This is a genomic window from Cupriavidus sp. HY129, assembly GCF_059492215.1.
In genome coordinates this window covers 3,255,378-3,482,944 of record NZ_CP083254.1, presented here as the reverse complement: position 1 = coordinate 3,482,944, position 227,567 = coordinate 3,255,378, and the positions used below count along the sequence as shown (strand labels likewise).

The 227,567-nt window shown below is 64.1% G+C and carries 211 protein-coding genes, 8 tRNA genes, 3 rRNA genes and 2 riboswitches (2 of these 224 cut by a window edge); of the genes, 153 read left to right on the top strand and 69 right to left on the bottom strand.

Annotated elements, in window-relative coordinates; genetic code table 11:
* From K6G35_RS16025 to K6G35_RS16015, 3 genes are all read left to right on the top strand, one after another.
* Positions 1-835, top strand: partial view of an aldo/keto reductase gene (locus K6G35_RS16025; RefSeq protein ID WP_454035722.1) — the 3' portion only. The gene continues 164 nt to the left of window position 1, outside the view; only the last 835 of its 999 coding nucleotides appear in the window; its start codon lies off the left edge, out of view; the stop codon is at positions 833-835.
* An 84-nt stretch (positions 836-919) separates the two neighbouring features.
* A complete protein-coding gene (locus K6G35_RS16020; RefSeq protein WP_495675934.1) occupies positions 920-1,888 on the top strand; it encodes a delta(1)-pyrroline-2-carboxylate reductase family protein in 969 nt (322 codons plus the stop codon).
* Between the two features lie 288 nt (positions 1,889-2,176).
* Positions 2,177-2,902, top strand: coding sequence for an OmpW/AlkL family protein (locus tag K6G35_RS16015; RefSeq protein WP_008640969.1), 726 nt, complete (start codon positions 2,177-2,179; stop codon positions 2,900-2,902).
* A 64-nt stretch (positions 2,903-2,966) separates the two neighbouring features.
* On the opposite strand, the gene K6G35_RS16010 is transcribed toward K6G35_RS16015, so the two are convergent.
* Positions 2,967-3,167 (bottom strand): heavy-metal-associated domain-containing protein, encoded by a 201-nt coding sequence (locus K6G35_RS16010; protein WP_008640966.1) that lies wholly within the window; start codon positions 3,165-3,167, stop codon positions 2,967-2,969.
* 182 nt (positions 3,168-3,349) lie between these two features.
* On the opposite strand from K6G35_RS16010, the gene K6G35_RS16005 reads away from it, so the two are divergent.
* The 15 genes from K6G35_RS16005 to K6G35_RS15935 all read left to right on the top strand — a co-directional run bounded on the left by K6G35_RS16005 (position 3,350) and on the right by K6G35_RS15935 (position 21,205).
* The gene (locus tag K6G35_RS16005) at positions 3,350-5,791 is read left to right on the top strand and encodes a heavy metal translocating P-type ATPase (RefSeq protein WP_495675933.1); all 2,442 of its coding nucleotides are present in this window, start codon (positions 3,350-3,352) and stop codon (positions 5,789-5,791) included.
* On the top strand, positions 5,788-6,207 hold the full coding sequence (cueR, locus tag K6G35_RS16000; RefSeq protein WP_008648660.1) for a Cu(I)-responsive transcriptional regulator: 420 nt from the start codon (positions 5,788-5,790) through the stop codon (positions 6,205-6,207). The genes K6G35_RS16005 and cueR overlap by 4 nt, the downstream gene beginning before the upstream one ends.
* A 106-nt stretch (positions 6,208-6,313) precedes the next feature.
* Positions 6,314-7,234, top strand: a complete 921-nt coding sequence (locus K6G35_RS15995; RefSeq protein WP_495675932.1) for an alpha/beta hydrolase — start codon at positions 6,314-6,316, stop codon at positions 7,232-7,234.
* An 80-nt stretch (positions 7,235-7,314) separates the two neighbouring features.
* Positions 7,315-8,982, top strand: coding sequence for a GMC family oxidoreductase (locus tag K6G35_RS15990; protein WP_008648864.1), 1,668 nt, complete (start codon positions 7,315-7,317; stop codon positions 8,980-8,982).
* 359 nt (positions 8,983-9,341) lie between these two features.
* Positions 9,342-10,115, top strand: a complete 774-nt coding sequence (locus K6G35_RS15985; protein ID WP_008648866.1) for an ABC transporter ATP-binding protein — start codon at positions 9,342-9,344, stop codon at positions 10,113-10,115.
* A gap of 12 nt (positions 10,116-10,127) precedes the next feature.
* Complete coding sequence (locus tag K6G35_RS15980) at positions 10,128-10,853, top strand: ABC transporter ATP-binding protein (protein ID WP_008648867.1); 726 nt, start codon at positions 10,128-10,130, stop codon at positions 10,851-10,853.
* Between the two features lie 99 nt (positions 10,854-10,952).
* Positions 10,953-12,161, top strand: coding sequence for an ABC transporter substrate-binding protein (locus K6G35_RS15975; RefSeq protein WP_008648868.1), 1,209 nt, complete (start codon positions 10,953-10,955; stop codon positions 12,159-12,161).
* Between the two features lie 173 nt (positions 12,162-12,334).
* The gene (locus tag K6G35_RS15970; RefSeq protein ID WP_008652243.1) at positions 12,335-13,219 is read left to right on the top strand and encodes a branched-chain amino acid ABC transporter permease; all 885 of its coding nucleotides are present in this window, start codon (positions 12,335-12,337) and stop codon (positions 13,217-13,219) included.
* A complete protein-coding gene (locus tag K6G35_RS15965) occupies positions 13,219-14,253 on the top strand; it encodes a branched-chain amino acid ABC transporter permease (RefSeq protein ID WP_495675931.1) in 1,035 nt (344 codons plus the stop codon). The genes K6G35_RS15970 and K6G35_RS15965 overlap by 1 nt, the downstream gene beginning before the upstream one ends.
* A gap of 350 nt (positions 14,254-14,603) precedes the next feature.
* Positions 14,604-15,092: a hypothetical protein gene (locus K6G35_RS15960; protein WP_495675930.1), complete on the top strand. Its 489-nt coding sequence runs from the start codon at positions 14,604-14,606 to the stop codon at positions 15,090-15,092.
* Positions 15,093-15,126: 34 nt separating this feature from the next.
* Positions 15,127-15,885, top strand: a complete 759-nt coding sequence (locus tag K6G35_RS15955) for a sulfite exporter TauE/SafE family protein (protein WP_035884413.1) — start codon at positions 15,127-15,129, stop codon at positions 15,883-15,885.
* A 337-nt stretch (positions 15,886-16,222) separates the two neighbouring features.
* The gene (locus K6G35_RS15950; protein WP_008650179.1) at positions 16,223-17,371 is read left to right on the top strand and encodes an ABC transporter substrate-binding protein; all 1,149 of its coding nucleotides are present in this window, start codon (positions 16,223-16,225) and stop codon (positions 17,369-17,371) included.
* A gap of 171 nt (positions 17,372-17,542) precedes the next feature.
* The gene (locus K6G35_RS15945; protein ID WP_495675929.1) at positions 17,543-18,595 is read left to right on the top strand and encodes a branched-chain amino acid ABC transporter permease; all 1,053 of its coding nucleotides are present in this window, start codon (positions 17,543-17,545) and stop codon (positions 18,593-18,595) included.
* Positions 18,596-18,598: 3 nt separating this feature from the next.
* Positions 18,599-20,452: a branched-chain amino acid ABC transporter ATP-binding protein/permease gene (locus K6G35_RS15940; protein ID WP_495675928.1), complete on the top strand. Its 1,854-nt coding sequence runs from the start codon at positions 18,599-18,601 to the stop codon at positions 20,450-20,452.
* A 9-nt stretch (positions 20,453-20,461) separates the two neighbouring features.
* On the top strand, positions 20,462-21,205 hold the full coding sequence (locus K6G35_RS15935) for an ABC transporter ATP-binding protein (RefSeq protein WP_008650175.1): 744 nt from the start codon (positions 20,462-20,464) through the stop codon (positions 21,203-21,205).
* 110 nt (positions 21,206-21,315) lie between these two features.
* On the opposite strand, the gene K6G35_RS15930 is transcribed toward K6G35_RS15935, so the two are convergent.
* On the bottom strand, positions 21,316-22,218 hold the full coding sequence (locus tag K6G35_RS15930) for a LysR substrate-binding domain-containing protein (protein WP_495675927.1): 903 nt from the start codon (positions 22,216-22,218) through the stop codon (positions 21,316-21,318).
* Between the two features lie 130 nt (positions 22,219-22,348).
* Here K6G35_RS15930 and K6G35_RS15925 point away from each other — a divergent pair, with 130 nt between their 5' ends.
* The 23 genes from K6G35_RS15925 to K6G35_RS15815 all read left to right on the top strand — a co-directional run bounded on the left by K6G35_RS15925 (position 22,349) and on the right by K6G35_RS15815 (position 52,725).
* Positions 22,349-23,368, top strand: a complete 1,020-nt coding sequence (locus tag K6G35_RS15925; protein ID WP_186425461.1) for a Bug family tripartite tricarboxylate transporter substrate binding protein — start codon at positions 22,349-22,351, stop codon at positions 23,366-23,368.
* Between the two features lie 3 nt (positions 23,369-23,371).
* The gene (locus K6G35_RS15920) at positions 23,372-24,250 is read left to right on the top strand and encodes an N-formylglutamate amidohydrolase (protein ID WP_495675926.1); all 879 of its coding nucleotides are present in this window, start codon (positions 23,372-23,374) and stop codon (positions 24,248-24,250) included.
* A 237-nt stretch (positions 24,251-24,487) separates the two neighbouring features.
* Positions 24,488-26,452 (top strand): tRNA uridine-5-carboxymethylaminomethyl(34) synthesis enzyme MnmG, encoded by a 1,965-nt coding sequence (gene mnmG / locus K6G35_RS15915; RefSeq protein WP_186425459.1) that lies wholly within the window; start codon positions 24,488-24,490, stop codon positions 26,450-26,452.
* Positions 26,453-27,160, top strand: coding sequence for a 16S rRNA (guanine(527)-N(7))-methyltransferase RsmG (gene rsmG, locus K6G35_RS15910; RefSeq protein ID WP_186425458.1), 708 nt, complete (start codon positions 26,453-26,455; stop codon positions 27,158-27,160).
* A gap of 71 nt (positions 27,161-27,231) precedes the next feature.
* Entirely contained in the window at positions 27,232-28,005 is a 774-nt protein-coding gene (locus K6G35_RS15905) for a ParA family protein (RefSeq protein WP_008650166.1), read from the top strand.
* Positions 28,006-28,050: 45 nt separating this feature from the next.
* A complete protein-coding gene (locus K6G35_RS15900; RefSeq protein ID WP_029306859.1) occupies positions 28,051-28,944 on the top strand; it encodes a ParB/RepB/Spo0J family partition protein in 894 nt (297 codons plus the stop codon).
* Between the two features lie 367 nt (positions 28,945-29,311).
* Positions 29,312-29,854, top strand: coding sequence for an ATP synthase subunit I (locus tag K6G35_RS15895; RefSeq protein ID WP_495675925.1), 543 nt, complete (start codon positions 29,312-29,314; stop codon positions 29,852-29,854).
* A gap of 234 nt (positions 29,855-30,088) precedes the next feature.
* Positions 30,089-30,958 carry a F0F1 ATP synthase subunit A gene (atpB, locus tag K6G35_RS15890; RefSeq protein ID WP_024569221.1) on the top strand — a complete coding sequence of 290 codons (870 nt, stop codon included), beginning with the start codon at positions 30,089-30,091 and terminating at the stop codon, positions 30,956-30,958.
* Between the two features lie 61 nt (positions 30,959-31,019).
* Positions 31,020-31,286, top strand: coding sequence for a F0F1 ATP synthase subunit C (gene atpE / locus K6G35_RS15885; RefSeq protein WP_008650162.1), 267 nt, complete (start codon positions 31,020-31,022; stop codon positions 31,284-31,286).
* Between the two features lie 105 nt (positions 31,287-31,391).
* Complete coding sequence (locus K6G35_RS15880; RefSeq protein WP_008650161.1) at positions 31,392-31,862, top strand: F0F1 ATP synthase subunit B; 471 nt, start codon at positions 31,392-31,394, stop codon at positions 31,860-31,862.
* A gap of 2 nt (positions 31,863-31,864) precedes the next feature.
* Positions 31,865-32,407 carry a F0F1 ATP synthase subunit delta gene (locus tag K6G35_RS15875; protein ID WP_008650160.1) on the top strand — a complete coding sequence of 181 codons (543 nt, stop codon included), beginning with the start codon at positions 31,865-31,867 and terminating at the stop codon, positions 32,405-32,407.
* Positions 32,408-32,446: 39 nt separating this feature from the next.
* Positions 32,447-33,988 carry a F0F1 ATP synthase subunit alpha gene (atpA, locus tag K6G35_RS15870; protein WP_008650159.1) on the top strand — a complete coding sequence of 514 codons (1,542 nt, stop codon included), beginning with the start codon at positions 32,447-32,449 and terminating at the stop codon, positions 33,986-33,988.
* 70 nt (positions 33,989-34,058) lie between these two features.
* A complete protein-coding gene (gene atpG / locus K6G35_RS15865; protein WP_008650158.1) occupies positions 34,059-34,934 on the top strand; it encodes a F0F1 ATP synthase subunit gamma in 876 nt (291 codons plus the stop codon).
* 33 nt (positions 34,935-34,967) lie between these two features.
* The gene (atpD, locus tag K6G35_RS15860; RefSeq protein WP_008650157.1) at positions 34,968-36,371 is read left to right on the top strand and encodes a F0F1 ATP synthase subunit beta; all 1,404 of its coding nucleotides are present in this window, start codon (positions 34,968-34,970) and stop codon (positions 36,369-36,371) included.
* 138 nt (positions 36,372-36,509) lie between these two features.
* Positions 36,510-36,926 (top strand): F0F1 ATP synthase subunit epsilon, encoded by a 417-nt coding sequence (locus tag K6G35_RS15855; RefSeq protein ID WP_008650156.1) that lies wholly within the window; start codon positions 36,510-36,512, stop codon positions 36,924-36,926.
* Between the two features lie 722 nt (positions 36,927-37,648).
* Positions 37,649-38,605, top strand: a complete 957-nt coding sequence (locus K6G35_RS15850; RefSeq protein WP_495675924.1) for an alpha/beta hydrolase — start codon at positions 37,649-37,651, stop codon at positions 38,603-38,605.
* Positions 38,606-38,720: 115 nt separating this feature from the next.
* The gene (gene hemE, locus K6G35_RS15845; RefSeq protein ID WP_008650152.1) at positions 38,721-39,824 is read left to right on the top strand and encodes a uroporphyrinogen decarboxylase; all 1,104 of its coding nucleotides are present in this window, start codon (positions 38,721-38,723) and stop codon (positions 39,822-39,824) included.
* 501 nt (positions 39,825-40,325) lie between these two features.
* Positions 40,326-42,620: a primosomal protein N' gene (locus tag K6G35_RS15840; RefSeq protein WP_495675923.1), complete on the top strand. Its 2,295-nt coding sequence runs from the start codon at positions 40,326-40,328 to the stop codon at positions 42,618-42,620.
* A 197-nt stretch (positions 42,621-42,817) separates the two neighbouring features.
* Complete coding sequence (gene putA, locus K6G35_RS15835; protein ID WP_495675922.1) at positions 42,818-46,780, top strand: trifunctional transcriptional regulator/proline dehydrogenase/L-glutamate gamma-semialdehyde dehydrogenase; 3,963 nt, start codon at positions 42,818-42,820, stop codon at positions 46,778-46,780.
* 154 nt (positions 46,781-46,934) lie between these two features.
* Positions 46,935-48,086 (top strand): branched-chain amino acid ABC transporter substrate-binding protein, encoded by a 1,152-nt coding sequence (locus K6G35_RS15830; protein ID WP_008647384.1) that lies wholly within the window; start codon positions 46,935-46,937, stop codon positions 48,084-48,086.
* A 201-nt stretch (positions 48,087-48,287) separates the two neighbouring features.
* Positions 48,288-50,249 carry a hypothetical protein gene (locus K6G35_RS15825; RefSeq protein WP_035884405.1) on the top strand — a complete coding sequence of 654 codons (1,962 nt, stop codon included), beginning with the start codon at positions 48,288-48,290 and terminating at the stop codon, positions 50,247-50,249.
* 140 nt (positions 50,250-50,389) lie between these two features.
* Complete coding sequence (locus K6G35_RS15820; protein WP_008647386.1) at positions 50,390-51,610, top strand: cation:proton antiporter; 1,221 nt, start codon at positions 50,390-50,392, stop codon at positions 51,608-51,610.
* Positions 51,610-52,725, top strand: a complete 1,116-nt coding sequence (locus tag K6G35_RS15815; RefSeq protein ID WP_008647388.1) for a YbdK family carboxylate-amine ligase — start codon at positions 51,610-51,612, stop codon at positions 52,723-52,725. Before K6G35_RS15820 ends, K6G35_RS15815 begins: the two co-directional genes overlap by 1 nt.
* Positions 52,726-52,761: 36 nt before the next feature.
* Here the strand turns inward: K6G35_RS15815 and K6G35_RS15810 are convergent, their stop codons facing one another.
* The 6 genes from K6G35_RS15810 to K6G35_RS15785 form a co-directional block, all read right to left on the bottom strand.
* Entirely contained in the window at positions 52,762-53,508 is a 747-nt protein-coding gene (locus tag K6G35_RS15810; RefSeq protein WP_008647390.1) for an MBL fold metallo-hydrolase, read from the bottom strand.
* Positions 53,509-53,600: 92 nt separating this feature from the next.
* A complete protein-coding gene (locus K6G35_RS15805; RefSeq protein WP_495675921.1) occupies positions 53,601-54,977 on the bottom strand; it encodes an L-serine ammonia-lyase in 1,377 nt (458 codons plus the stop codon).
* A gap of 179 nt (positions 54,978-55,156) precedes the next feature.
* Positions 55,157-58,081 (bottom strand): aminomethyl-transferring glycine dehydrogenase, encoded by a 2,925-nt coding sequence (gene gcvP, locus K6G35_RS15800; protein WP_495675920.1) that lies wholly within the window; start codon positions 58,079-58,081, stop codon positions 55,157-55,159.
* 86 nt (positions 58,082-58,167) lie between these two features.
* Positions 58,168-58,548: a glycine cleavage system protein GcvH gene (gcvH, locus tag K6G35_RS15795; protein WP_008647396.1), complete on the bottom strand. Its 381-nt coding sequence runs from the start codon at positions 58,546-58,548 to the stop codon at positions 58,168-58,170.
* Between the two features lie 103 nt (positions 58,549-58,651).
* Positions 58,652-59,779: a glycine cleavage system aminomethyltransferase GcvT gene (gcvT, locus tag K6G35_RS15790; protein WP_495675919.1), complete on the bottom strand. Its 1,128-nt coding sequence runs from the start codon at positions 59,777-59,779 to the stop codon at positions 58,652-58,654.
* A gap of 107 nt (positions 59,780-59,886) precedes the next feature.
* A riboswitch (glycine riboswitch) is annotated at positions 59,887-60,006 on the bottom strand.
* A gap of 21 nt (positions 60,007-60,027) precedes the next feature.
* A riboswitch (glycine riboswitch) is annotated at positions 60,028-60,115 on the bottom strand.
* A 154-nt stretch (positions 60,116-60,269) separates the two neighbouring features.
* Entirely contained in the window at positions 60,270-60,491 is a 222-nt protein-coding gene (locus K6G35_RS15785) for a YMGG-like glycine zipper-containing protein (RefSeq protein WP_008647398.1), read from the bottom strand.
* Positions 60,492-60,783: 292 nt separating this feature from the next.
* Between K6G35_RS15785 and K6G35_RS15780 the strand changes: the two genes are divergently transcribed.
* The 3 genes from K6G35_RS15780 (at position 60,784) to K6G35_RS15770 (ending at position 65,252) form a co-directional block, all read left to right on the top strand.
* Positions 60,784-62,871: a UvrD-helicase domain-containing protein gene (locus K6G35_RS15780; protein ID WP_008647399.1), complete on the top strand. Its 2,088-nt coding sequence runs from the start codon at positions 60,784-60,786 to the stop codon at positions 62,869-62,871.
* Between the two features lie 325 nt (positions 62,872-63,196).
* Complete coding sequence (locus K6G35_RS15775) at positions 63,197-63,928, top strand: response regulator (RefSeq protein ID WP_040011096.1); 732 nt, start codon at positions 63,197-63,199, stop codon at positions 63,926-63,928.
* A gap of 4 nt (positions 63,929-63,932) precedes the next feature.
* The gene (locus tag K6G35_RS15770; protein WP_008647402.1) at positions 63,933-65,252 is read left to right on the top strand and encodes an ATP-binding protein; all 1,320 of its coding nucleotides are present in this window, start codon (positions 63,933-63,935) and stop codon (positions 65,250-65,252) included.
* A 23-nt stretch (positions 65,253-65,275) separates the two neighbouring features.
* Here K6G35_RS15770 and K6G35_RS15765 read toward each other — a convergent pair whose 3' ends face one another.
* Positions 65,276-66,472, bottom strand: a complete 1,197-nt coding sequence (locus tag K6G35_RS15765) for an ABC transporter substrate-binding protein (RefSeq protein ID WP_495675918.1) — start codon at positions 66,470-66,472, stop codon at positions 65,276-65,278.
* Positions 66,473-66,705: 233 nt separating this feature from the next.
* Between K6G35_RS15765 and hemN the strand changes: the two genes are divergently transcribed.
* Positions 66,706-68,208, top strand: a complete 1,503-nt coding sequence (hemN, locus tag K6G35_RS15760) for an oxygen-independent coproporphyrinogen III oxidase (protein ID WP_495675917.1) — start codon at positions 66,706-66,708, stop codon at positions 68,206-68,208.
* 117 nt (positions 68,209-68,325) lie between these two features.
* Here the strand turns inward: hemN and K6G35_RS15755 are convergent, their stop codons facing one another.
* Complete coding sequence (locus K6G35_RS15755; RefSeq protein WP_495675916.1) at positions 68,326-69,225, bottom strand: c-type cytochrome; 900 nt, start codon at positions 69,223-69,225, stop codon at positions 68,326-68,328.
* A gap of 426 nt (positions 69,226-69,651) precedes the next feature.
* Here K6G35_RS15755 and K6G35_RS15750 point away from each other — a divergent pair.
* Positions 69,652-69,727, top strand: a tRNA-Arg gene (locus K6G35_RS15750).
* Between the two features lie 177 nt (positions 69,728-69,904).
* On the opposite strand, the gene K6G35_RS15745 is transcribed toward K6G35_RS15750, so the two are convergent.
* Positions 69,905-70,138, bottom strand: a complete 234-nt coding sequence (locus K6G35_RS15745; protein WP_035884398.1) for a YMGG-like glycine zipper-containing protein — start codon at positions 70,136-70,138, stop codon at positions 69,905-69,907.
* Positions 70,139-70,147: 9 nt separating this feature from the next.
* Positions 70,148-70,528, bottom strand: coding sequence for a hypothetical protein (locus tag K6G35_RS15740; RefSeq protein ID WP_024569555.1), 381 nt, complete (start codon positions 70,526-70,528; stop codon positions 70,148-70,150).
* A gap of 270 nt (positions 70,529-70,798) precedes the next feature.
* Here K6G35_RS15740 and K6G35_RS15735 point away from each other — a divergent pair, with 270 nt between their 5' ends.
* The 6 genes from K6G35_RS15735 to K6G35_RS15710 all read left to right on the top strand — a co-directional run bounded on the left by K6G35_RS15735 (position 70,799) and on the right by K6G35_RS15710 (position 79,442).
* Entirely contained in the window at positions 70,799-71,593 is a 795-nt protein-coding gene (locus tag K6G35_RS15735) for an enoyl-CoA hydratase (RefSeq protein WP_495676359.1), read from the top strand.
* 219 nt (positions 71,594-71,812) lie between these two features.
* Positions 71,813-73,204, top strand: a complete 1,392-nt coding sequence (locus tag K6G35_RS15730) for an FAD-binding oxidoreductase (protein ID WP_495675915.1) — start codon at positions 71,813-71,815, stop codon at positions 73,202-73,204.
* Positions 73,205-73,251: 47 nt separating this feature from the next.
* Complete coding sequence (gene arfB, locus K6G35_RS15725) at positions 73,252-73,656, top strand: alternative ribosome rescue aminoacyl-tRNA hydrolase ArfB (RefSeq protein WP_035884426.1); 405 nt, start codon at positions 73,252-73,254, stop codon at positions 73,654-73,656.
* Positions 73,657-73,876: 220 nt separating this feature from the next.
* Positions 73,877-77,071, top strand: a complete 3,195-nt coding sequence (locus K6G35_RS15720; protein ID WP_495675914.1) for a bifunctional cytochrome P450/NADPH--P450 reductase — start codon at positions 73,877-73,879, stop codon at positions 77,069-77,071.
* Between the two features lie 104 nt (positions 77,072-77,175).
* Positions 77,176-78,384 carry an MFS transporter gene (locus tag K6G35_RS15715; protein WP_495675913.1) on the top strand — a complete coding sequence of 403 codons (1,209 nt, stop codon included), beginning with the start codon at positions 77,176-77,178 and terminating at the stop codon, positions 78,382-78,384.
* A 32-nt stretch (positions 78,385-78,416) separates the two neighbouring features.
* A complete protein-coding gene (locus K6G35_RS15710) occupies positions 78,417-79,442 on the top strand; it encodes a GlxA family transcriptional regulator (protein ID WP_017514981.1) in 1,026 nt (341 codons plus the stop codon).
* Between the two features lie 20 nt (positions 79,443-79,462).
* Here K6G35_RS15710 and htpX read toward each other — a convergent pair whose 3' ends face one another.
* The 4 genes from htpX to K6G35_RS15690 form a co-directional block, all read right to left on the bottom strand.
* Positions 79,463-80,341, bottom strand: a complete 879-nt coding sequence (gene htpX, locus K6G35_RS15705) for a protease HtpX (protein WP_008647421.1) — start codon at positions 80,339-80,341, stop codon at positions 79,463-79,465.
* A gap of 111 nt (positions 80,342-80,452) precedes the next feature.
* The gene (locus K6G35_RS15700) at positions 80,453-80,836 is read right to left on the bottom strand and encodes a hypothetical protein (RefSeq protein ID WP_495675912.1); all 384 of its coding nucleotides are present in this window, start codon (positions 80,834-80,836) and stop codon (positions 80,453-80,455) included.
* Between the two features lie 124 nt (positions 80,837-80,960).
* Positions 80,961-82,631, bottom strand: coding sequence for an NAD(P)-binding protein (locus tag K6G35_RS15695; protein ID WP_495675911.1), 1,671 nt, complete (start codon positions 82,629-82,631; stop codon positions 80,961-80,963).
* Positions 82,632-82,688: 57 nt separating this feature from the next.
* Positions 82,689-84,200 carry a polyamine aminopropyltransferase gene (locus K6G35_RS15690; protein WP_495675910.1) on the bottom strand — a complete coding sequence of 504 codons (1,512 nt, stop codon included), beginning with the start codon at positions 84,198-84,200 and terminating at the stop codon, positions 82,689-82,691.
* Between the two features lie 202 nt (positions 84,201-84,402).
* Between K6G35_RS15690 and K6G35_RS15685 the strand changes: the two genes are divergently transcribed.
* From K6G35_RS15685 to K6G35_RS15645, 9 genes are all read left to right on the top strand, one after another.
* The gene (locus K6G35_RS15685; protein ID WP_035884425.1) at positions 84,403-84,789 is read left to right on the top strand and encodes a DUF350 domain-containing protein; all 387 of its coding nucleotides are present in this window, start codon (positions 84,403-84,405) and stop codon (positions 84,787-84,789) included.
* Between the two features lie 40 nt (positions 84,790-84,829).
* Entirely contained in the window at positions 84,830-85,852 is a 1,023-nt protein-coding gene (locus K6G35_RS15680; protein WP_286882226.1) for an SPFH domain-containing protein, read from the top strand.
* Between the two features lie 9 nt (positions 85,853-85,861).
* On the top strand, positions 85,862-87,406 hold the full coding sequence (locus tag K6G35_RS15675) for a DUF4178 domain-containing protein (RefSeq protein WP_495675909.1): 1,545 nt from the start codon (positions 85,862-85,864) through the stop codon (positions 87,404-87,406).
* A gap of 3 nt (positions 87,407-87,409) precedes the next feature.
* Positions 87,410-87,583 (top strand): hypothetical protein, encoded by a 174-nt coding sequence (locus K6G35_RS15670; RefSeq protein WP_017513169.1) that lies wholly within the window; start codon positions 87,410-87,412, stop codon positions 87,581-87,583.
* Between the two features lie 18 nt (positions 87,584-87,601).
* Positions 87,602-87,988, top strand: coding sequence for an adenosylmethionine decarboxylase (gene speD, locus K6G35_RS15665; RefSeq protein WP_008646162.1), 387 nt, complete (start codon positions 87,602-87,604; stop codon positions 87,986-87,988).
* A gap of 66 nt (positions 87,989-88,054) precedes the next feature.
* Entirely contained in the window at positions 88,055-88,489 is a 435-nt protein-coding gene (locus K6G35_RS15660) for a Cd(II)/Pb(II)-responsive transcriptional regulator (protein ID WP_008646161.1), read from the top strand.
* Positions 88,490-88,655: 166 nt separating this feature from the next.
* The gene (locus K6G35_RS15655; RefSeq protein ID WP_008646160.1) at positions 88,656-88,793 is read left to right on the top strand and encodes a hypothetical protein; all 138 of its coding nucleotides are present in this window, start codon (positions 88,656-88,658) and stop codon (positions 88,791-88,793) included.
* 222 nt (positions 88,794-89,015) lie between these two features.
* Complete coding sequence (gene rnk, locus K6G35_RS15650; RefSeq protein ID WP_495675908.1) at positions 89,016-89,453, top strand: nucleoside diphosphate kinase regulator; 438 nt, start codon at positions 89,016-89,018, stop codon at positions 89,451-89,453.
* Between the two features lie 288 nt (positions 89,454-89,741).
* Positions 89,742-90,089 (top strand): hypothetical protein, encoded by a 348-nt coding sequence (locus tag K6G35_RS15645; RefSeq protein ID WP_008646158.1) that lies wholly within the window; start codon positions 89,742-89,744, stop codon positions 90,087-90,089.
* A gap of 152 nt (positions 90,090-90,241) precedes the next feature.
* Here K6G35_RS15645 and ypfJ read toward each other — a convergent pair whose 3' ends face one another.
* The 6 genes from ypfJ to gcl all read right to left on the bottom strand — a co-directional run bounded on the left by ypfJ (position 90,242) and on the right by gcl (position 97,999).
* Entirely contained in the window at positions 90,242-91,135 is an 894-nt protein-coding gene (gene ypfJ, locus K6G35_RS15640; RefSeq protein WP_008646156.1) for a KPN_02809 family neutral zinc metallopeptidase, read from the bottom strand.
* Between the two features lie 297 nt (positions 91,136-91,432).
* Complete coding sequence (gene pyk / locus K6G35_RS15635; protein ID WP_008646154.1) at positions 91,433-92,899, bottom strand: pyruvate kinase; 1,467 nt, start codon at positions 92,897-92,899, stop codon at positions 91,433-91,435.
* A gap of 38 nt (positions 92,900-92,937) precedes the next feature.
* Positions 92,938-94,269 (bottom strand): glycerate kinase type-2 family protein, encoded by a 1,332-nt coding sequence (locus tag K6G35_RS15630; protein ID WP_495675907.1) that lies wholly within the window; start codon positions 94,267-94,269, stop codon positions 92,938-92,940.
* Positions 94,270-94,357: 88 nt separating this feature from the next.
* Positions 94,358-95,281, bottom strand: coding sequence for a 2-hydroxy-3-oxopropionate reductase (gene glxR, locus K6G35_RS15625; protein WP_008646151.1), 924 nt, complete (start codon positions 95,279-95,281; stop codon positions 94,358-94,360).
* A gap of 54 nt (positions 95,282-95,335) precedes the next feature.
* A complete protein-coding gene (gene hyi, locus K6G35_RS15620; protein ID WP_008646150.1) occupies positions 95,336-96,115 on the bottom strand; it encodes a hydroxypyruvate isomerase in 780 nt (259 codons plus the stop codon).
* Between the two features lie 93 nt (positions 96,116-96,208).
* Complete coding sequence (gene gcl, locus K6G35_RS15615; protein ID WP_008646149.1) at positions 96,209-97,999, bottom strand: glyoxylate carboligase; 1,791 nt, start codon at positions 97,997-97,999, stop codon at positions 96,209-96,211.
* Between the two features lie 284 nt (positions 98,000-98,283).
* Between gcl and K6G35_RS15610 the strand changes: the two genes are divergently transcribed.
* Both K6G35_RS15610 and K6G35_RS15605 read left to right on the top strand, forming a co-directional pair.
* Positions 98,284-98,967 carry a hypothetical protein gene (locus K6G35_RS15610; protein WP_017510785.1) on the top strand — a complete coding sequence of 228 codons (684 nt, stop codon included), beginning with the start codon at positions 98,284-98,286 and terminating at the stop codon, positions 98,965-98,967.
* Positions 98,968-99,098: 131 nt separating this feature from the next.
* Complete coding sequence (locus K6G35_RS15605; RefSeq protein ID WP_008646147.1) at positions 99,099-100,010, top strand: LysR family transcriptional regulator; 912 nt, start codon at positions 99,099-99,101, stop codon at positions 100,008-100,010.
* Between the two features lie 239 nt (positions 100,011-100,249).
* Here K6G35_RS15605 and K6G35_RS15600 read toward each other — a convergent pair whose 3' ends face one another.
* Positions 100,250-100,942 (bottom strand): GntR family transcriptional regulator, encoded by a 693-nt coding sequence (locus tag K6G35_RS15600; RefSeq protein ID WP_495675906.1) that lies wholly within the window; start codon positions 100,940-100,942, stop codon positions 100,250-100,252.
* A 52-nt stretch (positions 100,943-100,994) separates the two neighbouring features.
* Complete coding sequence (locus K6G35_RS15595; RefSeq protein ID WP_495675905.1) at positions 100,995-102,398, bottom strand: C4-dicarboxylate transporter DctA; 1,404 nt, start codon at positions 102,396-102,398, stop codon at positions 100,995-100,997.
* Between the two features lie 406 nt (positions 102,399-102,804).
* Here K6G35_RS15595 and K6G35_RS15590 point away from each other — a divergent pair, with 406 nt between their 5' ends.
* Both K6G35_RS15590 and K6G35_RS15585 read left to right on the top strand, forming a co-directional pair.
* Entirely contained in the window at positions 102,805-104,061 is a 1,257-nt protein-coding gene (locus K6G35_RS15590; protein ID WP_035884384.1) for an allantoate amidohydrolase, read from the top strand.
* Positions 104,062-104,123: 62 nt separating this feature from the next.
* The gene (locus K6G35_RS15585) at positions 104,124-105,374 is read left to right on the top strand and encodes a M20/M25/M40 family metallo-hydrolase (RefSeq protein ID WP_241227869.1); all 1,251 of its coding nucleotides are present in this window, start codon (positions 104,124-104,126) and stop codon (positions 105,372-105,374) included.
* 78 nt (positions 105,375-105,452) lie between these two features.
* On the opposite strand, the gene K6G35_RS15580 is transcribed toward K6G35_RS15585, so the two are convergent.
* Positions 105,453-105,977 (bottom strand): MarR family winged helix-turn-helix transcriptional regulator, encoded by a 525-nt coding sequence (locus K6G35_RS15580; RefSeq protein ID WP_008646141.1) that lies wholly within the window; start codon positions 105,975-105,977, stop codon positions 105,453-105,455.
* 59 nt (positions 105,978-106,036) lie between these two features.
* Between K6G35_RS15580 and K6G35_RS15575 the strand changes: the two genes are divergently transcribed.
* From K6G35_RS15575 to K6G35_RS15565, 3 genes are read left to right on the top strand one after another with little or no spacing between them, the layout of a single operon-like run.
* Positions 106,037-106,495 carry a carboxymuconolactone decarboxylase family protein gene (locus tag K6G35_RS15575; protein ID WP_186425438.1) on the top strand — a complete coding sequence of 153 codons (459 nt, stop codon included), beginning with the start codon at positions 106,037-106,039 and terminating at the stop codon, positions 106,493-106,495.
* Entirely contained in the window at positions 106,492-106,941 is a 450-nt protein-coding gene (locus K6G35_RS15570) for a GNAT family N-acetyltransferase (protein ID WP_008646139.1), read from the top strand. Before K6G35_RS15575 ends, K6G35_RS15570 begins: the two co-directional genes overlap by 4 nt.
* Before the next feature lie 50 nt (positions 106,942-106,991).
* Positions 106,992-107,612, top strand: a complete 621-nt coding sequence (locus K6G35_RS15565) for an FMN-dependent NADH-azoreductase (RefSeq protein WP_495675904.1) — start codon at positions 106,992-106,994, stop codon at positions 107,610-107,612.
* A 48-nt stretch (positions 107,613-107,660) separates the two neighbouring features.
* Here K6G35_RS15565 and K6G35_RS15560 read toward each other — a convergent pair whose 3' ends face one another.
* A complete protein-coding gene (locus K6G35_RS15560) occupies positions 107,661-108,281 on the bottom strand; it encodes a GNAT family N-acetyltransferase (RefSeq protein WP_051705531.1) in 621 nt (206 codons plus the stop codon).
* 131 nt (positions 108,282-108,412) lie between these two features.
* Between K6G35_RS15560 and arsC the strand changes: the two genes are divergently transcribed.
* Positions 108,413-108,772, top strand: coding sequence for an arsenate reductase (glutaredoxin) (gene arsC, locus K6G35_RS15555; RefSeq protein ID WP_008646133.1), 360 nt, complete (start codon positions 108,413-108,415; stop codon positions 108,770-108,772).
* 91 nt (positions 108,773-108,863) lie between these two features.
* On the opposite strand, the gene K6G35_RS15550 is transcribed toward arsC, so the two are convergent.
* The 3 genes from K6G35_RS15550 to K6G35_RS15540 form a co-directional block, all read right to left on the bottom strand.
* Positions 108,864-109,094: a hypothetical protein gene (locus K6G35_RS15550; protein ID WP_008646132.1), complete on the bottom strand. Its 231-nt coding sequence runs from the start codon at positions 109,092-109,094 to the stop codon at positions 108,864-108,866.
* Between the two features lie 206 nt (positions 109,095-109,300).
* Entirely contained in the window at positions 109,301-109,948 is a 648-nt protein-coding gene (locus tag K6G35_RS15545) for a 3'-5' exonuclease family protein (RefSeq protein ID WP_008646131.1), read from the bottom strand.
* 3 nt (positions 109,949-109,951) lie between these two features.
* On the bottom strand, positions 109,952-110,602 hold the full coding sequence (locus K6G35_RS15540) for an MBL fold metallo-hydrolase (protein ID WP_008646129.1): 651 nt from the start codon (positions 110,600-110,602) through the stop codon (positions 109,952-109,954).
* Positions 110,603-110,898: 296 nt separating this feature from the next.
* Here K6G35_RS15540 and K6G35_RS15535 point away from each other — a divergent pair, with 296 nt between their 5' ends.
* The gene (locus K6G35_RS15535) at positions 110,899-111,654 is read left to right on the top strand and encodes a septal ring lytic transglycosylase RlpA family protein (protein ID WP_197067572.1); all 756 of its coding nucleotides are present in this window, start codon (positions 110,899-110,901) and stop codon (positions 111,652-111,654) included.
* Between the two features lie 84 nt (positions 111,655-111,738).
* On the opposite strand, the gene rsmI is transcribed toward K6G35_RS15535, so the two are convergent.
* On the bottom strand, positions 111,739-112,638 hold the full coding sequence (gene rsmI / locus K6G35_RS15530) for a 16S rRNA (cytidine(1402)-2'-O)-methyltransferase (protein WP_495675903.1): 900 nt from the start codon (positions 112,636-112,638) through the stop codon (positions 111,739-111,741).
* 16 nt (positions 112,639-112,654) lie between these two features.
* Here rsmI and K6G35_RS15525 point away from each other — a divergent pair, with 16 nt between their 5' ends.
* From K6G35_RS15525 to K6G35_RS15455, 15 genes are all read left to right on the top strand, one after another.
* Positions 112,655-113,095: a YraN family protein gene (locus K6G35_RS15525; RefSeq protein WP_051705530.1), complete on the top strand. Its 441-nt coding sequence runs from the start codon at positions 112,655-112,657 to the stop codon at positions 113,093-113,095.
* Positions 113,096-113,125: 30 nt separating this feature from the next.
* Positions 113,126-113,713: a phosphoheptose isomerase gene (locus K6G35_RS15520; RefSeq protein ID WP_495675902.1), complete on the top strand. Its 588-nt coding sequence runs from the start codon at positions 113,126-113,128 to the stop codon at positions 113,711-113,713.
* Positions 113,714-113,867: 154 nt separating this feature from the next.
* The gene (locus K6G35_RS15515) at positions 113,868-114,722 is read left to right on the top strand and encodes a BON domain-containing protein (protein WP_186425436.1); all 855 of its coding nucleotides are present in this window, start codon (positions 113,868-113,870) and stop codon (positions 114,720-114,722) included.
* A gap of 5 nt (positions 114,723-114,727) precedes the next feature.
* On the top strand, positions 114,728-115,105 hold the full coding sequence (locus tag K6G35_RS15510; RefSeq protein ID WP_035884378.1) for a c-type cytochrome: 378 nt from the start codon (positions 114,728-114,730) through the stop codon (positions 115,103-115,105).
* A gap of 3 nt (positions 115,106-115,108) precedes the next feature.
* The gene (locus K6G35_RS15505; RefSeq protein WP_035884377.1) at positions 115,109-116,389 is read left to right on the top strand and encodes an NAD(P)/FAD-dependent oxidoreductase; all 1,281 of its coding nucleotides are present in this window, start codon (positions 115,109-115,111) and stop codon (positions 116,387-116,389) included.
* Positions 116,390-116,521: 132 nt separating this feature from the next.
* Positions 116,522-117,415, top strand: coding sequence for an EamA family transporter (locus K6G35_RS15500; protein WP_186425435.1), 894 nt, complete (start codon positions 116,522-116,524; stop codon positions 117,413-117,415).
* Between the two features lie 277 nt (positions 117,416-117,692).
* The gene (locus K6G35_RS15495; RefSeq protein ID WP_008646439.1) at positions 117,693-118,019 is read left to right on the top strand and encodes a c-type cytochrome; all 327 of its coding nucleotides are present in this window, start codon (positions 117,693-117,695) and stop codon (positions 118,017-118,019) included.
* A gap of 254 nt (positions 118,020-118,273) precedes the next feature.
* Entirely contained in the window at positions 118,274-118,729 is a 456-nt protein-coding gene (gene soxY / locus K6G35_RS15490; RefSeq protein ID WP_008646440.1) for a thiosulfate oxidation carrier protein SoxY, read from the top strand.
* A gap of 63 nt (positions 118,730-118,792) precedes the next feature.
* Positions 118,793-119,104, top strand: a complete 312-nt coding sequence (gene soxZ / locus K6G35_RS15485) for a thiosulfate oxidation carrier complex protein SoxZ (protein WP_008646443.1) — start codon at positions 118,793-118,795, stop codon at positions 119,102-119,104.
* A 23-nt stretch (positions 119,105-119,127) separates the two neighbouring features.
* A complete protein-coding gene (locus K6G35_RS15480) occupies positions 119,128-119,586 on the top strand; it encodes a DsrE family protein (RefSeq protein WP_008646444.1) in 459 nt (152 codons plus the stop codon).
* A 142-nt stretch (positions 119,587-119,728) separates the two neighbouring features.
* Positions 119,729-120,580 (top strand): sulfur oxidation c-type cytochrome SoxA, encoded by an 852-nt coding sequence (gene soxA, locus K6G35_RS15475; RefSeq protein ID WP_008646445.1) that lies wholly within the window; start codon positions 119,729-119,731, stop codon positions 120,578-120,580.
* A gap of 11 nt (positions 120,581-120,591) precedes the next feature.
* Positions 120,592-121,266, top strand: a complete 675-nt coding sequence (gene soxX / locus K6G35_RS15470) for a sulfur oxidation c-type cytochrome SoxX (RefSeq protein ID WP_035884375.1) — start codon at positions 120,592-120,594, stop codon at positions 121,264-121,266.
* Positions 121,267-121,276: 10 nt separating this feature from the next.
* On the top strand, positions 121,277-121,777 hold the full coding sequence (locus K6G35_RS15465) for a TlpA disulfide reductase family protein (protein WP_200876316.1): 501 nt from the start codon (positions 121,277-121,279) through the stop codon (positions 121,775-121,777).
* 27 nt (positions 121,778-121,804) lie between these two features.
* On the top strand, positions 121,805-123,529 hold the full coding sequence (gene soxB / locus K6G35_RS15460; protein ID WP_495675901.1) for a thiosulfohydrolase SoxB: 1,725 nt from the start codon (positions 121,805-121,807) through the stop codon (positions 123,527-123,529).
* Between the two features lie 67 nt (positions 123,530-123,596).
* Positions 123,597-123,672: transfer RNA gene (locus K6G35_RS15455), tRNA-Ala, on the top strand.
* Positions 123,673-123,766: 94 nt separating this feature from the next.
* Here K6G35_RS15455 and K6G35_RS15450 read toward each other — a convergent pair.
* Complete coding sequence (locus tag K6G35_RS15450) at positions 123,767-124,729, bottom strand: LysR family transcriptional regulator (RefSeq protein ID WP_495675900.1); 963 nt, start codon at positions 124,727-124,729, stop codon at positions 123,767-123,769.
* A gap of 201 nt (positions 124,730-124,930) precedes the next feature.
* On the opposite strand from K6G35_RS15450, the gene K6G35_RS15445 reads away from it, so the two are divergent.
* From K6G35_RS15445 to K6G35_RS15425, 5 genes are all read left to right on the top strand, one after another.
* The gene (locus tag K6G35_RS15445; protein ID WP_495675899.1) at positions 124,931-125,905 is read left to right on the top strand and encodes a Bug family tripartite tricarboxylate transporter substrate binding protein; all 975 of its coding nucleotides are present in this window, start codon (positions 124,931-124,933) and stop codon (positions 125,903-125,905) included.
* A gap of 77 nt (positions 125,906-125,982) precedes the next feature.
* The gene (locus tag K6G35_RS15440) at positions 125,983-127,221 is read left to right on the top strand and encodes a CaiB/BaiF CoA transferase family protein (protein WP_495675898.1); all 1,239 of its coding nucleotides are present in this window, start codon (positions 125,983-125,985) and stop codon (positions 127,219-127,221) included.
* 10 nt (positions 127,222-127,231) lie between these two features.
* Positions 127,232-128,002: an enoyl-CoA hydratase/isomerase family protein gene (locus K6G35_RS15435; protein WP_035884367.1), complete on the top strand. Its 771-nt coding sequence runs from the start codon at positions 127,232-127,234 to the stop codon at positions 128,000-128,002.
* A gap of 11 nt (positions 128,003-128,013) precedes the next feature.
* A complete protein-coding gene (locus K6G35_RS15430; RefSeq protein WP_495675897.1) occupies positions 128,014-130,410 on the top strand; it encodes an acyl-CoA dehydrogenase family protein in 2,397 nt (798 codons plus the stop codon).
* Positions 130,411-130,474: 64 nt separating this feature from the next.
* Positions 130,475-131,467, top strand: a complete 993-nt coding sequence (locus K6G35_RS15425; protein WP_495675896.1) for a Bug family tripartite tricarboxylate transporter substrate binding protein — start codon at positions 130,475-130,477, stop codon at positions 131,465-131,467.
* 28 nt (positions 131,468-131,495) lie between these two features.
* On the opposite strand, the gene K6G35_RS15420 is transcribed toward K6G35_RS15425, so the two are convergent.
* From K6G35_RS15420 to hpnI, 4 genes are read right to left on the bottom strand one after another with little or no spacing between them, the layout of a single operon-like run.
* Positions 131,496-132,485 (bottom strand): lysylphosphatidylglycerol synthase domain-containing protein, encoded by a 990-nt coding sequence (locus K6G35_RS15420; RefSeq protein ID WP_495675895.1) that lies wholly within the window; start codon positions 132,483-132,485, stop codon positions 131,496-131,498.
* On the bottom strand, positions 132,482-133,309 hold the full coding sequence (hpnK, locus tag K6G35_RS15415) for a hopanoid biosynthesis-associated protein HpnK (RefSeq protein ID WP_495675894.1): 828 nt from the start codon (positions 133,307-133,309) through the stop codon (positions 132,482-132,484). The genes K6G35_RS15420 and hpnK overlap by 4 nt, the downstream gene beginning before the upstream one ends.
* Positions 133,310-133,314: 5 nt before the next feature.
* On the bottom strand, positions 133,315-134,736 hold the full coding sequence (gene hpnJ / locus K6G35_RS15410; protein WP_008646469.1) for a hopanoid biosynthesis associated radical SAM protein HpnJ: 1,422 nt from the start codon (positions 134,734-134,736) through the stop codon (positions 133,315-133,317).
* Entirely contained in the window at positions 134,733-135,911 is a 1,179-nt protein-coding gene (hpnI, locus tag K6G35_RS15405) for a bacteriohopanetetrol glucosamine biosynthesis glycosyltransferase HpnI (RefSeq protein WP_008646471.1), read from the bottom strand. Before hpnI ends, hpnJ begins: the two co-directional genes overlap by 4 nt.
* A gap of 303 nt (positions 135,912-136,214) precedes the next feature.
* Between hpnI and K6G35_RS15400 the strand changes: the two genes are divergently transcribed.
* The gene (locus tag K6G35_RS15400; protein ID WP_008646472.1) at positions 136,215-137,207 is read left to right on the top strand and encodes a cation diffusion facilitator family transporter; all 993 of its coding nucleotides are present in this window, start codon (positions 136,215-136,217) and stop codon (positions 137,205-137,207) included.
* Here K6G35_RS15400 and K6G35_RS15395 read toward each other — a convergent pair.
* From K6G35_RS15395 to K6G35_RS15380, 4 genes are all read right to left on the bottom strand, one after another.
* On the bottom strand, positions 137,199-137,828 hold the full coding sequence (locus tag K6G35_RS15395) for a LysE family translocator (RefSeq protein WP_017516035.1): 630 nt from the start codon (positions 137,826-137,828) through the stop codon (positions 137,199-137,201). The two genes, K6G35_RS15400 and K6G35_RS15395, sit on opposite strands and share 9 nt — an antisense overlap.
* Positions 137,829-138,191: 363 nt before the next feature.
* Entirely contained in the window at positions 138,192-138,818 is a 627-nt protein-coding gene (locus K6G35_RS15390) for a DNA-3-methyladenine glycosylase I (protein WP_035884362.1), read from the bottom strand.
* A 192-nt stretch (positions 138,819-139,010) separates the two neighbouring features.
* Positions 139,011-140,321 carry an MFS transporter gene (locus K6G35_RS15385; RefSeq protein ID WP_024569536.1) on the bottom strand — a complete coding sequence of 437 codons (1,311 nt, stop codon included), beginning with the start codon at positions 140,319-140,321 and terminating at the stop codon, positions 139,011-139,013.
* Between the two features lie 105 nt (positions 140,322-140,426).
* On the bottom strand, positions 140,427-140,714 hold the full coding sequence (locus tag K6G35_RS15380; RefSeq protein ID WP_411431807.1) for a hypothetical protein: 288 nt from the start codon (positions 140,712-140,714) through the stop codon (positions 140,427-140,429).
* Positions 140,715-141,036: 322 nt separating this feature from the next.
* Between K6G35_RS15380 and K6G35_RS15375 the strand changes: the two genes are divergently transcribed.
* Entirely contained in the window at positions 141,037-141,918 is an 882-nt protein-coding gene (locus tag K6G35_RS15375) for a DODA-type extradiol aromatic ring-opening family dioxygenase (RefSeq protein ID WP_495676358.1), read from the top strand.
* A 17-nt stretch (positions 141,919-141,935) separates the two neighbouring features.
* On the opposite strand, the gene K6G35_RS15370 is transcribed toward K6G35_RS15375, so the two are convergent.
* The 5 genes from K6G35_RS15370 to K6G35_RS15350 form a co-directional block, all read right to left on the bottom strand.
* A complete protein-coding gene (locus tag K6G35_RS15370; protein WP_495675893.1) occupies positions 141,936-143,138 on the bottom strand; it encodes an MFS transporter in 1,203 nt (400 codons plus the stop codon).
* 65 nt (positions 143,139-143,203) lie between these two features.
* Entirely contained in the window at positions 143,204-144,457 is a 1,254-nt protein-coding gene (locus K6G35_RS15365; protein WP_286882613.1) for an MFS transporter, read from the bottom strand.
* Between the two features lie 110 nt (positions 144,458-144,567).
* Positions 144,568-144,978: a VOC family protein gene (locus K6G35_RS15360; protein WP_495675892.1), complete on the bottom strand. Its 411-nt coding sequence runs from the start codon at positions 144,976-144,978 to the stop codon at positions 144,568-144,570.
* A 34-nt stretch (positions 144,979-145,012) separates the two neighbouring features.
* A complete protein-coding gene (locus K6G35_RS15355; RefSeq protein ID WP_008646482.1) occupies positions 145,013-145,432 on the bottom strand; it encodes a GNAT family acetyltransferase in 420 nt (139 codons plus the stop codon).
* Positions 145,433-145,557: 125 nt separating this feature from the next.
* Positions 145,558-149,151 (bottom strand): indolepyruvate ferredoxin oxidoreductase family protein, encoded by a 3,594-nt coding sequence (locus tag K6G35_RS15350; protein WP_008646483.1) that lies wholly within the window; start codon positions 149,149-149,151, stop codon positions 145,558-145,560.
* A gap of 307 nt (positions 149,152-149,458) precedes the next feature.
* Between K6G35_RS15350 and K6G35_RS15345 the strand changes: the two genes are divergently transcribed.
* Positions 149,459-150,745 carry an NYN domain-containing protein gene (locus tag K6G35_RS15345; RefSeq protein ID WP_035884358.1) on the top strand — a complete coding sequence of 429 codons (1,287 nt, stop codon included), beginning with the start codon at positions 149,459-149,461 and terminating at the stop codon, positions 150,743-150,745.
* Between the two features lie 134 nt (positions 150,746-150,879).
* Here the strand turns inward: K6G35_RS15345 and gspF are convergent, their stop codons facing one another.
* The 11 genes from gspF to gspG all read right to left on the bottom strand — a co-directional run bounded on the left by gspF (position 150,880) and on the right by gspG (position 162,285).
* The gene (gene gspF, locus K6G35_RS15340) at positions 150,880-152,097 is read right to left on the bottom strand and encodes a type II secretion system inner membrane protein GspF (protein ID WP_035884357.1); all 1,218 of its coding nucleotides are present in this window, start codon (positions 152,095-152,097) and stop codon (positions 150,880-150,882) included.
* A gap of 20 nt (positions 152,098-152,117) precedes the next feature.
* The gene (gene gspE / locus K6G35_RS15335; protein WP_008647880.1) at positions 152,118-153,593 is read right to left on the bottom strand and encodes a type II secretion system ATPase GspE; all 1,476 of its coding nucleotides are present in this window, start codon (positions 153,591-153,593) and stop codon (positions 152,118-152,120) included.
* Positions 153,594-153,670: 77 nt separating this feature from the next.
* Entirely contained in the window at positions 153,671-156,019 is a 2,349-nt protein-coding gene (gene gspD, locus K6G35_RS15330) for a type II secretion system secretin GspD (protein WP_035884356.1), read from the bottom strand.
* Between the two features lie 34 nt (positions 156,020-156,053).
* Positions 156,054-156,860, bottom strand: a complete 807-nt coding sequence (locus K6G35_RS15325; protein ID WP_008647888.1) for a type II secretion system protein N — start codon at positions 156,858-156,860, stop codon at positions 156,054-156,056.
* A complete protein-coding gene (locus K6G35_RS15320; RefSeq protein ID WP_008647890.1) occupies positions 156,860-157,414 on the bottom strand; it encodes a type II secretion system protein M in 555 nt (184 codons plus the stop codon). The genes K6G35_RS15325 and K6G35_RS15320 overlap by 1 nt, the downstream gene beginning before the upstream one ends.
* Before the next feature lie 8 nt (positions 157,415-157,422).
* Positions 157,423-158,952, bottom strand: a complete 1,530-nt coding sequence (gspL, locus tag K6G35_RS15315; RefSeq protein WP_286882609.1) for a type II secretion system protein GspL — start codon at positions 158,950-158,952, stop codon at positions 157,423-157,425.
* Between the two features lie 231 nt (positions 158,953-159,183).
* Entirely contained in the window at positions 159,184-160,200 is a 1,017-nt protein-coding gene (gspK, locus tag K6G35_RS15310) for a type II secretion system minor pseudopilin GspK (protein WP_008647892.1), read from the bottom strand.
* Entirely contained in the window at positions 160,197-160,889 is a 693-nt protein-coding gene (locus K6G35_RS15305; RefSeq protein WP_008647893.1) for a PulJ/GspJ family protein, read from the bottom strand. Before K6G35_RS15305 ends, gspK begins: the two co-directional genes overlap by 4 nt.
* Positions 160,879-161,283: a type II secretion system minor pseudopilin GspI gene (gspI, locus tag K6G35_RS15300; protein WP_008647894.1), complete on the bottom strand. Its 405-nt coding sequence runs from the start codon at positions 161,281-161,283 to the stop codon at positions 160,879-160,881. The genes K6G35_RS15305 and gspI overlap by 11 nt, the downstream gene beginning before the upstream one ends.
* Entirely contained in the window at positions 161,280-161,804 is a 525-nt protein-coding gene (locus tag K6G35_RS15295; RefSeq protein WP_008647895.1) for a prepilin-type N-terminal cleavage/methylation domain-containing protein, read from the bottom strand. Before K6G35_RS15295 ends, gspI begins: the two co-directional genes overlap by 4 nt.
* A gap of 16 nt (positions 161,805-161,820) precedes the next feature.
* Positions 161,821-162,285 (bottom strand): type II secretion system major pseudopilin GspG, encoded by a 465-nt coding sequence (gspG, locus tag K6G35_RS15290; RefSeq protein WP_008647896.1) that lies wholly within the window; start codon positions 162,283-162,285, stop codon positions 161,821-161,823.
* Positions 162,286-162,478: 193 nt separating this feature from the next.
* On the opposite strand from gspG, the gene K6G35_RS15285 reads away from it, so the two are divergent.
* From K6G35_RS15285 to K6G35_RS15265, 5 genes are all read left to right on the top strand, one after another.
* Positions 162,479-162,931 (top strand): RrF2 family transcriptional regulator, encoded by a 453-nt coding sequence (locus K6G35_RS15285; RefSeq protein WP_024569529.1) that lies wholly within the window; start codon positions 162,479-162,481, stop codon positions 162,929-162,931.
* 93 nt (positions 162,932-163,024) lie between these two features.
* A complete protein-coding gene (locus tag K6G35_RS15280; protein WP_495675891.1) occupies positions 163,025-164,245 on the top strand; it encodes a globin domain-containing protein in 1,221 nt (406 codons plus the stop codon).
* A gap of 170 nt (positions 164,246-164,415) precedes the next feature.
* Positions 164,416-165,030 (top strand): general secretion pathway protein, encoded by a 615-nt coding sequence (locus K6G35_RS15275; protein WP_035884352.1) that lies wholly within the window; start codon positions 164,416-164,418, stop codon positions 165,028-165,030.
* Between the two features lie 175 nt (positions 165,031-165,205).
* The gene (locus K6G35_RS15270) at positions 165,206-165,805 is read left to right on the top strand and encodes an EF-hand domain-containing protein (RefSeq protein WP_008647121.1); all 600 of its coding nucleotides are present in this window, start codon (positions 165,206-165,208) and stop codon (positions 165,803-165,805) included.
* 229 nt (positions 165,806-166,034) lie between these two features.
* Positions 166,035-166,529, top strand: a complete 495-nt coding sequence (locus K6G35_RS15265) for an Lrp/AsnC family transcriptional regulator (RefSeq protein ID WP_008647119.1) — start codon at positions 166,035-166,037, stop codon at positions 166,527-166,529.
* A 99-nt stretch (positions 166,530-166,628) separates the two neighbouring features.
* On the opposite strand, the gene K6G35_RS15260 is transcribed toward K6G35_RS15265, so the two are convergent.
* Positions 166,629-167,327 (bottom strand): GNAT family N-acetyltransferase, encoded by a 699-nt coding sequence (locus K6G35_RS15260; protein ID WP_008647117.1) that lies wholly within the window; start codon positions 167,325-167,327, stop codon positions 166,629-166,631.
* A 321-nt stretch (positions 167,328-167,648) separates the two neighbouring features.
* On the opposite strand from K6G35_RS15260, the gene kefF reads away from it, so the two are divergent.
* Positions 167,649-168,239, top strand: a complete 591-nt coding sequence (gene kefF / locus K6G35_RS15255; RefSeq protein ID WP_495675890.1) for a glutathione-regulated potassium-efflux system oxidoreductase KefF — start codon at positions 167,649-167,651, stop codon at positions 168,237-168,239.
* Positions 168,236-170,050: a glutathione-regulated potassium-efflux system protein KefC gene (kefC, locus tag K6G35_RS15250; RefSeq protein ID WP_008647114.1), complete on the top strand. Its 1,815-nt coding sequence runs from the start codon at positions 168,236-168,238 to the stop codon at positions 170,048-170,050. Before kefF ends, kefC begins: the two co-directional genes overlap by 4 nt.
* A gap of 25 nt (positions 170,051-170,075) precedes the next feature.
* Here kefC and K6G35_RS15245 read toward each other — a convergent pair whose 3' ends face one another.
* From K6G35_RS15245 to paaA, 7 genes are all read right to left on the bottom strand, one after another.
* Entirely contained in the window at positions 170,076-170,696 is a 621-nt protein-coding gene (locus K6G35_RS15245; RefSeq protein ID WP_008647112.1) for a TetR/AcrR family transcriptional regulator, read from the bottom strand.
* A 73-nt stretch (positions 170,697-170,769) separates the two neighbouring features.
* Positions 170,770-171,567 carry a DUF1835 domain-containing protein gene (locus K6G35_RS15240; RefSeq protein WP_008647110.1) on the bottom strand — a complete coding sequence of 266 codons (798 nt, stop codon included), beginning with the start codon at positions 171,565-171,567 and terminating at the stop codon, positions 170,770-170,772.
* A gap of 120 nt (positions 171,568-171,687) precedes the next feature.
* Positions 171,688-172,773 (bottom strand): 1,2-phenylacetyl-CoA epoxidase subunit PaaE, encoded by a 1,086-nt coding sequence (gene paaE / locus K6G35_RS15235; protein WP_008647107.1) that lies wholly within the window; start codon positions 172,771-172,773, stop codon positions 171,688-171,690.
* Positions 172,774-172,785: 12 nt separating this feature from the next.
* Positions 172,786-173,394, bottom strand: coding sequence for a 1,2-phenylacetyl-CoA epoxidase subunit PaaD (gene paaD / locus K6G35_RS15230; protein WP_286882606.1), 609 nt, complete (start codon positions 173,392-173,394; stop codon positions 172,786-172,788).
* Between the two features lie 16 nt (positions 173,395-173,410).
* Positions 173,411-174,268 carry a 1,2-phenylacetyl-CoA epoxidase subunit PaaC gene (paaC, locus tag K6G35_RS15225; RefSeq protein ID WP_035884349.1) on the bottom strand — a complete coding sequence of 286 codons (858 nt, stop codon included), beginning with the start codon at positions 174,266-174,268 and terminating at the stop codon, positions 173,411-173,413.
* A 10-nt stretch (positions 174,269-174,278) separates the two neighbouring features.
* Positions 174,279-174,566 (bottom strand): 1,2-phenylacetyl-CoA epoxidase subunit PaaB, encoded by a 288-nt coding sequence (gene paaB, locus K6G35_RS15220; protein WP_008647104.1) that lies wholly within the window; start codon positions 174,564-174,566, stop codon positions 174,279-174,281.
* Between the two features lie 19 nt (positions 174,567-174,585).
* Positions 174,586-175,593, bottom strand: a complete 1,008-nt coding sequence (gene paaA, locus K6G35_RS15215) for a 1,2-phenylacetyl-CoA epoxidase subunit PaaA (RefSeq protein ID WP_035884348.1) — start codon at positions 175,591-175,593, stop codon at positions 174,586-174,588.
* A 217-nt stretch (positions 175,594-175,810) separates the two neighbouring features.
* Between paaA and K6G35_RS15210 the strand changes: the two genes are divergently transcribed.
* Positions 175,811-176,281: a universal stress protein gene (locus K6G35_RS15210; protein ID WP_008647102.1), complete on the top strand. Its 471-nt coding sequence runs from the start codon at positions 175,811-175,813 to the stop codon at positions 176,279-176,281.
* Positions 176,282-176,301: 20 nt separating this feature from the next.
* Here K6G35_RS15210 and K6G35_RS15205 read toward each other — a convergent pair whose 3' ends face one another.
* The 4 genes from K6G35_RS15205 to K6G35_RS15190 form a co-directional block, all read right to left on the bottom strand.
* Positions 176,302-176,580, bottom strand: a complete 279-nt coding sequence (locus K6G35_RS15205) for a DUF1488 family protein (RefSeq protein ID WP_008647095.1) — start codon at positions 176,578-176,580, stop codon at positions 176,302-176,304.
* A 114-nt stretch (positions 176,581-176,694) separates the two neighbouring features.
* A complete protein-coding gene (locus K6G35_RS15200) occupies positions 176,695-178,803 on the bottom strand; it encodes an FUSC family protein (RefSeq protein ID WP_186425420.1) in 2,109 nt (702 codons plus the stop codon).
* 376 nt (positions 178,804-179,179) lie between these two features.
* Positions 179,180-180,424 (bottom strand): nucleoside recognition domain-containing protein, encoded by a 1,245-nt coding sequence (locus tag K6G35_RS15195; protein WP_008647092.1) that lies wholly within the window; start codon positions 180,422-180,424, stop codon positions 179,180-179,182.
* Positions 180,425-180,502: 78 nt separating this feature from the next.
* On the bottom strand, positions 180,503-180,889 hold the full coding sequence (locus K6G35_RS15190; protein WP_008647090.1) for a DUF488 domain-containing protein: 387 nt from the start codon (positions 180,887-180,889) through the stop codon (positions 180,503-180,505).
* A gap of 626 nt (positions 180,890-181,515) precedes the next feature.
* On the opposite strand from K6G35_RS15190, the gene K6G35_RS15185 reads away from it, so the two are divergent.
* The 21 genes from K6G35_RS15185 to K6G35_RS15085 all read left to right on the top strand — a co-directional run bounded on the left by K6G35_RS15185 (position 181,516) and on the right by K6G35_RS15085 (position 203,841).
* A 16S ribosomal RNA gene (locus tag K6G35_RS15185) occupies positions 181,516-183,047 on the top strand.
* Between the two features lie 63 nt (positions 183,048-183,110).
* Positions 183,111-183,187 (top strand) — tRNA-Ile (locus K6G35_RS15180).
* Positions 183,188-183,198: 11 nt separating this feature from the next.
* Positions 183,199-183,274: transfer RNA gene (locus K6G35_RS15175), tRNA-Ala, on the top strand.
* Positions 183,275-183,555: 281 nt separating this feature from the next.
* A 23S ribosomal RNA gene (locus K6G35_RS15170) occupies positions 183,556-186,434 on the top strand.
* A 118-nt stretch (positions 186,435-186,552) separates the two neighbouring features.
* Positions 186,553-186,666: ribosomal RNA gene (gene rrf / locus K6G35_RS15165) — 5S ribosomal RNA — on the top strand.
* Together the 16S, 23S and 5S rRNA genes with 5 tRNA genes alongside form the textbook arrangement of a ribosomal RNA operon.
* Positions 186,667-186,965: 299 nt before the next feature.
* Positions 186,966-187,051: transfer RNA gene (locus K6G35_RS15160), tRNA-Tyr, on the top strand.
* A gap of 50 nt (positions 187,052-187,101) precedes the next feature.
* A tRNA-Gly gene (locus tag K6G35_RS15155) sits at positions 187,102-187,175 on the top strand.
* Between the two features lie 37 nt (positions 187,176-187,212).
* Positions 187,213-187,287, top strand: a tRNA-Thr gene (locus tag K6G35_RS15150).
* Positions 187,288-187,330: 43 nt separating this feature from the next.
* On the top strand, positions 187,331-188,521 hold the full coding sequence (gene tuf / locus K6G35_RS15145; RefSeq protein ID WP_008649202.1) for an elongation factor Tu: 1,191 nt from the start codon (positions 187,331-187,333) through the stop codon (positions 188,519-188,521).
* Between the two features lie 84 nt (positions 188,522-188,605).
* Positions 188,606-188,681: transfer RNA gene (locus tag K6G35_RS15140), tRNA-Trp, on the top strand.
* A gap of 59 nt (positions 188,682-188,740) precedes the next feature.
* On the top strand, positions 188,741-189,121 hold the full coding sequence (gene secE / locus K6G35_RS15135) for a preprotein translocase subunit SecE (RefSeq protein WP_008649200.1): 381 nt from the start codon (positions 188,741-188,743) through the stop codon (positions 189,119-189,121).
* Positions 189,122-189,131: 10 nt separating this feature from the next.
* Entirely contained in the window at positions 189,132-189,713 is a 582-nt protein-coding gene (gene nusG / locus K6G35_RS15130) for a transcription termination/antitermination protein NusG (protein WP_008649197.1), read from the top strand.
* A 162-nt stretch (positions 189,714-189,875) separates the two neighbouring features.
* Positions 189,876-190,307, top strand: coding sequence for a 50S ribosomal protein L11 (rplK, locus tag K6G35_RS15125; protein WP_008649196.1), 432 nt, complete (start codon positions 189,876-189,878; stop codon positions 190,305-190,307).
* Positions 190,308-191,003: a 50S ribosomal protein L1 gene (gene rplA / locus K6G35_RS15120; RefSeq protein ID WP_008649195.1), complete on the top strand. Its 696-nt coding sequence runs from the start codon at positions 190,308-190,310 to the stop codon at positions 191,001-191,003.
* A gap of 398 nt (positions 191,004-191,401) precedes the next feature.
* Positions 191,402-191,923 carry a 50S ribosomal protein L10 gene (gene rplJ / locus K6G35_RS15115; protein ID WP_008649194.1) on the top strand — a complete coding sequence of 174 codons (522 nt, stop codon included), beginning with the start codon at positions 191,402-191,404 and terminating at the stop codon, positions 191,921-191,923.
* 60 nt (positions 191,924-191,983) lie between these two features.
* A complete protein-coding gene (rplL, locus tag K6G35_RS15110) occupies positions 191,984-192,358 on the top strand; it encodes a 50S ribosomal protein L7/L12 (protein ID WP_008649193.1) in 375 nt (124 codons plus the stop codon).
* Positions 192,359-192,794: 436 nt separating this feature from the next.
* Positions 192,795-196,901 carry a DNA-directed RNA polymerase subunit beta gene (gene rpoB, locus K6G35_RS15105; protein ID WP_008649192.1) on the top strand — a complete coding sequence of 1,369 codons (4,107 nt, stop codon included), beginning with the start codon at positions 192,795-192,797 and terminating at the stop codon, positions 196,899-196,901.
* A 115-nt stretch (positions 196,902-197,016) separates the two neighbouring features.
* Positions 197,017-201,258 carry a DNA-directed RNA polymerase subunit beta' gene (gene rpoC, locus K6G35_RS15100; protein ID WP_008649191.1) on the top strand — a complete coding sequence of 1,414 codons (4,242 nt, stop codon included), beginning with the start codon at positions 197,017-197,019 and terminating at the stop codon, positions 201,256-201,258.
* Between the two features lie 249 nt (positions 201,259-201,507).
* Positions 201,508-201,792 (top strand): hypothetical protein, encoded by a 285-nt coding sequence (locus K6G35_RS15095; protein ID WP_008649190.1) that lies wholly within the window; start codon positions 201,508-201,510, stop codon positions 201,790-201,792.
* 144 nt (positions 201,793-201,936) lie between these two features.
* A complete protein-coding gene (locus K6G35_RS15090) occupies positions 201,937-203,496 on the top strand; it encodes a nitrite reductase (protein ID WP_008649188.1) in 1,560 nt (519 codons plus the stop codon).
* 15 nt (positions 203,497-203,511) lie between these two features.
* Positions 203,512-203,841: a c-type cytochrome gene (locus K6G35_RS15085; protein WP_008649187.1), complete on the top strand. Its 330-nt coding sequence runs from the start codon at positions 203,512-203,514 to the stop codon at positions 203,839-203,841.
* Here the strand turns inward: K6G35_RS15085 and pdxR are convergent.
* Positions 203,816-205,363 carry a MocR-like pyridoxine biosynthesis transcription factor PdxR gene (pdxR, locus tag K6G35_RS15080; RefSeq protein ID WP_495675889.1) on the bottom strand — a complete coding sequence of 516 codons (1,548 nt, stop codon included), beginning with the start codon at positions 205,361-205,363 and terminating at the stop codon, positions 203,816-203,818. The genes K6G35_RS15085 and pdxR overlap by 26 nt on opposite strands.
* A gap of 239 nt (positions 205,364-205,602) precedes the next feature.
* On the opposite strand from pdxR, the gene recQ reads away from it, so the two are divergent.
* The 6 genes from recQ to rpsJ all read left to right on the top strand — a co-directional run bounded on the left by recQ (position 205,603) and on the right by rpsJ (position 212,697).
* Complete coding sequence (gene recQ / locus K6G35_RS15075; protein WP_495675888.1) at positions 205,603-207,450, top strand: DNA helicase RecQ; 1,848 nt, start codon at positions 205,603-205,605, stop codon at positions 207,448-207,450.
* 304 nt (positions 207,451-207,754) lie between these two features.
* Positions 207,755-208,132 carry a 30S ribosomal protein S12 gene (gene rpsL / locus K6G35_RS15070; RefSeq protein WP_008649178.1) on the top strand — a complete coding sequence of 126 codons (378 nt, stop codon included), beginning with the start codon at positions 207,755-207,757 and terminating at the stop codon, positions 208,130-208,132.
* Positions 208,133-208,340: 208 nt separating this feature from the next.
* On the top strand, positions 208,341-208,811 hold the full coding sequence (rpsG, locus tag K6G35_RS15065; protein ID WP_008649176.1) for a 30S ribosomal protein S7: 471 nt from the start codon (positions 208,341-208,343) through the stop codon (positions 208,809-208,811).
* Between the two features lie 118 nt (positions 208,812-208,929).
* Complete coding sequence (gene fusA / locus K6G35_RS15060; RefSeq protein ID WP_008649175.1) at positions 208,930-211,038, top strand: elongation factor G; 2,109 nt, start codon at positions 208,930-208,932, stop codon at positions 211,036-211,038.
* A gap of 80 nt (positions 211,039-211,118) precedes the next feature.
* On the top strand, positions 211,119-212,309 hold the full coding sequence (gene tuf / locus K6G35_RS15055; RefSeq protein WP_008649202.1) for an elongation factor Tu: 1,191 nt from the start codon (positions 211,119-211,121) through the stop codon (positions 212,307-212,309).
* 79 nt (positions 212,310-212,388) lie between these two features.
* The gene (gene rpsJ, locus K6G35_RS15050; protein ID WP_006160488.1) at positions 212,389-212,697 is read left to right on the top strand and encodes a 30S ribosomal protein S10; all 309 of its coding nucleotides are present in this window, start codon (positions 212,389-212,391) and stop codon (positions 212,695-212,697) included.
* A gap of 94 nt (positions 212,698-212,791) precedes the next feature.
* Here rpsJ and K6G35_RS15045 read toward each other — a convergent pair whose 3' ends face one another.
* A complete protein-coding gene (locus tag K6G35_RS15045; protein ID WP_008642902.1) occupies positions 212,792-213,805 on the bottom strand; it encodes an AraC family transcriptional regulator in 1,014 nt (337 codons plus the stop codon).
* A gap of 319 nt (positions 213,806-214,124) precedes the next feature.
* On the opposite strand from K6G35_RS15045, the gene K6G35_RS15040 reads away from it, so the two are divergent.
* From K6G35_RS15040 to secY, 25 genes are all read left to right on the top strand, one after another.
* Positions 214,125-215,354, top strand: a complete 1,230-nt coding sequence (locus K6G35_RS15040; RefSeq protein ID WP_008642903.1) for a dienelactone hydrolase family protein — start codon at positions 214,125-214,127, stop codon at positions 215,352-215,354.
* Between the two features lie 86 nt (positions 215,355-215,440).
* Positions 215,441-216,229 carry an SDR family oxidoreductase gene (locus K6G35_RS15035; protein ID WP_008642904.1) on the top strand — a complete coding sequence of 263 codons (789 nt, stop codon included), beginning with the start codon at positions 215,441-215,443 and terminating at the stop codon, positions 216,227-216,229.
* A gap of 33 nt (positions 216,230-216,262) precedes the next feature.
* On the top strand, positions 216,263-217,504 hold the full coding sequence (locus tag K6G35_RS15030) for a styrene monooxygenase/indole monooxygenase family protein (protein WP_035881090.1): 1,242 nt from the start codon (positions 216,263-216,265) through the stop codon (positions 217,502-217,504).
* A 1-nt stretch (position 217,505) separates the two neighbouring features.
* Positions 217,506-218,018 carry a flavin reductase family protein gene (locus K6G35_RS15025; RefSeq protein WP_035881091.1) on the top strand — a complete coding sequence of 171 codons (513 nt, stop codon included), beginning with the start codon at positions 217,506-217,508 and terminating at the stop codon, positions 218,016-218,018.
* Positions 218,019-218,287: 269 nt separating this feature from the next.
* Entirely contained in the window at positions 218,288-218,932 is a 645-nt protein-coding gene (gene rplC / locus K6G35_RS15020) for a 50S ribosomal protein L3 (protein ID WP_008642922.1), read from the top strand.
* Positions 218,933-218,944: 12 nt separating this feature from the next.
* Positions 218,945-219,565, top strand: coding sequence for a 50S ribosomal protein L4 (gene rplD / locus K6G35_RS15015; RefSeq protein WP_008642923.1), 621 nt, complete (start codon positions 218,945-218,947; stop codon positions 219,563-219,565).
* Positions 219,562-219,876: a 50S ribosomal protein L23 gene (gene rplW / locus K6G35_RS15010; RefSeq protein WP_006576245.1), complete on the top strand. Its 315-nt coding sequence runs from the start codon at positions 219,562-219,564 to the stop codon at positions 219,874-219,876. Before rplD ends, rplW begins: the two co-directional genes overlap by 4 nt.
* Before the next feature lie 2 nt (positions 219,877-219,878).
* Positions 219,879-220,709, top strand: coding sequence for a 50S ribosomal protein L2 (rplB, locus tag K6G35_RS15005; protein WP_008642926.1), 831 nt, complete (start codon positions 219,879-219,881; stop codon positions 220,707-220,709).
* A 22-nt stretch (positions 220,710-220,731) separates the two neighbouring features.
* Complete coding sequence (rpsS, locus tag K6G35_RS15000; RefSeq protein WP_008642928.1) at positions 220,732-221,007, top strand: 30S ribosomal protein S19; 276 nt, start codon at positions 220,732-220,734, stop codon at positions 221,005-221,007.
* A gap of 9 nt (positions 221,008-221,016) precedes the next feature.
* A complete protein-coding gene (rplV, locus tag K6G35_RS14995; RefSeq protein ID WP_008642930.1) occupies positions 221,017-221,346 on the top strand; it encodes a 50S ribosomal protein L22 in 330 nt (109 codons plus the stop codon).
* A 9-nt stretch (positions 221,347-221,355) separates the two neighbouring features.
* The gene (rpsC, locus tag K6G35_RS14990) at positions 221,356-222,153 is read left to right on the top strand and encodes a 30S ribosomal protein S3 (protein ID WP_008642932.1); all 798 of its coding nucleotides are present in this window, start codon (positions 221,356-221,358) and stop codon (positions 222,151-222,153) included.
* A gap of 2 nt (positions 222,154-222,155) precedes the next feature.
* Positions 222,156-222,572 (top strand): 50S ribosomal protein L16, encoded by a 417-nt coding sequence (gene rplP, locus K6G35_RS14985; protein WP_006576240.1) that lies wholly within the window; start codon positions 222,156-222,158, stop codon positions 222,570-222,572.
* Positions 222,573-222,584: 12 nt separating this feature from the next.
* Positions 222,585-222,779 (top strand): 50S ribosomal protein L29, encoded by a 195-nt coding sequence (gene rpmC / locus K6G35_RS14980; RefSeq protein ID WP_008642937.1) that lies wholly within the window; start codon positions 222,585-222,587, stop codon positions 222,777-222,779.
* Positions 222,776-223,054, top strand: coding sequence for a 30S ribosomal protein S17 (rpsQ, locus tag K6G35_RS14975; RefSeq protein WP_008642939.1), 279 nt, complete (start codon positions 222,776-222,778; stop codon positions 223,052-223,054). Before rpmC ends, rpsQ begins: the two co-directional genes overlap by 4 nt.
* Positions 223,055-223,331: 277 nt before the next feature.
* A complete protein-coding gene (rplN, locus tag K6G35_RS14970) occupies positions 223,332-223,700 on the top strand; it encodes a 50S ribosomal protein L14 (protein ID WP_006576237.1) in 369 nt (122 codons plus the stop codon).
* Between the two features lie 9 nt (positions 223,701-223,709).
* Positions 223,710-224,018, top strand: coding sequence for a 50S ribosomal protein L24 (gene rplX / locus K6G35_RS14965; protein WP_008642940.1), 309 nt, complete (start codon positions 223,710-223,712; stop codon positions 224,016-224,018).
* A 25-nt stretch (positions 224,019-224,043) separates the two neighbouring features.
* Complete coding sequence (gene rplE, locus K6G35_RS14960) at positions 224,044-224,586, top strand: 50S ribosomal protein L5 (protein WP_008642941.1); 543 nt, start codon at positions 224,044-224,046, stop codon at positions 224,584-224,586.
* Between the two features lie 9 nt (positions 224,587-224,595).
* Positions 224,596-224,901 carry a 30S ribosomal protein S14 gene (rpsN, locus tag K6G35_RS14955; RefSeq protein ID WP_008642942.1) on the top strand — a complete coding sequence of 102 codons (306 nt, stop codon included), beginning with the start codon at positions 224,596-224,598 and terminating at the stop codon, positions 224,899-224,901.
* A gap of 27 nt (positions 224,902-224,928) precedes the next feature.
* Positions 224,929-225,324 (top strand): 30S ribosomal protein S8, encoded by a 396-nt coding sequence (gene rpsH / locus K6G35_RS14950; RefSeq protein ID WP_008642944.1) that lies wholly within the window; start codon positions 224,929-224,931, stop codon positions 225,322-225,324.
* Between the two features lie 9 nt (positions 225,325-225,333).
* Complete coding sequence (gene rplF / locus K6G35_RS14945) at positions 225,334-225,867, top strand: 50S ribosomal protein L6 (protein WP_011517766.1); 534 nt, start codon at positions 225,334-225,336, stop codon at positions 225,865-225,867.
* Between the two features lie 11 nt (positions 225,868-225,878).
* Entirely contained in the window at positions 225,879-226,235 is a 357-nt protein-coding gene (gene rplR, locus K6G35_RS14940) for a 50S ribosomal protein L18 (protein ID WP_008642949.1), read from the top strand.
* Between the two features lie 21 nt (positions 226,236-226,256).
* Positions 226,257-226,775: a 30S ribosomal protein S5 gene (gene rpsE / locus K6G35_RS14935; protein WP_008642951.1), complete on the top strand. Its 519-nt coding sequence runs from the start codon at positions 226,257-226,259 to the stop codon at positions 226,773-226,775.
* Between the two features lie 10 nt (positions 226,776-226,785).
* A complete protein-coding gene (rpmD, locus tag K6G35_RS14930; RefSeq protein WP_008642953.1) occupies positions 226,786-226,968 on the top strand; it encodes a 50S ribosomal protein L30 in 183 nt (60 codons plus the stop codon).
* 19 nt (positions 226,969-226,987) lie between these two features.
* Positions 226,988-227,422: a 50S ribosomal protein L15 gene (gene rplO / locus K6G35_RS14925; protein ID WP_008642954.1), complete on the top strand. Its 435-nt coding sequence runs from the start codon at positions 226,988-226,990 to the stop codon at positions 227,420-227,422.
* A 49-nt stretch (positions 227,423-227,471) separates the two neighbouring features.
* Positions 227,472-227,567, top strand: the start of a protein-coding gene (secY, locus tag K6G35_RS14920; RefSeq protein ID WP_008642955.1) for a preprotein translocase subunit SecY. It continues 1,248 nt past the right edge of the window; 96 of the gene's 1,344 nt are visible here — the first part of the coding sequence; its start codon is at positions 227,472-227,474; its stop codon lies beyond the right edge, outside the window.

Below are 227,567 nucleotides of genomic sequence, written 5' to 3'. Positions count from 1 at the left end.
CATCTATGGTCCGCACACGAACGAGCAACTCGTGGGGCGTGCGCTTGCCGGTGGCCGGCGCGACAAGGTGGTGCTGGCGACCAAGTTCGGCATCGTGCGCGATCCGTCGAATCCGACGGCGCGCGGCGTCAATGGTCGTCCCGAATATGTGCGCGCCGCCTGCGATGCGAGTTTGAAGCGGCTCGGTGTCGACCATATCGATCTGTACTACCAGCACCGCATCGATCCCGATACGCCGATCGAGGACACCGTTGGCGCAATGGCCGAACTGGTCAAGGCGGGCAAGGTGCGGTGGATCGGCCTTTCGGAAGCCGGCGTCGAGACAATCGAGCGGGCGCACGCGGTGCATCCGGTCACGGCGCTGCAGACCGAGTATTCGCTCTGGACGCGTGACGTCGACGAGAACGGCATCATGGCTACCTGCGAGCGGCTTGGTATCGGCTTCGTGCCGTATAGCCCGCTGGGCCGTGGGTTTCTGACCGGCGCGATCCGCACGCCCGACGATTTCGAAGCGGACGACTATCGACGTACCAATCCGCGCTTCATGGGCGAGAACTTCGCGCGCAACCTGCAACTGGTCGATGCCGTGCGTGCGTTGGCGAGCGAGAAGGGATGCTCGCCGGCGCAACTGGCGCTGGCCTGGGTACTGACGCGCGGTGAGCACGTGGTGCCGATTCCCGGCACGCGGCGCGTGGCCAATCTCGACGACAACCTGGGCGCGCTCGGCGTGACGTTGAGCGCGCAGGATCTGGCCCGGATCGACGCGATCTTCCCGCTGGGCGCAGCGGCGGGTACGCGCTATGCGGCAGCGATGATGCAGTTCCTGTCGCGCTGAGCGGGACCGAGTCATCGGCGCGGCCTACTTCCGGTGACTCTCGGCGACAATGGCGGTCTCGTTTGCCTAGCCGCCTTGTTGCCGATGACCGCTCCCGCCGCTTCGTTCGTCCCCCTGGATGCCGCCGCCACGGCGGCACGCCTGCCTTATCCGGAACTCGCCCAGGCCATCGCGGCCATGCTGGCCGAACTACGCGACGGGACCGCCATGGCGCCGCCGCGTATCGCGCTGCCGGTCGGTGACGCGGAGCGCGGGCATGGCACGCTGCTGGTCATGCCGGCACGCAACCGCGACATCGTGATGACCAAGAACATCACGGTGCATCCCGACAACCCGCAACGCGGACTGCCCAATATCCTCGGCGAGGTGGTCGTCGCCAACGCACACACCGGCGAACGGATTGCGTTGCTCGATGGCCCGACCGTTACGGGCCGCCGCACGGCTGCCGTGTCGCTGCTCGCGGCCCAGTCGTTCGCGCCCGTGCCGGATGGCGAGCTTCTGATCGTCGGCGCAGGCGTGCAGGCGCAGACGCATCTCGAGGCGTTCGTGGCTGGCTTGCCCGTTCGCAAAGTCTGGCTGCATTCGCGCACACGCGACAAGGCCGAGGCGCTGGCGGAGCACGCCGGGCGCCTGGGCGTCTCGGCCACGGTGATCGAGGATGTGGCGGAGGTGCTGCCGCGTGTGTCGATGGTGGTGACGGTGACATCGAGCCGCACGCCGGTCCTGCCCGATCTCGACAGCGGCCTGTGGACTGACCGCCATTTCATTGCAGCAGTGGGCGCATTCCGACCGGAAATGTGCGAACTGCCTCCGCGGCTTTGCCATGCGGCGGCGGCCAGTGGACGTCTGCTGGCGGACACGCTTTTCGGTATCGAGGATGAAGCAGGAGACCTGCTGCAGGCCGGTATCGACTGGCAGACCGTGCAGCCGTTCGAGACAGCGATCCTGGAGGCTGACGCATTGCGTGCGCGGACCGGGAGTCCTCTCGTGTTCAAGAGCGTGGGCTACGCGCTCTGGGATCTCGCAGCCTGCGTGCTGGCCAGCAAAAAGTGACACAAAGTGCCTCCACACAATACCCGAACGGGTGTTTGAGGTCGGGCTGCTGACGCCAGAAGGGCCATTTTTCCGAAATGGTCTTTCATGCTTGAAACAGAACCGTTGCGCGGAAGCGTCGGTGTGTAGCCAAAAATCTGAAAATTCGTACTCAGACTTTGGGTTAACCCTGTCTTTAGGGCAAATCTTCTACCGTTGGGTAACCGGTTTGAAACAGTCGGGGCCCGGCGCACAGGATAATGCGCCCCTAGCAGTGCGTTGTAACCAAAGGACGGAGTAAGAGGAACAATGAAGACGATCTATAAGAAGATGCTGGTGGCAGGCGCCGCCATGGCACTGGCTGGTGTTGCACAGGCTCAATCGGCAGGCAGCAATATGGTCAGTTTTGGCTGGATGCGAATCATGCCGACGGGCCACTCGGAATTTCTGACCATTGATTCGATTGGTGGCTTCCCGGTCGGCGCGCAGAAGCCGAACACGGGCGCGACGATCGATTCGGCCGATACGCTCGGCCTGACCTTCGCCCACTTCTTTACCGACAATATTTCGGCGGAATTCGTGCTCGGCGTGCCGCCGAAGCACAACGTGAGCGGCGATCGCGGCTACGAGAAGTACGGCAAGCTCGGCGAAGTGCGCCAGTGGAGCCCGGCCATCGTGGCCAAGTGGCACTTCTTCGACGCCAAGACCAAGTTCCGCCCGTATGTGGGTCTCGGTGTGAACTACACGTGGTTCACGGGCGAATCCGTGACCAACCAGTCGTTCGTGCAAGGTGAATTCGGTCCGGGCTCGCACATGACCGCAAGCGCCAAGTCGTCGTGGAACCCGGTGTTCAACGTCGGCGCCAGCTACGCCGTGACCGACAACTGGTTCGTGGGCTTCTCGGTGTCGTACGTGCCGGTCACCACCACGGCCAATTTCACGACGACGCTGGCCAACGGCGCGCAGGTTCAGTCGCACACGAAGATCAAGATCGATCCAGTCGTGACGTACCTGAACGTCGGCTACCGCTTCTGAGCCTTTCCGGCGTGGACGTGAAAAAGGGCACCTTCGGGTGCCCTTTCTTGTTTGACGGCGACGATCAGCTTGCCGACTTGACCGGGTAGCCGGCGCCTTCGATGGCTTGCTGCAGCGCCTGGCGGTCCGCAGCCGATTCGACCTTGACCGATTGGGTTGGCACATCGGCCGATACGCGAGCAGCCGGGTCCACGGCCTGCACGGCGCGAGTGATGGAACCGACACAGTGGTTGCAGGACATGCCTTCGACTTGGAACTGGATCATGGTGATGACTCCTGTTGGGTTGGATCGGTGAGCAATGAATCTCGACGACAGGTTGAAGTGTGAACCTTCCCACCATGGGAAGCGCAAGTGTCGCGTGCGACTCAACAAATCCTTGACCTTCCAATGGTGGTAAGGTTCACAGTGCAGTTGTCGCGCTCCGTCGCTCAGATTCCACGACTCCGATGACCCATCCTGCCGCATCTCTCCAACCATCCGAATGGCGTCTACCTGTTGAGGGTATGACGTGTGCTTCGTGCGTGCGCCGCGTGGAAACGGCGCTGGCCAAGGTGCCCGGCGTGCATGACGTCGCGGTCAATCTGGCCACCGAGCAGGCCACGCTGCAGGCCGATAGCCCGGAAGTGCTGAACGCGGCTGCCAAGGCCGTGGCCGATGCCGGCTACGACGTGCCGCGCGCCGAGATCGCACTCAATATCGCCGATATGACCTGCGCGTCATGCGTGGGCCGTGTCGAGCGTGCGTTGCGCGCCGTGCCGGGTGTGGTGGGCGCGCAGGTGAACCTGGCCACTGAGCGTGCCACGGTCACCGTGTTGCGCGGCGCGGCCGATGCGGCGACGCTGGCCGCCGCCGTCGAGCGTGCCGGGTACGGCGCCACGCCGGTGGTCGAAGCGGCTGCCGCAGCGGTGGGTACGGCCGAGGCCGGTCCCGGTTTCTGGGCCGGCCCGTGGCCGGTGGTGATCTCGGCCGCGCTGTCGTTGCCGCTGGTGATGCCGATGGTGCTCGAATGGTTTGGCATCCACGCGATGCTGCCGGGTTGGGTGCAATGGGCGCTGGCCACGCCGGTGCAGTTCGTGTTCGGCTGGCGCTTCTACAAGGCGGGCTGGAAGGCGGTGCGCGCCGGTGCCGGCAATATGGATCTGCTGGTCGCGCTTGGCACCTCGGCGGCGTACTTTCTGTCGATCTGGCAGATGGCCGAGGCTGGCGATGCCATGCCACATCTCTACTTCGAAAGCGCGGCCGTGGTGATCACGCTGGTGCGGCTGGGCAAGTGGCTCGAAACACGGGCCAAGCGCCAGACGGCCGACGCGATCCGCGCGCTGGCTGCCTTGCGCCCCGATACCGCACAGGTACGCCGCAACGGCGTGGAGCAGACCGTGCCGCTGGCCAGCGTGCGTGTTGGCGATGAGATCGTCGTGCGTCCCGGCGAGCGGATTCCGGTAGACGCCGATGTCGTGGAAGGCAGCAGCCATGCCGACGAATCGATGCTGACCGGGGAATCGGTACCCGTGCCCAAGCAGCCCGGCGACAGGTTGACCGGTGGCTCGATCAACTATGACGGGTTGCTCGTGGCACGCACGGCGGCCGTCGGCGCCGAGACCGTACTGGCGAAGATCATCCGCATGGTCGAACATGCCCAGGCCGCGAAGGCCCCGATTCAGCGCATGGTCGATCAGGTCAGCGCGGTCTTTGTACCAATCGTGCTGGTCATCGCGCTGGCAACACTGCTTGGCTGGGGCCTGGTCATGGGCGACTGGACTACCGCATTGCTCAATGCCGTGGCGGTGCTCGTGATCGCCTGCCCATGCGCGCTGGGTCTGGCCACGCCGACCGCGATCATGGCGGGCACTGGCGCGGGCGCCCGCGCGGGCATCCTGATCAAGGACGCAGAGGCGCTCGAGGTGGCGCATCGTGTATCGGTAGTAGCTTTCGACAAGACCGGGACGCTGACCGTGGGCAAGCCCGAGGTGGTGGCGCTGCATGCCGCCGATGGCGATGAGCCCGCATTGCTCGCGAAGCTGGCTGCACTCCAGGCCGGCAGCGAGCATCCGCTGGCGCGCGCGGTGACGACGCTTGCCACGGCACGTGGCATCACCGCGCCAGCGGCCACTGACGTGCGCGCGCTGCCGGGACGCGGTATCGCCGGCATCGTTGCATGGCAGGCGCTGCAACTCGGCAGCGATGGCCTGCGTGCCTCGTTGCAGGCCGATGCGGGGGCGCTGCAGACCGATGCCGAGCGGCTGCGTGGCGAAGGCCGCACCGTCTCCTGGCTGATCGATACGGACCAGCGCCGCGTGCTGGGGCTGGTGGCATTCGGCGACGCGATCAAGCCGGGCGCCGCTGCCGCGATCGCACGCCTGCGTGAGGCCGGCATCCACACGGTGATGCTGACGGGCGACAACGCAGGCGCCGCGGCGCGTGTGGGTAAGCAACTGGGGCTCGACGAAGTGCAGGCCGAGGTGATGCCGGAAGACAAGGCCGCGCGCGTCGTCGCGCTCAAGCGAGGTGGCGAAGCCGTGGTGGCGATGGTGGGCGACGGCATCAACGATGCCCCCGCGCTGGCGGCGGCCGATGTTGGCATCGCCATGTCCACTGGCACGGACGTGGCGATGCACGCGGCCGGCATCACGCTGATGCGTGGCGACCCGGCGCTGGTTGCCGATGCGCTGGCCGTGTCGCATCGCACGGTGCGCAAGATCCGCCAGAACCTGTTCTGGGCGTTCATCTACAACGTGATCGGCATTCCGCTCGCGGCGGCCGGTCTGCTCAATCCGGTCGTGGCGGGCGCCGCCATGGCATTTTCAAGTGTCAGCGTGGTCAGCAACGCACTGCTGCTGCGCCGCTGGCATCCGCTCGCAGGTAGTGGACACAAGGAGGTAACGCAATGAACATCGGAGAAGCCGCGGAAGCCTCGGGCGTTTCCGCCAAGATGATTCGCCACTACGAGTCGATCGGACTAGTCGATGCGCCGCCGCGCAGCGAGGGTGGGTATCGGCGGTATGACGAACGCGCGGTGCACACCTTGCGCTTCGTGCGGCGGGCCCGTAATCTCGGATTCTCGCTCGACGAGATTCGCGGTCTGTTGTCGCTCTGGCATGACCGGGCGCGCGCCAGTGCGGATGTGAAGGCGCTGACGCTCAAGCACGTGGCCGACCTGGAAGTTCGCATCGCCGAACTTGCTGCGATGCGCGACACACTGCGGTCGCTGGCCGAAGCGTGCACAGGCGATGACCGGCCCGACTGCCCGATCCTGTCGGATATGGCCCGTGCCGACAGCGAGGATCGCCCGGCCTGCCATCACTGAGTGCTGGCGGCTCGGGGCCGGGGGAGCGCAGGCGTCAGCGGTACTGAAGGATCCAGATCCAGATAACCAACAACAAGCAGGCGTACCCGACGAGGAGACGTGTGGGATGAATGAACCTGTGACCGCCGCTGGCCTGCCAGGCGCGCGCGAATCCGCCGTAATCGGAGCCGTACCCACCGAGACACGCCAACGAATGCGCGATGGCACCGAGCTGCTGCTGCGCACCTGGGTGCCCGATCCCCAACGCTTTGCCGAGCCGCTTGGCACAGTGCTGCTGGTGCATGGGCTGGCCGAGCATAGCGGGCGCTACGGCCAAGTTGCCGCAGCGCTCTGCGCGCTCGGCCTGCGCGTGCGGGCCTACGACCATCGCGGCCACGGCGCGAGTGGCGGGCCGCGCATGGTGGCGCCCACGCCGGACAGCTATCTCGACGATCTGGCCGAAATCTACGATGGTGCAATGCGGCAATGGAACGAATTGCCGATCGTGCTCGGGCACAGCATGGGCGGACTCATTGCTGCGCGCTTTGCCACCGCGCGCGTGCGGCCGATCCGCGCGCTGGTGCTGTCGTCGCCCGCGCTGGCGCTTCGTCTGTCCAATTCCATGCTTACGATGCATCGAGTGCTGCTTGCTTTGATGCCGCATATTCGTGTGCCGAATCCAATTGATGCCCGGCTGTTGTCCCACGATGTCGAAGTGGGGCGCGCATATCGCACCGATCCGCTGGTGCAGGGGACGATTAGCGCCAGCGTGCTGGAGACATTCATCCGGGGAATGCCGCAGGCCCTCGCTGATGCGCCGCGGCTGGAAGCGCCCATGCTGATGCTCGTGGGTGGCGCGGACCGCATCGTCGATCCGGAGGGCAGCCGCATCTTCTTCGAGAGCGCGCCAGAGGACCTGCGCGAGATGGTCTGGTTCGACACTGGCTATCACGAGATCTTCAATGAAGCCGAGCCGTTGCGCGGCGAGGTGATTGCGGCACTGACCGGCTGGCTGCGGCAGCGCCTGGAGACTCCGGCAAAGCACTGACGGCGGAAGCACCCCGAGTCGTGCGATGATTTCGGGCATTCCAGCAGTAACTGCCGGTGTCTGAATAGGATCGCAGGGAAATGGAGACGTTCGACTACATCATCGTGGGTGCGGGTTCGGCGGGTTGTGTGCTGGCCAACCGGCTGACGCAGGACAGCGATGTCAACGTGCTGCTGCTCGAAGCGGGCGGCAAGGACGACTATCACTGGATTCATATTCCAGTCGGCTATCTCTATTGCATCGGCAATCCGCGCACCGACTGGCTCTATCGCACCGTGGCCGAAGCCGGCCTGAACGGCCGCTCACTCGGCTATCCGCGTGGCCGCGTGCTGGGCGGGTCGTCGTCGATCAACGGCATGATCTATATGCGTGGCCAGCGCGAGGACTACGACGACTGGGCACGCATCACTGGCGATGACGGCTGGCGCTGGGACAACGTGCTGCCGTTCTTCAAACGCAGCGAGGACCATCACCGTGGCGCGAACGAGTTCCACGGCGCCGGTGGCGAATGGCGCGTGGAAGCGCAGCGGCTGCGCTGGGAAATCCTCGAGTGCTTCATCGAGGCCGCCGAGCAGGCTGGCATTCCCCGTACCGACGATTTCAATCGCGGCGACAACTTCGGCGTGGGCTATTTCGAGGTCAACCAGCGTCGCGGCATTCGATGGAATACGTCGAAGGCGTTCTTGCGCCGTGCGGCGGAACGGCCCAACCTGACCATCGTCACCGGCGCGCAGGTTAGCGCGTTGACGTTCGATAGCCCGGACGGCCTGCGCTGCACCGGCGTGCAATACCTGGGCGGTGGCCAGCCACACGAGGCGCGCGCGAAGCAGGAGGTGATACTTGCTGCCGGCGCGATTGGCTCGCCGCAGTTGCTGGAGCTCGCGGGCATCGGCCAGCCAGACCGGCTGCAGGCGCTGGGCATCCGCGTGCGCCACGCGCTGCGCGGCGTGGGCGAGAATCTGCAGGATCACCTGCAGTTGCGTTCGGTGGTCAAGGTCCAGGGCGTGCGCACGCTCAACACGCAGGCGGCGCATTGGTGGGGCAAGCTTGGCATCGGCCTGCAATACGCCTTCAACCAGAGCGGGCCGATGAGCATGGCGCCGTCGCAACTCGGCGCGTTCGCGCGCAGCGATCCCGAGCAGCCTCGCGCCAATATCGAATACCACGTGCAGCCGCTGTCGCTGGACAAGTTCGGCGATCCATTGCACAGCTTCAATGCCTTCACGGCGAGCGCCTGCAATCTGCGGCCCACGTCGCGCGGCAGCGTGCATATCGAAGAAGCCGATTTCCGTCGCGCGCCATTGATCGCGCCGAACTATCTGTCCACTGAGGAAGACCGCAAGGTCGCCGCCGATTCGATCCGCCTGACGCGGCGCATCGTGTCATCGCCGGCATTGGCGCGCTACAAGCCGCAGGAGTATCTGCCCGGCGCGACATTCCAGACCGACGAGGAACTGGCGGAAGCTGCTGGCGCGATCGGCACGACAATCTTCCATCCCGTTGGCACTTGCCGGATGGGTGGCGCGGACGATGCCGACGCGGTCGTCGACAACCGCCTTCGCGTGCGGGGTATCAGTGGTCTGCGCGTGGTCGATGCGTCGGTGATGCCGTTGATCACGTCCGGCAATACGAACTCGCCGACGATCATGATTGCCGAGCGTGCCAGCGATATGATCCGCGCGGATCGCAAGGCAAGCGCCGGTAATCCGGACATCGTCACGGCGCCTTCACCAGCAGTCACTGCATAGTCAGTATGCGGTGCAACACGCACCGCATGAAGACCGGCCGATTACATCATCGTCACGCCGTTTCGACGTCTCTCGCAGACATCGGTACGCGCTCGCACGTCTGTCGTGTGGGTGACATATCGTGCATGTATTACGCCTAGTGCAAACCCCGATGTTTTGCGACGCAGCAGGCGCACACAATAGTCGCCGGCATATCGGTGCCGCAGACTCCACTTGGTGCTGCGCCACCGCGCCAGTCCGGCAGCCGCGCCGAATCACACCTACAAAGCGGCAACCATGGCGACACAGCGCCGGAGTTCGAACCATTGTCAGTTGCCGGCCAAAATCCGGCATCGCAGCAAGAGGGCGGGCAGGAGACTATGACTCAGGAAACCATCCTGGAAACGAAGAACCTGACGAAGGAATTCAAAGGGTTCACTGCGGTAAGCGACGTCAATCTGCGGGTGCGGCGCGGTTCGATTCACGCATTGATCGGACCGAATGGCGCGGGCAAGACCACCTGTTTCAATCTGCTCACGAAATTCCTGGAGCCGACGACCGGCACGATCCTGTTCAACGGCATCGACATCACGCGCGAGAAGCCCGCGCAGATCGCACGCCGGGGCGTGATCCGCTCGTTCCAGATTTCGGCCGTGTTCCCGCACCTGACCGTGCGCGAGAACGTGCGCATCGGCCTGCAGCGCCAGCTTGGCACCGCGTTCCAGTTCTGGCGTAGCGAGCGTTCACTCGACGTGCTCAACGGGCGCGCGATGGAACTGCTCGATCAGGTGGGCCTGACCGAGTACGCCGAGACCGTCACCGTCAATCTTCCCTATGGCCGCAAGCGCGCGCTGGAGATCGCCACCACGCTGGCGATGGAGCCGGAGCTGATGCTGCTCGACGAGCCCACGCAGGGCATGGGCCATGAGGACGTGGACCGCGTGACGCAGTTGATCAAGAAAGTATCCGCCGGCCGCACGATCCTGATGGTCGAGCACAACATGAGCGTGGTGTCGTCGATCGCCGACAAGATCACGGTGTTGCAGCGCGGCGCGATCCTGGCCGAAGGCCCGTACGCGGAGGTGTCGAAGGACCCGCGCGTGATGGAAGCGTACATGGGCACGGCCGACGCCGAGCTGCAAGGCGCGCACTAAGGGAGACGGACCATGGCGAACGACAACACTCCCGCGCTAGAGATCAAGGACCTGCACGCCTGGTACGGCGAGTCGCACATCCTGCATGGCGTGGACCTGACCGTGAACCGCGGCGAAGTGGTCACGCTGCTGGGCCGCAACGGCGCGGGCCGCACCACGACCATGCGCGCGATCATGGGCCTCACCGGCGCACGCAAGGGATCGATCAAGGTCAACGGACACGAGACGATCGGCCTGCCCACGCACAAGATCGCGCACTTCGGCATCGGCTACTGCCCGGAAGAGCGGGCGATCTTCTCGAGCCTGTCGTGCGAGGAAAACCTGTTGCTGCCGCCGATGCTCAAGGGCGCCAACGCAGGCAAGGGGATGAGCGAGGCCGAGATCTACGAGATGTTCCCGAACCTCAAGGAGCGGCGCCAGAGCCAGGGCACGCGCCTCTCGGGCGGGGAGCAGCAGATGTTGGCGGTGGGCCGTATCTTGCGCACTGGCGCGAACCTGCTGCTGCTCGACGAGATTTCCGAAGGCCTGGCGCCGGTCATCGTGCAGGCGCTGGCCCGCATGATCCTGATGCTCAAGAAGAAGGGCTACACGGTGGTGATGGTGGAGCAGAACTTCCGCTTCGCCGCGCCGCTGGCTGACCGCTTCTACGTGATGGAGCACGGCGCGATCGTCGAACGCTTCGCCGCGAACGAGCTGCAGGCCAAGATGCCCGTGCTCAACGAACTGCTTGGGGTCTGATCGACGGCGCCGCGCCTGCGGTGCCGTGGTCGCATTTAACTCGCATTGGTGGCAGGAACGGGCGGCGTGACTGCGCTGCCGCAACTCAGGAGACAACAAATGAAGATGACTCGACTGGCCGTCGCAGTGGCGGCGACTGTCCTTGGTGCGTTTGCAGGCGGCGCTTCGGCGCAGGTTTCGGGTGACACGGTAAAGATCGGCTACATCACCGACATGTCGGGCCTGTACGCCGACATCGACGGCCCGGGCGGCCTGGAAGCGGTAAAGATGGCCATCGAGGATCACGGTGGCAAGGTGCTGGGCAAGCCGATCGAACTGGTTTCGGCTGACCACCAGAACAAGGCCGACATCGCCGCCTCGAAGGCGCGCGAGTGGATGGACCAGCAGGGTCTGGACATGCTGCTGGGCGGCACCAACTCGGCTACCGGCCTGGCCATGAACAAGGTGGCGCAGGAAAAGAAGCGCGTCTACTTCAACGTGGGCGCGGGCACTGCCCGACTGACGAACGAAGAGTGCTCGCCGTACACGGTGCACTACGCCTATGACACGGTGGCGCTGGCCAAGGGCACCGGCAGCGCTGTGGTCAAGCAGGGCGGCAAGAAGTGGTTCTTCCTGACTGCCGACTACGCTTTCGGTCATTCGCTCGAGAACGACACGGCAGCCGTGGTGAAGGCCAATGGCGGCACGGTGGTGGGTTCGGTGCGCCACCCGCTGTCGGCATCGGACTTCTCGTCGTTCCTGCTGCAGGCACAGGCGTCGAAGGCTGACATCCTGGGCCTGGCCAACGCTGGCGGCGACACGATCAACTCGATCAAGGCGGCCAAGGAATTCGGCATCACGAAGAACATGAAGATCGCCGGCCTGCTGATGTTCATCAACGACATTCACTCGCTGGGTCTGAAGAACACCGAAGGCCTGCTGATGACCGACAGCTGGTACTGGGACATGAACGACGACACGCGCAAATTCGCGAACCGCTTCTTCGGCAAGATGAAGAAGATGCCGAGCAGCCTGCAGGCCGCCGACTACTCCGCGATCAGCACGTACCTGAAGGCCGTGGAAGCCGCCAAGACCGATGATCCGGACAAGGTCATGGCCGAGCTGAAGAAGATGAAGATCAGCGACTTCTACAACAAGAGCTACATCCGTGCCGATGGCCGCAACATCCACGACATGTACCTGATGCAGGTGAAGGCGCCGGCCGATTCGAAGAAGCCGTGGGACTACCTGAAGATCGTGACGACGATCCCGGGCGACCAGGCGTTCACGACGCCGGCCGAGTCGAAGTGCGCGCTGTTGAAGAAGTAAGCGAAGCAGGCGAACCCGAGATGGTTTGCTCCCCTCTCCCGCGAGCGGGAGAGGGGCAGGGGGAGAGGGTCAGCGTTTCAGTACGCGAGGGCGGCAATTGGGCCCGCCATGCGCTCTCACCCGACCCCTCTCTCACTTGTGGGAGAGGGGAGACCCAGAAGGCAATCTAAGCCATGGATATTTTCGGAATACCGCTACCCGCCATGCTGTCCCAGCTGCTGCTGGGCCTGGTCAACGGCGCCTTCTACGCGATGCTGAGCCTTGGGCTGGCCGTGATCTTCGGCCTGCTTAACGTGATCAACTTCGCGCACGGCGCGCTCTTCATGCTCGGTGCCGTGCTGGCATGGGCGGGCATGGAGTACGTCGGACTCAATTACTGGGTGATGCTGATTCTCTCGCCGCTCGTGGTCGGCGTGCTGGGTGTCATCATCGAGAAGACGATGCTGCGCTGGATCTACAAGCTCGATCACATCTACGGCTTGCTGCTCACGCTGGGCATCACGCTGGTGATCGAAGGCGTGTTCCGCTCGATCTACGGGGTGTCGGGGCTGCCGTACTCGGCGCCCGATGCGCTGCAGGGCGCGACCGATCTCGGATTCATGATCCTGCCGAACTATCGCGCATGGGTGGTGGCCGCGTCGATCGTGGTGTGCCTGGCCACTTGGTTCGTGATCGAGAAGACCAAGCTCGGCGCGTACCTTCGCGCCGGCACCGAGAACCCCAAGATCGTCGAGGCATTCGGTATCAACGTGCCGCTGATGGTCACGCTGACCTACGGCTTCGGCGTGGCGCTGGCAGCGTTTGCCGGCGTGCTGGCGGCACCGGTCATCCAGGTGTCGCCGCTGATGGGCCAGAACCTGATCATCATCGTGTTCGCGGTGGTGGTGATCGGCGGCATGGGCTCGATCATGGGATCGATCATCACGGGCCTGGGGCTCGGTGTGATCGAAGGCCTGACCAAGGTGTTCTACCCTGAGGCATCGTCGACCGTGGTGTTCTTCATCATGGTGATCGTGCTGATGCTGCGCCCGGCAGGGCTGTTCGGGAGGGAAAAGTGATGAGTGGACCGACCGGACAAACGACGACGGCCGTGGAGGCCAAGGGCTTCAAGGAAGGAACGGGCGTGCAGAAGAAAGTGTTGTATGGCCTGCTGTTGCTGGGCCTGATCGCGGCGCCGCTGGCCGGTGCCTACCCGGTGTTCGTGCTCAAGGTGCTGTGCTTCGCGCTGTTCGCGTGCGCCTTCAATCTGCTGATCGGCTTCACGGGCCTGCTGTCGTTCGGCCACGCGGCGTTCTTCGGCGGCGCGGGCTATGCGGCAGGGCACGCGATGAAGGTCTGGGGCGTGACACCCGAACTCGGCCTGATCTTCGGCACGCTGAGCGGCGCGGCGATCGGCTACGTGGTGGGTTCGCTGGCGATTCGCCGCCAGGGCATCTACTTCTCGATGATCACACTGGCGCTGGCGCAGATGCTGTTCTTCTTCTGCCTGCAGGTGCCGATGACGGGTGGTGAGGACGGGCTGCAGGGCATTCCGCGCGGCAAGCTGCTTGGCGTGCTGCCGCTCTCCGACGACCTGACCCTCTACTACGTGGCCCTGGTCATCATTGTGGCGGCGTTCGCGCTGATCGTGCGCACGGTGCACTCGCCGTTCGGCCAAATCTTGAAGGCCATCCGCGAGAACGAGCCGCGTGCCATTTCTCTGGGTTACGATGTCGACCGCTTCAAGCTGCTGGCCTTCGTGCTTTCGGCAGCGCTCTCCGGTCTGGCTGGCTCGATCAAGGCGCTGGTGCTCGGCTTCGAGACGCTGACGGACGTGCACTGGTCGATGTCGGGCTCGGTGATCCTGATGACGCTGGTGGGCGGCCTGGGCACACTGTCCGGCCCGATCGTCGGTGCGTTCGTGGTGGTGGCGCTCGAGAACAAGCTGGGCGATATCGGCACGTTCCTGGCCTCGGTGACCGGCCTCGACTGGTTCAATTCGCTGGGCGAATCGGTGACGATGGTGACGGGCGTGATCTTCGTGATCTGCGTGCTGACCTTCCGCCGCGGGATCATGGGCGAGCTGATCGCACTCACGAGCCGGAAGAATTAGCAAGGGTGTGAAGACGGGTCGACATGCCCGATTTTGGGGCTAGGGTTATTGCTGACTTGTTTCATACGCACCGCTTCGTTACATTCCATATACGGTTTTCGCAGGTTACTTGGAGGCGGAAGCGAGGAGACGACAGGCGCGCACCCGGTGTCGGGTAGCAGCAGCCAATACGATAAAAGGGCGTTGCCGGGTGATCCCCAGCAACGCCTTTTTCATTTCTGGCACCGAAATATCAACTTTCAGTCACTTCCCCGGGGTCCTTGTCGATCGGAAGTGCGGACCATGCAACTTCGGCATGACCGCCGGCAAAGCCCCATGCGACAATGCCGGCCAGCTTCCAAGGCCCGGTCATGTCCGTCCATCCCGACTCCCCGATTCCCATTGAAACGCAGCGCTGGGTACGCCCAGGCGTGGCGGCCGACGCGCCCGTCCTGGACGCGTGGCTGATGGCGCGTGCGCCACTGGCGGTGCCCGAGGCGCGCGGGCGGCGGCTGGCGCTGGATGCCTTGCTGGAGCAGGGCGGACACGGCATTTGCCTGATGGCAGGCACCGACGCGGTGCGCGCGCTATTGCCCGTAGTGCTTGTCCACAGCTTGTCCACAGGTGGACGGGTGGCAATGGCGACCGAGTGGTGGCCGCCGGAATCCGGCGATGCCGACGACTGGCTGGCCGAATGCTGCATCGTGCTGGCCGAGTGGTGCCGGGCTCACGGCATCCGTCACGCCATGCTGGCACCCGGACTGATCGCCGATGCCGCGCACGCGCCAGCCGGCTTCGTGCGGGGGGCCGAAGGCCTCTGGCGCGGCAACCTCGTACCGACAGCCAAGCAACTGGGCTGACAGGCGCTTCCGAACCCTTCCTGATTGTTCATCCATGGAGTTTGTCTTTCTGGCCGCGGCCGCCTTTCTGGCCGGAATGATCGATGCCGTCGCTGGCGGCGGCGGGCTGGTGCAGGTACCGGCGCTGTTTTCCACCTACCCCAATATGTCGCCCGCCACGCTGATAGGCACCACCAAGGTGGCGTCGCTGGCGGGCACCGCCAACGCCGCGGCACGCTATGCGCGCAAGGTGCGGATCTACTGGGGCGCCACGGCCCCGGCAATGCTTGCCGCGTTCGTGATGGCGATGGCCGGCGCCTGGACCCTGACCAAGATTCCGGCCGAGCCGCTGCGCAAGGCATTGCCGCTGGTGTTGCTGGTGCTGCTGATCTACACCGTAGCCAAGAAGAACCTGGGCGCCGAGCATGCGCCAACCCTGACGGGGATGCGCGAGCGCGTGGCCGCCTTGCTCGCGGGCGCGGTGATCGGCTTCTATGACGGTGCCTTTGGTCCGGGCACCGGCAGCTTCCTGATGATCGTATTCGTACGGGTGTTTGGTTACGACTTTCTGCACGCATCGGCGTCGGCCAAGATCGTCAACCTAGCCACCAATCTCGCGGCGCTGCTGCTGCTGGCATCCAAGGGACATATCTGGTGGCAGCTCGGCCTGATCATGGCAGCGGCCAACGTTGCGGGCAGCCAGGTGGGCAGCAAGCTTGCGCTGCGCCATGGCAGCGGCTTCGTGCGCAAGGTGTTCATCGCCGTGGTGAGCGCGCTGATCCTGAAGACGGCCTACGACGCATTCCTGCGTTGAGCATGGTGGTCGGCGTGGGGCAATAGGGGGAGCAACAACCCTCGACTGTTGCGCTCGCGCGGCTGCGGGTTAATCCCGCTTTCGCTACAAGATCGCTGTGTTAGACTCAATTCGCATTCCCGACCGAGCGGTCGGGAAATGCAGCTGCGCAACCGGGGGTAAAAAGCGCAGGACGGGAAAAAACGGGGCGATCTTCGACGTTCCCGATAGTGACGCGGATGCCGGCGCTGCATCTGCCAGAGAGCCCGAACAACGGGCCGCAACAAAAAACTGGAGGCATCCGCCGGCCGGAAGCCGGCGGATGCCTTTTTCCGTTTTTGGAACCGAAGGAGACGCAATGACATTCAAGCGTGCCAGCTTGCTGGCTCTTGCCGCCGCCAGCCTGTTCGCCGGCGCAGCCAACGCCCAGGTGAAGGTTGGAGTCACGGTATCGGCCACGGGCCCTGCCGCATCGCTCGGCATTCCCGAGAAGAATACGTTCACGCTGCTGCCGAAGGAGATCGCGGGCAAGAAGATCGAGTACATCGTGCTCGACGACGCCACCGACACGACCACGGCGGTCAAGAACACGCGCAAGCTGATCAGCGAGGACAAGGTGGACGTGGTGGTGGGTTCCACCGTGACGCCGAACTCGCTGGCGATGGTGGACGTTGCCGCCGAGAGTGAAACGCCGATGATCTCGATGGCCGCGTCGGCGCGCATTATCGAGCCGATGGATGCCAAGCGCGCGTGGATCTTCAAGACGCCGCAGAACGACTCGCACATGGCTACCGCCATTGCCGAGCACATGACCAACAACAACGTGAAGACGGTGGCGTTCATCGGCTTCGCGGATGCCTATGGCGATAGCTGGGGTCAGGAGTTCGCCAAGGTCGCCGAGATGCGCAAGATCAAGGTGGTCGCCAACGAACGGTTTGCGCGCACCGATAACTCTGTGACCGGGCAGGTGCTGAAGATGATGGGCGCCAATCCGGATGCGGTGCTGATCGCTGGTTCGGGTACGCCGGCCGCGCTGCCGGAGAAGGCGCTCAAGGAGCGCGGCTACAAGGGCAAGATCTACCAGACGCACGGTGTGGCCAACCCTGACTTCCTGCGCGTGTGCGGCAAGGACTGCGAAGGCACGTTCCTGCCTGCCGGCCCGCTGCTGGTGGCCGAGCAACTGCCTGACAGCAATCCGGTCAAGAAGCCGGCCCTGACGTACAAGACGGCTTACGAAAAGGCCTTTGGCGGTCAAGTGTCGACGTTCGGTGGCCATGCCTGGGACGCGGGCCTGCTGCTGCAGAACGCGATTCCTGAGGCGCTCAAGAAAGGTCAGCCCGGCACGAAGGAGTTCCGCAAGGCGCTGCGCGATGCGCTCGAGAAGACCACGAACCTGCCGGTGTCGCACGGCATCATCAACATGACCCCCACCGACCACCTCGGCATGGACCAGCGCGCGCGCGTGATGGTGCAGATCGTCGACGGCAAGTGGAAGCTGCAGAAGTAAGCGGGAGATAAGTCGCGCGGGGTAAGCGTGGTACGGAAGGGCGCATGGAGTTTGCCATGCGCCCTTTTTTTACCTCCGCATCCGGGCGACTACGTTTGACGGCAGTGGAGGCAGCAGCGGGAATCGTGTTGCCTTGCTTCATCCATGACAACGAGTAGACACGAGTAGACAATGGACCTATCGATTGCGGCCATTCTGGCGCAGGACGGCATCACCTCCGGCGCGATCTACGCGCTGCTGGCACTGGCGCTGGTGCTGGTGTTCTCGGTGACGCGCGTCATCTTCATCCCCCAGGGCGAGTTTGTTGCGTACGGCGCGTTGACGCTTGCAGCGATGCAGGCCGGCCACGCACCCAAGACGACATGGCTGTTGCTCACGATGGGCGTGCTGACATTTCTCTATGAGTGCGTGACCGTGATGCGCAGCCCCGAGTTGCGCAGTACCGCGCCGCGGAGGTTGGCGATTCTCGCGGGCAAGTACCTGCTGTTTCCGGGTGCCGTGCATCTGGTGGTGCAGCAGTACGGTGGTCAACCCTTGCCGATGCTCGCGCAGATCGCGCTGACGCTGCTTGTTGTGATTCCGCTCGGTCCGATGTTGTACCGGCTCGCGTACCAGCCCTTGGCGGAGGCGAGCACGCTGGTGCTGTTGATCGTATCCGTTGGGGTGCATTTCGCACTGGTGGGACTGGGGCTCGTGATGTTCGGTGCGGAGGGGTCGCGCACGACGGCGTTCTCCGATGCGCGCTTCGAAGTCGGCAGTCTCACCATATCGGGGCAAAGCCTCTGGGTCGTGGCGGTGTCGGCAGTGCTGATCGGCGCGCTCTGGTTCTACTTCGATCGCACGCTGCAGGGCAAGGCATTGCGTGCCACGGCGGTGAACCGGCTTGGCGCGCGTCTGGTCGGCATCGGTACCACGCAGGCGGGCCGCCTGTCGTTCACGCTGGCTGCGGCGATGGGTGCGCTGTGCGGCATCCTGATCGCGCCGCTGACGACGATCTACTACGAGTCCGGATTCCTGGTTGGTCTCAAGGGCTTCGTCGGAGCGATCGTCGGCGGTCTTGTCAGCTATCCGGTGGCCGCGCTTGGTGCGCTGCTGGTGGGGCTGCTTGAATCGTATTCGTCGTTCTGGGCCAGCGCGTTCAAGGAGGTGATCGTCTTCACGCTGATCCTTCCGGTGCTGTTGTGGCGCTCGCTCACGAGCCGGCATGTCGAGGAAGAGGAGTAAGCCATGACGATGCTCACCGACAAGCAGATGGAGAAGGACATGGGTTCGCGTGAAGCGCCGGCAGTTCGCGGCACGGGCGCATTGCGCAATCGCATTGCGACGCTGGCATTCGTCATCGTGCTGGCGTTGCTGCCGGTGCTGCCGACACCGGAGTTCTGGATCACGCTCGGCAACTACATTGGTCTGTACAGCATCGTGGCGATCGGGCTGGTGCTGCTGACGGGCGTTGGCGGCATGACGTCGTTCGGGCAGGCCGCGTTCGTCGGGCTCGGTGCGTACAGCACGGCATACCTGACCACACAGTTCGGGCTCTCGCCGTGGATCGGTCTGGTCGTGGGTCTGATCATCACGGTGCTGTGCGCCTATGTCATCGGATTGATCACGATGCGCATGTCCGGGCACTACCTGCCGCTGGCCACGATCGCGTGGGGACTGTCGCTGTTCTTCCTGTTCGGCAATCTCGATTTCCTTGGCAAGTACGATGGCCTGAACGGCATTCCCGTGCTGTCGCTGTTCGGCATCGAGTTGCAATCGGGCCGCTCGATGTTCTATCTGATCTGGGCGGTGGTGTTGCTCGCCGTGGTGGCGATGCACAACCTGCTGAACTCGCGCCCGGGCCGTGCCATTCGCGCACTGAAGGGCGGTGGCACGATGGCCGAGGCGATGGGCGTGAACACCGCTTGGATGAAGGTGGTGATCTTCGTCGTGGCGGCGATGCTGGCCTGTGTGTCGGGCTTCCTGTATGCGCATCTGCAACGCGCCGTGAATCCGACGCCGTTCGGTCTCAACTACGGCATCGAGTACCTGTTCATGGCCGTCGTCGGCGGTGTGGGTCATGTCTGGGGCGCGGTGCTGGGCGCAGGCGTGCTGACGATCCTCAAGGACGTGCTGCAAGGGCTGCTGCCGAAGCTGCTTGGCTCCGACGGCAACTTCGAGATCATCGTCTTCGGCGTGCTGCTCGTGCTGCTGCTGCAGCACGCGCGCGATGGCATCTGGCCGTTCATACGCAAGCTGATGCCGGCCGGGCCACCGGTGCTGGCCCCTGATACTGCGCCGCCGTTGCCGGTACGGCAGAAGCCAGAGACCGGCGAGCTGATTCTGGACGTGCGCGCGGTGCGCAAGCAGTTCGGCGGGCTCGTGGCGGTGAACGACGTGAGCTTCCAGGTGCGGGCCGGCGAGATCATCGGCCTGATCGGCCCGAATGGCGCGGGCAAGTCGACGACGTTCAACCTGGTGACCGGCGTGCTGCCGCTGACATCGGGCGAAGTGCGCTATCGGGGCGACGTGATCTCCGGTTTGCCGTCGCGCGAGATCGTCAAGCTCGGCGTGGGCCGGACCTTCCAGCACGTGCATTTGTTGCCGACGATGACGGTGCTCGAGAACGTTGCCATCGGCGCCCATCTGCGCGGCGATTTCCGTGCGCAAGGCGGTGTGTCGGCGGCGATCCTGCGCATGAACAAGATGGAGGAGCAGAAGCTGCTGTTCGAGGCGAAGCGCCAGCTGGAGCGCGTTGGACTGGCCGACTGCATGTACCTCGAAGCTGGCAGCCTTGCGCTGGGTCAGCAACGCATCCTGGAGATCGCGCGCGCATTGTGTTGCGATCCCGCGCTGCTGCTGCTCGACGAGCCTGCGGCGGGGCTGCGCTACAAGGAGAAGCAGGCGCTGGCGGACCTGCTGCGCAAGCTGAAGGGCGAGGGCATGAGCGTGCTGCTTGTCGAGCATGACATGGACTTCGTGATGAACCTGACCGACCGGCTCGTGGTGATGGAGTTCGGCACGCGCATCGCCGAAGGTGTGCCGGAGGAGGTGCAGAAGAATCCGGCAGTGCTGGAAGCCTATCTGGGCGGCATTGATTGAGGATATGAGATGAGTCTGATTCTGGAAGTGAAGGACTTGCATGTCCGCTACGGGAAGGTCGAGGCGGTGCATGGCGCGAACCTCAAGGTGGAGGCCGGCAAGATCGTGACGGTGATCGGGCCGAACGGGGCCGGCAAGTCGACGATGCTGAATGCCGTGATGGGCGCGCTGCCCGTCAGCGGGTCATCGAGCGGCTCGGTTCGGTTCCTCGGCCACGACATGGCGGGGATTCCCGTGGAGGGGCGTGTGTCGCGCGGGATGTGTCTGGTGCCGGAGAAGCGTGAACTGTTCGCGTCGATGAGCGTCGAGGACAACCTGCTGCTCGGCGCATTCCGGCGCAAGCGCGCTGGGGAACGCAACTATCTGGACCAGAAGGATGTGGTGTACGACCTGTTCCCGCGTCTGCGGGAGCGTGCGAAGCAGGAGGCGGGCACGCTGTCCGGTGGCGAGCGCCAGATGCTCGCCGTGGGGCGCGCGCTGATGGCCAAGCCGCAGTTGCTGATGCTCGATGAGCCGAGCCTTGGTCTCGCGCCGCTGATCGTCAAGGAGATCTTCCACATCATCCACAACCTTCGACAAACCGGCGTGGCGACGCTGCTGATCGAACAGAACGCGCGGGCGGCGTTGCAGGTGGCTGACTACGGGTATGTGATCGAGACCGGCGACATGGCTATGGAAGGGGAAGCGTCGGCGTTGGCGAGCAATCCAAAGGTGATCGAGACGTATCTGGGGCTGACGAAGAAAGCGGCCTGACCTGCTTTTATATTCTTATGTTTGATTGACGACGCCAATATGGCGTCGTTTTTATTTGTTTATCATATAGTAAGCCGATGATCATTCATGCAATAGATATATAGTCGATATTACTTCGAGCCGATATCTATCGCTGCGGCTGAGAGCAGCCAATCTCGAAAGGCAGTCAGGGCAGGATGGTCGCGTCTCTCACGTGGCGCGCACAGGAAGTAACCGCGATTGAGCCGGATCGGAAGATCGAAAGGCGCGACGACCTGCCCAGCCTGTAGTGCATCGCGTACCAGGCATCTCTGCAAGACCGCCACGCCCATGTCGGCCTTCACGGCCTCGAGCAGGATCGAGACCTGGTCGAAGCCCCTGGCAAGTGTGGGCGCAGCACTGGGTACGCCGGCCGCGCGCAGCCAGTTCTGCCAGTTCGCGGGTGCAGTGGTGTGGTAGAGCAAGGGTTCGTCGAGCAACTCGTCCGGCGATTGCCACTGCCGCGTCTCGGCGCGGGCAGGGTGGCAGACCGGCACCATTTCACGTCCGATCACATAATCGGCCTGCCAGCCCGGCCACTGGCCCGCTTCGCCCGCCAGGATTGCGGCATCCGGCCGGGCGCCGGAGAAGTCCTCGTCGCGCCGATAGGGGACGAAGTCCAGGTGAATCTCTGGATGGCGACGCTGGAAGTCCGGCAGGCGCGGAACGAGCCAGACACTGGCCAGCGTGGGGACGGCAGACAGGATCAGATGATGGCGGCGATCCGTCGCAAGCATGGATGTGCTGGCGGTCTCAATGGCTGCCAAGTGCACCGCGATCGCCTCCAGATAGCTGCGGCCGGCGTCGGTCAGGGTCAGACGATGGGCGTTGCGATGGATCAGCGGTTGGCCGAAGTGGGATTCCAGGCGAGATATCGCCCGGCTGATGGCGCCCTGGGTGACGCACAGTGTCTCGGCCGCACGCGTGAAACTGCCCAACCGGGCCGCCGTGGCGAACGCGTGCAGCTCTGACATCGACGGGGAACGGATGCGCATGACCGGGCCGCCTAGGATGATCTTTGGTAATGGAAGCGTGCAATATAGTCGTTTGTGCAGGGCCGGTAAACTCCCGACACTCGCTGCTCGGTACCCCGAAATTCGAGAACGAGAAGAGGAGTTTGATCAGATGACCCGAGTCCGCAATGCTGCCAGCACGCGCCGGCATTTCCTGCTTTCCACCGCCGTGTCCGCTGCAGTGGGTACGCTTGCCACGGTTGGTTTGACGGCGTCGGCGTTCGCGCAATCCAACTATCCAAACAAGCCGATCCGCCTGGTTGTGCCATTCGCCGCGGGTGGCTCGACGGATCTGTCGGCGCGTCTCGTTGCGGAGTTCGCAGGGCGTGAGCTGGGGCAGACCATCGTCGTCGACAACAAGGGCGGGGCCGGCGGTTCGATCGGCATGGAGCAAGTGGCACGTGCCACGCCGGACGGCTACACGATCGGCATGGCCACGGTCAGCACGCACGGGTCCAACCCGGCGGTCTATCCGAAGCTCGGCTATGACCCGATCAAGGACTTCGCTCCGGTGACCAACGTAGTGGCGATTCCGAGTGTGTTCGCCGTACATCCGAGCGTGCCCGCCAAGACAATGCAGGAATTCATCGCCCTGGCGAAGGCGCACCCGGGCAAGTACACGTTCGCATCGCCGGGCGCGGGGTCGCTGGGTCATGTGAACATCGAGAACTTCATGATGCTGGCCAAGATCGATCTGCTGCATGTGCCGTACAAGGGCGCGGGTCTGGCGCTCAACGATGCGGTGGCGGGACAGGTCAATGCGATCACCGACAACCTGTCGTCGACGCTTCCCCACGTGAAAGCGGGCCGGCTGCGTGCGCTGGCGGTGCTCGGGGCGCAGCGGTCGGCACAGTTGCCCAATGTGCCGACCTATGCCGAACTCGGTTTCAAGGACATGGGTGAGGGCGGCTGGTTCGGCATCGTCGCGCCGGCCGGTACGCCCCAGCCGGTGATCGACAAGCTGAATGCCGCAATCCACAAGGCCATGCAGAACCCCGAGTTCAAGCGGAAGGTGGAGGAGTCGGGTGGCACGCTGGTGCCGACGACGCCTGACCAGTTCAAGGCGCAAATCCAGCAATCGATCGCCCGCTACGCCCGTGTGGTCAAGGCCGCCAACATCAAGCTGGACTAAGCCATGACGACGTTTGAAGCAGTGCGGGGCGACGCGCCGGTGGGGCCGTTCCTCTTGTTTGCGCCCGAAGGCGCGGCGTTGCCGCTGGTCTGTGACTCGCCACATAGCGGCATCCACTACCCGACGGACTTCGGTGCGGCCGTGCCTCTGCAGCGGCTGCGTGGCGGGGAAGATACGCATATCGATGCGTTGTGGTCCGCCATCCCGAAGGTCGGCGGCACGCTGATTGGGGCGACCTTTCCGCGCGTTTATATCGACCCAAACCGGATGCTCGACGATCTGGATCCGGAGTTGCTGGCAACATCCTGGCCGACACCCCTGTCGCCTGGGGAGAAGACCAGGCTCGGCTACGGTCTGGTCTGGCGCAATATCGATGCTGCCACCCCGATCTACGATCGTAAGCTGACAGTGGACGAGGTGCGGACCCGAATCGATCGCTATTACCGTCCGTACCATGCGGCGCTGTCGACAGCGGTGGAGTCTGCGTACGCGCGCTTCGGCGCGGTTTGGCATCTGAACCTGCACTCGATGCCGAACAATGCCTATGAGCGCCTGAAGATCCAGAGCCCGCATCCGTTGGCTGACTTCGTGCTCGGGGACCGGGACGGGACCACCTGCGAGCCGGGTATCGTCGATCTGGTCGAGCGGGAGTTGAGGGGCATGGGCTACACCGTCGCACGTAATGACCCGTACAAGGGCGTGCAGCTGATCGCGCAGATTGGCCGCCCGGCCGAGCGGCGCAATAGTCTGCAGATTGAGATCCGGCGGCCGCTGTATATGGATGAAGCCAGCAAGGTGCCGAATGCTGGTTTCGAAACCCTGCAGCGAGACCTGGGTGTGCTGAGCGGGAAGGTGGCGGCATACATCCGGAGCCAGATCTGAGGGCACGTTTCACGTGAAACATGTGAGGCAAAGTAGGGCAGAGGGAAGGCCCCGCGGAAGCGGGGCCTTCTTCTTTTGGCTCGGGAGTGTTTCACGTGAAACACACTTTGCCTCGCCAGGTACCGCACACGCCATGTTTCACGTGAAACATCGTGTCCAACCGAAGGCGGGGAATCGATTGCCGCTATAATTCGACATCCCGATTTTTCCCGCCCAGCCTCCCGGAGGAGGTGTCCCATGCTTTACCCGAAAGAATTCGACGTCATAGTCGTCGGCGGTGGTCACGCCGGCACCGAAGCAGCCCTTGCCGCCGCGCGCATGGGCTGCCAGACGCTGCTTCTGAGCCACAACATCGAAACGTTGGGGCAGATGAGCTGCAATCCGTCGATCGGTGGCATCGGCAAGGGGCATCTGGTCAAGGAAGTGGACGCCATGGGCGGCGCGATGGCTGCCGCCACCGATGAGGCGGGCATCCAGTTCCGCATCCTGAACTCCAGCAAGGGCCCGGCCGTTCGGGCGACCCGTGCCCAGGCGGACCGAGTGCTGTATCGCAAGGCCATCCGGACGCGGCTGGAGAACCAGCCAAACCTGATGCTGTTCCAGCAGGCCGTGGATGACCTGATGGTGGAGGGTGACCGCGTGGTCGGTGCTCGTACCCAGGTTGGCATCGACTTTCGCGCGCGCGCGGTGGTGCTGACGGCTGGTACCTTCCTGGACGGCAAGATCCACGTTGGCCTCGATAACTACACGGGCGGTCGTGCGGGCGACCCTGCAGCCGTGTCGTTGTCGGCGCGTCTCAAGGAACTGAAACTGCCGCAAGGTCGCCTGAAGACCGGTACGCCGCCGCGCATTGACGGCCGCACGATCGATTTTTCGGTGATGGAAGAGCAGCCCGGCGACCTGGACCCGGTGCCGGTGTTCTCGTTCCTGGGCCGTCCGGAGCAACATCCGCAACAACTGCCGTGCTGGATTACCCATACCAATAGCCGTACCCACGATGTCATCCGCGGCGGCCTTGATCGCTCGCCGATGTACACCGGTGTGATCGAAGGGGTAGGGCCGCGCTACTGCCCGAGCATCGAGGACAAGATCCATCGCTTTGCCAGCAAGGAAAGCCATCAGATCTTCCTGGAGCCAGAAGGGCTGACGACCAACGAGTTCTATCCGAACGGCATCTCGACGAGCCTGCCTTTCGACGTACAGCTTGAGCTTGTTCACTCGATTCGAGGACTGGAGAACGCACATATCCTGCGTCCGGGCTATGCGATCGAGTATGACTACTTCGACCCGCGCGGGTTGAAGTCGTCGCTGGAGAGCAAGGCAATTGAGGGGTTGTTCTTCGCCGGCCAGATTAATGGCACGACCGGCTACGAGGAAGCGGCGGCGCAGGGTCTGCTGGCCGGGATCAACGCCGGTTGCTACGTACGCGAACGCGACGCCTGGACGCCGCGCCGCGACCAGGCATATCTCGGTGTGCTGGTCGATGACCTGATCACGCGAGGCGTGACCGAGCCATACCGCATGTTCACCAGCCGTGCGGAGTTCCGCCTGAGCCTTCGCGAGGACAACGCGGACATGCGTCTGACCGAAATCGGTCGCGAACTCGGTGTGGTGGACGATGTGCGCTGGGATGCCTTCAATCGGAAGCGCGACGCTGTTTCACGTGAAACAGAGCGACTCAAGAGCACCTGGGTCAATCCGACCTTGTTGCCCGAGGCTGACGCCGTCCCGCTGCTCGGTAAGGGCATCGAACGCGAATACTCGCTCGCAGACCTGCTGCGCCGTCCCGAAGTCCGTTATGAGGCGCTTGTCGCGCTGCAGGATGGCCGCTTTGCACCGGAAGCGCCGCTCGACGAAGACAAGATGCTTGCCGAGCAGATTCGCGAGCAGATCGAGATCGGTATCAAGTACCACGGCTATATCGCACGCCAGGCTGCCGAAGTGGACAAGCTTGAAGCCAACGAGTCGACCAAGCTGCCGCCGAACTTCGACTATACCGAGGTGCGTGGCCTGGGCTTCGAGGTGAGCCAGAAGCTGAACCAGCATCGCCCGGAAACGCTGGGTCAGGCTTCGCGTATCTCCGGCGTGACGCCTGCGGCTATCTCGCTGCTGTTGGTACACCTGAAGAAGAAGGGCATGGGGCGCGCCGCGACCCAGACATCGGCAACCCCGGTGGCCGGCAATGGACAGGAGGCTGCCTGAGTGGGTGGTTCCCGACATTTCGCGGTCGACGACGCCGCGCAACGCCGCCGGCTCGAAGCCGGACTGAACGCGATCGGGCTGGCACTGACGCCAGCCCAGATCGATACGCTTTTTGCGTACCTGACGCTGCTCCGCAAATGGAATGGCGTCTACAACCTAACCGCGATTCGTCATCCTGACGAAATGCTCACGCATCATCTGCTCGATTCGCTGACGGCTGTCCCGGCGTTGGCCGAAGCCGCTCGCTCCGCAAACGTGGCACAGGGCGCGCGGGGCAGGGTGCTCGACGTCGGCTCGGGCGGTGGGATGCCGGGCATGCCGCTGGCGATCTCGTGCCCGGATGTGTCGGTGCTGATGGTCGACATCGTGCAGAAAAAGACCGCATTCCTGACGCAGTGCCGTGCCCAGTTGCACCTGACCAATGCGGCCGCCCACTGGGGGCCTGTGGAAAAGATCGACGACGCGCAGGGCTATGCCGTGATCACCTCGCGAGCATTCGCAGAATTGACCGATTTCGTGACGTTGTCCGGGCACCTGCTGGCGCCGGGCGGAAAGCTGATCGCCATGAAGGGAGTTTATCCGCAGGCGGAGATCGATCGCATGGAAGCGGCCGGTCTGATGGCTGACTGGCAGGTGGAAGCGGTACCGAAACTGGTAGTACCTGAGCTCGATGTGGAACGGCACCTTGTTGTGCTGTCCCGGCGTTGAAATCGGTTGGGTAATTTATTGAGCACATGTTCCGCATGGCGGAATTGTGCACTGAGGAGCTGCAAGCGCATATGGCCAAGGTATTCGTGATCGCAAACCAGAAGGGCGGCGTCGGCAAAACCACCACCACGGTGAACCTGGCCGCCGGCCTTGCAGCGCAGGACCAGCGCGTCTTGCTGGTCGACCTTGATCCGCAGGGCAATGCCTCGATGGGGTCGGGCATCGACAAGCAGGCGCTGGAACACAGCGTGTACCAGGTACTGGTGGGGCTCGCCACGGTCCCCGAGGCGCGCCAGCGATCCGAATCGGGGCGCTATGACGTGCTGCCTGCCAACCGTGAACTGGCTGGTGCCGAAGTGGAACTGGTCGAGCTCGACCAGCGCGAACGTCGGCTCAAGCAGGCGCTGGCTGAAGTCGATGAGGAATACGACTTCGTGCTGATCGATTGCCCGCCGTCGCTGTCGCTGCTGACGCTGAACGGCCTGTGCGCGGCGCACGGTGTGATCGTGCCGATGCAGTGCGAGTACTTCGCGCTCGAAGGACTGTCGGACCTCGTCAACACGATCAAGCAGGTACATGCGAACCTGAATCGCGACCTCAAGGTGATCGGGTTGCTGCGCGTCATGTTCGATCCGCGCGTGACGCTGCAGCAGCAGGTGTCGGCCCAACTCGAGGCCCACTTCGGCGACAAGGTATTCAAGACTGTGATTCCGCGTAATGTGCGTCTGGCCGAAGCGCCTTCCTATGGCATGCCGGGCGTGGCGTTCGATGCCTCGTCCAAGGGCGCGAAGGCGTATCTCGATTTCGGCGCGGAGATGATCGCGCGCGTGCGACAGCTCGGCTGAGCACGTCACTGAAACAGCAGGGAAGGGACAGCAAGGATGGCGACGATGAGTACCGCAAAGAAGAAGGGACTGGGTCGGGGGCTGGAAGCACTGCTCGGCGGCCCTGCAGAGATCGTTGAAACCTCGAAGCAGGAGGGTGCGCCGTCTGTGCTGCGCGTCGATCAGCTTCAGCCTGGCAAGTACCAGCCGCGCACGCGCATGGACGAAGGCGCGCTCCAGGAACTGGCCGCGAGCATTCGCGCTCAGGGGCTGATGCAGCCGATTCTGGTGCGCCGCGTGGCCGAGCCTGATCGCTACGAGATCATCGCCGGTGAGCGCCGCTACCGCGCTTCGAAGCTTGCGGGTCTCGACAAGGTGCCGGTGCTCGTGAAGGACGTCGCCGACGAGGCTGCGGCCGCCATGGCGCTGATCGAGAACATCCAGCGTGAAGACCTGAACCCGCTGGAAGAGGCGCAAGGCATCATGCGCCTGATCCGCGAATTCCGTTTCACGCACGAGCAGGCGGCCGAATCCGTGGGTCGCTCGCGCAGTGCGGTATCGAATCTGCTGCGTCTGCTCAATCTTGCCGCACCTGTCCAGACCATGCTGATGGCTGGCGATCTCGACATGGGACACGCGCGCGCGTTGCTGGCTGTCGACGGCGCGAATCAGATCACGCTGGCCAACCAGATCGTCAACAAACGGTTGTCCGTGCGCGAGACCGAGAAGCTGGTGGCATCGACGCTCAAGCCGTTTGATCTGAAGTCCCTGAAGCAGAAGTCGGGCAATGGCACACGCGATGTGGCGCGGCTCGAAGAAGAGCTTTCCGATACGCTGGGCCTGTCTGTGCAGATCAAGCTCGGCGCGCGTGGCAAGGGCCAGCTCACGATTCACTTCGCCAGCAACGACGCACTGGACGGTGTGCTCACGCGCCTGCGCGAACCGCAGGCCAGCGCCTAACCTGTTCCATACATTCCGGCAACCTATTCCTTGCGGTTGCCGGAAGGTTGTCGGTCTCGCGCGACACGTATACAGCGTTCCGCTGATCTGCGCGATTACCGAACGCCGTCGACGGGAATAGCGGTCGTGCAGTCGCTGACGGATCCGACATCATGCGCGCCAATGCTGGCGCAATCCAATTACGTTTCAGATCGTTGCGGCGCAATATCCGGCCAGCCATCATGAAGGCGTGATAGCAGCCGTTGTGCGAAATTCACTGCAAGCAATCTGAAAGCAGATTGACTGATGTTAGCGATTCCTAATAGAATCGTGCGGTTTGAATTCTGGCCGGGCCTGAAAAGTTCCGGCCTGGAATGAGGCAGGGCAGGTGGTGGTTCGAGACCGTCAGCAGGACCGTTCGCAAGCCGGCAAGGCGTCCGGAAACGATCGTCGAGATGAGCGCCAGCAAGACGCGTGGCGTGACGACGATTGGGATGATAGCGCCGAGCGCGAGGAAGTAGCTGTCGATCCGCTGTCACATGCTGAAGCGGTGAAGCTGCTTGGCGAGCGTGCGTTGCGTCCATCGCGCATGACGCCCGGCAAGGTGGTACTGGCACAGGTCGCCGTGACGCTGTTGTCGGCGCTTGCTTGGGCGATATTCGCGCATGAGCATGCGCCGTCGGGCTGGTCGGCCTTGCTCGGCGGCATGGTGTGTGTGATCCCCAGTGGCTTCTTTGCGTTGCGCCTGTGGATGTCGCGCAGGCAGCCGACGGTTGGCGGCCTGGTGGCCGGCGAGGCAATCAAGGTGTTCAGTACCGTCGCACTGTTCGTGCTGGTGGTGGTGCTGTACCGCGATCTGCGCTGGATACCGATGCTCGTCACGTTCTTGCTGGTGTTGAAGACTTACTGGGTGGCGCTCGCAATTCGCTAGGCGGTGCGGGCACTGGTTGCAGATGAGGCAACCCCCGGGGAAATCAAGAGGTTTCAAGCGCGATGCGTCACAACGGTGCCGTGTCGCGTGACTAAGGTTTGCCAAGAATAACTAGTCGTCCTTGCTCCATGCGGTGACCGGTCATGTGACCGAAGGCTAAGCAAGACGTGTACCGGGAGTCGGCCGAAGGCGGGTTTCCGATGTCAGATTTCGCAATATACGGTTCGTTTCGACATGTCAGCTGAAGCTACTCAAGGCGCGGAGCACGTGCTCACACCCTCAGGCTATATCGCCGAACACTTGCAGAACTTTAATTCGGTCGGCGGCAAGCAGCATTCCGTGGTCGATTTCAGTGTCCTGAACTACGACACTGTGTTCTGGTCGGTGCTGTGCGGCGTGATCGCCATCCTGTTCCTCTACATGGCCGCTCGCCGTGTGACGGCCGGCGTGCCGGGCCGTTTCCAGGCCTTCGTGGAAATGATCGTCGAGATGGTGGACGACCAGGCCAAGGGAATCATTCACGGCGACCGCTCGTGGATCGCTCCGCTCGCGCTGATGGTGTTCTGCTGGATCACCATGATGAACGCGATCGACTTGATCCCTGTGGATTGGGTCACCGGCCTGAACGGTCTGCTGGGCATCTTCCACATCCATCTTCCGCACCACCGCGCAGTGGCCACGGCCGACCTGAACGGCACGCTGGGCATGTCGTGCTCGGTTCTGGTGCTGATGATCTACTACAGCTTCAAGATCAAGGGCGCGGGCGGCTTCATGCACGAACTGTTCTCGGCCCCGTTCGGCGCCAAGTGGTATCTGGCCCCGTTCAACCTGATCCTGAACATCATCGAATTCCTGGCCAAGGCCGTTTCGCTCGGCATGCGGTTGTTCGGCAACATGTACGCCGGCGAACTCGTGTTCCTGCTGATCGCGCTGCTGGGTTCCATCTGGACGTTTAGTGCTGATCTGAGCGCGCTGGGCTTCGTTGGACATGTGGTTGCCGGTACCGTCTGGGCCATCTTCCACATCCTGATCGTTCTGCTGCAGGCATTCATTTTCATGATGCTGACGCTGGTGTATATCGGCCAGGCTCACGATCACCACTGATTTTCGGTTTTTGGTTTTTTGGTTTTTTGGTTCTAAGTCTCTCTAAATTAAAGGAGTCATCATGCAAGCATATCTCGCCAACATCCAGGGTCTGACCGCTATCGGTATCGGCATCATCATCGGTCTGGGCGCTATCGGCGCCTGCCTGGGTATCGCCCTGATGGGTGGCAAGTACATCGAAGCGTGCGCACGTCAGCCTGAGCTGATGAACCCGCTGCAAACCAAGATGTTCCTGCTGGCTGGCCTGATCGACGCTGCATTCCTGATCGGTGTGGGTGTTGCAATGCTGTTCGCCTTCGCCAACCCGCTGCTGTCCGTCATTCAGTAAGTCTTTTCGGTCTGCATGATGCTGACGGGCGGCGTGGGCCTCAGTCCGATGGCCTGGCCGCCCTTGTGCATTTATCTGTAGTTTGATTACCGAAAGGAACACACCATGAATCTGAACGCAACGTTTTTTGCGCAGATGGTCGTGTTCTTCATCCTGTGGTGGGTTGTTGCCAAATTCATTTGGCCGCCGCTGGTGAAGGCGCTCGACGAACGCGCAAAGAAGATCGCCGATGGCCTCGCCGCTGCCGAAAAAGGCAAGGCGGAGCTTGAACTCGCCAACAAGCGTGTGGACCAGGCTATGGCCGAAGCCCGCACCGAAGGCGCCCAACGTGTGGCCGACGCTGAAAAGCGTGCCCAGTTGACTGCCGACGAGATCAAGCAGAACGCCCAGGCAGAAGCCGCACGCATCATCGCTCAGGCCAAGGCCGAAGCAGAACAGCAAGTGACCCGCGCGCGTGAATCGCTGCGCGACCAGGTCGCTGTGCTGGCCGTGAAGGGTGCAGAGCAGATCCTCAAGCGTGAAGTGAACGCGCAGGTCCACGCAGACCTGCTCAATCAACTCAAGGCTGAGCTCTAATCATGGCTGAAACCGCAACCATTGCCCGTCCCTACGCGGAGGCGCTCTTCCGCGTCGCCAGTGAAGCCGGTGCAGGCAACCTGGGTGCATGGTCCGAGCTGGTGTCGGAAATGGGGCAGGTTGCCGCCAATCCCGACATGCAGGCGCTCGCCACCGACCCGAACATTTCCGGCGACAAGCTCGAGGAAGTGTTCCTGTCGGTGCTGAAGAGCCCGGTCAACGACGAAGCTCGCCGCTTCGTGAAGCTGCTGGTGGAAAACAGCCGCCTGACAGCGTTGCCGGAAATCGCCGAACAGTTCCATGCGCTCAAGAACGCCCGCGAGGGCTCGTCCGATGTCGAGATCACCAGTGCATTCCCGCTGGACGCCTCGCAGACGAACGAACTGGTCGCCGCACTCGAACGCAAGTTCGGCCGCAAGCTGTACGCAAAGGTGGCGGTGGACCCGTCGCTGATCGGTGGCGTAAGCGTCAAGGTCGGTGACGAAGTGCTCGACACCTCCGTGCGCTCGCGTCTGGCTGCCATGCAAGCCGCGCTGACCGCCTGACCGCAACGGCCGACGGATTGAAGAATTAGGAGCATTGTGATGCAACTGAACCCCTCAGAAATCAGCGAGCTGATCAAGTCCCGCATCTCGGGTCTTGGCGCCGACGCTGAAGTGCGCAACACCGGCACGGTAATTTCCGTGACCGATGGTATCTGCCGCGTGCACGGCCTGTCCGGCGTGATGCAGGGCGAGATGCTGGAATTCCCGGGTAACACCTACGGCCTGGCACTGAACCTCGAGCGCGACTCGGTGGGTGCCGTGGTTCTGGGTGAGTACGAACACATTTCGGAAGGCGATACGGTCAAATGTACCGGCCGCATTCTGGAAGTGCCGGTTGGCAAGGAACTGCTGGGCCGCGTGGTGAACACGCTGGGTCAGCCGATCGACGGCAAGGGCCCGATCAACGCCAAGGAAACGGACGTGATCGAGAAGGTCGCTCCGGGCGTGATCGCGCGTCAGTCGGTGAGCCAGCCGGTGCAGACCGGTCTGAAGTCGATCGACGCGATGGTGCCGATCGGCCGTGGCCAGCGTGAGCTGATCATTGGCGACCGCCAGACCGGCAAGACCGCCGTGGCCGTCGACTCGATCATCAACCAGAAGGGCAAGGGCGTCTTCTGCGTGTACGTGGCAATCGGCCAGAAGGCTTCGACGATCTCCAACGTGGTGCGCAAGCTGGAAGAGCACGGCGCCATGGAGTACACGATCGTCGTGGCCGCAACGGCTTCGGACTCGGCCGCCATGCAGTACCTGGCTGCCTACGCCGGCTGCACGATGGGCGAGTACTTCCGCGACCGCGGTGAAGACGCGCTGATCGTTTATGACGATCTGACGAAGCAGGCCTGGGCCTACCGTCAGGTGTCGCTGCTGCTGCGCCGCCCGCCGGGCCGCGAAGCCTACCCTGGCGACGTGTTCTACCTGCACTCGCGTCTGCTCGAGCGCGCTGCCCGCGTGAACGAAGACTACGTGGCCAAGTTCACGAACGGCGCCGTTACCGGCAAGACCGGTTCGCTGACCGCGCTGCCCGTGATCGAAACGCAGGCTGGTGACGTGTCCGCATTCGTGCCGACCAACGTGATCTCGATTACCGACGGTCAGATCTTCCTGGAAACCGACCTGTTCAACGCCGGTATCCGCCCCGCTATCAACGCCGGTATTTCGGTGTCGCGTGTGGGTGGTGCAGCGCAGACCAAGGTCGTCAAGAAGCTGTCCGGTGGTATCCGTACCGACTTGGCCCAGTACCGTGAACTGGCTGCGTTCGCGCAGTTTGCTTCGGACCTGGACGACGCTACCCGCAAGCAGCTCGAGCGCGGCCGCCGCGTGACCGAACTGCTCAAGCAGCCGCAATACCAGCCGCTGCAGGTGTGGCAGCTCGCCGCGTCGCTGTATGCCGCCAACAACGGCTTCCTCGACAACGTCGACGTGAAGGACATTCTGCCGTTCGAGAAGGGCCTGCACGACCACCTGAAGACCAAGTTCGCCGACCTCGTCAACCGCATCGAAGATACCAAGGATCTGTCGAAGGAAGACGAAGCCGCCCTGCGTGCAGCGATCGAGGATTTCAGGAAGTCCGCCGCGTTCTAACCGCGTGATTCCATGTGTTGCGCCGGGCGCGCCGTAAGGCGCGTGGCGCGGCACAAGTGGAGAGGAAGATATGGCCGGAACGAAAGAGATTCGAACCAAGATCAAGAGCGTGCAAAACACGCGCAAGATCACCAAGGCGATGGAGATGGTCGCCGCATCCAAGATGCGCAAGGCGCAGGAACGGATGCGCAACGCCCGCCCCTACGCCGAGAAAGTGCGGAATATCGCGGCGCACCTGGCCTCTGCCAACCCCGAGTTCAAGCATCCGTTCATGGTGGCACGCGACGTCAAGCGCGCCGGCATGATCGTGGTGACGACCGACAAGGGTCTGTGCGGTGGCCTGAACACCAACGTGCTGCGCGCGGTGACCAACGAACTGAAAGACCTGCAGGGCCAGGGCGTGAACGTGCAAGCGACCGCCATCGGTACCAAGGGCATGCAGTTCCTGGGTCGCATCGGCGCCAAGGTGGTCTCGCATGTGGTGCAGCTGGGTGACACCCCGCATCTGGAAAAGCTGATCGGCGCGATCAAGGTTCAGCTTGACGCCTATACCAACGGCGAAGTCGACGCGGTGTACTTGGCATATACCAAGTTCATCAACACGATGAAGCAGGAGCCGATGGTCGAGCAACTGCTGCCGCTGGCAGCGGACAAGCTGAGCCAGACCGAAGATGAAAAGCGCGCCTACTCGTGGGATTACATCTACGAGCCCGACGCCCAGACCGTTGTGGAAGAGCTGCTCGTCCGCTACGTCGAAGCGCTGGTGTACCAGGCCGTGGCCGAGAACATGGCGTCGGAGCAATCCGCGCGTATGGTGGCCATGAAGGCTGCATCCGACAACGCCAAGAACGTGATCGGCGAACTGCAACTGGTCTACAACAAGACCCGTCAGGCAGCGATTACGAAGGAACTGTCGGAAATCGTCAGCGGTGCCGCTGCGGTCTAAGGCGTCAAGAATTCAAGCTATCGGAGATACGAAATGAGTATCGGAAATATTGTGCAGTGCATTGGCGCCGTGGTGGACATCGAGTTCCCGCGCGACGCAATGCCGAAGGTGTACGACGCACTCGTGCTCGAAGAGGGCAACGACAAGTCGTTCGCCGAGAAGGGTCTGACCTTCGAAGTGCAGCAACAGCTCGGCGACGGCGTGGTGCGTACCATTGCCCTGGGCTCGTCGGACGGCCTGCGCCGTGGCATGTCGGTGAAGGGCACCGGTGCCCCCATCTCCGTGCCGGTTGGCCACGGCACGCTGGGTCGCATCATGGACGTGCTGGGTCGCCCGATCGACGAAGCTGGTCCGATCGAAGCTGACGAAAAGCGCGCGATTCACCAGAAGGCACCGAAGTTCGACGAACTGTCGCCGTCGGTTGACCTGCTGGAAACGGGTATCAAGGTTATCGACCTGGTATGCCCGTTCGCGAAGGGCGGTAAGGTGGGTCTGTTCGGTGGCGCCGGTGTGGGCAAGACCGTGAACATGATGGAACTCATCAACAACATCGCCAAGCAGCACAGCGGTCTGTCGGTGTTTGCCGGCGTGGGCGAGCGTACCCGTGAAGGGAACGACTTCTACCACGAAATGAAGGACTCGAACGTGCTCGACAAGGTGGCCATGGTGTTCGGCCAGATGAACGAGCCGCCGGGCAACCGTCTGCGCGTGGCGCTGACCGGCCTGACGATGGCCGAGCGCTTCCGTGACGAAGGCCGTGACATCCTGTTCTTCGTCGACAACATCTACCGCTACACGCTGGCCGGTACCGAAGTGTCGGCACTGCTGGGCCGTATGCCTTCCGCCGTGGGCTATCAGCCGACGCTGGCTGAAGAAATGGGCAAGCTGCAGGAGCGTATTACGTCGACCAAGACTGGCTCGATCACGTCGATCCAGGCCGTGTACGTGCCTGCGGATGACTTGACCGACCCGTCGCCGGCTACCACGTTCCTGCACCTGGACTCGACCGTCGTGCTGTCGCGTGACATCGCCGCGCTGGGTATCTACCCTGCCGTCGACCCGCTCGACTCGACCTCGCGCCAGCTGGATCCGCAAGTCGTGGGTACGGAACACTACGAAGTGGCCCGCCGCGTTCAGCAGACCCTGCAGCGCTACAAGGAACTGCGCGACATCATCGCGATTCTGGGCATGGACGAACTGTCGCCGGAAGACAAGCTCTCCGTGTCGCGTGCGCGTAAGATCCAGCGTTTCCTGTCCCAGCCGTTCCACGTGGCCGAAGTGTTCACGGGTTCGCCGGGCAAGTACGTGCCGCTGAAGGAAACCATCCGTGGTTTCAAGATGCTGGTGGATGGCGAGTGCGATCACCTGCCCGAGCAGGCGTTCTACATGGTTGGCTCGATCGACGAAGCCTTCGAGAAGGCCAAGAAGCTTCAGTAAGCAGCGTCTTTCGCCTTCATGCGCCGTTGCGGCTGTCCTGGCGAAGTCAGCCGGTGTACGTGGCAGCCGCGAGCATGAGGGCGAGACACATGCTTCCTGATTTCGGGAAGCCAACGCTTTCTGAAGAAAGGATCAAATATGGCAACCATTCTTGTAGACGTCGTCAGCGCGGAAGCGTCGATCTTCTCCGGTCAGGCGAAGTTCGTGGCGCTGCCGGGCGAGTCGGGTGAACTGGGTATCCTGCCGGGTCACACGCCGCTGATTACCCGCATCCAGCCGGGCGCGGTGCGCATCGAGAAGGAAGACGGCGGCGAAGAGTTCGTGTTCGTTGCCGGCGGCATTCTCGAAGTGCAGCCCCAGCACGTCACTGTGCTGGCCGATACCGCGATTCGCGGTACGGATCTGGATGAGGCCAAGGCTAGCGAAGCCAAGCGCGCGGCCGAGGAATTGCTGCAGAATCAGAGCAGCGATCTGGATCTGGCGCGTGCCCAGAGCGAACTGGCCGTGGCCGCTGCGCAGCTTGCTGCAATCGCCCGCCTGCGTCGTAAGAAGTAAGCATTTAAGTCGTACCGCCGCGCTGTTGTATTTTTGGCGCGGCACTAAAAAAGGCAGCCCGCGGGCTGCCTTTTTTTTCTGACGGGCGCTATATTTCGTGGCCTGGACCACAAAAAAAAGCGCGCGGGCCGGGGAGGCTCCGCGCGGACGGGAAAATCCCTTCGAGGGGTCAATTCGAAGGAACGGGTACGGTCCAGGCTACTCTTACACGCGCATCGGAGTGTTCTCTCCGCAACATGCGCACCGGTCTTCCTGGTTTTCCGGATCAACCAGCAACATCTGCTGGGCTGGTCCGGATAAATCTGGTCACTACCTGAGGGGCTTTCTTCAGCGCCCCATATTTTCAATGCTTTAGCGGCGGGGGGCGCCTCACACCAAGCATCGGTCTGTCAATGCATTGTGGGGGAAACTTCTGGCCATGGCAGTAACAAAATGTATCGTTTTGCAAGTAGTTGAAAGGCGGCCGCGTATGGATACGTCGTTCTGAACACTTTCTGGCTTGCTTGAAAGCGTTTTCATCGCGTGTTCCGTCATAATGTGCGCCAGGAAGTGCAAAAACGAAGACTTGCTAGTGTCTTGAATGCATTACGTTTTCTGCCCATTAATAGGCCGTGTTCCCCACATTCGGGGGATAAGAAAAATCGGGTTTCCGATTTTGTGTTCGGCAGCGCATTCAGCGTTACGATTCGAAACGGTTAGCAAAGCGATTTTCGAAGTTTCCGATGGCCATCGACCCCCAGCTACTCAGCTATTACCGCCAGATGGCGGACCTGTACTCCAACGAACCCATTCCCGAGGATGCCGCAGCGCGGCGCTCGCGCTTCGAGGATGTGGCCGCACGCTCGCGTCTGCCGGACCCCGAGGAGATCTCCGTAACCGACCTCGCGATCCCGGTGGACGGCGCGGCGTTGACGGTGCGCTTGTTCAGGCCCGCCAGTGTTGAGCAGCCTCGACTGATTGTCTATTTCCACGGTGGTGGCTGGGTCGTCGGCTCGCCGGAAACGCATCACACGGTGGCGGCGCTGCTGGCAGCCGACACCCAGTGCGTCGTCGCCAGTGTCGACTACAGGCTGGCCCCGGAATACGCGTTTCCAACCCCTTGTGACGATGCGGTGGCAGCCGTGCAATGGCTCGCTGCATCGCGCGAGTCGCTTGGCGTGCATCCAGATTTTCTCGCCGTGGCTGGCGACAGCGCAGGCGCGCATCTGGCTGCGGCAGCGGCCCGGGTCGTCAACGAGCAGCGCCGTGCGCATATCGTCCAGGCGCAGTTGCTGATCTACCCCGTGGCCGCGCCATTGCTCACGACCGAGAGCTATCGCGCGTTCGCGAACGGGCCTGGTCTCACCCGCGACGAGATGGCGTGGTACTGGACGCAATTCATCGGCGCCGAAGAACTAGCCAAGGGCGCCGAGCAGGACGATCCCCGGATCCATTTGATGGCATCGCCGCCCGCCATGTTGCCCCCCGCCAGCGTGGTGCTTGTGGCGGCCAATGACGTGCTGCGTGATGACGGCCTGGCCTACGCCAACTTCCTCGTGCGCCACGATGCACCGGTGATCACGATCGAGGCGTCAGGTATGACACATGGCTTTGCGCGTCTGCAACCGGATGCGCCACGTGCGCGGGAGTGGATGCGCCGAGCCGCCGATGCGTTCACAGGTGTGTTCGACGACCTATGAGGTCCTCGGTGACGCTCTGAGGCCCGATCCAGCGCAAGCATTCGTGTGGATATCACTCGCCATGGGGCTTGCGGGTGCGGGCATCCCTTAGAATGTCGGTCTCACGAGGATGACCATGACCGCATTGCAGAACGACACCTTCCTGCGGGCGCTGCGCCGGCAACCCACTGAATATACGCCCCTCTGGCTCATGCGCCAGGCGGGTCGCTACCTGCCCGAGTACAACGCCACGCGCGCGCGCGCCGGCAGCTTCCTCGGCCTGGCCAAGAACCCGGCCTACGCCACCGAGGTGACGCTGCAGCCGCTCGACCGCTATCCGCTCGACGCCGCGATCCTCTTTTCGGACATCCTCACCGTACCCGATGCGATGGGCCTCGGCCTGTCGTTCGCGCAGGGCGAAGGCCCGCGTTTCGCGCATCCGCTGCGCACGGAAGCCGACGTGGCGAAGCTCGCGGTGCCGGACATGGCCTCGCTGCAGTACGTGTTCGATGCGGTCAGCGAAATCCGCAAGGCGTTGGTGCAGGACGGCCGTCAGCGTGTGCCGCTGATCGGCTTCTCGGGCAGCCCGTGGACGCTGGCCTGCTATATGGTCGAAGGTGGCGGCTCGGACGACTTCCGCACCGTCAAGGCGATGATGTACGCCCGGCCCGACCTGATGCATCGCATTCTCGACATCAATGCCACCGCCGTGTCCGCGTACCTCAACGCGCAGATCGAAGCCGGGGCCCAGGCCGTGATGGTTTTCGACACCTGGGGCGGCGCGCTGGCGGATGGCATGTATCAGGCCTTCTCGCTCGCGTACATGCGCAAGGTACTTCAGGGCCTCAAGCGCGAGCACGACGGCCAGCAGATCCCGGTGATCGTATTCACCAAAGGCGGCGGCATCTGGCTCGAGGAAATCGCCGGGATTGGCCCGGATGCGATCGGGCTCGACTGGACCGTGAACCTGGCGAAAGCCCGCCGTCGGACCGAAGGCCGCGTGGCACTGCAAGGCAATATCGACCCGACCGTGCTGTTCGCGTCCGAATCGGCCATCCGCGAACAGGTACGGGGCGTGCTCGACTCCTACGCATCCGCCGGTGGCAGCGATGGACACGTCTTCAACCTCGGCCACGGCATTTCGCAGTTCACGCCGCCCGAGAACGTTTCGGTCCTGGTTGACGAAGTGCACAACCATAGCCGCAAGCTGCGCGCCGGGCAGGTTGCAGCGGCCGTCTGAAACAGGCGTTTTCCCCGCGGCGCAGCGATTCGCCGACCCGACTGCGCCGCTGTGTCGCAGTCGGCGCTATCGATAAGCTGTCAAGTAAACTATTTGCGATATTTCGCCAAAAAGGTGCCGGGCGGTTGCTGTCAAGGCTTGACTTATGCACACCGATAGGTTTGCCGCACCGCAAGACGGGGTAACCCCTTAACTCAGTTGGGGGGTGTTTGCAACCCATTGATTCATAAGGCTTTGAATCTTTCTTTAAGAACCGTGTAAGGTCGATGAAAGCCTTGATTCATGGGCCTTGCGGGGAACTCGGCGCGACTTTTCAACAAAGTTATCCACAGGCGTGACAGATACCTTGGAAAAGCCACCAAGGATCATCGACTTAGGGTCACATTTCAGGTTTTACTTTAAGTTGATGTTGCGCCGCACACAGACCCGTTCGGAAAATCCTGTTACGCCAGCCATGCACAACCATCGCGCAGCCGGACTGCACCACGCTGGAGCTGGTCAATGACATCGGCGGCGGCGCCTGTGGATACTGCGTTACAGCCCGCATCCGCTGAGGCTGCGGCGGGCCTCGTGCGCGTCGCATTGGATACCCCCGCTGACGACTACTTCGACTATCTGGCGGATGCCACGGTGATGCCGGGCGAGCTCGTGGTCGTGCCATTTGGCAAGCGCCATGTCATGGGGGTCGTGCTCGATCGACCCGACAACACCGAGGTACCCGCAGACCGCCTGAGGCCGGTGACGGGCCATCTGACGTGGATGCCCCCGCTCAACGCCGCGTGGATCGGCCTCGCGCGTTTTGCCGCGCGGTACTACCACCGCTGCCTGGGCGAAGTGATGCTGCCCGCGCTGCCGCCGTCGCTGCGCGATCCGCAGACCTGGGAACGGCTGGAACACCGCGCACAAACCACGCAGTACCGGGTACACCCGGCGCAGTCAGAAGCCTTGCTGGCGGCAGCGCCGTCGCGCGCGCGAACCGTGCGGGCGCTGGCTGAAGCATTGATTGCGGCACCTGACGGGCTGCGCCTTGCTGAAGCCCGCGAGATTTGCACGGCGGCCCCGGCACGGCTGGCCGAGTGGGAGGCCGCCGGCTGTATCCAAAGCACCCATGCGGACCGTCCGCTACTCGATACGGCCCCCACGCAACTGCCATCTGTCGCCCCGACGCTCCATGACGAGCAGCGTGCGGCCGTGGATGCCATCACCGACGCCGAAGGCTATGCCGCCTTCCTGCTCCACGGGGTGACCGGCAGCGGCAAGACGGAGGTCTATCTCCACGCCATCGCCGCCCGATTGGACGAGGACCCAGCCGCCCAGGTACTGATGCTGGTCCCTGAGATCAACCTCACGCCCCAACTGCAGGCGCGTATCGCCGAGCGCTTTCCTGACCAGCCACTGGCCGTCCTTCACAGTGGACTGGCCGATCAGGAACGCAGCCTCCAGTGGCTGGCGGCGCATCGCGGCGAGGCGCGTATCGTGCTCGGCACACGCATGGCCGTCATGGCATCCGTGCCGAACCTGAAGCTGATCGTGGTCGATGAAGAGCACGACACTTCCTACAAGCAACAGGAAGGCCTGCGGTACTCTGCACGCGATTTGGCCGTGTGGCGTGCCAACCAGTTGGGTATCCCGGTAGTGCTCGGCTCGGCCACGCCGTCCATGGAGTCCTGGTACCGGGCAGAGCAGGGCGCCTATCGCAAGCTGGTGCTGCGGGATCGTGCTCAGGCGGATGCCGCGCTGCCCACGGTCAGGCTGATCGACCTGAACCATGAACGCCAGCGTCAGCGCACGCTCTATGAAGGGTTGTCGGTGCCGCTGCTCGATGCCATCCAGCAGCGGCTGGATCGGGGGCAGCAGAGCCTGTTGTTCCTGAACCGGCGGGGCTACGCGCCAGTGCTGGCCTGCGACAGTTGCGGCTGGCTCTCGGGCTGCCCGCGATGCTCGGCGTACCTGGTGCTGCATCGCCCGGAGCGGCGGTTGCGCTGCCACCATTGCGGGCTCGAGGCGCCCGTGCCACATCATTGCCCCGACTGCGGCAATGTCGACATCGCGCCGCTCGGCCGGGGTACGCAGCGGATCGAGGAAGCGCTGGCCGCACGTTTTCCACAGGCACGCATCGCCCGGATCGACGCGGACTCCACGCGGCGCAAGGGCAGTGCGCAGGCCATGCTCGACGAGGTCCATGCCGGCGAGGTCGACATCCTTGTGGGTACGCAGATGGTGGCCAAGGGGCACGACTTCCAGCGTGTCACGCTGGTGGGCATCGTCCACCCTGATGCCGCCATGTTCAGCCACGATTTCCGCGCGGCCGAGCACCTGTTTGCGTCCCTGATGCAGGTGTCGGGCCGCGCCGGCAGGGCAGGGCTGGGCGGCGAGGTGCTGATCCAGACCCGCTACCCAGATGCCCCCGCATTGCAGGCTTTGGTTCGCCATGACTATGATGGATTCGCAGCCAGCCAGTTGCGAGAGCGCCGGCAGGCCGGGTTGCCCCCGTATGCCTACCAGGTGCTGGTGACGGCCGAGCACGCGCAGCTCGAGCGCGCGCTTGCCTTCCTGCAGGCCGCTCGCGCGTGCGCGGATGCCAGTCCGCTGGCATCCGAAGTGCAACTGCATGACCCGGTGCCGATGTCGATGGTGCGCCTGTTCAACAAGGAGCGCGCCCAGATGCTCGTCGAAGCCGGCTCCCGCCCGTTATTACAACGGTTTGTCAGTGAGTGGGTACGGACTTTCGATGATGCCGCGACGCGTGTCAAAGGGGTGCGTTGGCAATTGGAAATCGATCCGCTACGCATTTGAGCGGAGCAGTCGCCACGCCGGAAAGTTGCGAAAGTGCAACCTTTTGTCCGCAAGCGAGCTTAGGGGTTGCACTAGGTTGCACCTCGTAATTCTCCGAGAGTAAGATCGCGCCAGTCCGGCTATCTGGCGGGTACGCACACGCGCGTATCGCCGGTGCAGCCAACCGATATTCCAAGATTCGCTGGAGAACCGATCGCATGGCCACCACCACCCTCGGCGTCAAGCTCGACGACGCATCGCGCGAACGCCTGAAGCGCGTTGCTCAGTCCATCGACCGCACCCCGCACTGGCTGATCAAGCAGGCCATCTTCACGTACCTGGAGCAGGTGGAACGCGGCCATCTGCCTCATGAAGCTGGCGCCGGCGCCACTGCAGATACCGACGGCGCCGATGCCGGCGACGCGACGCAGGCCGACGCCGCGCCGCAACCTTTCCTCGAATTTGCGCAGAGCGTCCAGCCGCAGTCGGTCCTGCGCGCGGCCATCACGTCCGCCTACCGCCGTCCGGAAACCGAATGTGTGCCGGTGCTGCTGGAGCAGGCGCGCCTGCCGCAGGCGCAGGCCGATGCCGCCATCAAGATGGCCCGAGCCCTGGCGGCCCGGCTGCGCGAGCAGAAAGTCGGCAGCGGACGCGAGGGGCTGGTGCAGGGGCTGATCCAGGAGTTTTCGTTGTCGTCGCAGGAAGGCGTGGCGCTGATGTGCCTGGCCGAAGCGCTGCTGCGCATCCCCGACAAGGCCACGCGCGATGCGCTGATCCGCGACAAGATCAGTGGCGCCAACTGGCAATCGCATCTGGGGCAGAGCCCGTCGCTGTTCGTCAACGCTGCTACCTGGGGCCTGCTGCTGACCGGCCGGCTGGTGGCCACGCATACCGAAGCCGGACTGTCGAAGGCGCTGACGCGCATCATCGGCAAGGGCGGCGAGCCGCTGATCCGCAAGGGCGTGGATATGGCGATGCGCCTGATGGGCGAGCAGTTCGTGACTGGCGAAACGATCTCCGAGGCGCTGGCCAACGCGCGCAAGTACGAGGAAGAGGGCTTCCGTTACTCGTATGACATGCTCGGCGAAGCCGCGATGACCGAGGCCGATGCCCAGCGCTACCTGGCGTCCTACGAGCAGGCGATCCACGCGATCGGGCAGGCTTCGCGCGGCCGCGGCATCTATGAAGGCCCGGGCATCTCGATCAAGCTATCGGCGCTGCACCCGCGCTATAGCCGCGCGCAGCACGAGCGCGTGATCACCGAACTCTACGGTCGTCTGAAGAGCCTGACGATGCTGGCCCGCCAGTACGACATCGGTATCAATATCGACGCCGAGGAAGCGGATCGCCTGGAAATCTCGCTCGACCTGCTTGAGCGGCTCTGCTTCGAGCCGGAGCTGGCCGGTTGGAACGGCATCGGCTTCGTGGTGCAGGGCTATCAGAAGCGCTGCCCATTCGTGATCGATTATCTGATCGACCTGGCGCGCCGTAGCCGGCACCGCCTGATGATCCGCCTGGTCAAGGGCGCGTACTGGGATAGCGAGATCAAGCGCGCCCAGGTCGACGGCCTGGAGGGCTACCCGGTCTACACGCGCAAGGTCTACACCGATGTGTCGTATGTGGCCTGCGCCCGCAAGCTGCTGTCGGTGCCCGACGCGATTTATCCACAGTTCGCCACCCACAACGCCCACACGCTGTCGGCCATCTACCAGATCGCCGGCCAGAACTATTACCCCGGGCAGTACGAATTCCAGTGCCTGCACGGCATGGGCGAGCCGCTGTACGACCAGGTGGTGGGCCCGGTGGCGGACGGCAAGTTCAATCGGCCGTGCCGGATCTACGCGCCGGTCGGCACCCACGAAACGCTGCTGGCGTACCTGGTGCGCCGCCTGCTGGAGAACGGCGCCAACACCTCGTTCGTGAACCGGATCGCCGACGAGACGATCGCGCTCGACGATCTCGTCGCCGACCCGGTGGCCGTGGTCGAAACCATGCACAAGACCGAGGGCGTGCTTGGCCTGCCGCATCCGCGTATCCCGCAGCCGCGCGCGCTGTATGGCAAGTCGCGCGCCAATTCGGCCGGCATCGACCTGTCGAACGAACATCGGTTGGCGTCGCTGTCGTCCGCGCTGCTGGCCGGCACCAGCGAGACGCCGCGCGCGGAACCGCTGCTCGGCGCCGCAGTGGCGGGTACGGATGCCACGTCCGAGCCGGTGCTGAATCCGGCGGATCGTCGCGACGTAGTGGGGCAGGTCAGCGAGGCAACGCCGGCTGAGATCGAAGCCGCGCTTGTGGCCGCCGTCAATGTAGCGCCGATCTGGCAGGCCACGCCGCCCGAAGTGCGTGCCGCCGCGCTGGAACGCGCCGCCGATCTGATGGAAGCCCAGATGCAGTCGCTGATGGGCATCATCATGCGCGAGGCCGGCAAGACGTTTTCGAACGCCATCGCCGAAGTGCGGGAGGCGGTCGACTTCCTGCGCTACTACGCGGTGCAGGTCCGCGCGTCGTTCTCGAACGATACCCATCGCCCCCTTGGTCCGGTGGTCTGCATCAGCCCGTGGAATTTCCCGCTGGCGATCTTCACCGGCCAGGTGGCCGCCGCGCTGGCAGCCGGGAATCCGGTGCTGGCCAAGCCGGCAGAACAGACGCCGCTGATTGCCGCAGCCGCCGTGCGCCTGCTGCGCGACGCTGGCGTGCCCGCAGCCGCGGTGCAATTGCTGCCGGGCCGGGGCGAAACCGTCGGCGCGGCGCTGGTGGGCGACGCCCGGGTCAAGGGCGTGATGTTCACCGGCTCGACCGAAGTTGCCCGCCTGCTGCAGCGCAACGTGGCGAGCCGTCTCGATGCCGCCGGCCGTCCGATTCCGCTGATCGCCGAGACGGGCGGGCAGAACGCGATGATCGTCGATTCCTCGGCGCTGGCCGAGCAGGTGGTGGGCGACGTGGTGACTTCGGCCTTCGATTCGGCCGGCCAGCGCTGTTCGGCGCTGCGCGTGCTGTGCCTGCAGGAGGACGTGGCCGACCGCATCCTGGAGATGCTCAAGGGAGCGATGGGTGAATTGACGCTGGGCAACCCGGATCGCCTGTCCACTGACGTTGGTCCTGTGATCGACGAGGAAGCGCGCGGCAATATCCTGCGCCATATCGACGCGATGCGGGCCAAGGGCCGTCGTGTGCACCAGGCCGACCCGGGCGCGGCGGACACGCCGGCCTGCCGCCATGGCACGTTCGTGCCGCCGACGCTGATCGAACTCGATTCGATCGCGGAGCTGAAGCGGGAGGTATTCGGTCCGGTGTTGCATGTGGTGCGCTTCCCGCGTACCGCGCTGGACAAGCTGATCGACCAGATCAATGGCACCGGGTATGGCCTGACGCTCGGCGTCCACACGCGGATCGACGAGACGATCGCGCACATCGTCGACCGCGCGGATGTGGGCAATCTCTATGTGAACCGGAATGTCGTCGGCGCCGTGGTGGGCGTGCAGCCATTCGGTGGCGAGGGGCTGTCCGGCACGGGGCCGAAGGCGGGGGGGCCACTCTATCTGCACCGGCTGCTGTCGGTCTGCCCGCAGGATGCCGTGGCGCGCGCCGTGCGTGCGTCAGATGCGACCGGTGGCGTGGCCGCCGCGCCGGCGTCGGCCGAACTGGCCGCGCTGAAGGCCTGGGCGCAGGTGTCGCTGCCCGAGGTTGCCGAGGCCTGCGACCGCCTTGCCGCGGCATCGCCGTCGGGGCTCGGTGTGACGCTGCCGGGTCCTACCGGCGAGCGCAACACCTACTCGCTGCTACCGCGCGAGCGTGTGCTTTGCCTCGCCCAGCAGGAGTCCGATCTGGTGCTGCAACTGGCCGCCGTGCTGGCCGTCGGCAGCGAGGCGTTGTGCGTTGACACAGCGCAGACCAGGGCCCTGTCTGAAAGGCTTCCCGCCGCAGTACAATCGCGCGTCCACATGGTTTCCGACTGGACGTCGACGGATACGGCGTTCGATGCCGTGCTGCACCACGGCGATTCCGACCAGCTTCGCACGGTCTGCGAGCAGGTGGCCACCCGCACTGGTCCGATTGTCGGCGTGCAGGGTCTTGCGCATGGTGAACCGAATATCGCTCTGGAGCGTTTGTTGATCGAACGTTCGCTGTCCGTCAATACGGCGGCCGCGGGCGGCAATGCAAGTTTGATGACGATCGGCTGAGGCAGGCCTCGACCGTGGCGCGTCGCAGTGCGCGGCGGGGGCCGGCGATCCCGACCCCGTCGCAACCCAGGAACGGACCGGTGCTGCCAACGCCGGTCCGCGAACATGCCGACACCGGCACCATATGGCACCCTATGGGACCCAAGGAGAACTGATGAGCTCGACATTCCGCAAGACGGCGATGACCGTTGCCATGGCCGTAGCCGGCCTGACCGCCGCCTCGGCCGCATTTGCCCAGGCGCAGGAAATCAAGCTGGGCTTTGCCGGCCCGATGACCGGTGGCCAGGCGCAGTATGGCAAGGACATGCAGAACGGTATCGTCCTCGCCATCGAGGACATGAACGCCACCAAGCCCAAGATTGGCGGCAAGGACGTCAAGTTCGTGCTGGTCTCCGAGGACGACCAGGCCGACCCGAAGACCGGTTCCGTCGTGGCGCAGAAGCTCGTGGACGCGGGCATCCAGGGCATGCTCGGCCACTTCAATTCGGGCACCAGCATCCCGGCGTCGATGGTCTACAACCGCGCTGGCATTCCGCAGATCGCCATGGCCACGGCGCCTGAGTACACCCGCCAGGGCTTCAAGACCACGTTCCGCATGATGACGTCCGACACCCAGCAGGGTTCGGTGATCGGCGCCTTCGTGGTGAAGAAGCTCGGCGCCAAGAACATCGCCATCGTCGATGACCGCACGGCCTACGGCCAGGGTCTGGCCGACGAGTTCGAGAAGGCGGCCAAGGCCGCTGGCGGCAAGATCGTCCGCCGCGAGTTCACGAACGACAAGGCCGTGGACTTCAAGGCCGTGCTGACCAACATCAAGCGCGCCAACCCGGACATCATCTTCTACGGCGGCGCCGAGACGCAGTCGGCCCCGATGGCCAAGCAGGTGAAGGAACTGGGCATGAAGGCGCCGCTGGTGTCGGGCGAAATGTCCAAGACCGACAACTTCCTGAAGCTGGCCGGCCCGGCAGCCGATGGCACCGTGGTGTCGCTGGCCGGCCTGCCGCTGGACCAGATGCCGGGTGGCGTGGCCTATGAGAAGAAGTACGAGAAGCGCTTCGGCTCGAAGGTGCAGACCTACTCGCCGTATGCCTATGACGGCGCCACCGCGATGATGACGGCCATGATCAAGGCCGGCTCGGCCGATCCGGCGCGCTACCTGCCGGTGCTGGCTGCGACCAACATGCAGGGCGTGACCACCAAGACGCTGGCCTACGATGCCCGCGGCGACCTGAAGGACGGCGGCATCACCGTCTACAAGGTGGCTGACGGCAAGTGGACCGTGCTGCAGACCGTGGGCGGCAAGTAAGCCAGCCTGCATCGGCGCGCCGGACGGCTTTCCTCCGTCCAGCGCGCCGCGCAGTACCAGACGCCACCCGGGCCCGGCCCGTGGTGGCGTTTTTTGTTGGGCGGCGGGAACCAGCCCGAAACCCCCGCTGTTCTTTCCCGGGTGATTCCCGCGGTTAGCGCATAATTCCGCTTTTGCTGAATTCTTGAGAAGGAACCGACCGTGCAGGATGTCCGTTACGAGCACGCGATCGCGCTAGCCAATGCCGGGCGCCACGACGAGGCGCTGCAGGTGGCCGACCAGCTCTGGGAGGCACACCCTGAGGTGGTGGACTATGCAGCGCTGCGCGCGCAACTGCATGCCGATCGCGACGATGTGCCTGGCGCGCTGGCCGCGCTGGACGAGGCGATGGAACGCCTGCCTTCGCTGTCGCTGGCGCCAGTGCACCGCTGGGCGTCACGTGGCGCGCTGGCCCATATCTACGGCACGCTGCTGATGCGCGAAGGGCGTGATACCGAGGCGCAGCCGTGGATGCATGAAGCGGCGCGCCGCAACGGGCTGGCCACTGGCGAGTGGGCGGCGCATTTCTATGCCGGCTTCGTCGCGCTTCGCCTCAATGACTTCGCCCTCGCGGGCCGTTATTGGCACGATCTGCTCTATCGCGCGCCGGACCTTGGCGCGGGTGACATTCTCCCGCTGGTGCAGGACTACGTGGCGCGTTGCGATGCCGCCGGGCAACTGGGGGAGCCGCTGCTGCGCGTCTGCCTGGGACGTATCGCGCTGGATTCCCCCGAGCTGCTCGATCTGACGCCGCCCGAGGGCGATGCGCTCGCTGCCGTGCAGGCCGAACGGGTGCTGGCCGAGCAAGCCGACCACCCCGAGGCACGCCGTTTGCGCGCGCCACTGCGTCTGGGCAGTGATCCGGCGGGTGCGCTCGATGACATGGATACCTATCTGCGTCAGGAGGCCGATCCGCTGACACAGGTACGCGTGTTGACCTTGCGCAACCAGATCAACGCGGCCGCACCGGCCAATGCGCCTGCGCCGCAACCGGCATGGACCGGCTTCGCGCTGACGGCGGACGCCGACGACGGCGCGCTGTATTTCCATGCGGCCAGCGCGCTCGGTGCCTTCATCGACGAGGTGCCGGCGTCGCAGGCCACGCTCAGGCCGCTGCTCGAGGCCGCCTGCCGCAAGGGCCTGGCCTGCTTTGAGTCGTACTTTTCCACAGGCGAAGGCGACCCGCGCGGCCACGGCGGCAATGCCGATCCTCATCTCTACTCGTTGCTGTGCCGTCTGCTGGCGCGTTTGCTGCCTGCCGACGAGGCGCATCTGGAGGAAAAGCTGGCGTTGCACCGCAAGGGTATGGCGGCGAGCGATTTCATCGACCACTGGATCGACCTGCTCGACACCCACGCGGCGGCAGGCCAGCATCAGCAGGTGGTCGACCTGGCCGGCGAGGTCATGAACCGCTACCCGGTGGAACGCAATCCCGGCAATGTGAGCTGGGTGTTCAGCCGTCTGGTGGCGGCCTGGGCGGCGATTGGCGGCCGCGAGGCTACCGAGTCTGCCAGCGCGGCCATCTCGCATATGGATGCGCGTCTTGACGCGCTGCCGGTGGAAGCGCGCAGCGAGGGCGCCCATGCCATGGCGCACGCTCGCGCCCACTATGCCGGGCTGCTCCAGTCCGGCATGGCGGCGATGGACGAACATGATCGAGCCGATGCGCGCGCCGAACTCGAAGCGCTGGAGCGCCGCTCGATGCTGGTCGAAGACGCGTGGCTATGCAGTCGGTTCGGCCAGATCTGGCGTGACCTTGGCGACAACGACCGCGCGCTGCCGCTGCTGGAGCAAGCCGTGCAGCTTGGCGAGGGCGAGGGCGATGGCCGGGGCCAGGCTCAGGCACGCGTGCAGCGGGCTGCGTTGCTAGTCGACCTGGCGCGCTTTCCTGAAGCGCTGACCGATTTTCAGCTTGCATTCGCCGCGCGGGACGACTGGGATGCCCGAACCTGGCTGACGGCGGTACGGGCCGCCGTAGGCATGGCGCAGCGCGAAACGGCGCTTGCCTGGTTCGAAAAGGCCCGCGCGCTCGAGGGCGACAAGGGTGCCACCCGGGGCCTTTTCGCGCAGGTGGAAGCCGGCCTGAAGTCGACGCGCCCCAAATGGAAGGTCTGGGGCGTGTGAGCCTATTCTGAATTTGCCAACCCCGGGAAAACGCCATCTGCGAAGATGGCGTTTTTTAATGGCAGAAGCCGAAAGTTACAAGCGCATTAAAAGAAGCGTCGGACAACACCCGACACGAAAATTCATGTGCTTCCGTTACCATGTCGACCATGAACGGACTAAGCCAACTTTTCCCATCCCTGCCACTGGCCCCGAGCGGATTGTTCTGGGTCGGGCTCGCGCTGGTTGGCGCGGGACTGGCCGGCGAGCTATGCCGCCGCTGGCTCGGCTTCCCCCGCATCGTTGGTTATGCGGCCGCGGGGTTGTTCGCGGGCACGCTCGGACGCAGCATCGTCGACGAGAACATGATCGCGCAGACGCGCATCCTGATCGACATGGCGCTCGCGCTGGCGCTGTTCGAGCTTGGCCATCGACTTTCGTTTTCCTGGCTGCGCGCGAACCGCTGGCTGCTGTTCACGAGCGGGGCGGAAAGCCTGCTGACCTGGGGATTGGTGTCCACAGTGTTGCAGTGGCTCGGCGCGTCACCGGCCGTGGCGATTCTCGCGGGCGGTATCGCGGTCAGCACGTCGCCGACCATCGTGCTCCAGCTCAAGAACGAATTGCGCGCCGAAGGTCAGGTAACCGAGCGGCTGATGGCAATGGCGGCCCTGAACAGCATCTACGCCGCTGTCATCGTGCAGGTGGCCACCGGCTGGCTGCATTCCGAATACGGCAACATCGGCGCGGCGCTGCTGCATCCGCTTTACCTGCTGATTGGCTCGTGCCTGCTGGCGTGGGTGGTCGGCAAGGTTGGCCATGCCATTTACGCCCGCATGTCCGCCGACGATCACTACAGCTTCCTGGTGCTGGTTGGTCTGGTCCTGTTCGCGCTGGCGCTGACGCGCGTGCTGAAGCTGTCGATGCCGCTCTCGCTGATGCTGGCCGGCGTGGTCTTCAAGCATCAGGACCGACAGCCGCATGTGTGGCCCACGCACTTCGGCAGCGCGGGCAGCCTGCTGATCATCGTGATGATCGTCTCGCTCGGCTTGCCGCTGACGGCACATGACTGGGCGGTGGGTGGCATGCTGGCCATTGCGCTGGTCGTGATGCGTCACGTTGCCAAGCTCGTTGGCGTGATATCGCTGGGGTCCTTCTCGGGCCTGAGTCTGCGCCAGTGCACGGCGCTCGGCCTGGCGCTGGCTCCGATGTCGGGACTCGCCTATCTTTTGATGAACGACGTCGCCTTGCTGTATCCGGGAACCGGCTCGCCGCTGGCTTCGATCATTCTGTGTGCGCTGGCGATCGAGCAGTTGCTCGGACCCGTCATTGCGGCGTGGGCGCTGCATTATGTCGGCGAAGCGCGTGACAACGGAGGGCGCTGATGTCGCTCGAACCCTTCAAGCATTCCGAAGCCCTGACGTTTGGTGTCGAACTGGAACTGCAGCTCGTCAATCGTCATGACTATGACCTCGCGCCGTTCGCGCCGGACCTGCTCCGGGCGCTCAGGGGCGCGCAACATGCCGGCGACATCAAGCCGGAGATCAGCCCGTCGATGATCGAGATCAGCACGGGGATCTGCCACGACTACGCACAGGCGCTCGAGGAGCTGAGCGTGATGCGGGACCTGATGGTCAATGCGTCACGCGGGCTGAACCTCGGCATCTGCGGCGGCGGCACGCACCCGTTCCAGGTATGGTCCGATCGCACGATTTCCGACTCGCCCCGCTACCAGTACATCTCCGAACTCTACGGCTATCTTGCCAAGCAGTTCACGGTGTTCGGGCAGCACGTGCATATCGGGTGCCCGAGCGCCGACGAGTCGCTGTTCCTGCTGCACGCCATCGGGCGCTACGTCCCGCACTTCATTGCGCTGGCCGCGTCGTCGCCCTATGTGCAGGGTGTGGATACCGGTTTTGCTTCGGCCCGCCTGAATTCGGTGGCGGCATTCCCGATGAGCGGGCGCGCGCCGTTCGTGCTGACCTGGGATGCCTTCAAGGCGTATTTCGACAAGATGCGCGCCACCGGTGTGATCGAGAGCATGAAGGACTTCTATTGGGACATTCGTCCCAAGCCGGAATTCGGCACGATCGAAGTTCGCGTCATGGACACGCCACTGACCGTGCAGCGCGCGTGTGACATCGCAGCCTATATCCAGGCGCTGGCGCGTTACCTGCTGTTGTCGCGGCCATTCATGCCTCAGGAAGACGACTATCTGGTCTACACGTTCAACCGCTTCCAGGCGTGTCGCTTCGGGCTGGAGGGCGAGTATGTGCATCCGAATGAACTGACACGGATGCCGATCGCCGACCATATCCTGTCAATCTGCGATGCGCTTGAGCCACATGCGGAAGCATTGGGTTCGCTGGAGGCGCTATCGAATATTCGCGCGCTGGCGGCGAGTCGCAGCAACGACGCGCATTGGGTGCGCGCCGCCAATCGCGATGCGCACAGCCTGCGCGATATGGTGCGACAGACCTGTGAGCAGTGGGGGGGCTGAGACAAGGCGCTGCGCCGACGTCGCGCAGCGCGCAACTCACGCGCCGTGCGGCACACTTTCCCCATCGCGGCCGGTGACCAGACCGAGCTGCTGATTGGCCGGCACGGCCACGTCGATCAGCTTTGGCCGGGGTAGGTTCAGGCCGCGCATCATCACGATGAACTCGTCGCGTGTACGACCCGCCACCCGGCTGTTGGTGGCGCGCTCCTGACCAATCGTGGACTCCGTGCGGCCCTTGTAGTCATGCGCCGGATACACGCGTGTGTCGTCGGGCAGGCGGAAGAGTTTCTGCGTCAGACTGTCGAACAGCGTGCCCGCATCGCCGGACTGGAAATCGGTGCGGCCGCAGCCGTCGATCAGTAGCGCATCGCCGGTGAAGATGCGGCGCACCACGCCATCGGTGGTGGGCTCCTCCCACAGATAGCTCATGCTGCCCGCGGTATGCCCGGGCGTATGGATGGCCCGTAGCACCTGATTGCCGAAGCGGAGCGTGTCGCCGTCGATGAGTTGCTTCTGCGCGGGCTTGATGTCGCAGCCCGACGGCGCCGCCGTGTGGGCGCCGGTCTGCTGCGCCAGATGCCCGGCCGACGTGATGTGGTCGGCATGGGCATGTGTTTCCACCACCCAGGCCAGCTTGGCGCCGGTGTCGGCAAGTATGCCGAGGTCACGCTCGTACTGGCGGTCCACGGGATCGATCAGCACCGCCTCGTGGGTGTCCGCGTCGATCAGCAGATAGGTGTAGGTGGACGACGTTTCGTCGAAAAGCTGATGGAAGGTCTGCATGGCCGTGTTGTTTTTGGCAAACCGAAGGTGCCTCAATCATACGTCGGCCATCGGTACCTGCAACCCGCGCGGGTAACCGGAGGCACCCGGACTCAGCACTCCACGATATTGACCGCCAGGCCGCCTCGCGCGGTTTCCTTGTACTTGGTCTTCATGTCCGCGCCGGTTTCGCGCATGGTCTTGATGACCGAGTCGAGCGAGACGTAATGCGTGCCGTCGCCGCGCAGGGCCATGCGCGCCGCATTGACCGCCTTGACCGCCGCCATGGCATTGCGTTCGATGCAGGGAATCTGCACCAGTCCACCCACGGGGTCGCAGGTCAGGCCGAGGTTGTGCTCCATGCCGATCTCGGCGGCGTTTTCCACCTGCTCGGGCGTGCCCCCGAGCACGGCCGCCAGCGCCCCGGCCGCCATCGAACAGGCCACGCCGACTTCACCCTGGCATCCGACCTCCGCGCCGGAAATCGACGCGTTGAGCTTGTAGAGCAGACCGATCGCACCCGCCGTCAGCAGGAAATCCACCGCGCCCTGCGGGTTCGCGCCCGGAATGAAGCGGTCGTAGTAGTGCAGCACCGCCGGAATGATGCCCGCCGCGCCATTGGTGGGCGCCGTGACCACGCGGCCACCCGCCGCGTTCTCTTCGTTGACGGCGATTGCGTACAGGTTGACCCAGTCCATGACCGAAAGCGGATCGGACAGGGTGCGCTCGGCGCGTTCGGTCAGGTTGCGATACAGCTCGGGCGCGCGTCGGCGCACCTTGAATGGCCCGGGCAGTTCGCCATCGGTGCGGCAACCGCGTGCCACGCATTGCTGCATCACGTCCCAGATGTGGAGCAGGCCGTCCATGACCTCCTGCTCGGAGCGCCACGTGAGTTCGTTCTCCAGCATGAGCCGGGCAATCGACTTGCCGCTGGCGTGGGCCATGTCGAGCATCGCGCGTCCGCTGCGGAACGGATGCGGCAACTGGCGCTCGGCCGCTTGCAACTGCGTGTTGGGTGCGCCCGCCGTGACGATGAAGCCACCACCCACGGACAGATAGCGGGCCTCGCGTAGTGAGGTGCCGTCCGCATCGTAGGCGTGGAATTTCATCCCGTTGGGATGCTCGGCCATCGCCTCGCGGCGATAGAACGCAATGTGTTCGCGTTCTACGAATGGCACCGTATGCTTGCCGAGCAGCGAGAGCTGGCGGCTCGCGCGCAGCGCGGCGAGCTTGGCGTCGATGGTGTTCGGGTCGACCGTGTCCGGCGCTTCCCCCATCAGGCCCAGGATCACGCCCTTGTCGGTGCCGTGTCCCTTGCCCGTCGCACCCAGCGAGCCATACAACTCCACGCGCACACTGGCCACCTGCGGCAGCAGCCCGTCACGCTCCAGCCCGTGGGCAAACATCAGGGCGGCGCGCATCGGGCCGACGGTATGCGAACTGGACGGGCCAATGCCCACCTTGAACAGATCGAAGACGCTGACTGCCACGGCTGACTCCTGAGATGTGCCGTAAAAGTAAGACTACCCGGCACTCCTGCGCGAGGGCGGTGCCGCAGAGCCGCTTACAAAACGAAGCGAAGCGGTTCTGGCTAGGCGCGCGGCCGCGGACAGTACAAGTGGTACGGCAAGGCCGCGCAACGACGCCAGAATCGTTTTTTAAGCGGGTCTCAGTCTTCAGCGTACTCGCTTAGTGGTACGCACGAGCAGAACAGATTGCGGTCGCCGTACACGTTGTCCGCGCGGCCAACCGGTGGCCAGTACTTCTGCGTGCGCAGCGATGCCACCGGGTAGGCGGCTTCCTCGCGCGTGTACTTGTGGTTCCACTTGTCGCTGACGACCACAGCGGCCGTGTGCGGCGCGTGCCTGAGCGGGTTGTCTTCGCGATCGAAGCTGCCGTCCTCGACACGCGCGATCTCGCCGCGGATGGCGATCATCGCGTCGATGAAGCGGTCGAGCTCGTGCAGTGCCTCGCTCTCGGTCGGCTCGATCATCAGCGTGCCCGGCACCGGGAAGCTCATGGTCGGCGCGTGGAAGCCGTAGTCCATCAGGCGCTTGGCCACGTCCTCGTTGCTGATGCCGGTGGCCTTCTGCAACGGGCGCAGATCCAGGATGCACTCGTGCGCCACCAGGCCGTGCTGGCCCGTGTAGAGCACCGGGAAGTGCGGCGACAGACGCCGGGCCACGTAGTTGGCCGTCAGGATCGCGTTCTCGGTGGCGGCGGTCAGGCCGGCCGAGCCCATCATCGCGATATACATCCACGAAATCGGCAGGATGCTGGCCGAGCCGAACGGCGCGGCCGAGACACCACCGATGCCGTTCTCGTCACGACGATAGCCGACGCTGTCCTGGTTCGGCAGGAAGTCCGCCAGATGCGCGCCCACTGCCACCGGGCCGACGCCCGGGCCGCCACCGCCGTGCGGAATGCAGAACGTCTTGTGCAAGTTCAGGTGGGACACGTCGCCACCGAACTGGCCCGGCGCGGCCACGCCGACCATCGCGTTCATGTTCGCGCCGTCAACGTAGACCTGCCCGCCGTGCTTGTGCACGATGTCGCAGATCTGCTGCACGCCCTGCTCGAACACGCCGTGCGTGGACGGGTAGGTGATCATGATCGCGGCCAGGTTCTTGCTGTGCTGCTCGGCCTTCTTGGCCAGATCTTCCAGATCGACGTTGCCGTTCTCGTCGCAGGCCACCACCACCACCTTCATGCCGGCCATCTGCGCCGACGCCGGGTTGGTGCCGTGCGCGGACGACGGGATCAGGCAGATATCGCGATGGCTTTCGCCACGGCTGGCGTGATAGGCGTGGATGATCAGCAGGCCCGCGTACTCGCCCTGCGAGCCGGCGTTCGGCTGCAGGCTTACCGCGGCGTAGCCGGTGGCGGCGCACAGCATCGCCTCAAGCTGGTCGATCATTTCGCGATAGCCGACGGTCTGGTCGAGCGGCGCGAACGGGTGGATGTTGCTGAACTCGGGCCACGTCACCGGGATCATCTCGCTGGTGGCGTTGAGCTTCATGGTGCAGGAGCCCAGCGGGATCATCGTGCGGTCGAGCGCGAGGTCCTTGTCGGCGAGCGCGCGCAGGTAACGCAGCATCTCGTGCTCGGCGTGGTGCGTGTTGAACACCGGGTGCGTGAGGTACGCGCTCTGGCGCGCCAGCGTCGCCGGGAAGCCGTCCTGCACCGAGGCCTCGATCGTGTCGAAGTCGGGCACGGCCTTGCCGTGCGCGAAGATTTCCCACAGCGCGATCACGTCGTCGCGCGATGCGGTTTCATCGAACGAGATGCCGATGCGCGTGGCGTCCACGTGGCGCAGATTGATGCCACGGGCCGTCGCCGATGCGTGGAACGCGTCGGTGTTGAAGCCGGTCTCCAGCGTCAGCGTGTCGAAGAACGTAGCGTTCAGCGGCGTGTGACCCAGCGTCTTCAGGCCGGCGGCCAGCGTGGCGGTCAGGCGATGCACGCGCTGGGCGATGCGCTTGAGGCCCTGCGGACCATGGTAGACCGCATACATCGACGCCATCACGGCCAGCAAGACCTGCGCCGTACAGATGTTCGACGTCGCCTTCTCGCGACGGATGTGCTGTTCGCGCGTCTGCAGCGCCAGGCGATAGGCCTTGTTGCCTTGCGCGTCGATCGTCACACCGACCAGACGGCCCGGCATCGAGCGCTTGAATTCATCTTTCACGGCCATGTAGCCCGCGTGCGGGCCACCGAAGCCGAGCGGCACGCCAAAGCGCTGCGAGTTGCCCACAGTCACGTCTGCGCCCCATTCGCCCGGCGCGGCGATCAGCGTCAGCGCCAGCAGGTCGGCAGCGGCCACGACGCGACCACCGGAGGCGTGCACGGCTTCGGCAATTGCGCGGTAGTCGGCCACATCGCCATTCACGCCCGGGTATTGCAGGAGCACGCCAAAGGCATGGGCCTGCGCGGCGTCAGCGGCGGGGCCGACCTTGACCTCGATGCCGAGCGGCAGGGCGCGCGTGCGAACCACTTCCAGCGTTTGCGGCAGGACGTCTTCAGCCACGTAGAACGTGTTAGATGCGTGCTTGTTCACGCGCTGCAGCAGCGTCATCGCCTCGGCGGCGGCGGTGCCTTCGTCGAGCATCGACGCGTTGGCGATATCCAGGCCGGTCAGATCGGTGATCATCTGCTGGAAGTTCAGCATCGCTTCCAGACGGCCTTGCGAGATTTCGGGCTGGTACGGCGTGTACGCGGTGTACCACGCCGGGTTCTCGAAGATGTTGCGCAGGATGACGCCCGGCGTGAGCGTGTTGTAGTAGCCCTGGCCAATGAAGCTCTTGAGCACACGGTTCTTGCCCGCCAGCGCGCGCAGGCGGCCGAGCGCGGCCTCCTCGGTCAGCGGTGCGGTGAATTCGCCCAGCGACATGCCGTCACGGCGGCGGATCGCGGCGGGTACCACGGCGTCGATCAGCGCGGCGCGGCTCTCGAAACCGAGCACCTTGAGCATGTGTTGCTGTTCGGCGGAATCGGGGCCGATATGACGGGCGGCGAAGGCGTCGCGCGCCTCCAGTTCGGCCAGCGTGGGCCGGGCACCTTGGGCGGCAGCGTTCATGGGGAGCGGGGCGTTCATGGCAAGGAATCTCGTGGGGGGCGCGGCGGCAGGTGGTCAGCCTGGCCGCCGCGTTTGCGGCATCGAATCAGTCAGGGTGTCGGGGCTCAGGCGCCGACGCTGGCCTTGTAGGCGTCGGCACTCATCAGGCCGTTCACGTCGTCGCTGTTGGCCGGCTTCAGCTTGAACAGCCAGGCGTCGAACGCATTGGCGTTGACCGATTCCGGCGAGGCCGAGGCGGCTTCGTTCACGGCGATCACTTCGCCAGCCACCGGGGCGTAGATGTCGGAGGCGGCCTTTACCGATTCCACCACGGCAAGCGCGTCACCGGCGCCGACCGACTTGCCCACTTCGGGCAGTTCCAGGAAGACGATGTCGCCGAGCGCGTCCTGCGCGTGATCGGTGATGCCGATCGTCAGCGTGCCGTCGGACTCGACGCGCACCCATTCGTGCGACTCGGTGTACTTCAGGTCAGCGGGGAAATTCATTGAGGTTCTCCGGAATGCAGTGTGTTTCTTGTTTCAGGCATCCCCCTGGCTGGCCCGCCGGGGGAATGTAAGGGCGACCGTTGGTGTGAAGCCGGGCGATGCCTCAGCTCACGAGTGCCTTGCCATTGCGCACAAACGGCAGTTTAACCACAGTCGCGGTCAGTTTGCGGTCGCGAATCTCCACCTGCACCTCGGTGCCGGGGGCAATGTCGCGGGGAAGGCGGGCAAAGGCGATTGATTGCGCCAGCGACGGGCTGAACGTGCCGCTGGTGATTTCGCCGTCGCCGGCCGGGGTGATGACTTTCTGGTGCGCGCGCAGCACGCCACCCTTGTCTCGCAGGATCAGGCCGGCGAAGGTCTTTTGCTGGCCACTGGCCAGCAGCGCCGACTTGCCGATGAAGTTGCGCTCGCTTTGCAGGTCGACGGTCCACGACAGTCCCGCATCGAGCGGCGAGGTGTGGATATCCATGTCCTGGCCGTACAGGTTCATGCCGGCTTCCAGCCGCAGCGTGTCGCGCGCGCCGAGTCCGGCGGGACGCACGCCCGAGGCGGACAGCTTTTCCCAGATGCCCGCGACGTTCTCCGCCGGCACAACGAGTTCGAAGCCATCTTCACCGGTGTAGCCGGTACGGGCCACCATCAGTTCACCCATCTCGGCGTCGTGCACCACCACCGCGTTGAAAGGCTTGAGCGTGTCGGCGGGCTGGGTCGACGGGAATGCGTCGTACACCTTCTGGCGCGCGTTCGGACCCTGCACTGCAACAATGGCCAGCTTGCTCACGCCGGCCGGGGCCACGTCGCCACGGCGCGGGGTGATCGTCACGCCGCTGCCGGTGGCCGTGTTGCGGGACTGGATCCATTCGATGTCGCCGACGGCCGTGCTGGCGTTGACCACCAGGCGGAACCGGTCCTCGGCAAAGAAGTAGACGATCAGGTCGTCGATGACGCCGCCTTTCTCGTCGAGCATGCACGAATAGAGCGCCTTGCCCGGCGTTTGCAGCTTGTCGATGTTGTTGGCCAGCAGGCCGCGCAGGAAGGCGCGCGTGTGGGTGCCGCTCAGGTCCACCACGCACATGTGGGAGACGTCGAACATGCCGGCGTCGGCGCGTACCGCGTTGTGTTCCTCGATCTGGGAGCCGTAGTTGACGGGCATGTCCCAACCGCCGAAGTCGACCATGCGGGCGCCGAGGGCGCGGTGGATGGCGTTGAGGGGCGTGGCCTGGAGCGTCATGGATGTCCTTGGGGGCGCTCGGTTCGAAAACCGTGGTTCGAAAACGAAAAAAGGGTCATCCGCCGCAGCGTCCGGTCGCGCCAATGCGCTACCAGTCCGCTGCCGCGGATGACCCCTCTGTCCTCGATACCTGAGAGATTACGAAGCGTGGTGCTTCGTGCGCCCCTTCGGTGGACATGCTCACCATTGCCTTGCAATAGCGGATGTCGCTCTCCAGAGTGCGGCATGCATTGTGTGCATGTTGCATGCCGATCCAGCCAGTCCATGGTGCCTGAGAGTTTTCGGGTGATACCCCTTCGGCGGCGCAATCGCTGCGCGCTCTCCCGGCCGGATGCGCGTGAATGTACGGGACCGGTCTGCCTTTGTCAAACCTCGTGCGGCAGGCCCGGTCCCGTGCGTGGTCGCCCGTTGCGGGCGGCCCTCGCCAACCTGTCAGTGGCCGTCATCGCGCCCGGTAACAGGCCCTTGATGAGCGGCCCTGGGACAACCCTTAGTGACCCTTGGTCGTGACGTTACCGATCACGCCACCCACGGCGGCGCCGCCGAGCGTGCCCAGCGGGCTGCCTTCGGTCAGTACGGCGCCACCCACGGCACCGACGCCCGCGCCGATCGCCGTGTTGCGCTGCTTCGGCGTCATGTCGGCGCAGCCGCCAAAGGCAGCAAGCGTGACACCAATCAGTGTGAGCTTCGAAATCGTGCGGAACGTAGTCATATGGCCTCCAGTGCTTTGTTGTCGACATGCGGTACTGCCACGCGCGCCAGCCATACCGGCACGCTGTGAAAAGTGAGAGGCCGATGCCGTGCCCGGGTGCCCGCGGCTTACGATTGTTACGGGCTCGAAACGCTTGCCGTAGGACGGTCTCCGACACACGTGCAGGGTGCGACCAGACACGAGGCGCGTGACACGAGGCACGTGTTAACATCGCCAGCTTTGGCGCACCGGCTCCGGTGTGCTTCATCCGCGCCTTTTCGGCCGATCCTGGCCAATCCTCATCAAAGATCACATGTCCCACGGGCTCAATTCCGCGCAATCCGAAGCCGTTCGCTATCTCGACGGGCCATGCCTCGTCCTGGCGGGTGCCGGATCGGGCAAGACGCGCGTGATCACGCAGAAGATCGCGCACCTGATCGAGGACAAGGGGTTCGAGCCGCGCCACATCGCCGCCGTCACGTTCACCAACAAGGCGGCCAAGGAGATGCAGGAGCGCATCGGCAAGCTGATGGAGGGCAAGACCACGCGCGAGGGCAAGCGGATTCCGCTCAAGCAACTCACGGTCTGCACGTTCCATTCGCTCGGCGTGCAGATCCTGCGCATGGAAGCCGAGCACCTTGGCCTGAAGCCGCAGTTCTCGATCATGGATTCCGATGACTGCTTCGGTCTGGTGCAGGAGCAGCTTGGCACCACGGACAAGAAGCTGATCCGCAGCGTGCAGAGCACGATCTCGCTGTGGAAAAACGGCATGATCGACCCGGAGACGGCGCTCGCGCAGGCGAGCGATGCCGACGAGCACCAGGCCGCGATGGTGTATCGCAATTACGTGGCCACGCTGCACGCTTACCAGGCGGTGGACTTCGACGACCTGATCCGCCTGCCCGCCGAACTGTTCGCGCGCGACGAAGCCGTGCAACTGAAGTGGCAGAACCGCCTGCGTTACTTCCTCGTCGACGAGTACCAGGACACCAACGCGTGCCAGTACCAGTTGCTCAAGCTGCTGGCCGGTGGGTCGCATCTGCGCGCGCCGGCATTCACCGCAGTGGGTGATGACGATCAGGCGATCTATGGCTGGCGTGGCGCCACGCTCGACAACCTGCGCCTGCTGCAGTCCGATTTCCCGAGTCTGAAGGTGGTCAAGCTCGAACAGAACTACCGTTCGACCGTGCGGATTCTGGAAGCAGCCAACGCGGTGATCGCCAACAACCCGAAGCTGTTCGACAAGAAGCTGTGGTCGGAACATGGCATGGGCGATCCGATCGCGATCCACCCGATGAACGACGAGGAGCACGAGGCAGAGTCGGTGGTGTTCCGGCTGTCCGCGCACAAGTTCGAGCGGCGCGCGCAGTTCCGTGACTACGCAATCCTTTATCGCGGCAATCACCAGGCCCGGCTGTTCGAACAGATCCTGCGCCGCGAGCGCATTCCGTATGTGCTCTCCGGCGGCCAGAGCTTCTTCGACAAGGCCGAGATCAAGGACATCTGCGCGTACCTGCGCCTGATCGCCAACCCCGACGACGATCCCGCATTCATCCGCGCGATCACCACGCCGCGTCGTGGCGTAGGCAACACCACGCTCGAAGTGCTCGGCACGTTCGCAGGCCAGGCCAAGGTATCGCTGTTCGAGGCGGCCATGATGGGTGGCATCGAGGCGAAGCTGCAGCCGCGCCAGCTTGAGCCGCTGCGCACGTTCAGCGAGTCGATGGTGCGGCTGGCCGATCGTGCGAAGACGGACCCGGCCACGGTGGTGCTCGACGATCTCATGGAAGGTATCCACTACGAGGCCTACCTCTACGACACCTTCGATGAACGGCAGGCGCAATCACGCTGGACCAACACGCTCGAATTCCTCGACTGGCTCAAACGCAAGGGCACGCGTCCCGAGCCGGAAGGCGAGGGCGCGGCCACCGGATTCGACACCGCCGATGGTTTCGGCGACGAAGGCAAGAACCTGCTCGAACTTACGCAGACCGTGGCGCTGATGAGCATGCTGGAAGGCCGCGAGGAAGATCCCGATGCGGTGCGACTGTCGACGCTGCACGCGTCGAAGGGGCTCGAGTACCCGCACGTGTTCCTGGTCGGCGTGGAAGAGGGCATCCTGCCTCACTCGCGCGAGGACGAGGAAATGGGCGACGAGAAGATCGAGGAGGAGCGCCGCCTGATGTATGTGGGCATCACGCGCGCGCAGCGCAGTCTGCAGATCAGCTGGTGCAAGAAGCGCAAGCGCGCCCGCGATACGTATGCGTGCGAGCCGTCGCGTTTCATCGCCGAGATGAAGCTGGAGGACGACCCCGCCCCGAAGGACGAGACCCCGGCCATGAGCCCGAAGGATCGTCTGGCCGGGCTCAAGGCGCTGCTCGGCAAGCCTGCGGCGGGGTGATTGATACAAGCCGGACAAGCTTCGGGATGACCGTCTCTCTACGATTGGCGTGCGCGCTTTCGTCTCGGCGTCTGTCGCGACACATCGCGCCTACCCTTCGGTTTGCGGTGTGTGCTGGGCGCATGCGAGCCCGGCTTCTTCCCTGTTGAGCGCTCCCGGATGCGGCAGCACCGGGGGCGTTTTTTTCCGCCTCTCGCAGCTTGTGGCGTTCTGAGCACGTATCAAGTTTGATACAAAACCGGCATCGCTTGTAATGGGCAAGCTGGTACATTGGGTGCTCCATCCGGCCGCGGTTCCGCGGCCGTTCCCATCTGCAAGCTCGCCCATGGACCTGTCCCCCGCCCTGCCAATCCGCCTGCTGATCGTCGACGACGACCCACAAATCCGGGCCATGCTGGCCGAATACCTCGCCACATTCGGCATGGAGGCCGATGGTGCCGAAGGCGGCACTGCCATGCGTGCGGCGATGTCGAAGCAGGAATACGACCTCGTCATCCTGGACCTCTCGCTGCCCGGCGAGAACGGCCTGACGTTGTGCCGCGAAATCCGGGAGTCCAGCAACCTGCCTGTGATCATGCTGACCGCGCGGGCGGAACTGGCCGATCGCGTGGTGGGACTCGAGGTGGGCGCGGACGACTACGTGACTAAGCCGTTCGAGATGCGCGAGCTGGTGGCGCGCATCCATACCGTGCTGCGTCGCAGCCGTGCCGACGTGCGACGTCCGGCACCGGCCGCGCCCGGGCATGAAGTCCGGTTCGCGGCATGGCGACTGAACACCACGCTGCGCCAGCTGGTGGATGCCGAGGACACGGTGGTGCCGCTTTCCAACGCGGAATTCCGGCTGCTGCTGACATTCATCGAGCATCCCAATCGCGTGCTCGATCGCGAGATGCTGATCAACACCGCGCGTGGGCGCGATCTGGACGTGTTCGATCGCAGCATCGACCTGTTGGTGTCCCGTCTGCGCCAGAAGCTGCGTGACGATCCGCGCGACTCGGCACTGATCCGCACCGTGCGCGGCGAAGGGTACGTCTTCACGGGCACCGTGGAGCACTGACGGCATGGCAGCGCAGATGCCGCCATCGGCGGACGATCCACCAATGGTGCGGCCAGAATTGCGTTCCAGCACATTGGAGACGCCCCGAAGGCGCTTCGATTCGATGTTCGTGCGGCTGTTCTTCGTGATGGCCGCGATCATGCTTGCCGTTCACGTGCTGGGCGTGACCGTGATCGAGGGGTTCTTCCCGCGCCCGGGTTCGGAGCGCTACATGGAACGGATGCGCCGCGCCGCGTCGGAAGCCGAGGCGGCCGGCCACCCGTTGCCTGCGCCACTGCCGGGCGCGCTGGCGTCGCTCAGCCATCCGCACGGACCGCCACCGCCGCCCAACGCCAATGACGACGATGACGACGGCGACAACGACGGGCCCCCGCTGCATCCCGACGCATTCCGCATGCAGAAAGGTGGCGTGCTCATGCCACCCGGACCCCCTGGGCCGCCTGGGCCACCGTCCGGTTTCCATATCCGAGGTATCTGGCCGCCGCACCTGGGCATGTTGTTCCAGCTCGTGGCCATCCTGATTGCATCGTGGGTTGGCGCGCGTCTGCTGGCGCGGCCCGTGCAGCAACTGGCCAGTGGTGCGAACCGGCTGGCGCAGGACGTCCACGCGCCACCGCTGGAGGAGGAGACGGGCCCAGCCGAAGCGCGTGACGCTACCCGGGCACTGAACCTGATGCAGCAGCGCATCCGCACCCAGCTGGCGCAGCAATCGCGCTTCCTGGCGGCGGTGTCGCACGACCTGCGCACGCCGCTGACGCGCATGAGCCTGCGCATCGAGCGCATCGAGGACAACAACGTGCGTTACCGTCTGCGCCAGGATCTGGCCGAGATGAACGGACTGATTGACGCCACGCTGTACTACCTGCGCGAGCGAGACGATGCCGCCGGCCCGCGCCAGCGCGTGGACGTGCTGGCACTGCTGCAGGCCATCGTCGACGATGCACAGGAAATGGGTCAGGACGTGCGGCTTTCCGGCACCGCCGTGCCGCTGCTGGCGTACCCGGCCGAACTGCGCCGCGCGGTGGTCAATCTGGTGGAGAACGCGCACCGGTACGGCGGCGCCGCCCATATCGTGCTGACCGACAGCGCCGAGCGCGTGATCATCGACGTGTCCGATAACGGCCCGGGTATTCCGCCCGCGGAACTCCAGCGCGTGCTGGAGCCGTTCTATCGCGTGGAGTCGTCGCGCAGCCGTGCTACAGGTGGCGTGGGAATGGGATTGGCGATCGCCGCCGACATCGTGGCGCGGCACGGCGGGGAACTGACGCTGACCAACCGCACCGAGGGCGGCCTGCGCGTGCGCATCGTGCTGCCGCGCGCCTGACGGGGCGTCGGCGCGTCGATCGCTCAGGCGCGTTGGGGCACACCGCTCTTGTTGATCGGTGCCAGTTGCACGTACTGCGAACCGCGTAGTCCGCGCGTGAAGTCGAGCGTGAAATCGCCAACGTCGACGCGCGTCTGTAGCGCGCGACGCAGCTCTACCGGTCCGGACGCCTTGATGCCGCTGGCCGCGCGCACCAGCCACGCGGCGCCAATGTAGCCAGCCAGCGTGGCGGGCGAGGGCGGCTCGTCGAGGTACTGCTTCATGCGCGCGACATGCTCTTTCACCACACGCAGCGTCGATTCCTGCGGCCCCGGCGCGATCTGCGTCACCACCATCCCGCCCGCATAGCCTGTACCGAGGATTTCACGCGCCGACACCGGGCTGACGGCCGACAACCCCACCAGGAATCCGTACCAGTTCTGCGCAGCCAGCGCGCGACCCAGGCTGCCGTAGGCCAGCGTGTCGCCGCCGACGATCACCGCGCCCGGACGGCCCGCCGCAATGCGGCGCGCGCTCTCGTCGAAGTTGCCCGTGAGCGGCACCGTCTGTACCGACATGGCTTTCTCCAGCCGCGACAGCCAGGGCGTGCCTGCAGCGAGCGTGCCCGCCGCGAAATCGGGAGAGACCGCCAGCGTTACCGCGGTCAGTCCGAAGCCGCGTAGCTGACGTACCGCTGCGTCCAGTTCGGATTGATAGTCGGCGCGGGTGAACCAGACGTTCTCGGCATTCAGTGAGAGACCCGACAGCGGTGCCACGATCTGCACGCCACGGCGCGACAGCTCGGTGGACGCTGCGAGCGCGGGCAGCAATGCATCGCCGGGCCCGAACAGCACCTCGGCATGTTCGCTGTCGGCGAGTGCCACTGCCTGGGCCGTGGCGCCACGCGGATTCGTATCGGCATCGCGCGCGACGTGGACGATATGCAGGCTGCCGTTGGACGCGTTGTACGCATCGAACAGCACCTTCGCGCCGGCCAGGTAGTCGCGCGAAAGATCGGCCTGCGGGCCGGTGCGATCGACCAGTTGGCCGACGACAAGCTGGCGGCGCGCGCCCGATGGCGCGGGCTGCGCGAACGCGGTGAGCGGTGCGATCCCGGCCAGTGATGACAACGCGCCGAGCGAACCCAGTGCGCCGAGCGTGCCGAGCGTGCCGAGCGTGCGCCGACGCCCTGCGGACGCGGGCGCGCATGACGATATCGACTGCGGTGGGGCTTGGCGCATGGCAGTGGTTCGGAAGCGGTGTGAGGGGAAAGGATGTCTCGCAGCGCAGGGCAGCGAGACCGGGCCGAGACTATCGGCGGTTCATGACGTTCCCGTGACTTGCACGCGACTTGGCTCCCCACCTCGGCGGGGCTGGCGGGCGCACGCATGACGTGGCCTTGATGCTTATCAAGATGGCAGTCCCGGGCGAGGCATAGGATCGGACGTACTTCCGCCTAGAAAGCACCACAATCATGTCCGCCCCCACGTCCAACACCCCCGATACCGCTATCCCTTCCGGCCTCGCATCCCCGTCGACCGCCTTCGACCGCACCGCACTCGCCGACTTCCGCGAACTTGCCGGCCGCATCGATGGCAACGGCCCGCGCTACACGTCGTATCCCACCGCCGACCGCTTTCACGGTGAAGTCGGCGACGCCGCCTACCGGCGCGCCCTGGATGCCTGCCGCGCGAACGCACCGGCTCCACTGTCGCTGTACGTCCACATCCCGTTCTGCGAGAACATCTGCTACTACTGCGGCTGCAACAAGATCATCACCAAGGATCACACCCGCAGCGCGCGTTACGTCGACTATCTGGCACGCGAAATGGCCATGGCCGCCGAGCAGCTTGGCGAGCGCCGCGCGGTTATGCAGTCGCATTGGGGCGGCGGTACGCCGACGTTCCTCGATCCCGTTGAAATGCGCCACGTGATGTCGGCGTTGCACAAGCATTTCGAACTGCTGCCTGAGGGAGAGCACGCGATCGAGATCGACCCGCGCCGTGTGGGCGACGATCGCATGGACCTGCTCGGCGAACTTGGCTTCAACCGGATCAGCCTCGGCGTGCAGGACTTCGACCCCGAAGTGCAGCAGGCCATCCACCGGGTGCAGTCGTACGAGGAAACCAACGGCGTGGTGCGGGCCGCGCGACGCCTTGGGTTCCGTTCGATCAGCATGGACCTGATCTACGGACTGCCGCACCAGACCACGCAACGCTTCTCGGCAACCATCGACCGCGTGCTGGAAATGCGCCCGGACCGCCTGTCGGTCTACAGCTACGCGCACCTCCCGCATGTGTTCAAACCGCAACGCCGCATCGATCCCGCCGCATTGCCACCTGCCGCGGAAAAGCTCGACATCCTCGTATCGACGATCGAGCGCCTGACCGCCGCTGGCTATGTCTATATCGGCATGGACCATTTTGCGTTGCCGGATGACGATCTGGCCATTGCCCAGCGTGAAGGCCGGCTGCAACGCAATTTCCAGGGCTATGCCACCCACGCAGGCTACGACCAGCTTGGCTTCGGGGTCTCGGCGATCGGCGCCGTGGCGGGTCACTACGCGCAGAACGCGCGCACCACGGACGAGTACTACGCCGCGCTCGACAAAGGCCAACTGCCGATCGTGCGCGGGTTCGAGACCTCGGAAGACGACCGTCTGCGCAAGTTCATCATCGGCGAGCTGATGTGCAACGGCACGCTCGATATTCCTGCCGTGGAAGCCGCGCACAGCATCGATTTCGCGCAGAAATTCGCCGCTGAACTGGCCGACCTGGACAAGCTGGCTGTGGACCATCTGCTTCGGCGCACACGGGACCGGATCGAGATCACGCCGCTGGGCCGACTGCTGGTGCGTCGCATCGCGATGGTGTTCGACCACTATCTGCGTGAAGACGCGTTGCGTCCCAAGCCCGCAACTCCGGCGGCCAACGACGCGAAGGTCATCCCGCTGGTGCGCTACTCACGCGTCGTTTAAAGAAATTTTGATGCTCGGCAAATGAGCCAATAAAAAAAGCCCGCGAGATATTCGCGGGCTTTTTTGTGGAGCCGGGGTGACTTCCGGGGTTGCCCCCGGCGTCACTGTCATTCGCTCTTACTTGCCGGCCTCTGCCATGTAGTTCGAAGCGGCGATCACGTCGGCATCCGGACCGGCATAGCCACCCTTCGGCGGCATCACGCCCTTGCCCTTCAGCGCGTAGTTGTGGACTGCGTCCATGCCTTCCTTCAGGCGCGGCGCCCAGGCGGCCTTGTCGCCGAACTTCGGCGCGCCGGCCACACCAGAGGCGTGGCAAGCCGCGCAGACTTGTTCATAGACCTTCTTGCCCGTTTCAGCCGAAGCGGCGGCCGGTGCGGCAGCAGCAACAGCAACAGCAACAGCAGCAGGGGCCGGAGCCGCGGCGGCGGCAGGCGCTGCAGCAGCAGGGGCAGCGGCGGGTGCGTCGGCTGCCGGAGCGGCGGCCTGGGCCGGTGCGCCAGCGGCTGGGGCTGCCGGCTCAGGGAACTTGGCGCCACCGGCGTCGGCCATGTACACCACGGCGCGGGCCAGTTCGTAGTCGCTCAGGTCATCCGGGGTGGTGCCGGCACGGGCAGGCATCGCGTTCTTGCCGTTGAGCACCGACTTCATCAGGCCGTCGAAGCCCTGGCCGATGCGGGCCGCCCAGTCACCCGCCACGCCGTACTTCGGCGCGCCAGCGGCACCGCTGGCATGGCAGGCTGCGCAGACGGCCTTGTAGACCTCTTCGCCGGTCTTCAGGACGCGCGGTGCGTTAGGGTCCTTGATTTCGAGCGAGGCTACGGGCTTGATCCGGTCGTTGATTGCCTCGGCAGACTGTGTTGAGCCGGCGCCTTCGCGGGTGCCGTGTCCGACAAAGTTGACCAGCAGGATGATGACGAGGATCGGGATCAGGAACGCTGCGATCACGACAACGATCAGCTGCTTGGGGGTCTTGATTGGCGACTCGTGGTGGTCGTTTTCTTGGTGGACGTCACTCATACAGAACTCTCGATTTTGCGGGAAACCTATTGCACAGCACGTTGGGGGCGGCTTGCTTTGTCTGGCCCTCGGAGACGCTATCCGGACGACTCTGGCGTCGCAGCGCGGCTTCAACTGCCCACGTCCACGCGCCTGGCCGTTTCGGCCTGGCCTCGTCTGGATAGCGTCCCTGTTTTCGGGGATGAATCTGTCGTTTTTGCGTCCGGGTTGTCTCAGGTCCCGGGTACGTCTCTCTGGCGACGCAAATAGGAGCCGATTATAGACGCAAGACATGGCCTCCGGGGGCCAAAAGCGGCGGCTGGGAGACCCGTGGAGACCCGTAATCGCACTAACCGGCGCAACCCGCATGGACGGGCCGGGTCAAACGGAGTATCCTATGCGACTTTCCGACGGCGGCACTCGCCCGTTGTCAGCAAAGCCCACATCGCGCCCGTAGCTCAATGGATAGAGTACTGCCCTCCGAAGGCAGGGGTTGCTGGTTCGATCCCAGCCGGGCGCGCCAATCCCAGCAAGACTTTTCCGAAGTGATTTCAACTCAGGCTGCGCACCGGCCATAGCTGGATTTCCGTCGCCCGATGCCAGAAGTCAAAGGCGCGGACCCGATACGCACGGGCCAATGCCGTGCGTACCCGAATCCGCGCCGATCGCCGCAAGGGCGATTTACAGGGACAAGGGGAGATCAGTACCAGCTCTGCTGCTTGTTGCCCTTGATGTTGCCCGCCACGCCGCCTGCGACGGCGCCGATGGCGGCGCCGGTCCAGCCGCTGCCGCCGGCAATCGCCGCGATACCCGCGCCGGCCGCGGCGCCAATTGCCGCGCCGGATACCGTGCCTTGCTGCTGCGGCGTCATGTTCGTACACCCAGCGGCGCCGACGATGGCCAGCACCACACCAAGCTGTTGAAGTCGTTTCATGGCATCACCTCACTTTTGGGGTTGCAGGCCGGGAATGACCATGTCGAACCAGATCGTCTCGATCACCGGCCGCGAAAGCTGGTCGGGGTGCGCCGCATACCAGTTATCCACACGTTGACGCACGGTATCGAGCGTATGGCCCCTGAGCCCCTTCGACAGACGGGGCATGATGCTCTGAGTGTCGCCGGGCGGCTTGTCGGCGTAGTAAGCCGATTCCACCTGGGCCAGATTGGCGATGCCCACCAGATAGGCCTTCTTCATCTGTTCGGTCGATTGTGTCCATTGCTTGCCGGTGACCAGTGGAATCTCCTGGGCCAGGGCGCTTTGGCCCATCGTCATCACGACACATGCCGTTGCCGTTGCTGCGAGCCAGCTCAGTCTTCTTGCCATTGCAATTTCCCTCCGCTGTTGTAGATACCGCACGGGGCTGGTGCGTAACACCATATTAGTCGCTGTTCCGGTGTCTGCCAGGTCACTGCGGGCGAATGAAAGTGCGCAAAAAGACGCGCACGGTGGCCAACCAGGCAGTGGATTCCAGCGTTGTTCTGGTGTCGAATAGGGTCTGGATGGTTCGCCGGCCGGATATCCGCCCGAGTTGACCTGACATTCCTGCAGGTCCGAACCTGGACACTCACCCCTTGACGGAGCGCAGACGTGGAAATGGAATCCGGCGGCAAGGCTGTTGACCCCTTCGTGTTACGAGAGACCCATGATGGCGTGGCAACGCTGCGGCTGAACCGGCCGCAGCAATTCAACGCGCTGTCCGAAGCCATGCTCGAAGCGCTGCGCGTGGCCTTCGAGGACATCGCCCGGGACGACTCGGTACGTTGCGTCGTGCTGGCCGCCGAAGGCAAGGCGTTCTGCGCCGGGCACGATCTGCGCGAGATGCGCGGTCGCCCGGACCTGGCCTACTACCGCACGCTGTTCGCGCAATGCAGCGTGGTCATGCAGGCGATCCAGGCGTTGCCGGTGCCGGTCATCGCGCGGGTGCACGGCATTGCCACGGCCGCCGGCTGCCAACTCGTGGCGAGTTGCGACTTGGCTATTGCGTCGGTCGCGGCGAAGTTCGCGGTGTCCGGTATCAACGTCGGCTTGTTCTGCTCCACGCCATCGGTGGCGTTGTCGCGCAATGTCTCGACCAAGCGCGCGTTCGACCTGCTCGTGACCGGCCGCTTCATTGATGCCGAGACGGCAGCGGATTGGGGCCTGATCAACGAGGCCGTGCCCGAGCAGGAGCTTGATGCCGCCGTGGCGCGCAAGGCGGAGGCGATTCTCTCCAAGAGCCCGGCAGCGATCCGCTACGGCAAGGCGATGTTCTATCGCCAGCGCCTGATGGCGTTGGGCGATGCCTATGCATTCGCGGGCGACGTCATGGCGCGGAACATGATGGAAGAGGACGCGGGCGAGGGCATCGATGCGTTCCTGCAGAAGCGTCCCCCTCGCTGGCAGCGATAAGATTTGTCGGCCTGCGTGACCGTATCGGGCGTGCGGATGTCCCTTTCACGCCGTCCCAACTTTGCAACGGGTCGTGCCAACTCGCGGCGGTGTTGCTACCCCGGACATTGAGACAATCCAGCGCCGATGCGGCTTTCCGCCCACTGGCGCGTGCCTTGCATGGATATCTCTTCCGGGTGCGAATTCCAAAGCCCCGGGCATGTTTGTGGAGGTACCGCCATGCCCACCCTGACCACCGATCATATCGACATGCTGCGCCACGCCGTGCGCGGCAAGGTGCTGCTCCCCGCCGATGCGGGATACGAGACAGCACGTACGGTCTGGAATGCCACCGTCGACCGGCGTCCGGCGATCATCGTCCAGTGTTCGGGCACAGCCGACGTGATGCAGGCCGTCGGCTTCGCGCGCGACCGTGGCCTGGTGCTCGCGGTGCGGGGCGGCGGGCACAACATCGCTGGCAGCGCGATCTGCAACGGCGGTCTCGTTATCGACCTGTCGCAACTGCGTACCGTCCACGTGGACCCACTCGAACGCGTAGCGTGGGTGAGTCCCGGCGCCACGCTCGCCGATTTCGACCATGAGGCGCAGGCGCAGGGACTGGCCACGCCGCTCGGCATCAATTCGACCACCGGCGTGGCTGGGCTGACACTTGGTGGAGGCTTCGGCTGGCTCACGCGCAAGTACGGCATGACTGTGGATAACCTGCTGGGCTGCGAGATCGTCACCGCTGACGGCACGCGTCACTGGACCGACTCGCGACACGAGCCCGAGCTGTTCTGGGCGTTGCGCGGCGGTGGCGGCAACTTCGGCGTGGTGACGCTTTTCCAGTTCCGACTGCATCCCGTGGGGCCGATGATCACGGCGGGCCTGCTGGTCTTCCCCGCGGTCGAGGCGAAAACCGTGCTCCGGCAATACCGCGCCTATGTGGAATCGACGATGCCGGAGGATCTCAACGTCTGGGTCGTGCTGCGCAAAGCGCCGCCGCTACCCTTCCTGCCGGCCTCCGCGCATGGCAAGGATGTGGTGGTGCTGGCGGTGTTCCACGACGGCGATCCGGCCGCCGCGGAGAAAGCGATCGAACCGCTGCGCAAGTTCGGGGAAACCGTGGGCGAACACGTCGGACAGATGCCTTACACCGCGTGGCAACAGGCCTTCGACGCGCTGCTTGGTCCGGGCGCCCGCAACTACTGGAAGTCGCACAACTTCACGCGGCTCGAGGATGGTGCGATCGACGCCATGACGGACTTCGCACTGCGGCTACCGTCGCCGCTGGCGGACATCTTCGTCGGGCAGGTGGGCGGCGTGGCCAATCGCGTGGCGCCCGAAGCCACCGCGTATCACCATCGCGACGCCCGCTATGTGCTGAACGTCCACGCGCGGTGGGAGCGTCCCGACGAGGACGCCGCCTGTATCGCCTGGGCGCGCGACTTTTTCCGCGCCACGGAAAGGTTCGCCACTGGCGGTGTCTACGTCAACTTCCTGACCGACGATGAAACCGCGCGCATCGGCGCGGCCTATGGCCCGAACTACGCCCGTCTGGCGCAGATCAAACGCACCTACGACCCGCAGAACCTGTTCTCCACGAATCAGAACATCGCGCCAGCGGCCTGATACCGATTGCTCCACATCGTCGGCCACGCGTTGCTATGATGCGGCGCATGGCCGACGACTTTTTTATCCCGCACCAGGAGTACGACATCACCGCGATCCGCGCCCAGGGCGCGGGCGGGCAGAACATCAACAAGGTGTCGAACGCCGTGCATCTGCGCTATGACGTGCGTGCGTCGTCGCTGGAGCCCGATCACAAGGAGCGGCTGCTGGCGCTGCACGACCATCGCATCACGCGGGACGGCGTGGTGGTCATCAAGGCCCAGCAGCATCGCAGCCTGGAGTTGAACCGGGAAGAGGCAATCCGGCGGCTGCACGAACTGGTGCGCAGCGTGGCGGAGCCGCCGCGCGTACGGCGGGCCACGCGGCCGACGCTGGCGTCGCGCAAGCGCCGGATCGAGGCCAAGACCCAGCGCGGCCAGGTCAAGGCCCTGCGCGGCAAGGTGTTTGATTAGGGAATCGATCGGGCATTTGATGCCGGTAGCCGATCAGGTAGTCGGTTCGGTGTCGCGCGCCCGGGATTCGAACAAACATTTCAAACGGACGGGGCGGAGCGGACAGAAGTGCCGATTGGAGTGCATCCTCGGCGCCAAAGCGTTGACTTCGCCGCCGAATCTGGCGATTGTCGACGGCAGCTTTCCTGATGACATTCACGCGCGACAAGGCGCTTCCCCCATGTCCACTGCAACACCTGCCGCTGCCCTCGAGCCGATTCCCCGGGATCCGGGCTGGCCGATCTTCGGCAACCTGTTCCAGATCACGCCGGGCGAGGTCGGCCAGCATCTGCTGGCGCGCAGCCGCCACCACGATGGCATCTTCGAACTCGACTTCGCCGGCAAGCGCGTGCCGTTCGTGTCGTCGGTAGCGCTGGCCAGCGAGTTGTGCGACGCCACGCGCTTTCGCAAGATCATCGGACCGCCGCTGTCCTACCTGCGCGACATGGCCGGCGACGGCCTGTTCACCGCGCACAGCGACGAGCCGAACTGGGGCTGCGCGCATCGCATCCTGATGCCGGCGTTCAGCCAGCGAGCGATGAAGGCCTACTTCGACGTGATGCTGCGTGTGGCCAACCGGCTGGTGGACAAATGGGACCGCCAGGGCCCGGACGCCGATATCGCCGTGGCGGACGACATGACGCGTCTGACGCTCGACACCATCGCGCTGGCGGGCTTCGGGTACGACTTCGCATCGTTTGCGAGTGACGAACTCGATCCGTTCGTAGTGGCGATGGTCGGCGCGCTGGGGGAGGCGATGCAGAAGCTCACGCGGCTGCCGATCCAGGATCGCTTCATGGGCCGCGCGCATCGCCAGGCTGCCGAGGACATTGCGTATATGCGCAATCTGGTCGATGACGTGATTCGCCAGCGGCGCGTGTCGCCAACGTCGGGCATGGATCTGCTGAACCTGATGCTCGAAGCGCGCGATCCCGAGACGGACCGGCGGCTTGACGACGCCAACATCCGCAATCAGGTCATCACGTTCCTGATTGCCGGCCACGAAACCACCAGCGGCTTGCTTACGTTCGCGCTCTATGAACTGCTGCGCAATCCGGGCGTGCTGGCGCAGGCGTATGCCGAAGTCGACACAGTGCTGCCCGGCGATGCGCCGCCGGTCTATGCCGATCTGGCGCGTATGCCCGTGCTCGACCGCGTGCTGAAGGAAACGCTGCGGCTGTGGCCGACCGCACCCGCCTTCGCGGTGGCGCCGTTCGACGACGTGGTGCTGGGCGGCCGCTACCGGTTGCGCAAGGACCGTCGCATCTCGGTGGTGCTGACTGCGCTGCATCGCGATCCGAAGGTCTGGGCGAACCCCGAGCGCTTCGATATCGATCGCTTCCTGCCCGAGAACGAGGCGAAGCTTCCCGCCCATGCCTACATGCCATTCGGACAGGGCGAGCGCGCGTGCATCGGCCGCCAGTTCGCGCTGACCGAAGCCAAGCTCGCGCTGGCGCTGATGCTGCGCAACTTCGCGTTCCAGGACCCGCACGACTACCAGTTCCGGCTCAAGGAAACGTTGACGATCAAGCCCGATCAGTTCGTGCTGCGCGTGCGGCGGCGCAGGCCACACGAGCGGCTCGTGACCCGGCAGGCATCGCAGGCCGTTGCCGACGCCGCGCAGACAGACGTTCGCGGGCATGGGCAGGCGATGACCGTGTTGTGCGCATCGAGTCTCGGCACGGCTCGCGAACTGGCCGAGCAGATCCATGCCGGCGCCATTGCGGCGGGCTTCGACGCGAAACTGGCCGACCTCGACGACGCTGTAGGCGCCTTGCCCACTTCGGGCCTGGTCGTCGTCGTGGCCGCCACCTACAACGGCCGCGCGCCCGATTCGGGTCGCAAGTTCGAAGCAATGCTCGATGCGGACGATGCCAGTGGCTACCGCGCGAATGGAGTGCGGCTGGCGCTGCTCGGCTGCGGCAATTCGCAGTGGGCGACGTACCAGGCGTTCCCGCGTCGCGTGTTCGATTTCTTTATCACCGCAGGTGCGGTGCCGTTGCTGCCGCGTGGCGAAGCCGATGGTAATGGCGACTTCGATCAGGCGGCCGAGCGCTGGCTCGCACAACTCTGGCAGGCGCTGCAGGCCGACGGCGCGGACTCCGGAGGCCTCGGCGTAGACGTGCAGGTGCGCAGCATGGCGGCAATCCGCGCTGAAACGCTGCCGGCCGGCACGCAGGCGTTCACGGTGCTGTCAAACGACGAACTGGTAGGCGACCCGAGCGGTCTGTGGGATTTCTCGATCGAGGCGCCGCGCACGTCGACGCGCGATATCCGGCTGCAACTGCCTCCGGGCATCACGTATCGCACCGGCGATCACATCGCGGTGTGGCCGCAGAACGACGCGCAGCTCGTTTCCGACTTGTGCGAGCGACTCGATCTCGACCCCGATGCGCAGGCCACGATCTCCGCGCCACACGGCATGGGGCGTGGCCTGCCGCTCGACCAGTCACTGCCGGTGCGGCAACTGCTGACGCACTTCATCGAGCTGCAGGACGTGGTCTCGAGACAGACGCTGCGTGCGCTGGCGCAGGCCACGCGCTGCCCGTTCACGAAGCAGTCGATCGAACAACTTGCTTCGGACGACGCGGAGCATGGGTACGCCACGAAGGTGGTCGCGCGGCGGCTGGGTATCCTCGATGTGCTGGTCGAACATCCGGCGATCGCACTGACGCTTCAGGAACTGCTGGCGTGCACTGTGCCGATGCGGCCGCGCCTTTACTCGATCGCATCGTCGCCGCTGGTATCGCCCGATGTGGCGACGCTGCTGGTCGGCACCGTCTGCGCGCCGGCGTTATCCGGGCGCGGGCAGTTCCGTGGCGTGGCGTCGACGTGGCTCCAGCATCTGCCGATCGGCGCGCGGGTATCCGCGTCGATCCGCACGCCGAATCCTCCGTTCGCCCCGGACCCCGACCCGACGGCGCCAATGCTGCTGATTGGTCCGGGCACCGGCATCGCGCCGTTCCGCGGATTCCTGGAGGAACGCGCGTTGCGGAAGATGGCGGGCAATGCGGTGACGCCCGCGCAGCTCTACTTTGGCTGCCGCCATCCGCAACATGACTGGCTCTATCGCGAGGACATCGAACGCTGGGCAGGGCAGGGTGTGGTCGAGGTTCACCCGGCGTACTCGGTCGTGCCGGACGCGCCACGCTATGTGCAGGATCTGCTCTGGCAACGACGCGAGCAGGTCTGGGCACAGGTGCGGGACGGCGCGACGATCTACGTCTGCGGCGATGGCCGCCGCATGGCGCCGGCGGTACGCCAGACGCTGATCGACATCGGCAAGGCTCAGGGTGGCATGACCGACGAGGCGGCGTCCGACTGGTTTGGCGGTCTCGTCGCGCAGGGCCGCTATCGGCAGGATGTCTTCAATTGAGCCGCTGAGTTCCCGGTTGGCAGAAATCCGCTGAACGTTGTCAGTCGGACGGCTACGCCGACCCGTACGCTGGGTGCCATCCCCATTTCCCTTTCGGAGACGCGATGGCTTCCCACGCATTGCGGCAGGCGCGCGTGTTGGCGCTGTGCCAGGCACTCTATACCTCGGCGCTGTCCGTCGACCTGACATTGACCGGGCTGGTCGGCTACACCCTCGCGCCGAACAAGGCGCTGGCCACGCTGCCATTCGCGCTGATTACCGTGGCATCGGCGCTGACCGCCATCGCCGCGGCTTTCCTGATCGAGCGGCTTGGCCGACGCCCGGCGTTCTGCCTCGGCGCACTGGCCTGCATGGCCGGTGGTCTGGTTTCGGTGCTAGCGATCTGGCGGCACGACTTCGTGTTGTTTTGTCTCGGTACGGCGCTGGTCGGCGTGTTCCAGGCATTCGCGCGCTTCTATCGCCTGGCCGCCGCCGATGCCGCGCCGCTTGCCGAGAAGCCGCGGGCGATATCGGCCGTGCTGACCGGTGGGGTAGTGGCGGCGGTGTGTGGCCCCGCGATCGCGGCCTGGAGCGCTGACATGATGCAGCCGCTGCCGTTTGCCGGTTCCTACGCGGTAGTTGCCGTGTTTGGCGCGTTATCCGTGGCCGTGCTGGCGCTGGCCTATCGGGAACCACCGGCAGTGGCGCACGCCGAGGCAGCTGTGGATAACCTTCCGGCCCGGCCGCTCGGCGAGATCGTTCGCCAGCCTGTGTTCCTGGCATCGTTTGCGAACAACGGTATCGGCAACGCCGTGATGATGTTCATGATGACGGCCACGCCGATCGCGGCCGTCGCGTGCCAGCACACGATCAAGCAGGGCGCCCAGATCATCGAATGGCACCTGGTCGGCATGTATGCGCCATCGTTCTTCTCCGGCTGGCTGCTGCAGCGCTTCGGCAATCCGGTGATGCTGGTGAGCGGTATTGCGTTGTCGGCGCCCGCGGCCATCGTCGCCCTGTGCTCGACCACGCTGCCGGCCTTCTACCTCGCCCTGCTTTGTCTGGGCGTGGGGTGGAACTTCATGTTCGTTGGTGGCACGACGCTGCTGACTAGCAGCTACCGCCCGGCGGAGCGGGCACGGACGCAGGCGGCCAGCGAGTTTTCCACAGCCGCGCTGACCGCGCTGGCCACACTGGCGGCGGGGCAGGTGTTGAACCAGTGGGGTTGGCAGGGCGTGAACCTGGCGGTGCTGCCGGCATTGGCCGTGGCGCTTGCCGTGACGCTGGCGTGGCAGCGTCAGGAGCGGTTGGCGCCGTCGGCGGCGGGCGTATGATCGGCGCATCCGCGCCCAATCACTTGCCCCCCATGCACCCAGCCCCCGAACCGCCGCGCGTTGTGGTCATCGTCGCGCCCGATCCTGCGCAGGAACTCGACGTCACCGGGCCGACCGCCGTGTTCGGTGCCGCCAACAAGCTGTGCGGCCGCGAGTCGCCGCCCTACGACCTGCACGTGGTCAGCGTCAGCGACGATGCCATCGTGCGTACGGAGAGCGGTCTGCGCATATTGGCGGACGCGCCGTACCACCGCATCGTCGAGCAGGTGGGCAGACCGATCGACACGCTGCTGATCTCGGGCGGCTCGGGCCATGCGCGGGCCGCCGAGGACGAGCGGCTGATCGGCTGGCTACGCACGCAGGCGACGCAGGTGCGGCGGATGGGCGCGGTTTGCACCGGGGCGTTCGTGCTGGCCGGTACGGGGCTGCTCGACGCGCAGCGCGTGACCACCCACTGGCGTCATGCCGAGCGGCTGGCCCATCGGCACCCGCAACTGGATGTCGATGCCGATCCGATCTGGATTCGCGCGGGTCGCTTCTATACCTCGGCCGGTGTCTCGGCTGGCATGGACCTGTCGCTCGCACTGGTCGAGGAAGACCTGGGGCACACGGTGTCGCTGGACGTCGCGCGGGATCTGGTGCTGTTCCTCCGGCGTCCGGGCAATCAGGCGCAGTTTTCGACGGTGCTGCGGGCGCAGGCGGCGCAAAGCCCTGAACTGCGAGCGTTGCAGACATGGATCGCCGATAACCTCGGCCGGGACCTGTCGGTCGGCGTGCTGGCGGAGCAGGTGGCGATGAGTCCGCGCAACTTTGCGCGGGTCTTCGTGAAGCAGGTGGGAGACACGCCCGCGCGCTATGTCGAGCGGCTTCGCGTGGAAGCGGTGCGGCGCCTGCTGGAAGGGAGCGATCGGCGGCTGGAAGCCATCGCGCATGTCACCGGATTCGGCAATGCCGATGTCATGCGTCAGGCATTCCAGCGCCATGTGCAGACGACGCCCGAGCGATACCGGGCGGCATTCCGCGGGGAAGGGCAGGCAGTGGCGCTGGCGGCCGCGTAGCCACCAGCGCTCTGCGGGGTTTAGTGGGTGCCTTGCAGGGCCGCGATGCGCGATTCGATCGGCGGGTGACTTGCAAACAGCGCCAGCCACGACTTGCCGCCCGAGATACCCATCGCCTGCATGTTCTGCGGCAGGCCGTCGGCGTCCAGACCACCCAGGCGGCGCAATGCCGCCACCATCGGGCTCGGCGTGCCGAGCAGCTTCGCCGCGCCGGCGTCGGCACGATATTCGCGATGACGCGAGAACGTGGCGACGATGACGCTGGCCAGGATGCCGAAGACGATCTCGCAGACCACCACGGTGACCATGTAGCCGATACCGGGGCCGCTCGACTCCTCGTCATTGCGGCGCAGCCACGAATCGACGAAGTAGCCGACCACGCGTGCCATGAAGATCACGAACGTGTTCACCACGCCCTGAATCAGCGTCAGCGTGACCATGTCGCCATTGGCGATGTGGGCCACTTCGTGCGCGAGCACGGCCTCGACCTCGTCGTGCGACATCGACTGCAGCAGGCCCGTGGACACAGCCACCAGCGAGCCGTTTTTCGACGCGCCGGTAGCGAATGCGTTGGGCTCGCCATCATAGATCGCCACTTCAGGCATCGGCAGGCCGGCGCGCGTGGCCAGCTTCTCGACGGTCTGCACGAGCCAGAGCTCCGTGCTGGTGCTCGGGTGGGTGATGACCTGGGCGCCGGTCGACCACTTGGCGATGGTCTTGGACATCAGCAGCGAGATAAACGAGCCACCGAAGCCCATCAGCGCCGCGAATGCCAACAACATTCCGAGGTTGAGGCCGTTCGAGGTCAGGAAGCGGTTCACGCCCAGCAGGCTGGCCGTGACACTGAGGACAAGCATGACGGCGAGGTTGGTCGCCAGGAACAGAAAGATACGTTTCATGGATGTGGGGCGAGACTAGGAAGAACGCGGACGGGCCGCAAGCGCGCGGCCCGCTGGATGCGAACTGCGCGATAAAGGTGCGCGCGAAGCAACCTTCGCGCGAAAGCGGGATCAGCCGCGCGGCGGGCGCGGCAGCAGAGGCAGGTCGGGGTCCGGCAGGGCGATGCGGGCGTACTGCGGCACCGCGCCACGGCCGGTTGCGGTTGCCATTCGCGGAAGCGGCGCGGGCAACAACTGCTCGGCGAAATCCGAGCCCGGTGGCGACGGTTCCGCATTATCGGCAGGGTGGGAGGACTCTTGAGTCGTGGGCGCCGGCATATCACCGGGATCGCCAACATCGGCGATAGCGGTAGCATCGGTCGCCACGGCGAGCGTGGCCCGAGCGACGTCGGCGACATCGGCCGTCTGAGGCACCTGCGCCATGCCGACGCCTGCCGCGGACGTGCCGAGACCTGCCCATGCCTGCAACGGCAGGAAGGCAAGCAGCACAATCATCAGCAGTAACCGGAACGGTTGCACGAGAGGTCGGGGCGCGGGTGACGTAAAAGACAAAAAGACTGGCGTCGATTCTACAGGATGGCAGGGGCCGGCGCAGACGGTCGTCCCCACCCCGGCGTCACTATCCGACGATTCTCAGCGCGGCGCGTGTGCCCCACCATGCCGCTTCCTCGAACACGGAGAGTCCACTCAGGTCGGCGTGGGCAAACAGGATGCGGCCGTCGGTCTCACGCAACGCACGGATGCCCGCGTTGCCCAGAAAGCCCGGCACCGGCGTGGCCATCGCGTGACCGCGTGCCGTGATCTCGACGGCGTCCGCATGGCGCCAGAATTCGCGGCCATAGACCGCGCGAAGATCGGACACGGCCAGATCCATCAGCGCGGCCGGGTCGGCATCCGCCAGCCATCGCCTGACGGCATCTGGCGATCCCCCGGCAGGCGCGCCGGATTCGGCGTCGAGCGGACAGTAGGCCGTGAACGCGGTGTGCGCCGGACGTGCCTGGCGGATCCACTGGTGCGTGGCCACGACGTAGCCGAGGCCGCGCGAGCCATGCACGACGTTGTCCCACGCCAGCGGCACGCCGGCGGCCTCCTGCGGAAACCCCCGCAGGTGGAACGATGAAACCAGCCAGGGCGCGTGATACTGCAGATGTTGCGCCGGGTCGAAGCCGAGCGGCTTCAGCGGCACGACGTGCGCGGCGACGTGCAGCGGCATCGCGCAGATTACGCGCCGCGCCCGAATGCGAAAGAGCGCGGGCGGCTGTGTGACGCCATCGGGCCAGTGCGCGCACAGCACACTGACGCCCTCCGACGTTTCGTCGATACGCACCGCCATGCCCGCGCGCCGCCATGGCTGGCCGGCATTCATCCGCGCATCGATCTTCGATGTCAGCCGCGTCACCATGCCGTGCAATCCGTCAGGCCATGTCAGCACCGCGCCATCGGCGGCATTGCTGGCATGGCCGCCACGGCTGGCGAAGTAGTGCAGACCTGCCCAGGCGGACACGACATCGGCCCCCGCGCCGTAGTCGTCACGGCAACAGTAATCGGCGTACCAGTGCAGCGTTGGTGCGGTAAAGCCTTCGGCTTTCAGCCATTGCCGGAAGGTCTGGCGATCGAGCGCCGTCCATGCCGGGTCACGCGAGGACTCGGCGATCGGAATCGCAAATGCCTTGCGGCCATCGCTGCCGGTGGCGTGGCGCAGCGCATCCATGCGGGTGAGGAAGCGTGCGTGCTGCGCATCGTGATCGTCATGATCGGGCAGCAGGCCGTCCTGCCACTTCCCGTCGAAGAACAGCCGCTCGTCCGGCGCGTGCACCAACGCCCGTTCGTCGAAACGTGGGCGCGCATCGAATGGATCGCGCTCGATCACGCCGACGTCGGCCAGCATCTCGCGCACGTGGGTTGATTGCGCCGAAGGCAATGGCAGGTAATGCGCGCCGCGCGGAAAGCCGATCTCGCCGAACTGGCCGCCGGCCGCATTGCCGCCGAACTCGGGGCCGTCGAGCATGATGAAGTCGCGATGACCGGCGCGCGACAGTTGCCATGCGGCCGACAGCCCGCCCGGACCGCTACCCAGGATCGCCACATCGGTGCGCAGTTCGCCGCCCGGCTCCGGCCAGCCGCGTTGGTCACGCAGCGCGTGCCCCTCCGCCATGCCGGGGCGCAGGACCACCGGCGTGGGTTCGCGCAGGCCCAGGCCGCGCAGGAAGCTGTCGGCCTCGTCGCCGATGCGGCTACAGCCGGCCAGCGCGGTACCCGCGGCGGCGATCAGGAAGCGGCGGCGGTCCATCGGCGTCCTGGAGCAGCCACTCCGGCAAGCGAACTTGCGGATGACTTGGCGGATGACTTAGCGGATGACATTGCGCCAGTCACGCTCGAAGTCGTGCACGAGAGTTTGTTCATTGAGCCGGTTCGGCTCGCCCTGGCGCGGTGCCATGTCGGCGGGAAAGCGGAACATCAGCGCAGTCGTATCCCCGTCGAGAAACTTCATCGGCACGTCGTAGTGCGTCGGCGGCGTGTAGTCGTTGCGCTTGCCGGCCAGGATGTAGCCCCACTCGCCGAACGACGGCACGTAGGTATGGTACGGCCACGTATGCAGCCCGGCTTCACGCAGCGTGGCGTCGATGTCCCAGAACGAGCGCGGTGCGTAGTAGGGCGATGTCGATTGCACCACCGCGTAGCCCTTCTCGGCCAGATGGCGCGACATCAACCGGTACATCGGTACCGAATACAGCTTGCCGAGCCCGAAGTTGGACGGGTCAGGCAGGTCGACGATGATCGCGTCGAAGCTGTCCTGGTTCTGCTCGAGCCATTGCGCGGCATCGGCGTTGACCACTGTCACGCGCTGGTCGGTCAGCGAGCCGTGGTTCAGTGCCCGCAGCGGTTCACTGCGCGAGAATAGCGTGGTCATCGCCGGGTCCAGGTCGACCAGTGTGACGTGCTCGATATTGCGGTACTTGAGAATCTCGCGCAGCGCCAGCCCATCGCCGCCACCGATCACCAGCACGCGACGCGCCCACGGCAGCGCCTGCAGCACCGGGTGCACTAGCGCCTCGTGATAGCGGTGTTCGTCGCGCGAGGAAAACTGCAGGTTGCCGTTGATGTAGAGGCGGAGATCGTCCTTCCAGCGCGTGATGACCAGCCGCTGGTACGGGGTGGTTTCGCTATGGATGATCTCGTCGCCGAACAGGCCGCGTTCGGCCCAGTGCGTCAGATGGTTCGAGCCGACGAATCCGACTGTCAGCACCGCCAGCACCATACCCGCGCGCAGTGTGCGCAACGTCGTGCGCGCCACCTCGTCGCGGAAAATGCGCAGTGTGAACAGCGCCACCGCGACGTTGAGCATGCCGAACAGGAATCCCGTGCGCGACAGCCCGAGCCGTGGCGCGAGCACCAGCGGGAATACCAGCGACACTGCCAGCGCGCCGAGATAGTCGAACGTGAGCACGCGGCTCACCAGATCGCTGAACTGGGCACGCCGCGCATTGAGGATGCGCATGACCAGCGGAATCTCCATGCCCACCAGCATCCCGATCACGAACACCAGCGCATACAGCGCGGTGCGGAATGGCGCGGAGAGCCAGGCGAATACCACGAACAGCAGCGCCGCCGAGATACCACCGAGCAGGCCGACCAGGATCTCGATGTCGATGAACCGGGTCAGGACGTCCTCGTCCTTCACGTAGCGCGAGAACCACGAGCCGACACCCATCGCAAACAGGTAGCAGCCAATGATCGATGAGAACTGGAGGATCGAATCGCCGAGCAGATAGCTCGACAGGGCGCCGGCAATCAGTTCGTAGCCAAGCCCGCAGGAGGCTACGATCAACACCGACAGGACTAGGGTACGGTCGCGCATGGGGCAGCGGTCGCAACAGGTGAGCAACAGGAGATCGCCCGGAGCGCGGCTGGCGTTCCGGCGTGTCACAAATTGATATTGGAAGGAATAGGACTGCGGCTATACTTTGCCGCGTAGTTTGCCGCTGGCATCGCCGCACGGCAAGCGCATCGCGCAGGACCGGTATTTCCACAACTTCATTGACAGGCCGCGTACCCGAACCATGCTACCCATCTACGCCTACGCCGAGCATCTGCTGGCCAGCCTTGTGCTGCTGGTCGTGTTCGTCGGAGTCTACACCAGGATCACGCCCTTCAACGAGTTCGCGCTGATCCGCCAGGGCAATGTGGCTGCCGCGCTCTCGCTGGGCGGCAGCACGCTCGGTTTCTGCCTCACGCTGTCGTCGAGTCTCCAGCACAACGACACCTTTCTGATGTTCCTGGTGTGGTCGCTGGTGGCGATGGTGGTGCAGGCAGTGGTCTACGCGGCGCTGGCGCGCGCATTGCCGGATATGGATGCGGCCATCGAATCTAACAATATGGCCATGGGCGGGCTGATGGGCACGATGTCGGTCTCGGTCGGCGTGCTCAATGCCGCGTGCCTGTCCTGAGGCCAGGACGTGAATCATTCCTTGGGAAGAAGGAGCTGACATGAGCATCGGGTCGTTCATCAGAAAGCAGTTTATCGACATCCTCCAGTGGACGGAGGACACGGACGGCGTGCTGGCGTGGCGCTATCCGATGGAAGACATGGAAATCCAGTACGGTGGCAGCCTGACCGTGCGTGAATCCCAGATGGCGGTCTTCGTCAACGAAGGCAAGATCGCTGACGTGTTCGGCCCCGGCATGTACAAGCTGACCACCCAGACGCTGCCGGTGCTGACGTACCTGAAGAACTGGGACAAGCTGTTCGAGTCGCCGTTCAAGTCGGACGTCTACTTCTTCAGCACCCGCCTGCAGATTGGCCGCAAGTGGGGCACGGCGCAGCCGATCACGATCCGCGATGCGGACTTCGGCATGGTGCGGCTGCGCGCCTTCGGTCTGTATTCGTACAAGATCAGCGATCCGCAGAAGTTCTACACCGAGATCAGCGGCACGCGCGCCGAGTACACGCGCGACGAAGTGGAAGAGCAACTGCGCAATCTGCTGATCGCCACGATGACGAACACGCTCGGCGCGTCGTCGGTGCCGTTCCTGGACATGGCGGCCAACCAGACGCTGATGTCGCAGACGATCCACGAAAAGCTCGCGCCCGAGTTCGAGCGTTATGGCGTGGCGCTCGACAACTTCGCGGTCACCAATGTCTCCCTGCCGGAGGAACTGCAGAAGGCCATCGACACCCGCATCTCGATGGGAATGATGGGCGACATGGCCAAGTACACGCAGTACCAGGTGGCCAGCTCGATCCCGCTTGCCGCGCAGAACGAGGGCGGTGTCGCCGGGCTCGGCGCGGGTCTGGCCGCCGGGGCGGTCATGGGGCAGGCGATGGCTGGCGGACTCGTGGGCGGCGTGGCGGGTGTACCGGCCGCAGCGCCCGTCACTCCTGCAACGCCCGCCGCCGAAGATCCGGCGGTGCGGCTGCAGAAGCTCAAGGAGCTGCTCGACAAGAGCCTGATCTCGCAGGCGGAGTTCGACACGGCCAAGGCGGAAATTCTCAAGAAACTCGTCGGCTGATTCCGCTCCATGCAAACGGTCAACTGTCCGGGCTGCGGCGCGGAGGTCCGCTTTCGGTCGTCCGCCGCGGTCATGGCGGTCTGCGAGTACTGCCACAGCACCTTGCTGCGCGAGGCCGATCAGGTACGCGACATCGGCAAGATGTCGGCGCTGCTCGAGGACTACTCGCCGCTGCAGATCGGCACCAGCGGCATCTGGCCAAATGACGGCAAGGGGCAGGGCTTCACGCTGATCGGCCGTCTCCAGTTGCGGTACGACGCCGGTCTCTGGAGCGAATGGTATGTGCTGTTCGACGATGGCACGGACGGCTGGCTCGGCGATGCGTCGGGCCAGTACATGTTCACGCGCAGGGTGCCTGACGAAGACGCGGCGAAGGCGTCGGTCGGCAAGCTGCCGAAGTTCGAAGGCCTGAAGCCCGGCGAGCCGCTGTTCTTCAACAAGTATCGTTATGAAGCCGGCGACGTGCGCACCGCGCGCTGCACCGGTGGTCAGGGCGAGTTGCCGTTCCAGGTCGGCGCGGGCTGGACCGCTCAGGTAGCGGACTTCCGCAATGCGGGCAACTTCCTGACGCTCGACTACGCCGATGGTTACCCGCCCGCGGTCTACACGGGCCAGATGGTCGAGCTCGACCAGCTCAAGTGCCAGCTTCTGCGCAGCGCAGACGAGATTGACCGCACCGCCGACCGCTATCGTGGCAAGGCGATTCCGCTGGCTTGCCCGAACTGCGGCAGCCCGATCGCCTATCGCGCTGGCGTGGCGAATTTCGTCATTTGCCCAAGCTGCCATAGCGAAGTCGATTGCACGACGTCGACAGCCATCGTGTTGGAGAAGCACGCCGAGATCGAGGCACTGCAGACCAGCCTGACGCCGGGCGAGGTCGGCACGATCGACGGCAAGCCATACACCGTGCTCGGCCTGCTTCAGTGCACCGATGATGACGAGGACGAGACCTCGACCTGGATGGAGTACCTGCTGTTCAACGAAACGGCCGGCTTTCTGTGGCTCGTGGAGCAGGACGCCGGCTGGGACCGCGTGCGCGTGCTGGATGTCTGGCCCGGCACGATGGCGTCGTCGAGCGTGGCCGTGCTGGCCGGCAACGAGTACCGCAAGGGGTTCGAATACGTCAGCCGCGTGCTCTATGCGGCGGGCACGTTCAACTGGCGCGTGCAGGCCGGCGATACCACGCGGCTGACCGAGTTCGGCCCGCCGGCGCGGCGACTGACGCGCGAGACGAGCGACACCGAGATCGTCTGGACGCAGTCCACCACGGTGTCGCGCACCCAGGTCGCGCAATGGTTCAAGGGCAACAAGGCGCTGGCCGCCGCGGCGAAGGCGCTACCCGAGCGCAAGCGTCCCGCCGCGCCAGCCACCGGCGACCTCGCGTACTGCCGCAAGGTCGCGTGGGGCATCGCTATCGCGATGTGGTTGCTGAACCTGCCGATCTCGTTCTTCGGCGGTGCCGGCATGGCCGGGCTTCTGCTGGGCACGCTGCTGCTCTGGCTGCCGATCTGGACCGTGCAGGCGTTTTCGGGGCATATCGGGGGAGGGGACTGAGCTGTGCGCTTTTTGTTTCTTGTCTACGGATTGATCGTGCTGTTCGGCGTCACGTTCTACACGCTGGGGTCGGCGGGCAGTACGTCCGGTGGATCGTCGTCGGCTCGCGGCTGGAGTGGCTCCGGCGGATACGGCGGTTCGGGCGGCGGCTGGTCTTCGGGCGCCGGGCACAAATAGTCCGGTGAGACGATCACCATGAATGCCCCGACGCTTGCCTGCCCACCGGTTCTTGGCCGCCACCTGCTGCTCGACATGCAGGGCGTGACCGCCGAGCGGCTCACCGATGCCGTGCTGATCGAGCGCGTGCTTTACGATGCCGCCCGGGTGTCTGGCGCCACGCCGGTGGACGCGCGGTTCCAGCATTTCGGCCCCGGCCTCGGTGTCACGGGCGTGCTGCTGCTCAAGGAGTCACACATCAGCATCCATACCTGGCCGGAATATGGTTTCGCGGCTGTGGATATCTTTATGTGCGGTGCGGCGCAGCCCTACCGGGGCATCGAAGCCATCGTGGCCGAACTGGCGCCGGCGCAATGGCATGTGCGCGATGCGGCGCGTGGCCCCGCCTCTGCAGGTTCCGCCTGATTGGGCTACACTTCAGCGGTAACCCTGTAATTACTACAGGGATCTGGCATCGAGGAGGCACTCACCATGCGTATCGGCGAACTGTCCCGCCACAGTGGCTGCGACATCGAGACCATCCGCTATTACGAACGTGAAGGGCTGCTGGACGCACCGCAGCGCGAGGACAACGGCTATCGCCGCTACGGCGACGGGCACCTCGTCCAGCTCAACTTCGTGCGCCACTGCCGCTCGCTGGGCATGAGCCTGGCCGACGTGCGCAAGCTGCGCGACTTCCAGCGCAATCCGTCACTCGCGTGCGACGACATCAATACGCTGTTGGACCGCCAGATCGAGCAGATCCACGCCCAGCGTGTTTCGCTGGAAGCGCTGGAAGGTCAGTTGCGCACGCTGCGCCATACCTGCGAGAACCCAAATCCGCATCCGGCCAGCGAGTGCGGCATCCTGCAGAACCTGCAGCAGGCAGCCGAGGGCGCGGCCTGCGAGTGCCACCCACGACACTAGGGATGCAGCGGGACGGCATCGTCACGCCGATCTCGCAACATCTCGCTACAAGGCGGGCGGCAAGCCGAAACTGGGGCATTCCGCCCCCACGCTTCGATTCGGACCTGTGCTACGATGGCCGCTGGTCGCTTCGGTGACTTACCTGTAACTCAGAGATTTCCCAACGATGTCCCGTCATCTACTGCTCGCCGTCTCCGTCATGGTTCGCTTCCAGCGACCGGCGCGCGCGCGCGTGATGCCGGCGCCCATCGACGCCAGCCGCTGGATCAACGCCCCGCTTGATCCAGCCCGGTTCCCGGCCTAACCGATCCCCTTCCTGAACCAGCAGAAGGCCCGGCGCCGAACCGGGCCCGAGCCAGCACGTACCCCCGCTTTCACGCGTAGCACCAGGCCTCGCCAGTTGCCGTGTGATCTGCTGCCGATTTAGTTGCTGCATTCACTGCATTACCAAGCTGTGTCCGTCCGGCGCGCGTGAAGTTGCGCCGGCCAATCGATTCTGGATTTCACTTCCGTGAGAGGCATTGCCATGGCCAAGACCAAGAACACGACCGCCGCGCCATCGCGCCCGGCAACCCTTTATCTGACCGAACTCGACGTCGCCCGCCTCGAGGGAATTGCCAGCCGTGCCGGCACCGCCGAACTCGACGAGATGCTGGATGCACTGCTGGAGCGCGCCGCCATTGTGTCGCCCGACTCGATCCCGAAGGACGTCGTGACGATGAATTCACGTGTGGTTTGTGCGCTCGAAGGCGAGGCCAAGCCGCGTGACTGGACCCTGGTGTACCCGGACGATGCCGATCTGGCCACTGGCCGGTTATCGGTGCTGTCGCCGATTGGCCAGGCACTGCTGGGTGCCCGCTCCGGGGACACGGTCGACTACCGCCTGCCCGACGGCCGCGCGCAACGCGTGACCATCGTGGAGATTGCGTTCCAGCCCGAGGCCAGCGGCCAGTTCACGCTTTGATCCTTCCCCCAGCCAGCTACCCACCGTGCGCCCGAAGCGGCGCGCGCGGGTAGCCGCGCCGCCTGGCAGTACCGAACGGTATGCACCGTTCGGTCAGGCAATCCCTTCCGTTCATCCAGATCTTCAGCGTTTCACGGCGTGCAACGCACCATTCGTCGCAGCGCTATTTCTCCTGGTTCGTTGAGCCACTAACCTTCAGTCCGTGCTCGATCGCCACAGAGATGGCGTATCCGGGCAGAAGTCAGCTGTATCCATAAGAAAGTTGTGAATCAGTTGAAGGAGTCCCAGATGAACGCCAAACGTATCCTTGGCGGCGCACTCGTGCTGGCTGCATTTGCCGCCTCGGCCGCGATAGCCGCTCCCGCCGCCACCAAGAAGGCCGGCAAATTCGATGTCTATGCGGACGCCGCCCGAGTGGGCAAGTTCGATGTGTATTCCGACGGCGCGAAGATCGGCAAGTACGACTTCTATACCGACGGACAACGCGCCAGCAAGTTCGACCCGTATAGCGAAGGCACCCGCCAGGGCAAGTTCGATAGCTTCAGCGAAGGCGCCCACGCATTCAGCGGCGAGATCTCCGCTTCGTCGCTCGACAACTCGCGCAACGGCGGCGAGCTCTACGGCTACAGCGTCTGACGCATCCGGTCCTTATGGACCGTGGCGGCCACTCCGGTGGTCGCCAGTTCAAAAGTTTCTCTCCCACCTGCGCGACCGACCTCCTCCATCTCTCTCCGTCGCGCAGGTGATTTTTCCCCCTCGGCAGTGTCTGTAGTTCTTCCCGAAGTGATCTAGAGTTGCCGCGCGGCAAATGTGTCGCACTTGCGGATATCGCCGGTCGTCAGTCCCTGACGCAGCCAGCGCACACGCTGCTCGCTCGTGCCATGCGTGAAGGCTTCAGGCACCACGTAGCCCTGTGCCTGACGCTGCAGCCGGTCGTCGCCGATTGCGGCGGCAGCCTTCAGGCCTTGCTCGATATCGCCCGGTTCCAGCAACTGCTGGTTCAGCTTCTGCGCGTTGGCAGCCCACACGCCTGCCAGACAATCGGCCTGCAATTCCATGCGTACCGACAATTGGTTGGCCTGCGCCTCGCTCATGCGGCGACGTGCCGCATCCACCTTTTCCGAGACGCCGAGCAGGTTCTGCACATGGTGGCCGATCTCGTGCGCGATCACATATGCCTGCGCGAAATCACCACCGGCGCCGAAGCGCTGACGCAGTTCGTCATAGAAGGACAGGTCGATATAGACCTTCTGGTCACCCGGGCAATAGAACGGCCCCATGGCGGACTGGCCAGTACCGCAGGCGGTTTGCGTGGCGCCGGAGAACAGCACCAGTTTCGGTGGCGCGTAACGGCGGTTCAGGTCGGTTTCGAAGATGTGTTCCCACGTGCGCTCGGTATTGCCGAGCACCTTGCGGGTGAACACCGTCAGCTGGTCGTTGGCGGGCGGGCGATGTGCCTGGGACTGCGGTGCCTGTTGCTGCTGATTCTGGACGACCGATGCGCCCTGGAAAATCAGCGACGGGTCGATGCCGAAGAAATATGAAGCGGCCAGCGCAATGACGATCGTGCCGATACCGATCGACTTGCCGCCGATCGGCAGTCCGAACCCTCCGCCTCCGCCGTAGCCACCGCCGCGGCGATCTTCTACGTTCTGGCTTTCGGCTTCGTCATCGAGACGCATGGGGGCTCCGTCGGGTCATGTATGGCGGCAGCCGCGCTTCGGCTGCCCGATGCCGGTGGAGTATAGCAACGGCGCCTGACGCACAGCGCACCGTTCAGAATTCGTTACCTCGAAAAAGGGAAGCCGCCCGCGCACCAGGCGACAAGCGGGCTGATAAGGGCGTGGGCGGCCGGCGAGCAGGGGGTCAGCCTGGTAGCCAAAGGGAAATCCTGCGTAGCCGGCAATGTGCATCGCCAGCCTGCTCCCCCGACCCCTTTCCCACGTGACGTAAGCGGGATGGGGGAGCGATTCAGCGCATCAAACCGCCTCGGCAGCCGGCACCTTGCCGATGTCCAGCCCGGCCACTTCCGTACCCACCTCTGCCACGCGCAGCAGGTTGGTCGTGCCGCCCTGGCCAAATGGCATCCCGGCCGCGATGGTGATCTGGTCGCCCGGTGCGGCATAGCCTTCCACCAGCGCGGCGCGCGCGGCGGCCTCGACCATTTCGTCGACGCTCTGCACGTCCGGGCTGACAGTCGAATGCACGCCCCAGGTGATGGCCAGCCGACGCGCGATCTCCAGGTTCGGCGTGATGCTGACGATCGGCGCGCATGGCCGCTCGCGCGCCGCACGCAGCGCAGTGGCGCCGGACGACGTGTACGTCACCGTGGCCTTCGCGCCGATGATCTGCGTGACCTCGCGCAGCGCCGCGCAGATTGCGTCCTGGCGCGTGGAGAGCGGTGCCTCGTGCTGGGCGTCGATCATGTTGCGGTAGAGCGGATCGTTCTCGACCTCGGTGATGATGCGATTCATGATCGAGACAGCGGCCACCGGATGACGGCCATTGGCCGATTCGGCCGACAGCATCACGGCATCGGCGCCGTCATAGATCGCACTCGCCACGTCGGACGCTTCGGCGCGCGTCGGCACTGGCGAGTCGATCATCGACTCGAGCATCTGCGTGGCGATCACGATCGGCTTGCCGAGCTGGCGGCAGATGCGCAGGATGCGCTTCTGCACACCCGGCACGCGCTCGGGCGGCAGTTCCACGCCGAGGTCACCACGCGCGACCATCACTGCATCCGACACCCGTACGATTTCCTCGAGCTGCTGCAATGCGGCCGGCTTCTCGATCTTCGACAGCACGCCGGCACGCGTGCCGATCAGTTCGCGCGCTTCGAGGATGTCAGATGGGCGCTGCACGAACGACAGCGCAATCCAGTCGGCGCCAAGTTCCAGTGCGAAGGCCAGGTCCTTGCGATCCTTTTCGGTCAGCGCGGGGATCGGGATCACCGCGTCGGGCACGTTCACGCCCTTGCGGTCGGACAGCGTGCCGTTGTTGGCCACGCGCGTGGTGATGCTGCCGCTGGCCACCGATTCGATGTTCAAGCGTACCTTGCCGTCGTCGATCAGCAGCGACTGGCCCGCGTTGGCGGCCTTGAACAGTTCGGGGTGGGGCAGGTAGACGCGCTTCGCATCGCCAGGCGTCGGGTCGCTGTCGAGGACGAACGTGTCGCCGGCGCTCACGGCCACCTTGCCGGCCGCGAACGTGCCAATGCGCAGTTTCGGGCCCTGCAGGTCGGCCAGGATCGCGATCGGACGGCCGGTCTCGGCTTCCACCTGGCGCACGGCGTCGTAGCGCGCGCGGTGGTCCTCGTGCGTGCCGTGGCTGAAGTTCAGCCGGAACACGTCGGCCCCGGCATCGAACAGTTGGCGGATGACCGCGATGTCCGTGCTGGCCGGGCCCAGTGTGGCCACGATCTTGGCTTTGCGCTGGCGTCTCATGAGTGTCTCCTCTCTTCCTCGTTCCTTGCAGGGCGCGATCAGATGATCAGGATCGCGCGAAAATCGTTCACGTTGGTACGGGTCGGGCCGGTGACGATCAGGTCGTCGATGCCGGCAAAGAATCCATACCCGTCGTTGTTGTCCAGATGCGCGCGGGCAGACAGGCCGCGTGCCACGGCGCGCGTCAGCGAATCGGGGCCAAGCAGTGCGCCGGCATTGTCTTCGGAGCCGTCGATGCCATCCGTGTCGCAAGCGATCGCGTGCACACCGGGCAGGCCGTCGAGCGATACCGCCAGCGACAGCAGGAACTCGGCATTGCGACCGCCACGGCCATTGCCTCGCACCGTCACCGTCGTCTCGCCGCCGGACAGGATTACGCACGGCTTCTCGAACGGCTGGCCATGCGCGACGATCTGGCGTGCGATCGCCGCGTGGACTTCGGCCACGTCGCGCGCTTCGCCTTCGATGCTGTCGGACAGGATGTGCGCCGTCAGGCCGAGTTCGCGTGCGCGCGCGGCGGCAGCTTCGAGCGACTGTTGGGCGCTGGCCAGCGTCACGTTGCGATGACCTTCGAAACGGACGTCGCCGGGCTTCGGCGTTTCACCCGCGCCGCTCTCCAGATGCGCGCGCACGTTGGCGGGCACATCGATGTGGTACTTGGCGATGACCGCGAGCGCATCCGCGCAAGTGGTGGCGTCCGGCAGCGTCGGGCCGCTGGCGATCAGGGTGGGGTCATCGCCCGGAATATCGGAAATCAGCAGCGTTTCCACACGCGCGGGTGCGCAGGCCAGAGCCAGGCGGCCACCCTTGAGGGCGGACAGGTGCTTGCGCACGCAGTTCATCTCGCCGATGCTGGCGCCGCTGCGCAGCAGCGCCTTGTTCACGGCCTGCTTGTCCGCCAGCGTGATGCCCGGCGCGGGTGCCGCGAGCAGGGCGGAGCCGCCACCGGAGATCAGGCACAGCACGAGGTCGTCGGCGGTCAGTCCCTGCACCAGTTCCACCATGCGCTGCGCGGCCTGCTGGCCCGCGGCGTCAGGCACCGGGTGCGCGGCCTCGACGACTTCGATGCGCTGGCAATCGGCGCCATGGCCATAGCGCGTGACCACCAGCCCCGACAGTTCGCCCTTCCAGTTCGCCTCTACTGCCTGCGCCATCGCGGCGGCGGCCTTGCCCGCGCCGATCACAACGGTGCGTCCCTTCGGCGATTGTGGCAAATGCGGCGGCAGGCAATGCGTCGCGCTCACGGCCGAGACGGCCGTATCGAACAGATCGCGCAGCAGCGCGCGGGCTTGAGAAGCGTCGCGATAGTCGGGCGTGCCGGCCTGGCGCTGCGGCGACAGCAGGGCGGCGGTGGCGTCGGTGGCAAACATGTGGGTCCTGAAATGAAACGCAAGCAGAAAAACAAGGACAACAATCAACGCGGCCGCCCGCCGTCAGGCAGGGCGGCCGCGGGAGGGCTTACTTCCCGCCCTTGGCGATCTCGTGGTTCGACATGATTTCGATCGCGCGGCACAGTGCCGAGTGATCGAGCTTGCCGAAGCCGTTCGCGGCGCACGCGTTGAACAGCTCTTGCGCGGTCGACGTGTTCGGCAGCGATACGCCCAGCGCCTTGGCGCCTTGCAGCGCCAGGTTCAGATCCTTCTGGTGCAGTTCGATACGGAAGCCCGGATCGAAGGTGCGCTTGACCATGCGCTCGCCGTGCACTTCCAGGATGCGCGAAGCCGCGAAGCCACCCATCAGCGCCTGACGCACCTTTGCCGGATCGGCACCAGCCTTCGACGCGAACAGCAGCGCTTCGGACACGGCCTGGATGTTCAGCGCCACGATGATCTGGTTGGCCACCTTGGTGGTTTGGCCGTCGCCGTTGCCGCCCACCAGCGTGATGTTCTTGCCCATCAGTTCGAACAGCGGCTTGACCTGGTCGAACGCTTCAGCCGGGCCACCGACCATGATCGTCAGCGTTGCGGCCTTGGCGCCCACTTCACCACCCGACACCGGTGCGTCAAGGTACGAGGCGCCGAGCTTGTTGATGCGCGCGGCGAAGTCCTTCGTGGCGATCGGCGAGATCGAGCTCATGTCCACGACGATCTTGCTGTAGCTGGCTTCCTTGCCGGCTGCCTTGAAGGCGGCGGCAACACCCTTTTCGCCGAACAGCACGGCTTCGACGTGCGGGGTGTCCGGCACCATCACGATCACGATGTCGGCACGCTTGGCCACTTCCTCGGCGCTGGTGCAGACGGTGACGCCAGCGTCCACCAGGAACTGCGGTGCCGGGTTCACGTCATGCACGAACAGCGTGTGGCCGGCGGCGCGCAGGTGACCCGCCATCGGCGCGCCCATGATGCCCAGGCCGATAAAGCCGACGTTGCGTTGGTTTGCCATGTTTGTCTCCAGTCAGTAGAAAGAATTCGATTCGGATTTCAGCGGAACGCCGGCTCAAACGCCGTGCGCCGCGCGCCAGCCCAGGCCGGCTTCGGTGGTCGTCTTCGGCTTGTATTCGCAGCCGATCCAGCCCTGGTAGCCGATCTCGTCGAGGAAGCGGAACAGGTACTGGTAATTGATCTCGCCGGTGCCGGGCTCGTTGCGGCCGGGGTTGTCGGCAAGCTGCACGTGCTTGATCTTCGGCAGGTTGGCGCGGATCGTGTTGGCGATCTCGCCCTCCATGCGCTGCATGTGATAGATGTCGTACTGCACGTAGAGGTTGGGCGCGTTGACCTGACCAATCAGGTCGATCGCCTGCTGCGTGCGCGACAGGAAGAAGCCGGGGATGTCGAACGTGTTGATCGGTTCGACCAGCAGATCGATATGTTCCTGCGCCAGCGCATTGGCCGCGAAACGCAGGTTTTCCACCAGCGTTTCCTGCGCCTGTTCGCGCTTCACGTTCTGCGGCAGGATGCCGACCAGGCAGTTCAACTGGCGCACGCCCAGTACCTTGGCGTACTTGATGGCCTCGCCCACGCCGTCCTGGAATTCGCCCACGCGGTCCGGGTGGCAGGCGATGCCGCGCTCACCCGCTTCCCACTTTCCGGCGGGAAGGTTGTGCAGCACGAGGTCGAGCTGGAAGCGGTTCAGGCGATCGGCGATCTGGTCGGCGTGAAACGCGTACGGAAACAGGAACTCCACGCCACGGAATCCGGCGCGGGCGGCGGCCTCGAAGCGGTCCAGGAAGCCGACTTCGTTAAACAGCATCGTCAGGTTTGCTGCGAGCTTTGGCATTGTTTGTCTCTCTCGGTGTCTGGGAAAAACCGCCACACCCACCCCGGTGGAGCGGGGCAGGGTGGCGTACTACGGGGAAGCGGTACTCGGTACTCAGGCGGTGGTCTCTTCGACCAGGATCGCCGAATCGGCGTCCACGGCATCCTCGAGGTCCTCGATCGGCTCGAACTCGTTGATGTTGTCGATCTCGGTACCCATCGCGATATTGGTGACGCGCTCGAGGATCACCTCGACCACTACCGGCACCGAAAACTCGGCCATCAGGTCGCGCGCTTCGGCAAAGGCCGGTGCGATGTCTTCGGGCTTGAACACGCGGATTGCCTTGCAGCCGAGACCTTCCACGACCTTTACGTGGTCCACGCCGTAGCCTTCCAGCTCGGGCGCGTTGATGTTGTCGAACGCGAGCTGCACGCAGTAGTCCATCTCGAAGTTGCGCTGCGCCTGACGGATCAGGCCCAGGTACGAGTTGTTCACCACCACGTGGATGTACGGCACCTTGAACTGCGCGGCCACGGCCAGTTCCTCGATCATGAACTGGAAGTCGTAGTCACCCGAGATGGCCACGATGTCCGAGTTCGGCGAGGCGGTCTTCACGCCGATGGCGGCGGGAATGGTCCAGCCCAGCGGGCCTGCCTGGCCGCAGTTGATCCAGTGGCGCGGCTGGTTCACGGACAGGAACTGCGCGGCGGCGATCTGCGACAGGCCGATCGTCGTCACGTAGCGCACGTCGCGCGGGAAGTACTGGTTCATCTCGCGGTACACGCGCTGCGGCTTGACCGGCACGTTGTCGAAGTCGCTCTTGCGCTTCATCGTGCGGCGGCGCTTCTGCACGTCGGCCACCCACGCCTTGCGGCACGGCAGGCGGCCGGCCATCTTCATTTCGCGGGCCACTTCGACGAACTGCTCCAGCGCGGCCTTGGCATCCGAGACGATGCCGAGGTCAGGACCGAACACGCGACCGATCTGCGTGGGCTCGATGTCGACGTGCACGAACTTGCGGCCCTTGGTGTAGACGTCGACGCTGCCGGTGTGGCGGTTGGCCCAGCGGTTGCCGATGCCCATCACGAAATCCGAGGCGAGCAGCGTGGCGTTGCCGTAACGGTGCGAGGTCTGCAGGCCCACCATGCCGGCTTGCAGCGGGTGGTCGTCGGCCAGCACGCCCCAGCCCATCAGCGTGGGCACCACGGGCACATTGACCAACTCGGCGAACTCGACCAGCAGTTCCGACGCGTTGGCGTTGATCACGCCGCCGCCGCAGACGATCAGCGGACGCTCGGCCTGGTTCAGCATCGAGATGGCCTTCTCGATCTGGGCGCGCGAGGCGGCCGGCTTGTACGGTTGCAGCGGTTGATACGTTTCGGGATCGAATTCGATCTCGGCCACCTGCACGTCGAACGGCAGGTCGATCAGCACCGGACCCGGGCGGCCCGAACGCATCAGGTGGAACGCCTGCTGGAACACCTGCGGCACCAGCGCCGGCTCACGCACGGTCACGGCCCACTTGGTCACCGGCTTGGCGATCGACTCGATATCGACCGCCTGGAAATCTTCCTTGTACAAACGGGCGCGCGGCGCCTGGCCGGTGATGCAGAGAATGGGGATCGAATCCGCCCAGGCCGAGTAAAGGCCCGTGATCATGTCCGTGCCGGCGGGGCCCGACGTGCCGATGCAGAGGCCGATGTTGCCCGGCTCGGCACGGGTGTAGCCCTCGGCCATGTGCGAGGCGCCTTCCACGTGGCGCGCCAGCAGGTGGCGGATCGAGCCGGCACGGCGCATGGCCGAGTAGAACGGGTTGATGGCAGCGCCCGGCACGCCGAACGCGGTGGTGATGCCTTCCTTTTCCAGTACGGCGATGGCCGCGTCGACTGCTCTCATCTTCGGCATGTCTGTCTCCAATACGATTCAAAACAATGGGTGGGATTTGTTCTGGGTCTGATGCTATGCCCGCACCGGCCTGTGGATAAACAGAAGGGAGATCAGTTGATTCGATACTTGCGGTTAGCAATGCCGCAGCATCGAGCGTCGAATGTGAGCGATGCAGTATGTGCTCGAACCCTTCGCCGGATCCCCCATGGAGAGGGGTTCGGCGCAATCTGGTGGCGTCGCGGGCTTTCGGTCGCGCCGCCATCGGGCCAAAATGGCAGGTTTGGAATCGCCCTTGCTCTGCCATGTACTCGCGGCTGCCGACCACCTACGAATTGATTGAAGCGCTCCAGGCCTCACCGCAGGCCGGACCGGCCGCCGAGAGCCGGCTGGCCACGGTGTTGTGGGCCGGCTTTGTCCTGGCGCTGGTGCCGATGCTGGTCGCCGGCGGCGCGCTGGTGTGGTGGCACCGGGTGCTTGCGCAGGTGCCGCCGGCGTGGCTTCCGCAGGCTTTTCACGTGCTGCTGGCCGTTTGCGGGGTGTTCTACGTCGGCGCATGGGTGATCAGGCTGCTTGATCGCCGTGCTGCGTTGCAGCATCCGCTTCGCTGGCTGACGCGTCGGCTCGATACCCAAAGCGAGGTCGAGAACGCGCTGCTGCTACGCCTTGGCCGCATTCCTGCGCTCCAGCTCCGCGCTCGCCAGCGTCGCGTGGTGCTGCAGGCGCGGCTCTGGGACGCCAGCGCCCGCACCATGGCGCTGGTCCTGGCCATCGGGCCCGCCGCGGTGATCCTGGCCGACGGTGTGGCGGTCATGGCACCCGGCGGCGTCCCGGCGCTCGTGGCGATCTACGGCGCAGTGTTGGTGGCTGGATGCGCCCTGGCGTTGTTCGCCCAGTTGCAATGCAGCGCCCCGCTGCGCCGGCTGGCCCACGTGCTGGGTGAAGCGGCGGAAATCAACGAGGCCGTGAACCGCCAGCGTCAGCCGTAGCGGTCGTCCAGTGCCGGGCTTCCGGGGCGTGACGATCGGTGGGCCGGATGGGCGTCATAGCGCCCCGGGGATGCGCGATATGGCTCCAATGCCTCACAATGTGCCGGCAGGAGACATTTAGCTGGGCTGGCATGGACAAACTCAAACAGATCGAAGCATTCATCGCCGTGGTGGAACACGGCAGCATGGCCGCCGCCGCGCTGACGCAGAACGTCACGCCGGTCATGATCGGCCGGCGCATTAACGCGCTGGAGGCACGCATCGGCGTCAAGCTGCTGCATCGCTCCACGCGCCGCATTGTGGTGACCGAGCAGGGCGCCGCGTTTATGGAGCAGTGCAAGAAGGCGCTGGCCGACCTGGACCGCGCCGAGATGCTGATTGCCGAAGGCAAGCACAAGGCCACCGGTCACCTGATCGTGTCGGCACCGGCCGCATTCGGGCGCAAGCACGTGGCGCCGCACGCGCCGGCCTTTCTCGCCGCCAATCCCGAGGTGCAGATTTCATTCAACCTGACCGACCGCGTGGTGGATCTGGTGCGCGAGGGCTATGACGTCGGCATCCGCATCGGGGGCGCGATCGACCCGAACTTCGTGGCGATCAAGCTGGCGACCAACAAGCGCGTGGTATGCGGCACGCCCGCGTACTTTGCCAGGCACGGCGTGCCGCACACGCTCGAGGATCTGGAGAAGCACAACTGCCTCGCGTTCAACCTGCAAGGCGGGCAGCAGCGTGGCTGGTACTTCCAGCAAAACGGTAAGACCGTGACGGTGCGCGTGAACGGCAATCTCGACTGCAACGACGGCGAGCTATTGCATCGCTGGACTGGTGAGAGCCTGGGACTGGGCTGGCGTTCGACATGGGAGATCCTGCCGCAACTGGAAAGTGGGGAGTTGATCACGGTACTCGACGAGTACGCGCTGCCGGATTACGACATCCTCGCGGTGTACCCGCAGCAGCGGCCGGTGCCGGCCAAGATCCGCTTCTTCATCGAGCACTTGAAACAGGCGTTTGCAAAGCCGGGGTATTGGAGCGGCAGGGTCTGAGGGGTTTGAAGCGTTGGCGCTCCGGCGCGCTGGCGCCGTCTGCGCGGAACCAGGTCCGCAAAACCGGACCCCCAAAAGAAAAAGCCCGCAGCCATTGCGGTCTGCGGGCGGTCCTTCTTGCGAAGGACGGGGAGAGCTCATGAAGTGCGCCCCCGCAACTCCATGGCGAGGTGAATATTGCGCCTCTCCCGCTTCTTCGTCCTTGACTCCGATCAAGCCTATCGCATTCGCTCTGAACGTCAGGCCAGCAACGCGGCCACCAGGTCCTTGCCACGTGCTGCCGCCGGTACTTCCTCGAAGTGCAGGGCGGCCTCCACATGCGCCAGATGCTCGACCATCAGCTTCACGGCAAGCTCGGCATCGCCCGCGCGCGCGGCGTCGATAAAGGCGCGGTGCTCGTCCGATGAACACGTCGCATCGCGGCGGCTCTGGTAGAGCATCGTGATCACGGCGCTACGCATCGACAGTTCGCGCATGATGCCGGTCATCACGCTGTTGCCCACCACCTCGGCCAGCACGATATGGAAATCGCCCAGCAGCCGGGTACGCGTCTGGGCATCATTGCCGCCCAGCGACTTGCGCTCGGCGGTCAGGTGTTTCTCGATGCGCTTGTAGTCGGCAGGCGCGGCCTTGGCGACGAACTCGCGCGCCAGTGCCGCCTCCAGGATGCGCCGCACCGTGAACACCTCGCGTGCTTCTTCCGCGCTGGGCTTGGCCACGAACGCGCCCTTGTCCGGCACGATCTGGATGACCTTGTCCTTGGACAGCATCAGCAGCGCGGCGCGGACCTTGGTGCGGCTGACACGATAGACGCTGGCCAGCGCCTCCTCGCGCAGCTTGGTGCCGGGCGGCAGGCGGTGCGAGACGATGGCGGCGACGATATCGTCGGCAATCGCCTCGGCGGTCATGTCTGGATCGATATGCTCGGGCATGGTGTCGCGCGTCGCCTGGCAGGCCAGCGCGGAGAGTGGGATGTGCGTGATTCTAGCGCCCCGAGGCCACCCCCGGCAGCGGCGCCGCTACCGGGACTTCCCCGGAGCCATGCTCGTGCACCGTCAGCCCTTCCTCCAGCTCGCCTGCCGGGATCGTGCCATTGAGCACGCCGTGGGCCCGTTCGCGGTCGATGTCGCGCTCCCAGGCGGCCACTACCACCGTGGCCACGCAGTTGCCAATCAGGTTGCCCACCGCGCGGGCGATGCCGATGAACCAGTCCACCGACAGCACCAGCACCAGGCCGATCGCGGGGATCGCCGGATGGGCGGAGAGCGTCGCGGCCAGGATCACGATAGCCGAACCGGGGATGCCATGCGCGCCCTTCGACGTGACCAGTGCCACAGCCAGGATGCCGAGCAGGTCGCCCAGCGCCAGCGGCGTGTTGGTGGCCTGCGCGATGAACACTGCGGCAAGCGTCAGGTAGATCGAGAATGCATCGAGGTTGAATGAGTAGCCGGTGGGAATCACCAGGCCGACCACCGACTTGCGGATGCCCATGTACTCGAGCTTCTTCATCACCTGCGGCAGCACGCTGTCAGACGACGCTGTGCCCAGCACCACCAGCAGTTCGGCACGCAGGTAACGAATCAGCTTCAGCACCGAGAAGCCGCACAGCCGCATGATCAGCCCCAGCACGCCGACCACGAAGATCACCACCGCGCCGTAGAACAGGATCACCAGGAACCCGAGCTGCTTGAGCGAGCCGATGCCGTACTTGCCCACGGTGAACGCCACCGCGCCCAGCACGCCCAGCGGCGCCAGCTTGATGATGAAGCCCATCATCTTGAACAGCGTGTGCGAGAACGTGTCGATTAGCCTGACCAGCGGACGGCCGGATTCGCCCACGACGGACAGCGCGCAGCCGAACAGGATCGAGACCAGCAGCACCTGCAGTACGTCGCCACTGGAGAACGCGCCCATGATCGTGTTCGGAATCAGCTTGAGCAGGAAATCGACCATGCCCGCGCTCTTCACCTTGTCGGCGGATTCGATGTAGGCCGACATGGCCGAGATATCCAGCGAACGCGGATTCACATTCATGCCGGTGCCCGGATGGAACACGTAGGCCAGCACCACGCCGAGCGCCAGCGCGATGGTCGTGACCACCTCGAAATAGACCACGGCCTTGATGCCGACGCGCCCGACCTTCTTCAGCTCACCGGCGCCGCAGATGCCGGCCACGACCACGCAGAACACGATGGGGCCGATCAGCATCTTGATCAGCTTGATGAAGGCATCGCCCAGCGGCTTGAGCTTGGCGGCGAACTCGGGAAAGAACAGCCCGAGCAGGGTGCCGATCACCAGCGCGATCAGCACCTGACCGAACAGGGAGCGGGTGAATCGGGTGTGCAGGCGTGCACCAGCGGCGCGCTGCGAGGGTACGGCTTGCTGCATCGTTGTCTCCGTGCCGGGCGCGGTCCAGATGAGACGTCTTTGCGTCGCTGGCCGGCCCTGATCTGATTCAGGACTACCTGCCGTCACATGGCGCGGGAGGGCGGATGCGCGGCGGGTCTGGCATCACCACGGGAAATCGGCCCGAGAACCATATCCCGCGCGGAAAGCCCCCCTGTTGAGGCGGAATCCACGCAATCCACTTGTCCGGACCGGATTGTCCGCAGCGGATTGTTGGTGCGTGGAGGCCAATATAGTGCATATCATTTTTGTATGCAATTTTTGAATTCACTGTGCTAACATGAATCGCACAGAATAGAGCTACGGCACCGGGCGCCCGCCTTGACTGGCCTTCCCGCCAGGATTTCCTCGACCGAGCTCACGCACCACCAGCAGGAGAGACACACACATGGCAGCAACCCCTACGCCGTTGTCCGCTGAAACCGGCACGTGCATCATGACCTGGGCCGACGCCCTGGCCGTTCATACCGATCAGCCCGGCATCCTTACCCGCACCTATCTGACCGAGGCCCATCACGGCGCCGCCGCGCTGCTGACCGAATGGATGGAAGCCGCGGGCATGACCGTGCGCCGCGACGCAGCCGGCAACGTGATCGGCCGGTATGAAGGCACCACGCCAAACGCCCCGGCGCTGCTGACGGGTTCCCACTTTGACACCGTGCGCGACGCGGGTCGCTACGACGGCAACCTCGGCGTGATCCTGCCGATCGCCTGTGTGGCCGAGTGGAACCGCCAGGGCAAGCGCTTTCCGTTCGCGCTCGAAGTGGTCGGGTTTGCCGAGGAAGAGGGCGTGCGCTTCAAGGCCACGCTGCTGGGCAGCCGCGCCATCGCGGGCACGTTCGATACCAATGTGCTCGACAACGTCGACGACTCGGGCAAGACCATGCGTGAAGTGATGCGCGCGGCCGGGTTCGATGCCGGGCAACTGCCCGCCGCGAAGCACGATCGCAGCCAGGTGCTGGCCTTCATCGAGGTCCACATCGAGCAGGGTCCGGTGCTGCTGAACGAAGGCCTGCCCGTGGGCGTGGTTACCGCCATCTCCGGCGCCACGCGCTTCATCGTCGAACTGGAAGGCCTGGCCGGCCATGCCGGCACGGTGCCGATGGATATGCGCCGCGACGCCGCGATGGCCGGCGCGGAGATCGGCCTGTTCATCGAGAAGCGCTGCGGCGGCAAGCCGGGCCTGGTCGGCACGGTCGGCCAGTTCAACGTGCCGAACGGCGCCACCAACGTGGTTCCGGGCCGCGCGGTGTTTTCCATCGATATCCGCGCTGGCGATGACGCCGAGCGCGAGGCCGCCGTCAACGACGTGCTGGCCGAAATCGAACGTGTTTGCGCGCGCCGCAACGTGCGCTCGCAGATCCGCAAGACGCACGAAGCCGCCAGCGTTCCGTGCGCGCCGTGGCTGCAGTCCCAATGGGCCGCGGCAGTGGAGCGCCAGGGCGTGCCCGTGCGCCACCTGCCCTCCGGCGCGGGCCATGACGCCATGGCCATTGCCGCCATCGCCGATGTGGCCATGCTGTTCGTTCGCTGCGGCAACGGCGGCATCAGCCATCACCCCACCGAAACCATGACGTCGGAAGACGCCCAGACGGCCGCGCGCGTGTTCGCCGATTTCGTCGAGCACTTCCATCGCCCCCAATAAGCGGCGCCATCGGCGTCGCCCCGAACACTCCAGAGATAACGAAGATGACCGCACGAGACAACATGAATCCCGTTGAAACCACGCTGACGCAATATATCGACCAACATCGCCCGCAACAGGAAGCGTTCCTGGCCGAGCTGGTCAAGGTGCCGTCGGACAACCCCCCCGGCGATTGCGACGCCCATGGCAAGCGCGCCAAGGAACTGCTCGAAGGGCTGGGATTCAAGGTCGAGGCCCACAAGGTGCCCGAAGACAAGGTCCGTGCAGCCGGCATGATCAGCGCGACCAACCTGCTGGTGCGCAAGACGTTCGGCAACGGTGGGCCGACCATCGCGATGAACGCCCACGGTGACGTGGTGCCTCCGGGCCTGGGCTGGACCAAGAACCCGTACGGCGGCGAGATCGCCGACAGCGAACATGGCCCGGTGATGTTCGGCCGTGGCGTGGCCGTGTCGAAGTCGGACTTCGCCACCTACGCCTACGCCGTGCTGGCGCTCCAGGAAGCCGAGAAGCAGGGCGCGAAGCTGAACGGCACCGTCGAACTGCAGTTCACCTATGACGAGGAAACCGGTGGCGACATCGGTCCGAAGTTCCTGCTCGACGAAGGCCTGACCAAGCCCGACTACGCAATCTCGGCCGGCTTCTCGTACGGCATCACGTCGGCCCACAACGGCTGCCTGCACGTGGAAGTCACCGTCAAGGGCAAGCAGGGCCACGCCGCCATGCCGCACACTGGCGTGGACGCGATCGAGGCTGCCACGCACATCCTGCAGGCGATCTACGGCCTGCGAGCCGAACTGGCCACGCGCAAGAGCAAGGTGCTCGGCATCGACACTGCCACGCTGAACGTCGGCCTGATCAAGGGTGGCATCAACACCAACGTGGTGCCTGACCTGGTCACGTTCCGCGTTGACCGCCGCATGATTCCGGAAGAGATCGGTTTCGACGCCGAAGGCGAGCTCCGTGCCGTCGTGGAAAAGGCCGCCAAGGAGCGTCCGGGCATCGAAGTGAAGGTGGAGCGCATCATCCTGGCCGAACCGCTGTCGGAACTGCCGGGCGTGGAGAAGCTGATCGGTGCCCTGAAGCAACGCGCCGAGTCGGTCTTCGGCGTGGAGATTCCGGTGCAGGGCGTGCCGCTCTACACCGACGCTCGCCACTACACGAGCCGTGGCATCCCGACCGTGCTGTACGGCGCCGGCCCGCGCACGCTGATGGAAGCCCGCGGCCACAACTCGGACGAGAACCTGCGTCTGAACGACCTGAACCGTGCTACCAAGGTCGTGGCGCTGGCACTGTCGGACCTGATGGCCTGAACAAGACGCGCCCCCGCGAACTGTAGTACCTCTTGGTTGTGATGATGGCCCGCGAGACACTCGTCCGCGGGCCTTTTTTCATTCGGCGGCGTCTTCGTCCGGCACGGCCAGGCTTACCAGCCATCGCCGCACGATCTGCTCTTCCTCGGCGGTGAGCCCGGCGCGCAGTCGCTTGTCGGCCTCCCGCGCGCGTACCTTGCACTCGGCCAGCAACGCCTGCCCGCTCTCCGTCAGCGCGATCGTCTGGATGCGGCCGTGCACCGGATGAGGCTGACGCGCGATCGCGCCCATCTTCTCCAGGTTGTTCATGATCACGCTGACCGTCTGCGGGGTCAGCATCGCCAGCCGCGCCACGTCGGCACCGGAAATGCCGGGGTATGCGCCAAGCATCGTCAGTACGAAGAACTGCGGCAGGGTCACGCCAAGATCGGCCAGCAGGCGTTCCATGTTCAGGCGATTGGCCGCGCTGGCCTGCCGCAGCAGGTACGCCAGATAGCCGCTCTCGCCGCGCTTGCCTTCACCGGGTGCGGGAATCCGCGCCGCTTCCGCCGCGTCCGCCTTCTTCCCTTTGTTTTTCCCTTTGGATGACAGGGTCTTTCCCATGATATCAGTGCTCTTACATTAATCTTCGAACTCTGACATCTTATCGCAAGGAGCCAGTCATGGATTTCCAGACCTTCACGAAATCGGCACCCGACGTCTACGCGGCGCTGAGCGGCGTGAGCAAGGCGGTGGAAGCGGCAGGGATGGACAAGGCGCTGACGGAGCTGCTCAAGCTGCGCGTCTCGCAGATCAACGGCTGCGCGTTCTGCCTGCAGTTCCATCTGAACATTGCGCGCAAGCTCGATATCGACCCGCGCAAGTTCGACCTGCTGGCCGGCTGGCGCGACGCGGGCATCTACACGGCGCGCGAAGCCGCTGCGCTGGGCTGGGCCGAGGCGCTGACGTCCATGAGCGATCCCGCCGCGCGCGATGCAGCCTTCGCCACCGCGCGGACGGTGTTCAGCGAGCAGGAACTGATGCTGCTGGCAGCCGCGATTGCCTCGATCAATGCCTGGAACCGCATTGCGGTCGGCCTGCATTTCGCGCCGCCGCCGGCCGCGCCCGGGGGCCGGCCATGAACGGCGTCACCGTGGAGCGGATCGAGATTCGGGGCATCGATACGCCCGACGACGTGGCTGCGGCGTTTCCCTTGATGCGCCAGTTGCGCCCGCATCTGCGGGACGCGAACGAGCTGGTCACGCGCTGGCGGCAGCAGACCGGCGACGGCTACCGTCTGGTCGGCTTGTGGGACGACGGCCCGTTGGTAGCGCTGGCTGGCTATCGGTACGCGGAAAACCTCGTCTACGGGCCGTACTGTTATGTCGACGATCTGGTTACCGACGCCGCCGCGCGCAGCGGTGGGTACGGCCAGATGCTGATGGACTGGCTGAAGACGGAAGCGCACGCGCAGGGATGCGCGCGGCTGGTACTGGATACGCCGCTCGACAATGTGCTCGGCCACCGCTTCTACTACCGCAACGGCCTGCTGGCCCGGGCGCTACGGTTCAACTACGTGTTCGACTGAGTGAGTCGATCACTGCGCCGAACTCATGGGCCGACCATACGCCCCCAGACATGACCACATTGCTACACCTGAACGTCAGCCCGCGCGGTGAACGATCACATAGCCGCCGGGCTGGAACCGTCGTACGAGAACGGCTGGCCGCGCATCGCGGACCGCTGACCGTGATCGAACGCGATCTCGGTGCCGAGCCGCTGCCGCCCATCGACGCGGCGTTCACCGACGCGAATCTTGCCGTGGCGGCCGGCGGTGACGAGCAGGCCCCGACGCTGATGGTCTCCGGGCGCCTGATTGCCGAACTCGAGTCTGCGGACATGGTGCTCATCACCACGCCGATCCACAACTTCACGGTGCCGGCCACGCTCAAGACGTGGATCGACCTCGTCGTGCGGCCGGGGCGGACTTTCCGAAGCACGCCGCAAGGCAAGCAGGGCCTGCTGCGAGATCGCCCGGTGCTGGCCGTGGTGGCCTGCGGCGGCGCGTTCCACGACGGGCCCGGCAGTCAGCAGGATTTCTTCACGCCATACCTGAAGTACGTGCTGGGGACGATCGGCCTGTCGCGCGTCGAGGTCCTGCGCATGGAAAACATGAATCGCGGCTCCGACCCGGTGGCGCGCAGCTTTGACCACCTACGCGCCTGGTGCGAAGCCGCCGTGCCCGTGATGCCGGACTGATGCTGGACTGATGTGGACTGACGCCGCAAAGGCGGCCCACTCGGCCAATCAGTCGGGGACTGTCCCGTCTCCGACACCAAGCGGGCGCTGCATCAGCAGGGTGTCGATCCACTGGCCGTGCTTGAGACCGACCGCTTCCAGCCGCCCGACGGTACGGAATCCCAGTCGCTCGTGCACGGCCACGGAACCGGCGCCCTCGCCGGACGCGGTCAGTGCCACCACGGCCACCATCTGACGCCACGGCCCGGTCTCGCAGCGCGTGATCAGTTCGGCCAGCAGCGCGCGGCCCAGCCCTTCGCCGGTATGGCGATGGTCGATATAGATCGAATCCTCGATGGCGAAGCGGTAGGCGCTGCGAGCGCGATAACTCGACGCATAGGCATAGCCAAGGATCTCGCCATCGCGTTCGGCGACGATATATGGCAGACCCTTCTTGAGGACCTCGCCGAACCGGTGCCGCATCTCGTCGACGGTCGGCGCCACTTCCTCGAACGAGGCGCGGCCGTGTTGCACGTGGTGGGCGTAGATGGCGTGGATCGCCGGGACGTCGTCAGTGGTGGCGTCGCGCAGCCGGTAAGGCTTGCGCGCGGTGGTGGGGAGGGCGGACACGTTGGATTCCGAAGAAGATTCTGAGGGGTAAACCTGCCATGGCACGTCGTCGCTGGCCATGGTTCAGCGGTAGGCCGGGTCTCGCATGATGCGTGCCAGCCGGCATTCGTTGCCTGTCCGTTGCAGCGTGCCGTTGTATATAGTGCGGGTAGTTCAACACAGACTGCCGGAACAGGCCGAAGGAAGCCGTCATGATCACGATCTACCATAACCCCCGCTGCTCGAAGTCGCGCGAAACGCTCGCGCTGGTCGAATCGGCGGCGCAGCGCCTGGGCGAACCGGTGGAGATCGTGGAATACCTCAAGACACCGCCGTCGCTCGCCACGCTGCGCCAGCTCCACACGATGCTGGGCGTGCCGGTGCGCGCCATGATCCGCGATGGCGAAAGCGCCTACAAGGAACTGGATCTTGCCGATCCCGGCCTGACCGACGCCGAACTGCTGGCCGCCGTGGCCGACAACCCGATTCTGTTGCAACGACCGGTGGTGGTCCGCAACCGCCGCGCGGCGATCGGGCGTCCGCCGGAGAACGTGGCCCCGCTGCTGGGCTGAGCGCCAGTTTTCCGCCCCTGAAATAGAACCGGCCCCCACCAGAGGTGGAGGCCGGCCGGTCAGACAGGGACTGTGCTTCAGACGGGGCCGTTCAATTGACGCCCAGCCAGTGCATGACCTCCTGACCGAAAGAGATTCCTGCCAGGACGACCAGCAGCACGACAGCCGTGACCGCGCTCACGTAGATCGTCGCCTGGGCGACTTCCGCATCTTCCGTGACGGAATGGTAATGCGTGACGATATCGGTATGCGCACCAGGACGGTGCGGCCAGTGCAATCGGCCGGAAAGATCCTTGAGATGAAGATCGGGATGGAATCGCATGGCCACACCTCCTCGGCGCACCGTCAGGGATCGCTGGCGGACACAGGCGCGCGAACGCTCACGCCACCTCACGCCACCAATTGCACGCTTCTACTATAGGTGACGTTTGCCATGCTATCGATGCGGCACGGATCAAACAGGTGTTGGTTGCCGCACCAAGGCGGTGCGCCTGTTTGGCCTCAAATGCACCGAAAGCGATCCAGCATTCACACTGCGGGTTTGGGATCGCCTTCCGATGTGTCCGCCGCCGGGGGCAGGGCAGCCAGGGCGGCTTCCCGCGCGCGCAGTTCGGTCAGCATGTTGCAGAACAGCGCCCCTTGCTCGAGCGCGTCGTCGAGCGCCACGTGCGTATGTGGCAGCGGATCGTGCCAATGGGCCGGAAAGGCCGCCTTGACCGCTTTACGGTAGGGCAGCCCGGTCAGCGCGAAGCCGACGGTCTTGATGTCGAGCGCGGCCCAGCCGAAGGGTGACCGGCCCACGAACCGCATCATGTACCAGAACACCCATGTGAAATCGAAGCCGGCCGGGAACGCGACGAACACCGGCTTGCCGGGCAGGCTTTCGACCCATTCGACGTAACGCGGCATGGCGTCCTCGGGGCGTTGCAGGTCACGCCGGCATGCCGCCCAGGCTTCGGGCTGCGTCTTCCACCATTGCATCTGTACAGGATGACCGGCCGCGCCTGGCAAGGTCTCGAGGTTCGCGGAGAACGTGCCTACGACAGTCTTGTCCGCCAGCATCGCCACCGATGCGAAGGACAGCATCGAATGTGGGCCCGGGATCGGGCCGTCGGCCTCCACGTCGGTACTGACGTAGATCTCGGGACGCGTGTCCGGCGCCTGTTTTTTCGCCATGGGTCAGGCCGCGTCGATCAGGTGATCGGCCACGAATGGATTGTTGCGACGCTCCTCGCCGAACGTGGAGACCGGGCCGTGACCCGGCACGAACGTCACGTCGTCACCCAGCGGCCAGAGCCGGGTGCGGATCGAGCGGATCAGATCCGCGTGGTTGCCGCGCGGGAAGTCGGTACGCCCGATCGAGCCGGCGAACAGCACATCGCCGACGATCGCGAGCTTGTTGGCACGCGAGAAAAACACAACGTGGCCCGGCGTATGGCCCGGGCAGTGATAGACCTCGAGCGTCTCGTTGCCGAACGTGACTGTGTCGCCGTTCTCGAGCCAGCGGTCCGGCTCGAACGCCTCGGGATGCCCAAAGCCGAATCGCCGCGTCTGCTCGGGCAGTTGCTCGATCCAGAAGCGTTCCTCCTGCTGCGGTCCCTCGATCGGAATGCCGAGCTGGCGCGATAGCGTCGCGGCGCCAGCGCAGTGATCGACGTGCCCGTGCGTCAGAAAGATCTTCTCCAGCGTGACGCCTTGCTCTTTGACCGCCGAGAGGATGCGGTCGAGATCGCCACCGGGATCGCAAACGGCCGCGCGCTGCGTGGTCTCGTCGATCAGTAGCGAACAGTTTTGCTGGAAGGGCGTGACGGGGATCAGGAGGGCTTTCATTTGTGCTTGTTGCGGCATATTTTGAGGCTGGACACCAGCCTCGGCAGGTGGGTCATTGTAGCCGCGTCATGCGTGCGTCATCGCTCGGTCATCGACTCCGATACGTGCGATGCCACACAGAAAGTGCAGCATAAGCCGTGCACGCTCCATCGAAAACCCGCCCCGGGGTATCCGGCGCAATCCCTTGCCACGCCGTGGATTGCGGGGAATTGACATCAGTTTAAGCACCTTTTGATTAAGTTTCGTAACAAAATCAAGGCACTAGCTTCAATACGACTCTGTTAGACTGCGCGCCTATGTTTAGCCAGCCCGCACTCCGCCCGGAGTCCGTGCGCACGATAGCGCCCGGCTCCACACGCTTCCTTCGTCAATGCGCGATCATCGTATCGGCGTTGGTGATGGCCGCGTGCGCGACGCCGCCGGGCGGCGACACCGAGAACGCATCGACGCAAGGCGCGATCCCGACCAAGTCCGCACGGTCGAAGTCCGGCACGAACGCGCCGGCGACGGCCAAGTCCGACGATCGCGGTAGCTGGAACCTGTTCGGCCTCGATGAAGGCGCGCCGGCGCAATCGTCGATCGACGGCCTGCGCGCGGACATGGGTACGTTCGAGCAGCGTGGCACGGCATCCTGGTACGGCAAGGGCTTTCACGGCCGCAAGACCGCCAATGGGGAACGCTTCGACATGCGCGCCATGACGGCGGCTCACCCGACCCTGCCGCTAGACAGCTGGGTGCTGGTGCGCAATCTCAGCAACAACAAGGTGGCCGTGGTACGGATCAACGACCGTGGCCCCTATCATGGCAACCGGATCCTCGACCTGTCGTACGCGGCAGCCAAGCGCCTGAGCTTCGTCAATAGCGGCTCGACCAAGGTCGAAATCCGCCGGCTGTCCCGCACCGAAGTGGCGGCCCTGGGCCCCGAGATCGAGGCGGGTGGCACCGAGGCCGGCGACGGCAGCGGCGCCGACGAGATGCCGGATACCGCCAACGCGCTGGTGCCGGCGAAGTCGAAGGCCAAGAAGTCCACGGTCAAGCGCAAGCGCCCCTGATCCGCGATGCAGGCCGGCCGGATCGATCCTCTCGCTCCCCGCTCAACCGCCCGCCTGCAGCCCCTCTCCCAATTCAGATTTTTCTCACTCAGCACGCTGCGCGAGCGCGAGCTGGTAGAGCGCATCCGTCTTCGCGCCGGTGATCGCGGCCGCCAGCTTGGCGGCACGCTTGGCTGGCAGCTCGGCCAGCAGCAGCTTCAGCACGCGCACGGCTTCGGCATCGGGCGCATCTTCATCGCCCGCTTCCGCCCGACGCACACCTTCCACTACCAGCACGAACTCGCCCTTGCCGCGCGCAGCTTCGCTCGCAAGCCAGGCCGGGGCTTCCGCCACGGTCAGGACGGGTGTCTCCTCGAACAGCTTGGTCAGTTCGCGCCCGATCAGCAGGCGGCGCGTGCCGGGAAGGGCGGCCGCCAGCGCTGCCAGCGTGTCGGCAATGCGGTGCGGTGCTTCGTAGAGGACCCAGGCGTGGTCGAGCGCAGCCAGCCGGGCGATCTGGTCCGCGCGGGCCTTGGGCTTGCCGGGCAGGAATCCGACGAACGTGAAACGGCCTTCGCCGGCCTCGAGCATGTCGCCCGCCACGGACAACGCCGTGACCGCGGCGCTCGGTCCCGGCAACGGCACCACGCCGAGTCCGGCCGCGCGCACGGCTTCCACCAGCCGAGCCCCAGGGTCAGAAATACCCGGCGTGCCGGCGTCGGACACATAGGCGATCCGTTCCCCGGCCCGCAGGCGTTCCACGATACGGACGGCCGCCTCGCGCTCGTTGTGCTCGTGCACGGCGACCAGCGGCCGCTGCAGCCCCACGCGGGACAGCAGTTGCCCGGTGTTGCGCGTGTCTTCACAGGCGATTGCGTCGGCCAGGCCGAGCACGTGCAGCGCGCGCAGGGACAGATCGGCGACGTTGCCGATCGGCGTGGCCACCACGTACAGCGTACCCGGTGGGTAGGTCTGGCCGCTTGCCAGCAGGGTCCAGTCACTCATGCTTGGAGAACTTCCGTTGATTCGCTCATTCAAAACCACCACGCCATCCGCCTTGCCGGCGTTGCCGGCATCGTCCACGACGCGGCAAGGCGCGCTGGCCGAGGATCGCGCGCTTGCCTACCTGCAGCGGCAGGGTCTGGTGGCCGTCGAACGCAATTATCGCTGCAAAGGCGGCGAGATCGACCTGATCATGCGCGCCGCTGACGATACGCTGGTTTTCGTCGAGGTGCGCAAGCGCGGCGGACGCGGGTTTGGCGGCGCGGCGGCAAGCATCACGCTGACCAAGCAGCGGCGCGTGCTGCGCGCGGCCAGTCATTACCTTGCCACGCTGGACCGGCTGCCGCCATGCCGGGTGGATGTGGTGGCGCTGGACCCGGGCCGGCTCGAATGGCTGCGGAACGCGTTCGACCTCGGGGTGCTGGATTCCGAGGGCGGCGGCGAGGGGCGTGCGTCATAATGCGCGGGATTGTGCAGAAGTCATCAAGCCATGAGTATTGAAAGTATCGAGCAGCAATTCCTGGACAGTGCCGAGACCAAGCGGATGGCCGCCACACTGATGGCGCCTCACATTGACGCCGCCGTGGAGCGGATGGTCGCGGCCCTGACCAGCGGCAACAAGATCCTGGCCTGCGGCAACGGGGGCTCGGCTGCGGACGCCCAGCATTTCGCGGCCGAACTGGTCGGCCGGTTCGAGCGCGAGCGCCCGGGCCTGGCAGCCATCGCCCTGACCACGGACAGTTCGATCCTGACGGCGATCGGCAATGACTACGATTTTTCGGTGGTGTTCTCCAAGCAGGTGGAAGCCCTGGGCCAGCCCGGGGACATCCTGCTGGCGCTCTCCACTTCGGGTAATTCGGCCAACGTGATCGCGGCCATCCAGGCCGCGCACCAGCGCGACATGAGCGTGGTGGCGCTGACCGGCAAGGGTGGCGGCAAGATCGCCACGGTGCTGGACGAATTCGACATTGACCTGTGCGTGCCGAGCGATCGGACCGCGCGGATCCAGGAAGTGCATCTGCTGACACTGCATTGCCTCTGCGACGGTATCGACGAGGCACTGCTGGGTGAAGCATAAGGACCACGCCAGTGGACGCCCGCGAGTTATCCCGGGTTATTCACAGGCCTGCCCACAACGTATCCACAGGTTTTGCGGCGTCATCCACAGTGATATCCACAGCCGCGCAACCGCCCTGCAAACCGCTGCAATCTGATTTCCTGCAAAGGACCGCATGACGAACGTGACCAAGACCAACCAGAAGAAGACTTCCCCGGCCCGTATCGCACGCACGGCCGTCACCGTGGCCGCACTGATCGTGTCTGCCACGCAGCTCGCCGGCTGCTTCCCCGTGCTGGCCGGCGCGGTCGGTACCGGCGTGGTGATGGCCACCGACCGTCGGCCCACGGGCACGCAAACGATCGACCGTGGCCTGCAGATGGAAATCGACAGCACGCTGAGCTCGCGCTTCAGCGGCGACAAGGCCCGCGTGGAGGCGGCGGTGTTCAACCGCAAGGTGCTGCTGGTGGGCGAAGTCAGCAATGCCGACGTCAAGCAGCAGGTCGAACAGTACGTGCGCGGCCTGCAGAACACGCGTGACGTAGTGAACGAACTCCAGGTCACGGCCTCGCCGGGCTTCATGACGCGCAGCAATGACGCGTACCTGACCAGCAAGGTCAAGACGCTGTTGGTGACCGCCGAGGGCGTGCCCGCCAATTCGATCAAGGTCACGACGGACAAGGGCGTGGTCTATCTGCTGGGCATCGTGACCAATGCCGAAGGCGACAAGGCCACGGACGTGGCCCGCAACTCCAGCGGCGTGCAGAAGGTGGTCAAGGCGTTCGACTACATCAGCGAATCCGAGCGCGCCCGTCTGGATGCATTGGGCAGTTCGCAGAACGGCAACACCGGCAGCGAAGCGGTAGGTACGCCGGCGCCGGTCCAGTCGGTGCCGGGTAGCGCACCCAACGCGCCCGTGAACTCCGACGCGCCCGCGTCGATGGGCACCTCCGGTGGCGCGACCACGAGCCCCGTGGCCGCGCCGGTCTCGTCGCCGGTGGCGCTGCCGCCGGGCCGCAACCTGCCGTAAGCGACATGACGCTCGCGCCGCGGTACCTGAGGGGCGTCGTGGCGGGTGTCTGCGTGGCGCCGGCGCTGGCGCTCGCGCAGCCGGCTTCGGCACCCGCCGGGCCGGCCGAAGCCGGCAAGCTGACCGTGGAGGCGCAGGCGGCCCGCACGATGCAGGGGCGCAATCTCGCCGCGTCCTGCGCGGTCTGCCACGGCACGGACGGCAAGCCGCCTGCGGATAGTCCGATTCCGCGACTGGCGGGCCGGCAGCAGGCCGAACTCGTCGAGCTGATGTTCAATTTCAAGAACGGCAAGCGCTCCGGGACCGTGATGCCGCAAATCGCCAAGGGCTATAGTGACGCGCAGATCCTCGCGATGGCCGCCTGGTTCGCCGACCAGAAATAGCCCATGCAAAGACGCTCTGTCCTACAGGCCGCCCTGGCCGGTGTCGCGGCCTCCACGCTCGGCATGTTGACGCCGCGTCAGGCGCGCGCAGCAACTGCAGCGAAGGTCGTGGTGATCGGCGGCGGCTTTGGCGGCGCCACGGCCGCACGCTACCTGCGCACCTGGAGTCGTGGTGCTGTCGACGTCACGCTGGTCGAGCCCGACGAGGCGTTTGTGTCCTGCCCGCTGTCGAATCTCGTTGTCGCCGGCTATCGCCAGATGGCCGACATCACGCTGCCCTACGACACGCTGGTGAGTCGTCACGGGGTGAGGCACGTGCGCGACACGGTCACGGCGATCGACCCGGCGGCACGCACTGTCCGGCTGGCGAGCGGCGGGACGCTGCCGTATGACCGCCTGATCCTGTCCCCCGGCGTGGAGATGCAGTCCAGCGCGATCCCGGGTCTGGCGCGTCCTGGCGGGGATCAGATCGTGCACGCCTGGAAGGCCGGTCCGCAGACCGACGTCCTGCGCCGCCAGCTTGCGGCGATGCCCGATGGCGGTACGTTCGCGATCACGATCCCGCTGGCGCCGTACCGTTGCCCGCCCGGCCCGTACGAGCGGGCCTGCCTGGTTGCCGACTATCTCAAGCAACACAAGCCGCGCAGCAAGGTGCTCGTGCTCGACGCGAATCCGGACATCACGTCGAAGGGCGCGTTGTTCCGGAAGGTCTGGGAGACCCGCTACAAGGGGATGATCGAGTACCGGCCGCAGTTCGAGACCGTCGATGTCGATCCGGCCACACGCACGATCCGCTTCGACGTGCAGGACGACGAGCGGGCCGACGTCATCAACCTGCTGCCACCGCAGCGCGCCGGCGCCATCGCCGTGGCCAGCGGTCTGGCGACGGCCAACGGCCGCTGGTGCGAGGTCGACTTCCTGACCATGGCGTCGACCGTGGCACCCGACATCCATGTTCTTGGCGACGCCGTCCAGATCGCGCCGCTGATGCCCAAGTCCGGCACGATGGCCAATCAGCACGGCAAGGTGGCCGCCGCCGCGATCCTGCGGCTGCTGGCAGGTCAGGATCCGGACCCGGAGCCGGTCTACACCAACACCTGCTACAGCTTCACGTCGTCGAACGAGGCCATCCACGTGGCCAGCGTGCATCGCTACGATGCCGGCGAGAAAACCATGCTGACCGTGCCGGGGTCCGGCGGGCTGTCCGTCGCGCCAAGCCGGCGGGAAGGTGAGTACGGACTTGCCTGGGCCCATAGCATCTGGGCCGACATGCTGGGCGCTTGACCCACTGACAAAGTGCGGGCTGCCCCACACGTCGCAAAACCGCAGGATCGTGCAACGCCGCGCCGCCACGGGCTGATACGCTAGCCTTGCCGGTCATCCCGCCCCCGGGGATGCGGCGATCCTTTTTCGATCATGCAAGCCAAAGACCGTCTGCTTGCCCTGGCCATCATCGTGGTCTGGGGCGTCAATTTCGTCGTCATCAAGGTCGGCCTTGTCGGCGTGCCGCCAATGCTGCTGGGCGCGCTGCGCTTCTGCCTGGTGGCGTTTCCGGCTGTTTTCTTTATCCCTCGGCCGCGTATCCCGCTGCGGATGCTGGTGGCCTACGGCGCCACCATCAGCCTTGGGCAGTTCGTGTTCCTGTTCTACGCGATGGCCGTCGGGATGCCGGCGGGGCTGGCCTCGCTGGTGCTGCAGTCCCAGGTGTTCTTCACCGTGGCCATCGCCGGGTTCTGGCTTGGCGAGCCGGTGCGCTGGCACAACATCGCTGGCATGGCCATCGCCGCCTGCGGGCTCGCCCTGATCGGCAGCGGCGCCGCCCACGGCCCGGGCGGCATGACGCTGGCCGGCTTCCTGCTGACGCTGTGCGCCGCCCTGTGCTGGGCCACGGGCAATATCGTCAGCAAGAAGATCGGGCCGGTGGACCTGCTGGGCCTGGTGGTGTGGGGCGCGCTGATCCCGATCGTGCCGTTCGCGCTGCTGTCGCTCTGGTTCGAGGGCCCGGCCCGGATGACGCAGGCGCTGACCCATATCTCCGGCATGGGCGTGTTCGCGGTCTGCTACCTGGCGTTTTGTGCCACGCTGTTCGGCTACACGATGTGGGGCCGCCTGCTGACGCGCTACGCGGCCAGCAAGGTGGCGCCGCTGACGCTGCTGGTGCCGGTGGTCGGCCTGGTCTCCGCACACCTGCTGCTGGGCGAAGCATTGGCGCTGACGCAATGGGCTGGCGCCCTGGTGGTAATGGCCGGTCTGCTGCTCAACGTGTTCGGCGGGCGACTGTGGGCCGGTCGGATGCTCGCCGGGCGGTGATTTCGAGGGTTAACCCGCAATTTAGCCGCCGTTCCCGCGTTTTTGCGCATATGGATATCACGTGTGAATCCGTATCGTTGCCGCTTCTTGAGGCAAAATAGCGGACTGGCCGCAACCCGCCCGAGACGCTCTCACCGATCACCCGAGAGGCCCGGAGGCCCAGAGGCCCGAAAGAAGGCCCGCCCCAACGGCGGCCAGCGCGTGCCGCGCCGCGGGATCGCCCCCCCAAGCGCGTCCTTGCCGTCCCCACGGCTCAATCAGTTTGGAGCACAACAACATGAAGCAGTTTGTCATCGCCGCCGCTCTCCTGGCCGCCGCCGCATCCGCGCACGCCGTGGACGCCGCCAAGGCCCAGGAAATCGCCAACAAGAACGCCTGCATGGGCTGCCACCAGGTCGACAAGAAGCTGGTCGGCCCGGCGTACAAGGACGTGGCCGCCAAGTACAAGGGCGACAAGACCGCCCTGGCGAAGCTGACCGCGAAGGTCAAGAACGGTGGTTCTGGCGTCTGGGGTCCGGTGCCGATGCCGGCTAACGCCGCTGTCAGCGATGCCGATCTGAAGACGGTCGTGGAATGGGTGCTGGCTGGCGCCCCGGCCAAGTAAGCGCCGCGACGTCCGCGCGGGCCGTCTGATGTTCCGGCGGCCCGTGCCATTTCCGGCGGTAGGACATCCATCGTGATGACCGGCGAAATACCAAAGCAATGCCGGCGCACTGTTCGCAAGAAGTCGTTTCAGAATGAAGCGAAGCAGTTCTGGCCAGCCACGCGGCTGCAGACAGTGGAACGAGCGCCAGAATCATTTTGAAACGGCTTCCAGGGAAACCGGGTAAGCAAGGCAAGTACAGGAAATACAGCAACATGAATGCGAAACGACGAGACGTGCTGCGGATGACCGCTGTGCTGTCGCTGATGGCCGCCACCGGCCTGATCAGCGAGGCGCAGGCCGCGGAGTGGAACAAGACGGCCTTCGACGGCAAGAGCGTGGCCGACGTGATCAAGGCACTGGGCGGCAGCGGTCCCGAAAAGAGCTCGGCCATCACCTTCATCGCACCGGACATCGCCGAGAACGGCGCCGTGGTGCCGGTGGCCGTGACCAGCAACATCCCCGATACCGAGCAGATCGCTATCCTGGTGGAAAAGAACCCGAACACGCTGGCCGCCGATTTCGCGATTCCGGCCGGCACCGAGCCGTTCGTCTCCACGCGCGTGAAGATGGGCCAGACCTCGGTCGTCCACGCCGCGGTCAAGGCCGGCGGCAAGTGGTACGTGGCATCGAAGGAAATCAAGGTCACGCTGGGCGGCTGCGGCGGCTGACGCCCCATCGTTCAGACGAGAACACGGACCAGATTTCCAGATTACTGCTGACAGGAGAAGCACATGGCAGACCCGATGCGCGTTCGCGCCACCGAAAACGGCGGCGTGGTTGACGTCAAGATTCTGATGAAGCACGACATGGAGACCGGCCAGCGCAAAGACGCCTCCGGCAAGACGATTCCGGCCTGGCATATCCAGACCGTGATCGCCACGTGCAAGGGCAAGGAAGTGTTCCACGCCCAGTTCGGCCCGGCCGTATCGAAGGATCCGTTCCTGAACTTCAAGTTCAAGGGCGGTGCCAAGGGCGACAAGGTCACCGTGACCTGGGTCGACAACCGCGGCGACAAGCGTACCGACGAAGCCACCATCGCCTGACCAGGGCGAAGCGAGGAAGCACCATGCGGCGAGCATTCTTTCGGGCCACGGCGGCGCTGGCCGCCATCGGCCTCACCGCCAAGGCAGCGGCACAGGAGAAGGCGTCCATGCCTATCCTGGGCAAGGGCCGCGTCAAGGTCGTCTATCAGTTGTCAGAGGGCATCGATCAGGCCGTGCGTGCCATGGCCAATCTGCGCAATCACCTGAACGCCGCGCCGGATACGAAGATCGTCGTCGTAGCGTTCGGCTACGGCATCGACTTCCTGGTGGAAGGCGCCAAGGATTCGCGCGGCAACACGTTCGAAGCCCCGGTGGCCGCGCTGGCGTCGTCGGGCGTGGAGTTTCGCGTTTGCCATAACACGCTTGCTGCCCGCCGCATTTCCGAGCAGAACCTGCTGATGGATGCCAAGGTGGTGCCCGCCGGTGTGGTGGAAGTGGCACGCCTGCAGTTCGACGAAGGCTACGCTTACCTCAAGCCCTGATGTGTTCGCGAGGCGTTCGCCGCTGCAAGCGCGAGCGCCGAGCGCGATTTCCGGAAGTCCGGCCATGAGCCCCTGGGCCGGACCCGCATAGCAAGCCGTCCGCCGCCCGACCATGTGGCGAGATGGCGAGGAGAACGCCCCGATGGTTTCCCCGCGCAATACCCGCCGCACGTACCGCGCCGCTTCTGCCATTCTGGCCGTGGCCGCCGCCGTCACCGCGATCGCCACCACGCTCTCCGCGCCCGCGCTGGCGCAGGGCAGCACCGCCGAAGAACTCGCCAAGTACCGTCAGATGCTGGCCGAAGGCAATCCCGCAGAACTATGGGAAGCCGCCGGCGAGGAACTGTGGAAAAAGCCGGCCGGCCCGAAGAACGTCTCGCTCGAACAGTGCGACCTGGGCAAGGGCCCGGGCGTGACCAAGGGCGCTTACGCCGAACTGCCGCGCTACTTCAAGGACACCAACAAGGTCATGGACCTGGAGCAGCGCCTGGCTTACTGCCGCGTGACGTTGCAGGGCCTGACACAGGAAGAGGCGACGAAGAACCCGTTCTCGTCGCAGGGCAAGCCGTCCGACATCGAACGCTTGGCTGCCTACCTGACCGGCGAATCGCGCGGCGTGAAGATGAACGTCCAGCTCACGCACCCCGAGGAAAAGCGGGTCTACGCGCTGGGCGAGAAGATGTTCTTCTATCGTGGCGGCGCGTATGACTTCGCCTGCGCCACCTGCCATGCCGTGGATGGCCAGCGCATCCGCCTGCAGGACCTCCCGAACCTGCTGACGTCGAAGGGCGCCGAGGCCGCGTACACCACGTGGCCCGCCTACCGCGTCTCGCAGGGCGAGGTTCGCACGATGCAGCACCGGCTTTACGACTGCCTGCGCCAGCAGCGCTTCCCCGAACCGGCCTATGGTTCCGACGTGATTACCGCCCTGACGATGTTCCTGGCGAAGAACGCCAACGGCGGCACGTACGACGGCCCGAACATGAAGCGCTAGGAGACCACGACATGAACAAACTCCATACGATGGCGCTGGTCGCCATGGTGGCGCTCTCGGCTGCCGGCACGCAGGCGCTGGCGCAGACGGCGGCAAAAGATACGACGAAGGCTGCGACGAAGGGCGCGACCGCAAAGGTCACCGACGCCGACGTGCGCCAGATGATCGAATCGTCCTTCACGTCCAAGGGGCCCGCCACGGTCGAGGGTGTGCTGAACCAGGATGCCACGCAGAAGGCATGCAGCCAGTACCCCGATCGCAGCAAGGTGCCGGCCGCCGTGGCGAAGAAGGTGGAAGCCGCCGAGCTGAAGCAGGTGAAGTATCCCGCCGACAACAACTGGCTCGGCGACTGGAAGGAAGGCGAGAAGATCGCGCAGAACGGCCGGGGCATGCAGTTCACCGACGCGGTGGGCGGCACCAACGGCGGCAACTGCTACGCCTGCCATCAGCTGACCAAGGCCGAGATCTCATTCGGGAATATCGGGCCGTCGCTCTACCAGTACGGAAAGCTGCGCGGTAACTCGCAGGAAGTGGTTCGCTACACGTGGGGCAAGATCTGGGATTCGAACGCGTTCAGCGCCTGTTCCAACATGCCGCGCTTCGGCCACAAGGGCATCCTGACCGAGCAGCAGATTCGCGACGTGATGGCGCTGCTGCTCGATCCGGCATCGCCGGTCAATCAGTAAGGGGCGCATGATGCGGGCTCGGCGCGTCGTGGTCGCATGGATGCTCGCGCTGACCGCGGCGTTTGGCGCGGCAGCGCAGTTGGCTCAGGCGGCGGAAGTCGGCGACGTGATCCACCTGCCCGACGTGAAGCTGCTCGACGGCCGCACCGTGCCTGCCTCGCAGTGGGCGGGCAAGCCGCTGGTCGTCGAGATCTGGGCCTCGTGGTGTCCGTTCTGCGCGCTGCAGAACCCGCGCCTGCAGGCCCTGTACGACAAGACGCGCGGCACGCCGCTGCAGGTGCTGACGATCAGCATCGACAAGCACCCGCATGAAGCAGTGGCGTACCTGAAACAGCGCGGCTACACCTTCCCCGCGACGATGGATTCCGATGCCCTGCGCCACGCCTTCGGCAAGCGCAAGGGGCTGCCGGAACTGTACGTGCTGGACGGGCAGGGCCGCGTGGTGCAGAAGGAAGTGGGCGAGATGCTCGACGACGACGTCGCCGCCCTGGCGCGCTACGGCAAACGCTGAGCGCGCACGACTCGGACGGAAATCAGTATGAATCGACGCGAGTTCCTGCAGGTGCTGGCGGTGGCCGGCGCCGGCGGCATGGCTTTCCCGGGCGGCGACGCACAGGCCGCGCGCGCCGCGCAACAGTTCTACGACGTGCCGCGCTTCGGCAACGTCCACCTGCTGCACTTCACCGATTGCCACGCGCAACTGCGTCCGGTGCATTTTCGCGAACCCAGTGTGAACCTGGGCGTGGCTGAATGGGCAGGCAAGCCGCCGCATCTGGTGGGCAAGGCCTTTCTGCGCGAGTACGGCATCCGCCCCGGCACCCCCGAAGCGCACGCGTTCACCTGCCTCGATTTCACCGAAGCCGCGCGTCGCTACGGCAAGGTGGGCGGGTTTGCCCATCTCTCTACGCTGATCCAGCGCATGAAGGCCAGCCGGCCCGGCGCGTTGCTGCTCGATGGCGGCGATACCTGGCAGGGCTCGGCCACGGCGCTGTGGACCAAGGGCCAGGACATGGTCGACGCGGCGCTGCAACTGGGCGTCGACGTGATGACGCCGCACTGGGAAATGACGCTCGGCGCCGAGCGCGTGAAGCAGATCGTCGACAACGACTTCAAGGGCCGCGTCTCGTTCCTGGCGCAGAACATCAAGACCAACGACTTCGGCGATCCGGTCTTCGACCCATACGTGATCCGCGACATGAACGGCGTGGCCGTGGCGATCATCGGGCAGGCCTTCCCATACACGCCGATCGCCAATCCGCGCTACTTCGTGCCGGACTGGACCTTCGGCATCCAGGAAGAAAACCTCCAGCAGGTGATCGACGATGCGCGTGCCAAGGGCGCGGAGGTGGTGGTTCTGCTGTCGCACAACGGCATGGACGTCGACCTCAAGCTCGCCTCGCGCGTGCGCGGCCTCGACGCGATCCTCGGCGGCCACACGCATGACGGCGTGCCCAAGCCAGTGCATGTCAGGAATCCGGGCGGTGCGACGCTGGTGACCAACGCGGGCTCCAACGGCAAGTTCCTCGGTGTGCTCGACTTCGACGTCCGCAACGGCAAGGTGGCCGACTTCCGCTACAAGCTGCTGCCGGTCTTCGCAGACTACCTGCCGGCCGACCCCGCGATGGAGGCACTGATCACCAAGGTACGTGCCCCGTACGAGTCCAGACTCAGCGAGGTACTGGCGATCAACCGTGGCCTGCTGTATCGCCGCGGCAACTTCAACGGCACCTTCGACCAGCTCATCCTGGACGGCCTGATGGCCGTGCAGGACGCCGAGATCGCGTTCTCGCCCGGTTTCCGCTGGGGCACCACGCTGCTGCCCGGCGAGAACATCACGATGGAAGCCCTGATGGACCAGACGGCCGTCACGTACCCGTACACGACGGTGACGCCGATGACAGCCGAGACCATCAAGACCATCCTCGAGGACGTGGCCGACAACCTGTTCAACCCCGATCCCTACTACCAGCAGGGCGGCGACATGGTGCGCGTGGGCGGGCTGCAATACACGATCGACCCCAACCAGCCGATCGGCAAGCGGATCACCGACATGCGGCTGGGCGGCAAGCCGCTGGAAACCGGCAAGGCCTACAAGGTGGCCGGCTGGGCCCCGGTATCAGAAGAAGCCCGCCAGGCGGGTGGGGCGCCAATCTGGGATGTGATGGCCCAGTGGCTGCGCACAAACAAGGAAGTCAGCGCCCGCCCACTGAACCTGCCGACCGTGCGCGGCATGAGCGGCAACCCGGGAATTACGACCGCCTGACATCGACGCAACGGTTGCGCCAATGCGATTGAAAGGCCGCCTGAAGGCAGCTACAATCATCCGCTACGGGCCGATAGCTCAGCTGGGAGAGCGCTGCGTTCGCAATGCAGAGGTCGGGAGTTCGATCCTCCTTCGGTCCACCAAATGCAAAAGGGGCTTGGCAAATTGCCAAGCCCCTTTTTCTATTTCCGGCATCGAAAAAACAAAACCCGGCTCACCCTGCCAGGCAGAACCAAGTCACTCTGCAATCTCCCCGATGCGTGCCGGCCAACTGCCATCGTCAAGCACGGTTCGCACGGTCTCTGTCAGCAGGTCCAGTACGGCGGACGCGGCGATAGACAGGGGCATGGTGGCGGAGCGGCACAGATAGACCGGGCGCGATACGGCGGGCTGGTAGATGCGCGCGGCCGAGAGCTGGCCCTTTCGCACTTCGGCACACACCGACGCATACGAAAGAACGGTGCATCCCACGCCGGCGGACGCCAGCGCGATCAGCTCCGGGATGGCGTTGACCTCCGCGAGGATCTGCAGGTCGACGCCCTGGGTCCTCAGGTAGCCATCCAGCAAGGCGCGTAGGCCGTGCTCACCGGCCGGCAAGATCATTGGGTATCGATTCAGGTCACGCAGGCGGACAGTCTCGGCCAAGGGCTGCGCCTGAGTATGACCGTTGGCGAATTGCCCGGGCGGACCCACCAGCACGAGGTCCTCGTCGACGATCTGGTCGAACTGCAGGCCAGAATTGGCATGCGCCCGGAACGTCAGGCCGATATCGATATGTCCGGACAACAGATGGCCGGGGATGTAGCCCGTGCTGAGTTCGATGACCTGCAGGCGAACCTTGGGCCATCGCCGGATCACCTCGCGGACGATCGGGACGGTCAGGATCTTGGCCATCGATTGCGGCAGGCCGATGGCAACACTGCCTTCCGGATCGACCATCAGGTCGCGCACATCCTCACATGCGATGTCGAGGCGCTTCAGGATGTCCCGGGCATGGATCTCGAAGCGCTGGCCGGCCACGGTCGGCTCCACGCCTTTGTGGCTGCGCGTGAACAGCGTGACGCCAAGCGCCTCTTCCAGATGCCGGATCTGCAGGCTCAGGGCCGGCTGGGCGATGTGAAGGGTTTCTGCCGCACGCGAGATGGACCCCGCCGCCGCCACGGCAAGAAAGCACTGCATCGCGCGCAAATCGACTGGCATTCCCACAGTTGTCTCCTGTCCTCGGATCTTGCCGGCGAGTCCTGCTCATGCGTCCGGCCGATGATCCAGGGGGTATATGTCACCACGATAGCCGACATCAAAAAGATATCTTGGACATATATGCGCCCGAGGGCAATAGTGCGTCATCACACAGGCCGCATTACCCGGACTGCACAGGGTCGGCCACAAAAAGGAGACACGATGGGTATCAGTCGCCGCAAGCTTCTGATGGGTACCGGGATTGCATTGCTTTCCCGGCCATTGCTGGCAAGCACATGGCCCGCGCGGCCGATCCGGTTGGTGGTGCCGTTCGCGCCGGGGGGGCCTGGGGATTTCGTGGCGCGGCAGATCGCCATGCCACTGTCCCGGAAGCTTGGCCAGCCGGTGGTGGTCGAAAACAAGCCCGGCGCGGGCGGCAACCTCGGCACGCAGACCGTGCTCGATAGCGAGGCCGATGGCTATTCGATCCTGCTCAACACGGTTGGCATGCACGCGGTCAACCCACTGATGTTCCCGGATCTGCGTTTTCAACCCAGGCGCGATCTGGCGGCAGTTGGCGTGATCGCAACCGTGCCAAATGTGCTGGTAGTGCATCCCACCAAGCTCGGTGTGAGCAGCCTGGCCGATCTTGTACGTCTTGGCCGGCAGCGTCCGAACAATCTTAGCTACGCCACATACGGGGCCGGTAGCTCCCCGCATATCTACGGCGCCTTGCTCCAGAAGGAAGCGGGGTTCACCGCGGTCGCCGTGCCCTACAAGGGCAGCGCACCAGCGAGCAGCGACGTAATGGCCGGAAACGTGGACTTCCTCTTCGACAGCATGACCACCTGCATCGGGCAGATTCGCGGGGGCAAGCTCAAGGCGCTGGCTATCACCTCGGCGGCGCGCTCGTCATTGCTGCCGGATGTGCCGACGCTACAGGAATCGGGCTACCCGGCGCTCGACCTGAAGTTCTGGCTCGCATTGCAGGTCTCGGCCAAGACGCCTGCATCAGTCCTGCAGGCGCTGCGCGAAGCCGTGGCGGCCTGCACGCAGGATGCCACCTACGGCGACGCGCTGGTGGCGCGTGGCGCGGAGCCATTCCGCATGGCGCCGGCGAGTGTGCAGGATTTCGTCAATCGGGATGCAGCGCGCTGGACCGACCTCGCACGCTCCATAGGCATCAAGCCCGAATAAGGCGCACCCGCAACACGGGCCGCCCGACGGCGGTCCGTCGCCGTCCTTGAAGCGGCATCAGCATCAGACAAACATCCATGATTGCATTGAACGGTATCCGCGTACTCGACCTGAGCAAGGTGCTGGCCGGTCCTTTGTGTGGCCAGTACCTGGGGGAGCTTGGCGCAGAAGTCATCAAGGTTGAACCGGTTGGCCGCGGCGACGACACACGGGCATGGCTGCCGCAGGACCGAGGCCAGTCAGCGACCTTCCTGGCGGTCAACCACAACAAGCGCAGCCTCGCCGTCGATCTGAAGACCGCGGAGGGCAGGCAGATCGTGCAGACGCTGGCAGCAAAATCGGACGTGGTCCTGCAGGGCTTCGGCAGCGGCGCCGCCGCACGGCTGGGCGTGGACTACAAGACGCTGTCCGGCATGAACCCGTCGCTGATCTACTGCGAGATTTCTGGATACGGAAGAGCGGGGCCACTAGGCCAGGAGCCCGGTTACGACGTGATGCTGCAGGCGTTCAGCGGCATGATCAGCACCATGGGCGAAGCAGGTGGCAAGCTGGCGCGCGCCAGCTTCTCGCCGGTGGACCTGGGGACGGGCATGCACGCGTTCAGCGGCATCCTGGCCGCCTTGCTCGAGAGACAGAAGACCGGGCGGGGCATGTTCCTGGAGGTGTCGCTGCTCGACACGGCCATGGGGTTCATGAGCTACCTGGCACAGAACTACTGGTGCAGCGGGAAGCTGCCGCGCCCGATGGGAACCGCCCATCCCGCCATGGCGCCGTACCAGGTATTCGAGGCATCGGACGGCCCCGTCATGATCGGCGTTGGCAATGATGTCCAGTGGCGGCGCTTTTGCCCGGTCGCCGGACTCGACGATGTCGTCGACGCGCCCAAGTTCGCAACCAACGCCGCGCGCGTCGCGCATTTCGATGAAACCGTGGCGATGGTGCAGGCGCGCATTGCGCTGCAGCCAGTCGCGCACTGGATCGAGGCATTGCGCAAGGCGGGCGTGGCTTGCTCTCCCATTCATACGCTCGGCGACGCATTGGCGCATCAGCAGGTTGCGGCACGCGAACTGATTGTCGAATCCGATCACCCAGTGCTCGGCAAGGTTCGCAACGTTGGCCTGCCGATCCGCTTTGGCGAGGCGCCACGTAGCGCGCATCGCGCTCCGCCGCTGTTGGGCCAGCACACCGACGAGGTACTCGGCGAGGCTGGCTACGGCCCCGACGTTATTGCCGATTTCAAGGCGCGAGGCGTGATCGCCACCGCCAACATGCCGCAGGCTGATTCCCAGTCGGCCGCGGCCCCTCTCACTGCATGAGTGGAACCCCATGACAACCGTTTCCTACGAGGTCCGCGACAACATCGCGGAGATCCTTCTTGATAGCCCTCCCGTCAACGCGCTGAACGAGGCAATGATCGACGCGTTGCTGCAAGGGCTGCGCCGGGCAGCCGAGGACGACTCGGTACGCGCCGTGATACTGGGCAGCGCCGTGCCACGCCGGTTCTGTGCCGGGCTGCAACTCGATAGCCTGCGCGACGCGCCGCCATCGCGCGGCTATGCACTGGTGGAGAAGCTCTATAGCGGGCTGTGCGAGGCGCAGTTCCATCTTGGCAAGCCATCGATCGCCGCCGTCGGCGGTACGGCCCGGGGCGGTGGCATGACACTGGCGATCCACTGCGACATGATCGTCGCCGCTGACACCGCGACCTTCGGCTATCCCGAGATCGATGTCGGGCTGGTACCCGCGATTCACTACACCCATCTGCCGCGCATCATCGGCCGGCATCGTGCCTTCGATCTGCTGTTCACGGGGCGTTCGTTCGATGCGGCGGAAGCCATGTCGTTGGGGCTGGTCAACCGCGTGGTGCCAGAACAGCGCGTCATGGAGGAGGCTCGCGCGCTGGCGCGCTCCCTGTGCCAGAAATCGCCCGAGATCATGCGGATGGGGCGGCAGGCATTCATGCGCGCCAACGACATCGACTACCGGCGTGGCGTGGCGGGCGCGGTGGAGACGTTCGGGAACATCTTTGCTACCGAGGACGCGCAGGAAGGCATCGCCGCATTCGTGGAACGACGCAAGCCACGCTGGCAAGCGTGAAGACCATGACGATGCGTGATCCTCGAACATCAGATCGGGCGCAAGACAGCGACGAGGCATTCCGCGCCGAGATCCGCTCCTTTCTCAGGGATGCGGTGCCGGCGGATATCCGCGCCGCCATGCGCGCGCACTGCCTGGTCACGCGGGAGCAGGCAGTGCGTTGGCATCGCATCCTGCATGCCCAAGGCTGGGCAGCACCCGGCTGGCCACGCGAGCACGGCGGCACGGGGTGGTCGCTGGTGCGGCAGGCCATCTTTCGGGAAGAACTTGCGGCCAGCGACGCGCCCTACATCGAGAACCTCGGCATCGATACCATCGGCCCGACGCTGATCCGACACGGCACCGATGAGCAGTGCAGACGGTTCCTGCCAGGCATGTTGTCGTTCGACGATTTCTGGGCGCAGGGCTACTCCGAGCCCGACGCAGGATCGGATCTGGCCGCACTGCGAACCACGGCCCGTCGCGAGGGCGATTGCTGGATTGTGAACGGCAGCAAGATCTGGCAAAGCCTCGGCCACTGGGCCAACTGGGCGCTGTTGCTGGTGCGCACCGATTCTGCCGCATCGCGCAAGCAGGATGGCATCTCGATCCTGCTCGTGGACTTGCGCACCCCTGGCGTGACAGTGCGCCCGATCCGGTATATCAACGGCTCGCATTTCCACGTCCAGATGTTCTTTGACGATGTGCGGGTACCGGCAGCCAATCTGGTCGGTGAGCCCAATGGCGGGTGGGCGATCGCCAAGGGCCTGCTGGTCATCGAGCGTCTTTTCGTGGCCCGGGTGGCGGAGTGCAAGGCGGAGCTGGCCAGGGCGGCCGCGCTGCTCCACCCGCCGTCTGACGAAGGCGATCCGGTCATGCGCGGCGAGCAGCAGATGGCGTTTGCGCTGACGGCGCGGCGCCACGCCGCACTGGACATTCGTATGCGCGCGCTCGAAGCCGCGTGGTGGCCGGCGATCCAGCAGGCGGCCGAAGGTGGTCGGCCGGATCTTGAAGCTTCGCTGCTGAAGCTCGAGGGCATCCAGCTGCTGCAGGATCTTCAACTGTTCCGGATGGATGCGCACGGCACAGCCTCGCTGCGGCTCTATCCCGAAGCGCTCGATGGCCAGCCGCCCGGTGCGCCCGACGATGCCGCGTCCGCCGGCAATCAGACACTGCACATGTGGCGCTATCGCGGGAGTTCGTTGGCAGGCGGTTCCTCGGAAATTCAGCGACAGATCATCGCCAAGGCGATCTTCGACGGACAGACCGAACTGGACGTGCCGCGCAACGACCATCTTGGAGACGAACAGGCCATGATGGTCGACACGATGAGGCGGTGGCTGAGCAAGCATTACAGCTTCGACTTCAGGCAGCAGGTTATGCACACGCCAGGCGGGTGCAGTGCATCCGCGTGGTCAGGCCTGGCCGAACTTGGCATCACCAGCCTGACCATACCGGAGGCGCTAGGCGGCATGGAGCAGCCGATGACGGATCTGCTCCCACTGATGGAGACGCTGGGTGAGGCACTGGTACTGGAACCCGTGCCGTGGAGCGCGGTGTTCGGCACGCAGACGTTGCTTGCGCTCCCCGTCGGCCCGTCACGTGATGCGCGCCTGGCCGCATTGGCCGGTGGCGATGCGCGCTGCGCAGTGCTATGCGGGAAGGAACCAGGCGTCGGGAAGACGCCGCAACCGACCGTGATCGCGCGGCGTGTCGGCGACGCGTGGCAGCTCGATGGCGACGATGCGATGGTCATGGGTGGCACAGATGCGCATCACTTCATCGTGGCCGCGACGCTGGACGACGGCAGCCTCGGCCTGTTCGATCTGCCGGCCGATGCCTCTGGCGTTGTCGTGCAGGGCTATCGCTTTCATGACGGCCGCGGCGCGGCGGAAGTGCGGCTGACCAACGTGCGGCTGAGCGCGTTCGCCATGCTTGGTCAAGACGAACAGGCCGCGACGGCGCTCGATAGAGGCATGACATTCGCCACGCTGGCCTTGTGTGCCGACAGTATCGGCGCCATGCGGCGCGCGTTGGGCATCACTGCGGAGTACCTGCGCACGCGCAGGCAGTTTGGCCGCACGCTTGCGGAACAGCAGGTGCTTCAACACCGCATGGCCGACCACTTCCGCGCCTGGAACGGTGCGCGTCATCTTGCACGGCGGGTACTGGTCGATTGGGATGCCGCGCCGTCTGCCGAGCGCCGTCGCCGTATCTGCGCGGCGAAACACCTGTCTGGCGTGGTTGGCCGCGCCATTGCGTTCGACGTCCTGCAATTGCATGGCGCGATTGGCTTGCAGGATGAGACGCCGATCAGCCACTACAGCAAACGGCTTGTCGGCAACGATTTGCTGCTTGGCAGCGCCGATACCCACCTGGGTCGCTTCGCCGCCGCCGTGGATGCGATTCCGCGAGCGCCGGCGCGCTGACAGAGACCGATCAGAGACGCATCAGTGACGCATCAGTGCAATGGATCAGGAGGAGACAAAGGATATGCAGGCATTCCATGCTTCAAGACGCCTGATACGCGCGCTCGCTGGTGGTCTGATCGCGTTCGCATCCACCGCAAGTTTCGGCGCGCCGGATGCCGCATGGCCGTCACGGCCCGTCACCATCATCGTGCCCGGTGCGGCGGGCGGCACGATCGACATCCCGATTCGCCTGCTGGCGCAAAAGCTTGGCGCGCGTCTCGGGCAGGCCGTCGTCGTGGACAATCGTCCGGGCAGCGGCGGCATCATCGGCACACAAGCCGCGCTGCGCGCGCCTGCCGATGGCTATACGCTCCTGGCCGGCAACGTCGGCCCGCAGGCCATCAACTACAGCGCGTACAAGCATCTCTCCTACCAGCCATCGGACCTGACGGCGATCACCGACATCATTGCCTTTCCTAACGTGCTGGTGGTCAATGCCCAGTCGCCAGCCAGGACCGTGGCTGATCTGGTCGAGCAGTTGAAACGGAATCCCGGCAAGCTCTCCTTCGGCTCTGCCGGTATCGGTCAGACCAGTCACCTCGTGGGCGAACTGTTCAGGATGCGCACCAGCACCGACGCTATCCACGTGCCTTACAAGGGTTCGACACCAGCCACCACGGCGTTGCTGGCGGGAGAGACCACGTTTCAATTCGACAACCTGACGCAGGCGCTGCCATACATCCGCGCCGGCAAGCTGCGTGCCCTGGCGGTGGCTGCCTCGCAGAGAGCGCCGTCCTTGCCCGATGTTCCCACCATGGAGCAGGCTGGCTTCGCCAACTTCACGTCGACAGCGTGGATCGGCATCTTCCTGCCAGCAAAGGCGCCACCTGCCGTCATCGGTCCGCTCGAACAGGCTCTGGCGTCGGTCATGCGAGACCCCGACCTCATCTCCCAGTTCCGGCAGATGGGTGGCATTCCGGGCGGACAGTCGCCGGAGAAGTTCTCCGCGTTCGTGGCCGCGGAGCGGGAGAAATGGGGGCTTGTGATTCGCACATCTGGCCTGACGCTGGATTGACGCCCAGTGCATCGGCTAGCCGGGTGATTCAACCGACGACCCGCCGCCGCATCTGCCGCCACTCCATCCACTGCCACGACAGCAGCGCCGGCACCCCGAACAGGACTTCGCGCGCGCGCTTGACCAGCGCGAGTGCGAGCGAGGTTTGCGGGTCGATGCCGAAGCTGGTGCCCAGCAGCACGATCACCGCCTCCTGCACCCCCAGCCCTGCAGGGATGAAGAACGCCACCTGGCGTGCGGCGAGCGTCAGGGCCTCGATGGCCAATGCCTCGCCGAAACCCACTGGGTGGCCGAGCAGCGATAGTCCCCACCAGACTTCGAGCGTGCCGACGACCAGCCCGGTCATCTGCCAGATCAGCGTGCGCAGCAGCACGCCGTAGTGGCGGCACAGCGCGCGAATCTGCGCGTCGAGGCGGGCGCCGTCGATCAGCGCGGCGAGCTTGTGGTCGTCGCCGAGCATCCGCTGCGCAAACGATTCGAGCCGGGTGAACCATGCGCCGTGACGCAGCGCGTAGGCGAATAGCGCGGGGATCGGCAGTGACAGCAGCAGGCCGATGGCAACCAGCAGGCCGTGGTCGCTGTCCTGCGTGATCGATATCAGCAGCAGCACCCCGGCCAGCGCGAACAGGTAGTGCGAGAACATCGTCACCATCACCTCGATGACGATGCTTGCCGAGACCGCCGTACTGTCTGGCACGCGCCGCCACGCAAGGCGGATGCCGACGAGTTCGCCACCGATGCCGGCCGTGGGCAGCAGCCGGGTCACGGCTTCGCGCACCGTCGCCACCCAGAGCAGGAAGCCCGTGCCAGCGCGTTTCTCGGGATCGGCCGGCGCCAGCAGCACACGCCAGCCGTAGGCGTCGAACCAGAGCGCGATGAGGTGGATCGGCACCAGCCACAACAGCGGCCATCCGGCCTGCTCGAGGATGTGTGCCACATCGGCAATGCCTTCCATGGCCACGACGGCCGTCAGGATCAGCAAACCAGCCAGTGCACCCAGCAGGGCGAAGCGTTTCATCGAAGTCCAGCGTGAAGATCAGTGAAGCCACCGCGACGCGGGGCGAAGCGGTCCGCAGCGGCGCGCACACGCGGGGAGAGCAGCGCGGCGAGTTCATCCGCGTGCCGGTAGCCGGTCATCGATGCGCCCACTTCGGCACCCGATGTCACGGCGGGATGCAGATACATCTCTACCACGCCGCGCGGCAGTTGCTCGAACGCCGCCAGCAACGTGGCTTCGTCCATCGCGCCCGTGTCGGACAGCCCAAGCACATAGTCGTTATAAGCAATGCCGGCACGTTGCAGGCGCGCGCGCAGCAGCGCGAGCCAGGGGCGCAGCAGCAGCGGTCCACCGGCCTCGCGCGGTAGTCGCACGGCGCGCATGCCGTAGTCGCGTCCGATGCTCAGGATCAACGACAGCACGGTCGGATGCAGATGGAAATGCTTGTGTGCGTTGACGTGATCGAGCGGCAGGTCGGTGGCGGCGAAAGCCTCGAACTGCGCGCGGATCTCGGCGGCCAGTTGCGCGCGCACGCGCGGCAGGAAGAAGAAGCGGAAGCCGTCCCGCACCATCGCGCTGCCAAAGCGGCCGCGGGCATCAACCAGATCCGGAATCCGATCGCACGGCAGCGTGGCAACGCCATCGGCCAGCACCAGATGCAGGCCGACGCGCAGCTCGGGTAGCCGGCGCGCGCGTTCCACCGCGTCGGCGGCGGCCGGCGAGCTGACCATCAGGCTGGCGGCGTTCAGGATGCCCTGGCAGTGCGCGCGCTCCACGGCCTCGTTGATGTCGTGGTGAAGGCCGAAGTCATCGGCGGTGACGATCAGCAACTGGCCGTGGGTCATGCGGGTCAGGCCTCGTGCGAGCGGAGGAAGCGGAAGAACTCCACGCCTTCGCGCAGCCGGCGCTTGGTCATGTTCCAGCTACCCGCCATTTCCCGCACGATCTCCCAGATCTTGCTCGGCCGGAAATAGAAGCGTTTGTAGAACGTTTCCACGCCGTGATAGATCTCCTCGCGGCTCAGGTGCGGATAGCTGATCGCGGCCAGTTGCACGCCGCTGTCGTTGACCAGGTGGATGACCTTGTTCTCCTCCAGCCAGCCGTTGTCCACGGCCTGCTTGTAGAGCGTGGTGCCGGGATACGGCGCGGCCAGCGAGACCTGAATCGTGTGTGGATTGATTTCCTTGGCGTACTCGATCGTCTTCTCGATCGTGTCGCGCGTCTCGCCGGGCAGGCCCAGGATGAACGTGCCGTGGATCTGGATGCCGAGCTTGCGGCAATCCTCGGTGAAGCGGCGCGCGATGTCGGTACGCAGCCCTTTCTTGATGTTGAGCAGAATCTGGTCGTCGCCCGACTCGTAGCCCACCAGCAGCAGGCGCAGCCCGTTCTCCTTCATGATCTTGAGCGTGTTGTACGGCACGTTGGCCTTGGCGTTGCACGACCAGGGCAGGCCGATCTCGCCCAGCCCGCGCGCGATCTCTTCCACACGCGGCTTGAAGTCGGTGAACGTGTCGTCGTCGAACATGATCTCGCGCACTTCCGGCATGTTCTCCTTGATCCATTTCACCTCCTCGATCACGCTCTGCGCTGACCGCGTGCGATAGCGATGGCCGCCGACCGTCTGCGGCCACAGGCAGAACGTGCAGCGAGAGCGGCATCCGCGCCCGGTGTAGATCGACACGTACGGGTGCATCAGGTAGCCGATGAAGTAGTTCTGGATCTTCAGGTCGCGCTTGTAGACCGGGGCGACGAACGGCAACTCGTCCATGTTCTCGATCATCGGACGCGCCGGGTTGTGTTCGATCGTGCCATCGGTCAGGCGATAGCTGAGCCCGGCAATGCCTGCCAGGGGCTTGCCGGCGGCAACGTCCTGGCACGTGTAGTCGAATTCCTCGCGGCAGACGAAATCAATCGCCTGGGTGGCGCTGAGCGTGCCGCCCGGATCCACCGCAGCCTTGGCGCCGACCATGCCGATCATGATGTCCGGACGCCGCTCCTTGAGCTGTTCGGCAAAGCGCGCATCGGTCGGAAAGGACGGCGTGCTCGTGTGGATGATGACAAGGTCATAGTCCAGCGCGATATTGAGCGTCTGTTCCACACCGAGTCCGTCCGCCGGCGCATCGAGCACACGGCTGTCCGGCACCAGCGCGGCAGGCTGTGCGAGCCAGGTCGGATACCAGAACGACTTGATCTCGCGTTTGGCCTGGTAGCGTGATCCTGCGCCACCGTCAAAGCCGTCGTACGAAGGGGCCTGAAGAAAGAGCGTTTTCATCGGGGGCTATCCTGAGCGTGAGGCGTGGTCGAATAAAGAGGTTTGGGCAACGCGGGCCGGCTGCCCGGCTGCGGTGTGGAATGGTTGGGTGGTGCGTCGGTGGTCGTCATCACGTGGCCGCGCCAGTGCACACGGCCACCGCCGAGTGCGGCAGCCCATTCCACCAGCAACAATGCGTCGCGCAGTGGTGCGCGTAGCGCGGCGCCGATGCTGCCGGCGGTCACGCTGCGCGCGAGCGCGCCAACGAGTGCGATGGCCAGCACCGGAAGGTGCGGCGCGAGCAGGCAGCCGAGCACCAGCATCGGCCAGGTGCAGGTCAGGAACGTGAAGAAGAAGCCGGGCGCGTTCAGGGACCGGATCGTGCGAAGCCAGCGCAGCTCATGGCGCCACAGGGCGCGCAGGCTGGTCTCGGTGACGTCGGTTTCCACCACGACATCCGACAACACGGTCTTCCATCCCGATTGCCGGGTCAGCTCGCCTAGCCAGTAGTCGTCCGCCAGCCGGTTCGCCAGCGCCCGAAATCCGCCGATCGCGTTGAGGGTGTCGCGGCGCAGCGCGATCGTCGCGCCAAAGGCAAAGCGCCGCGACCCGCCCGCGTGGGCCACGCGGACCGACGGCGCGAACCATTCGTTGATGAATGCGGCACCCAGCCGCGACCAGATGCCGTCGACGGGACGGCCCCGGTACAAACATGTGACGACGCCGACATGCGGATCGCTGAGCGGTCCCGCCAGTCGGCGCAAGTAGTCGGGTGGCACGGCAATGTCGCTATCCGCGATTACCAGATGGGCATGACGCGCTGCACGGTACAGATTGATCAGGTTGCTGACCTTTGGATTGCGCCCATGCGTGCGCGCGTCGACGATCAGCACGATGTCGCGCTCCGGGAATGCCGCGCGCAGACGGTTCACGACCGCGATCGCCGGATCGTCATAGGCGCAAACGCCGAAAACAAGCTGGTAGTCGGGATAGTCCTGCCGGCACAGGCCAGCCAGGTTTTCGTAGAGATGGGGTTCGGCGCCGCAAAGCGGCTTGAGCACGCTGACCGGTGCCAGGCGTGATGGCGTGGCGGTCTGGGCAGGGCGTTTGCGGCTGACACACGCGGCCACAACGGCGTAGACCGTGGCGGCCTCCACCATCAACTGTCCCACTTCAGCGGTCCAGATGGCACTCATGTCTGCCCCTTATCGCACGCGACCAAGCATCACTGCAGCACCAGGAATTCTGGTGAGCACACCGTGAACTGCATCAGGCCTGAAACAAAGGCGTGGACGTATTATTGCCGTCATACGCGCGTTGCGCCACAACTGGCTTTAATCGTTCACCCCGACGCGGTTTACCTGCATCCACTTTGCATCTTCGGGATTAATCCTGGATTAATGGCTTACCGTTTCAGACCACTGTCACCGTGATGTAAAAGTGCTACCGTATGCACGTATTGCTCACCCGCTATTTCGATCCCGTTTCCCCTGAACACCATGCGCGATAGTTCCATCGCTGATGATCCCCTGGCCCCTGAAGTCGCCCAGCACGACGAAGCCGCGCGGGCACGCCATCTGGCGGGCCGACGCAGCACGATGGTCAGTGTCTACGTCAATATCGGACTCAGCATTGCGCAGGCCGTGATCGGGATCATTGCGGGTTCACAGGCGCTAGTTGCGGATGCACTCCATTCTCTTTCCGATCTGATATCCGATTTCGTGGTGTTGTTTGCAGGACACCATAGCCGCAAGGATGCCGATACCGATCACCCGTACGGACACCAACGTTTCGAGACCGCAGCCTCACTGGCGATCGGCGCGTTGCTGCTGGCGGTGGGTGTCGGGATGCTGTGGGCGGCCGTTGGAAAGATCCAGCACCCGAACGGCGTGCAACCGGTGCAGACCATTGCGATCTGGATGGCGCTTGGCGCGCTGGTGGCCAAGGAGTTGCTGTTCCGCTACATGCTGCGCGTGGCCGAACGGATCCGGTCAAGCATGCTCGTTGCCAATGCGTGGCACGCGCGATCCGATGCCGCATCGTCACTGGTGGTGGCGCTGGGTGTCGGTGGCAACCTGCTTGGCTATCACGTGCTGGACCCCGTGGCGGCGATCGTGGTCGGCTTGATGGTGTCGCGAACGGGCCTGAAGTTCGGCTGGGACGCGCTGAGCGACCTGATGGACCGCGCTGCGGACGAAGACACCGTGGCAGCGCTACGCGCGGCCATGCTCGAGACGCCGGGCGTGCTCGGATTGCATGACCTGAAGACGCGCAAGATGGGCGACATGATCCTGGTGGATGTCCATCTGGAGATCCAGGCCGACCTGACCGTCGAGCAGGGCCACGCGATTGCCACGGAGGCGGCGCGTCGCGCCATGGTGCGCAACGACGTCCTCAACGTAATGACCCATGTGGACCCGGTAAGGGTGACTGGGACTACCGGTGTGGCCGGAGGGACCGGAGTGAGCGGCGAGAGCCGCCGCTCAGCGTAGTTCGCTGCGGCGGTACAGGCTCAGACCCACGGCCAGGAACGCCAGTATCCCGGCGCAGCCCCGATTGACCCAGCGCACGGCGCGCGCCGACATCGTCCGCATGGCGTGCTGCCCGCCAAAGGCGTAGATCATCATCATCAGGATGTCGAGGATGGCGGCCACCACCGCCAGGATCGTGTACTGCAGCGCCACCGGCTTGTCCGGGTGGATGAACTGCGGCACGAAGGCCGACGTGAACAGCAGCGTCTTCGGATTGGACAGCGCCACGAACAATGCGCGCAAAAAGGCCGCCCAGCCATTGACCGACGCCTCGCCGGACGAGACCGTCAGCGCCTGCACCGGCGCCCGCCACAGCCCCCAGGCCAGATAGAGCAGGTACGCGGCACCGATCCACTTGATCACCGCGAACATCTGCTCGGACGCCAGCAACACGGCGCCAAGCCCGCAACCCACCGCACCGATCAGGATCAGGTCCGCCAGCGCCGCGCCGGCGATGCCACAGGCCGCCACCCGCATGCCGCGCGTGGCTCCGTTGCTCAGGGCCAGCAGCATCGTTGGGCCGGGCGTTACCACCACGGCGCCAACGGCAATCATGTACAGGAACAGGGTAGTGGCATCCATCGGCAGCATCCTTGGCGGTGGTCCCTCACCATGCGCGGCCTGTGGACAAATTGGCGGTTGACCTGGGGACAACCGGGTGAACAGCCTGTGGTCCGGCTGGGGGTCGCATGTGGGACGTATACGAACAACTCGGCAAGCTTACCGCTTTCCGCCGACGGAAGGAAAACTTGTCCACCCGTATCCACGTATACGTAGACCGCTTGCCCTAAGGGTTCTCCCGAACGTAAACCATTGATGCGGCAAGAGATAAGCCGGTTATCCACGCTGACGGGTCAGTCTTATCTATTACTACTATCTATGTATACGTAAACAACAATGTAAACAGACATGTATACGTAAACACCCGTATACGTGACCTGCCTATTATTTTGGCACCTTGAACGCTTTGCGCGCGCGCTGTACTTCGGCACGGGTCCAGCAGCCTTCGCGATGGTCGTTGACCAGCCCCATTGCCTGCATCAGTGCGTACATCGTGGTCGGGCCTACGAACTTCCAGCCGCGCTTCTTCAGGTCCTTCGACAACGCTACCGCTTCCGGGCAGGTGGTCATGCCCCGCAGCACCTCGGGCGTGAGCGTCTTGGGCCGGCTCTTCGGGTCGGGCTCGAACTTCCAGAAGTACGCAGCCAGCGACGATTCGGTCTTCAGCAGTTCCTTCGCGCACTGGGCATTGTTGATCGCGGCTTCGATCTTGCCGCGATGGCGGACGATGCCTGCGTCGCCCAGCAGCCTTTCCACGTCGTGCTCGGTGAACCGCGCCACCTTGTTGATCTCGAAGTTGGCAAATGCGCTGCGGAACGCCTCGCGTTTGCGGAGGATCGTCAGCCAGCTCAGGCCCGACTGGAAGCCTTCCAGGCAGAGCTTCTCGAACAGCCGCCGGTCGTCGTCGACAGGGAAGCCCCATTCGTGATCGTGGTAGTGGCAGTAATCCTCCAGCGTGCCGCACCAGCCGCAGCGTTCGCGGGGCTGTGGCGCGGATGTCGATCTGGTCATGCTATGGGGCTCCTTGGCGGGCAGGTTGGACGTGCGTCCACGCGATCTTGCGCCTGTTACCCGACGCGGTAAAGGCGCGGCATGGCTGGATTCGGACATGCGATTTGCATCACTGCCTGACGAATCCGGCTGGCGAAAAAAAAAAAGCCAACCCGAAGGTTGGCTTTCTTCTGCTTGCGCAAGCGTAAGCGGTCAGGCGAGCTTCTTGCCGGTACGGTCGTGCATGAACACGAGCGCGACGAAGCTGATGGCCGCAGCGGCAATCACGTAGTACGCGGGCGCCAGCTTGTTGTGCGTCGATTCGATCAGCCAGGTGACGATCAGCGGCGCGAAGCCGCCGAAGATCGTCACGGCGAAGTTATAGGCCAGCGACAGGCCCGTGGAGCGGACCTCGGTCGGGAACTGCTCGGCCAGCACGGCGGGCGCCGGGCCGGTGAACGCGGCCAGCAGGATGCCCAGCACGATCTGCACCTGGAGCAGGGTGGCCGTGGTCGGGGAAACGTTGAGCCAGTGGAACAACGGGTAGGCCAGCACGCCGATGGCCAGCGCCACGACGCCGAGCATCCGCTTGCGACCCACGCGGTCGGACAGCATGCCCATCAGCGGGCACAGCACCAGGATGATCGCGCCGCAGATCGCGGTGGACTGGAACGTGGCGCCCAGCGGCAGACCAAGTTGCTGCTTGGCGTAGGACGGCATGTAGAACACCAGCACGTAGGTGCAGACGGTCCAGAGGATCGTCACGCCCAGGCCGGCCAGCACTTCGCGCGGATGATCGCGCAGCACCTGCGACAGCGGCGAGAATTTCACGTTGCTCGCGCGGCGCTCGGCCTGGCGTGCCTCGAACTCGGGCGGCTCTTCCAGGTGCGAGCGGATATACATGCCCACCGGGCCGATCAACAGGCCGAACAGGAACGGGATGCGCCAGCCCCAGGCATCGATCTGGGCCTGGTCCAGGCCATTGGTCACCAGCGCGCCCATGGCCGCGCCGAGCATGAACGAGATGCCCTGGCTGGCTTGCTGCCAGCTGGCGTACATGCCACGTTCCTCGTCGGGGGCGTGCTCGATCAGGAACGCCGTGGCGCCGCCGACTTCGCCGCCGGCCGAGAAGCCCTGGATCAGGCGTGCCAGCACGATCAGCGCCGGAGCCCACAGGCCGATCGAGTCGTAGGTCGGCGCCAGGCCGATGATCGCCGTGCCCAGCGCCATCATCAGGATGGTCAGGGTCAGCGCCGCCTTGCGGCCCACGCGGTCGGCGTAGACGCCCAGCACGATCGCGCCCACCGGACGCATGAAGAAGCCCACGCCGAACGTGGCCACCGTCAGCAGGAACGACGTCATGTCATTGCCGGTGGGGAAGAACAGCTTGGCGATGATGACTGCGAAGAAGCTGTAGACGGTGAAGTCGAACCATTCCAGGCCGTTGCCGATGGTCGCGGCGATGATCGCGCGGCGTCGGGTGGCCTTGGACAGCTCATTGGCGGATGTAGCGGTGACGGACATGGCGCAAATGATGATGTTGAGAGAACCTTTGGATGCCACTGCAAGCGCGTGCTCTGGCAGTGGCGAAGGCGTCATCTTAAGCGATTCCTTACATCAGCGAAGCCGTCAGCCCGGGCGATGGCCGTGATGGGGCGCGTGTTGCCCGGCGGCGGGGCGCTCGTCCCCTGTCGGGGCGACCTTGCGGTCCGGAAGGTTGGGTTTCTTGCGTGTGAACCAGAGCCAGACTGCGCTCGCGAGCCAGCCTGTGACGAATACCGTGTCGCCCGCATGGTTGAACAGCGCGCTGGCGTAGGGGGTGCTGAAGACACTGGCGAGCGCGTCGGCGGGCAATCGTGCGACGATCCAGAGCAGCACGGCGGGGACGCTGCCGTATACGCCGGGCTGCCACCACAAGGCGTGCGGCAGGGCGTGCAGGGGATCGAAATGCTTGGCCACGGGGTTCTCCAGCCGATGCCCGGCACGTTGTCTGGGGCGCAGGGGCATCGTGTTCCCCATCATAGGCCGATTCGGCTTGCGCCTGTCGGCGGTGCGGCCGGATCCCCCATGTGCTGTGTGCGTTATCCAACGCTCGCGCGCGGCGCGCGGATGGTCGGCGCAGGTCTTGTTGAAGTTTTTTGCACGAGGTGTCCGTAATTGGCCTGCGTCAGCGCCAGCATTCTTTGCCAGACTTGAGGCATCGCACAAATTCGCTGAACGGCAACTCGCCATGAACACCATGCTTCCCGTCCTCTACGTGTCCCACGGATCCCCCATGCTCGCGATCGACCCGGGTCCGACCGGCGCCGCCTTCGACGCGCTCGGTGTCCGCCTGCGCGCGCTCAAGCCCAAGGCCGTGCTGGTGATTTCCGCGCACTGGATCTACAGCACGCTGGCAGTCAGCACGCGCAGCCAGCAAGAGGCATGGCACGACTTCGGCGGCTTTCCGCGCGAGCTCTACACGTTGCGCTATGACGCGCCGGGCTCGCCCGAACTTGCCGGCCGCGTGAAGGCGCTGGTCGAGGCGGCTCAGATCCCGGGTGCCGGGTTTGTCTGCGAGGATGAAGAGCGTCCGCTTGACCACGGCGCCTGGATGCCGCTGCGTCACTTCTTCCCGGATGCCGACGTCCCCGTGGTCCAGCTCGCTTTCAACCCGTACCTGCCTCCGGCCACGCAGATCGATATCGGCCGCGCACTGGCGCCGCTGCGCGAGGAAGGCGTGCTTGTGATCGGTTCGGGCAGCTTCACGCACAACCTGCGCGAAGTGTTTGGGGCGGGCGAACGCAAGGCGCAGCACGGCCCGGCGACCGAGCCGTACGTCGATGCCTTCCGCGACTGGATGAGCGGCGCGCTGGACGAGGCGCTGGCCACCGGCGACGTCAGCCGCATCGCGGACTATCGTGCCCAGGCACCGTTCGCCCGTCGCGCGCATCCGACGGACGAGCACCTGTTGCCGTTCTACGTGGCGCTGGGCGCCGCGATCGGTCCAGCCTCCGTGGCCGCAGGGCCGGCGCGGGTGGACCGCGTGGCCGATGAGGTCACCTATGGCGTGCTGGCGATGGACACGTTCGTCTTCGATGGCATCGGCACTGGTCATGCGCCGCTGCAGAAGGCGGCCTGAGCCTGCCGGTTGTCGAATCAGGTGGTGAGATAGCGGCGTGCCGCCTTCGCGCCGAACAGGGCGATGTAGCCCATCGTTAGCGCCACCACCGTGATGCCGATACGCAGGTCCGAGAGGTGCGCGACGCCGCCGATCAGCACGGGCCCGAGCAGCAGGCCCACATAGGCGAAGCGCGCTACGCGCGCAATCGCCTCCGCCGCGGCTACGCCGGGCAGGCGCGACGCGGCGGCGAAGAAGATCGGCACCATGTTCGCGGCGCCGAGCCCCATCAGCCCGAAGCCGATCAACGCGGCCAGCGGCAACGGCACGGCGATGGCCAGCACGATGCCGGCAAAGCCAAGCCAGGCGCTGCCGGTCAGCGTCCGCGCATCGCCGAAACGGGCACGCAGGCGGTCACCGCCGAAGCGACCGCAGGCCATACCCCCCGAGAACGCCGCATACCCGAAGCTGACCCAGCCCAGCGGCGCCACGGCCACGTCACGCATGTAGACGCTGGTCCAGTCGTACATCGCCCCTTCACCCACCAGCCCCAGGAACGCCATCAGGCCCAGCAGCCATAACGCGCGCGACGCGTGTTCGCGGTGATGGTCGGCGGTGGGCAGCACCGGATGATCGGCCAGCAGCCCCGGCGTCATGCCGATTGCCACGCCCGCCGTCAGTGCGGCAATCAGCGCCGCGTGCACCAGCGGCGGCACGCCAAGCGACAGCATGAGCCCGCCGAACGCCGCGCCGATCATCCCACCCAGGCTGAACATGCCGTGCAGCGCGGACATCACCGGACGTGTGCGGCTGGCCTCCACAATCGCGGCCTGCGCGTTCATGCCGACGTCAAACGCGGCGTTGGCCATGCCGAATATCAACAACGTGGGCAGCAGCAGGGCAAAGCTCGGCATGGCGATGATCGCCAGCGTGAGCAGCGCGAAGGCGACGCCGCCGATCATCGAGGCGCGCGCGCTGCCAAGCCGGGCCACCCAGCGGCCCACCGGGCCCATGGCGACGATGGCGCCAGCGGCCACGGCCAGCATGGCGAACGACAGCATGGCATCGGACAGGCCGAAACGTTCCTTGATCGTGGGGATATGGACGCCCCAGGTGGCAAATGTGGCGCCGTTGGCGAAGAACAGCGCCATGGTGCCGCGTGTGGCACGGGAGACTGCCGAGGGCGACGGGGGCGGAGCGGTTTCGGTACGGGCGGGTGATTCGATCGAGTATTCGGACATCAGGTACTACCAGACAGCAAGGAGACAACAACGCAATGAAATGACGCAATAACGCTGCGACGTCGCTACGCGGGGGCCGCGCCGGCACGCAGCAGGCCACGCTGATGCAGCGCGAACGCAAAGGCGGCCAGCGCGCCGATGGATAGCGCCACCATGACCCACAGCATCAGCCAGTAGCCGCCGGCGGCACGCCAGAGCAGGGCGCCAAACCACGGCGCGGCGGCCTGCATCAGCAACACAGGGGTCATCATTAACCCATTCAGCGTTGCATAGTGATGACGCGAGATCAGTTCGGGCATGGCCATCGCGCGCAGCATCGTGTTGACGCCGTTGGCGCAGCCGTAGCAGATCGCCGCGAACATCAGCCAGTAGCCGTTGCCCAGCGCCAGACAGGCCAGGCCGATGGTCATCACGATGTAGACCGGCATCGACAGCCGCACCGGGTGATCAATCGGCAGCCGCGCCATGACGAGCCGCCCGGCTACCTGCGCGGGCCCGATCAGCGCGGCCACGATCAGTTGCTGCGCGATGGGCATCCCCTTCTCCGTCAGCATCGGAATCAGGTGGGCGCCGAGTAGCGAGGCGATCACCGCTGTGGCTGTGAACGCCAGCACCACGCACCAGAATACCGGCTGGCGCAGCGTCGCGCGGGCGATGCCGGAGGACGCCGCGCCAGCCAGCGGTGTGCCGCTGTGGGTGCCGGCATGGGCGTAGCTGGGATGCACCGCGTAGCGCAACCGCGCGTGCAATGGTGCGCAGACGAACAGGTTCAGCGCGGCAAAGACGACCAGCGTCTCGCGCCAGCCCAGATGGAGCACCAGCCACTGCGCCAGCGGGATGAAGATCGTGCTGGCGAAGCCCGCAAGCAGCGTCACATGGACGATCGGCTTCTGGTAGCCGTCCCCCCAGGCCTGACGCAGGACCACGAAGGCCGGCTCATACAGCGTCGACGCCATGGCCAGCCCGAGCGGAATCCACATCAGCAGGAATACCGCTGGCGACGGGCACCACGCCCAGAGCAGCAGTCCGATGGCGGCCAGCACCGAGCCCGTGCCCATGACCTTGCGTGCCGGCACGCGGTCCAGCAGCCGGCCCACTGCGAACGAGCACATCGCCCAGACCAGCAGCCCCAGCGAAAATCCGCCCGCCAGGAATGGTTTGCCGTACCCGAGGGACTGGCGCATCGGTTCGATGAACACGGTGAACGCGAAGTACAGCGTTCCCCAACTGATGATCTCGGTGATGCCGAGTGTCCAGACGATCTGGCGGGGTGGCAGTGCCGGGCCACCGGCAGGATGGGGGGCGGAAGGAGCGTTCATGGCGCGCCCGACGCAGATTTGGGGGGCGCCGGTGGCGAAGCTTGATCGATGAAGCGAAGATTGTATCGGTCCGCCCGTGCCAGCGGGAAGCCACTTTCCGGGGGGATCCCTTAGTCCGGGGTCGCCGGTCCTTTCAGCTCGACGGTATTGCCGTCCGGGTCCTTCACGTAGATCGACGGCCCGCGGCCCTCTGCGCCAAATCGCTGCTCGACCGGACTTGCATCAATACGATGAATATTTAGATGCATAGAAATGGCTTTCTCATCGAACGGATCGATGCGAAGGCAGAAGTGATCGAGGTTGCGGCCCTCCGGGCCGGGTCCGGCCCCACCAGCCTGCCCAAGCGGGCCATCGAGCGAAATCAGATCGATCAGTCCGCCGCCGGCGCGCAACTGGGTCAGGCCGAAGGCGGGCTGCTCGCGCTCGATGGTGCAGCCAAGCACGTCAACGTAGAAGCGCACGAGGCGGGGGACATCGGCGGTGCGCAGCACCAGATGGTCGATACCGCGGATCTTCAGCATGGCGAGTTGCGCTGACCGGAGGGTCACCAGGGAATCATTGATCGGGGATCAGCCGCTTGCCCAGGCTGACCGCGGCGTCACGGGTGTAGCCAAGTTCGTTGTAGAACGCCAGCACGGCGTCGTTGCCTTCGCGCACCAGCAGGTTGATCTTCGGGCAGCCGCGCTCGATCAGCAGCGCCTCGGCGTGTGCCATCAGCATACGCCCATAGCCACGGCCCTGATGGGCGGGGTCCACGGCCAGGTAGTAGACCCAACCGCGATGCCCGTCGAACCCAACCATGGCCGACGCGCGCACATGTCCTTCCACATCGCCGATCAGGAACATCTCCGGCTGCTCGGTCATCTTGCGGGCGATGTCGCGGTGCGGATCGTTCCACGGGCGTGTCAGCCCGCAGGCTTTCCACAGGGCGATGACATCGGCTTCGTCGGTGGGGTTGTAGGGGCGGATTTGCATGGGAATGCCGGGAGTGTGTCGGCCTGCCAGTGTAGCGCCGGCCACGCTATGGCACGCCAAGACACGCCCCAGAAGCAAAAACGGCGCGGGATTCACTCCCGCGCCGCCGTTCTGCTCCGTCGCAATCAGGCTGCCTGCTGCCCCGCCTGCGGATTGCGGAACTGGGCGAGCAGCTTTTCCCACCGGCCGCGCGCCGCCTTGAGGTTGTTTTCCTTCACATGACCGAACCCGCGAATATCGTCGGGCAAGTTCGCCAGCGCCACTGCTGTATCGTGGTTGGCCGCGCTCAGACCCTTCGACAGCTCGTCGAGCAGCGAACGATACTCACCGATCAGCGCGCGTTCCGTGCGACGCTCCTCGGTCTTGCCGAAGATGTCGAGCGGTCCGCCGCGCAGGCCCTTGAGCCTGGCCAGCATACGGAACAGCGTCATGGTCGACGGGCCGAAGCGGCGCTTGACCAGATGACCCTTGTCATCGCGCTTGGCCGTGGTCGGCGGCGCGAGCCAGAAGTTCAGCTGATAGTCACGGCCCGGCTCGCCTTCGAACTGCGCGCGCAGCTTGTCCAGGAAGATGGGGTCGGTGTACAGGCGCGCGACTTCATACTCGTCCTTGTACGCCATCAGCTTGGCCAGGTTGCGTGCCGCGGCTTCCGTCAGCGGCAGCGGCTTGCCGGCGCCCACCAGCGCGCTTTCCACCGCGCGCACGCGATTCACCGCGTCGCGATACTGCTCGGCGTAGGCCGCGTTCTGGTACTTCGTCAGCAGGTCGACGCGATTGGCGATCAGCTTCTCCAGCAGCGCGCCCGACGACGTCGGCAGCTTCACAACATCCGCGCCTTCCGTCTGCGTCTTGAGCTTGCCGGTGAGCGACAGCACGTGATCGGGGTCGTGCGCCATGTGGCGGCCCCAGTCGAATGCGGCTTTGTTCTTGTCGACCGAGACACCGTTCAGTTCGATCGCACGCACCAGCGCTTCGAGCGATAGCGGAATCCAGCCCTTCTGCCACGCGTAGCCCAGCACCAGCGGGTTCGTGTAGATCGCGTCACCAAGCAGCGCCACGGCCAGCGCGCTGGCGTTGATGAAGTCGCAGGCTTCGCCGACCGCATTGCGGATGTCCTGCTCGGCGGACAGGCCCGGGAACTGCCACTTCGGGTCCTTGATGAACGCGGCGGTCGGGGTTTGCGCCGTGTTGACCACGGCACGCGTGCGGCCCGTCTGCGTCTTCGAGATGACCTCGTCGGTGGCCGACACGATGGCGTCGCAACCGATCACGAGGTCGGCCTCGCCCATCGCGATGCGCGTGGCGTGCAGGTCATCCGGCTTGGCCGCGATCTGCACATGCGACAGCACGGCGCCACCTTTCTGCGCCAGGCCGGCCATGTCGAGCACCGTCACCCCCTTGTTCTCCAGGTGCGCCGCCATGCCGAGCAGGCCGCCGATCGTCACCACGCCGGTACCGCCCACGCCGGTCACGAGGATGCCGTACGAACGGCGCATCGTCGGCAGCACGGGTTCGGGCAGCGCGGGCAGTCCGCCCATCGACATGCCGGTGGCCTGAGGCTTGCGCACCTGCGCGCCTTCGGCCGTGACGAAGCTCGGGCAGAAGCCGTTCACGCACGAGAAGTCCTTGTTGCACGACGACTGGTTAATCTGGCGCTTGGTGCCGAGTTCGGTCTCCAGCGGTTCCACCGAGAGGCAGTTCGACTTGACCGAGCAGTCGCCGCAGCCTTCGCACACGGCGTCGTTGATGAACGCGCGGCGTGCCGGATCGGGGAACGTGCCGCGCTTGCGGCGGCGACGCTTCTCCGTGGCGCAGGTCTGGTCGTAGATCAGGATCGTGCAGCCGGGCACCTCGCGCAGCTCGCGCTGGATGTTGTCGAGTTCCTCGCGTGGATGCACGGTCAGCCCCTCGGGCAGCTTGATCGCGCTGTTGTACTTCTCGGGCTGGTCCGTGACGATGACGATTTTCTTCGCGCCCTCGGCGGCCACCTGGAAAGCGATGTCCTGCACCGAAAGCTGACCGTCGACGGGTTGGCCGCCGGTCATCGCCACCGCGTCGTTGTAGAGGATCTTGTAGGTGATGTTCACACCGGCCGAGATCGACGCGCGGATCGCCAGCAGGCCGGAGTGGAAGTACGTGCCGTCGCCCAGGTTGGCGAACACGTGGTTGTCGCCGGCAAACGGCGCCTGGCCGATCCACGCCACGCCTTCGCCGCCCATCTGGCTGAACGTGCTGGTGTTGCGGTCCATCCAGACCGTCATGTAGTGGCAGCCGATGCCGGCCAGCGCGCGCGAACCCTCGGGCACGTTGGTCGACGTGTTGTGCGGACAGCCCGAGCAGAACCACGGCTTGCGCTCGGCGGTGACGCGCGGCGTGGCCAGCGCTTTTTCCTTCGCCTGGATCAGGGCCAGGCGCGCCTCGATGCGCGCGCGGATGTCGCTGGGCAGGTCGAACTTCTCGAGCCGCGTGGCGATGGCCTTGGCGATGATCGCCGGGGACAGCTCGTAGTGCGCCGGCAGCAGCCAGTTGTTCTGCGGGATCGACCATTCGCCGCCCGCGTTGTCCTTCTCGTCGAACTTGCCGTAGACCTTGGGACGCACGTCGTCGCGCCAGTTGTACAGCTCTTCCTTGAGCGCGTACTCCATGATCTGGCGCTTTTCTTCGACGACCAGAATTTCATGCAGGCCCTCGGCGAACGCACGCGCGCCATGCGCTTCGAGCGGCCACACGCAGCCCACCTTGTAGAGCCGGATGCCGATGCGGGCGCAGGTCTCGTCGTCCAGACCCAGGTCGGACAGTGCCTGGCGTGTGTCGAGATAGGCCTTGCCAGCGGTCATGATGCCGAAGCGAGCGTGCGGTGAATCGATCTCGATGCGATCGATCTTGTTGGCGCGCACATAGGCCAGCCCCGCATACCACTTGTAGTCGAGCAGGCGGGCTTCCTGTTCCAGCGGCGGGTCCGGCCAGCGGATATTCAGGCCGCCCTGGGGCAGCGCGAAGTCATCGGGCAGAACGATCTGCACGCGGTGCGGGTCGAGTTCGACCGATGCCGAAGATTCCACCACATCGGTCACGCACTTCATGGCCACCCATAGACCCGAGTAGCGGCTCATCGCCCAGCCATGCAGGCCGTAGTCCAGGTACTCCTGCACGTTCGACGGGTAGAGCACGGGCAGGCCGCAGGCCTTGAAGATGTGTTCGGACTGGTGCGCCAGCGTGGAGGACTTGGCCGAGTGATCGTCACCGGCCAGCACCAGCACGCCGCCGTGCCGGCTGGAGCCGGCCGAGTTGGCGTGCTTGAAGACGTCGCCGGTGCGGTCGACACCCGGACCCTTGCCGTACCACATGCCGAACACGCCATCGAACTTGGCGTCCGGATACATGTTGACCTGCTGCGATCCCCAAACGGAGGTGGCGGCAAGATCTTCGTTCAGGCCGGCCTGGAACACGACGTTGTGCGCCGCAAGGTGCTTCTTGGCTTTCCAGAGCGACTGGTCGAGCGCGCCGAGCGGGGAGCCGCGGTAGCCGGAGATGAAGCCTGCGGTATTCAGGCCGGAGGCGCGGTCGCGTTCCTGTTGCAGCATCGGAAGACGTACCAGTGCCTGCGTGCCGCTGATGTAGATGCGGCCACGTTCCAGCGTGTACTTGTCTTCGAGGGAAACGTTTTCGAGCGCGCGACGGATGGCGTCGCTGACCGGAGGGGTCAGTGGGGCATTCATTTGTGCTCCTCTAGGGGCATGCTGTCGGGATCACCGACACATCAGTTGTGGGCAGCCGTTCGCAGTCTCTTTTGGAGCCATTGGACGGCCGTGTCTCTGCGCGGCATGGTAGCACCGGCGTGCAGGCCGCGGTACCGTGCGATGCAGCATAAATCGCGCCCGGGACCCCCGTGATTTCCCGTATACGCATACGCCACACGTGTACACTGCGGTGCATCCAAACGGCGCACGCGCGAGCCACGATGTAGACCGCGCGCCACCACGGCGTATCCTGTCGTGGTGCAACCCGCCCCATCCAACTCCGACCATGACCAATACTCCTCGCCAGGGCGCGACCCTGGCCGTGCTGATCGATGCCGACAACGCGGCGCCCGCCATCGTCGAAGGCCTGCTGGCCGAAGTGGCCAAGTACGGCGTTGCCGCCGTCAAGCGTATCTACGGCGACTGGACGCGTCCTAACCTCTCGGGCTGGAAGGACCGCCTGCTGGCGCACTCGATCCAGCCGATCCAGCAGTTCCGCTACACCGTGGGCAAGAACGCCACCGACAGCGCGATGATCATCGACGCGATGGACCTGCTCTACACGGGCCGCTTCGACGGGTTCTGCATCGTCTCCAGCGATAGCGACTTCACCCGCCTGGCGTCGCGCATCCGCGAACAGGGCCTGACCGTCTACGGTTTCGGCGAACGCAAGACGCCGAAACCGTTCGTGACGGCGTGCGACAAGTTCATCTACTCCGATGTGCTGCGCGCGGAAGCCGATTCGGATTCCGACTCCGAGACCGGGAGCGCGCCGGCACGCAAGCGCACGACCCAGGAACTGCGCCAGGATTCGCGCCTGGTGCGGCTGCTGCAGAGCGCGTCGCAGGCCGTGTCCGACGAGGATGGCTGGTCCACGCTCGGTGGCATCGGCAACTACATCGCCAAGCAGGCCCCGGAATTCGATTCGCGTAACTATGGCTACGGCAAGCTTTCGGAGCTGGTGACAGCGACGAACCTGTTCGAGGTGGAAACGCGCAACGGCGGCAATAACAAGACCCTCTGGGTGCGGCTGAAGAAGCGCAACAAGGGTGAGGGTGGTGGGCAGCCGCAGCCGGCGCAACCGCAGCAGCAGGCGCAGTCGTCCCAGCCGTCCCAGTCGCAGCAGCCATCGCAGCAAGCCCAGCCACAGCAGCAGCGTCCGGCCCCGGCACCCGCACGACACGTGCCGCCAGCGCCCGAACCCGTGGCAGTCGTCGTACCGGCAACCGAGCCCGCTCGGGTGATGGAAGAGGAAGATGACGACGACGCAGCCGGTTCCGCCTCGACGCTGATTCAGGAGGCCGTGGAAGTCTCCGCCGAGAGGCCGAAGGCGGGCGGCAAGCGCTCCAAGCGTCCCGATGTCACGCTGAGCGATACCCCGTGGCCGATCGACCAGTCGGTGTTCTCGGCACCCGGCGCGACCGTGCTGTCGGCACAGGTAGACGTGCCCGAGGAGACGAAGGCGGAAGCGCCTGCGGAGGAAGCCAAGAAGCCGGCGAAGAAGAAGCCTGCGGCAAAGAAGGCCGCACCGCGCAAGCGCGCGCCGGCGAAGAAGGCGGCTGCGGCGGAGTAAGCGTCGTCGTGGTCTGAGGTCTCTGTCCTCTCCCGCACGCAGGAGAGGACGAGAACCTCGTGCAGATTCAGCGCAATCGGTTTGTTCCTCTCTCCCTTGTGCGGGAGAGCGTCAGCGCGTCAACAACTGACGCGCTATCTGACCAGCTGATTGATCTCGATGATCGGCATCAGCACGGCCAGCACGATCATCAGCACCACCACACCCATCGTCAGAATCAGCAGCGGCTCAAGCAGGCTGGTCAGGAACAGCGTGCGGCGCTCCAGTTCCTGGCCCTCGCCGGTGGCTGCGCGGTCGAGCATCGTCGGCAGGTTGCCGGTGGCCTCGCCGGACCGGATCAGGTGCACCAGCACCGGGGGAAACTGGTTCTGCGCAGCCAGCGCGCGCGCCAGCGATGCGCCTTCGCGCACACGCGTGGTGGCGTCCTCGACGTTGGCCTTGAGCGCCTGATTGGTCAGTGTTTCTCCGGCGGCCTGCAGGCTGCGCAGGATCGGCACGCCGGCCGATACGAGAATCGACAGCGTGCTGGCGAAGCGCGCCGTGTTGTACCCGCGAATCAGCTTGCCGACCAGCGGCGCGGTCAGTAGCCAGCGGTGCCATGCCAGACGAACGTCTGGCTGCTTCAGCAGGCTGCGAATGATTGCAGCGACCGCGGCGATGACACCCAGCGCGGCCCACCACCAGTTACGCACGAAATCCGACAGCGCCAGCATGATCACTGTCAGCGTGGGCAGCTTCTGCTTGGTATTGGCAAACACGCTGACCACCTGCGGCACCACATACGACAGCAGGAAGATCACGATCGCGAACGCCACCACCGTGACGATGGCCGGGTACGTGAATGCGAGCCGGATTTTCGAAGTCAGCGTGTTGCGCGTCTCGATGTAGGTGGCCAGCCGTTCGAGCACCATGCCGAGGTGGCCAGAATGTTCACCGGCTGAAACCAGCGCGCGGTAGATGTCCGGAAAGTCCTTGGGATGCTGGGCCAGCGCCACGGAGAGCGAGCTGCCGCCCATGACTTCGGCGCGGATGCCCGCAAGGAGCTCATGCACGTACTGGCGCTCGGCCTGGTCGGCAAGCGCGCCCAGGGCTTCGTCGAGCGGCAGGCCCGACACGATCAGGCTGGCGAGCTGGCGCGTGAACAGCGCCTGCTCCTGCGTCGACAGCCGGCGCACGAACGCGCTGCTGCCGCTGCGCTTGGCCAGCCCCGCGCCGGCCAGCGGGTCAACGATGATCGGCGTCAGCCCGCGAGCGCGAAGCTGCGCGCGCGCCTGCTTTGGACTGTCGGCCTCGATGACGCCGCGATCTGCACGGCCGGCGGCGTCGGCGGCTTCATAGCGATAGGCGGGCATGCTGCGCGGGCTCCTTCGCTCTAGTCGCGCGACACGCGCAGCACTTCTTCAAGCGAAGTGGCGCCGCTGTCGATCCAGCGCTGCGCATCACCGCGCATCGTGTGCATGCCCTTGGCCAGCGCCCGCTGCTTGATCTCGGACTCGGCCTGCTGGCGGTGGATCATCGTCTGGATTTCGGCATCGACAGTCAGCAGTTCATACACACCCATACGGCCCTGATAGCCGGAATTTCCGCACTTGTCGCAACCAACCGGGTGCCATACGCGCTGCAGTGGCTTGCCGTCGGCATGAAGCGTCTCGGATTCGCCCGGTGTGACTTCGATGACTTCCTCGCGCTTGCAGTGCGGGCAGAGACGGCGCACCAGTCGCTGCGCCAGTACGCCGATCAGCGACGACGAAAGCAGGAACGGCTCGATGCCCATGTCGACCAGACGGGTCACGGCCGAGGCCGAATCGTTGGTGTGCAGCGTGGCCAGCACGAGGTGGCCGGTCAGCGATGCCTGCACCGCGATCTGTGCGGTTTCGAGGTCGCGGATTTCACCGATCATGACCACGTCCGGGTCCTGACGCAGAATCGCGCGCAGGGCCTTGGCAAAGGTCATGTCGATGCGCGCGTTGACCTGCGTCTGGCCGATGCCGTCGAGATCGTATTCGATCGGATCCTCGACGGTCATGATGTTGGTCGTATGGGAGTCCAGCCGCGATAGCGCCGCGTACAGCGTCGTGGTCTTGCCCGAACCCGTGGGTCCGGTCACCAGCACAATGCCGTGCGGCTGGCGAATCAGGTCATCGAAGCTGGCCAGCGTCGAGCGAGCCATACCGAGCTTGGCCAGATCGAGGCGGCCCGCTTCCTTGTCGAGCAGACGCAGCACCGCGCGCTCGCCGTGTCCGGTCGGCAGCGTGGATACGCGCACGTCCACCGGTCGTCCGCCCACGCGCAGCGTGATGCGGCCATCCTGCGGCAACCGTTTCTCGGCGATGTCGAGCTGCGCCATGATCTTGATCCGCGAGATCAGGGCGCCATGCAGCGCCTTCTTCGGACGCACCACGTCGCGCAGCGTGCCATCCACGCGGAAACGCACGACCGACGACGACTCGAACGGCTCGATGTGGATATCGGAGGCCTGCTCGCGCGCGGCCTGCGTCAGCAGCGCATTGATCATGCGGATGATTGGCGCATCGTCCTCGGACTCGAGCAGGTCTTCCACGGCCGGGATGTCCTGCATCAGGCGCGACAGATCGACTTCGCCTTCCACCTCGCCCACCACCTGCGCGGCGGTGCCGTCCTGGCGGTTATAGGCATCGGACATCGCAGCCTCGAGTTCGGCCTGTTCCAGCACGCGCAGATGCAACGCGCCGTGCACGCGCGCCACCTCGGCCAGCGCGGCCGGAGAGGTCTTGCGGCTGACCCAGACTTCGAGTCCGTCGGGGCGCTGGTGCGCGATCAGCAGCGGCGCTTCGCGCGAGAACGTGTACGAGACCAGCCGCGCCGCCATCGGCGACGGGGCTTCGAGTGGCGTTTCTGTCGCGGCGGGTGCCGTCACTGGCGTATCGGTTGCCATGATGTTCAACCTTACGCGCCCTGGCCGGAAGTGGTCTGCGAGAGCGGCCGCTGCACCGGCTGCGGCACGGTCTGCGGCGCGGGTGCGGACGTCGACGGTTGTCCCGGCGCAAGGGGCACCGGGCCGGGCACCGGACCGTTGTAGCGCGGGTCGACGAACGGCGCGGTCGGCGCATCGGCCGGCGGCAGCACCGGTGTGTTCAGCTCGCGGACCACCATGTTCGGCGAGACGAAGTTCTGCTGCTGGCCGCGGATGAAGTCGTAGCGATCCTGTGTCAGGCGATCCGTGGCGGTGGTGGTGCGCATCACGTAGGGGCGCAGGAACACCAGCAGATTGGTCTTCGAACGGGTCTTGTTCTCGTAGCGGAACAACGAGCCGAGGTAGGGGATGTCACCGAGCAGCGGCACCTTCTGAACGTTGTCGCCGTAGTTGTCCTCGATCAGGCCGCCCAGCACGATGATCTGGCCATCGTCCACCAGCACATTGGTTTCGATCGATCGCACGTTCGTGGTGGGGCCCTGCGGGTTGGTGAGCGTACCGGGCGCCACTTGCGAAGACTCCTGGTAGATCTGCATCTTGACCAGGCCGCCTTCGGAAATCTGTGGGCGCACGCGCAGTGTGATGCCGACATCCTTGCGGTCGTACGTCTGGAACGGCGTCACCGAGGCCGAACTGCCAGTCTGCGCGTACGATCCGGTGGTGATCGGAATGTTCTGGCCGATGAGGATCTTCGCTTCCTCGTTCTCGAGCGTGATCAGGTTCGGCGTGGACAGCAGGTTCACGCTTGTGTTCTGTCCCAGTGCGTGGAGCAGCGCGCCCAGGCCAATGGCCTTGTTGATCACCCCAAGATTCAGGCCGCCCACATCGGGCACGAGACCACTGATGGCCGCGAGGCCGGCGGTCTTGTTCTGGTTGTAGAGCGCCGCAGCCGCAGTCAGGTTGATGATGTTCTGGCCGCCAGCACCGAAGTTGGTCCCAGCGAAGCCGACGGTGCTGCCGCCCGAATTGATCAGCCCCTGCCACTGGATGCCAAGCTGGCTGTCCAGCGTGCCGCTGACTTCCACGATCATCGATTCGATGTAGACCTGCGCGCGCCGTGCGTCGAGGTCGTCGATCACGCCGCGCAGATTGCGGTACACCGGCTCGCTGGCGGTAATGATCAGCGAGTTTGTCGACGGGTCGGCCTGGACGATGCCGCCCGTGGTCGGCTGCTGGTTGACCGCGAACGATGCGGAAAACGCATTGCTGCCGCCGCTGCCGAAGCTGCTGCCGGAACCACTGCGGTTGTAGTTGCCGGTATTGCCACCGGTGTACTGGCCGCTTTGCGGCAATGAGGTGGATTGCATTGCGGCGCCGCCCGTCGCACCGCCACCGGGTTGCGTCGAGCTGGAGAAGCTGCTGTCCGCCGCGACGATGGCCCGCAGCGTGGCCGCAAGCTTCACGGCGTCGGCATTCCTGAGCGGCACCACCCAGATGTTGCCCGGGCGCGCGAACGGCTGGTCGATCTTCTCGATGAGCTGGCGTGCCTGCTGCACGCGCGCGCGGCTGGAAGCGCGGATCATCAGCGAGTTGCTGCGCGGCTCCGCCACGACGGTCGTGCGCAGGCTCGCGTCGCCCGCGCCGGCGCCACCTGCGGCGGCGGTCGGGTCGAGCAGTTTCTGAAGGACCACTGCCGCATCGCTGGCGATCGCGTTTTTGAGCGGAATCAGTTCCACTTCGCCGGAGGCGGGTGCATCCACCGCGGCGATGATCCGTGCCAGACGGCGCAGATTGTCCGCGTAATCGGTGATGACCAGCGTGTTGTTGGCCGGGTAAGCGGTGATCGTGTTGTTCGGCGCGATCATCGGCCGCAGCACCGGCACCAGGTTGTTGGCCGATTCGTAGTTCAGGCGGAAGACCTGCGTCACGACCTGATCGCCACGGTTGCTGCTGGGACCGACCACCGTGGGCGAGCCCTGCAGTTTGGCATCGGCTTCGGGCACGACCTTGGTAAAGCCGTTGGACTCGACCATCGCGTAACCCTGCATCCGCAGTACGGAACCGAGCGTTTCCAGCGCTTGCGCGCGCGAGACCGGCTGCTCCGTGACCAGATTCACGGTGCCCTTCACGCGCGGATCGATCACGAAGTTCTTGCCGGTGGCCTGACCGACCGCCTTCACCACTGATTCCAGATCGGCGTTGACGAAGTTCAGCACCACCTGGTCACGATTGCTGCGCGAGCCGATGTCGTTCGGTTGCGGTGGCTGCTGGGATGGCTGGGCCCAGAGCGGGGCGGGTGCCAGCAGCGACAGGCCACACAGCAGGACGACGGCGCGGGCGCAGGCGGTACGAAAGACGGGTTGGTTGGCTCGGGTTTTCATCATCGATTCAAGGCGCGCTGCCGAGGACGGGGCCTCAGTAGCGCAGCCTGGTCACATTGTTCTCATGTCGTCCCAGCAGGCTCATCAGGCCTGCCAGCTGGGTGGCCGCTTCGGGGTCGGTATGTGCCGTGCCATCGAAGCGTGCCTGCCGGCCGATCGTGCCGCTGCCCTCCAGGTACAGCGGCCCGGCCGTGGTTTTCAGTTGCAGCGTGCCGTCCGCGCCGGCCAGCTCGACCTCCGCGCGGTAGCTGCCCAACGGGCGCAACCGGCTTACTGCGGCGGACATCTGCTCGAGTTGCATCGTCAGGTGCCCGTACTTCTGGTTGCCGGCGAACTTGCCTTGCAGCGCCGACCAGTCGATACGCATCATGCCGTCGGGACGCAGCGTATTGAAAGGCGCGCCGATGCCCTCGAGCAGTGACGCCGGCAGGCGGATGCTGCCCGGCGTCACGGTCCAGCCCGACGGCGTGACGGCTACCGTCGTCGGCGCGCCCATCGCCTCGCTGTGCGAGACGGTCACGCGGGCCGTGCCCGTGAGCAATGGCCAGAATGCCACGTCCCAGTTCAGGCGCCCCGGCAGTACCGTGGCGGTCTGGCTACCCGTGCCCGCTGACAGCGCCAGCGTGGCGCTGCCGTGCCAGATCGTGCCCGCCGCGTCGGCCAGCAGCACCCGGCGTTGCGTCTCGCCGGCGATGCGTTCGGCCAGCCACGTGGCCGGCATCGACACCAGTACGGTGACGCCGACAGTGGCGACGCAGAGCAACGTCCAGCGCACGCGCCTCCAGCCACGTGACGCGCGGATGCGCCGTCGCGGCAGACGCAGGGCTTCGAGCCGCGCCATCACCGGCCGCCGGTGCCAGGGCCCTGCAGCGTCGCGGTCATGTTGACCAACGCCGTGGCGCCCACATAGCTGATACGTGTATCGGTGACCTTCAGCCGTTGTTGTAGCCGTACGTCCTGCAGCCAACCGGCCACGGACCCGAACGGAACCTTGTCCAACTGTATCTGGACGGCGTTGTCGCCGGTTGTCATCAGGCGCGTGGCCTTCAGCCCGTGCTGCACCAGGCTGTCCTGCAGCGCCTGGGTCAGTGCGTCGCCACGCAGTGACGGGGCACGATTCGCGGACAGGCCGCGTGCTTCCTGCGCCAACGTTTCCATCTCGGCCAGATCCGCACGCAGCACCGGCAGGTTTCGCGTCAGCCGCGCTCCCTCGACCGCGGCCGGCTCCCACAGCAGCAGGTAGCCGAAGACCAGCACGAGCACCACCGCGCCACCGCCGAGGATGGCCTGCTCGCGCGGATTGCGTGCGGTCCAGAATACGTCGAACTGCTCGCGCCACCGATCGGGGACGCGCGGTTTGAAGCGGGCGAGGCGCGTGGCCATGCTGGTTGACATGCCTGATCTCATGATGCCGTCCCGCCTTCCGCCTTCACGGTCCAGTGCGAACCGGTCGGCGTCGGGGCGCCCCCGCTGCGGCTCGCCGCATCGGGCGGGCTTCTGTCTTCATCCATCTGCAGACCGACCTGACGCACGGCGTTCTGCAGTGCGGAGGTGTTGGTGCGGGGCTTGAGCGTCACGTAGAGCGTTGCGGCGCGGTATTCGAGCTGGAGCAGCGCATCGGGCGGCAGATCGCGCGCGGCGCGCGCAAAGCCGTCGGCGAGCGGCAGGAAATCGTTGGGTGTGCTGCGACCGCTGGCCGTGCGCAATTGCTCCACCTGGCGGCGCATCAGCAGTATGGGCTCGGCTACTGGCGGCACGTTCGGGAATGCTGTGTGCAGCAGATCGACCTGAGCCGCCTCCAGACGCTTGGCTTCCTTGCGAAGCGCCAGCCATTGCGCGTTCATGCCGACGATCTGCACGAGCAGGAGCGCGACGACCAGCAGGGCCGGCCAGCGCCATGCGCGCACGTTCCAGCGGTCCATGCGTCCCTGGGCGAACTCGAACTGCGCCAGATCGAGCTGAGGCTGCTGCAGGCATTCCTCGACGCCAGCCAGCCAGATGCGCCAAGTCTCGGAGGCACGCGATGCGTGCATCGGCGGACGCTTGCCTTGTAGCGCCGGTACTGGCGCGTTTGCCAGGGCAGCGCTGTCGCCATGCCATTGGCCGGCCGGCGCCAGGAGCTGCCATGTCGACAGCGCCCGATCATCGAGCAGCAGACCGTAGCCCTCGTACGGGCCGGTACGCACGGTCAATTGCCACAGTCGCGACAGTTCGCCCGGCGCGGGTGCCGCGGTGTCGAGCAACAGCGCCGATTGCGCGAGCGTCGAGGTGGCGCCTTCCACGACCAGCGTGGCGGGTTGTTCGAGACTGGTACCGGCTGTGCCCGCTTCTGTTGGCGCCGACTGCCCAGCAGCACGGGCCGGAGATGCGGGACCATCCGCGGTGGCCAACGCCGGTTCCGGCTCTGGCGCGGGTTCGGGGGCCGTGACCGGGGCAGCGAGCGGCAGGCAAAGCTGGGCGGCCACCACATGGCGGCGGCGATGCTTGTGTTCTGCGAACTGGTCGAGCGCGGCGCGCATCCAGGCACGGTCAGTCACCATCAGCAGGCGGCGGCGTGGGCCACGCGCTGAACCGGCGCCATCGAAGGCCGGCCCCAGGGCGATGTGGCACGGCGCGGCGTCGGTGGCCAGCACGTCCTCGACGAGGTTCGGGAGCGCGAGGCGCATCCGTACTGGCGGCAGAGGCGGGACCATTGCCGCCGTCAGCAGGACATCGCTGGCGGCCACGATCAGCACCAGGCGGTCTGCCGGCGGCATCTCTGACGGCACGGCGTGGCCTTCGCGCAACAGCTCGGGTGCCTGTTCGGCCGCCTGACGGCGATGCTTGTCCCCTACGGGCGTGCGTACCAGCGCAAATGGCATGGCGCCGAACTGCCACGGTTGCGGCTGATCGTGCGGCCGATGCGGCAGGCGGACGTAGAGGGTGGTACTCAAAATTTCCCTGTAATCAGTGGAAAAGTCGCGCGGAAGTCGCCCGACAGGGGCGTCCGGGCGACGCAAATCGTTGCGGGGGATAGCCTGGAGTAGCGGCAGACAGCCGCCCAGGTTCGGCGCAGCAGCATACCTTGCCTGTGTGACTAACTCGCGTCAATAGCGTCCCATCCCAATTTGCAGGCGGCAGAATCTAACTCTGTCGCAGGACAAGACCGGATGCGCGTCGGCCAGTTAGTTCGACGGGGGCATGGCATCGGCATCACGCGACCAGACGACGCGGGTCGTATTGCCGCTGCCCTGCACGTTCTGGCGCTCGACCAGCGATACCTTGAGGCGGCGCGCCCGATCGTGCCGCACCAGACCGTAGATCAGGAAGTAGCGCGAGCTCACGTCGAGCGTGTTGGCGGTGATTACCGCCTTTGGTGCAATCGTCTGCAACTGTGTCGTGATGTCGCCAGTGTTGTTGAAATAGGCGCGATCGCGCTGGCGGACAAGCTCGCGCGCGCGGTCCAGCGGCAGCTTGTCGATCACGGCGGCCAGCACCTCCGCGTCCGCGGTATTGGCGTTGACCGTGGTGCGTTCGGGCAGCACCGTCACGAACGGCTCGAGCGTGTCGATCATCTCCGGGGTGAAGCCCGGAATCGCCAGCAGGCTTTGCACGCTGTCTGGCGGCCTCGGCACGGGTTGCCCGTCGCCCGATCCACCCTTGGCCGCGCGTAGGACATATTGCGCGGTGGTCTCCGCCAGCGCAGCGTTCATGCCGAGCGTTTGAAGCAGGCGTCCGAATGCCTGCATCGATGCAGGGTCGATGGAGATCGTGAGACCGGATTCGCCGGACGTCGACTGATAGAGGTTGGTCAGATTGAAACGTGCCTGGGCGTCCAGGATGCGGCCCGAGAGGAACGACGTTTCTCCGGCCTGATCGGTGCGAAGCCCGGCACCGAGAAAATCGGACAGGCGTGTTTCGGCCACTGGGACCGACCACGGCTCGCCGAGGTAGTCGACGTTTGAGCGGCGCTGGTCGTCGCGCAGGATCAGGCGTGCCCAGTCCACCGCGGCGCGTTCGATCCACTGAGCCTGCGCCATCAGCCGCTGATTCTCGATCGAGCGGATCTGCACCTGCTGGCGCCAGAGCATGCCGGAGACCACCACCACGGCCAGCGTCACGATCAGCAGCGCTGTGACGACAGCGGCGCCACGCTGGCGGGATCGCATGAAGGAGGAGGGGGTGTGATGGCGCGCGGTCATAGGCCCGTCGTGCAGATCTTCTGGAACTGGCGGGGTACGTCGCCGTCGCCCATGCGGGCCAGGACCGTCAGTTCGACCGCACGGATCGCCACGGTCTTCGCCACGAGGTCGAGGCCGGCCTGCGCATCGCTGGCGCCGACTGCCGCCGCAGCGCTGCCTTGCTGCAGCGCGGCCCGTATGCGCCCGGTGTCCGTTAGCCAACCGGACGGCTCCACCCAGACCCGTGCGGAAAGCTGCTCGGCGTCGGGCAGCAGCGGACGTAGCTGGACACCTGTCGTGGCAGCCGTCTGACGCATCGACTGGATGGCGTTCTGGACCTCGTTGCGCGACATCGCCGGGCGGCTGGCCGCGCGGACGATCGTGTTGCCGTCCAGGCGATAGGACACGACCTGCCAGGCCGGCGGCGAGCCGGCATCGCGTCGATCGCGCACCATCAGTATCTGATTCTGGGCGAGTTCCACCGGGCTGGCCTGCAGCAGCGCAGGCAGGGTCAGGTGCTCGCAGTCGGACTGGAACTGGCCATAGAGCACCTTGAGCGTATCGAGCCGCTTGTCGTGATCGACCAGGCGTTCACGGGAGCGCGTCATCGAATCGAGCGCGCGCCACCCGATCACGGCCATCACGGCCAGCAGCGTGATCGCCACCAGCATCTCGAGCAGCGTGAAGCCGCGGCCGCGGTCAGAGGACATTGCGCGTTTCATTCGGAACCAGCGTGACGAGCCAGGCCAGCCGCACGGACTTGTTGGTGGCCGAAGGGAAAACGGAGATCTCGACGCGCCGGAAGGAGGGATTCGGCGTGCTCGTGACGGATTCCTCGCACCAGAGCGCGGCGCCGCCCTGAGGGCAGTCGTAGCCGCGCGTGCCGGGCTCGGGCCAGGTCTTCGAGAGTCGCAATGTGGCGAGGTGGTTCTCGGCACTGAACTCGGCCAGCATGCGCTGCTGGAGCGAGATGCTCGACTCGGTCATCGAACCCATCGCACGCATGGCGGCGGTCAGGGCCACCGCGAGGATCGTCAGCGCGACCAGTACCTCGATCAGCGTGAAGCCTTCGCGGCGATGCTGACGAATGCGACGCGCGCTCATTGCAGGACCGTGGCCACGTAGCGGCCGCTGCCATCGCCGGTCACGTCGACGCGGATGGCGCCGCTCGTGAGGATCAGGCGCTGCGGTTCGTCGATCAGTTCGCGACCAAAGACCAGTCGGACCGGGCCGGTACCCAGGCGGCGCCCGCCTTCGGCGATGACGGCGCCATCCAGGCGTACTCGCCATTGACCAGGCGCGAAGACATCGGTCCGCATCGGCACCCAGCCCTGCGGCGTGGATTCGAGAAAGCGCCAACCCCCGGCATCACCCTCCCAGGCGATCGGGCGGGCGCCAAGCTGGGCGTCTTCCTGGGCGAGTTCGAAGAGGCGGGCGATGCGCTGGCCGTCGTCGAGCACGCGCCCGCGTTCGTTGGGCGATGCATTGACGGCCACCAGCGAGATAACGATGCCGGCGATCACCATGACCACCAGCAGTTCGAGCAGCGTGAAGCCGGGAACCCGGCGACACGTCCGGCGACAAGGAGCGAGTGCGGTCAGGCCGCGTGGTGTCGCCGGGTGCATGGATCAGAGAGGGCGCTTATTCCCAGTTGCCGATGTCGGCGTCGTTGCCGGTGCCGCCGGGCTGGCCATCGGCACCGAAGCTGAACACGTCGATCTCACCGCGTACGCCGGGGTTCAGATACTGGTACGGATGACCCCACGGGTCCTTTGGCAGTTTTTCCAGGTAACCACCGCCCTTCCAGTTGTTGGGAACGGGCTCGATGGTCGGCTTGGCCACCAGTGCCGCCAGACCCTGTTCGGTGGTCGGGTAGCGGCCGTTGTCGAGGCGGTAAAGCTTCAGCGCCTGCATGACCGACGAGATGTCCTGACGCGCCGCGACGATGCGTGCCTCATCGGGGCGGCTCATGATTTTCGGCACCACCAGGGCCGCGAGCACCCCCAGGATCACGATCACCACCATGATTTCGATCAGGGTGAAGCCGCGCGCGCGACGGCGTTGGCTGGGGAGTCGGATATCGGGCTGGGTGGCGAATCTGCGCATCGTGTGTAGTGCCTTGGACTTGTATGTCGGGAGAGAGCCGCGCCGAGGCAAGCAGCGCGGCGGATATGATCGGAAAGTATAACCGCCGCCGCATGACTGTTTAATGTGCCGAGGCAGATCCGGTTGTGCACGATGCTGCATTGCATCAAAAATCTTGCATTGGCGATGCACGTTATCTATGATTCCAGTCACGATGCAACTGACCCGATTCTCCGACTACGCGCTGCGCCTGCTGATGTATGTATCACGCGGCGACGGCAGCCGGCCAATCACGATTGCCGAGGTTGGCCAGCAATTCGACATCTCGCATAACCACCTCGTGAAGGTGGCTGCGCGGTTGTCAAAGCTCGGCTGGATTTCGGCAACGCGCGGGCGCCACGGTGGCCTGCAACTCGGCCCGGGAGCGGAGAAACTGTCCGTCGGTGCGATCCTGCGCGAACTCGAAGGCCGCAAGGCCATCATCGACTGCGCCGATCCGCCATGTGCCTTGAATGGCAACTGCCGTTTGAAACGGGCACTCGATGACGCCGAAGAGGCGTTCTATCGCGCGCTGGATGGTGTGACCCTGGCCGATGTGTCAGGTAGCCGCACAGCCGAATCGATCATCAGCCTGCATCGAGATTTCCTGAGCCGGCACGTGGCATAAGGATTCGGGGGACCGCCCCGACCCATGTCGTCTGCCGGCTTTATTGTGCGCAAAAACATGCATTTTATATGCATGATTCAAGGAGTTTTGCTGATGTTGTCCGCTGCTTCCCGCCCCTATATCGATGCCAGCGTCCCCGTGCTGCGTGAGCACGGTCTTGCGATCACGACACATTTCTACCGAGAGATGTTCGCGGCGCGCCCCGAACTGAAGCGCATTTTCAACATGGGCAATCAGGCCAATGGCTCGCAGCAGCAATCGCTGGCCTCGGCAGTGTTCGCCTATGCGGCCAACATCGATCGTGCCGACGTGCTTGCGCCAGTGGTAGAACGTATCGTCCACAAGCATGTGGCGGTCGGTCTGACGCCGGCCCACTATCCGATTGTCGGCAAATATCTGCTGGAAGCCATTGCCGCCGTGCTGGGCGACGCCGCCACGCCGCCGCTGCTGGCCGCCTGGGACGAAGCCTACTGGCTGCTGGCCGGCGAACTGATTGCCGCCGAGGCCCGGCTCTATGAACGCCATGGCGTGGCGGCAGGTGAACTTCTGCGCGTGCGCGTGGTGAACCGCGAGCAGGAGGGGGATCAGGTGGTGGCGTTGACGCTGGCCGCCGAAGACGGCTCGCCGCTGCGTGACTTCGCGCCGGGTCAGTACATCAGCGTCGAGGCATCGTTTGCCGATGGACGCCGTCAACTGCGCCAGTACTCGCTTTCGGGCGAGCGCGACCTCCCGACGTGGCGTATCTCGGTGAAGCGCGAAGATGGCTCCAGCGACGCGCCGGCGGGGACGGTATCGAACTGGCTGCATGAGAACGCCCAAGTTGGCACGACGCTGCACGTGAGCACCCCTTGGGGCGATTTCGCGCCAGAACTCGGTAGCCGACAGCCGATCGTGCTGATGTCGGCAGGCATCGGCGTGACGCCGATGGTCTCGGTGCTCCGCACGCTCGCACACGAAAATCCGCATCGCCAGGTGCTGTTTGCCCATGCCACTCGTCATGGCCGTCAGCACGCGCATCGTCGGGACGTGGCATGGGCGCGCGAGCGGATGCCCAATCTGCGTACTCATGTCAGCTATGAAACGCCGCAGTCGGTGGATGCCTCGGGGCGCGACTACGACCACGCCGGCACGATGCCGGTCGAGGCCCTGCTGAAGTCCGGTGACAACGCCGCGTTCAATGACGCCCGTTTCTACCTGTGTGGCCCGCTTGGCTTCATGCAGGAGCAGCGTCGCGCGCTGATTGCCTCGGGCATTCCAGTCGGACACATTCATCGCGAAGTGTTCGGGCCCGACCTGCTCGACGATATCCTTTGATCGCCGTCGCATTCTTCGAATCTGCCTGCTGATATTGCGTCAGTTGGCAGACGACAGGTGACATGTGGGTCTGGTACGCTAGGCGGTCTCCCTATTCGAGCCGCCCGGCGTATCGATCTGTGTCAACCCTGCTTCGGCCTGCCCTCCGTTTCGACCCGTCCGCCGCCTGGATGCCCCGCTTGGCCGGCCTGGCGCTGTTTGTCGCGCTGTGCGCGCTGGTGACCCATTGGGTCCTGGTATTCAGCGCAATGCGGACGATCCCCGTACCAACATCCGCGCGTATCGCCCAGACCGAGCCAGTCGAGACCGGAGCGGTGGCGACGCTATTCGGCGGCAGCGCCCAGTCAGGCGTTCGCGATGTGCAACTGATCGGCGTCGTGGCGGATCTGGACGGCGTAGGCCCTGCGGCGGCAATTCTGTCGCTTGATGGCGGGCCGCCCAAGGCTGTGCGCGTCGGCGCATCGCTGTCTGCGCAGATTCGTTTGACGGAAATCCACAGCCGCAACATCGTGATCGAACGCAACGGCGTGCGGCAGGAGATTGCATTGCCGGTGCAGAACACACCGACAGCGGGTCGGCCGGCCAACCTCGGCGCAGCGCCGCCCGCGGGTGCCGGTGCACCGCTATCGACACCGATGCCGGCCCCGGTCGCCCCGCCGCCCGTGGTCAGCGCGCCGGCCCAGCCACAGGAGTTCACCGCATCCCCGGCACAGCCGGTGCCACCGCCGCCTCAACACGCGCCTGCGCAAGGCCCGGTTGGCGAGAGCCTGGGCGCGAAGGACTAAGCTTGTCGGATGCAAATACGTTTCAGAGTATTGCGTACTGTTTGAGTATCTTGCGTCTGTTTACGGCAGTCGTCCGTTCTGTGAGCCCCGTAACATCGTATTAAAAGCGCCAAACTTGCGTGGTTGTCTGGGTTCTAATCCGTACATGCCCAACGTGATGAAAAGGAGCACAGACATGCAACGCAATCACAAGACGCACGCACTCAAGCAGTTCATCGCGGCTTCGGCCGTATTCCTAGTCGCCGGTGGCGCCTTTGCCCAGACCGCAGCGCCTGCGCCGTCCGACGGCCCGCAAGGCATGCCCATGCACCGCATGGGTGGCCCGGGCGAGCATCGCGGCGGAGACTGGCTGATGAAGCTGGCCGATACGGACAAGGACGGCACGATCTCGAAGGCCGAGTTCGATGCGCTGTTCAACAAGATCGATACGAACCACGACGGCAAGCTCGACAAGTCCGAGCTGGCGGCCTTTCACAAGGCAATGTGGGAGCAGCGTCGCGCCGAGATGAAGGCTGATTTCGAGGCCAAGTTCAAGGCCGCTGACAAGAACAACGACGGTGCGCTGACCCGCGACGAGTTCAAGGCGGCCTTCCCGCGCATGGCAAACCGTTTCGATCGGATTGATGCCAATCACGATGGCAAGGTGACGATGGCCGAGATGGAAGCCAGCATGCAGAAGATGCACAAGGAACGTATGGACCGGATGGAGCGCCGCGGCCCTGGCGGTCCGGGCGCCGCGCCGGCGCCTGCAATGCCTTCGAGCGGCGGCAACTAAGCCAACTTTCACCGGCAGACGAGCGCGACCTTCGGGTCGCGCTTTTTTTTTCGTGGTCGAGCCTCATGAAAGATCATGGCACCATCCTTGCCTGTGCAATCTAGTGCATTTCATCGGCGTATTTGGCCCGTGATAGCGGGTATCGCATCAAAAAAATTGCGCATTTGTGCACGACTTGTTAAATTTGCGCAAAAAAATTGCCGACAAACATATTGCGGAGCAACAAAACGTGAGCAAGGTGGAGCTGGACAAGATCGACCGAAAGATCCTGGAAGTCCTGCAGACCAATGGAAGGCTGACGAACCTGGAAGTGGCGGAGCGCGTGAATCTGTCGCCAAGCCCTTGTCTGCGTCGCATCCGTCGTCTGGAGGAGATTGGCGTCATTCGCCAGTATGCAGCGCTGCTGGAGCCCAACAAGATCGGGCTGGGCCTGCTCGCCTATATCAACGTCAGGCTGGAAAAGCAGGGGGGCACCCCGAAAGGCAAGGCGCCGCTAGACCTCTTCCGGGCGGCCATCCAGACGTGGCCCGAAGTCGCGGCCTGCCATGCCATGACCGGCGAGATGGACCTGCTGCTCAAGGTATATGTCGAGGACATGGAACACTTTGCCCGCTTCATGCAGGAGCAACTGCTTGCGCATCCTTCCGTGATCGACGTGCGTTCGAGCTTCGCGCTCGAATCGATCAAGGACACCACGGCGCTGCCAGTGGCTGGCAACGCCTGATCGGCTGGCTGAACGCCATGCCAATGCAAACGGCGCACCGCCAGGGTGCGCCGTTTGCATTTCCGGGCTAGCGTGTTGGGCGTGCTAGCGCAGAGTGTGTCAGACCGTGTGTTTCTGCGGCACTAGCGAACGCCAGAAGCGCAGGCCGAAGCGGCGGGCATCGCGCAGATTGCGACGCATCATGTAGTCGAGGTCGGCAACCTGCTCATCAAGCGCTTCAGTCAGACGACTCACGGTGTCGGCCGGTGTCAGTTCCAGGTACGCATCGGCTTCACCGTACGCATACTGCACCTTCATGCCGGCCTTCTTGGCGATGTGCATCATCGCCGCGTTGCGCGACAGGCAGTGCATGTAAAGGGTACGCACGCTGGTATTGCGCCCGTGGATCGCGGCCCGCTCGAACAGCGCGCTACCGATACCGCGGCCACGCGCGCTCTTGGAGACCGACACGCCAAATTCGGCGACGCGGCCCTGCGCGTTGTCGCGCAGGTTGGCGAAGTGGCCCACGCCGATCAGTTCCAGGTTCTCGTCGTAGACGCCGAACACGCTGTCGTGGTCGAAGTCGATGCTGTCGACGTATGCCTCGACCACGTGATCACCCACCGACTGGCCAAAACGGAGCAGGCGATCCTCCTCACCCAGGGCGAGGAAATGCTTGAGCAGGCGCGAGCGGTGATGGGCGGCCAGTTCACGAACCAGAACGGTGTGACGTTGGGCTGCCTGGCTTGCTGCGGCTGCACGGCGGAGATCTTCGTCGGTTACGGCTCCGACGGCCTTGCTCAGTTCGAGCGGGTTCACTTTTGTTTCCTTCTTCAGTGATCGGTATAAAAATAACACCGTCGCGGTGGATGCCTGTGCACTTTCGTGTCACGATGCACCGGATCCGGGCAAACACTAGGTTGCTGCGACGCGAAAACTATTGTAGTGGAATTGTCAGTCTCGCGTAAGCTATCCTGCGCCGCAACACACCCAGAAAAGTGTGATATTTCGAAAAATTGAGCCAAATCAACGGTTTGGCTGCGCGATCCTGGCGTCACCAGGGGGCGTGTTGTGGATTTGCTGCAACGCCGCATTCTCCTGCTGCCGGCCACTCGCTGGACCCGTTCGTACCCAGACACCATGACCGAGCCCCCCGTAGTTGTGATCTTCGCGCATCCTTCGCCCCGGCGTTCACGCGTCAACCGTCCCCTTGCTGAAGCGCTGGCGGCGTTGCCCCATGTGGAAGTGCGCGAGTTGTACCGGCTCTACGTCGACTACGACATCGATGTCGTTGCCGAGCAACGCTTGCTGTCCACCGCCGAGACCCTGGTCCTGCAGTTTCCCGTGCGCTGGTACAGCGTGCCCGCGCTTCTCAAGCTGTGGCTGGATGATGTGCTCGAAAGCGGCTGGGCCTTTGGCCCCGGCGGCACGGCGCTGCGTGGCAAGTCGATGCTGGCTGTGGTCAGCACCGGTGGTCATGCCGATGCCTATGGCCCGGAGGGCACCCATGGCCATCCAATCGCCGATTTCCTGCTGCCGCTCGAACAGACCGCGCTGTTGTGCGGCATGACCTGGCTGCCGCCGGTGGTGCTGCATGACGCCGACAACGCCGATAGCGATGCCGTGGCGCTCCATATCGAGCATGTGGCGCGTCATCTGCCGGCGCTACCGCTACCCCCTGAGACGCAACAGTGGACCGATACGGAGCTGGGCGGGGAGGACGCGCCATGAACCAGCATGATTTCATGATTGCGCTGGTCGTCTTCCTGGTGGCGGCGGTGGTGGCCGTGCCGCTGGCGAGGCGATTCGGGCTTGGCGCCGTGCTCGGGTATCTGCTGGCGGGTGCGGCAATCGGACCCTTCGCGCTGAGGCTGGTGACCAACGTCGAGTCGATTCTCCATTTCTCGGAGTTCGGCGTTGTCCTGATGATGTTCGTGATCGGCCTCGAACTCGAGCCACGCAAGCTGAAGAACCTGCGCAAGACGATCTTTGGCTATGGCACGGCTCAGATGGCAGCGTGTGCGCTGGTAGTCGGGGGAGCGGCCGCATTGCTGGGCGCGTCGTGGCAGGTCGCGATCGTCGCCGGTCTGGGGCTCGCGCTGTCGTCTACCGCCATTGCCTTTGCTACCCTGGCCGAGCGGAATCTGATGGGCACGCCCGCTGGTGCGGCCAGCTTCGGCATTCTGCTGTTCCAGGATATCGCTGCGATCCCGATGATCGCGCTGCTGCCCTTGCTGGCGATCGACGCCGCCGAGATTGCGCCCCATGGCCCGCCGCACTGGCAAACGGTGGCCAGGGCGGTGGCGGTGCTCGGCATCGTGGTGGTCGGTGGCCGGTACCTCGTGCGGCCCGCATTGCGGTTCATCGCGCGCACGGACATGCGCGAGATGTTCACCGCCTTTGCGCTGCTGCTGGTGGTTGGCATCGCGCTGATGATGGAAGCGGTGGGCGTGTCGATGGCGCTTGGCACATTCGTCGCCGGCGTGCTGCTGGCGGATTCCGAGTACAAACACGCGCTGGAAGCCGACATTGAGCCATTCAAGGGGTTGCTGCTCGGCCTGTTCTTCATGGCCGTCGGCATGTCGATCGACTTCGGCGTGCTCGCCCAGGCGCCGTGGAAGGTACTGGGGCTGGTTGCTGGATTCGTACTGGTCAAGACACTGGTGCTGGCGGTGCTCGCGCCCCGGTTCGGGATTGCGCGAGGCCAGTGGTTGCTGTTCGGGCTCTTGATCTCGCAAGGCGGCGAGTTCGCGTTCGTGGTGTTTTCGGTGGCCGACAATGTCGGCCTGCTGACCGAGCATATGCACGCGCTGCTGGTCCTGATCGTGGCGCTGTCGATGGTGGCCACGCCGCTCTTGCTGCTTGTCTTCGATCAGCTGATCGCGCCGCGCCTGCACATCCTGATGCGGAAGCCCGACGATGTGATCCCGCCGCAGCACAACCCGGTAATCATCGCGGGTTTCGGGCGGTATGGTCAGATCATTGGTCGCTTGCTCTATGCGCAGGGCATCGGTGTGACCGTGCTCGACCATGATCCGGACCAGATCGAGTTCCTGCGCCAGTACGGCTTCAAGATTTTCTACGGCGATGCCACGCGAGTGGACCTGCTCGAGGCAGCCGGCGTGGCGGAGGCGAAGATTCTGGTCGTGGCGATCGATGGCATGGAAGACAGCCTCGCCTTGATCGACCGCGTGCGTGAGCGCTGGCCGGAGTTGACGATCTGTGCCCGGGCACGCCATGTGTCGCACGTCTACCAGCTCAAGGACCGGGGTGTTGGCATCTACGAGCGTGAGATGTTCGAGGGGTCGCTGATGATGGGGCGCCGCGTGCTGGAAGGCCTCGGCTTCGATCCCGCGGAAGCACGCAACGTGGCGCTTCGGTTCCGCCGTCACAACATCCAGGGGATCGACCGGTTCTATCCGTACTACACAGACCAGAAGAAGCTGACGTCCCTGACCAAGCAGGCGCGAGACGAGCTCGAGGAAATGTTCCGGCAGGATCGCGAGCAGCGGCGCAAGCGCGAGGAGGCCGAGTGGTCCTGATGGCGGGCGCTGTCGCTGGGGCGCGTTATCCGGTGATGCCGGTCCCGCGCGGGGTCAGGCCGCCTTCGAGGAGGTCGACCACCATCTCCGCGAACTGGGCGTATGACAGCTTGCCGCCGGGCTTGAGCCACGTGAACGTCCAGTTGATCATGCCGAACACCGTCATGGTCAGCGCGGTCTGGTTCTCAGCCGTGACTCGGTCCGGATAGGCAAGGCGCAGCAGGCGAGTGAAAGCGGCCACCACGTCGCGCTCGCGCTTGAGGATCTGATCGCGCTGTTCTTCAGCCAGGAACTTCACGTCGTTGATCAGCGCGATATGGCGTGTCTGCGACGTTTCGTATTCGGCCAGGAAGGCGCGCAGCAAGTGCCCGAACGTCTCGCGGCTGTTCAGCCCGCGCCGAGCGCTATCCGCTTCCACCTCGCTGACGATCTGCATGAGCTGACACGTGTAGCGGTCCAGCAGGTCGAACAGGATCGCCTCCTTGCTCTCGTAGTAGTGGTACAGCCGGGCTTTCGACGTGCCGCACGCGGCGGCCAGATCGGCCATCGACGTGCTCGGGTAGCTGGTGGCCGCGAAGGCAGCCGCTGCCAGGTCAAGGATTTGTTCTCGTTGCGCCTCGAAATCGGGCGCTTTGGTTCTGGCCATATGGCTCCGAAATGTTCGCCGGGAGGGCGATCGGGGGTCGCTGGGGTTTGCTGGGTCGATTAAGAGACCGGGTTCACGCGTCGTCGTCGGCGAGGCTGTTGCGACGGAGCTCGCAGGTGTCGAGTGCCTCAGGGTTACCGCGCAGCACGAGCTGGCCGGTGCTGACCAGCTCACGGCAGCGCCAGAACACGAACCAGTCGCTGGCCAGCAGCCCTTCGATGGCCCCCATCACGCTGCCCACCACTTGGGCGGCCGGTGTCCACTCGGCAGGGGCTCGCTCCAGGATCACGTCGTCGACGGTGTGGTAGGCCGCTGGCACCAGCGTGTTGCCTTTCCACAGCCGCACGTCGGCATTCTCCTTGACGTTCTGCTGCCACTCGTAGCCCAGCCGGCCCAGGCGCAGCACCGAGACCGGCGCGATGGTCGAGAACCGGCGCGCCAGCCTTGCGGCCGAATACATGCCGATGGCGGTCAGGCTGCCATGCGTGGGCGTTTCCAGCTCGCGCAGGTCCATCGCCACCTCGTTGATCCGCTGCGGCGTCTGATAGAGATGAAAGACCACGCGGCGCAACATCAACTGGTCTGACGCGCTCTGACCGTGCCAGATCGCCACCTCCATGTCGTCGCGGCGCAGGGCCTGGAACTGATCCAGCGCCTGGCGCATCTCGGCGGCGAAGTCGATATCGGAATGGGGCGCCACCCGCTGCCAGAAGCCGGAGCGGATCAGGCCGGTACTGTCGATATCGGCAATGGGGCCGACGGCGAGGTCGTCACGGAGGACGACAACCGGATCGGGACGGGCCGCCTGGGCCAGAGCCTGGCGCAGCGTGGTGCCCGCGACATCGCCGTTGACGACATGGATATATTGCATGACCGTGATTGTATAGGGTGCGACGGATCAAGCCTGTCCCCGCCATTGTAATCACGGCATGTGGTCAGTCGCGCATTGGCGGCACCCCGGCGTGTGGGATTTCCACCATATGCGCGACGCCTAGCGCTCGTCGTAGCTGACCACCACGCGCGGCGTCACCGCCCGGGCCTGACAGGTCAGGACAAAGCCCTTTTCCATCTCCCACGGCTCGAGCGTGTAGTTCTTCTCCATTTCAACCTCGCCCTCGAGCACTTTTGCCCGGCAGGTGCAGCAGACCCCGCCCTTGCAGGCGTAGGGCAGGTCGAGGCCGGCCGCCAGCGCGGTGTCGAGCACTTTGGCATTGCCAAGCGGCAGGCGCATCTTGTGCTGCTTGCCGTCCAGCACCACCACCAGTTCGGCCGTGCCGGTCTGTCCTTCGAGCGAAACGGGTGTCTCGCGCCGTGGGCCGAGTGGCACGCCGAAGCGCTCGGCATGGATGCGGTGCGGGTCGAGGCCAGCTGCCTTGAGCGCCTCCTCCACCTCGTCGATCATCGACGCGGGGCCACACACGAACGCGGCGTCGATGTCGTCGATCGGAATCAGTGAGCCAAGGAACCGGCCCACGCGCTCGCGATCCAGGCGGCCATGCAGCAGATCGACCTCCTGCGGCTGCCGCGACAGCACGTGATAGAGCGTGAAGCGCGACAAATACTGATTCTTCAGGTCCTCGAGCGCTTCGGAGAAGATGATCGTGTCGACGCTGCGATTGCCGTAGACCAGCGTGAAGCGGCTGTTCGGTTCCATGGCAAGCGTGGTGCGGATCAGCGATAGCACCGGCGTGATGCCGCTGCCGGCGGCGAAGGCCACGTAATGACGCGACGTGGCCGGGTCCAGCGGTACATGGAAGCGTCCATCAGGTGTCATGACGTCTAGCGTCTGTCCGGCTTCGACGTTGTCGTGGACCCAGGTCGAAAACACACCATCGTCGACGAGCTTGACCGCCACGCGCAGTTCGCCGCTTTCAGCGTAGTCCTGCACGCCACTGCAGATCGAGTACGAACGGCGCACGTCGTTGCCGCCTACCGGCGCCTTCAACGTGAGGAACTGGCCTTGGGTGAACCGGTAGGCATCCCGCAGGGCGTCAGGCACATCGAATGCGATCGACACCGTATCGGACGTCTCGGGACGAACCTGCGCCACGCGCAGCGGATGGAACTGTGGGGTCATGGCCGGTGGGGGTCAGTAAGGTTTGAAATAGTCGAACGGCTCACGGCAGTCCAGGCAGCGGTAGAGCGCCTTGCACGCAGTGGACGCAAAGCGCGACAGCTCCTGCGTATGGGGGCTGCCGCAGCGCGGGCATGTCACGGCGTCTTCGGACTGGGCCCGTGGCACGAAGCGCAGCGGTTTGGCGTTATCCGGTGGGGCATCCGTGACGCAGTGCCCGGGCGGGGCGATGCCAAAGGCGCGCAGGCTGGCGCGGCCGGATTCGGTGATCCAGTCGGTGCTCCAGGCGGGCGCCAATACTGTGAGCACGCGCCAGGGGGCGACCCCGGCGGCCTCGAGCGCGCGGCCCGCGTCTTCTTCGATCTGCGACATCGCCGGGCAGCCCGAGTACGTCGGCGTGATCACAGCTTCCAGCGTCAGTCCATCGTCGCCCAGCCGTACGTCTCGCAGAATGCCGAGGTCGCGGATAGAAACGACCGGGATTTCGGGGTCTGGCACGGCCTCCAGTGCCGCGCGCGCGCAGGCGAGCCGATCGTCGGGTGTATCGGCCCTTTTCCCCGAAGGCGTCGAAAATGTCGGCGCGAACGGGGATGTGGTGGCATCACGGGCGGGGGTGTCGCGCATGGCTTCGATCCCTGGCTTACCACTGCGCGCCGGGATGGGCGCGCGCGAGGCCCTGCATCTCGGCCAGCAGATAGCCCATGTGTTCCGAGTGCACGCCCTGCTTGCCTGTCGAGAGGAACGCGGACTCGGCCGGCAGGCGCAACGTCGCCTCTTCGAGTGTGGCGCGTACCGTGGCGTCCCATGCATCGCGCAAGTCGGCGGTCAGCACGCCGATGCCTTGCTCTGCGGCTTCCCGCTCGATCGGATCGGCGGCGAAGCACTCGTTCATGTACGGCATCAGATGTTCGAGCGCGCGTTGCATCCGGAGGTGAGACGTTTCGGTGCCATCGCCAAGCCGCACGACCCAGCCGGCGGCATGGTGCAGGTGGTAGCGCGCTTCTTTTACCGACTTGGCGGCGATGGCGGCGAGCTCGGTGTCGCGGCTGCGCTCCAGCGCGGGCCACAACTCCACCATCAACGCGCCGAACAGGAAGTTGCGCATGATGGTGATGGCGTAGTCACGATCCGCGCGTGCAGTGCCGGCCAGCGGTCCGTGGTGCGGCAGTTCCAGCAGCGTCCAGTTGTGAAACTCGCGCTCGGCACGCCAGTAGGCGTAGTCGTCTTCATGCCGGGTGCGGCCGGTCAACTGGCCTTCGAGCACGCCGGCGTGGCTGTAGAGCAGCCGGGCCTGCCCGATCAGGTCGAGACTGATGTTGGTCAGCGCGATGTCTTCCTCTAGCGCCGGGCCGTGGCCACACCATTCGGCATTGCGCTGTCCCAGGATCAGCGCATTGTCGGCCAGGCGGAGCACATACTGCAGCGGCGCGGTGCGTGCGAGAGGAAGGCCGTCCAATGCGGCGTCGCCGTTGGCGGCGGCAGTGATGGATGAATTCATGTCGCCGGCCTTACATGTGGTTCACTTCTTCGGGCAACTGATAGAACGTCGGGTGGCGGTAGATCTTGTCGGCCGCCGGGTCGAACAACTCGCCCTTCTCGGCAGGCGCGCTGGCCGTAATCGCCGACGATGGCACCACCCAGATCGACACGCCTTCCTGCCGGCGCGTGTAGACGTCGCGTGCCATGAGCAGCGCCTGTTGCGCATCCGCGGCGTGCAGGCTGCCGCAGTGCTTGTGTTCCAGGCCCTGTTTGCTGCGGACGAAGACTTCCCACAGTGGCCATTCCTTTTGCGTCATGTCTGTCTCCTCTTGGCGTTCAGGCTGCTTTGGCGCCGGCTTTGCGATGTGCCTGTTTTTCGGCGTGGGCCAGTGCGGCTTCCCGTACCCAGGCGCCGTCGTCATGTGCCTTGACGCGTGTGGCCAGGCGCTCCCGGTTGCACGGGCCGTCGCCGTTGATCACGCGCCAGAACTCTTCCCAGTCGAGCGGGCTGTAGTCGTAGTGGCCGCGCTCGGCATTCCATACCAGGCCGGGATCGGGCAACGTCACGCCGAGCACTTTGGCCTGCTCGACGGTGGCGTCGACGAACTTCTGCCGCAGGTCATCGTTGGAAATGCGCTTGATGCCCCAGGCCATGGTCTGGGCGCTGTTGGTGGATGCGGAGTCGGGCGGGCCGAACATCATCAGCACCGGGAACCACCAGCGATTGACGGCGTCCTGCACCAGATCGCGCTGCGCTTCGGTGCCACGCATCATCGCCAGCAACGCGTCGTAGCCCTGGCGCTGGTGGAACGATTCTTCCTTGCAGATGCGGATCATGGCCCGCGCATACGGCCCGTATGAGCAGCGGCACAGCGGGATCTGATTCATGATCGCGGCGCCGTCGACCAGCCAACCGATGACGCCGACATCCGCCCAAGTCAGCGTCGGGTAGTTGAAGATCGACGAATACTTGGCGCGGCCCGCGTGCAGCGCATCGACGAGGTCGTCGCGCGAGGCATTGAGGGTTTCGGCCGCACTATATAGATAGAGTCCGTGGCCGCCTTCGTCCTGGACCTTGGCCAGCAGGATGGCTTTGCGCTTCAGCGACGGCGCGCGGCTGATCCAGTTGCCTTCGGGCAACATGCCGACGATTTCGGAATGCGCATGCTGCGAGATCTGGCGGACAAGGGTCTTGCGGTAGGCGTCCGGCATCCAGTCCATCGGCTCGATCTTGCCGTCCTCGGCAATGCGGGCATCGAACGCGGCCTGTTGATCGGCGAATTCCGGGGCGATGGGCGCCACTTGCGGTGCCTGGCCGGGCAGGTCGAGGCTCTGTGTGTACATCACGTCTCCTTGACGGGGCGTCTGCTGCGACGGGCCGACTCGTGATTTGTGATCTGGGTGCTTGGGTCGGTCGGGCTTGCTCACTATATATATAAACCGACCGGTCGGTCAATTTAAAAGACTATCCGATTGGCGAACGATTTCAGAATCACGCCGTCACGTGAGGCACGCGCCACGTGTAGTATGAAAATTCATCTCTTTACTGGAGGGCAATGCAATGGCGAGCAAGGCTTACAGCAAGATCGTGGTGGCGGTAGATGGAAGCAGCACCTCGGATCTGGCATTGCAGGAGGCGATTCGTGTGGCGGGGGGCAGCGGGGCGACGATTCTCGCGCTCTATGTCGTCGACAATGCCATGGTGCTGTTCGACGCCGGGTACTACGATCCGTCGCAGATCGAACGCGCTTTCGTGGAAAGCGGCACCCGAGCCCTCGAGGCCGCCAGCAAGTTGCTTGGCGATGCCGGGGTGAAGTTCGAGACGAAACTCGTCACGGAACCTGCCGTGGCCGGCGACATAGCTGGGTCGATCAACGCTGCGGCCAGTGAGTGGGGCGGCGATTTGCTCGTCATCGGTACACACGGCCGACGCGGCGTGCGCAGGCTCGTGCTCGGCAGCGTTGCCGAAGCCGTGATTCGTCAGTCGACCATGCCGGTCTTGCTGGTGCGCGGGACGTCGTCAGAGCAGTAACAAGCCAGGCGCGCGAACGTTCAGCCGGCGAAGCGGAAGTGTCCGCCACGCAGCATGATTTCGCGCGCTTCGGTCAGCTCAAACATGCTGTGCGCCAGTTGCTCGATGCGCGCGCGGTTGTTTGTGAAGGCGCGCACCAGATCCTCTTCGCGCGGGGAGCGCGCGCCGCAGTAGGCCTCAAGCGCCTCGGCCGTGACCGAATACTGCGAACGATTGCCGTTGACGGTGGCCGGGCAGGAGAGCGTCAGACTGGCGCCACAGTACGTCGGGTTGCTGTTCGGGAACGTGATATCGACCATGGCGCACCTCGTCTTGCCGGGAACGGGGAAACGGCGAATATCCTTTTAATATAGGTAACTGCAGCCGTCCGGCAACCCTGAGCGAGCCCGAATTTCTCCTTTTGGTCGATCGCATCAACTGGCGCGCAAGCTGCTCCGCCGGGAGCGGCTGCCGTGCTCGTGCGCTGCGGCCAGTGCGCTCATCTGGGCAACGGCTTGATGCGCGCTGTCGACATGGGCATTGGCGTACGCCGCTTGTTCGACCAGGAACTGCTCGAATGCCGTGGTGGCGAGTGGAGACGGTCCGATCCAGTCAGGCGCGGAGGGGGCTATCGCATCAATCCGCCCTGGTCGTGCCGCAACCTCCGCCAGTCGTACCTCAAGTGCCGATAGCAGGGCCTGAACCGCGGGACCCGGGGGTTGGTCGACACTTCCCGATTCCGCGCTGGCCCGAATCAGCCCGGCCAGAGAAGCCATGCGCCGCGCCGTGTCATGCAGCGACGTGTGGGCCGCCGTCAGATCGGAGGCGAGATCACCGGCGGACTGGGACAGCGTGGCTTCGGCGCGAGATGATGCACGGCCCGCCGCCACGCGCAGGGCCTCGAGCCGCAAATGGGACGGCGTGAGTGTGCGCGAGGCGCGGCTCGCCGCGCGCAGGTAGACGGCGTTGACCGCCAGCGCGTCAATGCTGTGGCGGAAGACCCGCGATAGCTCGGCACGCGGTGCCAGTATGTAGTAGCTAGCCAGTGCGATCAGACACCCGATCGCGGTATCGAGCCCTCGCATCGCTGCGACCTGGCTGCTGCTCGATGTGGGTTCACCGAGCCAGGAGAAGAGAATGACCGCTGGTGTGAGACAGAAGGCAAAGCCCCCGGGGTTGCCCGCCAGCCGCGCAGCATAGGCACCCGCCAGGAAGAGGGCGCTTAGTCCCAGCACCGGCGCGGGTGTTGGGTGCAACAGGCTGATCGCGCAGGCGAGCAGGGCACCGGCCAGAGATCCGGCAAATCGCAAGAACGAGATCTGGCGAGTCGTCTGCAGCCGCGGACTCAACACCATGATCACGGTGACGGCCACCCAGTAGCCGTGATCGACATGCCAGATCTGCGCGGGTAGAAGACTCAGGCCGCCGGCGAGCGCAAGGCGCACCGCGTGCCGGGTGACGCGAGTGTCGCGCGCGGCCAGATCCGCCAGCATGAGACCGAGACGATCGATCAGGCTGGCGAATCCGCTGTTTGGCCAGGAGAAGCCTTCGCGCCAGCGATCGAACGCAGGAAACTGCGCAAGCGCAGCCAGGGCCGATTGATATGCCGGAGGCGTGCTGGCATGGGTACGCCGGGCAGCCAGTTCACGCAGGTCCCGGAAGAGCATGGCCGTCAGAGCGGGAAGGTCCGGGCCGTGGCAGGACAGGGCTTGCAGAACCTGAGCGTGCATGTCGGTCAGCCGGCTAGCCGCGCAGGCCAGTGGCAACGCATGGCCGACGCCCAGCCTTTCGCGCAATTCGCCGGCAACAATCAACAGCGCGAATATCGCATCGCCGACCGCGATGGCGTAGGCGTAGTGCAGGAGCGCAACGGGATCGGCCAGGCCACGCCGGCTGACTAGCGCCTTGCGCGCCGTTTCGATGCAAAGGCGAATCTCCTGCTTGTGCGGTGTCATATCCAGCGAGCGCGCTCCTGCGAGCGCCACCGCGAATCTGCGCAGTGCGTCGTAGATAGCAATGATCTCAGTCCGTGGGCGTGTCTCGCGATCCGAGGGGATCAACACAAGACTGACCGCGCAGGCGAACAGGCCGCCGCGAAGAAAATCCAAGCCGGCCATCCAGGCATGAATGGAGGCGGATGGCCCTGACGCTGGCTGCAGGCACGCGGCGATCAAGACTACGTAGAGGAGCTTGAACCACAGCGCGGTGGCGGGACCGCGAACCTCCGACAAGCCGGCCACAAGACCCGCGGCCAGCACGAACGCCAGCGCTGCTAGCGGCGAGGCATGGAGGCTCGCGCCGATCACACTGACGGCTGCGCCACCAATCCCTACAGTTGCCAGTCCACGAATACGGGCGGCGGCGGTGCCGGGGCGATCGGCAAGGCAAGTCCAGATGGATGCCGTGGCCGACCAGATGTAGCCACTGTCCCCAGTCAGCCAGGCCGTACCGGCGAGCGTGAGAAATGACAAGGCGTAGATCGCGCCGCGCCGTAGAAAGGCGGCGTCAGGCCAGTAGCGGAGGTAGTGCAAGGCGGGGCGCATCGAGCAGGCGGGGGCGGCTGAGTGGTATCAGGGTCAGTACCGATACCACTGTACTTGCCCGCTTGCTGCATCGCAACAAATCTGATTTGAATCAGGGGTTGGTGCGCAAATCGTGCATTGTTGCACCGCAAGTGGGATGCGCGGTGCATGACGGTGCGTGCTCCATATTCCTCATATGGACAGAAGGAAACAGTCCAACTGATCCACGATTCCCCAAATTTTGGGCAAAAAAAACCCGCGCAGATGATGCGCGGGTTGGAATCCACCGAGGTGGTGGAGGAGACAGACTTCACTATACACGACTTGTTGCGTCGCACCAAGCGTCCTTTTGCGAGATGTTCGATGACCGCACAAGCTCGTTGTGGTCGTACAACGACTAGCGGAAAAGATAGGCAATCCAGACAGCCGCAACGAGTCCAACACCATCTGCAAACAGTGCGCAGGCTAGTGCGTGCCTTGTATTGCGCACATTGACGCTACCGAAGTACACCGCAAGCACATAGAAGGTGGTTTCCGTCGATCCCTGGATAATGGCTGCGAGCCGTGCCTGGAAGGAGTCGACGCCATAGGTTGTCATCACGTCGACCATTAGCCCCCTGGCACCAGCCCCGGAGAGGATCTTCATGAGACCAACGGGCAGGGCGGGCACGAAATCGGTATTCATGCCGAGCCACTGAAATACGCTCGTAAGCGCCTGCATCACCACATCCATACAGCCTGTGACACGAAACAGTCCGATGGCCACGAGGATGGCTACCAGGTAGGGAATGATCTGCACCGCCACGCCGAACCCTTCCTTGGCGCCATCGATAAACGCATCGTAGACATTGATGCGGCGCAGTGCTCCAGCGACCAGGAAGAGGGTGATCAGTGAAAGGATTAATCCACTGCCGGCCAGGGCGGTGAGCTTGCTGACTTGATCTGGTGGAGCATGTCGCAGCCAGAAGAACAGGGCGCCAAGCAGGCCGCCGATGAGGCCAAACGTGACCAGTACGGCGGGTTTGAGCAGGTTGAGCCGTTGAACCCAAGCCACTGCCAGCAAACCGGCCAGGCAAGACACCGCCGTGGCAAGCAGCGTCGGCAGAAAAATATCCGCGGCATTGAAGCCAACCAATCCCTGCTTCACAGCCATGGCCTGCCGGATGGCGATCACCGACGTCGGAATCAGCGTCAGCCCCGCCGTGTTCAGCACAATGAACATGATCTGGGCATTGGTGGCGGTGCCAGGCTGGCGATTTAGCGATTGGAGCTCGCGCATCGCATTGAGCCCAAGTGGAGTGGCGGCGTTATCGAGCCCCAGCATATTGGCGGAGATATTCATCATCATCGCGCCTTGCGCCGGATGGCCCTGCGGCACGCCGGGGAAGAAGTGGCGCAATAGTGGATTCACCAGTCGGGCGAACATATCCACGGCGCCGGCGCGCTCGCCGACGCGCATGATGCCAATCCACAGGCTCATCACTCCGGCCAACCCAAGCGAAATCTCGAAGGCAGTGCGCGCGCTGTCGAACAGGCTAGCCAGCATGGCGGGAAACACCGCGGTGTCGCCGCCAATCAACCGCACACATGCGGCAACGAAAGAAACGAGAAAGAATCCGAGCCAGACGAGGTTCAGTGCCATCGGCGAGAAAAGTGGCAGTAAGAAGGCTTCGCCGTTCCACCGGCGAAGCTTCGCATCATAGCCCGACGCCGATCAGACTTAGGCGATATCGGCGCCACGCTTAGCCAGCAGGTCTCGAAGGATCGACCTGTGGCAATGGGCTTCGTTCTCGCAATAGCAGCCGAGTGAGAAATTGGTCTGATGGGATAGCGCCGCCAGCAGATCCAAGGTGCGACTCGCGTCCGGTTCGGCCATCTGCGACCGGAAATGCCTGTCGAATGCGCGCCAGGCCTTGTCGTCTGCCGCTGCTTGCGCTTCCGCGACCAGATCGGCGGAGGGTGAAAGTACCGGGTACCACACATCGTAATAGTCCCTGCTGGCGAACTCCGCCTTGGGGACACCTCGTGGTGGCCGCCTCACGGTACCGATGCGCAGGCCTTCATCCGCTGCGCGGGGTGTGCCAAGCCTGACGATACGAATGCTCATCTAGTTGTCCCCACTTTCGCCGGAATCCCCTACCGGGGAGTCTGGCGCCAGAACCCATGGTGTCACATGCCTCTATATATATGATGCATTCACCGTTGGGCCGACGATTATGGCGATGGCCAATCAGGCCTTGAAAGGGCCTTTTTAGATATTTTCAGAAAGTGCTTGCCAACCCTGTGGGTGTCCCGTACTATTCGCCCCCTCGCAACACGAAACGCACTGCAAACGCAGTAGCGACAAGGGTTGCGGGGCGGCAGTGGGTTGGAGTTGCGGAGGAATGCAGCGCTGACCGGCAGAAAAAAGTTCTGCAAAAACTGTTGACGAAACGCTGAATGCTCTGCATAATCTCATTTCTCCGCTGCAACGAAATGACGGCAACGTCAGCGAGGCAGCGACAGCGAACCGGCAAAGCCGGGCGCTGAGGTTCTTTAACAATCAAACAACCGATAAGTGTGGGCGCTTGATGGCGAACGCCACGGTGACTTCGGTCGCTGTGATGCTTCAAAAGTTATCAGTGCTCGCACAGTAAAACATGTTGGTTGGGTTCTTCGGAGCCTGGCCAGTCAGTTTTCTGAGAGTGAGCGACCGCTCGAAAGAGCGAGGTGCTTCGGCACCACACAGAGATTGAACTGAAGAGTTTGATCCTGGCTCAGATTGAACGCTGGCGGCATGCCTTACACATGCAAGTCGAACGGCAGCGCGGACTTCGGTCTGGCGGCGAGTGGCGAACGGGTGAGTAATACATCGGAACGTACCCTGTTGTGGGGGATAACTAGTCGAAAGATTAGCTAATACCGCATACGACCTGAGGGTGAAAGTGGGGGACCGCAAGGCCTCACGCAGCAGGAGCGGCCGATGTCTGATTAGCTAGTTGGTGGGGTAAAGGCCCACCAAGGCGACGATCAGTAGCTGGTCTGAGAGGACGATCAGCCACACTGGGACTGAGACACGGCCCAGACTCCTACGGGAGGCAGCAGTGGGGAATTTTGGACAATGGGGGCAACCCTGATCCAGCAATGCCGCGTGTGTGAAGAAGGCCTTCGGGTTGTAAAGCACTTTTGTCCGGAAAGAAATCGCGCTGGTTAATACCTGGCGTGGATGACGGTACCGGAAGAATAAGCACCGGCTAACTACGTGCCAGCAGCCGCGGTAATACGTAGGGTGCGAGCGTTAATCGGAATTACTGGGCGTAAAGCGTGCGCAGGCGGTTTTGTAAGACAGGCGTGAAATCCCCGGGCTTAACCTGGGAATTGCGCTTGTGACTGCAAGGCTAGAGTGCGTCAGAGGGGGGTAGAATTCCACGTGTAGCAGTGAAATGCGTAGAGATGTGGAGGAATACCGATGGCGAAGGCAGCCCCCTGGGACGTGACTGACGCTCATGCACGAAAGCGTGGGGAGCAAACAGGATTAGATACCCTGGTAGTCCACGCCCTAAACGATGTCAACTAGTTGTTGGGGATTCATTTTCTCAGTAACGTAGCTAACGCGTGAAGTTGACCGCCTGGGGAGTACGGTCGCAAGATTAAAACTCAAAGGAATTGACGGGGACCCGCACAAGCGGTGGATGATGTGGATTAATTCGATGCAACGCGAAAAACCTTACCTACCCTTGACATGCCACTAACGAAGCAGAGATGCATTAGGTGCCCGAAAGGGAAAGTGGACACAGGTGCTGCATGGCTGTCGTCAGCTCGTGTCGTGAGATGTTGGGTTAAGTCCCGCAACGAGCGCAACCCTTGTCTCTAGTTGCTACGCAAGAGCACTCTAGAGAGACTGCCGGTGACAAACCGGAGGAAGGTGGGGATGACGTCAAGTCCTCATGGCCCTTATGGGTAGGGCTTCACACGTCATACAATGGTGCGTACAGAGGGTTGCCAACCCGCGAGGGGGAGCTAATCCCAGAAAACGCATCGTAGTCCGGATCGTAGTCTGCAACTCGACTACGTGAAGCTGGAATCGCTAGTAATCGCGGATCAGCATGCCGCGGTGAATACGTTCCCGGGTCTTGTACACACCGCCCGTCACACCATGGGAGTGGGTTTTGCCAGAAGTAGTTAGCCTAACCGCAAGGAGGGCGATTACCACGGCAGGGTTCATGACTGGGGTGAAGTCGTAACAAGGTAGCCGTATCGGAAGGTGCGGCTGGATCACCTCCTTTCTAGAGGCTTGTGTTCACAAGTCAAGCGTTCACACTTATCGGTTTGTTTGCTGTTACAGCCAAGGGTCTGTAGCTCAGGTGGTTAGAGCACCGTCTTGATAAGGCGGGGGTCGTAGGTTCAAGTCCTACCAGACCCACCAAGTTATCGCGCGGGGGATTAGCTCAGCTGGGAGAGCACCTGCTTTGCAAGCAGGGGGTCGTCGGTTCGATCCCGTCATCCTCCACCAGTACCTTGGGGTTGTAGTCAAAGACAAGAATTCAGGCGGGTGCCTGAGTGTTTGTCTTTGGCTGTTGCCAACAGGCGTCAAGCCTGGCTGTTCTTTAACAATATGGGATGTAGTAAAGGTGTCGCGAGCGTTGATGAGACGCTGTAGTACAAACGCGATACCGGGTTGTGATTGTATCAACCAAAATGTATTTAAAGTGATCGAAAGATGACTTGGAATACGGCACAAACGCGAGAACTCAGACCTATGACGGTCGTGTCCTAGAGACACACTCGTTATAGGGTCAAGCGAACAAGTGCATGTGGTGGATGCCTTGGCGATTACAGGCGATGAAGGACGCGGTAGCCTGCGAAAAGCTTCGGGGAGCTGGCAAACGAGCTTTGATCCGGAGATGTCCGAATGGGGAAACCCGGCCCGAATGGGTCATCCCTGACTGAATACATAGGTCAGGGAAGCGAACGCGGCGAACTGAAACATCTAAGTAGCTGCAGGAACAGAAATCAACCGAGATTCCCAAAGTAGTGGCGAACGAAATGGGAAGAGCCTTGTACTCTTTAGCAGCATTGTTAGCAGAACGGGATGGAAAGCCCGGCCATAGCAGGTGATAGCCCTGTATGCGAAAACAGCGTTGTGGAACTAGGTGTACGACAAGTAGGGCGGGACACGTGAAATCCTGTCTGAAGATGGGGGGACCATCCTCCAAGGCTAAATACTCGTAATCGACCGATAGTGAACCAGTACCGTGAGGGAAAGGCGAAAAGAACCCCGGGAGGGGAGTGAAATAGATCCTGAAACCGCATGCATACAAACAGTCGGAGCCTGGAAACGGGTGACGGCGTACCTTTTGTATAATGGGTCAGCGACTTACATTCAGTGGCAAGCTTAACCGATTAGGGAAGGCGTAGCGAAAGCGAGTCCGAATAGGGCGTTGAGTCGCTGGGTGTAGACCCGAAACCAGATGATCTATCCATGGCCAGGTTGAAGGTGCGGTAACACGTACTGGAGGACCGAACCCACTAACGTTGAAAAGTTAGGGGATGAGCTGTGGATAGGGGTGAAAGGCTAAACAAATCTGGAAATAGCTGGTTCTCTCCGAAAACTATTTAGGTAGTGCCTCGTGTCTCACCTTCGGGGGTAGAGCACTGTCATGGTTGGGGGGTCTATTGCTGATTACCCCGCCATAGCAAACTCCGAATACCGAAGAGTGCAATCACGGGAGACAGACATCGGGTGCTAACGTCCGGTGTCAAGAGGGAAACAACCCAGACCGCCAGCTAAGGTCCCAAAGATTGGCTAAGTGGGAAACGAAGTGGGAAGGCTAAAACAGTCAGGAGGTTGGCTTAGAAGCAGCCACCCTTTAAAGAAAGCGTAATAGCTCACTGATCGAGTCGTCCTGCGCGGAAGATGTAACGGGGCTAAGCCAGTCACCGAAGCTGCGGACGCACGCAAGTGCGTGGTAGGAGAGCGTTCTGTAAGCCTGTGAAGGTGTCTTGTAAAGGATGCTGGAGGTATCAGAAGTGCGAATGCTGACATGAGTAGCGATAAAGGGGGTGAAAGGCCCCCTCGCCGTAAGCCCAAGGTTTCCTACGCAACGTTCATCGGCGTAGGGTGAGTCGGCCCCTAAGGCGAGGCAGAGATGCGTAGCTGATGGGAAGCAGGTTAATATTCCTGCACCGTCGTATGATGCGATGGGGGGACGGATCGCGGAAGGTTGTCCGGGTGTTGGAAGTCCCGGTCCCTGCATTGGAGAAGGCGCTTAGGCAAATCCGGGCGCGGAATTCAAGGATGTGGGGCGAGCGGCCTAGTGCTGCGAAGCAATTGGAAGTGGTTCCAAGAAAAGCCTCTAAGCTTCAGTCATACGAGACCGTACCGCAAACCGACACAGGTGGGCGAGATGAGTATTCTAAGGCGCTTGAGAGAACTCGGGAGAAGGAACTCGGCAAATTGGTACCGTAACTTCGGGATAAGGTACGCCCTTGTAGCTTGACTGGCCTGCGCCAGGAGGGTGAAGGGGTTGCAATAAAATGGTGGCTGCGACTGTTTAATAAAAACACAGCACTCTGCAAACACGAAAGTGGACGTATAGGGTGTGACGCCTGCCCGGTGCCGGAAGATTAAATGATGGGGTGCAAGCTCTTGATTGAAGTCCCGGTAAACGGCGGCCGTAACTATAACGGTCCTAAGGTAGCGAAATTCCTTGTCGGGTAAGTTCCGACCTGCACGAATGGCGTAACGATGGCCACACTGTCTCCTCCCGAGACTCAGCGAAGTTGAAGTGTTTGTGATGATGCAATCTCCCCGCGGCTAGACGGAAAGACCCCATGAACCTTTACTGTAGCTTTGCATTGGACTTTGAACCGATCTGTGTAGGATAGGTGGGAGGCTTTGAAGCGTGGACGCTAGTTCACGTGGAGCCGTCCTTGAAATACCACCCTGGTTTGTTTGAGGTTCTAACCTTGGCCCGTGAATCCGGGTCGGGGACAGTGCATGGTAGGCAGTTTGACTGGGGCGGTCTCCTCCCAAAGTGTAACGGAGGAGTTCGAAGGTACGCTTGGTACGGTCGGACATCGTACCTAAAGTGCAATGGCAAAAGCGTGCTTAACTGCGAGACTGACAAGTCGAGCAGGTGCGAAAGCAGGACATAGTGATCCGGTGGTTCTGAATGGAAGGGCCATCGCTCAACGGATAAAAGGTACTCTGGGGATAACAGGCTGATACCGCCCAAGAGTTCATATCGACGGCGGTGTTTGGCACCTCGATGTCGGCTCATCTCATCCTGGGGCTGTAGCCGGTCCCAAGGGTATGGCTGTTCGCCATTTAAAGAGGTACGTGAGCTGGGTTTAAAACGTCGTGAGACAGTTTGGTCCCTATCTGCCGTGGGCGTTGGAATCTTGACGGGGGCTGCTCCTAGTACGAGAGGACCGGAGTGGACGTACCGCTGGTGTACCTGTTGTCTCGCCAGAGGCATCGCAGGGTAGCTATGTACGGAAGAGATAACCGCTGAAAGCATCTAAGCGGGAAACTCGCCTGAAGATGAGGATTCCCTGGAGGCTTGACCTCCTTGAAGGGTCGTTCGAGACCAGGACGTTGATAGGCTGGGTGTGGAAGCGCAGTAATGCGTTAAGCTAACCAGTACTAATTGCCCGTAAGGCTTGATCCTATAACCAGTGTGTTTTACCTGGTGAGTGCGCCTTGTGCCCAGGTGTGCAACACAACCCAATCTTTACTACACCCAGATTCGCCGCGCTGACCTCGGGTCAGCCCGGCAACCCCTCATGCCTGGTGACCATAGCAAGTTGGAACCACTCCTTCCCATCCCGAACAGGACCGTGAAACGACTTCGCGCCGATGATAGTGCGGACTACCCGTGTGAAAGTAGGTCATCGCCAGGCTCTTATACCCAAAACCCCCAGCCCTATAAGCTGGGGGTTTTGCTTTTATGCCGCGCGATTTGAGTGCAGGCCGTAAAAGCTCTGAAATCAGGCTTTAGCAGCCCAAAACTGGCTGCCGAGGCGGCTCTCCGAGACCCCTATAGGGTGAGAGCGTCGATTTCAGATCGATGATTCTGGTTCCTCTGGAGCCGCCGCAAACGGATCTTCAGTGGGCCTCCTGGCAATCCGCAAAGTCGCTGACCGCAATGGAAAGTGCTTGACAGCCAAGGTAGGTTGCACCATAATCACAAGTTCTCTGCGGAGAGGTGCCCGAGTGGCTAAAGGGGGCAGACTGTAAATCTGTTGGCTTACGCCTACGCTGGTTCGAATCCAGCCCTCTCCACCAGAATGCAAGGCAGCAACCAGGCGAAAGCCGGTGAAGCAGGAAGTAACCGGGCGGGTGTAGCTCAATGGTAGAGCAGAAGCCTTCCAAGCTTACGACGAGGGTTCGATTCCCTTCACCCGCTCCAGCCTACCGGTTGCCGCCAGAGAAGTAAGTCAAGTTTCGCCCATGTGGCTCAGTGGTAGAGCACTCCCTTGGTAAGGGAGAGGTCGGCAGTTCGATCCTGCCCATGGGCACCATCAATCCCGCACTGGCAATTGCTACCGAGACAGGAGTCGCGAAATGGCAAAGGAAAAGTTCGAGCGGACCAAGCCGCACGTGAACGTAGGTACGATTGGTCACGTTGACCACGGCAAGACGACGCTGACGGCAGCGATTGCCACGGTGCTGGCAGCCAAGTTCGGTGGCGCAGCCAAGAAGTACGACGAAATCGACGCAGCGCCGGAAGAGAAGGCACGCGGCATCACGATCAACACCGCGCACGTGGAATACGAGACGGCCAACCGTCACTACGCCCACGTTGACTGCCCGGGCCACGCTGACTATGTGAAGAACATGATCACGGGCGCTGCGCAGATGGACGGCGCGATTCTGGTGTGCTCGGCCGCTGACGGCCCGATGCCGCAGACGCGTGAGCACATCCTGCTGGCCCGTCAGGTTGGCGTGCCGTACATCATCGTGTTCCTGAACAAGTGCGACATGGTGGACGACGCCGAGCTGCTCGAGCTGGTGGAAATGGAAGTGCGCGAGCTGCTGTCGAAGTACGAATTCCCGGGCGACGACACGCCGATCATCAAGGGTTCGGCCAAGCTGGCGCTGGAAGGCGACAAGGGCGAACTGGGTGAAGTGGCAATCATGAACCTGGCCGACGCGCTGGACACGTACATCCCGACGCCGGAGCGCGCTGTGGACGGTACGTTCCTGATGCCGGTGGAAGACGTGTTCTCGATCTCGGGCCGCGGTACCGTGGTGACCGGTCGTATCGAGCGTGGCGTGATCAAGGTCGGTGAAGAAATCGAAATCGTGGGTATCCGCCCGACGGTGAAGACGATCTGCACGGGCGTGGAAATGTTCCGCAAGCTGCTGGATCAAGGCCAGGCTGGTGACAACGTTGGTCTGCTGCTGCGCGGCACGAAGCGCGAAGACGTGGAGCGTGGTCAAGTTCTGTGCAAGCCGGGCTCGATCAAGCCGCACACGCACTTCACGGGTGAGGTGTACATTCTGTCGAAGGACGAAGGTGGTCGTCACACGCCGTTCTTCAACAACTACCGCCCGCAGTTCTATTTCCGTACGACCGACGTGACTGGCTCGATCGAGCTGCCGAAGGACAAGGAAATGGTCATGCCGGGTGACAACGTGTCGATCACCGTCAAGCTGATCGCCCCGATCGCCATGGAAGAAGGTCTGCGCTTCGCTATCCGCGAAGGTGGCCGTACCGTCGGCGCCGGCGTTGTGGCAAAGATCCTCGACTAAGTATTAGTCGAACTGGCGAACGCGGCATCAACCGGCCGCGTTCGTTTGCCAGAGGGGTTGGCAATGCCAACCCAAAGTTGTTCTAGGGGTATAGCTCAACTGGCAGAGCGTCGGTCTCCAAAACCGAAGGTTGGGGGTTCGATTCCCTCTGCCCCTGCCAAATCAATCAGCCGCGTCGCGAGGGGTAATCGTGACGCGGCTTAGTCTCGTTTGCGAAACATGGCCAATCCCAATGTCGAAACCGTAGGCGCCTCGAGCGGCAAGTGGCTGCTCGGCGTGGCGGTGCTCCTGGTGGTTGCCGGGGTCATCGGCTTCTACGCGCTCGCGCAGCAGCCCTCGTATGTACGAGGTGCCGCGCTGTTCGCCGGTATCGCAGCTGGCGTGGTTGTCGCGCTGCTGTCGGCACCGGGCAAGGACTTCGTGGGATTCGCCCGTGAATCGTATCGGGAAGTTCGCAAGGTCGTCTGGCCGACGCGCAAGGAAGCCGGTCAGATGACCGGCCTTGTGTTCGTCTTCGTCGTCATCATGGCGCTGTTCCTGTGGTCGGCTGACAAGCTCATCGAGTGGGTGATTTTCTCCCTCGTGCTGGGCTGGAAATAAGAGGTAGCACATGACTGATAACGCTCAGCAGGAAACCACCGCCGCGGAATCGCCTTCGTCGAAGAAGCGCTGGTATGTGGTGCACGCCTACTCCGGTATGGAGAAGAGTGTGCAGCGCGCGCTGCAGGAGCGCATCGAGCGCGCCGAGATGCAGGACAAGTTTGGCCGCATCTTGGTGCCTTCGGAAGAAGTCGTCGAGATCAAGGGCGGCCACAAATCTGTGACCGAGCGTCGTTTCTTCCCTGGCTATGTGCTGGTGGAAATGGAAATGACCGACGAGACCTGGCACCTGGTGAAGAACACCAGCAAGGTGACTGGCTTCGTTGGCGGTGCGCGTAATCGCCCGAGCCCGATTTCCCAGCGGGAAGTCGACAAGATCATGACCCAGATGCAGGAAGGGGTCGAGAAGCCGCGTCCCAAGACGCTGTTCGAAGTGGGCGAAATGGTCCGTGTCAAGGACGGCCCGTTCACTGACTTCAACGGCAACGTCGAGGAAGTGAACTACGAAAAGTCGCGCCTGCGCGTGACGGTCACGATCTTCGGACGCGCAACGCCGGTCGAACTCGAGTTCGGCCAGGTCGAGAAGGTTTAAGCATTTTTGGCTGCTGGCGTCGCAAGACAGGCAGCAGCCAGGATAGGGTGCCCGCAAGGTGTGCCCAAGAGGAGCGTGAGGTTGTGCCGATTGGCATGGCGATAGCGCGTTACGACTCAACAGGATCTGATTCCAAAGGAACGGATCCGGATTGGAGTAAAGATGGCCAAGAAGATTATTGGCTTTATCAAGCTGCAAATCCCGGCTGGTAAAGCAAATCCCTCCCCGCCCGTTGGTCCCGCACTGGGTCAGCGTGGTCTGAACATCATGGAGTTCTGCAAGGCGTTCAACGCGCAGACTCAGGGCATGGAACCTGGTCTGCCGGTGCCGGTGGTGATTACCGCCTACGCCGACAAGAGCTTCACCTTCGTGATGAAGTCGCCGCCGGCGACCGTGCTGATCAAGAAGGCAGCAGGCATCACCAAGGGTTCGGCGAAGCCCCATACCGACAAGGTTGGCAAGATCACCCGCGCCCAGGCTGAAGAAATCGCCAAGGCCAAGAACGCTGACCTCACCGCTGCTGACCTCGACGCCGCCGTGCGTACGATCGCTGGTTCGGCGCGTTCGATGGGCATCACCGTGGAGGGTCTGTAAATGGCTAAGGTTTCCAAGCGCGTCGCCGCCAACAAGGCGAAGATCGAGCGTACCAAGTTCTACCCGATCGACGAGGCTCTGAGCCTGGTCAAGAGCTGCGCTTCGGCAAAGTTCGACGAGTCGATCGACGTGGCCGTGCAACTGGGCATCGACGCCAAGAAGTCGGACCAGGTCGTGCGTGGTTCCGTGGTGCTGCCGGCTGGTACCGGCAAGTCGGTTCGCGTTGCCGTGTTCGCCCAGGGCGAGAAGGCTGAAGCCGCCAAGGCCGCCGGTGCTGACGTGGTCGGCATGGAAGACCTGGCCGAGCAAGTCAAGGCCGGTAACCTGAACTTCGATATCGTGATCGCTTCGCCGGACACGATGCGTATCGTTGGTACGCTGGGTCAGATCCTCGGCCCGCGTGGCCTGATGCCGAACCCGAAGGTTGGCACCGTGACGCCGGACGTAGCCCAGGCCGTGAAGAACGCCAAGGCTGGTCAGGTTCAGTTCCGTGTCGACAAGGCCGGTATCATCCACGCCACCATCGGTCGTCGCTCGTTCGAAGACACCGCGCTGAAGAGCAATCTGAGCGCCCTGCTGGAAGCCCTGGTCAAGGCCAAGCCGGCTACGAGCAAGGGTGTCTACCTGCGCAAGATCGCCGTGTCGTCCACGATGGGCGTTGGCGTTCGCGTCGAACAGACCTCGCTGTCAGCCTGAGCTGACGGCAATCACCTGACCGGAACCCGATAACACCGGTCAGGGCAGGAATTGAAGATCTCGGCATGGCCGGGATCGTCTCCGGAGCCGAGGGGCGAAGGAGTATGGCTTTGGGCAGTGGCGCCCGTTGCGCGGAAAGCGCGGCAGGTGCTGCTGGTTATCAAAGACCGCTGGTGTTCACACTGCAGCGTTTCCGCAGCGTGGACTTAATCGGTCGGTACTTGCGGGGCACGCACGCCCCGATGTGAGCCGGCCCGCCAGCGCAGATGGCGCACCCGAAGGGATTGATGAAGCTGGGCATGACCCGGCCGATTCGGGCCAATCGGACGCCGTTCGTTTGGACTGATGTGTCTGTACCAGGTCCGCCTGGTGTATTCGCATCGTTTTGGAGCTTAACCGTGCCACTCAATATTGAAGATAAGAAGGCCGTCGTAGCTGAGGTTTCGGCGCAAGTCGCCAAGGCTCAGACCATCGTCGTGGCCGAATATCGCGGCATCACGGTTGGCGATCTGACCAAGCTGCGTGCTACCGCTCGTACGCAAGGCGTGTACCTGCGTGTTCTGAAGAACACGCTGGCCCGCCGTGCCGTCGAAGGTACGCCGTTTGCAGGCCTCGCAGAGCAAATGACCGGTCCGCTGATCTACGGTATTTCCGAAGATGCAGTGTCGTCGGCCAAGGTTCTGAACGACTTTGCCAAGACCAACGACAAGCTGGTCCTGCGCGCAGGGTCGTACAACGGCAACGTTCTCGATGCTGGCGCCGTCAAGGCCCTGGCTTCGATCCCGAGCCGTGACGAACTGATCGCTCAGCTGCTTGGCGTGATGCAGGCGCCGGTGTCGGGCTTTGCCCGCCTGCTGGCTGCAGTTGCTGCCAAGAAGGCAGAAGGTGCTCCCGCGGAAGCGGAAGCCCCGGCCGCCTGAGCCGTCGCATAGACAGATCGCATTACCGATCCCGAATCAAATCTAGTAGGAGTAATCCAAATGGCAATCACTAAAGACGACATCCTGGAAGCCGTTGGCGCGATGTCCGTGATGGAACTGAACGACCTGGTCAAGGCGTTCGAAGAGAAGTTTGGCGTGTCGGCTGCTGCCATGGCTGTGGCTGCTGCCCCGGGCGCTGGCGGTGCTGCCGCTGCTGAAGAAAAGACCGAGTTCAACGTGATTCTGGCCGAAGTCGGCTCGAACAAGGTTGGCGTGATCAAGGCCGTGCGCGAAATCACCGGTCTGGGTCTGAAGGAAGCCAAGGACCTGGTCGATGGCGCACCGAAGCCCGTCAAGGAAGGCGTGGACAAGGCTACCGCCGACGACGCGAAGAAGAAGCTGGAAGACGCTGGCGCCAAGGTCGACGTCAAGTAAGTGGTACCACGCGTGCCCCCGGGCACGCGGATGGGGCTGGCAAAGGGAAATTCCCGGCGCCAGCCTTTTTGCGCTTCTGTGGGGTGTGTTGAATGATTCACCCAAACGGCGCAAAGGCGAGCGAAATACGCAGAAATGTGCGGCAAGATATGCTTGGCACGCGACAATTGTTCGCGGCTTCAGCAGAAGCCAAACATCAGTGGCACACTAGGTGGTTGCTGATGTTTGTCTTCTGAACCGACTGCAGAAGACAAGTTTGGTCGGGTGTCCCCCGGGCGAGTACAGGCATTGCGCCGTGCAATGACCACACCGCCCGCAGCGTGCGGGCACCGTCAGCCAGAGGTTGGTAGCGGCCAACCGCCAAATCCCCTCCCAGTCGCTGAACACCTCAGGTGTTGGCCAGGTCCAGCCAGCCCTGCGATGATTCGGAGATCCCATGGCGTACAGCTTCACCGAAAAGAAGCGCATTCGCAAATCCTTTGCGAAGCGTGCGACGGTTCATCAGGTTCCATTCCTGCTTGCCACACAGATTGAATCCTACACCCAGTTTTTGCAAGCGGAAACGCCGCCCGCGCGTCGCAAGAGCGAAGGTCTGCAGGCCGCTTTCAACGCGATTTTCCCCATCTCCTCCCATAACGGGCTTGCCCGTATGGAGTTTGTCTCGTATCACCTGTCCAACCCGCCGTTCGACGTCAAGGAATGCCAGCAGCGTGGCCTGACGTTCCACTCGGCGCTGCGCGCGAAGGTTCGCCTGATCATCAACGATCGTGAGAATCCGGGCAAGGTGAAGGAAGTGAAGGAACAGGAAGTCTACATGGGCGAAATTCCGCTCATGACTTCGACCGGCTCCTTCGTCATCAACGGCACCGAGCGTGTCATCGTCAGCCAGCTGCACCGTTCGCCGGGCGTGTTCTTCGAGCACGACAAGGGCAAGACGCACAGCTCGGGCAAGCTGTTGTTCTCGGCACGGATCATTCCGTACCGTGGCTCGTGGCTCGACTTCGAATTCGATCCGAAGGACATCCTGTACTTCCGCGTCGACCGTCGCCGCAAGATGCCGGTGACGATCCTGCTGAAGTCGATCGGCCTGACGCCGGAACAGATCCTGGCGCACTTCTTCGTGTTCGACAATTTCACGCTGCAGAGCGAAGGCGCGCAACTCGAGTTCGTGCCCGAGCGTCTGCGCGGCGAAGTCGCGCGCTTCGACATCGTCGACAAGAATGGTCGCGTGGTCGTCGAGAAGGACAAGCGGATCAACGCCAAGCACATCCGTGATCTGGACTCCGCCGGTACCAAGCTGATCAGCGTGCCGGAAGACTACCTGCTGGGTCGCGTCCTGGCCAAGAACATCATTGATCCGGACACCGGTGAGGTGATCGCCAACGCCAACGACGAGTTGACCGAGACGCTGCTGGAAAACCTGCGCGAAGCCGGCGTCAAGGACATCCAGACGCTGTACACGAACGACCTGGACCAGGGTCCGTACATCTCCCAAACGCTGCGTGCGGACGACACCGCGGACCAGACGGCCGCGCGTATCGCCATCTACCGCATGATGCGCCCGGGCGAGCCGCCCACCGAGGACGCCGTGGAAGCGCTGTTCCAGCGCCTGTTCTACAGCGAGGAATCGTACGACCTGTCGCGCGTTGGCCGCATGAAGGTCAACAGCCGTCTGTCGCGCCCGAGCGGCGAAGGCAGCATGGTGCTGCAGGACGAGGACATCCTCGAGACGATCAAGATCCTGGTGAACCTGCGTAACGGTAAGGGTGAAGTCGATGATATCGACCACCTGGGCAACCGTCGTGTGCGTTGCGTCGGCGAACTGGCCGAGAACCAGTTCCGTGCCGGCCTGTCGCGCGTGGAGCGCGCCGTCAAGGAGCGTCTGGGCCAGGCCGAGACCGAGAACTTGATGCCGCACGACCTGATCAACTCGAAGCCGATTTCGTCGGCGATTCGCGAGTTCTTCGGTTCGTCGCAGCTGTCGCAGTTCATGGACCAGACCAACCCGCTGTCGGAAATCACCCACAAGCGCCGTGTTTCGGCTCTTGGCCCGGGCGGTCTGACGCGCGAGCGCGCCGGCTTTGAAGTCCGAGACGTGCACCCGACCCACTATGGTCGCGTGTGCCCGATCGAAACGCCGGAAGGCCCGAACATTGGTCTGATCAACTCGCTGGCACTGTACGCCCGCCTGAACGAGTACGGCTTCCTGGAAACGCCGTACCGCAAGGTGGAAAACAGCAAGCTGACCGACCAGGTGGATTACCTGTCGGCCATCGAGGAAGGCAAGTACGTGGTGGCGCAGGCCAACGCGACCGTTGACGCCGAAGGCAACCTCATCGACGAACTGGTGTCGGCGCGTGAAGGTTCCGAGCGTGAAACGCGTATGGTCACGCCGGACCGCGTTCAGTACATCGACGTGGCGCCGTCGCAGATCGTGTCGGCCGCTGCATCGCTGGTGCCGTTCCTGGAACACGATGACGCGAACCGTGCACTGATGGGCGCGAACATGCAGCGTCAGGCCGTGCCTTGCCTGCGTCCGGACAAGCCGCTGGTTGGTACCGGCATCGAGCGTACCGTGGCCGTTGACTCGGGCACGGCCGTTCAGGCAACGCGTGGTGGCGTGGTGGATTACGTCGACGCAATGCGTGTGGTGATTCGCGTGAACGACGACGAAGCCGTGGCCGGTGAAGTCGGCGTGGACATCTACAACCTGATCAAGTACACGCGTTCGAACCAGAACACCAACATCAACCAGCGTCCGATGGTGAAGGTTGGCGATATCGTTGCACGTGGCGACGTGATCGCCGACGGCGCATCGACCGACCTGGGCGAGCTGGCGCTGGGCCAGAACATGCTGGTCGCGTTCATGCCGTGGAACGGCTACAACTTCGAGGATTCGATCCTGATCTCGGAGCGTGTGGTTGCTGAAGACCGCTACACCTCGATCCACATCGAGGAACTGTCGGTCGTCGCCCGCGACACGAAGCTCGGACCGGAAGAAATCACGCGCGACATCTCGAACCTGGCCGAAGCGCAACTGGCGCGTCTGGACGAGTCGGGCATCACGTACATCGGCGCGGAAGTCGAAGCCGGCGACGTGCTGGTGGGCAAGGTCACGCCGAAGGGCGAAACCCAGCTCACGCCGGAAGAGAAGCTGCTGCGCGCGATCTTCGGCGAGAAGGCTTCGGACGTGAAGGACACGTCGCTGCGCGTGCCGTCGGGCATGAGCGGTATCGTGATCGACGTGCAGGTCTTCACGCGTGAAGGCGTGACGCGCGACAAGCGCGCCCAGTCGATCATCGACGACGAACTGAAGCGCTACCGTCTGGACCTGAACGACCAGCTCCGTATCGTGGAAGGCGACGCGTTCCAGCGTCTGGAGCGCATGCTGCTCGACAAGACCGTCAACGGCGGTCCGAAGAAGCTGGCGAAGGGTGCCAAGCTGACCCGCGAGTACCTGGCCGACCTGGACAAGTACCACTGGTTCGACATCCGTCCGGCCGACGAGGAAGTGGCTGCCCAGCTCGAAGCGGTGAAGGAAGCCATCGAGCAAAAGCGCCACGAGTTCGACCTGGCCTTCGAAGAGAAGCGCAAGAAGCTGACGCAGGGCGACGAACTGCCGCCGGGCGTGATCAAGATGGTCAAGGTGTACCTGGCCGTCAAGCGTCGCCTGCAGCCTGGCGACAAGATGGCAGGCCGTCACGGTAACAAGGGCGTCGTGTCGAAGATCGTTCCGATCGAAGACATGCCGTACATGGCCGACGGTACGCCGGCAGACATCGTGCTGAACCCGCTGGGCGTGCCTTCGCGGATGAACGTGGGTCAGATTCTGGAAACCCACCTGGGCTGGGCCGCTCGCGGTCTGGGCCAGCGTATCGGCGACATGCTCAAGGCTTCGGCCAAGGCGCAGGAACTCCGTCCGCTGCTCGCGCAGATCTACAACGAGAGTGGCAAGGCCGAAGACCTGGATAGCCTGAGCGACGCCGAAGTGCTGGAACTGGCGGGCAACCTGAAGAAGGGTGTTCCGTTCGCCACGCCGGTGTTCGATGGCGCGCACGAAGCGGAAATCCGCCGGATGCTCGACCTGGCCTACCCGGACGATATCGCGAAGGAACGCGGCCTGACGGCATCGAAGCAGCAGGTCACGCTGCACGATGGCCGTACCGGCGAAGCGTTCGAGCGTCCGGTCACGCTGGGTGTGATGCACATGCTGAAGCTGCACCACTTGGTCGACGACAAGATGCACGCCCGTTCCACCGGCCCGTACTCGCTGGTGACGCAGCAGCCGCTGGGCGGTAAGGCCCAGTTCGGTGGCCAGCGTTTCGGTGAGATGGAAGTGTGGGCACTGGAAGCCTACGGCGCATCGTACGTGCTGCAGGAAATGCTGACGGTTAAGTCTGATGACGTGAACGGCCGTACGAAGGTGTACGAGAACATCGTCAAGGGCGAGCACTCGATCGACGCCGGCATGCCGGAATCGTTCAACGTGCTGGTGAAGGAAATCCGCTCGCTGGGTATCGACATCGACCTAGATCGCTACTGATCCGGACGACGAGGGTGCCGGCCGAGGCCGGTGCCCACCAGTGAGTGGTTTCCCACAGAATTGAATGCCGCTGCTCCGGACGAATTCCGGACCGGCGGCGAAACAAGGAGTTGCAATGAAAGCATTGCTCGATCTCTTTAAGCAGGTTCAGCAGGAAGAGCAGTTCGACGCGATCAAGATCGGCTTGGCCTCGCCCGAGAAGATCCGTTCGTGGTCGTACGGTGAAGTGAAGAAGCCGGAAACGATCAACTACCGTACGTTCAAGCCGGAACGCGACGGCCTGTTCTGCGCCAAGATCTTTGGCCCGATCAAGGACTACGAGTGCCTGTGCGGCAAGTACAAGCGCCTGAAGCACCGTGGCGTGATCTGCGAGAAGTGCGGCGTGGAAGTGACGCTGGCCAAGGTGCGCCGCGAGCGCATGGGCCACATCGAACTGGCTGCTCCGACCGCTCACATCTGGTTCCTGAAGTCGCTGCCGTCGCGTCTGGGCATGGTGCTCGACATGACGCTGCGCGACATCGAACGCGTGCTGTACTTCGAAGCGTTCGTGGTGCTGGAACCCGGCATGACTCCGCTCAAGAAGAGCCAGATCATGTCGGAAGACGATTACATCGCGAAGTGCGATGAATACGGCGAAGGCGAATTCGTGGCGATGATGGGTGCCGAGGGCATCCGTGAACTGCTGCGCGGCATCGACATCGAAAAGCAGATCGAACAGATCCGCGCCGAGCTGCAGGCCACCGGTTCCGAAGCCAAGATCAAGAAGTTCGCCAAGCGCCTGAAGGTGCTCGAGGCGTTCCAGCGCTCGGGCATCAAGCCCGAGTGGATGATCCTGGAAGTCCTGCCGGTGCTGCCGCCCGAACTGCGTCCGCTGGTTCCGCTCGATGGCGGCCGTTTCGCCACGTCGGACCTGAACGACCTGTATCGCCGCGTCATCAACCGTAACAACCGTCTGAAGCGCCTGCTGGAGCTGAAGGCCCCTGAAATCATCGTGCGCAACGAAAAGCGCATGCTGCAGGAAGCCGTCGACTCGCTGCTGGACAACGGTCGCCGCGGTAAGGCGATGACCGGCGCCAACAAGCGTCCGCTGAAGTCGCTGGCCGAAATGATCAAGGGTAAGGGCGGTCGTTTCCGTCAGAACCTGCTGGGCAAGCGCGTGGACTACTCGGGCCGTTCGGTCATCGTGGTGGGCCCGACGCTGAAGCTGCATCAGTGCGGTCTGCCCAAGCTGATGGCGCTCGAGCTGTTCAAGCCGTTCATCTTCCACAAGCTGGAAACGATGGGCATCGCCACGACGATCAAGGCTGCCAAGAAGGAAGTGGAAAGCCAGACGCCGGTGGTGTGGGACATCCTGGAAGAGGTGATCCGCGAGCATCCGGTGATGCTGAACCGCGCGCCGACGCTGCACCGTCTGGGTATCCAGGCGTTCGAGCCGGTGCTGATCGAAGGCAAGGCAATCCAGCTCCACCCGCTGGTCTGCGCCGCGTTCAACGCCGACTTCGACGGTGACCAGATGGCCGTTCACGTGCCGCTGTCGCTGGAAGCCCAGATGGAAGCCCGCACGCTGATGCTGGCGTCGAACAACGTGCTGTTCCCGGCCAACGGCGATCCGTCGATCGTGCCGTCGCAAGACGTGGTGCTGGGTCTGTACTACACGACCCGCGACAAGATCAACGGCAAGGGTGAAGGCATGACCTTCGCTGATATCAGCGAAGTCATCCGCGCCTACGAGAACAAGGAAGTCGAGCTTGCATCGCGCGTGAACGTCCGTATCACCGAGTACGAAGTGGTGAACAAGGACGCCGACGGCGACGCACGTTTCGCACCCAAGATCACGCTGCAGGCCACCACGGTCGGCCGCGCGATCCTGTCCGAGATCCTGCCGAAGGGCCTGCCGTTCTCGGTGCTGAACAAGCCGCTGAAGAAGAAGGAAATCTCGCGCCTGATCAACACCGCGTTCCGTAAGTGCGGTCTGCGCGAAACCGTGATCTTCGCTGACAAGCTGCTGCAGTCGGGCTTCCGCCTGGCTACGCGCGCCGGTATCTCGATCGCGATCGACGACATGCTGGTGCCGCCGCAGAAGGAGAAGATCATCTCCGACGCAGCCGCCAAGGTGAAGGAATACGACAAGCAGTACATGTCGGGTCTGGTGACGGACCAGGAGCGTTACAACAACGTCGTGGATATCTGGGGTGCCGCTGGTGACCAGGTGGGCAAGGCGATGATGGAGCAGCTCCAGCACGAAGACGTGGTCGACCGCACCGGCGCGACGGTCAAGCAGGAGTCGTTCAACTCGATCTACATGATGGCTGACTCGGGTGCTCGCGGTAGCGCGGCCCAGATTCGTCAGCTGGCCGGTATGCGTGGCCTGATGGCCAAGCCGGACGGCTCGATCATTGAAACGCCGATTACGGCGAACTTCCGTGAAGGCCTGAACGTTCTGCAGTACTTCATCTCGACCCACGGTGCACGTAAGGGTCTGGCGGATACGGCACTGAAGACCGCGAACTCGGGTTACCTGACCCGTCGTCTGGTCGACGTGACGCAGGATCTGGTGGTGGTGGAAGACGATTGCGGTACCTCCAACGGCGTGGCCATGAAGGCCCTGGTCGAAGGCGGTGAAGTGATCGAAGCCCTGCGCGACCGTATCCTGGGCCGTGTGACCGTGGCCGACGTGGTGAACCCTGAAACCCAGGAAACCGCGATCGAGACCGGCACGCTGCTGGACGAAGACCTGGTCGAGCTGATCGACGCCATCGGCGTGGACGAAGTGAAGGTGCGTACTCCGCTGTCGTGCGATACGCGCTACGGCCTGTGCGGCAAGTGCTATGGCCGTGACCTCGGCCGCGGTGTGCTGGTGAACTCCGGCGAAGCCGTGGGTGTGATCGCCGCACAGTCGATCGGTGAGCCGGGTACCCAGCTGACCATGCGTACGTTCCACATCGGTGGTGCGGCATCGCGTGCGGCAGTGGCATCGAGCGTGGAAGCGAAGGCAACCGGTACCGTGCGTTTCACGGCGACCATGCGTTACGTTACCAACACGAAGGGCGAGCTGATCGTCATTTCGCGTTCGGGCGAAGCGCTGATCACCGACGACCACGGCCGCGAGCGCGAGCGCCACAAGATCCCTTACGGCGCTACGCTGCTCGTGCAAGACGGCCAGGCCATCAAGGCTGGTACGCAGCTGGCCACGTGGGACGCCCTGACGCGCCCGATCGTGTCGGAGTACACCGGCACGACCAAGTTCGAGAACGTCGAAGAAGGCGTGACCGTCGCCAAGCAGATGGACGAAGTCACCGGCCTGTCGACCCTCGTGGTAATCGACGCCAAGCGCCGCACGGCTGCCACCAAGGGTCTGCGCCCGCAGGTGAAGCTGCTCGACGCGAACAACCAGGAAGTGAAGATCCCGGGCACGGACCACTCCGTGACCATCGGCTTCCAGGTGGGCGCGCTGATTACCGTGAAGGACGGCCAGCAGGTGCACGTGGGTGAAGTGCTCGCACGTATCCCGACCGAGTCGCAGAAGACCCGTGACATTACCGGTGGTCTGCCGCGAGTGGCCGAGCTGTTCGAAGCACGTTCGCCGAAGGACGCCGCCGTGCTGGCGGAAGTCACCGGTACCGTGTCGTTCGGCAAGGACACCAAGGGCAAGCAGCGCCTGGTGATTACGGACCTGGACGGCAACGCCCACGAGTTCCTGATCGCCAAGGAAAAGCAGGTGCTGGTGCACGACGGCCAGGTGGTGAACAAGGGCGAAATGATCGTGGAAGGTCCGGCGGATCCGCACGACATCTTGCGCCTGAAGGGCATCGAAGAGCTGGCGCACTACATCGTGGACGAAGTGCAGGACGTGTACCGTCTGCAGGGCGTGAAGATCAACGACAAGCACATCGAAGTGATTGTTCGTCAGATGCTGCGCCGTGTGCAGATCGCCGATGTGGGCGACACCAAGTTCATCCCGGGTGAACAGGTGGAGCGTTCGGAACTGCTCGACGAGAACGATCGTGTGATCGCCGATGGCAAGCGTCCGGCCACGCACGAGAACCTGCTGCTGGGTATTACGAAGGCGTCGCTGTCGACCGACAGCTTCATCTCGGCTGCATCGTTCCAGGAAACGACGCGCGTGCTGACCGAGGCCGCGATCATGGGCAAGACCGATGACCTGCGTGGTCTGAAGGAAAACGTGATCGTGGGTCGTCTGATCCCGGCCGGTACCGGCCTGGCCTATCACCGTGCCCGCAAGGCACGCGAGGCTGCCGAGCGCGAACGCGCACAGGCGATCAGCGACGAAGAGCAATCGCTCTTCATCGAGCCGCCGGTTGTGCAAGCGACCGAAGGCGAGGGCGACGCAGTCTGATCGGCATCACGCCAAGCAGTACAGCTGTATAGAAAACCCGGCTCACCCGAGCCGGGTTTTTTTTGCTTCCGCGTTTCCGTGCGAGCCGGAAACTTGCGCGACGTCAGGAAATCGACCAACGATGGATGCTACGTTCGGCCGGAACGATTCTCATCACGCCAACCAAAGCCCATGCAGCCTCCATTGCCCGTTTCTCGCATTCCGCCAAGCCATCGAATTGTCCGTGGACTCGCGATTGCCGGGAGCTTGATGCTGTCTTTGACGCAGGCGGTAGCCGAAGAGGCCTTCTGGCTCGATCTGTCGACCAGCCAGCCGGGCGCCACGGTGGAGGACCATCGCCGTCAGCGGTTCGAGGAACACTATGATTGCCTCTCGGGCCGCGGCAATGCGCACCTGTGCGAACGGCTCGAGGATCAGGCGCGCCAAGGCCAGAAGGATGTGCTGCGTCAGAGCGCATCGCCGGCCCCGCTAACTCCGCCGGTTGACCCAGACGAATTCCAGCGGCAAGTCATACCGTTGCCGGGGGGGCGCTGACTGCAGCGGCGCCCACGGCAGTCGTTCCCCAACCCGCCAACCGTACCCATCACCTTTCAGTTTCCATCCCCTGCGCGCCGTCACCCGACGGAACAGACTTCCATTGTTGCTGCGCGATTGCGCGGGGTACTTGGAGTCTGGTCCATGTTCGGAAGAACGATGCTGTTTGTCACGTTGACCGGTGTGTCGTCGGCCATCTCGGCCATGACTGCCGAGGAGATAACGCGCGCCGACGCGCTCTATCAGGCCAACTGTGCGGTGTGTCACTCGGCGAGCCGGGGCGGGTATGTGGGGCCCGCCTTGCACAAGGACCGCCTTGTGCAGAGCGCGGCTGCGTTACGCGGCACGATCATGACTGGTATCCCCGACACGCTGATGCCGCCGTTCCACTCGCGCCTGCCCGATGCGGACATTCATCTGCTGGCGGAGTACATCCATTCGCAGCCGGTCAGCAAGCCGGAATGGTCGATGAAGCAGGCCCAGGACAGCCTGGAAGTGCTGATCGACGAGAAGACGCTCCCGTCGAAGCCGACTTACAAGATCGACTCGGTCTACGACCTGATGGTGGTCATGGCCCGCGGACGCTATGGCCGGGGAACGGGTTCCGATAACGCCAAGACGGTGTTCCTCAACGGCAAGACCAATCAGGTGGTTGGCGAGATCGCTACACCGATTGCGCCGCACATCATGGATTTCAGCCCGGTCAATGAGCGATGGGCGTGGCTCAAGAGCGACGATGGCTACGTCTATAAGATCGACCTTTACTCGCTCAAGGTTGTGCGCAAGATCAAGACGGGTTTGACGGGGCCGGGCATTGCCGTGTCGAACGACGGCAAATGGCTGGCCGCCAGTTCATTCGTGCCAAATCTCGTCATGATCCTGAAGGCGGATACGCTCGAACCCGTGAAGCACCTTCGCCTGGAAGGCACGGACCCGGACGGCAAGTTCATTCAGTCGGCAGGTGGGCCGGTGATCGGCAGCCGGATCAACAACAAGTTCGCGCTGACGCTGCGCCAGGCGGGGCAGATCTGGATCGTGGATCCGGATCGAGAGGGGATGCCCGTCACCAAGCTCGAGAAGGTCGGACGCATGTTGCACGATACGTTCCTGACGCCGGATGGACGATATTCGATGGTGGCCTCATATGACGACAACAAGATCGTCGCCATCGATCTCAAGGAAGACAAGGTGGTTCGCGATATTCCTGCGGGCTGCCAGCCGCACGTTGGATCGGGCGCAGTGACGCCGATCGGTGGCCGAATGCTGGCTTTTGGTACCAACATCGGTAAGTGCGACAAGGGTGATGTGGTGACAGTCTGGGACACCAAGGATTTCTCGGTCGTGAAGAACATCCGCGTGGCTGGCCCGACCGAGTCGCCGGCAGCCCATCCTGACGCGCCGTATGTCGCGGTCGATATCGTCAGCAAGGACAAGAGGGCGTCCCAGATCCAGCTTATTGACAAGCAGACGCTTGAAGTCGTTCGCACGCTCGAAGCCGGTGGCCACGCGTTCTTCCCGGAGTACACCCGTGATGGCAAGTATCTGTACGTGAGCGCGGGCTACTACGGAGACCGGATTCGCATCTACGACAGTAAGACATTGGAGTTGGTCGCCGAACACAAGATGGAAAGCCCGGCAGGCATCTTCTCGCGTGCCCGCACGCAATGGATCACCGTGGGCCTGCCGCCCACTCGCAAGAACTGATGGAGGAGTGACGCGATGACCGATTTTCGTTTGAACCGTAGCGCCGTCACGCTTGCATTGGTGCTGTTCTCGGTAGGCGTGCACGCCGAGACACCCAAGCTTGACGAGAAGGTGAAAGCTATCCTGCCGCTGTGTGCTTCTTGCCATGGCATCGATGGCATCAGCAGCGTTGGGCTGTACCCGAACCTATCGGGGCAGAAGCCCGAATACCTGGCAAAGCAGTTGCACGATTTCAAGGCTGGGCGCCGCAATGACCCTGTGATGCGGCCAATGGCCGAACCGCTGGATGATGCCGCGATCGATGCATTGTCGCGCTACTTCAGCAAGGTGAAGCCACCGAAGTAGTGGCTCGTGCGGTGGCGGGCTCCGCCACCGCATGCCTGAAGCGGGCAGTCAGCACGGATTTGAGCAGGCTCATCGCTTCGCCGATTTGCCTGGTCGTCAATGAGGCATAGCCAAACAGCACGACCCGATCGGTCTTCTCCGATGCATTCCCGCAGGCGGCTTCCGGCAGCGGGTAAAGGCGGATGCCGCTGGCCAGTGCGCACTGAACGATTTCGTCGGCGGGTGGGCTGTCGGTCGGGAGATGCAAGGCCAGGTGCATTCCGGTACTTGCCCCGCTGATCTGGCAATCGTCACCCCAGATACTGCGCAGGCCGGCCAGCAAGGCATCGCGCTGGGCGCGATATCTCCGGCGCAGTTTGTAGAGATGGCGACTGTAGTCCCCATACTCGAACAGACGCGCAAGCACTGCCTGCTCCAGCCACGGGCACCCATGATTCAGCAGGGCTTTTCGACGCGCCATTGCGTCGGCGAGCCTTGGGGGGCAGACCATGAAACCAAGACGGAGCCCTGGACCCAGCACTTTCGAGAAGGTACCCACATAAACGACGCGTGTGGGATCGAGTGCGGCCAGTGGCGGGAGCAGCGCGCTGTCATAGGCGAAGTCTCCGTCATAGTCGTCCTCGATCACGCAGGCGCCGACGCGTGCTGCCCACGCCAGCAACTCGCGCCGCCGGTCGAGCGACATCGTGTAGCCGAGCGGGTACTGGTGCGATGGCGTGGTATAGGCCAGTTGCACTGGTGCTTCCGGCAGGGCATGGGTGCATAGCCCTTGCGTGTCGACGGGGATGGTGACATGAACGGCATTCCCCAATCGCGGCAGGTTGCAGAAGCCCGCATAGCCCGGGGATTCCATCACGACGCGGCTGCCGTGGCGGATGAAGTGCGTGGCAAGGAGGTGGAGTGCTTCCTGCACGCCAGCGACGACGATGATCTGGCCTGGATCCACGGCCAGCGCGCGTGTCGCGGCCAGGTAATCCGCGATCTGCACCCGCAGACCCCACAGGCCTTCAGCGGGCGTGTACTCCGTCATGGCATGGCCCATATGGCGCAGCAACGGATTCGCCAGTTTCGCCCAACGACGCGCCGGGAAGGCATCCGGCGCGGGACGCCCGATCTTGAAGTCGAAGCGTACTGGCGACGGCGGCGGTGAGGTGTGAACGCCGGGGGTGACGATGTCCGCGCCGGATTCGGCGAACTGGTGTGCGGATGTGGCATTCCCCGACGTTTCCGCCCCGGGTGACGGCAGCGAGGACATTCGCGGTGTATCGGTAGCGACGAAGAATCCTCGGCCCGGCTCTCCACGCAGCAGGCCGGTATCGGCCAGGCATTCATATGCGCCAACCACGGTATTGCGCGAGACGCGCAACATCGCCATCAGAGCGGCAATCGAAGGGAGTCGATCTCCAGGTTGCAGGCACCCGGAGACGATCAGCCATTCGATCTGTCGCATGATCTGCCGCTTGTACGGCTCGGTGCCGTCCCGGGTAATGGAGATCGGCAGGGCAAAGGAATGGGTTTGCATCTTCCGTGGGGTTCGCTGAACCGTTGCTCGCGTCACAGAATGCGCGGCTTCGAATCATCCTAGGCCTGACTGGCGGTGCGATCGTTGTGCTGAGGCAAGGTGAACGGGGATGCGTCGGATTGCGGCAACTCGGTTGTTGGCCGTTGAAGTCTTCGCGACATTGGCACAGACACATGCAGGTGAGCCGGGCCTTAGTGGTATGGTTACGCCTTTCCTGGCTTTCCGAATCCCGCTGTCCCATGTCGCGCGCCCTGGCGATCCTCAAAGAAGTCTTCGGCTACCACGCATTCCGCGGCCGGCAGGGCGAAATCATCGACCACGTGGCCGAAGGCGGTGATTGCCTGGTGCTGATGCCGACCGGTGGCGGCAAGTCGCTCTGCTACCAGATTCCCGCGCTGCTCCGGCAGCAGGCAGGCCACGGCGTGGGTATCGTCGTATCGCCACTGATTGCGCTGATGCAGGATCAGGTCGCCGCACTGACGGAGGCGGGGGTTCGCGCCGCAGTGCTCAACTCGACGCTGAGCAGCAGCGAGGCATCGGCAGTCGAGCGGGACCTGCTGGCGGGGCGGCTGGATATCCTCTATGTGGCGCCGGAGCGGCTGATGACGCCGCGGTTCCTTGATCTGCTCGAGCGGACGCGCGTGGGTCTCTTTGCGATTGACGAAGCGCATTGCGTATCGCAATGGGGACATGACTTCCGGCCCGAGTACATCCAGCTGTCGGTCCTGCACGAGCGCTTTCCGCGTGTTCCGCGTATCGCCTTGACGGCCACGGCCGATGCATTGACGCGCCAGGAGATTGTCGAGCGTCTGGCGCTGGACGAAGCGAGCGTCTTCATCTCAAGCTTCGACCGCCCCAATATCCGCTATCGGATCATCGAAAAGGACAACGCCCGGCTGCAGTTGCTCGCGTTCATCAAGGCAGAGCACATGAACGCGACTGGCGGGCACGACAGCGGCATCGTCTACTGCCTGTCACGCAAGAAGGTCGAGGATACCGCAGCGTGGCTGTCCAGCCACGGCATCAACGCGCTGGGCTATCACGCCGGCATGGACTCCCAGATTCGCCAGACGCACCAGGCCCGATTCCGCGAGGAAGAAGGGATCGTGATGGTAGCCACCATCGCTTTCGGCATGGGTATCGACAAGCCGGACGTACGCTTTGTGGCGCACCTGGACCTGCCCAAGAGCATGGAAGGGTACTACCAGGAAACCGGACGCGCGGGGCGCGACGGCCTGCCCGCCAATGCATGGATGGCATACGGGCTGGGCGATGTGGTGCAGCAGAAACGCATGATCGACGAGTCGGAAGCGGACGAGGCGCACAAGCGCGTCTCATCGTCCAAGCTCGATGCGTTGCTGGGTTTGTGTGAAACCGCTGGCTGCCGGCGTGTGCGCATCCTGGCGTACTTCGACGAGACGGCCGAGCCCTGTGGAAATTGCGATACCTGCCTGGAGCCACCTTCCACCTGGGATGGGACACGCGAGGCCCAGATGGCGCTGTCGTGCGTCTACCGCATCGCGCAGGCGAGCCGCGTCTATTTTGGCGCCACGCATCTGATCGACGTGCTGCGTGGCAATGCCAACGAGAAGATCCGGCAATGGGGGCATGACAAGGTGTCGACGTTCGGCATCGGCAAGGATCGCTCGGTATCCGAGTGGCACGCGATCTTCCGTCAGTTGATCGCACACGGGCTGCTGGTCATCGATCACGGTGGACACGGAGCGTTGCTGCTTGGCGATTCGGCGCGTGCCGTGCTCAAGGGTGAGGAATTGATCACCCTGCGCCGCCAGGTCAGCAAGCCGGGCAAGTCCGCCGACCGTGGCGCGCGCGGGGCGAGGATCGACCATACGGCGACGATGGATGCCGACATGCTGGCCAACTGGGAAGCGCTGCGCGGCTGGCGGACCACCACGGCGCGCGAGCACGGCGTGCCCGCCTATGTGATCTTCCATGACGCCACGCTGGGGGAACTGGCGCGCAGCGCACCCGAGTCGCTCGATGAGCTGGCGGAAGTGCCCGGAATCGGTGCGTCGAAACTCGAACGCTACGGCGAGGAAATCCTCGAAATCCTGCGCGCAGTGTGAGGCGTGAGGGTGCCGGGCGGATCTTCGGGTATACCGCTTGACCATTGCCAAGCGGCCTGCTAGAGTGCCAGATTCGAGTTTTTGGCTTTGGATTTCGCTCGTCTGTCGGATATGTGGACTTCGGTTTGCAACCGGGCAAGGCGACAGCGGGATCCTGGCGAGCTCGCGCTCTTTGGCAAGTCTGTCACTTCACAGCCCTTCCTCCAGAGCGTTCGCTCACCTTTCCCGTCCGAAACCCGTAGTTGCCCCTTATGTCGTCCGCTGGCAGAGGGGTGTTTTTGTAAAAACCAAGCTGGATTGAACAATGCCAACTATCAACCAACTGGTTCGCAAGCCGCGTGTCTCTGAAGTCATCAAGAGCAAGAGCCCAGCGCTTGAGAACTGCCCGCAGCGTCGCGGCGTGTGCACCCGCGTGTACACCACGACGCCGAAGAAGCCGAACTCGGCACTGCGTAAGGTCGCCAAGGTGCGCCTGACCAACGGTTTCGAAGTCATTTCGTACATCGGCGGTGAAGGCCACAACCTGCAGGAACACTCGGTCGTGCTGATTCGCGGCGGCCGTGTGAAGGACTTGCCGGGTGTGCGTTACCACATCGTCCGTGGCTCGCTGGATCTGCAAGGCGTGAAGGACCGCCGGCAGGCCCGTTCGAAGTACGGTGCGAAGCGTCCGAAGGCTGCCTAAGCTTCTACGCAAGCAATACCCGACAGAGCTGTGGCGCGAGTCATGGAGCTGTCACCAGGCGGCGGTACAACGGAGCGTTTTTGATGCGCCGTGCCGTCGAGTAAGTGGTCACCCGGCGAATTTGCCCATAAAACGAAGGCAAGCTAGTTGGTGACCGGAGAGCGGGAACAAGCAAGACCGCTTCTCAACTGAATCTAAAGGAAAAAAGATGCCACGTCGTCGTGAAGTCCCCAAGCGGGAAGTTCTGCCTGATCCGAAGTTCGGTAACGTTGAAGTTGCCAAGTTCATGAACGTGCTGATGCTGGACGGCAAGAAGTCGGTTGCCGAACGTATCGTCTACGGCGCGTTCGACCAGATCGAAAAGAAGGCAGGCAAGGCCCCCATCGAAGTGTTCTCCGTTGCGATCAACAACGTGAAGCCGGTGGTGGAAGTGAAGAGCCGTCGCGTGGGCGGCGCAAACTATCAGGTTCCGGTCGAAGTCCGTCCGTCGCGTCGTTTGGCATTGGCGATGCGTTGGCTGCGCGAGGCCGCGAAAAAACGCAGCGAGAAGTCGATGGCGCTGCGCCTGGCAGGTGAACTGCTTGAAGCTGCAGAAGGCCGTGGTGGCGCGATGAAGAAGCGCGACGAAGTGCACCGCATGGCCGAAGCCAACAAGGCGTTCTCGCACTTCCGCTTCTAAAGCGCGCGAGAAACATTGTTGGTTGCCGGGCGGGCTGTGTTTTTACACATCTCGCCCGTTTGTGTTAAGGGCGCAGACCATGAGATTTCTGCGCCTCATGGACGAATAGAGGATTAAAGTGGCTCGTAAGACTCCTATTGAGCGCTACCGTAACATCGGTATTTCGGCTCACATTGACGCGGGTAAAACCACCACGACCGAGCGGATCCTGTTCTACACCGGTGTGAACCACAAGATCGGTGAAGTGCATGATGGCGCGGCCACCATGGACTGGATGGAGCAGGAGCAGGAGCGCGGCATCACCATCACGTCTGCTGCGACCACCGCCTTCTGGAAGGGCATGGGCGGCAACTACCCCGAGCACCGCTTCAACATCATCGACACCCCGGGCCACGTGGACTTCACCATCGAGGTGGAGCGTTCCATGCGCGTGCTGGATGGCGCCTGCATGGTCTACTGCGCAGTGGGTGGCGTGCAGCCGCAGTCGGAAACCGTCTGGCGTCAGGCCAACAAGTACGGCGTGCCGCGTCTGGCGTTCGTCAACAAGATGGACCGTACCGGTGCGAACTTCTTCAAGGTCTACGACCAGCTGAAGACCCGCCTGAAGGCCAACCCGGTGCCAGTCGTGGTGCCGATCGGCGCTGAAGACGGCTTCCAGGGCGTTGTCGACCTGCTGGAAATGAAGGCGATCGTCTGGGACGAAGCCAGCCAGGGCGTGAAGTTCGAGTACCAGGACATCCCGGCCGAACTGCAAGCTACCGCTGACGAATGGCGCGAGAAGATGGTCGAGTCCGCCGCCGAAGCCAGCGAAGAGCTGATGGAAAAGTACCTGGGCGGCGAAGAGCTGACCCGCGCCGAGATCGTGAAGGCGCTGCGTGACCGTACCATCGCCTGCGAAATCCAGCCGATGCTGTGCGGCACCGCGTTCAAGAACAAGGGCGTGCAGCGTATGCTCGACGCCGTGATCGACTTCCTGCCGTCGCCGGTTGATATTCCGCCGGTCAAGGGTGTGGACGAGAGCGACGACGAGAAGAAGCTCGAGCGCAAGGCTGACGACAACGAGAAGTTCTCGGCGCTGGCGTTCAAGATCATGACCGACCCGTTCGTTGGTCAGCTGATCTTCTTCCGCGTGTACTCGGGCAAGATCAATTCGGGCGACACCGTGTACAACCCGGTGAAGCAGAAGAAGGAGCGTCTGGGCCGTATTCTGCAGATGCACGCCAACCAGCGCGAAGAAATCAAGGAAGTGCTGGCCGGTGACATCGCCGCCGCGGTGGGCCTGAAGGACGCCACCACGGGTGACACGCTGTGCGACCCCGCTGCCCCGATCGTGCTCGAGCGCATGGTGTTCCCGGAGCCGGTGATCTCGCAGGCTGTCGAGCCGAAGACCAAGGCTGACCAGGAAAAGATGGGCATCGCCCTGAACCGCCTGGCCGCTGAAGATCCGTCGTTCCGCGTGCGTACCGATGAAGAATCGGGCCAGACCATCATTTCGGGCATGGGCGAGCTCCACCTCGAAATTCTGGTCGACCGCATGAAGCGCGAATTCGGCGTGGAAGCCAACATCGGCGCGCCGCAGGTTGCCTACCGCGAAACCATTCGCAAGAAGGCCGAGGACGTCGAGGGCAAGTTCGTCAAGCAGTCGGGCGGCCGTGGCCAGTACGGTCACGCCGTGATCACGCTGGAACCGCAAGAGCCGGGCAAGGGCTTCGAATTCATCGACGCCATCAAGGGCGGTGTGATTCCTCGCGAATACATCCCGGCGGTCGAGAAGGGTATCGTCGACACGCTGCCGGCCGGTATCCTGGCTGGCTTCCCGGTGGTGGACGTGAAGGTCACGCTGACGTTCGGTTCGTACCACGATGTGGACTCGAATGAAAACGCGTTCCGCATGGCCGGCTCGATGGCTTTCAAGGAAGCCATGCGCAAGGCCAGCCCGGTTCTGCTCGAGCCGATGATGGCCGTGGAAGTGGAAACGCCGGAAGACTACACGGGTACCGTGATGGGCGACTTGTCGTCCCGCCGCGGCATCGTGCAGGGCATGGACGACATGGTGGGCGGCGGCAAGATCATCAAGGCCGAAGTCCCGCTGTCGGAAATGTTCGGTTACTCGACCGCGCTGCGCTCGGCCACGCAAGGCCGCGCCACCTACACCATGGAATTCAAGCACTACGCTGAGGCACCGAAGAACATCGCCGAAGCTGTGATGACGGCCAAGGGCAAGTAATAAAACGCTGTACCGCCACGCATGATCTGCGTGGCGGTGTAAAGAATCGAATCAGACTGTATTCCATTAGGAGCTGAAACATGGCAAAGGAAAAGTTCGAGCGGACCAAGCCGCACGTGAACGTAGGTACGATTGGTCACGTTGACCACGGCAAGACGACGCTGACGGCAGCGATTGCCACGGTGCTGGCAGCCAAGTTCGGTGGCGCAGCCAAGAAGTACGACGAAATCGACGCAGCGCCGGAAGAGAAGGCACGCGGCATCACGATCAACACCGCGCACGTGGAATACGAGACGGCCAACCGTCACTACGCCCACGTTGACTGCCCGGGCCACGCTGACTATGTGAAGAACATGATCACGGGCGCTGCGCAGATGGACGGCGCGATTCTGGTGTGCTCGGCCGCTGACGGCCCGATGCCGCAGACGCGTGAGCACATCCTGCTGGCCCGTCAGGTTGGCGTGCCGTACATCATCGTGTTCCTGAACAAGTGCGACATGGTGGACGACGCCGAGCTGCTCGAGCTGGTGGAAATGGAAGTGCGCGAGCTGCTGTCGAAGTACGAATTCCCGGGCGACGACACGCCGATCATCAAGGGTTCGGCCAAGCTGGCGCTGGAAGGCGACAAGGGCGAACTGGGTGAAGTGGCAATCATGAACCTGGCCGACGCGCTGGACACGTACATCCCGACGCCGGAGCGCGCTGTGGACGGTACGTTCCTGATGCCGGTGGAAGACGTGTTCTCGATCTCGGGCCGCGGTACCGTGGTGACCGGTCGTATCGAGCGTGGCGTGATCAAGGTCGGTGAAGAAATCGAAATCGTGGGTATCCGCCCGACGGTGAAGACGATCTGCACGGGCGTGGAAATGTTCCGCAAGCTGCTGGATCAAGGCCAGGCTGGTGACAACGTTGGTCTGCTGCTGCGCGGCACGAAGCGCGAAGACGTGGAGCGTGGTCAAGTTCTGTGCAAGCCGGGCTCGATCAAGCCGCACACGCACTTCACGGGTGAGGTGTACATTCTGTCGAAGGACGAAGGTGGTCGTCACACGCCGTTCTTCAACAACTACCGCCCGCAGTTCTATTTCCGTACGACCGACGTGACTGGCTCGATCGAGCTGCCGAAGGACAAGGAAATGGTCATGCCGGGTGACAACGTGTCGATCACCGTCAAGCTGATCGCCCCGATCGCCATGGAAGAAGGTCTGCGCTTCGCTATCCGCGAAGGTGGCCGTACCGTCGGCGCCGGCGTTGTGGCAAAGATCCTCGACTAAGCAATCTTCCTGGGACATGCCCGCGGGCATGTCCCCTTTTATCCGGGCCACTGGCCCATCGCTCTTTTAAGGAACAATCATGCAGAACCAGAAGATCCGTATCCGCCTGAAGGCTTTCGACTATCGCCTGATCGACCAGTCGGCAGCCGAAATCGTGGATACCGCCAAGCGTACCGGTGCTATCGTCAAGGGTCCCGTGCCCCTGCCGACCCGTATCCAGCGCTTCGACATCCTGCGTTCGCCGCACGTCAACAAGACCAGCCGCGATCAGTTCGAGATCCGCACTCACCAGCGCCTGATGGACATCGTCGACCCGACCGATAAGACCGTCGACGCGCTGATGAAGCTCGACCTGCCGGCAGGCGTGGACGTCGAGATCAAGGTGTAAATATGTTTCGGGCCGCATCGGCGGCCTGTTGCAGCAAAACGGCGAACTTCGGTTCGCCGTTTTTGTTTTGTGGTGACCCGGTTTCTTGCCTGGCTCAGCCCCGACCGCGTCGTCGCAAAGTTTCTCCCGGGCACTCCCCAAACGCACGCCGGTATTCGACGCTGAATCGCCCCAGGTGAGCAAAGCCCCAGCGCAACGCGGCGGCCGTTACCGAAGACAGCGTTGCGTCATTGAGCAGATCCTGCCTCACCCGTTCCAGGCGGACCGTGCGCAGATAGGTCATCGGGCTCAGGCCCCGATGCTCGCGGAATCCCGCATACAGGCTGCGCAGACTGACCCCCGCCATCTCGGCGAGCAGCGCGGGCGTCACCGCTGCATCGGCGTGGGCATGGATGTATTCCTCGACAACCTTCACGTGCCTTGGCGCTAGCGGCTTGCCGTGTTCGCGTAACACGTCGGACAGGCTGTGCGGCTGGAACGTCAGCAATGTGCCGATTGCCAATTGCTCGAGCTGGCAGGCAGTTAGCGGGTGGCTCGCGGTTTGCGGCGCGTGGTTCAAGGTGTCGGCCAGATACTGGACGAGCGACTGCCACCCCGTGTTGCGCCAGGCCATGCCGAGCTGGAAGCGCAGCGGCTGGTTCGGTCGCCGGCCCAGATATGCCGCGCAAACGCGTTCCAGGGCGCTGCGCTCGATGCGTACGATGAGTTGGTCGTTGTCGGCGCTCCACCGCATCCGCAGGGGTTCGCTCGGTGTCAGCACCGAGGCGCATTCCGAATCCGAGACAACGTGCTGCCCGCCGCAGTGAATATCCGCCTGGCCAGCCATCGGCATCTGTATCAGCAAGAAATCGCCTAGCGGGCCTGGGTCGATGGTCACGTCTCCGCCGTAACTGAGCCGGTTGAAGGACACTGCGCCCACGGGCACGTGATGCATTCGCGCACGCAGCGCATTGCCATGCAGGGTGAGTCGATGGGGCTTGAAGACCGACGCTACCCGTGCACGCGTGGTGTCGAGGTCGTCCGAATCGAACACCAGACGGCCGGTGTCGTGAAGCAGGGCACCTGCCAGCGGCACCATGGCCGGGGCAGTGGGGGGCATCTGCGGCATGTCTCGCTCCTGGCGGGGCCGGCCCGGGCGCTGCCGCTTCTGCCGGTGGATCGCCACCTTGACCGAACGTGCGCGCCGCGTGATTCCGGCTGTTGTCAGCCGGCTGGCACAGTGCGCAGCGGCTGATTCGCTGCGCACCACTATAGCGGATTCGTCCCCGGCCCCTACGTCCCCCTTGAACGGGGACGCACTTTCCTGCACTAATCGGATAGCCGCTGCACTAGGCGGCTAGTTTGCTGCGGTGCGGGTCTCCGATCATGTAGGCAACGGCGGGGCACGCACGGCGGCCATACCCACAAAACATACAGGAGCAAAAGGCATGGGCCAGACCATCCAGATCCAGACCCAGGACGGCAACTTAAGTGGCTATCTCGCCACTCCGGCAGTAGGTAAGGGCCCGGGCATCGTGCTGTGCCAGGAGATCTTCGGCGTCAACGCCACCATGCGGCAGGTGGCCGACTACTACGCCGAGGAAGGCTATACCGTGCTGGTGCCGGATCTGTTCTGGCGCATCAAGCCCGGGATCGAGCTAACCGACCGCGGGGCGGACTTCCAGCGTGCACTCGGCTTGTACCAGCAATTTGACGAAGATAAGGGCGTACAGGACGTCGGCGCCGCTCTCGCCACGCTGCGCCAACGCCCCGAATGCGCTGGCCAGACCGGTGTGCTCGGCTTCTGCCTCGGCGGTAAGCTGGCCTATCTGGCGGCGTGCCGACTGCCGGACGTAGCCTGTGCCGTCGGTTACTACGGGGTTGGTATCGAGCGCGCGCTTGGCGAGGCCAGAAACATCCGTGGCCGGCTGGTACTGCATGTCGCCGAGCGCGATGGCTTCTGCCCGCCCGAGGCGCAGGCGAGCATCCGTGAAGCGCTGTCCGGCCAGCCAGGTGTCGAGTTGTACGTCTATCCGGGGATGGATCACGCCTTTGCGCGCGCCGGCGGCGAGCACTTCGACAAGGCCTCGGCCCTGATGGCGCACCAGCGTTCGATCGCGGCGTTCCGCGCCGAGATGGGCCCACACTACGATTTCTCCGCGCTGTGGGACAAGCATTGCGAGTACGAATTCGCCACGCGCGATGTCGATGCCACGATGGCGACGATGGTGGCCGAGCCATACGTCAACCACATCCCGACGATGACCGGTGGCGTGGGCTACCGGCAGCTCAAGCGCTTCTACCAGCACCACTTCGTCCACAGCAATCCGCCCGACACCACGCTGATTCCGCTGTCCCGCACGATCGGCGCCAGCCAGGTAGTGGACGAGATCCTCTTCTGCTTTACCCACACCTGCGAGATCGACTGGATGCTCCCCGGCGTGCCTCCAACCGGCAAGCGCGTCGAGATCCCGCTGATCGCCATCATCAAGTTCCGTGGCGACAAGCTCTATCACGAGCATATCTACTGGGACCAGGCCAGCGTGCTGGTACAGGTGGGCCTGCTCGATCCCAAGGGGCTGCCCGTGGCCGGAATCGAGACGGCACGCAAGCTGCTGGACGAAACGCTGCCATCCAACACGCTGATGGCGCGCTGGAGCGAGAGCGAAGGCAAGTAACGCCCCCGGCCCACGTCGCGGAACGGGCGGAACGCGGGGACGGCACGTCAGAGGCCGCCCCGCACATCAACCGAGGAGACACCATCATGCAAGGCTTGCAGGACAAGGTAGCCATCGTCACAGGCGGCGCCACACTGATCGGCGCGGGGGTTGCCCGCGCATTTGCCGAAGCGGGTACCCGCGTGGCGATTCTCGATATCGACGCTGCCGGCGGCGAGCGTGTGGCGGCATCGTTGGGGCCGATGGCCATGTTCGTGCCCACCGACATCACCCAGGACGATCAGGTCCGCAGCGCGGTCGCGCAGGTGGTCAGCCGCTTTGGCGGCGTGGATTTTCTGGTCAACCTGGCCTGCACCTACCTGGATGATGGTTTTCGCTCTTCCCGTGCTGACTGGCTGGCGGCTCTCGATGTGAACGTGGTGTCCGGCGTCATGCTGGCGCAGGCCGTGCACCCGCACATGCGCACGCGTGGCGGCGGTGCCATCGTCAATTTCACCAGCATCTCGGCACGGGTCGCGCAGACCGGACGCTGGCTCTATCCGGTCTCCAAGGCCGCCATGGCGCAACTGACGCGCAGCATGGCGATGGACCTCGCGCCGGACCGCATCCGCGTCAATGCCGTCTCGCCGGGATGGACCTGGTGCCGGCTGATGGACGAAGTCAGCGGTGGCAACCGCGCGCGCACCGATGCTGTGGCCGCGCCCTTCCACATGCTCGGACGCGTTGGTGAGCCGGACGAGGTCGCACAGGTGGTCCTGTTTCTCTGCTCGGATCACGCCAGCTTCGTCACCGGAGCGGACTACGCGGTGGATGGCGGATACGCCGCCATGGGCCCTGAACAGAACGTGCCGGCCATCGGCAAGCTGGCTGGCTGAATCGCCTTCCGAAAACAGATCACGGAGACAACCATGAGCCAACGTATTGCCATCGTCGGTGCCGGCCAGTCCGGATTGCAGATGGCCCTGGGGCTGCAGGCCAGAGGCTATCGGGTGACTTTGCTGTCTAATCGCACCGCGGACCAGATTCGCGCGGGAAAGGTGATGTCCAGCCAATGCATGTTCGATCGCGCGCTGCAGACCGAGCGCGATCTCGATCTCAATTGGTGGGAGGAAGCGTGCCCGCCCGTGGAAGGTATCGGCCTGGCCATTCCCCATCCGGAACGGCATGGCGAGAAGCTGATCGACTGGGCGGCCCCGCTAGACCGCGTGGCGCAGGCAGTGGACCAGCGCCTGAAGATGCCGGCGTGGATGGATGCCTTCGTCGAACGCGGCGGCGATCTGCGCATTGTCGATGTCGGGCTGGATGAACTGGAAGCCCTCACGCTCGAGCACGACCTGGTGCTGCTGGCCGCCGGCAAGGGGGAGATCGTGAGCCGCTTCGAGCGCGACGCCGCACGCAGCCCTTTCAGTGCGCCCCAGCGCGCGCTGGCGCTGACGTACGTCACGGGCATGGTGCCGCGCACACCTTTCTCGCGGGTTTGCTTCAACCTGATCCCGGGGGTAGGGGAGTACTTCGTGTTCCCAGCGCTCACGCTATCCGGGCCATGCGAGATCATGGTGTTCGAAGGGGTTCCGGGCGGCGACATGGACCGCTGGTCCGAAGCGCGTACGCCGGAAGCGCACCTTGAGGAGAGCCTGCGCATTCTGCGTACCTATCTGCCCTGGGAGGCCGAGCGTTGCGATCACGTGGCGCTGACCGATGCCAATGGCATCCTGTCGGGCCGCTTCGCGCCGACGGTGCGCAAGCCGGTGTTGACCCTGCCTTCCGGTCGACTGGTATTCGGAATGGCCGACGCCGTGGTCGTCAACGATCCCATCACTGGCCAGGGCTCGAACAACGCCGCCAAGTGCTGCAAGGTGTATCTGGACGCCATCCTCGCGCGGGATGGGCTTCCCTATGACGCGGACTGGATGAACCAGACGTTCGAGCGGTACTGGGCGTATGCGGGCGATGTGGTCAACTGGACCAACTCGCTGCTGACCCCGCCGCCGCCTCATATCCTCGGCCTCCTGGGCGCCGCGGGCCAGTCGCCGGCATTGGCCGCGCGCATTGCCAACGGATTCGACAATCCACCGGACTTCTTCCCGTGGTGGTCCGATCCGGTGGCATGTCAGCAGTTGATTGACCAGCAACTGGCCAAGGCAGCGTGACATGGACTCGACCAAGATAGTCGCAAGCGCGCCGGCGGGCGCGCCCGATCCCCGGGCCTTGCGAAGGGTCTGCGGACGGTTCGCGACGGGCGTGGCGATCATTGGCGCGTGCGCCCCGCAAGGCCGGCCGGTGGGGCTGACCGTGAACTCGTTCGCCTCGCTGTCGCTGGATCCGCCGCTGATCGTTTGGAGCCTGGCGCGCCATTCGCCCAATGTGGCCCTGTTCCAGTCAGGAGAGGCCTTCGGCGTGAGCATCCTCCGGGCAGGGCACGACGAACTGGCGCGTCGATTCGCCAGACCCCAGCCTGACAAGTTCGCCGGCGTGCCGCACTGGCGCTGTCCGCGTGGCGTGCCGTATCTTGACGAGGCGCTCGCGACGCTCTCGTGCCGTGTCGAGCGTGCCGACCCGCTCGGCGATCACCTGCTGATCGTCGGTGCAGTAGAGGATTTTGCCGCCTCCGATGGTGATCCGCTGGTGTTCTATGGGGGTGATTTCGTCCGCGTGGCCGCCTGAAATGCACACTTCGGCAGCCATCGCGCCGCCACGAGTTGGCTTTACGCCGCAATTTCGCCGAATTCTGCCACTACAGATGTGGTTCTGCGCGGGATTCGGCAATTGAACTTGCCCTTTCCAAGCTCCTGCGATATAGTGTAAGGCTACCCGTTTCTCCGGGTAGCGGGGGCCGTTTTGGTCGTGCGCAATTTCTTTCGCGCAACCCGCACTCACACAGTTTTCGTGTATCAATCAGCCCCGGCCAATCGCAGCTGGGAATGGAGCAAACCATGAGCCTTGGCCTTGTAGGTCGCAAGGTTGGCATGACCCGTATTTTCACGGACGACGGTGATTCGATTCCCGTTACCGTGGTCGAGGTCGGCGACAACCGCGTGACGCAAATCAAGACGGACGAGACCGACGGTTACACCGCCGTTCAAGTCACCTTTGGCAGCCGACGCGCAAGCCGCGTTACCAAGCCGCTGGCGGGTCACCTCGCCAAAGCCGGTGTGGAAGCTGGCGAAGTCATCAAAGAATTCCGCATCGATGCAGCCAAGGCTGCCGAGCTGCAAGCTGGCAGCTCGCTCTCCGTCGACCTGTTCCAGGTTGGCCAGAAGATCGACGTGCAGGGCGTGAGCATCGGTAAGGGCTACGCCGGTACCATCAAGCGCTACCACTTCGCATCGGGTCGTGCCACCCACGGTAACTCGCGTTCGCACAACGTTCCGGGTTCCATCGGTATGGCGCAGGATCCGGGCCGCGTGTTCCCGGGCAAGCGCATGACGGGTCACCTGGGTGACGTTACCCGCACCGTGCAAAACCTCGAGATCGCCAAGATCGACGCAGAGCGCAAGCTGCTGCTGGTCAAGGGCGCCATCCCCGGTTCCAAGGGCGGCAAGGTCATCGTGACCCCGGCCGTCAAGGCCAAAGCTTAAGGAGCGCATGTAATGGAACTCAAGCTCCTCCAGGACAACGGTCAAATCGGCGCCGGCGTTGCCGCGTCTGCCGAAGTGTTCGGCCGTGACTACAACGAAGCCCTCGTTCACCAGATCGTCGTCGCTTACCAGGCCAACGCGCGTAGCGGTAACCGTAAGCAGAAGGATCGTGAAGAGGTCAAGCACACGACCAAGAAGCCGTGGCGCCAGAAGGGTACGGGCCGTGCTCGTGCCGGTATGTCGTCCTCGCCCCTGTGGCGTGGCGGTGGCCGTATCTTCCCGAATTCGCCGGAAGAGAACTTCAGCCAGAAGGTCAACAAGAAGATGTTCCGTGCCGGTATGCGCTCGATTTACTCGCAGCTCGCACGTGAAGGTCGTATCAACGTGGTGGACGGTTTCGCTGTCGACGCGCCCAAGACCAAGCTCTTGGCTGACAAGTTCAAGGCCATGGGCCTGGACTCGGTGCTGATCATCACCGACAACCTCGACGAGAACCTCTACCTGGCTTCGCGCAACCTGCCGAACGTGGCAGTCGTGGAGCCGCGTCATGCTGATCCGCTGTCGCTCGTGCACTACAAGAAGGTGCTGGTGACGAAGGCGGCTGTCGCGCAGATCGAGGAGTTGCTGAAATGACGCAAGTAGCCAAGAACGATCATCGTTTGATGCAGGTGCTGCTCGCGCCGGTGGTTTCCGAAAAGGCAACCCTGGTAGCCGACAAGAATGAACAAGTCGTGTTCGAAGTGGCTCGCGATGCCAACAAGGCAGAAGTGAAGGCCGCAGTCGAACTGCTGTTCAAGGTCGAGGTGCAGTCCGTTCAGATCCTGAACCAGAAGGGCAAGCAAAAGCGCTTTGGCCGCTTCATGGGCCGTCGCAACCACGTGAAGAAAGCTTACGTGTCGCTGAAGCCGGGTCAGGAAATCAATTTTGAAGCGGAGGCCAAGTAATCATGGCACTCGTCAAGACCAAGCCGACTTCCCCGGGCCGTCGCTCGATGGTGAAGGTGGTCAACAAGGACCTTCACAAGGGCGCCCCGCACGCTCCGCTGCTGGAAAAGCAATTCCAGAAGTCGGGCCGTAACAACAATGGTCATATCACCACCCGCCACAAGGGCGGTGGTCATAAGCACCACTACCGCGTGGTCGACTTCAAGCGCAACGACAAGGACGGCATCGCCGCCAAGGTCGAGCGCCTGGAATACGATCCGAACCGCAGCGCGAACATCGCGCTGGTGCTGTTCGCCGACGGCGAGCGCCGCTACATCATTGCCACGAAGGGCATGGTGGCTGGCCAAGCCCTGATGAACGGCTCGGAAGCGCCGATCAAGGCTGGTAACAACCTGCCGATCCGCAACATCCCGGTTGGTACCACGATCAACAACGTGGAAATCCTGCCTGGCAAGGGAGCGCAAGTTGCGCGTGCTGCTGGTGGTTCCGCCGTGCTGCTGGCCCGCGAAGGCCTGTACGCTCAGGTTCGTCTGCGCTCCGGTGAAGTGCGTCGCGTGCATATCGAATGCCGCGCCACCATCGGTGAAGTGGGCAACGAAGAGCACAGCCTGCGCGTCATCGGCAAGGCCGGTGCAACCCGCTGGCGCGGTATTCGCCCGACCGTTCGCGGCGTGGTGATGAACCCGGTCGACCACCCGCATGGTGGTGGTGAAGGCAAGACTGCTGCTGGTCGCGATCCTGTGTCGCCGTGGGGTACCCCTGCTAAGGGTTACCGTACCCGCAGCAACAAGCGCACGGACAGCATGATCGTCCAGCGCCGCCACAAGCGCTAATCGGTAGGTAGGAGCTAAAGATATGACTCGTTCCGCAAAAAAGGGTCCGTTCTGCGACGGCCACCTGCTGAAGAAGGTGGAAGCGGCCGTTGGCGGCAAGGACAAGAAGCCCATCAAGACATGGTCGCGTCGTTCGACCATTCTGCCGGACTTCATCGGCCTGACGATCGCCGTGCACAACGGCCGTCAACACGTGCCGGTGTACGTGACGGAAAACATGGTTGGCCACAAGCTCGGCGAATTTGCGATCACTCGCACGTTCAAGGGCCACGCGGCTGACAAGAAAGCGAAGAGGTAAGGTGCCATCATGGAAGTGAAAGCGATTCATCGCGGTGCCCGCATCTCCGCCCAGAAGACGCGTCTGGTTGCTGACCAGATCCGTGGTCTGCCGATCGAGCGTGCGCTCAACATCCTGGCTTTCAGCCCGAAGAAGGCCGCCGGGATCGTGAAGAAGGTGGTCGAATCGGCCATCGCCAACGCTGAGCACAACGAAGGCGCTGACATCGACGAGCTGAAGGTCAAATCGATCTTCGTCGACAAGGCAACCTCGCTCAAGCGCTTCACCGCACGGGCGAAGGGCCGCGGCAACCGCATCGAGAAACAAACCTGTCACATCACTGTGACGCTCGGCAACTAAGGAGTCACGATGGGACAGAAGATTCATCCGACTGGCTTCCGTCTGGCCGTCAGCCGTAACTGGGCTTCGCGTTGGTACGCCAACAACACGAAGTTCGCCGGCATGCTGAAAGAAGACATCGAAGTTCGCGAGTTTCTGAAGAAGAAGCTCAAGAACGCATCGGTTGGCCGCGTCGTGATCGAGCGTCCTGCCCGTAATGCACGTATCACCATTTACAGCTCGCGTCCGGGCGTGGTGATCGGCAAGAAGGGTGAGGACATCGAACTGCTGAAGGCCGAGCTGCAACGTCGCATGGGTGTGCCCGTGCACGTGAACATCGAGGAAATCCGCAAGCCGGAAACCGATGCGCAGCTGATCGCCGATTCGATCACGCAGCAGCTCGAGCGCCGCATCATGTTCCGTCGTGCGATGAAGCGCGCGATGCAGAACGCGATGCGTCTGGGTGCCCAAGGCATCAAGATCATGAGCTCGGGTCGTCTGAACGGTATCGAAATCGCACGTACCGAGTGGTACCGCGAAGGCCGTGTGCCCCTGCACACCCTGCGCGCCGACATCGACTACGGCTTCTCCGAAGCCGAAACCACCTACGGCATCATCGGTGTCAAGGTGTGGGTCTACAAGGGTGATCACCTGGGCCGCAACGATGCGCCTGTGGTTGAAGAGCCGCAAGAAGACCGTCGTCGTCGCCCGGGTCGTCCGGAAGGCCGTCGCCGCGAAGGTGAAGGCCGTCCGGCTGGTAACCGCCGCGGTGGTGCCGGTGCTGGTCGTCGTGCTGCGCCTGGCGCAGATGCGAAGAGTGGAGAATAACAATGCTGCAACCGAAGCGTAGGAAGTATCGCAAGGAGCAGAAGGGCCGCAACACGGGTAAGGCTACCCGTGGTAACGCCGTGTCTTTCGGCGAATTCGGCCTGAAGGCAATGGGCCGTGGTCGCCTGACCGCTCGTCAGATCGAGTCGGCACGTCGTGCGATGACCCGTCACATCAAGCGTGGCGGCCGCATCTGGATCCGGATTTTCCCGGACAAGCCGATCTCGAAGAAGCCTGCCGAAGTTCGTATGGGTAACGGTAAGGGCAACCCGGAATACTACGTGGCTGAAATTCAGCCGGGCAAGATGCTGTACGAAATGGATGGCGTGAGCGAAGAGCTGGCGCGTGAGGCGTTCCGCCTCGCGGCCGCCAAGCTGCCGATCGCCACGAATTTCGTGGTGCGTCAGGTCGGTACGTAAGGAGAGTTAGGGATGAAAGCATCCGAACTGCGCGGCAAGGACGCCGCAGGCCTGAACCAGGAGCTCTCCGAGCTGCTGAAGGCCCAATTTAGCCTGCGCATGCAAAAGGCCACCCAACAGCTGCAGAACACCAGCCAGCTGAAGAAGGTGCGCAAGGACATCGCGCGTGTGCAAACCGTGCTGACCGAAAAGGCGAACGCGAAATGACTGAAGCTGCGAAGACTGAAACGTCGCTTCGCCGTACCCTCGTGGGTCGTGTCGTGAGCGACAAGATGGACAAGACCGTGACGGTCCTGATCGAAAACCGCGTCAAGCACCCCCTGTACGGCAAGTACGTGCTGCGTTCGAAGAAGTACCACGCACACGACGAAGCCAACCAGTACAAGGAAGGCGACAAGGTCGAGATCCAGGAAACCCGTCCGCTGTCGCGGACCAAGTCCTGGGTGGTTTCCCGGCTGGTAGAAGCTGCGCGCGTCATCTAAACACAACAGTGTCGCGATGACTTGCAAGTCCAGGGTTATATGCTATAATCCTGGACTTCCGCTTTGTTGCGCTTGCCCTTGCAGTATCACCCGGGCGGGCCTGTGAAGCGAGCCAGGGTCTGGCGCTCCATGTTTTACGGGGCAACAGGCACTACCGACTTCCAAGTTGATCAACCCAAGCGGTGCGGGGCGCAATGCCAGGTACCGACGGGACCAAGACTGACCGGCGGGCTTCGTATATAGAAAGTCTGGCGGATTAAGTTGGGAAGATAACACCATGATTCAGACAGAAAGCCGGCTCGAAGTGGCCGATAACACCGGTGCGCGCGAAGTGCTGTGCATCAAGGTACTGGGTGGGTCCAAGCGCCGCTATGCGAGCGTGGGCGACATCATCAAGGTGACCGTGAAGGACGCAGCGCCGCGCGGTCGCGTGAAGAAGGGCGACATCTACAACGCAGTCGTCGTGCGTACCGCCAAGGGCGTGCGCCGCGCTGATGGTTCGCTCGTCAAGTTCGACGGCAATGCTGCTGTCCTGCTGAACAACAAGCTCGAGCCGATCGGCACCCGTATCTTCGGGCCGGTGACTCGTGAACTCCGTACCGAGCGCTTCATGAAGATCGTGTCGCTCGCTCCGGAAGTGCTGTAAGGAGCCGCCATGAACAAGATTCGCAAAGGCGACGAAGTCATCGTGCTGACCGGTAAGGACAAGGGCAAGCGCGGCACGGTGCAAGCAGTGCAGGGTGACAAGGTCGTGGTTGAAGGTGTGAACGTTGCCAAGAAGCACGCTCGCCCGAACCCGATGCTGGGCACCACCGGTGGTGTGGTCGACAAGCTCATGCCGCTGCATATTTCCAACGTTGCGCTCGTAGATGCCAATGGCAAGCCGTCGCGCGTCGGTATCAAGGTCGAAGACGGCAAGCGCGTGCGCGTGCTGAAGACGACCGGTGCCGTCCTGGCCGCTTGATTCTGGGCACAGATAGGAGTTGAGCATGACAGCACGTCTGCAAGAGTTTTACAAAGAACAGGTTGTGCCGGCGCTGATGAAGCAGTTCGGCTACAAGTCGGTCATGGAAGTGCCGCGTTTCACCAAGATCACCCTGAACATGGGCCTTGGCGAAGCCATCAATGACAAGAAGGTCATTGAACTGGCCGTTGGCGACCTGACCAAGATCGCCGGTCAGAAGCCTGTGGTGACGAAGGCCAAGAAGGCCATCGCCGGCTTCAAGATCCGTCAGGGCTACCCCATCGGTGCGATGGTGACCCTGCGCGGTGAGCGTATGTTCGAATTCCTGGATCGTTTCGTGACCGTGGCCCTGCCGCGCGTGCGTGACTTCCGTGGTGTGTCGGGCAAATCGTTCGACGGTCGTGGTAACTACAACATCGGTGTGAAAGAGCAGATCATTTTCCCCGAAATTGAGTACGACAAGATCGACGCACTGCGTGGTCTGAACATCAGCATCACGACGACGGCTAAGAACGACGAGGAAGCCAAGGCTCTCCTGAATGCGTTCAAGTTCCCGTTCCGTAATTAAGGGGTAACCGTGGCTAAACTGGCTCTGATTGAACGTGAGAAGAAGCGCGCAAAGCTCGTGGCGAAGTACGCCGACAAGCGCGCAAACCTCAAGGCCATTATTGACGACCAAGAAAAGTCGGAAGAAGAGCGTTATCTGGCGCGCCTCGAGCTGCAAAAGCTCCCGCGCAACGCGAACCCGACTCGCCAGCGTAATCGCTGCGCGATCACCGGTCGTCCCCGCGGTACCTTCCGCAAGTTTGGCCTGGCGCGTAACAAGATTCGTGAAATCGCCTTCAAGGGCGAAATTCCGGGTCTGACGAAAGCCAGCTGGTAATTACGCACAGGCTACAGGAGAAACAGTATGAGCATGAGCGATCCTATCGCCGATATGCTGACGCGCATTCGCAACGCCCAGGGCGTGCAGAAGGCGTCGGTGGTCATGCCCTCGTCCAAACTGAAGGCTGCGATCGCCAAAGTCCTGAAGGACGAAGGCTACGTCGAAGACTTCTCGGTGCAGGAAGAAGGCGGCAAGGCGCAACTGACCATTGGTCTGAAGTATTACGCCGGCCGTCCGGTTATCGAGCGCATTGAGCGCGTTTCGAAGCCCGGTCTGCGCGTGTACAAGGGCCGCAGCGACATTCCCCAAGTGATGAACGGCCTGGGCGTAGCGATCATCTCGACCCCCCAGGGTCTGATGACCGACCGCAAGGCACGTGCCACTGGCGTGGGCGGCGAAGTTCTCTGCTACGTCGCGTAAGGAGCAAACATGTCCCGTGTAGGTAAGGCTCCCATCGCGCTGCCGAAAGGCGCGGAAGTTAATGTGGCGGCTGGCGTGCTCTCCGTGAAGGGCCCGCTCGGTACGCTGTCCCAGCCGATTCATAGCCTGGTGAAGGTCAACGTTGCCGAAGGCACGCTGACGTTCGAACCGGCCGACGAATCGCGCGAAGCTAACGCCCTGCAAGGCACCATGCGCGCGCTGGCCGCGAACATGGTCAAGGGCGTGACCACCGGTTTCGAGCGCAAGCTGCAGCTGGTTGGCGTGGGTTACCGCGCTCAACTGCAGGGCGCCGCTCTGAAGCTCCAGCTTGGTTTCTCGCACGACGTGATCCATGAGATGCCGGAAGGCGTGAAGGCGGAAACGCCGACGCAGACCGAGATCATCATCAAGGGTGCGGACAAGCAGAAAGTCGGTCAGGTTGCCGCGGAAGTTCGCGCGTACCGTCCGCCTGAGCCCTACAAGGGCAAGGGTGTTCGCTACGCTGACGAGCGCGTCATCCTGAAGGAAACCAAGAAGAAGTAAGGGGTGCAATGATGAACAAGAAAGACGCTCGTTTGCGCCGTGCACGTCAGACCCGCGCCAAGATCGCGGAACTGAAGGTGAATCGTCTGACCGTGTTCCGTACGAATTCGCATATTTACGCTCAGGTGTACTCGCCGTGCGGCACGCAAGTGCTGGCTTCGGCTTCGACCGCCGAGGCAGAAGTGCGCAAGGAACTGAATGGCAACGGCGCTACCGTCGCTGCCGCCACCGTGGTGGGCAAGCGTGTTGCCGAGAAGGCAAAGGCTGCCGGCGTGGAAACCGTCGCGTTCGATCGCGCTGGCTTCCGCTTCCACGGCCGCGTGAAGGCTCTGGCTGACGCTGCGCGCGAAGCCGGCCTCAAGTTCTAAGCGCTCACAGAGAGATACGTCATGGCAAAGATGCAAGCAAAAGTCCAACAGGACGAACGCGACGACGGCCTCCGCGAGAAGATGATCTCGGTCAACCGTGTCACCAAAGTGGTGAAGGGTGGTCGTATCCTCGGTTTCGCTGCGCTGACCGTGGTGGGTGACGGCGATGGCCGCATCGGCATGGGCAAGGGCAAGGCCAAGGAAGTTCCGGTGGCCGTGCAGAAGGCAATGGACGAAGCCCGTCGCAAGATGGTCAAGGTCGCACTGAAGAACGGCACGCTGCAGCACGAAGTTGTTGGTCGTCACGGCGCAGCCAAGGTTCTGATGATGCCCGCCAAGGAAGGTACCGGCGTGATCGCCGGCGGCCCGATGCGCGCGATCTTCGAAGTGATGGGTGTGACGAACGTTGTGACCAAGTCGCACGGTTCGACGAACCCTTACAACATGGTTCGTGCCACCCTCGATGGTCTGACCAAGATGAGCACGCCGGCAGAAATCGCCGCCAAGCGTGGCAAGTCGGTTGAAGACATCCTCGGCTAAGGTGAACGAAATGTCGCAGAAAACCGTAAAAGTGCAACTCGTGCGCAGCCTGATCGGCACGCGCGAGGATCATCGCGCCACCGTTCGTGGCCTGGGCCTGCGCCGTCTGAACTCCGTTTCGGAGCTGCAGGACACGCCCGCCGTGCGCGGCATGATCAACAAGGTCTCGTACCTGGTCAAGGTTCTGGCCTGATCGGGACTTGGAGAGCAACATGCAACTGAACAACCTGAAACCGGCTGACGGTTCGAAGCACGCTAAGCGTCGCGTCGGCCGCGGTATCGGCTCCGGCCTGGGCAAGACGGCTGGTCGCGGTCACAAGGGTCAGAAGTCGCGTTCGGGCGGCTTCCACAAGGTGGGCTTCGAAGGCGGTCAAATGCCGCTGTATCGTCGTCTGCCGAAGCGTGGTTTTACCTCGCTGACCAAGGCCTTCACCGCCGAAGTGACCCTGCGCGACATCGAACGCCTGGAAGCTGCTGAAGTGGACCTGCTGGTCCTGAAGCAAGCTGGCCTGGTGGGCGAGCTGGTCAAGAGCGCAAAGGTCATCAAGGCCGGTGAACTGTCCCGCAAGGTGACGATCAAGGGTCTGGGTGCCACCGCTGGTGCCAAGGCTGCGATCGAAGCCGCTGGCGGCCAGATCGAAGCGTAATTACGCAGTAGCATTCGCAGCATAGGCGAAGTCACAGTCGGAGCATCGTTTGGCCACGGCGAAACCCAATGCAAGCGCGCAGGCCAGGAACACGGCGAAGTACGGCGATCTCAAGCGCCGGTTGATGTTCCTGGTGCTGGCTCTG

What these genes read in the sequence shown, in the direction of transcription:
- K6G35_RS15945 (WP_495675929.1), top strand. Translation starts at nt 17,543, where the DNA reads ATGGACCTATCGATTGCGGCCATTCTGGCGCAGGACGGCATCACCTCC.
- rpsC (WP_008642932.1), top strand. Translation starts at nt 221,356, where the DNA reads ATGGGACAGAAGATTCATCCGACTGGCTTCCGTCTGGCCGTCAGCCGT.
- kefF (WP_495675890.1), top strand. Translation starts at nt 167,649, where the DNA reads ATGACCGAGCCCCCCGTAGTTGTGATCTTCGCGCATCCTTCGCCCCGG.
- rpoC (WP_008649191.1), top strand. Translation starts at nt 197,017, where the DNA reads ATGAAAGCATTGCTCGATCTCTTTAAGCAGGTTCAGCAGGAAGAGCAG.
- K6G35_RS15355 (WP_008646482.1), bottom strand. Translation starts at nt 145,432, where the DNA reads ATGCAAATCCGCCCCTACAACCCCACCGACGAAGCCGATGTCATCGCC.
- K6G35_RS15940 (WP_495675928.1), top strand. Translation starts at nt 18,599, where the DNA reads ATGACGATGCTCACCGACAAGCAGATGGAGAAGGACATGGGTTCGCGT.
- K6G35_RS15345 (WP_035884358.1), top strand. Translation starts at nt 149,459, where the DNA reads ATGACCAATACTCCTCGCCAGGGCGCGACCCTGGCCGTGCTGATCGAT.
- soxX (WP_035884375.1), top strand. Translation starts at nt 120,592, where the DNA reads ATGAACAAACTCCATACGATGGCGCTGGTCGCCATGGTGGCGCTCTCG.
- paaD (WP_286882606.1), bottom strand. Translation starts at nt 173,394, where the DNA reads ATGCGCGACACCCCCGCCCGTGATGCCACCACATCCCCGTTCGCGCCG.
- K6G35_RS15565 (WP_495675904.1), top strand. Translation starts at nt 106,992, where the DNA reads ATGACCACATTGCTACACCTGAACGTCAGCCCGCGCGGTGAACGATCA.
- K6G35_RS15505 (WP_035884377.1), top strand. Translation starts at nt 115,109, where the DNA reads ATGCAAAGACGCTCTGTCCTACAGGCCGCCCTGGCCGGTGTCGCGGCC.
- K6G35_RS15295 (WP_008647895.1), bottom strand. Translation starts at nt 161,804, where the DNA reads ATGCACCCGGCGACACCACGCGGCCTGACCGCACTCGCTCCTTGTCGC.
- K6G35_RS15495 (WP_008646439.1), top strand. Translation starts at nt 117,693, where the DNA reads ATGAAGCAGTTTGTCATCGCCGCCGCTCTCCTGGCCGCCGCCGCATCC.
- rplR (WP_008642949.1), top strand. Translation starts at nt 225,879, where the DNA reads ATGAACAAGAAAGACGCTCGTTTGCGCCGTGCACGTCAGACCCGCGCC.
- K6G35_RS15685 (WP_035884425.1), top strand. Translation starts at nt 84,403, where the DNA reads ATGCTACCCATCTACGCCTACGCCGAGCATCTGCTGGCCAGCCTTGTG.
- atpE (WP_008650162.1), top strand. Translation starts at nt 31,020, where the DNA reads ATGCAAGCATATCTCGCCAACATCCAGGGTCTGACCGCTATCGGTATC.
- rpoB (WP_008649192.1), top strand. Translation starts at nt 192,795, where the DNA reads ATGGCGTACAGCTTCACCGAAAAGAAGCGCATTCGCAAATCCTTTGCG.
- K6G35_RS15855 (WP_008650156.1), top strand. Translation starts at nt 36,510, where the DNA reads ATGGCAACCATTCTTGTAGACGTCGTCAGCGCGGAAGCGTCGATCTTC.
- K6G35_RS15400 (WP_008646472.1), top strand. Translation starts at nt 136,215, where the DNA reads ATGCGCGATAGTTCCATCGCTGATGATCCCCTGGCCCCTGAAGTCGCC.
- gspF (WP_035884357.1), bottom strand. Translation starts at nt 152,097, where the DNA reads ATGCCCGCCTATCGCTATGAAGCCGCCGACGCCGCCGGCCGTGCAGAT.
- K6G35_RS15190 (WP_008647090.1), bottom strand. Translation starts at nt 180,889, where the DNA reads ATGAGCATTCGTATCGTCAGGCTTGGCACACCCCGCGCAGCGGATGAA.
- K6G35_RS16005 (WP_495675933.1), top strand. Translation starts at nt 3,350, where the DNA reads ATGACCCATCCTGCCGCATCTCTCCAACCATCCGAATGGCGTCTACCT.
- K6G35_RS15730 (WP_495675915.1), top strand. Translation starts at nt 71,813, where the DNA reads ATGCCCACCCTGACCACCGATCATATCGACATGCTGCGCCACGCCGTG.
- K6G35_RS15500 (WP_186425435.1), top strand. Translation starts at nt 116,522, where the DNA reads ATGCAAGCCAAAGACCGTCTGCTTGCCCTGGCCATCATCGTGGTCTGG.
- K6G35_RS15095 (WP_008649190.1), top strand. Translation starts at nt 201,508, where the DNA reads ATGCTGTCTTTGACGCAGGCGGTAGCCGAAGAGGCCTTCTGGCTCGAT.
- rplV (WP_008642930.1), top strand. Translation starts at nt 221,017, where the DNA reads ATGGAAGTGAAAGCGATTCATCGCGGTGCCCGCATCTCCGCCCAGAAG.
- rplF (WP_011517766.1), top strand. Translation starts at nt 225,334, where the DNA reads ATGTCCCGTGTAGGTAAGGCTCCCATCGCGCTGCCGAAAGGCGCGGAA.
- K6G35_RS15450 (WP_495675900.1), bottom strand. Translation starts at nt 124,729, where the DNA reads ATGCCAGTCGATTTGCGCGCGATGCAGTGCTTTCTTGCCGTGGCGGCG.
- gspG (WP_008647896.1), bottom strand. Translation starts at nt 162,285, where the DNA reads ATGCGCAGATTCGCCACCCAGCCCGATATCCGACTCCCCAGCCAACGC.
- K6G35_RS15535 (WP_197067572.1), top strand. Translation starts at nt 110,899, where the DNA reads ATGTTTAGCCAGCCCGCACTCCGCCCGGAGTCCGTGCGCACGATAGCG.
- K6G35_RS15085 (WP_008649187.1), top strand. Translation starts at nt 203,512, where the DNA reads ATGACCGATTTTCGTTTGAACCGTAGCGCCGTCACGCTTGCATTGGTG.
- K6G35_RS15645 (WP_008646158.1), top strand. Translation starts at nt 89,742, where the DNA reads ATGAACGCCAAACGTATCCTTGGCGGCGCACTCGTGCTGGCTGCATTT.
- K6G35_RS15510 (WP_035884378.1), top strand. Translation starts at nt 114,728, where the DNA reads ATGACGCTCGCGCCGCGGTACCTGAGGGGCGTCGTGGCGGGTGTCTGC.
- K6G35_RS15030 (WP_035881090.1), top strand. Translation starts at nt 216,263, where the DNA reads ATGAGCCAACGTATTGCCATCGTCGGTGCCGGCCAGTCCGGATTGCAG.
- K6G35_RS15245 (WP_008647112.1), bottom strand. Translation starts at nt 170,696, where the DNA reads ATGGCCAGAACCAAAGCGCCCGATTTCGAGGCGCAACGAGAACAAATC.
- rplE (WP_008642941.1), top strand. Translation starts at nt 224,044, where the DNA reads ATGACAGCACGTCTGCAAGAGTTTTACAAAGAACAGGTTGTGCCGGCG.
- gspI (WP_008647894.1), bottom strand. Translation starts at nt 161,283, where the DNA reads ATGAGCGCGCGTCGCATTCGTCAGCATCGCCGCGAAGGCTTCACGCTG.
- K6G35_RS15770 (WP_008647402.1), top strand. Translation starts at nt 63,933, where the DNA reads ATGGCAGCGCAGATGCCGCCATCGGCGGACGATCCACCAATGGTGCGG.
- rplC (WP_008642922.1), top strand. Translation starts at nt 218,288, where the DNA reads ATGAGCCTTGGCCTTGTAGGTCGCAAGGTTGGCATGACCCGTATTTTC.
- K6G35_RS15320 (WP_008647890.1), bottom strand. Translation starts at nt 157,414, where the DNA reads ATGTCAACCAGCATGGCCACGCGCCTCGCCCGCTTCAAACCGCGCGTC.
- soxB (WP_495675901.1), top strand. Translation starts at nt 121,805, where the DNA reads ATGAATCGACGCGAGTTCCTGCAGGTGCTGGCGGTGGCCGGCGCCGGC.
- hpnI (WP_008646471.1), bottom strand. Translation starts at nt 135,911, where the DNA reads ATGAGTGCCATCTGGACCGCTGAAGTGGGACAGTTGATGGTGGAGGCC.
- rplN (WP_006576237.1), top strand. Translation starts at nt 223,332, where the DNA reads ATGATTCAGACAGAAAGCCGGCTCGAAGTGGCCGATAACACCGGTGCG.
- rplO (WP_008642954.1), top strand. Translation starts at nt 226,988, where the DNA reads ATGCAACTGAACAACCTGAAACCGGCTGACGGTTCGAAGCACGCTAAG.
- K6G35_RS15610 (WP_017510785.1), top strand. Translation starts at nt 98,284, where the DNA reads ATGTACTCGCGGCTGCCGACCACCTACGAATTGATTGAAGCGCTCCAG.
- K6G35_RS16015 (WP_008640969.1), top strand. Translation starts at nt 2,177, where the DNA reads ATGAAGACGATCTATAAGAAGATGCTGGTGGCAGGCGCCGCCATGGCA.
- K6G35_RS15840 (WP_495675923.1), top strand. Translation starts at nt 40,326, where the DNA reads ATGACATCGGCGGCGGCGCCTGTGGATACTGCGTTACAGCCCGCATCC.
- K6G35_RS15425 (WP_495675896.1), top strand. Translation starts at nt 130,475, where the DNA reads ATGCAGGCATTCCATGCTTCAAGACGCCTGATACGCGCGCTCGCTGGT.
- K6G35_RS15560 (WP_051705531.1), bottom strand. Translation starts at nt 108,281, where the DNA reads ATGGCCAGCGACGACGTGCCATGGCAGGTTTACCCCTCAGAATCTTCT.
- K6G35_RS15205 (WP_008647095.1), bottom strand. Translation starts at nt 176,580, where the DNA reads ATGGTCGATATCACGTTCCCGAACAGCAACCCGACGTACTGTGGCGCC.
- soxA (WP_008646445.1), top strand. Translation starts at nt 119,729, where the DNA reads ATGGTTTCCCCGCGCAATACCCGCCGCACGTACCGCGCCGCTTCTGCC.
- K6G35_RS15360 (WP_495675892.1), bottom strand. Translation starts at nt 144,978, where the DNA reads ATGCTGAAGATCCGCGGTATCGACCATCTGGTGCTGCGCACCGCCGAT.
- K6G35_RS15690 (WP_495675910.1), bottom strand. Translation starts at nt 84,200, where the DNA reads ATGCGCGACCGTACCCTAGTCCTGTCGGTGTTGATCGTAGCCTCCTGC.
- K6G35_RS16020 (WP_495675934.1), top strand. Translation starts at nt 920, where the DNA reads ATGACCGCTCCCGCCGCTTCGTTCGTCCCCCTGGATGCCGCCGCCACG.
- K6G35_RS15785 (WP_008647398.1), bottom strand. Translation starts at nt 60,491, where the DNA reads ATGACTACGTTCCGCACGATTTCGAAGCTCACACTGATTGGTGTCACG.
- K6G35_RS15585 (WP_241227869.1), top strand. Translation starts at nt 104,124, where the DNA reads ATGAATCCCGTTGAAACCACGCTGACGCAATATATCGACCAACATCGC.
- K6G35_RS15755 (WP_495675916.1), bottom strand. Translation starts at nt 69,225, where the DNA reads ATGAGTGACGTCCACCAAGAAAACGACCACCACGAGTCGCCAATCAAG.
- K6G35_RS15715 (WP_495675913.1), top strand. Translation starts at nt 77,176, where the DNA reads ATGGCTTCCCACGCATTGCGGCAGGCGCGCGTGTTGGCGCTGTGCCAG.
- K6G35_RS15985 (WP_008648866.1), top strand. Translation starts at nt 9,342, where the DNA reads ATGACTCAGGAAACCATCCTGGAAACGAAGAACCTGACGAAGGAATTC.
- rplX (WP_008642940.1), top strand. Translation starts at nt 223,710, where the DNA reads ATGAACAAGATTCGCAAAGGCGACGAAGTCATCGTGCTGACCGGTAAG.
- K6G35_RS15520 (WP_495675902.1), top strand. Translation starts at nt 113,126, where the DNA reads ATGAGTATTGAAAGTATCGAGCAGCAATTCCTGGACAGTGCCGAGACC.
- rnk (WP_495675908.1), top strand. Translation starts at nt 89,016, where the DNA reads ATGGCCAAGACCAAGAACACGACCGCCGCGCCATCGCGCCCGGCAACC.
- rpsE (WP_008642951.1), top strand. Translation starts at nt 226,257, where the DNA reads ATGGCAAAGATGCAAGCAAAAGTCCAACAGGACGAACGCGACGACGGC.
- K6G35_RS15630 (WP_495675907.1), bottom strand. Translation starts at nt 94,269, where the DNA reads ATGTTTGCCACCGACGCCACCGCCGCCCTGCTGTCGCCGCAGCGCCAG.
- K6G35_RS15975 (WP_008648868.1), top strand. Translation starts at nt 10,953, where the DNA reads ATGAAGATGACTCGACTGGCCGTCGCAGTGGCGGCGACTGTCCTTGGT.
- K6G35_RS15960 (WP_495675930.1), top strand. Translation starts at nt 14,604, where the DNA reads ATGTCCGTCCATCCCGACTCCCCGATTCCCATTGAAACGCAGCGCTGG.
- gcvP (WP_495675920.1), bottom strand. Translation starts at nt 58,081, where the DNA reads ATGAACGCCCCGCTCCCCATGAACGCTGCCGCCCAAGGTGCCCGGCCC.
- atpA (WP_008650159.1), top strand. Translation starts at nt 32,447, where the DNA reads ATGCAACTGAACCCCTCAGAAATCAGCGAGCTGATCAAGTCCCGCATC.
- K6G35_RS16010 (WP_008640966.1), bottom strand. Translation starts at nt 3,167, where the DNA reads ATGATCCAGTTCCAAGTCGAAGGCATGTCCTGCAACCACTGTGTCGGT.
- rpsJ (WP_006160488.1), top strand. Translation starts at nt 212,389, where the DNA reads ATGCAGAACCAGAAGATCCGTATCCGCCTGAAGGCTTTCGACTATCGC.
- K6G35_RS15850 (WP_495675924.1), top strand. Translation starts at nt 37,649, where the DNA reads ATGGCCATCGACCCCCAGCTACTCAGCTATTACCGCCAGATGGCGGAC.
- K6G35_RS15970 (WP_008652243.1), top strand. Translation starts at nt 12,335, where the DNA reads ATGGATATTTTCGGAATACCGCTACCCGCCATGCTGTCCCAGCTGCTG.
- K6G35_RS15720 (WP_495675914.1), top strand. Translation starts at nt 73,877, where the DNA reads ATGTCCACTGCAACACCTGCCGCTGCCCTCGAGCCGATTCCCCGGGAT.
- K6G35_RS15990 (WP_008648864.1), top strand. Translation starts at nt 7,315, where the DNA reads ATGGAGACGTTCGACTACATCATCGTGGGTGCGGGTTCGGCGGGTTGT.
- K6G35_RS15465 (WP_200876316.1), top strand. Translation starts at nt 121,277, where the DNA reads ATGCGGGCTCGGCGCGTCGTGGTCGCATGGATGCTCGCGCTGACCGCG.
- K6G35_RS15285 (WP_024569529.1), top strand. Translation starts at nt 162,479, where the DNA reads ATGCAACTGACCCGATTCTCCGACTACGCGCTGCGCCTGCTGATGTAT.
- K6G35_RS15675 (WP_495675909.1), top strand. Translation starts at nt 85,862, where the DNA reads ATGCAAACGGTCAACTGTCCGGGCTGCGGCGCGGAGGTCCGCTTTCGG.
- K6G35_RS15590 (WP_035884384.1), top strand. Translation starts at nt 102,805, where the DNA reads ATGGCAGCAACCCCTACGCCGTTGTCCGCTGAAACCGGCACGTGCATC.
- K6G35_RS15605 (WP_008646147.1), top strand. Translation starts at nt 99,099, where the DNA reads ATGGACAAACTCAAACAGATCGAAGCATTCATCGCCGTGGTGGAACAC.
- K6G35_RS15550 (WP_008646132.1), bottom strand. Translation starts at nt 109,094, where the DNA reads ATGCGATTCCATCCCGATCTTCATCTCAAGGATCTTTCCGGCCGATTG.
- K6G35_RS15195 (WP_008647092.1), bottom strand. Translation starts at nt 180,424, where the DNA reads ATGGCACTGAACCTCGTCTGGCTCGGATTCTTTCTCGTTTCTTTCGTT.
- K6G35_RS15025 (WP_035881091.1), top strand. Translation starts at nt 217,506, where the DNA reads ATGGACTCGACCAAGATAGTCGCAAGCGCGCCGGCGGGCGCGCCCGAT.
- hyi (WP_008646150.1), bottom strand. Translation starts at nt 96,115, where the DNA reads ATGCCAAAGCTCGCAGCAAACCTGACGATGCTGTTTAACGAAGTCGGC.
- K6G35_RS15700 (WP_495675912.1), bottom strand. Translation starts at nt 80,836, where the DNA reads ATGATTGTGCTGCTTGCCTTCCTGCCGTTGCAGGCATGGGCAGGTCTC.
- K6G35_RS15710 (WP_017514981.1), top strand. Translation starts at nt 78,417, where the DNA reads ATGCACCCAGCCCCCGAACCGCCGCGCGTTGTGGTCATCGTCGCGCCC.
- atpB (WP_024569221.1), top strand. Translation starts at nt 30,089, where the DNA reads ATGTCAGCTGAAGCTACTCAAGGCGCGGAGCACGTGCTCACACCCTCA.
- rpmD (WP_008642953.1), top strand. Translation starts at nt 226,786, where the DNA reads ATGTCGCAGAAAACCGTAAAAGTGCAACTCGTGCGCAGCCTGATCGGC.
- K6G35_RS15950 (WP_008650179.1), top strand. Translation starts at nt 16,223, where the DNA reads ATGACATTCAAGCGTGCCAGCTTGCTGGCTCTTGCCGCCGCCAGCCTG.
- K6G35_RS15980 (WP_008648867.1), top strand. Translation starts at nt 10,128, where the DNA reads ATGGCGAACGACAACACTCCCGCGCTAGAGATCAAGGACCTGCACGCC.
- K6G35_RS15765 (WP_495675918.1), bottom strand. Translation starts at nt 66,472, where the DNA reads ATGCGCCAAGCCCCACCGCAGTCGATATCGTCATGCGCGCCCGCGTCC.
- K6G35_RS15930 (WP_495675927.1), bottom strand. Translation starts at nt 22,218, where the DNA reads ATGCGCATCCGTTCCCCGTCGATGTCAGAGCTGCACGCGTTCGCCACG.
- K6G35_RS15480 (WP_008646444.1), top strand. Translation starts at nt 119,128, where the DNA reads ATGCGGCGAGCATTCTTTCGGGCCACGGCGGCGCTGGCCGCCATCGGC.
- soxY (WP_008646440.1), top strand. Translation starts at nt 118,274, where the DNA reads ATGAATGCGAAACGACGAGACGTGCTGCGGATGACCGCTGTGCTGTCG.
- K6G35_RS15270 (WP_008647121.1), top strand. Translation starts at nt 165,206, where the DNA reads ATGCAACGCAATCACAAGACGCACGCACTCAAGCAGTTCATCGCGGCT.
- K6G35_RS15545 (WP_008646131.1), bottom strand. Translation starts at nt 109,948, where the DNA reads ATGGCGAAAAAACAGGCGCCGGACACGCGTCCCGAGATCTACGTCAGT.
- rpsQ (WP_008642939.1), top strand. Translation starts at nt 222,776, where the DNA reads ATGACTGAAGCTGCGAAGACTGAAACGTCGCTTCGCCGTACCCTCGTG.
- htpX (WP_008647421.1), bottom strand. Translation starts at nt 80,341, where the DNA reads ATGAAACGTATCTTTCTGTTCCTGGCGACCAACCTCGCCGTCATGCTT.
- K6G35_RS15655 (WP_008646160.1), top strand. Translation starts at nt 88,656, where the DNA reads ATGTCCCGTCATCTACTGCTCGCCGTCTCCGTCATGGTTCGCTTCCAG.
- K6G35_RS15780 (WP_008647399.1), top strand. Translation starts at nt 60,784, where the DNA reads ATGTCCCACGGGCTCAATTCCGCGCAATCCGAAGCCGTTCGCTATCTC.
- rplA (WP_008649195.1), top strand. Translation starts at nt 190,308, where the DNA reads ATGGCTAAGGTTTCCAAGCGCGTCGCCGCCAACAAGGCGAAGATCGAG.
- K6G35_RS15370 (WP_495675893.1), bottom strand. Translation starts at nt 143,138, where the DNA reads ATGTCCGAATACTCGATCGAATCACCCGCCCGTACCGAAACCGCTCCG.
- hemE (WP_008650152.1), top strand. Translation starts at nt 38,721, where the DNA reads ATGACCGCATTGCAGAACGACACCTTCCTGCGGGCGCTGCGCCGGCAA.
- atpD (WP_008650157.1), top strand. Translation starts at nt 34,968, where the DNA reads ATGAGTATCGGAAATATTGTGCAGTGCATTGGCGCCGTGGTGGACATC.
- K6G35_RS15420 (WP_495675895.1), bottom strand. Translation starts at nt 132,485, where the DNA reads ATGAAACGCTTCGCCCTGCTGGGTGCACTGGCTGGTTTGCTGATCCTG.
- rplD (WP_008642923.1), top strand. Translation starts at nt 218,945, where the DNA reads ATGGAACTCAAGCTCCTCCAGGACAACGGTCAAATCGGCGCCGGCGTT.
- gspD (WP_035884356.1), bottom strand. Translation starts at nt 156,019, where the DNA reads ATGAAAACCCGAGCCAACCAACCCGTCTTTCGTACCGCCTGCGCCCGC.
- mnmG (WP_186425459.1), top strand. Translation starts at nt 24,488, where the DNA reads ATGCTTTACCCGAAAGAATTCGACGTCATAGTCGTCGGCGGTGGTCAC.
- K6G35_RS15090 (WP_008649188.1), top strand. Translation starts at nt 201,937, where the DNA reads ATGTTCGGAAGAACGATGCTGTTTGTCACGTTGACCGGTGTGTCGTCG.
- paaE (WP_008647107.1), bottom strand. Translation starts at nt 172,773, where the DNA reads ATGACCCCACAGTTCCATCCGCTGCGCGTGGCGCAGGTTCGTCCCGAG.
- K6G35_RS15365 (WP_286882613.1), bottom strand. Translation starts at nt 144,457, where the DNA reads ATGAACGCTCCTTCCGCCCCCCATCCTGCCGGTGGCCCGGCACTGCCA.
- arfB (WP_035884426.1), top strand. Translation starts at nt 73,252, where the DNA reads ATGGCCGACGACTTTTTTATCCCGCACCAGGAGTACGACATCACCGCG.
- cueR (WP_008648660.1), top strand. Translation starts at nt 5,788, where the DNA reads ATGAACATCGGAGAAGCCGCGGAAGCCTCGGGCGTTTCCGCCAAGATG.
- rplP (WP_006576240.1), top strand. Translation starts at nt 222,156, where the DNA reads ATGCTGCAACCGAAGCGTAGGAAGTATCGCAAGGAGCAGAAGGGCCGC.
- rplL (WP_008649193.1), top strand. Translation starts at nt 191,984, where the DNA reads ATGGCAATCACTAAAGACGACATCCTGGAAGCCGTTGGCGCGATGTCC.
- K6G35_RS15660 (WP_008646161.1), top strand. Translation starts at nt 88,055, where the DNA reads ATGCGTATCGGCGAACTGTCCCGCCACAGTGGCTGCGACATCGAGACC.
- rpmC (WP_008642937.1), top strand. Translation starts at nt 222,585, where the DNA reads ATGAAAGCATCCGAACTGCGCGGCAAGGACGCCGCAGGCCTGAACCAG.
- soxZ (WP_008646443.1), top strand. Translation starts at nt 118,793, where the DNA reads ATGGCAGACCCGATGCGCGTTCGCGCCACCGAAAACGGCGGCGTGGTT.
- tuf (WP_008649202.1), top strand. Translation starts at nt 187,331, where the DNA reads ATGGCAAAGGAAAAGTTCGAGCGGACCAAGCCGCACGTGAACGTAGGT.
- K6G35_RS15775 (WP_040011096.1), top strand. Translation starts at nt 63,197, where the DNA reads ATGGACCTGTCCCCCGCCCTGCCAATCCGCCTGCTGATCGTCGACGAC.
- K6G35_RS15600 (WP_495675906.1), bottom strand. Translation starts at nt 100,942, where the DNA reads ATGCCCGAGCATATCGATCCAGACATGACCGCCGAGGCGATTGCCGAC.
- hpnJ (WP_008646469.1), bottom strand. Translation starts at nt 134,736, where the DNA reads ATGAAAACGCTCTTTCTTCAGGCCCCTTCGTACGACGGCTTTGACGGT.
- K6G35_RS15390 (WP_035884362.1), bottom strand. Translation starts at nt 138,818, where the DNA reads ATGACCAGATCGACATCCGCGCCACAGCCCCGCGAACGCTGCGGCTGG.
- gcl (WP_008646149.1), bottom strand. Translation starts at nt 97,999, where the DNA reads ATGCCGAAGATGAGAGCAGTCGACGCGGCCATCGCCGTACTGGAAAAG.
- K6G35_RS15575 (WP_186425438.1), top strand. Translation starts at nt 106,037, where the DNA reads ATGGATTTCCAGACCTTCACGAAATCGGCACCCGACGTCTACGCGGCG.
- secE (WP_008649200.1), top strand. Translation starts at nt 188,741, where the DNA reads ATGGCCAATCCCAATGTCGAAACCGTAGGCGCCTCGAGCGGCAAGTGG.
- K6G35_RS15920 (WP_495675926.1), top strand. Translation starts at nt 23,372, where the DNA reads ATGACGACGTTTGAAGCAGTGCGGGGCGACGCGCCGGTGGGGCCGTTC.
- K6G35_RS15815 (WP_008647388.1), top strand. Translation starts at nt 51,610, where the DNA reads ATGTCGCTCGAACCCTTCAAGCATTCCGAAGCCCTGACGTTTGGTGTC.
- K6G35_RS15900 (WP_029306859.1), top strand. Translation starts at nt 28,051, where the DNA reads ATGAGTACCGCAAAGAAGAAGGGACTGGGTCGGGGGCTGGAAGCACTG.
- K6G35_RS15395 (WP_017516035.1), bottom strand. Translation starts at nt 137,828, where the DNA reads ATGGATGCCACTACCCTGTTCCTGTACATGATTGCCGTTGGCGCCGTG.
- rplW (WP_006576245.1), top strand. Translation starts at nt 219,562, where the DNA reads ATGACGCAAGTAGCCAAGAACGATCATCGTTTGATGCAGGTGCTGCTC.
- rpsS (WP_008642928.1), top strand. Translation starts at nt 220,732, where the DNA reads ATGACTCGTTCCGCAAAAAAGGGTCCGTTCTGCGACGGCCACCTGCTG.
- K6G35_RS15515 (WP_186425436.1), top strand. Translation starts at nt 113,868, where the DNA reads ATGACGAACGTGACCAAGACCAACCAGAAGAAGACTTCCCCGGCCCGT.
- glxR (WP_008646151.1), bottom strand. Translation starts at nt 95,281, where the DNA reads ATGGCAAACCAACGCAACGTCGGCTTTATCGGCCTGGGCATCATGGGC.
- K6G35_RS15965 (WP_495675931.1), top strand. Translation starts at nt 13,219, where the DNA reads ATGAGTGGACCGACCGGACAAACGACGACGGCCGTGGAGGCCAAGGGC.
- K6G35_RS15375 (WP_495676358.1), top strand. Translation starts at nt 141,037, where the DNA reads ATGCTTCCCGTCCTCTACGTGTCCCACGGATCCCCCATGCTCGCGATC.
- pdxR (WP_495675889.1), bottom strand. Translation starts at nt 205,363, where the DNA reads ATGCAAACCCATTCCTTTGCCCTGCCGATCTCCATTACCCGGGACGGC.
- K6G35_RS15745 (WP_035884398.1), bottom strand. Translation starts at nt 70,138, where the DNA reads ATGAAACGACTTCAACAGCTTGGTGTGGTGCTGGCCATCGTCGGCGCC.
- K6G35_RS15200 (WP_186425420.1), bottom strand. Translation starts at nt 178,803, where the DNA reads ATGCGCCCCGCCTTGCACTACCTCCGCTACTGGCCTGACGCCGCCTTT.
- K6G35_RS15280 (WP_495675891.1), top strand. Translation starts at nt 163,025, where the DNA reads ATGTTGTCCGCTGCTTCCCGCCCCTATATCGATGCCAGCGTCCCCGTG.
- nusG (WP_008649197.1), top strand. Translation starts at nt 189,132, where the DNA reads ATGACTGATAACGCTCAGCAGGAAACCACCGCCGCGGAATCGCCTTCG.
- K6G35_RS15695 (WP_495675911.1), bottom strand. Translation starts at nt 82,631, where the DNA reads ATGGACCGCCGCCGCTTCCTGATCGCCGCCGCGGGTACCGCGCTGGCC.
- K6G35_RS15440 (WP_495675898.1), top strand. Translation starts at nt 125,983, where the DNA reads ATGATTGCATTGAACGGTATCCGCGTACTCGACCTGAGCAAGGTGCTG.
- rplK (WP_008649196.1), top strand. Translation starts at nt 189,876, where the DNA reads ATGGCCAAGAAGATTATTGGCTTTATCAAGCTGCAAATCCCGGCTGGT.
- K6G35_RS15925 (WP_186425461.1), top strand. Translation starts at nt 22,349, where the DNA reads ATGACCCGAGTCCGCAATGCTGCCAGCACGCGCCGGCATTTCCTGCTT.
- paaC (WP_035884349.1), bottom strand. Translation starts at nt 174,268, where the DNA reads ATGAATTCATCCATCACTGCCGCCGCCAACGGCGACGCCGCATTGGAC.
- paaB (WP_008647104.1), bottom strand. Translation starts at nt 174,566, where the DNA reads ATGACGCAAAAGGAATGGCCACTGTGGGAAGTCTTCGTCCGCAGCAAA.
- speD (WP_008646162.1), top strand. Translation starts at nt 87,602, where the DNA reads ATGAATGCCCCGACGCTTGCCTGCCCACCGGTTCTTGGCCGCCACCTG.
- K6G35_RS15540 (WP_008646129.1), bottom strand. Translation starts at nt 110,602, where the DNA reads ATGAAAGCCCTCCTGATCCCCGTCACGCCCTTCCAGCAAAACTGTTCG.
- pyk (WP_008646154.1), bottom strand. Translation starts at nt 92,899, where the DNA reads ATGAGACGCCAGCGCAAAGCCAAGATCGTGGCCACACTGGGCCCGGCC.
- K6G35_RS15955 (WP_035884413.1), top strand. Translation starts at nt 15,127, where the DNA reads ATGGAGTTTGTCTTTCTGGCCGCGGCCGCCTTTCTGGCCGGAATGATC.
- gcvH (WP_008647396.1), bottom strand. Translation starts at nt 58,548, where the DNA reads ATGAATTTCCCCGCTGACCTGAAGTACACCGAGTCGCACGAATGGGTG.
- paaA (WP_035884348.1), bottom strand. Translation starts at nt 175,593, where the DNA reads ATGTACACACAGAGCCTCGACCTGCCCGGCCAGGCACCGCAAGTGGCG.
- K6G35_RS15435 (WP_035884367.1), top strand. Translation starts at nt 127,232, where the DNA reads ATGACAACCGTTTCCTACGAGGTCCGCGACAACATCGCGGAGATCCTT.
- kefC (WP_008647114.1), top strand. Translation starts at nt 168,236, where the DNA reads ATGAACCAGCATGATTTCATGATTGCGCTGGTCGTCTTCCTGGTGGCG.
- rpsG (WP_008649176.1), top strand. Translation starts at nt 208,341, where the DNA reads ATGCCACGTCGTCGTGAAGTCCCCAAGCGGGAAGTTCTGCCTGATCCG.
- K6G35_RS15445 (WP_495675899.1), top strand. Translation starts at nt 124,931, where the DNA reads ATGGGTATCAGTCGCCGCAAGCTTCTGATGGGTACCGGGATTGCATTG.
- K6G35_RS15350 (WP_008646483.1), bottom strand. Translation starts at nt 149,151, where the DNA reads ATGAATGCCCCACTGACCCCTCCGGTCAGCGACGCCATCCGTCGCGCG.
- K6G35_RS15740 (WP_024569555.1), bottom strand. Translation starts at nt 70,528, where the DNA reads ATGGCAAGAAGACTGAGCTGGCTCGCAGCAACGGCAACGGCATGTGTC.
- gspE (WP_008647880.1), bottom strand. Translation starts at nt 153,593, where the DNA reads ATGGCGGCGCGGCTGGTCTCGTACACGTTCTCGCGCGAAGCGCCGCTG.
- K6G35_RS15735 (WP_495676359.1), top strand. Translation starts at nt 70,799, where the DNA reads ATGGAATCCGGCGGCAAGGCTGTTGACCCCTTCGTGTTACGAGAGACC.
- K6G35_RS15305 (WP_008647893.1), bottom strand. Translation starts at nt 160,889, where the DNA reads ATGTCCTCTGACCGCGGCCGCGGCTTCACGCTGCTCGAGATGCTGGTG.
- K6G35_RS15880 (WP_008650161.1), top strand. Translation starts at nt 31,392, where the DNA reads ATGAATCTGAACGCAACGTTTTTTGCGCAGATGGTCGTGTTCTTCATC.
- hemN (WP_495675917.1), top strand. Translation starts at nt 66,706, where the DNA reads ATGTCCGCCCCCACGTCCAACACCCCCGATACCGCTATCCCTTCCGGC.
- recQ (WP_495675888.1), top strand. Translation starts at nt 205,603, where the DNA reads ATGTCGCGCGCCCTGGCGATCCTCAAAGAAGTCTTCGGCTACCACGCA.
- gcvT (WP_495675919.1), bottom strand. Translation starts at nt 59,779, where the DNA reads ATGACGCTCCAGGCCACGCCCCTCAACGCCATCCACCGCGCCCTCGGC.
- rplB (WP_008642926.1), top strand. Translation starts at nt 219,879, where the DNA reads ATGGCACTCGTCAAGACCAAGCCGACTTCCCCGGGCCGTCGCTCGATG.
- K6G35_RS15580 (WP_008646141.1), bottom strand. Translation starts at nt 105,977, where the DNA reads ATGGGAAAGACCCTGTCATCCAAAGGGAAAAACAAAGGGAAGAAGGCG.
- K6G35_RS15680 (WP_286882226.1), top strand. Translation starts at nt 84,830, where the DNA reads ATGAGCATCGGGTCGTTCATCAGAAAGCAGTTTATCGACATCCTCCAG.
- K6G35_RS15875 (WP_008650160.1), top strand. Translation starts at nt 31,865, where the DNA reads ATGGCTGAAACCGCAACCATTGCCCGTCCCTACGCGGAGGCGCTCTTC.
- K6G35_RS15820 (WP_008647386.1), top strand. Translation starts at nt 50,390, where the DNA reads ATGTCGACCATGAACGGACTAAGCCAACTTTTCCCATCCCTGCCACTG.
- arsC (WP_008646133.1), top strand. Translation starts at nt 108,413, where the DNA reads ATGATCACGATCTACCATAACCCCCGCTGCTCGAAGTCGCGCGAAACG.
- hpnK (WP_495675894.1), bottom strand. Translation starts at nt 133,309, where the DNA reads ATGACCCACGGCCAGTTGCTGATCGTCACCGCCGATGACTTCGGCCTT.
- K6G35_RS15035 (WP_008642904.1), top strand. Translation starts at nt 215,441, where the DNA reads ATGCAAGGCTTGCAGGACAAGGTAGCCATCGTCACAGGCGGCGCCACA.
- rsmI (WP_495675903.1), bottom strand. Translation starts at nt 112,638, where the DNA reads ATGAGTGACTGGACCCTGCTGGCAAGCGGCCAGACCTACCCACCGGGT.
- gspK (WP_008647892.1), bottom strand. Translation starts at nt 160,200, where the DNA reads ATGACCGCGCGCCATCACACCCCCTCCTCCTTCATGCGATCCCGCCAG.
- K6G35_RS15210 (WP_008647102.1), top strand. Translation starts at nt 175,811, where the DNA reads ATGGCGAGCAAGGCTTACAGCAAGATCGTGGTGGCGGTAGATGGAAGC.
- rpsH (WP_008642944.1), top strand. Translation starts at nt 224,929, where the DNA reads ATGAGCATGAGCGATCCTATCGCCGATATGCTGACGCGCATTCGCAAC.
- K6G35_RS15595 (WP_495675905.1), bottom strand. Translation starts at nt 102,398, where the DNA reads ATGCAGCAAGCCGTACCCTCGCAGCGCGCCGCTGGTGCACGCCTGCAC.
- rpsL (WP_008649178.1), top strand. Translation starts at nt 207,755, where the DNA reads ATGCCAACTATCAACCAACTGGTTCGCAAGCCGCGTGTCTCTGAAGTC.
- K6G35_RS15935 (WP_008650175.1), top strand. Translation starts at nt 20,462, where the DNA reads ATGAGTCTGATTCTGGAAGTGAAGGACTTGCATGTCCGCTACGGGAAG.
- K6G35_RS15325 (WP_008647888.1), bottom strand. Translation starts at nt 156,860, where the DNA reads ATGGCGCGGCTCGAAGCCCTGCGTCTGCCGCGACGGCGCATCCGCGCG.
- K6G35_RS15995 (WP_495675932.1), top strand. Translation starts at nt 6,314, where the DNA reads ATGAATGAACCTGTGACCGCCGCTGGCCTGCCAGGCGCGCGCGAATCC.
- K6G35_RS15905 (WP_008650166.1), top strand. Translation starts at nt 27,232, where the DNA reads ATGGCCAAGGTATTCGTGATCGCAAACCAGAAGGGCGGCGTCGGCAAA.
- K6G35_RS15040 (WP_008642903.1), top strand. Translation starts at nt 214,125, where the DNA reads ATGGGCCAGACCATCCAGATCCAGACCCAGGACGGCAACTTAAGTGGC.
- K6G35_RS15385 (WP_024569536.1), bottom strand. Translation starts at nt 140,321, where the DNA reads ATGTCCGTCACCGCTACATCCGCCAATGAGCTGTCCAAGGCCACCCGA.
- K6G35_RS15570 (WP_008646139.1), top strand. Translation starts at nt 106,492, where the DNA reads ATGAACGGCGTCACCGTGGAGCGGATCGAGATTCGGGGCATCGATACG.
- K6G35_RS15430 (WP_495675897.1), top strand. Translation starts at nt 128,014, where the DNA reads ATGCGTGATCCTCGAACATCAGATCGGGCGCAAGACAGCGACGAGGCA.
- atpG (WP_008650158.1), top strand. Translation starts at nt 34,059, where the DNA reads ATGGCCGGAACGAAAGAGATTCGAACCAAGATCAAGAGCGTGCAAAAC.
- tuf (WP_008649202.1), top strand. Translation starts at nt 211,119, where the DNA reads ATGGCAAAGGAAAAGTTCGAGCGGACCAAGCCGCACGTGAACGTAGGT.
- K6G35_RS15830 (WP_008647384.1), top strand. Translation starts at nt 46,935, where the DNA reads ATGAGCTCGACATTCCGCAAGACGGCGATGACCGTTGCCATGGCCGTA.
- K6G35_RS15240 (WP_008647110.1), bottom strand. Translation starts at nt 171,567, where the DNA reads ATGCAATATATCCATGTCGTCAACGGCGATGTCGCGGGCACCACGCTG.
- putA (WP_495675922.1), top strand. Translation starts at nt 42,818, where the DNA reads ATGGCCACCACCACCCTCGGCGTCAAGCTCGACGACGCATCGCGCGAA.
- K6G35_RS15275 (WP_035884352.1), top strand. Translation starts at nt 164,416, where the DNA reads ATGCCCCGCTTGGCCGGCCTGGCGCTGTTTGTCGCGCTGTGCGCGCTG.
- K6G35_RS15810 (WP_008647390.1), bottom strand. Translation starts at nt 53,508, where the DNA reads ATGCAGACCTTCCATCAGCTTTTCGACGAAACGTCGTCCACCTACACC.
- ypfJ (WP_008646156.1), bottom strand. Translation starts at nt 91,135, where the DNA reads ATGCGTCTCGATGACGAAGCCGAAAGCCAGAACGTAGAAGATCGCCGC.
- K6G35_RS15045 (WP_008642902.1), bottom strand. Translation starts at nt 213,805, where the DNA reads ATGCCGCAGATGCCCCCCACTGCCCCGGCCATGGTGCCGCTGGCAGGT.